Genomic DNA, 205879 nt, shown 5'->3' with positions numbered 1-205879 from the left:
ACCTCCTCATCGGACCAGCCCCAGGCCAGGTCCGGGTCGAGGCGGACGAGGACGTGCAGATGGTTATCCATGACGGAGAATGCGGCGACCGAGATCGAGAAGATTTGGGCGAGTCCCTTGAGGCGTTGGTCGATCCAATCCTTGCGGTCTTGCTCGGGATCCCCCAGGAAGAAGGCGCGACGGACGCAGCGTGTGATGCAGTGGTACCAGCGAGTGACGGTCGGATCCACTAGATGAGCACGCGCCATCGTCATCGGAAAGGCCTCCTGGGGTGTTCTTCAGAACACTAACCGCGGAGAATCCGACCGTCAAGACGCCGACCACCGAGATTGCGATGCCTGTCCTTTGTTCTTACTAACCGCGGAGAATCCGACCGTCAAGACGCCGACCACCGAGATTGCGATGCCTGTCCTTTGTTCTCGTTCCGAGTCCTGGTCATCGTGGGCGACGGTGCCTTCCACATGACCGGCATGGAGCTGTCGACAATCGCCCGGCACAAGTTCAACCCGATCGTCGTCGTGCTCAACAATCACGGGTACACCACCGAGCGTTTCCTGCTCGAGGGCTCGTTCAACGACATTCAGGAATGGGCATTCCACAAGATCCCCGAGGTCTTCGGCATCGGGCTCGGGCTCGAGGTCCGGACCGAAGCCGAGCTCGACGACGCGCTCAAGGCCGCGGTCGCCAACACGAGCAGCTTCAGCCTCCTGAACGTCCACCTCGACCCCTACGACCGAAGCCCTGCGCTCGAACGCCTCGCGGAGAAGATCTCCAAGATGGTGTGGGCCACCCGGAAACCCGACGCTTGCCTCGCAATCTGACTAGGCCTGCGGGGCGATGGAATCACGGGGTCTCACGGCCTCGAGAGCCTCACCCGCGGTGAAGACCGCCACGCCCAAAAGGACGAGGTCCTTGAGCAAGAACTGACCTGGCATGGCCGACAAGGCCGGGAAACCACCGAGGCTCGGTTCCCAGCCGGGCGTCGTGAAGAGGAACGTGAGCGTCGTCAGGAACGTCCCGATCGCAAGCCCGCTCCCGATGGCCGAGCCCAAAGGCCAGACGGGGCGGAGGGCGATGAGCAGGCCGATGAGCAGCTCGACGACGCCGAGCATGGCGGAGAAGGCGCCCACGCTCATGACCTTGTACATCCATCCCATCAGAGGACTGTTCGCCACCAGCGGCCGGATTCCCTCGGCCTCATAGGCCGTGAACTTCATCCCGCCGATCCAGAGCATGACGATCACCAGTCCGTAGCGAGCGATGTGCACCCCGGACTTGGTCAGCCGATCCGCCAGTACCCGTTGATCCACCATTTGATTTCGCCCCCATTTTGCACGGAAAACTTTTCGACATCCGCGAGTTGTGCCACGTCCTGAAGCGGATCACGCTCGGGTCGCATCCACGAGAGTGCAACCCGAGCCCCCCCCTTACAACCGAAAAGCAAACACAAGTGAACCTATCCGCAAGAAATCAAGATCGAATCACTCGCTTGCGCTTCGGGCTTGTCTCGAAGAGATGCCACTCGAGTGACACGCCCAGAGGGTGACGCATCTCCTTCGGCCCGAGTGGTGATCTTACCCTCGCCGCGGACATCGTGATGTCATCTTGGTGACAGACAAAGTCGATTTCCGGTACTGCAACTCGGTCGGCGAACCTCCGGAACGCCGGGTTGGGGGTTACCCGTCGGCGATGCGATTGAGGCCATCGAGGTCATCCACGCAGAGGTAGCAGCGGGTGTACTCGACCAACCCCTCGTTTCGCATCCTGGCCAATTCGGCGCTGACCACGGGTCGTGCCGCGCCGACGAGCTCCGCCAGGTCCTGGTGGCTCAGACGGACGTCGATCGTATGCCCGTGTCGGCAGCGTTCCCCCTCGTAACAGATCAGATCTCTGAGGGCGGCCGCCAGGCGTGCCCGGATCGGCGAGGTGCACTGCCAGAGCAGCCGCCGCTCGAAGAATTCCGCGCGGACGGTCGCCGATTCGAGTATGAGCTTGAGGAGGTCGGCACGAGCAAGGGCCGCGGCCTCGAGTTCAGCACGTTCGACTTGCACGACCTCGGCCGGTCCGTGGGCGACCGCCTGCTCGAACTGGGCGGATGCGAATCCGCGGAAGGCCGCCGTCCCGAAAGGCCGATCGCCGAAGAGGCCGCCCCGGCCCTGGATCAGTCGAGTGAAGCGCTCGCCGTCGAGGCGAGGATCGATCAACTTGACGTATCCGGTGGCGACGACCCAGCACTTTGCGGCGGGGTCACTCGAATAGATGACGGCTCCCGAGGCCAGCGACAGCCGCCGTGACGATGGGACCTGGGCACAAGCCCGAATGAACCGCTCGGCCCAAGACTTGTCGATCCGCATCAGGATTCTCGCGATTCGAATCAACCCGCGCGATCCGTAATCCGTCCCGTCGCGAGACGAAGGGCCCGAGAATAAACAAGCCGGCCGTCCTCCGCGAGTGCGAAGGACGGCCGGCGTTGGTTGATCAACCTCGGTCTTGGGGCATTCTCGCCCCGACGGGTCAGACGAACTCGGTCTGACGGGTGGTCGGGATCATCGGGACCTTGTGGGTCACGGTCCGACCGGTCGTCAGGCCGTTGGTCCGGGTGTGGACGTTTTGGCCGAGGGTGAACTTCACCTTGACCCCGACGATGTTCTCGGGGGTCCGCCAACGGTGCGTCGCGGTCTTGGGGTTGTAGTAGTTGCGGATCCGTTCCTTCCACGCGGACGACGGGAGGAACTGCTTGTAGGCCACGGAACGGGGGATGGCCTTGTAAGTGTAGGCGGATAGTGCGTACGTCGGGGGGACGTACGTATCCGGGCCGTACTGCGGGACAAAGGTCGTCGGCTGGACGAACCCAAGGTTGTTGGTCGTGCCGAACACGGAGCTGACCACGACGTTGCCGCCACCGCCACCGCCACTGGTGCTGACGTTGATCGTCGTCGTCCCAAGGAAGGTCTGATTGGGGTTCGGGCTGGTGGACAGGGTCTGGCCGCGGATCGTGAAGGTCGTCGTGGCCGAGGTCAGGCCGAGCAGCGAGCGGGGCGTGATCGTGACGATCGCGTCCTCGATGCCGTCGTTGTTCTCGTCCGTCGGATCCTTCGTGATCGTCGCGTTCGGGAAGGCGATCCCGTTCACAACGATGGTGGCCGGATTGATGTCGACGACCGGGTCGAAGACCGGACTCACGTTGGCGTTGCTGAAGACGAAGATCTGGAGCTGGGCCGGGGTGGTCGGGTTGACCGTGAAGGGCCCGAAGGGCTGTCCGACGCCGATCTGGGTGCTGATCGTCGTGTTGATCGGGGTCTGGACCGGGAGCAGTGCCCCTTCCAGGATGAAGGCACCGCCGGCGAGAGTCCGGGTGCTGGTGACCCCGAGGCCCGGGGCACCGACGATGAGGTCGGCCAGGGAGTCGGTGTCGGCCGTGTTCTTGCCCGAGGTATTCGGGCGGCCCGAGACCGAGGCCCCGAGGAAGGTCGGCGTGCCGCCGGCCGTCGCCGTGAGCAGGAGCTGGAGGCCGGCGATCGGCTGCTGCTCGACCGAAGCGAGGGAGAACGTCCCGAATAGGTTGACGTTGTACGGGATCAGGTACGCCGTCCCCGCCGAGTTATTGAAACCCGGGGCACCGATCGCGATGAAGCCGGGCGCTCCCACCGAAGAGGTGGTCACGATCTGGCCGACCTGCGTCAACGAATAGCCCGAGAGGTTGCCCGCGGACGCCCCGATGAAGGCCGTCGACGAGATCCCCGACGGGATGCTGCCGATCGAGAAGCTGCCGGTCAGCACGCCACCGGGCCCTTGGCCGTAGATGATCGTGGTCTGGCCGGCGCCGCTGCTGAAGCCGGGCGAGCCGACGAGGATGTCGGAGAAGCCGTCCTGGTTGAAGTCGCCCGCGCTCGAGACCGCGTAGCCGGTCAGGTCGCCGACGGCCGTGCCGTTGATCACGGCCCCGGTGACGCCGTTGCCGACCAGGCTGAGCTGGATCAGGTTGACGTTGTTGACGGTCGTCGCCAGGTTCGTCAGCGTGGTCGAACCCTTGACGAGATAGGCTGCACCGGTGTTCCCGTTGGTCCCGGGGGCACCGATCAACAGGTCGTCGATCCCGACATTATTGCTATTGACGGCCCCCGTCGTGTTGCCGGCACCGGCGACCGAGAAGCCGGCGCTGCTGAGCGAGCTCGCCCCGCTGAAGATCACGCCGGGGACGTTATTGGTCGTCTGGCCGACGTTCGCCAGGTTGATCGTCGAGGTCTGGGCGCTATTCAGGGACGAGCCGTTGACCAGGTAGACCGCACCGGTGTTGGCGGTCGTGGTCAGGCCCGCGTTGGGGGCACCGATCGCGATGTCGAGGTTGCCGTCGCCGAGGACGTTGCCCACCTCGGCCACCGATCGGCCGGTCATGGAGCCGGTCGCCGAGTTGACGAACGTGACGACGTTGACGCCGGATCCGTTCAGGTTATCGAGGTCGAGGGCGTTGCCGGGGACCGTCAAGAGGCCCGGCCCGCCGTAGACGAGATAGGCACGGCCCGTGCCCGCGTTGGCACCGTTGACGTCGAATGCCCCGGGGGCACCGATCAGGAAGGAGTTGAACGAGCTCCCGCCGAGCTTGCCGACGGAGGCGACGGAGGCACCGAGCTGGCTGCCAAGCGAACTCGTGTTCTGGACGCTGGCGGTGATGGTGATCCCGGCGAAGGGGAAGCCCGTGGCGCCCGAGATCGGGTTCGCCTGGGTCGCCGAGCCCAGTTGGAGGAGGTCGCCGACTCGCTGGTCTGCGGTGTTATCCAACCAGTTCTGGATCGACGAGGAGTTGACCGCCTGGGATCCGAAAACCAGGTAGACGGTCGAGGTGCCGCTCCCCAGCCCGAGCGACCCGCTGCTCGTCGTGATGCTCGGGGCGCTGATGATGAAATCGTCATATCCGTTGTTGAGCAGGTCGCCGACGTCGGAGACGCTGTACCCGGCCCCGCCGTTGGTCTGGCCCCCGGCGAGCTCGATGCCGTAGGGGGCGGTGGCAACGTTCGGGTTGGTGGGTGGGGCGACCCCACCCAAGTCGATCGACAGCAGCGTCCGTTCTTCCAGGTCCTGGAACTTCGGACGGAACGCTTCGCGCCGTCGGGCGACCAACGACCGTGTTTCGCGATTGCCTAACCGCATCGGAGTGTCCCTCCTCCTAATGTCGTCCCGCATCCGCCACCAGAGATCCTGGCCCGATGCGTCGATCGTCCCCCGGAAACCCCGGCGTCCTGGGCATTCCATCCCAAGGCCCACCCCGGCGCCATCGCACCGCCGACGAGGGGAGTCGACTACGGTCAGGAATTTCGGCGTCAAGAGCGGCTCGACTCCACAGAAACCCGCCGGAGGAACGATCATCTCTGTTGACACGCACGGCATTTTGGGCTCAACCCGCACGACCGACACTTCCGATAGAATTCACGGACCCGAAAGGATCCCCCCTTCTCCCGAAGGTCCACGACTGCCACAGGAACAGGCGAGAAAGCGATCGAGGGATGATCCGCGATCCCGTAAGACCCGAGGCGACTCTCATGACTGCCAGTGTCATTCGCTATATCCATCCGAGGATTCGCCGGTGTCGGCTCCTGTTCCTGGCCGTGTTGGCGGTCGGGACACAGTTGGGGTGTACTCGCGAATTCTTCCGCGAGTGGGCCAATCAGGATGTGTCCGAAGCGGTCTTCGAGAAGAGCCGCGACCCCCGTTGGCGGATCGACCTGTTCTCGATCGACCCGCCCGCGATGGCACGCTATGCCGACCCGTACGACCCGGACGTCCCCCCCGCCCCCCCGGACGACTACGCCACTCAGGCGATGTCGCCGGTGCCGCAGTGGCCGGACAACCGACTCATGGTTCCCGCCGAGGGGACCGGTTACCTCGACATGATTGACGCGTGGCAACGTGACGCACCGGCCGAGGACGAGCCGGCGAAGAAGCCCGGGACCACCCCCGCGGACGACGCGGATCTGCAATACGACGAGAAGGCCGACTCCCCCGCAGGGCCGTCTCCGCCCCTGCCCCCGCCGAGCGGCTCCGCGCCCTTCGCGCCGGGCGAGAATCCGGGGACGAAACCTCGGGAGTTATCGCCTATCCCTGTTCAGGGTCCACAAACTTCCAAATCCCCCCGACGCAAGAGAACAGCCACGCCACTCCTCGCCAGCACGAAGGACCACGGAGTCCAGCTTGCTGCCTTCCAGGAGACCGGGATTCCGGCCCCGGTCCCGCCGACGACGCCCAATGCGCCGATCGTGCCCCCGTCGCCGCCGCGAGACATGCCGACCCCGCCGATCGGCGGCGACCCCGACCCGTCCAACCCGGACCTGTCGGCCCCGGTGAACCCTCGGCCTGACCTCACCCCCGAGGACTATCGTGCCTCCGAGGCGATGGGCAGTGAAATGGCGGGAATCCTCGTCCCCGGCAGCATCGACCTGGATGAGGAAGTGGTCGCGGGATTGCCGCGAGGGACCAAGGCCCACAAGCTCACGCTCGAACAATCGTTCACGCTCGGCATGACCAACGCCCGCATCTACCAGTGGAACCTCGAGCAGATCTACATCGCGAGCCTGGCGGTGACCCTGCAGCGGTTCGCGTTCCAGCCCCAGTTCTACGCGGGCTGGTCGCCGACGACCGGCGTGGCCCAGAAGGGCACCGCGGGCGGCGGCCTCGGTGGCGGCATTCTCCCCGCTCCCCTGCCGCCCAACAGCTTCAACTATGCGACCCGCGCCACGGGGACGCCGAACTCGACCCTGAGCTTCGGGACGGTCGCCGGCGTCGGCAAGGTCTTCTCGTCCGGGGCGCAGCTCGTGATGGGCTTCGCCAACTCGGTCGTCTTCAACTTCATCGGGAAGAACTCGATCCAGCCGAGGGTCCAGTCGTCGCTCCCGATCAGCTTCGTCCAACCGTTCCTGCGGGGCGGCGGCCGGGCAGTCACCCTCGAACCGTTGACCCAGGCCGAGCGTAATCTCGTCTACCAGGTCCGCTCGTTCGCCAAGTTCCGCCAGGAGTTCGTCGTGTCGACCCTCGTCGGTGGGTCGTTCACCACCTTCGGCTCGAACGTCACGCCCCAAGGGTTCTCCGGCGGCGGCAACATCGACCCGGTCGTCGGCTTCCTGAACGTCGTGCAGGACATCCAGACCGTCGAGAACGACCTCAAGAACCTCCGGGCCTTCGAACAGTTGAAGAAGGTCTACGAGGAACTGGTCAAGGGCGAGTCGTCGGGCTTGTCGCAGCTCCAGGTCGACCAGATCGACTCCCAGGTCCAGAACGCTCGCCGAACTCTCGTCACCGACCGGACCTCGTATCGAGGGGCCCTCGACGCCTTCAAGATTCAGCTCGGGTTGCCCCCGGACGTGCCGATCATGCTCGACCGGAGCCTCACGAAGCCGTTCAAGGACGTCTTCGACGAAATCGACGAATGGCAGCGCAACCCGAAGCGGGACCTGGCCGACCTCCCCAAGTACGCCGACAAGCTCCCGAAATTGCAGGACATCAACATCGATGGCAGGTCGGTCCTGGGTGTGTATAATGACTTTATCCAGGGCACCGACAACGAAGATCGTCTCGAGGAGGTCTTGCTCGCCGCGGAGCGGGTCGCCTTCGAGCATCGCCTCGACCTGATGAACAACCGGGCCGCACTGTACGACTCCTGGCGGCAGATCCGCGTGACGGCCAACGCGCTGAAGGGAGTGTTGAACGTCAACCTGACGAACCAGATCCTCACCCCCCCCGACACGACCAACCCCTTAGGCTTCCTCAGCCAGGCCAAGCAGTTCTCCTTGGTGATCAACGCGGAGCTCCCCCTGGTCCGAATGGCCGAGCGTAACGCCTTCCGGACCGCCCTGATCAACTACCAGCGTCAACGCCGGACCCTGCAGAACCAAGAGGACTTCATCAAACTCCAGCTCAGGAACGACATCCGCGGACTGCAGCAGTCTTACCTGAGCTACGAGCTGTCGCGACGAAACTTCGTGTTGACGATCCGGCAGAAGGACCAGGCCTTCGAGCAGATCATCGCACCGCCGCAAGGCGGGGCGAGCGGAGGGGTCGCCCAGACGGCCCAGGCCGCGACCCAGACCTCGAACCTCGTCAACTTCCAGAACCAATTGCTCGGCCTCGAAAACACGCTGGTGAGTACCTGGCTCAACTACGAAACGGGGCGACTGACGGTTTACCGTGACCTCGGCACCTTGCCTTACGATGAATGGGAGGCTTTCCATGAACTTTTCCCTCCAGACTACGGCAAAAGCGACAACGGAGTCGCCCCAGCCAACGGGCCCGGCGCCAACGCGGGAGCTGCCCGACCTGCAACCTTCATCGAGCCGACGCCGATCCGGCGGTAAGGCGATCCTACTCACAGTCCTGGCCGCGCTCGGGGTCGTCGGTGGTGCCGTCGCCTATAATGTCCCGAGCGTCGCCAAGCCGCTCGCGAAGTTCTGGGCGCCCCAATCGGCGGAGATCCTCTCCTACGAGGTCAAGCCCACCAACCTCCCCGTGACGGTCGTCGAGCGCGGCAACCTCGAGAGCTCGAAGAGCGACGACGTCTACTGCGAGGTCGAAGGCTCGACGACGATCATCCGGATCACGCCCGAAGGCAAGCGGGTCACCAAGGGGGAACTGGTCTGCGAGCTCGATTCCTCGGCGCTCAAGGACCAGTTCACCAACCAGATCATCGCCACCGAAGGGGCCAAGGCCGCTTTCAAGAACGCGGAACTGACCCGGATGGTCGCCGAGATCGCCGTCACCGAATACGAAGAGGGGCTCTTCAAGCAAGAGCTCCAGTCGGTGCTCGGCGAGATCACCCTCGCCGAGGCCGAGCGGAACCGAGCGCAGGACCGCCTCGAGTGGTCGAACCGGATGACCCAGAAGAAGTACATCTCGATCGCCCAGAACATCGCCGACAAAGTCTCGCTCCAACAGAAGAACTTCGCGCTCGAGCAGGCCCAGACCAAGAAGCTCGTGCTCGAGAAGTTCACCAAGGATAAGACGATTAAGGAGCTGCGTAGCGACGTCGAGAAGGCCAAGTCCGACGAACTCGCCAAGCAGCAGACCTGGGACCTCGAGCAGAAGAAGCAGGCGAAGCTCGAGAAGCAGATCAAGAACTGTAACCTCTACGCCCCCAACGACGGACTCGTCGTCTACGCGAACGACCCGAACCGCTTCGGCGGCAGTTCGACCCCGCAGATCGAAGAAGGGGCGAGCGTCCGCGAACGGCAGAAGATCTTCAGCCTCCCCGATATCGGCTCGATGCAGGTCAATGTGAAGGTCCATGAGTCGATGGTCGATCGGCTCCGGCCCAGCCTCCGGGCACGGATCCGGGTCGACGCCTTCGCCGACCAGGTCCTCACGGGTACCGTCAAGGACGTCGCCCCCCTCCCCGACCCGAGCAGCTTCTTCAGCTCGGACGTCAAGGTCTACACGACCCACGTGACGATCGAGAAAGGCATGTCTGGCCTCCGCCCGGGCATGACCGCCCAGGTCGAGATCCTCGTGGCCGACCTCGACAACGTCCTGAGCGTGCCGGTCATGGCCGTCCTCGAGTTCAAGGGGAAGGACCATGTCGCCGTCAAGGAAGGCGAGACCTACAAGTTCCGCGACATCGTCACCGGGACCACCAACGACCGCCACGTCGAGATCCGCGAAGGGATCAAGTCGGGCGAACTCGTGGCGCTCAACCCGACGTCCCTCATGACCGAGAGCGAGAAGCGAGAAGCCTTCGGGTCGAGCAAGGAAGCCTCCAAGAAAGATTGGGGGAAGGCCGCCAACGGCCAGGCGGGTGGAGCCCCGGGTGGAGGCGGTCCCAACGCCAAGGGGGGTCCCGACGCCAAGGGCGGCCCCGACGGCAGCGGCAAAGCCAAGGGCAAAGGCAAGGGCCAGCGCGGCGGCGGTGCCGGCGGCTTCATGAGCAAGATGGACACCGCGGCCCGCGAGAAATTCTTCTCGGCTAGCCCCGAGGAGAAGCGCAAGACCCTCGAAGATCTGGGCGTCCCCGCCGATCGGATCGACGGCATGCTCGAGCGGTTGAAGAATGGTGGCGGCGGTGGCCCCGGCGGGCCCGGCGGTGGTGGTGGCCCCGGTGGTGGTGGCCCCGGCGGCGGGGGACGAGGAGGTCCCGAACAGTGATCGGTCACGGTAGCACGAAACCTATCGTCAGCCTCGTCGACGTCCGCAAGACGTACGTCATGGGGCATCACTCCGGCGGCGGCCTCTTCGGCCGCCGCAAGGGCCCGGATCAGAGCGTCACCGTCCACGCCCTCAAGGGCGTCTCGGTCGACTTCTATCCGGGCGAGTACGTCGCCATCATGGGCGCGTCGGGGTCGGGCAAGAGCACGATGCTCAACCTGCTCGGATGCCTCGACCGCCCCACGAGCGGCCAGTACATCCTCGGCGACAAGGACGTGGCCAACCTCGACGACGACGAACTCTCCGAAGTCCGCAGCCGTTATATCGGATTCATCTTCCAGTCTTATAACCTGATCCAGCAATACACCGTCACCGAGAACATCCAGCTCCCGCTCACGTACCAGGGCGACGGAGAGATTACCGACTCCGTTCAGGCCCGGACCGAAGAATTGGCCCGGATGGTCGGCCTCCACGACCGCCTCGACCACCGCCCGACGCAGCTCTCCGGCGGTCAGCAGCAGCGCGTGGCGATCGCACGCTCTCTCATCAACGACCCGTACATCATCCTCGCCGACGAGGCGACGGGTAACCTCGATACCAAGACCAGCCACGAGATCATGGACATGCTCGGCCGTCTGAACGACGCCGGCAAGACGATCATCATGGTCACGCACGAAGACGACATCGCCGAGCACGCCAAGCGGATCATCCGGATGCGGGACGGCCAGATCATCGACGACAGCCCGAGCCCGAGGATGATCGCCGCGGAGATCAGCGCGGCGGCCAACGGCCACGGTCACGGGACCGTCGCGACAACCTGATTTCGTAAGGCCGGTGGGTGTGGATCGCCCCGCGAGGGGAAGCCCGATCGCCGGCCTGAAGCCCGAGACGAGACGCTTATTCATTCACGAACGAGACGACCATGCAACGCATCTGGCGCGGCCTGAAACTTGGCCTCAAGAGCCTTTTGCTCCATAAACTCCGCTCGGGTCTCACGGTCTTGGGTATCGTCTTCGGCGTCGCCGCCGTGATCTCGATGCTCGCCGTCGGCGAGGGATCGAGCCGCGACGCCCAGAAGCGCTTCGAACAACTTGGCGCGACGAACATCATCGTCCGCTCGGTGAAGCCCACCGACGAGGCGCAGTCGACGGGCGGCGGTCGCCGGAGCGTCCTCTCGTACGGGCTGAAGTATTCCGACTACGACCGGATCATGGGCACCGTCCCGACGATCAAGAAGGCCCTCCCGATCCGCGAGATCCGCAAGCAGATCCGCCACCTGAACCGCTTCATCGACGGGCGAGTCGTCGGCACGACGCAGGACTATCTCCCGTTCAACCACCTCGAGATGGAGAAGGGGCGCTTCCTCACCGAGAGCGACAACGAGCGTTACCAGAACTTCGCCGTGCTCGCCGCCGAGACGGCCAGCACCCTCTTCCCCTACGAGGATCCGCTCGGGCAGACCGTCAAGCTCGGCACCGACTATTACACGGTCGTCGGCATCACGCGCAACCGGGCCAGCACGGCCGGCATCGGCGGCAGCCTCGCGGCCCAGGAATTCAATAAAGACATCTACATCCCACTGAACACCTGCAAGCTCCGGTTCGGCGAGCGGATCATGAACAGCCGCGTCGGGTCGATGGAATTCGAGGAGACCCAGCTCTCGCAGGTGACCCTCCAGGTCGGCTCGCTCACGGAAGTGAGCCCCACCCACCCGATCGTCGAGGCCGCGGTCAAGCCGTTCCACCTCAAGAAAGACATCGACATCATCGTCCCGCTCGACCTGCTCAACGAGGCCAAGCGGACCGCCCGACAGTTCAGCATCATCCTCGGGACGATCGCGTCGATCTCGCTCCTCGTCGGCGGCATCGGCATCATGAACATCATGCTGGCGACCGTCACCGAACGGACCCGAGAGATCGGGATCCGCCGCGCCTTAGGCGCGAAGCGGCGGGACATCACCCAGCAGTTCCTGATCGAGACCGTCGTGCTCTCCGGTGTCGGGGGACTCCTGGGCGTCACCCTCGGGATCTCGATCCCGCAGTTGATCGTCTACTTCATCCCCGACCAGAAGGCGGTCGTGACCTGGTTCTCGGTCCTCCTGGCGTTCAGCATCTCGGTCGGCATCGGGATCCTATTCGGCCTCTACCCCGCGCGTCGCGCGGCGATGATGGACCCGATCGACGCCCTCCGCCACGAGTGAGCCTCCGCCGGGACGGGCCCGGATCGCACCGCGGCCGACGGCCTCGCCCTCCGGAAGGGCGAGGCCGTCGGCCGCAACGCATCGACAACCTACCATTTCATGAGGCCCGTTGACTCTTTATCAAGTGACGGCCTCGTCCACCCATGCCGGGTCTTGGGCTTGCGTCGCGGTTATGTGAAGACTAGGCTAAAACACGGCGTTGACCGCGGTACGGGACTCACCCCCGGCACCGCGGTGTTTGCTTCTGGGCTCCGGGGATCGACCCCATGACCCGTCGGGGTGGAAGCCGCCCAACGTAGGATCCCTCTTCTCTCGACGCCTCAGCTCGGCAGGCAGTACGACTTTGGGAGCAGACAGGCATGTCCAATGACCGGATCCCCATGTCGAAGGAAGGCTACGACAAGCTCAAGGCCCAGCTCGACCAGATGAAAAACGAGGACATGCCCCGGATCGCCGAGCAGATTGCCCAGGCCCGGGGCTACGGCGACCTCTCCGAAAACGCCGAGTTCGACGCGGCCGTCGAGGCCCAGGGGATGCTCCAGGCTCGGATCAACGAGCTCCAGGACAAGCTCGCCCGGGCGATGATCATCGACAAATCGACCTTGCCGACCGACCGCGTCGTCTTCGGCTCGAAAGTCCGCGTCCTCGACCTCGACCTCGACGACGAAGAAGACTTCATCCTCGTCGGCCCCGGCGAAGAGGACTACGACCAGAACAAGATCCTCCTCTCCAGCCCCATCGGGCAGGGCCTGGTCGGCAAGAAGCTCGGCGAGGAAGTCGAGGTCCCCATCCCCCGAGGGACCCTTCGGCTGCGGATCATCGAGATCGGCATCGCCTGAGGCTCGGCCCAGGACCGCGCCTCCCCGCGTCTGGCCGCCACCATTTAGATCCCCGACGACGGAGCTTCCGGGAAACGAACTCCATTCCGAGCCCAATCCGCCGGGAGTGGCGCAATTACATCGATGGATTGGCGCAAGATCGGATGATTGAGGGAAAGACGCCTCGCATGGAGGGCAATCCCGCCAGGGAAAGGGTGGGACGATCCGTAGGCGTGATCACCGAGGATCGGGCGGCCCCGACGCGACGACTGCGCGCGGAGTTGATGGGTCCGGCCCGTCTCGGGCCAGAGTCGGAGCCAGGATGTCCGGGCGGGCAAGAGACCGCCCCGCCCCTCCTGCACCTTGGTGAGGGCGCGGCGAGTTCCTTCGACGTTGCTCTCGACCGCATGGACGCGGTTCGAGGCGTCGGGATTCGTCAGCCAGTCTTCCCAGGCCTCGACGCGATCGGCCTGGCTCGGCTCTCCTTCGACGACGGCCCAGTACTCTTTGCTCGCGTCACGCGAGGCGAACTGGGCGGAGAGTCGACGGGCGGCTTTGACCGTCTTGCCCCAGATCACGACCCCTGAAACCGGGCGGTCGAGCCGATGCACGGTCCCGAGGAATCCCGCGCCGGGCGGGCCCAGCCCGAGATACGAACGCACCCACGACTCCAGCGTGGGTTCGCCCCCGATCGTCCCCTGCGTGAGGAGACCCGGGGGCTTGGCCACGATCAGGACGTGAGCGTCCTCGAGCAAGACCTGCAACGGCTCGGCCATCACGCGGATCCGCCGACCTCGAGGTCAGGGAGAGTAGTTGCCGATGGGGGATTGGGCCGCATCCGGTCGAGCCGCGGTAGGGACCGAACCCGTGGTCGGGTCTGCCGTCGCCGGCAAGCCGGCCGGGGGGTCGGCGAGCGACGGGGAGATCGGCGCCGCGGCCGCATCACGACCCGAGGTGCCCGGTGCGCCGTACGCATTGTCTGTCGGGGCCCCGTATCGGTTCCCCTCGCCCGGCGGCGGGGTCCCGAACTGGCCGGCCGCGTTGGGGGTGATCACGCCCGGGGTCAGGCCCGCGGCGTTATTGGGCAAGGGGCGAGGATCCGAGCTGAACCCGACGGCCCCCGGCTGGAGTTGCCTACCATCATTCGAGTAAGGCGCGCCCGGAGGAACCTCCGGCCTCGTGCTCTTGCAACCAGGAGCGGCCAGCACCGCCACGAGACCAAAACCGAGCATCTGTCGTTTGAGCCGATCCATCGGCAAGCCTCCTCGTTCGTTTGAAAGCGAACAGGTCCGGAGGACGGCGACCGCATCGCGGGACCGTGACCTCGACGTCGGGACGTTCCACCGAAACGAGGTGTCTCGCAAAGAAAAGGAACCGGACGCCATCGAGAGGTTTCTCTCGATCGCGCCCGGATCATACCGCTTTCGGATTTTGGGTCAAGCGAACCGTCCGGCCGGCCGAATCTCGGCACGCCCGACCGCCGACTTCACTTCTTCGCGGCGGCGAAGCGCTTCGCGACGTCTTCCCAGTTGATCGTGTTCCACCAGGCGCCGATGTAGTCCGGCCGCTTGTTCTGGTAGTCGAGGTAGTAGGCGTGCTCCCAGACGTCGAGGCCGAGGAGCGGGGTGATCCCCTCCATGAGGGGGCTGTCCTGATTCGGGGTCGAGGTCACGGCGAGCTTGCCGTCCTTGCCCACGACGAGCCACGCCCAGCCCGAGCCGAACCGGGTGGTCGCCGCCTTGGCGAAGGCCTCCTTGAACGCCGCGAACCCGCCGAGCTCGCCGGTGATCGCGTCGGCCAGCGCACCGGTCGGCTCGCCCCCGCCGCCCGGCTTCATGATTTCCCAGAAGAGGGTATGGTTCGCATGCCCGCCGCCGTTGTTCCGCACGGCCGTCCGGATCCCCTCGGGCAGGGCGTCGAGGTTCGCGATCAGCTCCTCGATCGGCTTGCCCTGGTGGCTGGGATGATCCTTCAGGGCGGCGTTGAGGTTCGTCACATACGCCTGATGATGCTTGTCGTGGTGGAACTGCATCGTCTTGGCGCTGACGTGCGGCTCGAGAGCCGCGTAGTCATAGGGCAAAGGGGGGACGGTATATTCGGCCATGGGTGTCACTCCTTGGGGTTGAGACGACCCCGGTCCTTCGCCGACGTCAACCGTCAGCGAGGGACCGGGGATTCTTTCCGCTCAAGCTACCACAGCCTCAAGTGCCGCTTCAATGGAAGCGATGCCCCACCGCCGCACGTTGCATGATGGCCCTGGCGTGCATCGGCGAGGCGCTGAGCTGTCGCTGCCCGACTCGGCGGGCCATCGAGGTGATCGTCAAGTCGTAGTCATCGACCGGGTTGGAGTTCGTGGAGTTGACCACGATGGTGAACAGCCCCCTCGCCCGAGGGGCCCTGAACAGCGAGAGGCCCGAGCCGCCCCCGACCGTGCGGCCGAAGGAGTCGAGGATCTGGATCGTGGTCCCCGGCGAGACGATCTGGTAGATCCCCGCCCGCATCGCCACGAAGACGTAGCGATCCGGCCCCGACTTCGGGTCGACCGACTGTCCCACGACCGTCGCGCTCGAGGCGACCACCCCGAGGTTCGACGTCGTCGGGGCGGGCACAGAGGCCGGAGTCGTCGAGGTCGACGTTGATGACGAGGGGGTGGGCCCGAACAGCCCGTAGACCGGAGCCAGCGGGACGGAGGGCTTCGTCGGCGTGGTCGGGGTCGTGGGGGTCGTCGGTGTGGTCGGAGTCGTCGGCTGGGTGCTCCCCCCTCCCGACGTGATCCCGGCGAACGAAACCTGGAGTTGATAGCCGCCGACCGAGAACACGTCGTTGGTGGCCCCCGTCACCGCGACGTAGAACCGTTCTCCCGGGGTGACGCCCACATCGTTCGCGGAGACATTATTGCTCCACAGCGAGGCGTTGCTCCCCGAGCTGATCACGTTCCCCGAGGCGTCGAGGAGGGTGATCTTGGGGCTGAGCATGCTCACGCCGCCGGCGATCGCCGAGACCGAGAGGGCTCCGTGGGCACCTTGCGGGGCCACGAAGGTGAAGTACTCCGTGTCGCCGATCGTCGCAAGCGAGACGTTCGACAGCGTGGCCTGGCCCGAGGCGTTGAGGCTGTTGGTGACGTCGATGGAGCTCGTCATGCCAAGCCCCTGCCCCTTCGACTGATAGGCGTCCTGGGTCCTCGCCCCGTAGATGGACTGGATCCCCGCGATGTCGCCGGCATCCAGCCCGGCGCGGACGCCGCCGTAGATCGTCGCCATCACCACCGACGGATTCGGCGGCTCGCCCAACCCGAGAGTCAGGCCGGTCTCGTGCAACATGACGCTATAGAAGTCATAGTCTTTCCCGATACTCCACGGCATCGAGGTGTTGACTTCCACGTCGCCGGATCCCGTCCCGTAGTCGGGAGGGGGGAAGAACGACTGGGCCAACGTCGTGTTGTTGTTGGGGAAGGCGTATCCCCCGAACCGGATGTCGCCGAATCGGGAGTCGCCCTGCGAAAGGCCGGGGGCGTCGAGGTCGAGGGGAGAGTCGCCGACTTGAGAGATGTTGATGTTCGCCACGGACTCCCAGGTCGCCAACGCCCGGGCGATCTCTCGTTGCCAGGTGTTGCCGAACTTGGCGTTCATCGTCGCGTTGAGGTTGTTCGTGCCGTGATCCCAGAAGACTCCGTCAGGGGCGATGCTGTAGGTGATGTGACTAGGATTTGACCACTGATAACCGTTGAGGATATAATCGTAACCAAGTGTTGCCTGAAGTGTCCGCAACTCGAGGCCTTCCCAGGCCAACTTCGCCTTCGGCCGATTCGCCTTCCGTCCCAAGGTCCGACCCGACTTCGACGACGACAGGAACTTCAACAGGGTGCTGAACACGTGGAGCATAACCTGGCAAACTCCAAGGAGTAACGTCCGATCGGCGCGCACCCCGATCGGGGTCCCCGCACGGGACTTCTTGATGCCTGGACGACCCTCCTTGGCGAGTTCCCGCGACGAGTCCGCGGGGGATCCGACCAATCAGTTCCGAACCGAGAATCCGATTTCTTGGTCAGATCGAGCGATCTGGACGAGCCAAACGCCGTCGACAACCGTGGGAAACGACCCGAGTGGAAGGCGTCATCCGCCCCGTCCCACCCGCACTTTGTTGTCGATATCTAACCCTAAGCCGCGTTTCCAGCATTTTCCCAAAAATCCCGAATATTCCGCACAGATCGCCCTATCCCATTGTCCGGCAACACCTAGGGATTTCCGAATTTACCCAGATTCCCGAAGTACCCGACAGCCGATAGGGGTGGGATGTAGCGAAGCTGACGGAGGGGACCTTGACGGGGCCCGTTGACCGCCTCCCGATCGAGGATTTAAAATCAGAGTTGCTTTGCGCGACCACGCTGCCCGGGCGGTGTTGCCGTCGGCCGGGCCTTTGGGGAGAAGACCATGTCATTGGATCAGGAGTCGCTGACACCGCTCGTCATCCCCGAGGTCCATGGGCGTTCGCGAGTCCCTTGGGTCCTCGGCCTCGCGGTCGCGGTCGGCGGGGCGGCGACCTGGGCCTGGGCCAGCGGGTACCGGGTGGACCGACTCTGGGCGACCGCTCGGCCGGCCTTGGCGACCGTCGCGGTCGACCGAGGCGATTTGGAGTTGGTCGTCACCGAGAACGGGACGATCGAGAGTGCCGATAACGCCACGGTCCGTTGCCAGGTCGAAGCCCTGATGGGGCTGACCGGCGGGACGGCCGGCGCCGCCGGAGCCCGAGGCGGCACGGCGGGCGCCCAAGGGGCCCAGGGGAACCGAGGCGGGAACGGCGCGGCGAACGGTCAGGCCCAAGGTGGTGGCCAGCAGGCGGCACCCGCCCCCCAGCCTGCCGCGAAGTCCAAAGGGTCGGCCAAGTCTGCCGCCAAGGGCGCGTCGAAGGCCAAGGCTACGGGGGCCGGGGTGGCCTCGGCCTCGGCGACGGAATCCGGGTCCGGCGGCGCAGCCACCAAGGGTGCCGGGGGCTCGGCCGGCGCCTCGGCGTCGGGTGACGGCTCGGATGTCACGAGCATCCCCCGGCCCGACATCCGAAGCTTCAGCTACATCATCGAACCCCACATCCCCCTCCGACCCACCACCAAGTCGAGCTCTTCGAACTCGGCCCAGGGCAAGGCGGCCACCCAGTCCTCCGGCGGTAGCGGCGGCCGAGGGGGCGGAGGCGGCGGTGGCCGTGGCGGCGATGGCAATTCCGAGATGCCCGGTTCCACCAGGATCATCAGCATCATCCCGGAAGGGACGCCGGTGAAGGCCGGCGACGTCGTCTGCGTGCTCGACTCCGCCGCCTTCCGCGACGAACTCCAGGCCCAGGAGATCCGCTACACCCAGGCCAAGGCCTGGGTCGAGCAGGCCAAGGCGATCCTCGAGGTCGAAGAGATCTCCCTCCGCGAATACGAGGAGGGGATCTATCCCCAAGACCTCCAGCTCATCCGCCAATATATCCAAATGTGCGAGACTAATTATGGGCGAGCCAAGAAGACCTACGAGTGGTCGCTCGACACCGTGAAGAAGAACTTCCGGACCACCTCGCAGCTCAACTCCGACGCCCTGTCGCTCAAGCAGACGGAGATCTCCCTCAGCGAAGCCAGGGGGATGCTCCTCCGGCTCGAGAAGTTCACCGGCAGGCGGATCGAGGCGGCCCGCAAGGCGAAGATCGAAGCGGTGCGGGCCGACAAGCTCTCGCTCGACTCGGCCTTCCAGCTCGAGAAGGAACGCAAGGAACGCCTCGAGAAGATGATCGGGTACTGCACGCTCCGGGCGCCCCGAGACGGCATCGTCGTCTACGCCAGCCAGGCGAACCGCTGGGGGCAGGTGCAGAACCCGATCCAGGAAGGGGTGACGGTCCGGCAGTCGCAGCCCATCTTCAACCTGCCGAACTCGAACTACATGCAGGTCAAGGCGAAGATCAACGAGTCCAAGGTCTCCCTCGTCCAGTCGGGCCAGCCGGCCCTGATCCACGTCGACGCCTTCCCCAATCAGCCGCTAAAGGGGACGGTCACCGAGATCACGCCGATCTCCGCCCCGGCGAACGGGCCGATCTCCGACGTCCGCATCTATTACGCGACCGTTCGCATCGACGGCAAGACGTTCGACTCTCTCCGCCCTGGCCTGAGCGCCGAGGTCGACTTCCGGATCGAGTCGAGGCGCAACGTGATCCGCGTGCCTCTCGAGGCGATCCGCTGGGTCGGCAACCAGGCGTTCGCCGCCCTCGCGACGAACACGCCCGATGGCCTCACCTGGCGCTGGAAGCCGGTGACGCTCGGCCTCAGTGACGCCACCTACGGCGAAGTCCTCTCGGGCCTCGAAACCGGCGACCGCGTCATCGACCACCCCGACACGTTGCCTCCTCCCAAGCCCGTCCTCGCCAGGTCCAACGAAAAGGATCACTTGGTCGACGCCAGCGCCTCCCGTTAATCGATCAGCTCCATCGAACCGTTCGGAGGCGAGCGTCTGGCTGGGCTTGCGCCCGGCCGAGCTCGCCTCCGTCGATTTCGGCGACGTTGATTCTGGGAGGTCTCCTCAAAACTCCGCCCTAGGTGAATTCACGCCGCGGAACCTTCCGTCACGAGCCCCATGGCCCGCTCGACCAGGTTCAACGCCGGCCCCCTTTCAAGCCCGAAGACTCGATCCGATCGAGGACCGCGTCGGCGGTCAGGTGTGCCAGCGGAAGGTGGTCGGCCCGCATCGCGGCCGCCAGCTCGGGTCCCTGGCCGACACGCCCATATCCCTCTTCGGTGTCGAAAATCACGGCCGAAGCCCCGAGCGTGACGAGCTGTCCTCCGGCCGCCAAAGCCTGGCTCCAGGGAGTCCCCTCGCCCCCAGGGACGGGGACGTTGGCCCTTCCATCGGTCAGCACAACAACCATGGCCGACTCGTCAGGGCATTCCCTGGCGATCAACTCGGCGGCCAAGGTCAGTGCGTGCGCCAAGGGAGTGCGGCCGCCGGTCGGGAGTTGACGCAGGACCAACTCGGCCCGGTCGACGCTTCGGGTCGGCGGCAGGACGACCTCGGCACGAGGGCCTCGGAACGCAACGATGGCGACCCGGTCTCGGCGACGGTAGGCGTCGCCAAGTAGGCTGAGGATCGCTCCCTTCGCCGCCTCCATTCGACGCCTCGCCCCCATCGATCCGGAGGTGTCGACGAGGAAGACGATCAGGGCACTCCTCTGGGCCGCACGCACCTTCCCGTGCAGGTCGCTCTTCTCGATCGCAGGCACGCCCCCCGTGCCGGGTCGGCGACGGACCGCGGCCCGAAGGGTAGCATCCAAGGCGAGCTCACCCGGCGACTCGTCCGCGACGGCCCGCAGGAAAGGTCCTCGGCCCACCGTTCCTCCCCCCGTCCGCGTCCCCGGAATCGACGGCCGATCCCGAGCCGGAGGCCGGGGATCGAGTTCGAGGCGAGGCATCGCCGGCAGAGCGCCTGGGGCAATCACCTGTTCCTCGCCGTCGTTGTCGGCATCACTCGGAGAGTGGGATTCGTCCGGATCCGAAGACGGGCGAGGCCGATCACGGTCGGGCGAGCCGTCCTCATCTCCGGACTCGTCCTCCGACCGAGGAGGCGAAGCCACACGGTCCCCGTTCTGCGGCTGGGTGTCCGACTCCGGTTCGTCCGGTCCCAGCGCCCGCTCGATCGCGTCGCGGTCGAGGCCGGGTTGCTGGAACGGTTGGCGACGACGCCGATGAGGCAGGACGAACTCGGCCGCGGCACGGAGGTCGTCCCTCCGCACGCGACCCCTGCCATCGAGCGAAGCGAGAGCCCGGGACGCCTTGTAGAGGGCGATATCCGCGCGGAGTCCGTCAACCTGGGCTTCGCAACAAACCCGGGCGATGGCCGTGAGCAGGCCGGGGGCGACGACCACCTCCCGGAGCCGGAGTCTGGCTTCCGCGATCGTTGCACCGAGCGCCCGATCCTCGGCCTCCCAGCGTGAGGCGAATCCGGTGGGATCCGACTCGAATTCGAGCCGGCGCCTGACGACCTCGGCACGGAGGTTGAAGTCGGTCGGTGCGGCGACCTCGACCATCAGGCCGAACCGGTCGAGCAACTGTGGCCGCAGTTCTCCCTCTTCGGGGTTCATGCTACCGATCAGGATGAAGCGGGCCGGGTGTCGGGCGGAGATCCCGTCGCGCTCGACCGTGTTGAGGCCCGAGGCCGCCGCGTCGAGGAGCACGTCGACCAGATGGTCGGGGAGGAGATTGACCTCGTCGACATAGAGGATCCCACGATGGGCACGCGCAAGTAGGCCGGGCTTGAAGGCCGATCGCCCCTCCTTGAGCATGCGGTCCAGGTCGAACGCCCCGAGAATCCGGTCCTCGGTGGCGCCGATGGGCAACTCGACGTGGGGCGGTGACGCCTCGACCGCCCGTCGGTCTGCCGAGGCTTCCGAGCACGAAGGGCACTCGGGCCAGGGCGAATCGACGTCGCAACGAAACGGACAACCCTCCACGGCCCGGAGCGTCGGCAGCAGCCGGGCCAGACCTCGTGCCGCCGTGCTCTTGGCGGTCCCCTTTTCACCTCGGATCAAGACGCCGCCGAGACTCGGGTCGACCGCAGCGATGAGCAGAGCCGTCTTGAGCGCCTCCTGCCCGACGAGTGCGCCAAAAGGATAGCCGATGTCGTGTCCGTTCATTTTCGTCCGCTCGGGCGCGACGCGGGCGGCTCGGCTCGCATCTCAAGGGCCGTTTCCGTTTCCAGGATCATCTTTTTGAGAGAATCGAGGGTCTCGGCGTCGGGCTCGGCCCAGAGGCCACGCTCGGCGGCCTCGACGAGCCGCTCGCCGATCGCTTGCAAAGCCCAGGGGTTGCTCCGTTCCAGGAAGGCACGCATCGTCGGATCCAAGGCATAGGCTCCGGCGACCTGGTCGTACATCCAGTCCTCGACGACCCCCGTCGTGGCGTCGTACCCGAATAAGTAGTCGACCGTCGCGTTCAGCTCGAGTCCCCCCTTGTAGCCATGCCGACGGATCGCGTCGAGCCACTTCGGGTTCACGACTCGGGTGCGGAAGACGCGGAGTGTCTCCTCCTTGAGGTCGCGAACCTTGGGCCGACGCGGATCCTGCGTATCGCCGAATTCCTGGCGCGGCACGCGACCCGAGAGGGCGCGGATCGTGGCGATCATCCCCCCGTGGAACTGGAAGTAGTCGTCGCTGTCGAAGATGTCGTGCTCGCGGTTGTCCTGGTTGTGCAAGGCAACCTGGACGCCCGAGAGCAGATGGCGGAAGGTTTCGCGGGCGTCGGCTCCTTGGCCTTCGGAGGTATAGGCGTAGCCGCCCCAATTGACGTAGGCCTCGGCGAAGTCGCCCGGCTCGGTCCAGTTCTTCTCGTCGATCAACGGCAGGATCCCAGCCCCATAGCTGCCCGGCTTGGCCCCGAAAACGCGATAGCGAGCCTTCCGCTCGGCATCGGACTCGCAGCCACCCTCATCGAGGCCGGCGGCCAGGTCGGTCAGGTAGTGCTTGCGGACGAAGTTCCGCTCGGGTTCCTCGTCGAGCGTGGCCACGCATTCGACGGCCTCGTCCAACAGGCTAATCAGGTGTGGGAACGCGTCACGAAAGAATCCGCTGATCCGAATGACAACGTCGACCCGGGGCCTTCCCAGTTCTTCGAGGGGGATCACCTCGAACCCAAGGACTCGACGATTCTCCCGGTGCCAGGTCGGCCGCACACCCAGGAGCGCGAGGACCTGGGAAACGTCGTCCCCCTGCGTCCGGATTGCACTCGTGCCCCAGACGCTGATGCCGACCCGCTCGGGCATCTCGCCGGTTGCCACTCGATGACGCTCGACGACCTCGCGGGCCAGGGCCTGTCCGACCTCCCAGGACGACGGCGAGGGGAGGCTTCGCGGGTCGACTGTATAGAAATTCCGGCCCGTCGGCAGCACGTGGGCCATGCCTCGGGTCGGAGCTCCGCTGGGACCGGGGGGCACGTAGCGACCTCCGAGCGCCGCGAGCAGATTCGTCGTCTCCTCCTCCGTCTTCGCGAGCTTCGGAACCAGGTCCCGGCAGATGAAAGCCCCGATCCGGGCCAGCACTTCGTCGGTTCGAAATTCGTCGCCGAACGCCGACCCGATCGCCTCGCCGACCCGTTCCCCGTCGAACCCGTCGCGGTGCAAGGCCTTTAAGAACTGGCCGACCAGCGAGTCGACCGCCTCGAGCGCATCCCCCCGAGTCACGATCGGCTTGCCGGTGCGATCCGCGAGCCTGAGGACCGCCTCGTCCCGTTCGCCGTCGAGTCGCTTTCCGAGCCCGTCCTGGAGTTCATCCGGATCGAGCCCGAACAGGGCACAGGCCGAGGCACGAAGGCTCGGAGCCTCCAGGTTCGGCAGCCGGGTCAGGGCGCGAAGCAACTCGACGAGCGTCTCGTCCCTTGGGGCCTGGCCGAAGATGTGGAGGCCATCTCGGATCTGCGCCCCGGCAAGCTCGCAGAGGTAGGCGTCCAGGTCCTCCAAGAGGTGGGCAACCTCGCGTCCCTGCATGCTCGCGAGCGAGACGGGAGTGCCGTCGGCGGTCAGGCCCTCGTCCCAATCGTGCGTGTGATCGCCGTGGTCCTGGGTCATCAGCCGCGCGAGGTCGCGGTCGAGTCGCGCCCGCTTGATGAGGTCCCAGATCTGGCGTTGCAGGACCGGCAGCTTCGACGGGTCGAGCAGTTCGACCTGGTAGTACTCATCGACGAGCTGTGCGAGCTGTTCCAGTTCCCCGTAGACGCCGGCGTTCGTCAGCGGGGGGACCAGATGGTCGACGACCACCGCATGCCCGCGCCGCTTCGCCTGGGCGCCCTCGCCGGGATCGTTCAAGATGAACGGGTAGAACAGCGGCAGATCGGCCAGGAAGGCGTCGGGGGCACAACCGCTCGAGAGGCCGACGCCCTTGCCGGGCAGCCACTCCAGGGTCCCATGCTTGCCGAAGTGGACGATCGCGTCGGCGCCCCAGTCGTCTCGGAGCCAGCGGTAGAGGGCATAGTAATTGTGGGGAGGCGGCAGGTCGGGCTGGTGGTAGATGGCCGCGGGATCCATGCCGTAACCTCGAGGCGGCTGGAGGGCCAGGAACACATTTCCCAGCTCCAGTCCCGCCAGCGAGATCGCCCCGTCCTGCACGTAGGCCGCGCCTGGCGGCGGCCCCCACTGCTCGATCATCCCGCGTCTCAAACTCTCGGGCAGTTCCTCAAACCACGCGGCATACTGTTCCACAGGAACGCGCCCCGCGGCATTGGCGAGCTGCTCGGTCGTCAGGAACGTCTCATCATAGGAGCACCGGTCGATCAACTCATGGATCAGTGCATCGCCGTCGGGCGGTACACCCTCGATCCGGTAGCCCGCCTCGCGCATCGCCGCGAACAGCCGAATCAGCGAGGCGGGTGCATCGAGCCCCACGGCATTCCCGATCCGAGCGGCCTTGCCCGGAGCATTCGTCAGGATGACCGCGACTCGCTTCTGTTCGTTCGGGAGCCTGCCCAGCGTCGCGAATCTCGCGGCGAGGCCGGCGACCCGTGCGGCCCGGTCGGGCTCGGGCACGTATCGAGGCGCCTCCAGAGCACCCGGCCCTGAAGACTCCTTGAAGGAGACGGGCACGGTGATGATCCGCCCGTCGAGTTCCGGCACCGCGACGTTCATCGCCGTGTCGAGCGGCCCGAGCCCTCTCGGGCTCGCCTCCCACTGCGGCTTCGCCGAACCGCTGGCAATCGCCTGGAGGATCGGGACGTCGAGAGACTCCAGCGCATCCACCGATCCGCCGTGGGTCCAGTTCCGGGTCTCCGCCATCGCGAATGACATGGTTGTCACGAGCACGTCGATCAGCCGATTGTCCCCGTCGTAGAACAGGTCGAACGCCGAGGGCCAGGCCGCCGAAGGACGTTCCGACGCCCTCGACGGCTCCTTCAAGGAGTCGGTGAAGACCGGCAGGGCGTTGGCCCCCGCCGCTTCGATCGCACGCACCAGGGCATCGATGAACTCGAGGTTCGTGCTCAGCCAGTGGGCGCGATAGAAGAGCAGACCGACCGTGGACCGCGACGGATCACGCAAGGCTCCCCATTCGGCCAACGTCGTCTCGAGCGGGAGATCCGGGTGATAAACCCCGTGACGCGGCGGACTCCCGGGCGGCGAGAAGCCAAGCTCCGCCCGCAAGAGTTCGTCGGCCAGGAACCGCACGAGGTTCTCCATGTTGGCCGTCCCGCCCGCCAGGAGATAGGCGGCCGCTCGCTCGATCACGGCGGTCGGGACGGTCGAGCCCGCGAGGAATTCCGGGTCGGTCGGTCCGACGGCGCTGATGAGCAGCAGCCTCAGGTCGGTTTGACGAGCATACTGCGCCAGCCGACGCCACCCCGGCAGGTCGTCCGGGCCGCCGTGGACGCGTGCGACGACCACGCGAGCGACCCGGCCGCCGTCGTCCACGAGCGATGCCAGGTGCTCGTCGCTCTTCACCCGGTTCAGACTGGCCGTCCGGACCATGGGCAGTCCCACAGGCTGGTCGGCCATCGCCCTCCGCAGCGCCAGGAGGTCGGTGTCGGCGTGGGAAAGCAGCAAGATCTCGTCGACGAGCTTCGAGCCCGGATCGATGAATTCGCCTCGATCGTGAGACGATTCGCCGGAGAGCACGGCCTCCTCGGGCCAGGCGTAGAAGTCGAACGCCAGTTCGGCAAGCTCGGCCGTCGGCGGGAGGTAGCGATCGGCCGCCAGCATCCGGTCGATGTAGTCGTAGATCGCCAGGATCCGCGACTCGTGGTTGATCGACTGGAACCAGACTCGGCGGCCGTCGAAGAGCACCAGCGCCACGTTCAACAGCGGGCAAGGCCCCAGGCAACCGCTCATGGTGAGCTGGACGTTGTCCCGGATCCCTCGACGCTTGTACTCTTGCTTGTAGAAATCGAGGGGAACGATCGGATTGCCACGGTCTTCGCGCCCGCAGCAGCATCCCCGCTGGCAGACCAACAAATGCCCGCGCCGGGGCAAGACGTGGATCGTCTTCCCATCGTTCCTCAAGACACGACGGCGATTCGCTCGCAATGACACGGGGATTAGGCTCCGGCTCGCGTTTCGCTCGGTCATCGGGCTCGAGTTGGCATGGGCCAACACCGTCGCCTGGACGCCAAGCATGGCTCGATCGACTTATGAGGCCACGGCGCGAGAGGGTCGCGCACTTCGGGGCGGGGGATCCGGCGTCTCGCGGCTAGGAGCGAGCTTCGGGCGGTTCCGCCCAATTCCGGAGCCGGGTCGTGGGATCGAGCGACGGGGGAGTGCGTGAGCCTGAGACTTCGGACATGGATTTCCCTCACCTTCCTCGAGGTATATGGGGATAAGCTCAAGCGGTCGACCTGGCTTCCCGGTCGACGAGGCTGTGGCAGCCTCGCGCCCAGGTTACAGTTGCGGGACAGCGCCGGAATCACACCGGCTTCGCCGCTTTCATTGAGGGGGGGATGCCCCCAGCTTTGCACGGATGCAAGCCTCAGCCTACATTCGTACCGCGAGCGATCTTAGCCGAGACTCGAGCCCTCCGACAACCCATACCTGCCCGGCACAGCCTATCCATCGGCAGGAAGGACGACTCCGCCGAAGGCAAGACATCCAAGAAGTACCAAACCAAATTATTATAAATTGAATCCGACTTTAATCCGTTTTTCCAGCCGAGCACAACGAAGTAAGCGAGAGGGTTGAACCACGACCGCGAAAATCCGACCCACGCCACGGCCAAGCGTCCCCGGACAGAGTCGACGACGAGATCATCCCCAAGGTGGGATGCAAAGCGAAAACCCCGACCAACCGGCCGGGGTTTCTCACTCGTGCTCGACCAATTCATCCCGCAAGGCACCGCGCCCTCGACCTCCCGTCTCCTCACTCCTCCGTCGCGGCCAGCTCACTTCGGGTCAGCCAGGGCCTTCTCGATCCCCTTGACAACCTTCTCCGAGTCGGGACCTTCCTCAGGGTCGAACCTGGCGACAACCTCCCCCTTGCGGTTGACCAGGAACTTGGCGAAGTTCCAGCTGATGGGTCCGGAGAACTTGGGGTTGGTCTCCGGACTCGTCAGGAAGCCATAAAGGGGGTGGATCGCCTCCCCTTTGACGACGATCTTCGCGAAGAGCGGGAACGTCACGCTGTACTTCGAGCTGCAGAACGACTTGATCTCGGCGTCGGTGCCGGGCTCCTGGTTCCCGAACTCGTTGGCGGGGAAGGCCAGCACCTCGAAGCCATCGGCCTTGTATTTCCCATAGACCGTCTCGAGCGCGGCATACTGATGCGTATTCCCACACTGGCTCGCGGTGTTGACGATCAGGAGGACCTCGCCCTTGAACTTCGCGAGGTCCACAGTCTTCCCGTCGATGTCCTTGGCCTGGAACGCGTGCACGGACGTGGGCTTCTTGGCGGGTTCATCCGCGGGGGTGACCCGCGCGACCAATAGCAGGGAGAGGGTCGCCAGGAGAAGGGGGAGGATACGGTCGAGCACTGTGGATTCCTGTGCAAGGAGGAGGGAGGGACGAACGCAACGGCCCGGAGGAAGGGCCGCCCTGGCTTGTGCGACTAACCCGACATTGTAGGAGGAGCGACTACCGCATTATCATGGCAAGGCCTATTTCGGAAATCAAGGCGGGGGCTCTCGCGTCCAGAGATTTCGATATCTTGAACAGTGGCCCTCCAGGCGGCGTCCCCCACGCGAGGTTCTCGCCTCGACTCCCCGGCGAAGCCGGGCCAGCGAAGGGGGCCGAACGGGCCTCTCGAGGACGTCGTGAGGTCCAAGCGGCCGCCGAGGGGTCGTGAAGGTCATCACCCCGCGTACCTCCGTCGGACCCGAGTGATCAAGCCATGCAAGACTCTCTGACAGAGGGCGCCTCGAGGGCCCTGGGACGAGCCCAAGTCCGTGCCTTCCTGCGCGGCGCCTCGGCCGCGGAGCCGATCGACCTGCTCGCGGCCCTGATCGACGAGGCCGAGAGCCGCGCCGCCGAGTTGCTCACCCAGTCGGGGCTGGAGTCGGAACGGCTCTACCAGGCCCTCGGACTAGGCGGGCCGGACGAGGATGGACTCGAGACGCCGGAAGGTGCTTCAGCCCTTCCCTTTTCCCCCTCGTTCCGGGCCGTGATCAACGACGCGACCCTCCGGGCGAAGTCGCTCGAACGGGGCCGACAGGTGGGCACCGAGCACCTGCTCGCGGGGATGGTCGCCACCCCGGGACCGGCCGCCGACCTCCTGGCCGGCGTCGGGATCGAGCTCGAGTCGCTCCTCGAAAGCCTGACGCCTGGCGCCGCGTCCGAAGCCGGGCCGATCCCGATGGCCGACGAGATCCCCCCGCTCGAGCTCGTCGAACCGACCCAGGCCGTCGACCTCGGCCGGATCCTCGACGCCTCGGCGAATCGAGCCCGGGAAGGGCTTCGCGTCGTCGAGGACTACGTCCGCTTCGTCCTCGGCGACCCCGCGCTGACGAAGCGGCTCAAGGAGGTCCGCCACCGGCTCGCCGAGGCCGTCCGAGGCTTCGACGCCGAGTTGCTCATCGCCTCGCGCGACACCCGAGGCGACGTCGGCACGCACATCATGACGACCTCCGAGCAGGCCCGCGAGAACCCTCGCGCCGTCCTGACCGCGAATTTCAAGCGGACCGCCGAGGCCCTCAGGACCCTGGAGGAGTACGGCAAGCTCGTCGACGTCTGGCTCGCCGGACGGTTCGAAGTCCTCCGCTACGACGTCTACACGCTCGAGAAGCTCACCCTCACCGCCGTGGCCTCCGCGCGGGTCCTGGGCCCGGCGAGACTCCAACTCCTCGTCGGCGGCCTCCCCACCCTCGGCGACCTGACCTGGATCGTCGGCGAGGCGTTGGCCGGAGGCGTCGAGGTCATCCAGCTCCGCGAGAAAGCGATCCCCGATCGCGAGTGGCTCCGCAGGGCCCGGGAAGTCCGGATCCTCACCGCCCAGGCCCACGCCCGGTTCATCGTCAACGACCGACCCGACCTCGCCCGCCTCGCCGGCGCCGACGGGGTCCATCTCGGTCAAGACGACCTGACCCTCCGCGATACCCGACGAATCGTCGGGTCCGTCCCCCTGATCGGGATCTCCACGCACGACCGCGAGCAGCTCGACCGCGCGATCCTCGACGGAGCGAGCTACCTCGGCGTCGGCCCCGTCTTCGCCAGCACCACCAAAGACTTCTCCGACCTCGCCGGCCTCGCCTTCGTCCAGCTCGCCGCCGAGACCACCACCCTCCCCTGGTTCGCCATCGGCGGCATCAGCGAAGACAACCTCGAACGCGTCCTCGAAGCCGGCGCCACCCGAGTCGCCGTCAGCTCCGCCATCGTCCGCGCCGAACGCCCCAAGGCCGCCGCCGCCAAGCTCCGCGCCCAGCTCGACGCCCTCGATCTCGACGGCTGAATCGGATCGAGCCGAAATGACCGGACGTCGGGATTGGGCGTCTGGAGAACAAAACGACAGGGCGACTCACGGGAAGGTGAGGTCGCCCTGTTTGCATTTCCCGAGGTCGTGCAGACTCGACCGGCAGGCGGGTGGCCGTGGAACTTGAACGGCCCTCAAGCCAGGTTAGCGAAGACGAGGTCAAGGTCGGCCGCCCACCGCATCACGGCCGGACAATGACTTTCGCGCCGGGGCTCACCACGATCGGCCTCTCGACCTCCACCGCCGCAGCGGGGGTCTGAGCCTCGATTACGGCGGGGTCGGCCTGGATGACCCGGACCGACTTGACCACGGCAAGCTGATCGACGACCGATGTGACGCCCGTGGTGTTCTCCACCAGGTCAACCGCCCTCAGTTTGGACGCCTCACTGGTGACCGACCCCTGGAGGACGACGACGCCACCCGGCCGCGCTTCCAGCCGCAGGGTCGAGCCGGCCATCTTCTTGTCCCAATCGATCCGTTTGGTGACGCGGTTGAGCAGATCCCGCTCCTGGGCGGTGATCTCCCCACGCGCAACCCCGTCTTCGACCGACGCCCGGATATTCTTCCCGGCTTTGTCGAGACTGCGGCCGATCCGGTTGAGCGGGCCGTCCTGGGCATGGACCGCGGAAACCAAGGCGAGCGAGAGGAAAGCGGCAGTGCCTGCGCGGAACATGATCAGACTCCATGGAAAGAGGTCGTGATTCACGGAGGTCGATCGAGGTGTGTTGGTGAAGGGAGTCCGCAAGTAGCGTGCCGGCACGCCCGTGCGTCCCTCGTTCGTATTACCGAACGGAGATGCCTGTCTCAGGCCGTGCCGGGGGATGGCCCCCGGCACGGCCATATCACTTCAGGAATACGAGCCGGCCGGGCGAGGCCTCACCTCACGACCCGCAGTCCGGTCGCCACGCCCGTCGGGACGGGCTCGGCCCGATCCGTCTCGATAGTCCGCGGCCTCGGCGCCAACGCAAGCTCGTCGACGACTCGATCGACCCCCCGCGTGTCCTGCGCCAGGGCAACCGCCTTCTCCTTGTTCTCACGGCTTGGTACCAGGCCCCTGAGCACCACCGTCCCGTCTTCCTCGACCTCGACGACGATCGAGTTGGCGACCAGGTTCTTGTCCTGCCATATCCGGGTCTCGACCTGCCGCGACAGGCCGACCTTCCGCACCGAGGTCCGATCCCAGGCCACTAGGTCATTGAGGATCGCCCCCGTATACTGCCAGCCCCGAAGCATCGTCCGCCCGGCCCCGTTGACGCCGCCGACTAATCCGTCCGCCTCGCCGTAGCGGTCGGGCACCCCGCCGACCCAGATTCCCAGCACGATGCCGGCAATCAGCCCGCCCAGGGCCCATCTCAGCTTGAGCCCCGAGCGTGCCGAGAGGAGAGTGATCCCTTCGGTGCCCGCGAGCAGGCCGGTATCGATCCGTTCGTTCATGGCACTCACTTCCGTCACAACCCGGAGCGATCGCAGCACTCGCAACGCCCGGCGTCACCAAGGCCCCTGCCCGTCGGATTCCCGACGACGGGACGACCGCCGAAGCCCGGCGGACACCCTAATGATCGTTCTCCCGGGCCGCCCGATCGAGCCCGATCGACGAATCCACTCGCGTCAATTCTGGTCGTGACGATCGGGCACGCGGGCCAAGGCCGCCCGGGACGGTCCTATCGACGGTGTATGGCATGTCGAATAATTTAGGCTTCGACGCGTCTCCCATTAACCCGGAACCGATGGGGAAAATCAGGCTTCATACCGTCGCGTACGACGATTGTCCAAGCCACCCCCCTCGCCGAACATCTTTCGTTCGACCGGCTCCGTCGTCCCGAGGATCGTACGGTCGAAGCCAAGGCCCGCCTGGACAGGATCCCAGCGGCCAATCCTGACCTGACGACGGCCCAAGACCTGGCGGACGAGTTCACCGCCCTGATCCGCAAACGATCGACCGGGACGCTGGCGGATTGGATATCGCGTGCCGAGGTGAGTTCTTGCCCCGAGGTTCGCAACTCCGCCGAGGCATCCGCCGCGATGAGTCGGCGTTGTACGCAGCGATAACGATGCGATGGGGCAACGGCCCGGTGGAAGGTCATGTGAACCGACTTAAGACAACCAAGAGGCAACTGCACGGACGGCGGTATTCTCGCTCTTGGGAAGCGAAGCCAGTAAGGTCAGGCAATACACTCTTGACGATTGGCCCAAAGGTGGAATTGTGGAGGAGATTGATCTGGTCGGAAATGCGTCGTCGGATAGGCTGAAACATCGACGGCCTCCTGACTGGGAAAAGAGTGGGATCGTGTAACCACCCAAACCTATATCTAGAAGTCTTTTATTTGTATATCCAATTACCATCCATACCCTTACACCCGAGCCGAGTGCCATTCGGTCTACCATCTATTTTGAAACAATCGATCCATCGAGACTCTCGATCGTCATCCGATTCCTGTAAGTTCCCGCGCGGTGGCCGACGCTATCCCAGCCTCGGCCGACCGATGTGCCGGCAAGGCTGGTGTAAATCGCGGCGGTTGAGCCTGGGCGATCGCTCGCGAGGCTGAATTCGATCGCGTTGACGGGAAAGCCCCACCCTGCCGTCGCGGAGAGGGCCGTTCCCGCTTGTGCGGACCAGTCTTCCAGTGTGATTTTCGCCATTGCGATGCCCTTGTCATAGAGCGTGATCCCGAGCGGTTCGCCGCGTCCGAGCCTGCCTTGCGCCAGGACCTTGAACGGCCCTTTTTCGCCGTTGGAAGCCTCCACAACTCGGAATTCACCCAAGCGGTCGAGATATGCCGCGCGAAGCGGACGGCCGAATGGGTAGTCGGCCGGGCGAACCTCGATGAGCGACCCCGGGCATGGCGAGAATTCCAGGGAAAGTCGCTGATGCCCGCTAATATCCAGATCGCAAAAGGAATTGAGATGTGAGTCGATTCGCCGAGCAAGCCGAGCTTGCGACTCAAGTCGAACCGGACCAGATGCCTCGTCTTGCCAGGCCCGAAGGACCGCTTCATAATCCGCGCGATATTGGAGGAAAACCGTTCTTCCATCGCGTCTCGATGACTTCAAGCGAAGCTCTGGTCCCTCCCGAACCGACGCCGGCACGAAGGCCGTCCAGCAGCCGTCGGGCGATCGTTCCAGGAATCGCAAAAGTGGCTGCACCGACAGCGTGAGCCGTCCCGCCTTGATCGTCAGCGAGCCGTCACCCGAATGCACCGATGCCTTCGCGCTCAGCCGCCCATCGAATGACCGATCCATGATGCCGAGATTTGAAAACTCGACAAATTCCGAAGGGTTCAACGGTCGAGTGTCGGCCTTCGGCGCCTTCTGAGAAAGCGGAAGCGAAACTCCGAGCAAGGCACTCAAAACCAGGACGCTCAGAATCTGCCTACGTGGAACGCCCTCGACCCGCCAACCGATCCGAACAAGCGCCGCCATCACCACCGACCCCGCCAGCGGAACCCAAAACAGCCAGGCCAGCGACACCGGAAACGCGATGCGACCAGCCAACGCCCCCGCGAACCAACACGCCGGAAATGCCGCGAAGGTCGCGCCCAGCAATCCCGTTTTTCCCCGCCTCGCCGCTACAAACGCAGTCGCGACCGTGGCCAAAAGGATCACAGGGACAATCCGGTTCGACCAAAAATGCGGATGCAAGACGGGAAATCCACCAGGAGCGAACCAAAGCCATCCGCCAGCCACCGTCGCGTGAAACGCAAGCACCAAGAGCCAAAATATACGCTGCGAAGGAGGCATGTTCGAAGCCTCGTCGAGAACGGCCCAAGGACGACAACCTGATTATTACAAACGTAGTAGGATCAATCCAGGTGTCTCTCAGGTGGCCCATACGATTTTGAGAACGACACGCGAGACCGTCTCAAGGAGGCCTCCGGGTCGGACCTAGTTTCTAGTTTTTCCGATTAAGTCGGGACGGTCGAAGGCCCGACCAGTTCGTCCTCCATCCCTTGATACCTTCGCCGGACTCCGGCGTCGCACGTCAACCACGATGCCTAGCGCCTGGTCAGGTTCGGCACACTCTCGAATCGCGACATCCCCTGGACTCGCATCGATTCCGATTTCGTTGCCAAGGCCGTCGTAGACTTTCCTCTTCCGATGAATGCGTGGCCGATGCACTCCCCGTTCCCGCAACTCAGGGTGACGGTGACATATTCGTCAGGGGCGTCCGCATCCTGTCTCACCACTCTTGGACGGCAGCCATGACGTGGTTGAGGTCGTGGAAACTCAGCCGTTGTCTATCGTCGGCAATACTCGACGCGACTCGGAATTTGCCACCAATCGCTTTCTCCCAACCCATCACCTCGCGGCAGAAGGCCAAGTGTCTGGCGTCAATTATTTTTCCCGGCTGGCGCCGGGGTTTTCGCTGGTAAGCCTTTTGCTTTACATGTCCTTTGGGCCCCCCTGCTCGCCCCTTCCCACACCGTATCGCAGACTTCCGAGCGGCATGACGAAGGCGTAAACTGAACAAGGCTCAAGGCTGTGACACCGGACTATGTTTACTGGACGGGGGACAGATGGAACCAGCAATTTGCTTCCAAAGGCTGCTGATCACGGTCGTGATCGGATCCTGCTTTGGAGTGACACCGTCGCTCGCTCAGACCCCGAAATCCAAACAGGCGGCGGAAACGTCCGAGAAGCCTCCCGAGGACGGTAAGCAACTTCCGAAGGTCTCGGTGCTTCGGCTCGAGTTGAGTCGGCCGGAACCAGGTCCGCAGGACAACCAGGCTGCCATGATGCGTCGGATGCGCCGCTTCAATGGTTTCAACTCCACGCCTCAGGAAGGCACGACCCTCACGCTGCTGATCGAGGAACCGGAGGCGTGGCTCCTTGGGCTGGATGCCAAGAAAAGTAAGATCACCAAATTCACCGACAGCAGGGACACGGACCTGACGCTGGAGAAGCCGGCTGGAGAAGTGCGGCAAATCCCGGGGTTCCCCCAGCAGGGGCCTGAAAACTGTACGCTCACGAGCGAGATCGACCCTTCCGGCCACTTTGGGACGCTCACCATTCACTCCCCCCATCTCCCGGCGACCGGTTCGGCTCGGCTCCTACTCGAGGCCGACCTGGTCCTGAAACTCGGCCACGGGCAACGGACCATTGAGCAAAAGAACGTCAAAACGAAGGGTGACGTGATCACGGTCGGACCGTCGCCGCTCGTCATCATGGGTATGAATCCCGAGGAGGGGAACGGGCAGCCGGAAGGGACGCGGATCATGATTTTTCACGACGGTCCGATCGCCCGCGAGGTGCAGAAATTTGCCTTCTTCGGTAGCGGCGGCAACGAAATCAAGTCGAGCGGTTCGGGTAGCGGCTCGAGCAATACCATTGAACACCTGCAGTTTGTCCTCCCCCAGAAAGTCGAGACCTGCACCGTCCAGCTCACCGTGCCCAAGGTCGTCGAGACGGTGACCCTTTCCATCTCGATTGATACGGTGACCGGGTTTTCGCATGGTGCACGTCGCCGCATCATGAAATCCTCCGAGCCGGAATGAGATCACTCTGGAGCGAATACGGCGATTCGTCGGTCTTCCTGGATCGGGATTCCCGTGAGTTGATCTCACCCTCCTGCCCTATCCTGTAGAAGAATTCCCGCTCGCCAAGGATCAAGCTTGCCTTTTCGGGTAGGTCGCTCAGTTTCTTCCGACAAGCCATGAAGTCCTGGCTGAATAACGAGCGGAGTCGGGCGAACGTCTTCCATGAGAACCGAAAAACCTGCCTTGGCCCGACGACCCGACCTGGATGCCCTGCGGGCCGGCGCCATGTTGCTGGGGATTGTCCTCCACGCTTCCCTCTCATTTTTCCCATCGTACTGGATGGTCACGGATACTCGGCAGAATGATATTTTTGGTATCGTCTTCTCGGCCATCCACGGTTTTCGGATGCCGCTGTTCTTCGTGATGAGCGGCTACTTCAGCGCGATGCTGCTCCGCCGGCGAGGCCGCGGCGCGCTGATCAAGCACCGATTCCACCGGGTGTTCCTCCCGCTGATGGTGGGGCTGTTCACGATCGTCCCGCTCACGTTGGGGATCTCCACCCTCGCGATCACCTCCGCCCCGCGGAAGGCCGGCGGCACGGCCCCGGCGGCGAGTGCGTCGACGATCTGGGCGGCCGCGCGAGACGGTGATCTGGACGCCATGGAGCGGCACTTGAAGCGCGGTGTCGCTGTGGACGCCATCGACCCCGATCATGGCGGCACACCCATGATGTGGGCCGCGATCGCCGGTCGCGCGGAGGCCGTCCAGCGACTGATCGATCGAGGCGCGGACGTGAACGCCGCAGGCGGTGACGGCGGGACGGCCTTGCACGCTGCAGCCTTCCTGGGTCACCAGAAGACGGTCGATGTGCTCATCCGCAACGACGCGAATCTCAACGTGGCGAACAAGGACGGCAGCACGCCCCTCGATACGGCGGTCCTCGACGAGGGGACGACACGCTACTTCGCCTCCGTGCTCCAGCTCGACCTCGACGAGAACGGCCTTGGCCGCCGCAAGGCTGCGATCGCCGAAACCCTGCGCCAACACGGAGCGACCGCAGGGAGGAATTCCGGACTCGCGAACATCCTCATGCAGATCCCCCTCTTCAACCACCTCTGGTTCCTGTGGTTCCTCTGGTGGCTGGTCGTGGGATACGCGACCGTCTCGGCGATCGGCTCACGACTCCCCTCTGTGCGCCTGCCCTCATGGCTGGTCCTCTCGCCGGCCCGCTACCTCTGGCTGACCCCGCTGACGATGATCCCCCAGTGGTTCATGGGCGACGGCGGCTCTACACCGATCTTCGGGCCCGACACCTCGACCGGTCCCCTGCCCATCCCGCACGTGTTCGCGTACTACGCGATCTTCTTCGGCTTCGGCACGCTCGACTTCAAGTTTGACGACGGTTCCGTTCGGATCGGCCGGCGCTGGTGGCTGCCTCTCGCGATCGGGCTCCTCGTGATCCTGCCTCTCGGCCTTGCCCTCCTCGGCGGTTGGTCCGGCCCCGCGAGCTTTACGATGTCGCCTCTCTCACGCCGAGTGCTCTCCGTCCTCGTGCAGGCCGCCTACCCCTGGTTCATCACCTTCGGCCTGATGAGCCTCTTTCGCCGATACTGTCCCGCCGATAATGCCTCAATGCGGTACCTCTCCGACTCCGCCTACTGGCTCTACCTCGCCCATCTGCCGCTGATCATCGCAGCCCAACTCGCCGTGAAGGACTGGCCGATCCCGGCTCTTGCCAAGTTCTTGCTCATCGTCACGGTCGTGACCTCTTTCCTGTTGTGGACATACCAGACCCTGGTGCGCTACACGTGGCTGGGTCGATTCCTGAACGGGCCGCGCGCCCGGCCTGTGCGAGCTGGTACGCCCGCAATCGTCGCGTGAAACTGTCCCACGCCGGTGCCGCGAAGGCGAGCGACAGGTCTGCCGTGAAGCTCATCGCCCTGTTCGCCGATTGCCTGGCGTGCCGAGGCCAAGAGCTTGTCCCCGGCGCTGATTTCCCTGACCGTTGCCTGGCGTGCCGAGGGCAGGGGTTCGTGCTCACGCCCGAGGGTCGGACGATCCTGACGCTTTGGAAACTGGCGGAGGGAGCGCCTAACTCATTAAGGATTAAGTGCCGAAGTCCTGTCAATGAATAGATAGTGCTGATCGTCCGCTAAATATGGTCGTGCGTCAGGGCAATTGGGGTTGTCTAAGTGATCGCGCCGCCCTAAATTTCGTGCCACGGAACCTGTTCTTCTCACCTCATCTGTTGAGCGGCAAGTACGGAAAGGATTCCTATGCGTAGAATCGCCCGACAATTTAGCATCGACCGGATCGCGATTGCGTTGATGTTCCTGACGGTGGTGTCGGCGGCCCACGCCGAGCCCATCACGTACAACTTTTCCGGGACCACCGAGCGGTTCGACGATATCATGGGTGGTTTCGCCGACATCCCAGGGGGCACGCCGTTCTCGGGGTCGTTCACCTATGATCCGCAGATCCCCCTGATCGACAAGACACCCCTGATTGCAATCTTTGGCGACACGGGCGACGACCCGACCACGAAGGACTACGGCTCTCCCCTGTTGGGCCCGCCACTCCCGGGCCACGTTCTGAACGCAACGATGAACGTCGGTGGCCTGCCATCGTTCGCGATCGGGAGCCCGGTCGGGGGGGTGATCAGCATCAGGAACGACCAAATGTTCGGATGGCCCACGCCGCTTCCCTCCGACACCTTCATCCTCAGCGTCGGCGATCCGAACGGGAACTGGGTTGAGGTCAAGCTCGCAGATCCAACGGGCCAGGCGCTGGCCAGCACCGCATTGCCTTCGACCCTCGACCTCGCGAAGTTCAGCCAGGCCTCCGTCGAATACAAATCGGCCGCTGGGCTTGTCGCCGGGGATATCACCAGCCTGGTGCCCGTGAACGCCCCTGAGCCGTCCGTCTTCGCCATCCTCGCGTTGGGCGCCCTGGGTATGGTCTTTAGGCGTCATAAGATCCGAGGCAGAAATCCGAGCCAATGACGAAGCGAGGCGAAGGCGTCGGGATGAACGTCTGCGGCGTTCATCTATTTCGAGTCGCTGCCCTCCGCTTCGTTGGGTGTCCTGTCTCAACGCTCTCAGCGATGCCCACGAATCCGGATCCAAGCATGCGTCACCGACCATAGCCGCGAACGGCTACCAATTCCTGACCAATCACTCCCAGCGACGACGCCGATGACCAATCGCGAAAGGGAACAGCGTAAACCAGACCAGGAGTCCGGTGATCTGGCCGGTAATTGGATCGTATCTTGTAAATCGCGAATTTTGAAAGATGTCGGCCGGGCTGTCCCGGCTTCGTAGTAGGATGGAGGGCGACTCGTCGGGCAAATCCCCACCGCCCGCGGAACAACCACCGGAATCCGTCGGCGCCGCATCTTTATCCGGTCGCGAGGGGGAACGGTGGCGAAATTCCGAGAACTCCTGAAGGCGTTGCTGGTCGAGAAGTTCGACAAGACCGCGGATGAGGTCGATGCTCTGATCGAGCGGCATGGGAAAATCGTGGACAGGGGCGTGTCCGGAGGACGGGCCGCGCTGAACAATACGGCGATGGCAATCATCGCCAGTGAGGACGGTGAGGAAGAAGGGTGAGGATCAAGGAGCATAAACCCGGCATGAATATCCCCTTGCCCGCCCCAACTGGTTGCGCTACCATCCGCCCATATCCACCATAGGTAGCGGATGGCCGAGGTCTACGAAACCCCAGGGCCGGCGCACATAAACGTGAGGCCTGTAAGGTTTATGAGGCCTAGCGCGATGCGCCTCGGCTCGATATCCTGGATTCGGTCAATGAGCTTGGGTCGCCGCGACTCCCATCTTGGCTAGGGCGTCCCAATCCCACCGAACTCAGGACGTTTCCTGTGCCAACGCTCGTCGATGTCGGCTCCATCGGCTCCTACTTCGAATCGCTCTCCGACCCTCGCCACACGCGCAATCGCAAACACCGGCTCGCCGATATCGCCGTCATCGCGATCTGGGGGATCATCTGCGGGTGCGATGGCCCCACCGGCATCCACCGACATCCCTCAACTCCTGAAGGCGATCGAGGTGGAAGACACGATCATCACGATCGACGCGATGGGCTGCCAGTAGGACATCGTCGAACAGATCGTCACGGGTAATGGCGATTGCGTGATCGCGGTGAAGAACAATCAGCCGAAGTTGATGGAAGCGATCCAGACCTTCTTCTGCGATCATTTGGAACGCGACCTTGCGGGCCTGCGGTATCGGTGCCACGAGACCCGCGACGCGGGGTATGGCCGCATCGACGAATGTTCCTATTATCTCACGAAAGTCCCGCGTGATTTTGCGGTCGGGAAGGGAGACTGTAGCAAGGAAGGTGTGTACTCTTGCCGTCTCTCAGGGAACCTGGTCTGCTGGGTAAATCACGTCTTCACTCGTGGGAGGATCGCCGATGCCCCCCGGAGAGTACACTGCCGACCCCACCGCGGGTCCGCACCCAGCAGTCGCTCAAAGGTCGACTGGCCTTGGACCTCCAGCGGGATCAGCAAGTCGGCAGTCGTCAAGCAATCTCGGAGGTCTTGCACGAGGCCCGCAACCGGCGAGGATAACACACCTTCCTTGATACCGTCTCTTTCTTTTTCTACCTATAGTCCATTTATGACTTGGTCGTTATCGGGACGCCTCTCCTTATGATCTCCACTGCCGGCGGCTTACTTTTGAGGTGGTTCGTCGACCTCCGGAGCAGAGTGACCTCCCCTCGGCCTGCCCAGGATTTCGACTCGTGGTCCCGTTTTCTCGACTCAGGTGGGTCTCGACCACGCCCGGCCTTTTGAGCATCGTGTCACCAATCCGTTTCGAGCCCGAGGAAGCATCGCGGCCGTTCTGCCGTGACCCTCTCGGGCTTTTCCTCCGCCCTTGGCGATAGACGGCGCGAGTGACCTCGGCGTCGGGCCCCTCTTCGCCAGCATCACCTAGTCCTTTCCCGATCTCGCCTGGACGACACTCGCCCCTGGTTCGCTTTCGGCGGCATCCACGAGGACAAACTCGAACGCGTCCTCAAAGCTGTCGCCACCCGGGTCGCGGTCTACTCCGCCATCGTCCGCGCGGAACGCCCCGGGGCCGTCGCCAAACTCCGCGGCCCGCTCGAGGCCCAAGCGAGACTCAAGGCCCGGCGTTATCGCCAATTCTTCAGGACTTACCCGGGCGTCCGCAGATTTGAGGCGTGCAAACACGGTCGACTAGGCAAAATAGGAAGACCCGGCATTGAATTCGGCGCCCGACGTGTTAACCTTGTCAACAACGGGGCCCGGACACCATCCCTATCGCCTTCGCGTCGAGAGATTCCCGATATCCGATCGAAGACTCGACCGGCGTCGATGTCTCGACCTGGCAGGGCATCTCGAGTCGCGATCCTGATTTCGTGCCGATGGTCGAATGTTCCCTGGAAGCGGAGCGACTCTGGATCGCGACTATGAATGTCGCGGGAAGCCTCGAGACTGGGGCGTGAGCCGCGTAGGCGATCTCGCACGGTTTCATGCTGTGACCGTCCACTGAGTTTCCTCGGCTGACGAGCCATCACCATGAGCGGCGAAACGGGTCACGAAGACGATACGCTGATCGAGATGTTTCGGGCCGAGGTGGAGACGCATGCCGAGACGCTGAGCTCGGCGCTCCTCGCGCTCGAGCGTAACCCCGGCGACACCTCGCGGATCGACGAGATGATGCGGGCGGCCCACTCGATCAAGGGTGCCTCGCGCGTGGTCGGCGTCGACCCCTCCGTCAGCGTGGCCCACGTCATGGAAGACTGCTTCGTCGCCGCCCAGCAGGGCAAGCTCTCGCTCACTGCAAGGGATGTGGACGTCCTCCTCCGCGGCGTGGACCTGCTCGGGAGGATTTCGTCGGCGACGAAGGATCCCAACCTCGACCTGAACCAGGAGTTCGGCGGACTCGTCGATGCGCAGGTCGCCGAACTCCATGGCGTGCTTAGCGGTCGTCCCAGTCCGGTCGAGACGGCCCCAGCCCACGTCGCAAGGCCTGACGCATCTTCCTCGATCGGCGAGTCCCCACATCAGCCTGTGTCGACTACGGTCGAAGCCGGCCTTCCCGCTCCCGAGGTCCCCGACATCACGATCACGTTTCCGGCGTACCTGGACTCGGCCGCCTCGGAAGAACTCCGCCAGCAGCTCCTCGCCGCGATCGACTCCCCGTCTCGAACGATTTGCTTAGACCTCCACTCAACCCGGGATCTCGACGCCGACGGGCTGGCGTTCCTCGCGGCCGTCCCACCGTACCTCGCCAGGTCCGGTCACCCCGCCCCCGAATTGTCGAGGGTCTCCCCCGAGCTTGCGACGGTCCTTCGCGTCACCGGTCTGGCCGGATCGTTCGGGGGCCGACGGGAGTCGGCATGGGGGGCCGAATGACAATGGACTCCCGCGCCGACGAGTTCGTGACCCAGGCCCGAGATCATCTGACGCTGCTTGAACAGATCTTGCTCTCGCTCGAGAAGCCGGCCGATCCGGCGGGGGGTCGCGAACAGATCGACCTCTGCTTGCGCCTCGTGCATTCGCTCAAGGGCGACGCCGGCTTCCTCGGGTTCTCGGCGATCCGGATCCTGGCCAACGCGATGGAGAACGTCTTCGAGGCTCTCCGGCACTCGAAGACCACGCCGCCGCCCATGGCCATCGAGCGCCTCTTCGAGGCATGCGATCGTCTCTCGGCGCTCGTCGACGACCTCGACGGCAGCCAGGCCGTCGACCTCCGCGATATCCTCGAACCGCTCGAGCAATGGGAGCGTGCGATCCTCCAGGCCCCCCTTGCCCTCGAGTTCGACCTGCGCGAAGTCAGCCGGCAACGCTCCGGGCGGCTCGCCGGATTCTTCGCCGCCCTCAAGGGCCTGGGTGCCGTCGTCGACCCGTCGATCACCCTCTCGACGACCGACCTCTCACTCGGCATCCCGCAGGGACCGATCCGCTTCCAGGCCCCGCTCGTCTCGTTGTTGACTCCGGAAGTGGTCCGCCAGACACTCGGCTCGCTTTCAGGCGAATCGGTGGGCGAACCTCCTCCCAATGCCTGGCCCTTCTCTGTCGATCTCGGGGTTTGGGCCCGGTCGAGTCGACGACCCCTCGGCAGCCTTCTCGCCGACCTCGCTCGGCTCGGAGATCTCGAAGGGCCTCGCCTCGAGTGGCCGGAACACGACCTGTCGGCCGGCCTCCCCGAAGGCCCCGTGGTCCTGTCCGGACTTCTGCGGACGAACCTCGGCTTGAAAGAGCTCGAAGATCAGCTCCAACTCCCGATCCCAAGCCTACCTCCGCTGCCCTCGCAGGAGCCGATCGAGCCTCGGCCGGTCGAGGCCCCTCGTCCGTCGTCCGCTCCGGTCCCCTTGGTCCACTCGGCGGGAAGTCCAGCCCGCCCGGTTTTGCCGGAGGCCGACAAGGCGGCCTCCTTGCGGATCAGCGTTGACCTGCTCGACCGCCTGATGACGCTGATCGGCGAGCTAACTCTGATCCGCAACCAATCCGTCCTGGCCCTCGAGCAGGAAGACGGTCCGCTCCGGCCGATCATGCAGCGTCTCGACGCGGTCACCTCGGCGCTCCAGGAGACCGTCCTGCGGACGAGGATGCAGCCGATCGGCAACCTCTTCGGCCGGTTCCCTCGAGTGGTCCGGGACCTCGGTCGACAGCTCGGGAAACAGGTGGAGATCACGATCGTCGGTCGGGACGTGGAGCTCGACAAGACCATCCTCGAGCAGCTCTCCGACCCGCTCACCCACCTGGTCCGCAACAGCGTCGACCACGGGATCGAGCGGCCCGACGACCGCCTTGCAAAGGGGAAGCCCGAGACCGGGCAGATCACCCTGACGGCCACCCACGAAGAGGGGCAGGTTCGGATCGAGATCCGCGACGACGGCCGGGGGATCGACCCCCTGGCCGTGCGCGCGAAGGCCCTGGCGATGCGGCTCAGGACCGAATCCGAGCTCGACCGGATGTCCCCTCGAGAGTTGCTCGGCTTGATCCTCCTGCCCGGTTTCTCGACCGCCTCGCAGGTGACGGAGGTCTCCGGCCGAGGCGTCGGGATGGACGTGGTGAAGACGAACATCGAGCAGCTCGAGGGCTCGCTCGTGATCGACTCCGCCCTCGGGTTCGGCACGGCCATGATCCTGCGGATGCCCCTGACGCTCGCGATCATCCCCTGCCTGATCGTCACCGTGAACGGCGACCGATTCGCGATTCCCCAGCGCGAGCTCGAGGAGGCCGTCTGTCTCCATCCGGGATTGCCCGGCCGGATCGAGCGGGCCTACGACACCGAGGTCTTCCGTCTCCGAGATCGCCTCTTGCCGATCGTGCGCCTCCGAGACGTCCTGGCCGGTCACGACCCTCGCTCCGATCGTACGAAAGTTGGACCACTCGCCGAGGGACCGAGTGACGCCGGCCCCGCTCGGATCGAGTACATCCTGGTCCTGCGCGTGCTGGGTGGTCGCTTCGGGCTCGTCGTCGACGACGTGAAGGAAACCGAAGAAATCGTCGTCAAGCCGCTGCACGCCTCGATCAAGCGGGTGGGCCTCTTCGCCGGTGCGACGATCATGGGAGACGGCCGAGTCGCCCTGATCGCCGACGTCGCGGGGATCGTCGAACACGCTCGCCCGAGCTTCGACGCGATCGCCGTGTCCGCGAACAAACTCGGAGACTCGCGGCAGGCCGCCCAGGAACACCGAGTCCTCCTGTTCGAATCCGGCCCCCTCGAGCAGTTCGCGCTCCCGCTGCTCCAGATCCGCCGCATCGAGATGGTCGACCGAGGCCGCATCGAGCGGGTCGGGGCTTATGAGTACATCAACATCGACGGCATCTCGATGCGGATCCTCCGGCTCGAGACGGTCCTGGACGTCTCCGCCCCGGAGGGGGATGCGGCCGGGCCGGGTTCGCAGGTCTCGCTCATCCTGCCGAAGTTCGGCCGCCCGGCGATGGCGATCCTCGTCTCTCGGATCGTCGACACCGAGTCGTTGGCCGTCGACCTGCAAAGCCACCCGGAGCAAGCCCAAGGGATCCTCGGGTCGGCGATCGTGCGGGGCCGCCTGACCCTCTTCCTCGACATCCACCGACTCTCGCAACAACTGTTCGGCATCGCCTCGGCGGCCACCGAGACGCCGAAACCCTCGGCAACGAAGCGGCCGAAGCGGTTGCTCCTGATCGACGACACGCCGTTCTTCCGCGAGGTCGTCAAACGTTACCTGGCCGCGGAGGGTCACGAGATCGACACGGCCATCCATGGCGAGGACGCCCTTGCAAAGCTCTCGACCGACGCGGCGTTCGACCTGATCGTCTCGGACGTCGAGATGCCGGTGATGGACGGCTGGGACTTCGCCCGCGAGGCGAGGCGGCGGGGGATCAAGACCCCGATGCTCGCCCTGACCTCGCTCAGCGGCTTTCCTTATGAAATCAAGGCCAAGGAATGCGGCTTCGACAGCTACGAGGTCAAGTTGGACCACGACCGTTTGGTGCGTAAGGTGAGCAACCTGCTCGTCTCGCAGGACATGCTCAAGTGACGAGGCCTCTCATGGAAACGCCACGCCTGTTCTGCACGTTCCGCGTGGACGACCGCCTCTTCGGCGTCGACATCCTCGACGTCAAGGAGGTCACGGCCGAGACGAACTACACGCGCGTGGCGCACGCGCCCGACGAAGTCCTGGGGCTCGTGAACATCCGGGGGCACATCTACCTCGCCCTCGACCTGCGACGTCTGATCGGCTTGCCCGCCTCGACCGTCACGGACGAGAGCCGGATGGTGCTGTTCAAGCCCTGCGTCGGAAATGCCTTCGGCGTGCTCGTCGATCGGATTTCCGAGATCGAGTCGGTCAGCCCGGACCGAATCGACGCCTTCACCAAAGCGAACGACGAGGCCGCGGCCGGGCAGGCGCGTCGCACCGACCTCGTCAATGCCGTGTGCAAGCTGGATGGAGAGTTGCTCGTCATCCTGGACGCCCGGCGATTCCTCGCCGTCGTCGAGCAGAAGTTGGCCGCGACCGTCTAACCCATCCTGATTCGATCGACCTTCTTTCGCGGATAACTCTCGTGAAGAACCTCAAGCTCGCCCACAAGATGCTCGTGCTGACGGTCATCCTGATGACCTCGATACTGGTCGTCGCCATCGTCGCCGTTAATCGTCTGGAGCGGGTGAACTCCCAGAACCGCAACCTCGTGGATCGGACGATCCTCAAGAGCAAGCTAACGTCCCAACTCCAGGTCCACATCCTCGACACGATCCGCGCCCAGAAGAACTCGATCCTCTCGCCGGACGACGAGCGGTCGAAGGAGTTCGCGGCCCTGTCGCGGGCGAGCCTGTCACAGGCCCACACCGTCTTCGACCGGCTCAGCGGGCTAATCCTCCAGGACCACGTCGAGGCGCAGGCCGTCGCCGTCGGGGCGCTCAATGACGCTCTCGTCGCGTACGAGAAGGTCAACGAGGAAGTCCTGAACCTCTCGGTGCAGAACACGAACGTCAAGGCGAGGAAGCAACTCGCCGGCGACGTCCGGCGCCAGGCGAATATCCTCGCCGCCTACTTCCAGAAATGGTTCGCGGCGGTCGCGTCCAAGAATCCCCCCAACGCGGCGGAGCTCGCCCGCCTCGATGCGGTCTACAAGCTCCACACCGCACTCCTGGAGCTGATCCCGAGCGCGGCCAAGCACATCGAGGCGTCCGACGAAGATGAGATGAGCGCCCTCGAGAAGAAGATGGCGGAGATCCAGGAGCAGCTCCAGAATGGACTCGCGGCCGCATCCGGCGGCGACCCGACCACCCAGGTCGAGCCCCTCGCCGCGCTTGGAGACCTGAGAACGGCACTGGCCGGGTTGATCAAACTCTCGAGAACCAACTCGAATAATCGATCGGTTGCGATCACGCTCACCGGCTCCAAGGTCACGGCCGACGATTGCGGCAAGCGGATCGACGAGATCGACGAATTACTCACGAACGAAGCGAAAGCGGGCCGCGACCTCAGCGAGGCCACGTATCAGAGCGGGATCTGGGGCATCCTGTCGGTGACGATCGCCGGTGTCATCCTCGGTGGCCTCTTGGCCGCCCTCATGACGCGGTCGATCACCCGGCCGGTCTCCGAACTCCGCAACCTCGCCCAGGCGATGGCCCTGGGCGACCTGCGACAACGGGTCCCGCTCCACCAACGGGACGAGGTCGGCCAGCTCTCCGACGCGACCAATGCCCTGGCCAACTCCCTCTCTCAGGTCGTCAACGAGATCCAGAAGGTCTCCGACGAGCTCGCCGGTTCCGCCGACGGCCTCTCCGGCGTATCGAACCAGCTCCTCTCGCAGAGCGAACAAGCCTCGCTCAAGGCGACCAGCGTCGCCAGCGCCGCGGAGGAGCTCTCGACGAACATCAGCACGATGGCCGCCGCCGCCGAGGAGATGAGCGTCAACGTCGCGTCGATCAGCTCCGCCAGCGAGCAGATGAGCATCAACGTCGGCACGATCTCCTCGGCCGCCGAGCAGACCTCGACCAACGTCGGCGTCGTCTCCGTCGCCGTCGGCGAGATCTCGAACTCGTTCGCGGACGTCCTCAAGGACGTCCGCGAAGGCTCCACCATCGCCGGCGACGCGAGCCGAATGGCGGACTCGGCCACCCAGACGATCCAGCTCCTCAACCGCTCGGGCGTCGAGATCAGCAAGGTTACGGAGACGATCAAGATGATCGCGCTTCAGACCAACCTCCTGGCCCTGAACGCCACGATCGAGGCCACCTCGGCCGGCGAGGCGGGCAAGGGGTTCGCCGTCGTCGCCCACGAGATCAAGGAGCTCGCCAACCAGAGCGCCAAGGCTGCCGAGGACATCGCGAAGAAGATCGAGGGCGTCCAGAACAACACTCGGCAAGCGGTCGAGGTAATCCAGAACGTCTCGCAAATTATTAAGGACATCAACGCGTCTGCCGGTAGAATCACGATGTCGGTGGAGAAACAGACGCGGGCCGCGACGATGATCTCCCAGAATGTGGGCGAGGCGAACAAGGGGGTCGGAGACATCGCCAGGTCGATCGCCGAGGTGGCCAAGGCCGCGGGAGACATGTCCCGGAACGTGGCCGAGACCGCCCGGGGGGCGACCGACGTCTCCCGCAACGTCGCCGAGGCGGCCAAGGCCGCCGGGGGCATCTCCTCCGACATCCACGGCGTCAGCGACGCCTCCCGGTCGACCAACAAGTCGGCCACGATGGTGAACAATTCCGCCGACCTCCTCGACCAGATCGGTAAGGAACTCCGCACACTGGTCGGCCGATTCAAGCTGAGCACGGAAGACGCGACTGCCCCATGAGCCTCGAACCGCTGCGTGTCCTGATCGTCGACGACTCCCGGATCTTCCGGGGCGCCCTGCAAGACGCGCTTGAGGGGCGACAGGACATCCGAGTCGTCGGCTCGGTCTGGAGCGGCGAGAAGGCCCTCGAGTTCATCTGCCAATCCCCGATTGACCTGGTCACCCTCGACGTGAACATGCCCGGGCAGGGGGGCTTGCAGACGCTCACCGACATCCAGGCGATCAACGCGTCGCGGACCAACCAGCCACCCATCGGCGTCCTCCTCGTCAGCGCCCTGACCGACCGCGGCGCGGCGATCACGGTCGAAGGCCTCCAGCGCGGGGCCTTCGACTTCATCCGCAAGCCCGACGGGCCGGACGAACGGTCCAATGCCGTCCTCCTCCAGCAGCAGCTTTTCGAGAAGATCGACCTCTTCGCCCAGCGGAGGAACCGACCTCCCCAGACGCCGCAAGCGGTCCAGGCAACACCCTCACCAACGGCTTCGATCCCGATCGTTGCCCCGGGCCGATTCCGGGCGGTCGCGATCGGGTCATCGACGGGCGGCCCCCCTGCCCTCGCCGGACTCCTCCCGATCCTGACCCAGCGGACGTCTCTCCCCATCTTCATCGTCCAGCACCTCCCTTCGGGGATGTCGAGGTTTTTCGCTGAGAGCCTGGCAAGGAAGTGCGAGTCTCGGGTGGTCGAGGCCACCCACGGCGAGGATGTTCGGCCTTCGACGGTCTACATCGCGCCGGCGGGCCAGCACATGGTCATCCGTCTCCAGGACTCTCGGCATATTGTGGCCCTCAACAATCAGCCTCCCGAGAACGGCTGCCGCCCTTCGGTCGACGTCCTGTTCCGTTCGCTGGCGATGGCCTACCCTCCATCGATCCTCGCGATCATCCTCACGGGGATGGGGACCGATGGCGCGAAAGGCCTGGGTCCCCTCAAGCGCAAGGGGGCCTACGTGATCGCCCAGGACGAGGCCACCAGCGTTGTCTGGGGGATGCCCGGCGCCGCGGCCGCGACGAACTTCGTCAATGCGATCCTCCCGCTGGAACGGATCGGCCCGGCCGTCGCCTCGCTCCTCGGGCCGGGTACGCCGCCATGAACCTGAGCCCCACCGCATTCCAGGAGATCCGCAAGGTCGTCCACGACCTCTGCGGCATCGTCATCACTGCCGACAAAGAATATCTGATCAAATCTCGATTCGAGCCCATCCTGATCGCCAACGGCCTCCCTTCCTATGAGCTCTTCCTCCAGCGGTTGAAACAGCCCGGCAGCCTCATCCTCCAGGAACAGGCCGTCGAGGCGATCACGACCAAGGAGACGTCGTTCAACCGCGATGGCCACCCGTTCGACGAGCTCCGTCGTACAATCTTCCCCGCCCTCGCGCAAAGACACGTCGAACGCCGCTCCCGAGATCGTCCATCCCCGAGCAAACTACGTCTCTGGTGCTCCGCCGCCGCCACCGGCCAGGAGGTCTACAGCGTCGCGATGGCGTTGACCGACGTCGTCAACTCGCGGAGGATCCCCGGCCTCTCTCTCGACGACGTCTCGATCCTCGCCACGGATATCTCCAGCAACGCCCTCGCCGTGGCCAGGGCGGGTCGGTACTCCACCACCGAGCTCGGCCGAGGACTGACCCGAGAGCAGCGCGACCGTTTTTTCCACCAGGAGGACGAGACCTGGGTCGCCGGAGCCTCTCTCCGCCACCTCGTGGACTTCCGTCGCCTGAACCTCGTCCGCCCTCTACCCGAGCTCGGCACGTTCGACCTGATCCTCTGTCGCAACCTGCTGATCTACTTCGACGAGACGACCCGCCGCCGGCTCTGCAACGCCCTCTACTCGGCCCTCAATCCCCAGGGCCTCCTGATCGTTGGCGCGGCGGAGAGCCTCTATGGGGTGAGCGACGCATTCGTCCTCGAACGATCGGGCAATACCGTCTACTACCGAAAGCCGTGACTCATCGCCTTCGTTCGCAGCCTCCTCGCCTCGGTCCACGGGAGTGCTCTGATGAAACACCTGGCCGACGACCTCGAGCAGCTCGACGGATTCCCCTCCAACGCGATCAACGTCTACCTCGTCGGCGACATCCTCATCGACGCCGGCACCCGGTTCGATCGCGGTCGAATCCTCCGCCAGCTCCGAGGACGGCCACTTCGGGCCCATGCCTTGACCCATGCCCATCCCGACCACCAGGGTGCGAGCCACGCCGTCTGCGAGACGTTCGACATCCCCCTCTGGTGCGGCGAACGCGACGCCGACGCCGCCGAATCCCCCGACCTGATCATCGCCCGCCTCCCCGACCACTGGCTCAACCGGACCATCGGCGCCCTCGCCTCCGGCCCTGGCCACCCTGTCTCCCGCCGCCTCCGCTCGGGCGATGACGTCGGCGGCTTCCAGGTCCTCGAGACCCCCGGCCACACCTCGGGCCACATCGCCTTCTGGCGCCCCACCGACCGCGTCCTCATCCTCGGCGACGTCCTGGCCAACACCATCCCCTGCACCAACATCCCTTCCCTGAGAGAGCCTCCCCGAATCTTTACCCCCGACCCCCTCCTCAACCGCCAATCCGCCCGCTCCCTCGCTCGCCTCGAGCCCACGCTCATCTGCTTCGGCCACGGCCCTCCCCTGCGCGACACCGACGAATTCTTGAAGTTCGTGAACTCACTCCCAAATCCTTGAGGAACCGCCTCATTCCCCGATCTGGTCTAACGTCTTCTCCTGAAACTGCTTCCACCCCGATTGCCCGTCCTGGAATCTCGAAACAGCTCCCACCCAACTTCTTTTCGAGACCTCGTCCAATGGTCTTGCAGGGATCCGGATGAGATCGTAGGATGTCGCAAGGTGAGCACGGCAGTGGTCGCTCATCTCACTCCTTTGGGGATTGGTGTAACGGTAGCACGGCTGACTCTGGATCAGTTAGTCTAGGTTCGAATCCTAGATCCCCAGCTCCTCACCCCACAACGACTTACGACAAACCGGCTCGACCCGCTCCTCCCCTCAGTGCACCCTTCGTGCACCGCATCGGAGGCCCCTTATGCGAGTCCCCAAGCCCTGGTTCCGCGAGCAGACCCAGAGCTGGTACGTCAAGATCGACGGCGTCCAGCATCCCCTGGGCAAGGACAAGAAGGAAGCCGACAAGAAGTTCCACCGCCTGATGGCGTCCGAGGGGCTGTCGCGCCCCATGAAGGGCCTCTCCCTCGCCGGGCTCGTCGAGCAATTCCTCGCCGATTCCGCCAACGACGTGACCCCGAAGACGGCGGCCTGGTATCGATATTTCCTCGACGACTTCTCCGGTCGCTACCCCAAGCTCGCCCCGCCCGACATCGCGCCCCGGCACGTCCGGGCCTGGCTGAACGCCGAGCGGAAGAAGTCCTGGGGGCCGAGCTCCCAGCGCTCCGCCGTCACGGTGCTGAAGCGGCTCCTCAATTGGGCGACCGAGAACCGGCTCATCGCCGCCAACCCGATCGAGGATTACGAGAAGCCCGCGGCCACCGTCCGGGAGCGGGTGCTCAGCGAGGCCGAGCGCGACCGGATCCTCGCCTGGTATCCCGAGGGCGACCCGTTCCGCGACCTGCTCACGGCGATGACCGAGTCGGGGATCCGGCCCGGCGAGGCGATCAAGGTGACCGCCGCCGACGTCGACTTCGAGCTCGGCGTCTGGGTCATCAAGGGCAAGACGACCCGCCGGACGGGGAAGGACCGGGTGGTGTACATGAACACCACCCTGATCGAGGTGACGCGCCGCTTGGCGGCGAAGAACCCGTCCGGGCCGATCTTCCGCTACGAAGACGGCAACCCGTGGACCCTCCAGGCGATCAACTGCCGGTTTCGCCGGAAGAAGGTCCGCAAGTCGGACCGGCTGGACGGCAACGTCACGGCGTATGTCTATCGCCATTCCTTCGCGACGGACGCACTGGAGAAGGGCGTGCCGGACGCCACGGTTGCCGAGCTCATGGGGCACTCCGGGACGGCGATCCTGCACAAGCACTACTCCAAGCTCAGGGAGAAGCGCGAGCACCTGAGAAAGGCCGCCGAGCAGGCGACGAAACGCCTCCCGTAGTAGGCCGAAATCAAACGGGCGGCCGCATCCCTGCGCCGCCCTATTCACCCCGCCTCAGCGCAACGGGTCGATTCGATGAACCTGGCGAAGTCCTCCTCGGCGATGCGGATCGCGCCCCGTTTCCCCGCCCGGCCGATCCGGCGATGGGGGACCCGGCCTTCCGCGACGAGAACATAGGCGAGGCTCAGGCTGATCTCCGCCCGCTCGGCGAATTCCTTAACAGTCACACTCCACCCTCCTCCCTCCCCGCCGCTCCCTCGGCGTATCCTCGCGTCGTGCTGTCCGGTCGATCTCCACTCGATCACGCCGACTTCGATCTCGCGAACGTCCCGAACCCGAGAGAGTCCGCCCATCGGCGGAACAGACCGGGACTTTCGGGCTCCTCCCGGCCGGCGACCGGATTCCAGCGATTGCTGGCCGAGGTCGCCCTCGACCACGTCGGGCTGATCCTCGGCCTGGAGATGAGCCGCCTGGCCCGCTCCAACCGGGACTGGCACCAGCTCCTGGAGCTCTGTGCCCGCTTCCGCGTGCTGCTGGCCGACGCCGAGGCGGTCTACGACCCGGCCGATCACAACGACAGGCTCCTACTCGGCCTGCACGGCATGATGAGCGAGGCGGAGCTTCATGTCCTCAAGGAACGCATGTATCAGGGCAAGCTCAACAAGGCCCGCCGCGGGGCGTTGATGGGCCTGCCCCCGCTCGGCTACGTCCGGCTCGCCACGGGCGAGTGGGCCATCGACCCCGACGAGAGGGTGCAGGCCACCGTCCGGCTGATCTTCGATCGATTCGATCGGGAGACGACCTTGCACGGCCTGCTCTGCTACCTGGTCCGTCACGGGATCCGCATCCCGGTCCGGTCCAATTCCGGCCCGAACCGAGGCGAGCTCGAATGGCGGCGACCGAACCGGACGACGCTCTCGAACCTGATGCATCACCCGAGCTACGCCGGGGCCTACCGATTCGGCCACCGGCCGGTCGACCCGCGGCATAAGCAGCCGGGCCGGCCGGCCACCGGCAAGAAGGTTCGCCGGCCTGAGGACTGCCTGGTGCTGATCCGCGACCGGCTGCCGGCGTACATCACCTGGGATCGGTTCCGGGCCAATCAGGAGCGGCTCGAGGCCAATCGGGCACGCCAGGACCGACCGGGCTCGCCGCGACGAGGGCACTCGCTGCTCGCCGGGTTGCGGGCGATGCGGGCGATGCGGGCGGCGGATGATCGTGCTCTACTCAGGCCCGAAGAATCTTCACGCTTACACTTGTTCTCGTGGACCCACGGGCTATGGCGAGCCGCTCTGCCAGAGCCTCTCCGGCCCAGTGCTCGACGAACTGGTCGCGGGCCGGGTCCTGGCGGCCGTCGAGCCGGCGGCGTTGGAGGCGAGCCTCAGTAGTTCGGATACTTGTGGCTTGAGGGGGTCAGGGGGTGACGTAAGTATTCGGTAAACCCGTCATCCTTGGTCGGCGCGCACCTCCGCATCACGCGGATCGCCGAATCCCGCGTCCTGACCGCCGCATGGTATGCCTCGGGCTACGCCACGGGCGTGTCCTGGCTCGCCGGATACGTGCTGGCCAACGACTGGTCCGACGTCCACTTCATCGCGGGGATCGTCGTCGTCTCGTGTCTCGTCTGCTGGGTCTATGAACTGGGCTCCGGCCCGCCTGAGCGTTGAGGCTCCAGACCGAGCGGGAGGCCCTCGAGGCCGCCCGCCACGGTCTCTCTTTTTAGCTATCGGGCGACAAACGACGACCTCGATACCCCCAGGGGGATGAAACCTGACTTCTCGACGGACGCTGGGCGCGCGTCCTCGAAGTGATCTTGCCGGGGATGTTGCCTCGGCCAACGGGGCCTGCGAAGAGGGCCTGGCGAGTCACGCGGTCGTCGGTCCGGCCTCCTCGTGCTCTCTCGCCGAATTCTTGGAGATGAGGTCCCCGGTCCGCTCGTAAGAGCAGCCAAATTTTTTGGGAAGTCGTGTCGAATCAGGGCATCTAGTGGCTAATAAGTAGTCGAAGTCTTCGGAGAAATAGGGGCGTATGGTTTTGCCAACGCTTTCATTCTTGCGGGAGGGGCAGAGCGGCGAAGCAAGGCGGGGTTTTAGAGCTGACTTCGGCCAAATCCCCGCTGGCTGGAATTCGAGCCGAGGCCTTTGGGCTTGAATTTGGAAGAGGTACCCCCGACGAACGTCTTGCGCAAGCGTACCCGGGTGAGCAAGTTGCCTGGACAGGGGCTGCTCGCGTGGTATCTCCTTTGATCTCACCCAATCAGGGTAGTCATGCCGTAATCTCGAAATCGCCGGGGCAGACCACGAGACCGCCGACGGCCATGAAGCCCTTCCTCAAAGTTTCTGGACATGCTGGAACCGCTTGAAATCGAGTCCGTCATCGATGAAGTGCTGCGGGGCAATAAGGATGCGTTCCGGAAGATCATCCGCGACCGCTCCTTGTTCCTGCGGAGCTATATCGCCGCCTACATCCACCACCTGGATGTGGTCGACGACTTGGCCCAGGATGTCTTCTTCGCCGCCTTCCGCGGCCTCGGCGAGTTCCGCAAGGGGGATAATTTCGGTGCATGGCTGAGGGGAATTGCACGAAACAAGATTTGTGAATATTTCAGGAACAACTCTCGTCAGCGCAAGGCTATGGAGCGATTCCACGAGGATGTCGCCCGAGAGATAGGGGCGAGGCTCGAGCATGCTGTGTCGGCGGACCGTTCGGATTCGATCGAGGCGTTGTTGGAGTGCATCAGCAGGCTCCCGGGGCGCATGCGACGAGTCGTCCGCTCCGGTCTCGACGGAGGTAAGCCTGTGGACTTGGCCGGCGAGTTGAATACGTCGGTCGGCGCAGTCTATCGCCTCCATTACCGGGCGAACCAACTGCTCAGGGAATGCATGCTCAAGGTGTTGGAATGATGGACGACGACCTGATCGACCTGCTCGCGGCCTGGCGAGGGAAAGAGATCAATCGACCTCACGCCGAGCGGTTGCTGGCAAGACTCCGCGAGGACGGCGAGTTTCAGCAGTCGTTCGTTGACGAGATCCGCCTCCTCGGCATGCTCAAGGCCGTCCAAACCGCGGAGCCGCGATGGCTCCTGCTGCAGGAGATGTTGGGGTGGGGGGCTGAGGATTCGGCCGAGGACGAGGATCACGAAGACGACATCATGAGGAGGGTCCACGGCGCTGGATCCTCGACACGGCCTGTGTCGCAACCGAGGCTCTGGGGCCCCCTCGCGGCGGCAGCGGTCTTCGCGATCGTTTTCACCGCGCTCCTCTGGCCGAGAACGAAGCGAGAGGTCCCATTCTCGGCGAACCGGCCGTTCGCGGGCGATGGGGCGAAGTCTTTGGCGATCGTGACGGACCTCGCGTCGGCGCAGGGAGAGCCGTCCGGGCACCCGGCGCTTTCGGTCGGGGCGATCCAATCGCCGGGCCGGTTCCGCATCCTCTCGGGCCGTGCCACGCTCCTCTTCCTCAATGGCGTGATTCTGACTTTGGAGGGCCCGACGGACATCGACCTCGTCTCCATTGACACCATCTTCTGTCGTCAAGGCCGGCTGCGGGCCAGGATCCCAAAAGGGGGCGAAGGGTTCGTCGTCATCAGCCCAAGATCAGTCGTGGTCGATCACGGGGCCGAATTCGGGCTGAACGTCGAGTCCGAAAGGACCTTACGGGTTATGGTCTTCGAAGGCACGGCCGAGGCGACCCTGCTCGACCGGTCGGGCGTTGCCCAAGTCACCCAGTTCGTCGACCAGGGACAAGAGTTCGAGTTCGACATGGACTCCGGCCGAGTCGCCGAGGGCGATGCCCAGCCGTCGCGTTACATCCAAATCACTGAGCCGGAGCTCCCGGAACTCCGCCTGGCCCCGGCCTATCCCGACGCTGTGCGGAGGTCCCGGCCCAAGGGCTTCTGGAGGTTCGAGTCCCTGGTCGATGGGCGGGTACCGAACGAAGTCTCAGACGGGCCGAGGCTTTGGGCAAACGGGCCGGTGGCCTTCTCCGGCAAGGCCGAAGGGAACGGTTTCGCCCTCTTCACGGCCGGCTCGCCCGGTCAATTCCTGACCTCTGGCAACCTGTGGAAGCTCTCGTCTCGGCCGGGCTACGCCGTCGAATTCTGGTTCTTGGCCGAGAACTTCGGCCGGGCCTCCTTGGTCGGCCTCTTCCCCGCCCCCGAGATCTTCCCGGCAGGTCATCGCTCGCGGTATGTCCACGCGTTCCTCACGGAGACGACGGCTTACGAAGGCCGTTCGTTGAGCAGGCCGGGCTCGGTCGAATTCCTCCGCCGTTGGCCGCTCGAAGTCGATGTCGGATCCAGCATCTTTTCCAACGACATCTGTCTCCCGAGGCGTTGGCATCACGTCGTGGCACAGAAGGATGGAGTAAGGATGGACCTCTTCGTCGATGGTGCCTGGGTCCACACGACCACGCAGGAGCCGGACCACCCGGACCTGTATTGTCGGATGGTCGTCGGCCGTCGGACAATCGACCCGCTCAATCCGATGGACAGCCGCTCTTTCGTCGGCCGGTTCGACGAACTCGCCATCTACGACCATCCGCTCCCCGCCGAGCAAATCCGTGAGCATTTTCAGTTGGCTGCCCCGCCGGCGCGCGAGGAGTGATTGTCAATGGTGGGCTCGCCCGCATGACCTGGCACGTCGGGCAGTCGCGGGCCCACCATTTAGACTTCGACGCGCACGGCGGCCCGACCCTTTCACGATGCGACGCGGTCGATGAGGCTCGAACCAGCACCCTTGGGGAAACATGTGTGGGCCTTCTCCGGAAACCGGGACGGCAGGGCGATGAGTCGATTAAGGGCGGTGGCGATGTGCCTGGCCCCGCTGGTCTCTTTCTCAGCCGTCGGCTGCGATGGCAGGATCACCGAGGGGCGGGCCAATACCTCGGCGTTGGCGAAGAAGGCCAATGCGAACGGCAGGGATGCGGTTCGTCGGTATATGCAGGCCAAGGACAGGGCGAGCAATGCGAGCAGCCAAGGTAAGTATCGATAACGAACCCGAGCGGCGATAGCCTCGACGAGAAAGGTTGCCCTCCCAGAAGTGAAGCTTGGCACAAGAGTCCGCCTTGTTCCCACGCGAAGAACATGGGAGTGGTCGGCCAGCAGGCCAGCGACCGGGGCGGCGGATGACTCGAAGGTTATTCGGACAAATACACGAATCTTCTAGATTGGCCCGTCCCTATCGCGCGGCATTCTTCCTCTTCTTTCATCGAGTCGGGAGAATCCATGTCAAGGAGTCGTCGCGGTCTCGCCCTCATCGAGATGCTCGTGGTGATGGCGACGCTCTCGATCCTGATCATGATGTTGCTGCCGGCGATGCAGGAGGCGCGAGAGGCGGCCCGACGCGCCCGTTGCGTCAACAACCTGAGGCAATTCGGCCTGGCGCTCCACAACTACTGCCAGGCGATCGGCACCTTTCCGTTGGCCAACACCCGGGCGCACACCGACATGCCCGCGGACGGCTCGACGCTCACGGAGTGGGGGACCTTCGGGGCGCATGCGATGTTGCTGCCCTACCTCGAACAGCACGCGATCTACAATTCGTGCAACTTCTCCTGGACGACCTACGAAGGGCACGGGGGTGGCTCGTATAACAACATCACGGTCTGGGACACCGCGGTCGCGGTTTTCCTCTGCCCCTCGGACGGCAACGCGGGCAAGGACCATTTCAATAGCTATTTCGGCTCGATCGGGACCGGGACCGACCCGTATTCGGATCACACTAATGGGCTCTTCGCCCCCTGGGCCGGCTTCACCATCGCCAGCGTGACCGACGGGACTTCCAACACGATCGCCGCCGTCGAGGAACTCGTCGGCGACTATGAGAACCTGGGCGTGAAGTATCGCTCGGTGGTCTCGGGCGTCTTCGACGGCGTTCCCGACCGCCTGAAGTTCGACGATGCACGCACGGACCTGCCCGCGGTCATGGCCGCGGGCGATCATTGCATGCGGACGATGATGTTGAACGGCCCCGGCAGCAACCCGAATAAGGGGATGCGTTGGCAGATGGGCTCGCCCGGGATCACGATGACCAACATCATCATCACGCCCAACTCGCGACGGTTCACCTTCTCGGCCTGTCGGTGGAATTGCAACCCCGGCTGCGGGGCCGACTTCGCCCACCTCGAGGTGCCCAGCAGCAACCATCCGGGGGGGCTGAACGTGCTCTTCGCCGACGCCTCGGTCCATTTTTTCAAAGAATCAATCAACCAGCATACGTGGATGTCTCTCGGGACGCGAAATGGTGGAGAGGTCGTCTCCAACGATGGCGACTGATCGAGCCCTGCGACCGCGGGCCGGCGTCGGGGCCGGGCCCGCTCCCGCTTCGATTATATGAGAAGGAAGACCGGCACGACGTCGGGCAACGGATGTGGCGCCCTGCGCAGTCCGAGATCTCCGACGAACGTTCGGGGGCGACGTTCGCCCTACCCCTCGTCCCACAGCCCTGGAGACCCTATCTCGATGCGTCCTCATCATCCCCTGGCGATCGGCCTTGCCCTGGCGGTTTCGGCCGGGTCGTTCCAAGGCTGCGGTTTCGGCATGGCCCCGACCCCGCTGTCGCAGGCCCAAGTCCTGAAGGCCGACGCGAAGACGCAGAAGTCGATGCGCGATTATTACCAAAGTCTCAAGGGTAAGGGAAAAGGCAGGCCCCGGGCGCGGTAGTGGGCTACCGTCGTCAGAGGAGGGAGACGTTAACGGCCCCGTACGCAAGCGCATACATCGAAGGAGCATAGACAGCAGCCGGAACGGTGGCATCGGTCGACCGCCGGTGGCCTCGGATCTCCGAGCCCAGATACCAAGCCGGGTGCAGTGTCGCGATCCCCTTGGCGGGGGGCCCTCGCCCCAAATCCTTCTTCTCGTCGGTGTCCGGAGCCTCAAGCCTGTTCGGCGGCCCGTCGCTTCGTTGTCACGAATCCCGTTTTCCTCGCCCTCGCCGGGCGAGGTCGTTGCCTCGTTCGTATCGTCCTAGTTTTCGATTCCGGAGGATGCTCATGTCAGGGAAACGTCGCGGTTTCACGTTGATCGAGCTGTTGGTCGTCATCGCGATCATCGCCGTCCTCATCGCCCTCCTGCTGCCCGCGGTGCAGTCGGCCCGCGAGGCGGCCAGGCGGGCCCAGTGCATCAACAACCTCAAGCAGTTCGGGCTGGCGATCCACAACTACCACCAGGGTGTGGGTTGCTTCCCGATGATGAGCGCCGCCGCCCAGACCGCGCCCGGGGCCGGCTCCACGACCTGGGGCACGTTCGGGGCCCATGCCTTCCTGCTCCCCTATCTGGAGCAGAACGCGGTCTACAACTCGTGTAATTTCAGCTTCGCATGCTACCCCCGGACGCCGCTAAACTCCGACGGGACCTGGACCAACCTCACCGTCTGGGAGACCAAAATCTCCGCGTTCATGTGCCCTTCGGATGGCCAGGTCGGCATTGAGAACAATAACAACTACGTGGGCAATTTCGGCACCGGCACGGATACCACGTCCTCCGACTCGAACGGCCTCTTCGCCAACCTTGTCGCGTATAGTGTGGCGAATGTCACCGACGGGACCTCTAACACGATCGCCGCGACCGAGGTCCTCGTCGGATCGGGCGGGACCTGGAGCGAGACTGAGGACACATCCAGTTTCTCGGGCCCGGTCCAGAAATACCGCTGGTATAAGTCGGGACTCAGCGGCAATACGGCACTCAGAGATGCGAGGATGAACATGCCATCGGTCTTGGCCATGGCCAACCAGTGCCAGGCCGCGATCACCAGCCCGAGCTTCCGCACCAACACGGGCTACCGCTGGGCGCAAGGGACGGTCGGGTTCACCTTCACCAATATCATCTTTCCCCCCAACCCGTCGAACTACACGTTCTCCGCTTGCCGTTTCGGCTGCGGCGACGACTGCGGAGTGGACACCGCTTCCATCATGACGGTGAGCAGCAACCACGCCGGCGGGGTCAATGTGGCCTTCGCGGACGCCTCGGTCCGCTTCGTCAAGTCGACCATCAACCAGAGCACCTGGATGGCAATCGGCTCCCGCGACGGAGGCGAGGTCGTCTCCGCCGATAGCTACTGACCGTGCCGAGCCCCCCACCCGCTCGGGCCTTCAGGCCCGGGCGGTTACGCCTCGGCGGTCCGCAACCGGCGGGTGGGGACGTCGGCGAGTCGCCCGGGCGTGGACGAGCGCGGATGGCCCCACCCGCGCGACCCGTCGTGATCGACCTCGACGTTGAAGCCGGCGTCCGAACGATCGTCCGCCGCCCACGTTTTCCCCATGGATCTCGAGATGCGACATCGAAACGGTCGATTGCCGATGCGAACCGCGGCTTGGTTTGTCGCGAGTGTCCTGGTTGCCGGGGTCGGGACCCTCGGCGCCCCGCCGGTCGTCTCTCCTGAGCAGGCCACATTTTTCGAAACGAAGGTCCGGCCAGTCCTGGTGGAGTCGTGCCTCGGCTGTCACGGCGCGGAGAAGCAATCGTCGGGGTTGCGGCTCGACGGCCGGTCCGCACTCCTCGAAGGGGGGGAGAGCGGCCCGGCGATCGTCCCCGGCGAACCGGAGCAGTCGCTCTTGATTCGGGCCGTGCGGCGGACTCACGAAGCGCTCAAGATGCCACCGAAGCGGGCGCTCACCGCGCCCGAGATCGACTCGCTCGTCGACTGGGTTGCCCTGGGCGCCCCCTGGCCCGAGGACGTCGTGTTGAGAAGGGCACGAGGGTCGGACGTATCGCCACACTGGTCTTACTTGCCCGTCCGCCCCGGGCCCCTCCCCGGGGTGGCGGACGAAGCATGGATTCGCACCCCGATCGACAACTTCATCCTCGAACGACTCGAGGCGATGAAACTGGCCCCCTCGACGACCGCCGACCGCCGGACCCTGATCCGACGCGCCACGTTCGACCTGACCGGATTGCCGCCGACCCCCGAGGACGTCGAGGCGTTCGTGAACGACCCCGGGCCGGGCGCCTACGAGCGGGTCGTCGAGCGGCTCCTGGCGTCGCCTGCCTACGGCGAGCGCTGGGGGAGGCACTGGCTCGACGTCGCCCGATACTCCGACACCAAAGGGTATCTGTTCAGGGAAGAACGGCGATATCCATATGCTTACACTTATCGCGATTACGTGATCCGCGCGTTCAACGAGGACAAGCCGTACGACGACTTCATCCTGGAACAGCTCGCCGCCGACCGACTCGGGCCCGGGTACGACCCGAGAACCCTGGCGGCCCTGGGTTTCCTCACGGTCGGCCGGCGGTTCCGAAACAACGAGCACGACATCATCGACGACCGGATCGACGTCGTCGGCCGAGGCCTGCTCGGCCTGAGCGTTGCCTGCGCCCGCTGCCACGACCACAAGTTCGACGCGATCCCCACCGAGGATTATTACTCGCTCTACGGGGTCTTCGCCAGCTCCTTCGAGCCGGAGATCTTGCCGGAGCTCCCAGCGTCGGCGACGGAGTCGCTCGCACGCGACTACCGTGAGAAACGCGCGGTGCTGGAGAAGGCGAAAGGCGACCACCTCTCGGCGAAGCTCGCCGAGATCCGGGCCGATTACCGCAGCCGAGCCGGGCTCTACCTCCGCACGGCGGCCGGCCTGGGCTTCGCGTCGGATCACCCGGCGCTCGAGGAGCGGGCCAGGGCCGTCGGGCTCGGCGTCGATCGGCTCTCGAATTTGATCAAGCGCTGGCGAGCCAGGCTCGCCGCAAGCCGAGCGACCGCCGACCCCGTGTACGCCCCATGGCTCGCGCTCGAGTCGATCCCGGCGGCCGAATTCGCGATCAAGGCCCCCGGCGTCGTCAGGTCGTTGGCCGGGGCCGACGGGCCGAAGGTCGTCAATCCCGTCGTCGCTCGGGCGTTGGCCGAGGCGCCGCTCGCGACGTTGGCGGAGGCTGCCGAGTGCTACGGTCGACTGTTCGATGAGGCCGAGAAGCGTTGGCATGAGGCCGAGGCGGGTGGAGCCAAGGCCCTGCTCGACCCCTCCTGGGAGCAGCTTCGGCAGGAGCTCTACGCCGAGGGCCGCCTCGCGACCGTGCCGGCTTCGGAGCTCGGAGGGCTCCTCGATAGGGCCGAAGAGGAGCAGATCAAGGAGTTGAACAACAAAGTCGTCGCCCTCGAGGCGACGCACCCCGGTACACCCCCCAGGGCCATGGTATTGAACGACCGGTCCAGGCCGGTTGAGCCGCACGTCTTCCTCCGAGGCAACCCGGGAAGGGAGGGTAAGACGGTGCCGAGGCGGTTCCTCGCGGTGCTCGGCGGTCCGACGCGAGAGCCGTTCCGGCTCGGGAGTGGCCGGGTCGAGTTGGCGAAGGCGATCGCGCACCGCGACAATCCGCTGACGGCCCGGGTGATGGTCAACCGGGTCTGGATCCACCACTTCGGGACGGGATTGGTGGCGACCCCCAGCGACTTCGGGACGCGGGGCGAGCCGCCGACGCACCCCGCCCTCCTCGACTGGTTGGCGGACGACTTCATGCGTCAAGGGTGGTCGGTCAAGTCGCTCCATCGCCGGATCATGCTCTCGAGCACCTATCGTCAGCAAAGCCGATCCCGCCTCGAGGCGGCCGCGAAGGACCCCGAGAACCGACTCTATTGGCGCTACAATCGTCGACGGCTCGAGTTCGAGGAGCTCCGCGACGCGATCGTCGCCGTCTCCGGGTCGCTCGACACGACCTTCGGCGGTCTTCCTTTGGCGATCACCGAGCCGCCGTTCCCGGCGCGTCGGACGGTCTACGGGTTCATCGACCGGCAGAATCTCGACGGGGCCTATCGCACGTTCGACTTCGCCACCCCCGACTCCAGCAGCCCGAGGCGGTTCGTGACGACCGTGCCGCAGCAGGCACTCTTCCTGATGAATAGCCCCCTGGTCCTCGGAGAAGTCAGGCGACTAGCCGCGTCGGGCCGGTGGCAGGACGGACCGCCCGACGCTCGCATCAGTGCCCTCTACTTTCGGGTGTTCGGCAGGGCCCCAAGTCCCCATGAGAAGGCACACGCGATCGCCTTCCTCGGACCACGAGCGAGGGGGGAGGTGCCGTCCCCCGACTCGGCCTGGTCCCTCGGCCGCGGTCGGGTCGACGAGGCCGCGGGCCGCGTGATCGGATTCCGCACGTTGCCCCGAGGGACGGGCGCCGGCGAGGCGTGGCCGGACCGCCCCGAGTCCCCGGCCCCCGACGCCTCGTGCCTCCGCTGGACGGCCCCGAGGGACACACAGCTCGAGCTCTTCGGCACCCTCGCGCACAACGGGTCGCGAAGGGATACCGTCCTGGCCCGCGTCGTCTCGTCCCGCGCGGGAGTGCTCAAGACCTGGCGACTCTGCGACGAGAGGGTCGCCACGTCGTTGGCGAACCTCGCCGTCAGGAAGGGTGACACGGTCGACTTCGTCGTCGAGTTCCCGGGCGGGTCGGGCCCCGGCCCGATCGTCTGGAAGCCTTCTCTCCGTGAGACGGTATCCCCTCGCGAGTCCTGGGATGCCCCGGCCAATTCCTTCGCCCCGGCACCCGCTGGGCTCTCGCCCTGGGAGCAGTACGCCCAGGTGTTACTGATGACGAACAATTTCATGTTCGTCGACTAAATTTTATCACAACCGGATTTCGCAGGGTAGTCTGGGCGGCGGCCCCGGCGGGGCCGCGGACCTCGGCGGCCGCCGCCCGTCCGACGAACCGATGGTCGGTGTCCGTGCCGAGGCGGCCCTACGAGCGGAGTTTCTTGATGACACGCCATCCGTCGCGAATCGTAAACCCACCGATGACCCGCCGCGAGGCCCTTCGCCGGGGCGGCATGGGGATCGGAGCACTGGCGCTGTCGGGCCTGATGGCCGAGGCCGGTCCCGTCGACGTCAATCCGCTGGCCCCGCGCGCCCCGCAATTCCCGGCCAGGGCCAAGCGGGTCGTCCACCTTTTCATGAACGGCGGACCCTCGCACATCGACACATTCGACCCCAAGCCGCTCCTCGCGAAGTATCACGGCAAGCCCATCCCCTCGCCCCGGCGCACCGAGCGGAAGACCGGCGCGGCGTTTCAGTCGCCGTTCGCGTTCAAGCGCCATGGGCAGAGCGGGCTCGAGGTCAGCGAGCTCTTCCCGAAGACGGCCGAACACGCGGACGACCTGTGCGTGATCCGTTCGATGCAGACCGACGTGCCCAACCACGAGCCGTCGCTGATGCTCATGAACTGCGGGGAGGCCCGGCTGCCACGACCCAGCCTCGGGTCGTGGGTGCTCTACGGCCTCGGGACCGAGAACCAGAACCTGCCCGGATTCCTCGTAATGTGCCCCAACGGGTACCCCGTGCAGGAGTCGCAGAACTGGCAGTCCGCGTTCCTCCCCGGGACCTACCAGGGGACGTACGTCGACACTCAGCATACGGACATCGAGAAGCTCGTCGCGCACATCAAGAACCAGTCCGTCGACCGCAAGACGCAACGCGCCCAGCTCGACCTCCTCGTGGAGCTCAACCGTGAACACCTGGAGCACCGAGACCGGGAGGCCGACCTCGAAGCTCGCATCCAGTCGTTCGAGTTGGCCTTCCGGATGCAGACCGAGGCCGGCGACGCGTTCGACGTCAGCCGGGAGCCGGAAACCATCCGAGCGTTGTACGGCCCAGGTACTCATGCCCGGCAGCTCTTGATCGCGCGCCGGATGCTCGAGCGGGGCGTCCGGTTCGTCCAGGTCTGGCACGGCGACTTCCAGCCCTGGGACAGCCACGACGATATCGAAACCCAGCACCGCAAGCTCGCGGGCGAGTGTGATCAGGGCATCGGCGCGTTCCTTTGGGACCTCAAGCGACTCGGTCTCCTTGACGAGACCCTCGTCCTCTGGGGAGGCGAGTTCGGCCGGACTCCGACCGTCGAGCTCCCATCTCCGGGCGCCAACGAGGGGCGGATGAACGGCCGTGACCACAATCACTACGGATTCACCATGTGGATGGCCGGGGGGGGTGTGAAGCCGGGCCATGTCCACGGTGCCACCGACGAGTTTGGCTTCGCGGCGGTCGAGAAACCGGTCCATGTCCACGACCTCCACGCGACCATCCTCCACCTCCTCGGGTTCGATCATGAGCTCCTAACCTATCGTTACGCCGGGCGCGACTTCCGCTTGACCGACGTCCACGGCAAGGTCATCCACGATCTACTCGAGTAGGCAGGGCTACCGCACATTCAAGTCTTGATCTCGCCGTATTTTAAGTCGCGAAAGCAAAAAAGCGGTCGCTTTTCAGTCGAGGATTGACTCTTCGAACGGCTTCTTTGGCCGCGCGACGAGTTCGCGCGATCGCGGATCCGGTCCCAGTGCTCCTCGCGTCAAAGCCCACGAATGAGGGCTCTCTCACGTCGTTGGTCCGGAACGCCGGACCAGACTCCTGGGACGGCGATCGGAGGCGGAGCCACCGGGAGGACTATGGGCGGGCTCACGGCCATCCCGCCGTCGTAAGCTCACGCGCCTCCATAAGCTTCCTCGGCCGTGAGGATGATGCGGGCGATTTCGATGAGTTTCTTGTTCTTGTCACTGGCAAGCCTCTGGAGCCGCCGAAAGGCTTCGGGCTCGTCGAGGCTGGCCTTCTTCATGAGGATGCCTTTCGCCTTTTCGATCGTCTTTCGATCCTCGAGGGCTTGCTTCAGATCGGTGGCCTCCTTGTGGAGGGCCTGGAACTGCTCGAAGCGGTGCATGGCGATCGCGATCGCCGGCTCGAGATCGGCCTGCTTGATCGGTTTGACAAGGTAAGCCATGACGTAATCGGTCTCGGCCCTCCGCACGGTGGCCGTGTCGTGATGAGCGGAGACGAGGATGATCGGCAACGGCGCCTCCTTGTAGATTCGGGACGCCGCGTCGATGCCGTCCATGTCGGGCATCTTGATATCAGTGATCACCATGTCGGGGTGCGTGGCCCGGCACTCCTCGACCAACTCGCGCCCCGTCTGGGCGGCCGCGACGACCTTGTGGCCGAGTTGGGGCAGGATGCTGCGGAAGTAATCGCGCATGTCCAGTTCGTCGTCGGCGACAGCGATCCTCAAAGATGTTTTCATGTTTAAAATCTCGGCAAGGTGATGATGATTTTGGCGCCGGGGCCCTGGCCTTCGCCCACGGAGATCCGGCCCCCGTGCGCCTCGACGATGCGACGGGCGATGGCCATCCCCAGGCCAGTCCCCTTGGTCTTCGTGGTATAGAACGGCTCGAAGATCCGCCCGCGGTCCTGCGGGCCGAACCCGGGCCCGTTATCGGTTAGGGTCACGCATACGGCGGACTGCCCATCGATCTCGCTCGGGATACAAGCCACCTCGATCACGACCGGGTCGGAGCAGGCGACCAGAGCGTTCTCGAGGATGTTGCGGAAAACCTGCCCGAGTCGGAAGGGGTCGACGTCGCATGGGATTTCGGGCGAGGCCAGTCGTTCTCTGAGGGTTACCGACCGGCCCACACGCAGGTGTTCTAGCTGGGCCCAGGCCTCGCGCCAGATCGAGGCCAGGTCGCAGTGGTGCCGACCGAGCAGGATCGGGGCGGCGTAGCCGCGGACGTCCTCATAGAGGTGGTGGAGGTCATCCTGGGCCTTCTGGAGGCGGTCGATTAACCCGAGCGCATCCGGCCTGTCGCGGACGTGCAGGGCGAGCATCTCCAAGCAGGCCTGACTACGTTGGAGGGCATTGCGGCTCTCGTGGGCCAGTCCGGCGACCATCTGGCCGATGGCGGCGAGGCGTTCGGCCCGGATCGCCCGCTCCTCGGCCCGCCTGCGCTCGGTGATGTCCCGGTAATTGGCGACGATCGCCCCGACGCTCGGGTCGTCGAGGAGGTTCTGGCCGACGGCCTCGAAATGCCGCCACGTCCCGTCCGCGTGCTGGAGCCGAAACTCGGTCGTCACGGGCATGCCGGGACGGTGTATCGCCTCGTCCAGGAATTCTCGCTTCTTCGCCAGGTCGTCGGGATGGACGATGGGATCCCGGAAGATATTCCGGCCGACGCGGTCGAAGGGCCGGTAGCCGAGCAACCTCTCGATGGAAGCGCTCTGGTAGAGCACGGCGCCGTCGACGGATAGAACCGTAATAATATCCGAAGAGTTCTGAACTAATAGCCCGAATCGTTCCGCCGCGCGCCGGAGCTCCTCTTCCGCCCGCTTACGCTCGGTGATGTCGCGATAGATGACGACGGCACCCTTGATGTCTGTACAGTCGTAGATCGGGCTGGCGTTGACGCTCATCCATCGGCTTTTAGCGGCCCCGGGCTGCGTCACGAACACCTGCTCGTCGACGACCTGTTCACCGCGGAGCGCCCGGTAAAGTGGGATCTCCCGGGGCGAGTCGGTCGATCCGGTGTCGGCTTGGCGGACACAGCCCACGTGGGCCCACTCCTGGGCGGGCGCCGCCACCCTAATCGGACCGATCAGACGCTTGGCAGCGGGGTTGTAAAGCTGGACTCTGCCCTCTGGATCGGCGACGACGATGGCGTCGGATGCACTCGCCATCAGCGAATGGATGATCTCCGACTGGCGTTTCAGCTCGAGCCCGGCTTGTTGGCCCGCGGCGATTCGCCCTAGCCTACTCCGCAGGTCGTCGGGCGAGATCGGTTTCAGGATGTAGTCCGTCGCCCCCTGGCGGAGGGCGGAGACCGCCCCCTGGAGGTCGGAATACCCCGTGACGACGATGACATCGGCCGCGGGTGCCTCGTGCCTGATCCGCGGCAGCAACTCATCGGCGGTCGCATCCGGTAGCTTGCGATCGAGGATAATGGCAGAAAACCGCGACCAGTCATCCCGCGCGAGGGCTTCCGCGGCCGTGCCGACCGATTCGACCTTGTGGTCGTCCAGTTCCAGGATATCTCGCAGGTTGGCGCGGGTGTCCGCATCGTCCTCGATGACCAGGATGTGGAGGGGGATGACCGAATTCATCTGTATTCATCCTGGCATCTTGGCCAATCGGTCCAGGGTCTCGAGCAGCCGGGGGACGTCGAGGGGCTTGTAACAGGTCACATCGGCCCCCTCGGCCAGCACCCTCTCGACGAGCGAGTCCATCTCGGGACGGCAGCCGGTGACCAGGACGGTTCGGGCCCGCGGCTCGGACTCCCGGACCAGTCGGAAGACCTCGCCTCCGTCGCTCCCCGGCAATTTCATATCGATGAGGACGACCTGGAATGCGGTGTCCCGGACCTGTTCGGCGACACCGACGACGTCGTGAGCGAGCGCGACGCGGTAGTCTCGCTCGCGGAGGATCTGCCACAGGTTCTCACACAGGTCGCGGTCGTCATCCACGACGAGGACCAGCGGTTGGCGTTGCGCCTGCTCGACCAGATTGAGGAGCCTCGGTATCTGAACCGGCTTGGCGAGCACCTGCCAAGCACCCGCGACGATTGCCTCTTCTGACGTGTTGCCGCCGGCATAGGCGGTGATCAGGATCGCCATCGTCGCGGCACGGATCTTCTTGATCTCGCGATAGAGCGATAGCCCGTCCATGCCCGGCATCCTCAGATCGAGCAGGGCGACGTCGAAGTGGGCTTGTCGCACCAATTCCAACGCGGAGGGGCCGTCGTACGCGCAGACGACCCGGTAGCCGAGGTCGGTAAGGATGTCGGAGAGGTTGTCGCAGATGTCCGGTTCATCGTCCACGACGAGCACGCGAGGTTCGTATGGATTCGCCATGAGGATTACCCCATCCTTTCTCGCTCAGGAGAGGCTGTCATCCTCACGGTGAAGACGCTGCCCTGGCCAGGCGTACTCTCGACACGCAGGCTACCCCCACACTTGTCGAGGACGGCCCGCACGATCGCGAGCCCAAGACCAAGCCCTCGAGCTTTGGTCGAATAGAGGGGCTCAAGGATGCGGGAGAGGTTCTCGCTAGGAATGCCAATCCCAGTATCGGCGACCGCGACCTCCAAGGCATCCCCATCGACGCGGGCCGAGATCTTGAGCTCCCCGCGTCCTACCATGGCGTCGCGGGCGTTGCGGATCAGATTCCCAAAGACGATGCAGAGCTGGCCGGCGTCGGTAAGGGCCGGCGGAAGTGATGCCGGGAAGTCGAGAGTCACCGTAATGTCCTCGCCCGGCGGGTAAGACTCGAGCGACTCTCGAATGCAAGGCTCGAGCGGCGTGGGAGACAGAGTGGGTATCGGCATCCTGGCGAAGTTCGAGAGCGTCGTGATGACCCCGTCTGCGAGCTCGACTTGACGTTCGATCCGGAGTAGATGTTCCCCTTTCTTCTCGGGGGTCGGATTACGTGCGTTGAGCAGATAGTAAACCGAGGTCTTTACCACATTCAACGGATTGCGGAGTTCGTGGGCTACGCCCCCGGCGATCTGGCCGAGCGTCGCCAACCGCTCGCTTCGCTGGAGCCGGGCGGAGTACTCGGCCTGATAGGCATCCTCGATTTTTGCCAGATCGAGGTCAAGGAGCTTGTTGAGAGAACGAATCGCTCCCACCAGCCCGGTCCGGTCTCCAGGCCAGCATTCGCCCAAGAGCCGCACCAAACCGTCCCGGACTCGGGATAGGGCCAAGTTGGTGTAAACTTGGTCCAAGCCAATCTCGACGTGTCGTGCGCCGACCCTCCAGCGCCGAGCAGCGAATTCGCGGTCGTAGCGGCCCTCGAACAGGTCGCGGAGCCAACTGAGCAGTAACCCCTTCAGTCGATCGATCTGGGCCTGGCCGCCGGTGAAGACTTTATGAGCGCCGGGATGGCGCGCGATTTCGGCGTAGAAATCCTCGACCAGGGAGAGGAGGTGCGGTTCCAAGATTGGGGCGAGGCCACGCACCCTTTCCAGATCGTCGTCCGCCCAAGCAACGTAGGACTGGAACTCCTGATATCTTTCGAACAGAACATCGACGTCCATCTCCGCTCCTTTGGGCCGAATTACCGACCAAAAAAAGCCCATGCGCCCGTGGTGATGCGGACGCATGGGCTCTCTAAACCCTGGTCGGGCGGCCCCTCGCGAGCGACCCGTACACTGAGGAACCAGTCTACAAAGAGTATGGCGAAATGTAAGTCCTCGTCGCGGAATCGGGTGGGGCGACTCGCATCAAACGCTATTGAGAATCTTTCAAAGCACGGCATTGACGCATGAGGAACGCTCCGTTACCTTGTAGCCATCGTCGCTCATGAAAGGCGACGGTCGAGGCCAAGGCGGCCCCGTCGTGCGGATCTTCGCGCGGCCGGGGCTTTTCGTTTGCGCCTCGCCCTCCTCCGAAGGCCGGAGACCCGGGTCCCCCCACGCCCGGGCCTGACGTCCGCGGCAATGACCGCCGCCCCAAGCTTCGCGGATGGCTCGACCATCCCGTTGCCTTTCGGAGCCGGCATTATGATAGACATTTGCAAATCACCTCTTGAAATCGCAGCTCAGACTGCCAGGCCGGTGACAGAGCCGGAGAATAGGGAACTTGAGGCCCTCCGGCGACTCCGCAAAGGCGGTTATTCCGCTTTGCAGAGCCTCTCCTGCAACGTCGAAGGGCCAGACCTTTCTATTCATGGCCGACTGCCCACCTACTACCTGAAGCAAGTTGCCCAGGCGATCGTCGCGCAGGTTGAGGGCGTGCGCCGGGTGATCAACCACATCGAAGTCGAATCTCCCTCGGGACGTCGAATCTCGAGGGTATGAGCGGGGGCGCCGATACAGCGAGTCGGCGACCTTCGGCCTTCAATCGCAGTTACTCGGGAAGAGTGGAACCGCTCCGAGCACCCTGGAAGGAGTCGAGAACGATGCTGGTCCTGACTCGAAAGCTGAACACCACAATCGTCATCGACGGCTGCATCCGAGTCACCGTAGTGGGGATCCGAGGAAATCAGGTCCGCCTGGGGATCGAGGCCCCCGGCCATGTCAGCATCTTCCGGGAAGAGTTGTGCACCGGGAATTGCGAGAAAGATCCCTGGGACCACCCCCAAGGCACGGTGTCGATCCCACATTGAACGGCCCCCGCGTCGATGCCTCGGCGCACCTGATAGACCGGATGCCCTTCCGCATGGGAATTATGGGAATCGGCGTATCGCGCACGATGGCGGCAAACGACCAATTCCATAAATAATATTCCCATACATACAATTTTTCAAAACTACAGCAATACAGGACTGTTACAACGGAGCAAGGCGGACCATGGCAACAACGGGGCTCAGTGGGAAAGAGGCGATTGAGCCAACGAATCGTCCCTCCCAAGATGAGGAGATCCGGCTCTACAGCCGCTCCAACATCTTCTACTGGTGGCCGGTGTGGGCCCTTGGCTACATCCTGGCACTGATGACCTACTTCGATGGCGGCCGTCTGGCGGTCGTTCCCCAGGGCACGGAAGCGAGGCGAGACTGGCGAGTGGAGGTGACCCCAGGGAAGCTGGAGGCGCGCGAGGGCCTGATCCTCCCGCGTGGCGCCTCCCTCCATCAACCGCACCCATCCCCGACCAATGCGGCGAATTCGGTCGGAGCTCGGTCGAGCCCGGAGCAGCCCCACGTCCACATGGCAACGAGCCCGTACATGGGGACTTGGTTCCTCCTGACCATCCTGGTGGTCTTCGTCAGCACCCATGCCCCGCTCCGCGGATTATGGGAATGGGTGTCCGTGCTGGTCATCGCGCTCGTCGTGGCCCTGATCGCCCTCTACGGCCTTTGGGGGACGATCCGAGACTGGTTCCTGCTACTCCACGTCCAGATTAGCATGGCCGGCTATGTCTTCCTCTCGACGTGGCTGGTCGCGATCTGGCTGGTCACATTCCTGTACTTCGACCGACTCACTTACATCATCTTTTCGACGGGTCAAGTCCGGGTCCGGCAGGCGATCGGCGAGGGCGAGAAGACGTATGACGTGACGAATATGAGCCTCGAGCTCCAGCCCAACGTCTTCTTCCGCCACCGCGTGCTCGGCTTCTACGACGCTGGCGATCTCATCGTCCGGACCGGGGGGCCACGCCCGGAAGTCTTCCACTGGCCGAACGTCCTTCGCGTGCGCTCCCAGGTGCGGAAAATCGAACGGCTGCTTCAGACCAGGGAAGTCGAGTGAGGTTCGCACCCGTGTCCCGGCCCGATCTCGCGAATGGCAGGGCCCACACCCCGCACGTCCCACTTCCGGACGGTCGAGTGACTCGGTCGAGGGGCGACTCCTCGATCCGCCAATCGGGTTCGATGCCGAGGGTCGAAGCGCCGGCCCCCCACGTCCCAATCCGCCGGTCCGCTCGGTCGCGAGCCGGTCGAGAGATCGCCGGTATGACCCTTGACGCGCGATGGACCGGCCTTTAAGCTAAGCACTTGTCGCTCGCGAAGGGCGACGGTCGAGGCTATGGGGGCCCCGTTGTGTAGACCATCGCACAACCGGGGCCTTTCGTTTGCGCCTCAACTCCCCTCCGATGGTTGGAGATCCGGGTCGCTTGCGGCCTGGACCGATTCCCCGCGGTAATGGCTGCCGCCCATACTTCGGGAGGTAGCCCATGTCCCTAGCCCCAACCCTCTGCCCACCGGCTCGAACCACTCGGCCTCGAACTCGGCCAGCACGGCGGCCGGCTCGCGACTCAGTCACTCCGAAGCAGGAGATGCCCCCAAGAAGCGACCAGGCGAGCTCGGAACAGACCGTCGACCTCGTCCCATCGAACGACGAAGCTTTGCTCAGTCGCTATAGGGATGCCCACCGTGCGGGGGATCTCGACGAGCTCTTCCGCCGCTACTCCGGCGAGCTCTCCCACTACTTCGCCCGCTATCTCGGGGACTCGGCTATGGCCGAGGATGTGCTCCAGGACACATTCCTCCAGGTCCACACCAAGTGCCACTTGTACCGAGACGGCTGGCCGGCCCGCCCCTGGCTCTATTCCATCGCCATGCATCGGGCGGTCGACGCGCTGCGCCGCGCCCGGCGGATGCCCAGGATCCGCTTCGATCAACCAGTCGCGGCGGATGATCCCACGACCCTCGGAGAGCTGGTGGCCAGCGATGACCTCGGCCCGCTCGAGGAGCTCCAACGACAAGAACGGCAGGAGTGGGTCCGCGGAGCGTTGTCACGGTTGGCCGAGCCGCATCGGCAGGTCCTGGTTTTGAGCTACTACCAGGGACTTTCTTACGCCGAGGTCGCCGAGCTCATGGACATTCACCTCGGGACGGTCAAATCGCGGCTGCATACGGCAATCTCACGCATGCGCACGATGGCCGAACAGTCGAGGAGATTTTGAGCCCATGGAACCCTCCGAGCTGCTGGATTACGCCCTCGGCCAACTCGACGGCCGGGGACGCGAACGACTGGAGCGCGAGCTCGTACGAGACCCGAGGCTGGCCGGGATCATGGCGCGCCTCGTTCAGAATCTCGCACGTCTCCTCGACGACGGACGGGAGCGCGGTGCGGCAACGGTGCCGTCCTCCCCTCCGATTCCGGCAAATTCCCTCGAGACGGTCAAACCACCTCGGGCCGAAGTCCCAAACGGTGGACGGCCCAAGGAACTGCATTGAGTCTTCGGCCGATCGAGCTCGTGGTCCGGACAGGTCGATTCTGTAGTCCGGGTCCCATTGTTCCGGAGCGAGGTACGTCAATGATGGTCGTGTTGGTCGGAGACTGGTGGGCCTTGGCCTTGCGAGGGCTCGCCGCAATCTTATTTGGCGTCGCGGCCTTCACCTGGCCGGGCCTGACGCTGGTTGCCTTAACGCTCCTCTTCGGGGTTTACGCCCTCGTCGACGGCGTCTTCACGCTCGTCGCGGCGATCCGCGGCCGTACGGGTGTGCTACCCTGGTGGGCTCTCCTCTTCGAAGGTTTGATCGGGATTGGGGCAGGAATGCTTACGCTCGCGTGGCCGGGACTGACCGTGCTGGCGTGACTCTATCTGGTCGCGGCCTGGGCCGTGGCCACGGGAGTCTTCGAGGTCGTTGTGGCGGCCCACCTCCGAGGGGCGATCGCGGCGGGCTGGCTCCTTGCGCTGGTCGGCATCTTGTCGATAGGGCTGGGAGTACTCCTCATACTCCGGCCCGAGTCCGGTGCGTTGGCTGTGGCCTGGTTCATCGGGGGCTATGCTCTTGGCGCGGGGATCCTGCTGCTCGCCCTTGCCCTCCGGATCCGCTCCTGGTCCCGCCAAGTCAAAATTTCCTATACATAAAATCAACTAAAAACATTTATGTTTAGCCCGACGACTCGACCACGCCGGTGGAAAAATGCGATTCCGGCGGGAAGCTCGTGAACTTTCCGCCGGCCGGCTGCGATCAGGAGGGATGAGGTCGTCGGCCGCTCGCGATGGGCGGTTCGGCCCAAGGCTATGGTGGCCCCGCCATGCGGACCCTCGCATGGGCGGGGCCTTTGTATTTGGCCTCCGCCGCCCGCCAATCGACGCCTCAGGGGCTTCTCGCGGACCATCCCACTGCGCGGTGACACGTTTCAAATGTGCCCGAGAGGAGGATGCCCAAGGTCTTGGCCACCGAGGACGAGCGAGGCCACAGGGATGCGACCCGCGGTCGATGGCGAGCTGGATCGCGAATCGGATCGCGAGCAGACCAAGCCGGTCGACGGCCAATCAGGCCCCCCCGATCACTAACGCCTCAGGGCGTGACGATCTCCAGGTACTCCGGCGCGACCATGAGTGCTGGGGACAGAGGGCAGTCAAACGTCCGGAGCAGCCATTCGACAACAGTGCCCGAGAGGACTCGACCGGATCGTCTCCGGCCGGAGACCCGGCCCGCCGGGACGACCTCGGTGGGCACGAACGCCGAAGCCGCCTCACGGCGGAATCCGGCGAGGAATCGAGACCTGCATCAAAGGAGAGAGACATGGCGGAAGTGAAAGAGGCCCCCAGGGCCAAGGCCGAAGTCCCCCAAGGTCAGGCGAAGGCGACGACGAACCTCCCGGAGCGGGGGACGCCAGCCGCCGAGCAGCTCGCCCGCCGTACACCGCCTCTGACGTCGCGTGCGGGGAGCCCGTTCGCCTTCGCCCGGCGCTTCGCCGAGGAGATGGACCGCTTGATCGAGGAATTCGGAATCGCAAGCGGCTGGCACACGCCATCATTCTTCACGCGTGGTCATGAGCTCCTTCGACGCGAGGCCGGACTCGTCGACGCCGAGTGGTCGCCTCGGCTCGAGGTCAAGGAGCAAGACGGCCGGCTGCTCGTCCGCGCCGACCTGCCGGGGTTGGGCAAGGATGACATCAAGGTCGAGCTCTCTGAAGCCACGCTCACGGTCCAGGGGGAGCGGAAGGAAGAGAAGAAGGACGAACGCGAGGGCTACTCCTACAGCGAGTGTTCCTACGGTCGATTCTACCGCGCCATCCCGTTGCCCGAGGGGGCCGATACGACGAAAGTGACCGCCGAGTTCCATAACGGCGTCCTCGAGGTCGGCATCCCAGTGACTCGGCCCTCCGAGCCACATCCCCGTCGCATCGAGGTGCAGGAGAAGAAGTAGTCCGATCGCCACCGCCGTTGGTGCGGCTCTCCTCGGGACCGGAGCCAGGCCGTCAATCCGCGTTTTATAGGATGTTGGGTACGAAATACCCGCTCCGTCCCGGGCATTTAGCCAAAATGGGCGGTTTGGCGGACCCTACGTTTCTAAATTCCAAATAGTTCCAACCTCTTGAAGGCAGGAGGGACGAGATGAAAGACGACAAGACGCTGCAGAGCGATGTCCTCGACGAGCTCCAGTGGGAACCGAGCGTCGACGCCGCGGAGATCGGAGTCACCGCCCGCGAGGGCGTCGCGACCCTCACCGGCTTCGTGCTGACCTACAATGAGAAGGTGACGGCCGAGCGCGTGGCCAAGCGAGTCCATGGCGTCAAGGCGGTCGCCAACGACCTCGAGGTCCGGCCCCTCGGCGCGGGCGAACGCACCGACACGGACATCGCCCAGACGGTCCTCGATGCCCTGCAGTGGAAGTCCTACGTCCCGGGCGACCGGCTGAAGGTCGCGGTGACGAAGGGCTGGGTCACACTCGAGGGCGAGGTGGACTGGCATTACCAAAAGGAGGCCGCCGAGACCGCCGTACGGCCCCTGCTCGGCGTGCGGGGCGTCCTCAACGAGATCACCATCAAGCCGAGGGCGTCGGCTTCGGACGTCAAGTCTCGGATCGAGGCGGCCTTCCTGCGAAGCGCCGAGCTCGACGCGAAGAAGGTCCGCGTGGAGGCGCACGACGGCAAGGTGACCCTGAAGGGCGACGTCCGGTCATGGGCCGAGCGGCAGGAGGCGGCGAGGACGGCCTGGTCGGCGCCGGGGGTGACCCAGGTCGAGGACCTGATCACGGTCACGCCCTGATCAGACATCAGGGGATTTCGGGGACCGACCCGCCCAGCGTTGCGGGTCCGTCCCGGTTCTCCCCACGAATCCGGGGAGGTCGTATCGTCCCGAATGCACCGGCCCGCAAGTGGACTCAAGGGCTTCTCCGGGCGCCCGAGGCCGCCTTCGAAAGAGGACGACGGCCAGGGCCGGGTCAGGCCCCCGAGGGAGTATTCGTATGCTCAGCGTGATTCGCTGTGCCCTTTGGTTGTTAGCCCGTCTGGTCGTCCCACTCCGGTACCGGGTCCACGTCCATGGCTGGGAGCGGGTCCGCGGCCTGAAAGGGCCGGTGCTGCTCCTGCCGAACCATCCGGGCTATGTCGACCCGGTTCTTATTCTTACGTATTTTTATGGGGCCTTTCGACCGAGGCCGGTGCTCTACGAGGAGAACTTCCGCAACCCGGTCCTCCACCCCCTGGTGAAGCTGACGCGCGGCGTACCCGTCCCCGACCTCGACCGGCCCAGCCAGGAGGCGCTTCGGCGTGCCGAACGAGCGACGGCGGAAGTGATCGAGGGGCTTCGCCGCGGGGAGAACTTCGTGCTTTGGCCGTCTGGACGACTGGAGCGAGAGGGGTTGGAGCGGTTGGGTGCCGCGCGATTGCTGACGGACATACTACGCGCCGTCCCCGACGCGACCGTCGTCCTGGTTCGAACCCGCGGTGTCTGGGGTAGCATGTTCAGCTACGCCCGAACCGGACATTCACCTCGCCTCGGGCAATGCTTCCGGATCGGACTTCTCTGGCTGGCGGCGAACCTGCTTGTCCTGATGCCACGCCGCCGCGTCGATATCGGTGTCGAGCCCATCGATCGCGGCGAATTGCCGGAGTTGGAGCGTGACGCAGTCAACCGCTGGTTTGAGGCCCGGTACAACCCCGAGGGCCCGGAGCGGCCGAGCTTTGCTCCATACCATTTCCTCTTCGGACCACGGAGGCATGCGTTCCCGACGGAGCCCGCGCCGGCCGAACGCGAGGTCGCCCTCGATCAAGTTCATCCGGACACCCGCGAGGCCGTCGCGGAGATGATCGCCGACAAGCTGGGCCGGGCGCCGACCGAGGACGAACTTCACGCCGGGACTCATCTCGATGACCTCGGCCTGGACAGCCTGCAGAGGATGGATCTGGCGTTGGCGGTCGAACAGCGCTTCGGCTTCTCCGCCGACCCGGCACCCACCACGATCGGGGGACTCCTGTCCTTGGCCCAGGGGATGGCGGGAAAGGCGCCACCAAAGCCGGCGCCGGCGGAATGGTTCCAGCCCCCATCCGACGACGTGCCGGCCCGGATCCTGGGAGAGACGATCCCCGAGGCCTTCGTCGCGCGCGCCCTTGCCAACCCTCGCGGTGTCGCCGCGGCTGACGACTTGTCCGGTGTGGTTTCTTACGAACGGCTGCTCGTGGGCGCGATCGTGATGGCCCGTCGCTTCGAGCGGCTGCCGACGGCGAACGTCGGCCTGTTGCTGCCCGCGTCGGTGGCCTGCGACACGATGTTGCTCGGTTTGTACCTGGCCGGAAAGCTGCCGATCCCGCTCAACTGGACCACGGGGCCAGCATACATCCAGCATGCCGTCCGGCTGACCGGTGTTACTCATGTGATTACCTCGTGGCGCATGCGAGACCGAATGGGGCTTACGATCGAGGGGGTCCAGTTCCTTGACGTCGAGGATTTGCAGAAGGAGGTAGGCCTGTTCGAAAAGGCCAGCACACTGCTGGCAGTGCGCTTGATGCCCGGTCGCGTCCGCAAGCAGATCCCGCGGCCTCAACCCGACGCCGCCGCGGCGATCCTCTTCACGTCCGGGTCGGAGAAGGCGCCGAAGGCTGTCCCGCTGACGCACCGCAACATCATCGCCGACCACCGAGGTGCCCTGGCCGCGCTCCGGCCCACGCGGAATGATTCCCTGCTCGGGTTCCTGCCGGTGTTCCACAGTTTCGGCTTCACGGTGACGGGGCTACTTCCCCTGCTCGGGGGCATCCGGGTCGTCCACCATCCAGACCCGACGGATTCCACGGCCCTGGCCCACAAGGCATCCTCCTACCGACCGACCTTCGTCATCGGGACCGCTTCATTCATCGAACACCTCTTCGACCGAGCCGGCCCCGGAGAGTTGGATTCCTTGAGGATCGTCCTCGTCGGTGCGGAGATATGCCCGCCCTCACTGTTCGAGAAGGGCCGACGGGTTGTGCCGATGGCCCACCTGCTGGAAGGGTATGGCATCACGGAGTGCTCGCCGGTAGTCGCGGTAAATCGACCCGATGCCAACCGCCCAGGTACGGTGGGCCAACCCATGGCGGGCGTCGAAGTCTGCGTGGTCGACCTGGAGACGGGCGAGCGGGTGCCGACAGGAAATATGGGCATGTTGCTGGTCGGCGGCCCGACCGTGTTCCCCGGCTATCTCGGAGAGGAGGTCTCGCCTTTCGTGGAACGGCAAGGGAAGCGCTGGTATGTCACCGGCGACCTGGCGGAGATCGACCCGGACGGATTCATCCACTTCCGCGGGCGGCTGAAGCGGTTCCTGAAGGCGGGCGGCGAGATGATCTCACTACCGGCCCTGGAGGAGCCGTTCACACTCCGATATCCGGCGGACGAGAAGGGCCCGCGCGTGGCGGTCGAGGGGGTGGAGACCGAAGGCGGACGGAACATTGTCTTGTTCACCACCGAGCCCATGACCCTCAAAGAGGCCAACACCCGGCTGATCGAAGCGGGCTTCCGCGGCGTGATGCGGCTGGACGGAGTACGTCCCCTAGGCGAGATCCCTGTGCTCGGGACCGGCAAGATCGACTACCGTCGGCTGCGTGCCATGATCCCTTCACAAAATCGAGCTATAGTGTCGAGCCCTCCGGAATAAATCAACCAAAACCATGGATGATAAATAAAGAAAATTGGGAAAATTTATTTGTAAAACAATTTGAAAACATCACCGTTCTAGAGCCGTTACCCCGGACCACGATTCGGCTCAAAATGTACATCGTGTTTTCACTCTTTCGAAGAACTCGGCCGGCCCACTGATTCGAGGGGGGGTGAGAGGAAGTCCGAAGGCATCAGGGACTTATTTATAATACAGATGTTCACTGATGCTTAAGATCGGCCTACACTCCCGAGCCTACCTCCGAATGACAATTTGGCGAGACGGGACCGACAACAGTTGGGGTTCGGGCTCGCGGAAACCTGCGAAGGATTGGCGAAACGATGGCTGCGGGCACATCGGCCGCCGGCACGAAACAAACTCGGCACCGGACGGAGTGGATCGGAGGAAATCCACACAGGATGCTGCCGAACGATTCGGGCTCATCAGTGAAGAGGAGTGTTCGCCTCGAGACCTCCCGGATGTCGGGACGGTCAGATCTCATTGCACGACGAAGGCAGGAGAATGTAAATGAAAAACGGTACATCGGTCCTCTTGGTCGCAGCGTTGGCGCTCCCGATCGTCTTCACTCGCGGACTCGGTGCGAGGGCGCAAGGCCGCGACGCACGCGAGGACCAAGTGGCGGACGTCCCGCAGGACAAGTCCAGTATCTGGATGAAGCACAAGCTGGACGCCTCCCAGAAAATCCTTGAGGGGATGACCAGGGCTGATTACAAGCAGATCGAGAAGAACGCCCGCAGTATGAAGGTGATGGCCTATCTGGAGGGCTATTTCCGTGCCGACATGCCCGGATACAAAGCCCAGCTTCACGCATTCGAAAACGCCAATGAGGCGATCGTTAGAGCCGCCCAGGAGAAGAATCTCGATGGTGCGACGATCGCCTACACTCAACTGACGATCAGCTGTGTAAGTTGTCACAAGCTCGTGCGAGACAAGCCGACGCCTACACTCGATTGACGATCGACGGTGTGAGCTGTCACACGCTCGTGCGAGGCAAGCCGAATGAATGAGCCGGGTACAGGTTTTGGGACGTCGTGGAGGGCGATGGTTTTCGACCCGTGTTCGGGAGTTTCGTGGCTCCTTGCACTCTTTGTCGGGGTCATGAGCGACTCCAACCGGGTGATCGGGCGGGTCACGCTCAGCAGGTCGCTCCTCCAAGGCAAGTGATACCTTCCGGAGATGAGGATAACCCCCGGATTCTTACGCGAAACCGGGGATGAGATTCCGGCGTCGGCTCCGCACCCAATTGGCGGCCGGATTTAGGCGAGGATTTTGGAAACCTGGAAATTGACCGGGAATCCGGTGAACTTTCCACACGTCGGCTGCGATCTAGATTCATCACGTCATCGGCCGCTCGCGAGGGGCGGTCGGGACCCGGCTAAGGTGGCCCCGCCGTGCGAACCATCGTACGGGCGGGGCCTTTGCGTTTGGTCGCCTTCGAGATACTCGAACGTTTTATGGAGATAGCACGATGCTCCCGGTGCGAGCCATCCTCCACCCGACGGATTTCTCGGACCAGGCCGATTATGCCTACGGCGTCGCCCGCCTGATCGCCCGCGAGTCCGGCGCACACCTCATCGTCCTGCATGTCGTGGAACAGGTGCTCAATCTGCCTCAGGCCGTATATACCGACATGGGCCTCGCCTTGGACTGTTCTCAGGACAGTGAGAGTCACCACGAGGCTTTGAAGAAGCAATTACGCGAACGATTCGAAACCGAGCCCTCCCCCCGAGCGGAGACGCGGCTGATCTATGGGGACGCTGCGGCGGAGATCGTCCGTCTGGCCGGAGAGGTGCCTTGCGACCTCATCGTCATGGGGACGCACGGCCGGAGCGGCCTTGGTCGGTTGCTGCTGGGCAGCGTCGCGGAGGCCGTCCTACGCCACGCCAATTGCCCGGTCCTGACCGTCAAGTCGCCGCCGACGGGACCGTCCGCCGACCGCGGCATGACGACCCACGAGGCCGCGACGGCATGACGTGTCGTGCTGTGGTGCAGAGCCCCGGGTTGTGGTGGTTGCCAGGCACAGAAGTCGCCCCTTTTCTACCAGGAACACACCAATGACGAAGCAGGCAGAGCACGCCCAAGCCCCGTCGGTAGTCAAGGTTGAGGAGATGGTCGGCGTCTCGCCCAGAAGCTGGGAGGACGCCGCCCGACTCCTCGTCGAGCGTGCCTCGCAGTCGATCCGTCACATTACGGGGCTAGATCTGATCCGAAGCACGGCCGTCGTCCAAGACGGCAATATCGTCGAGTACCACGTGACGGCCAAGGTGGCATTCGTCGTGGAGCCGGCGGCCATCGATCGGTAGACGTTGGGATGACCTGGCCGGCGACGTATCGCGGGCCGTGCTGAACTTTCAACCCGGAGGAACCTGCCATGTTGGACGATGACGGTCTTGTGGTCGTGGAGGATGGGCTTTGTCACCAGTGTGCCGTCTCCACCAAGCAGATCCATCACCGAAACTTCCCGGAAATCCGGGCCGAGTGCGGCTCGGCCCTCGACGGGGCCACCCACCTCGCACGCCGATTGTCCCTCTATCGGGAGGGGGCCCAGAACGCATGGCACCGCGAGCTTCTCGACCGCGCCATCGCCGATGTCACCTCGTTCCTCGAGGCATTGGCCGAGGAAGAGGAGGAGTCGGTGGAGGCCTGTCGGTGCGATGTCCGGGTATCCGCCTCCGCTGGGTCGCCGTCATCCGGGCCGATCCGATCCGAGCCTCGCGAGGACCCGGGCACCTCGACGCCCATCCGAGACGTCGAGTCGGCAGGAGGCGTGGCATCACCATGCTGAAGAGCCTATTGATCTGTATGGATGGGTCGGATGACAGCCGCTCGGCATTGGAGCTAGGCCTTCGCTGGGCGAGACGATTCGACGCTTTGGCGGTCGGAGTCGCCGTCGTCGATAAGCCTGGCATCCTCAGTTCGAAAGACGTGCTCTTCGCGGGGGGGCACCATTGGCACGCGACGGACCCCGCGCCTCGATTGATCTCCGATGAACGTCACCGAATCGAGGAGATACTGGAGCACTTCGGCAGACGGTGCCGCGATGCGGGCGTGGTCTGCAACACCCTGGATGACGTCGGCACCCCCTACGTGCGGATACTCGACGAAGCACAGGTCTACGACCTCATCCTTCTCGGTCGGACGACCCACTTCGACTTCGGGCATGACCACGACGCGACGCTCGAGAAGGTCATCCAGGACAGCCCCCGCCCTGTGGTCGCGGTGCCCAGGGAACTCGACGGGGGAGAGGCGGTGGTGGTCGCCTACGACGGCAGCCTCCCGGCGGCGCGCGCCCTCTATGCCTTCGAAGCGTCGGGGCTGGGCCTTTCGCGAAAGGTCCATCTCGTGAGCGTCGCCGAAGGGCAAAGGGACGCGGCGCGACAAGCCCGGCGGGCGGCCGGGTTCCTCAGCCTCCACGACATCGACGCCACCGTGCACCCCGTGGGGACGACCGTTCCTACGGCCGAGGTGATCCTCGAGAAGTCACGCGAGTTCGAGGCCGGGCTGCTGGTCATGGGGGCCTTCGGCCAATCGGCCTTGAGGGAGTTCTTCCTCGGATCGGTGACCCAAGCTGTGCTAAGGAAGAGCCCGGTCCCGGTTTTCTGCTGTCCCTGAGCAGACTGTGGTTGCCGGATAATACCGGCGACTTTTTCGGACGAGTTGCACCATCTAATCGTCGGAGGAAGTGAGCATGTCGGAGGTAAAGGAAACCCACATAACACGGCATGGAGGGAGTGAGGACGGTCAGTCAGGGTCGGAGCGAGAGCGCCAGGCCGCGGTCGGCTTTGGCACGTCGCCGCTTCCCGCTCCAGGGGCGACGCACGCGAGCCCCTTGGCCTCCATCCGGCGATTCGTGGAGGGCATGGACCATCTCATCGAGGACTTCGAACGTGCTCACGGCCTTTCGACTCCCCCGCTCGTGAGCCGTGGCCGCGAGCTATTGAGACGCGAGGCCGGCCTCATCTCGGCCGACTGGTCCCCTCGAGTCGACATCCTGGAGGGCGGACACGCCCTCGTCATCCGCGTCGACCTGCCCGGCCTGTGCAGGGAAGATATCGAGGTCGAGATCGCCGACGATACCCTCACCATCGCGGGGGAGCGGAACGTGGAAACGAAGGAGGCTAGCAAGGGCCGCTGCTATATCGAGTGCCCTCACGGCCGCTTCCGCCGGACCATCCCGCTGCCCGGCGGCATCGACGCAGAGGCCGCCACGGCGGAGTTTCGCCACGGCGTGCTCGAGGTCTCGATCCCGACTCCGCGCCATACTGCACATCATATCCACCGCCTGCAAGTTCGCTAGACAAAAAACGATCGCTCGAAATGTTCATGAATGGCGATCCTCGCCCGTCTGGGCCGCGCGGCCATGGATCCCTTCATCAGGTCAACCGCCACGAGGGGGAGTTTTTGAGATGAAGAGCGACCATGAACTGCAGCACGACGTCTTGGACGAACTCGAATGGGAGCCGAGCGTCAAGGCACCCGAGATCGGCGTTGCGGCTCGGGATGGTGTCGTGACCCTTACGGGCTCCGTGTCCACCTATAACGAGAAGGTGACGGCCGAGCGTGCGGCGAAGCGAATCCAAGGGGTCAAGGCCGTCGCCAACGACATCAAGGTCCGTCTTCGCAGTGGCGGCGAACGGACCGACACGGACATCGCTCAGGGAGTGATCCAGGCCCTGCGCTGGAAGACCACGGTGCCCGCGGAGCGGCTCGAGGTCGCGGTGAGCGACGGCTGGGTCACCCTCGAAGGCGAGGTCGACCGCCACTATCAGAAGGAGGCGGCCGAGGAGGCCGTGTATCCCCTCCTTGGCGTCCACGGCGTGTTCAATCGGATCAGCATCAAGCCGAAGGTGTCGGCGTCCGACGTCAAGTCGCAGATCGAGTTAGCCTTCCGGCGCTGTGCCAAGATGGATTCGCAGAGGCTCCAAGTGGAAGCGATCGATGGCAAGGTCACCCTGAAAGGCAACGTGCGATCCTGGGCGGAGCGGCAGGAGGCCGAGCGCACGGCCTGGGCGGCACCCGGCGTCTCCGCGGTTGATAACCTGCTCATGGTCGTTCCTTACCTCACGTCCTATTAGGACTGTGCCTGACTCCTCGCGCCCTCGGCCCGTGCCTCCATCGGGCGTCCGATTCGGGCAAGAATGACTTGATGAGTCGCCTAGGCCGGACGCCGGAAGTCGAGCCTCTGCTGGCCCAACGACGTCAAGTCACTCCTGCTTACTGGCTTAGTAGTTGCCGTCCTACCGGCGGCCTAACACGACATGAGGTTGTATTCGATGCCCCTCTTCCGAACCATCTTAGTCGCCGCGGACCTCTCGGAGGCCTCACGGGAGGCCTTTCGGGTCGCATGTTCACTCGGCTCCGAAGACACGACCCTGGTCATGGTCCTGTCTGTCATGGAGCCGAAATACGAGGCGGATACTCCGGTCTACCTCAGTGATCAGACCATCCACTACACTCGCGTCGCGAGGAGCCTATCTGAGCACGAGCATCTGAAGGAGCGCCTGCGAGAGCACTATGCCCCCGATCTTGCCCTGGACGTGGCCTACTGCACGAAGGAGGGGGACGCCGTCGAGCAAATCCTCCTCTCCTGCGAGGAGACCGCCTGCGACCTCGTCGTCATGGGCACACACGGCCGGACGGGGCTGCGACGCCTCCTCACCGGCAGCGTCGCCGAGGCAGTCCTGCGGCGTGCCCGTTGCCCGGTACTCGCCCTCCGCAAGCCGGATACACACCTGACGACTCCCCGGGACGAAGTGATCCTGCACCCGACCGACTTCTCGGATCGCTCCCGTACGGCCCTCCAGGCCGCACGAGCGCTCGCACAGGCACGCGGGGCGCGACTCATCCTCCTGCACGTCATCTCGATCGAAGACTTCGTTGAGATCCCGCTCTTCCCGGACCGCGGCCCTTCCCGCGCCGCGCTCGCTTCGCTCGCCGATCAGATCGATGGGCCGGACCTCAAGCATCCCGTCGAGACGAGGCTATCCGAAGGCGAAGTCGCAACCGAGATCGTTCAAGTGGCCGACGAGGCGGATTGCAGCCTGATCGTCATGGGTACGCACGGGGCGAGCGGCCTGAGCCGACTGCTGATGGGCAGCGTGGCCGAATCCGTCCTGAGGAAGGCCGGCCGACCGGTCCTGATCGTGAAATCGACGCAGCCCGAGGCGTCTCCGTTGCCCGAAGCGGCCGGCGTGGGCCGGGTGACCGTCTAGCACAACCACTCGGGGGTCTATGTATTGAAAGCCATGGGGCGCGACAAGGATAAACGGCCAGGCCCCGACCGCAACTCGTTCGCTTTCCATAAAAAAATGCCAGGACGTTCCGACGACGAGCATGATCGCATTCGCACCGCTGGGATGCACCCCGCACACCACGAACGCCTGGCTCGCGGAACAGGATGGATCTCGGACCGGGCGGACAACCGTCACGCCTACCAGAAACCGAGGGCTGAGAGCGAAACGGCGGACCATCCGGCCGCCTGTCGGGCGAGTCCAAGGAGAGATCGGAAAAGCGGAGAGATTACCACCATCGCAAGGTACCCTGACGCGGAGGCGAGTGTGAGTCGGCACCGAAGTGAAGCACGGCAGTTGCCCCAGCTTCTCGCCGAAGGCCGGGCCGAGGGGCCAGGTCATGTGGACAGGGTTCGGGCCGCACCCGACGACGAGCCACGAGTCGTCCCCGATGTCGAGCAGGATGACGTCACCTCACACGGGGAGATCGCCTCGGTCGCCTATGGCCTCTGGCTCGACCGGGGGCGGCCCGAGGGGACCCATCGCGAAGACTGGCTCGAGGCTGAGTGTAGGCTCGGGGAGGAGCGGGGCCGGAAGCCCCCTTCGACGCACGCCCAGGTCGCCGAGCAGGTCCGCGAGGCGGCCGAGTGCCGACGGGCGAGCGAATCGTTGGCCACGAACCGCGAGCGGATGGTCGACATCGGTCGCGGCAACCAGCAGGCCGGTCGGCAGGGTCCCTGAAGCCGCATCTCCCTCGAATGGTGAGGGCTATGACAGAGGGCCGCAGCAAGTCCTCTTCCTTAGGTGGATCAGGGGCCATCGACCGGCGCCGAGGACATCGGGGACCTCGAGGTTCGGGCCGACGATGCCACCAGGGCGTGGATCAGAAAGGAGAATGACCAGCGAACAACATCGGGGTCGCGTGCCGGGCAAGAGTATATGATTGGCCGGGAAGGCCTCTGGGCGAAGGGCCCCTACGATGGATCTTGGCGTGGAGAGCGCTCATGTCCGAGCCCGCAGCCGACCGTATGAACACTCGTGCCCCTGAATCCGCGGCGTTCTGGAGCGTTGAGCTCGAGGATGAGCTCCGGCGGCTCGGATCTGGGCCACGCGGCCTGTCGAGCGGTGAGGCGAGGAGACGCCTGGACCTTCGCGTCCTCGCGCCTTCGTTGCATTTCAACCGTCTGGCCCTCCTCCTCTCCCAGTTCAAGAGCCCGATCGTCCTCATCCTGGTCGCCGCGGCCGGCCTGTCGGCCGTCGCGGGACAACGTACGGACGCATCGATCATCCTGGCGATCGTGCTCGGGAGCGGCTTCGTGGGCTTCTGGCAAGAGCGAGGTGCGGCCGACGCGGTCGAGGCACTGCTGGCCCGCGTCCGGGTCACGGCCGCCGTCCTCCGGGACGGCTCTGTGGCGGAAGTCCCCTCCGAAACGGTGGTGCCGGGCGACATCGTCTTGCTCAATGCCGGGGACCTCATCCCGGCCGACGGCCTCCTCGTCGAGTCGACCGACCTCCACCTCGACGAAGCCACGCTCACCGGGGAGACCTATCCGGTGGAGAAAGCTCCGGGCCGGCTGCCCGAGGAGACGCCCCTCGCGGGGCGGAGCAACTGCGTGTTCCAGGGAACCCACGTGGTAAGCGGCACGGCCACGGCCTTGGCCGTGAGGACCGGGGCCGAGACTGAGCTCGGGCGCATCTCGGGTCGAGTGGGCCGGGTGCGGCCGGAGGCCGAATTCGAGCGGGGTGTCCGCCGGCTCGGCTACCTCCTCATGGAGGTCACACTCGTCCTGGTCCTCCTGATCTTCGCCGTGAACGTCGCCCTGGGGCGTCCGGCCGTGGACGCCCTCCTCTTCTCCACGGCACTCGCCGTCGGGCTGACCCCCCAGCTACTGCCGGCGATCGTCGGCGTCAACCTCGCGCACGGCGCCAGGAACATGGCGGGGCGGAAGGTCATCGTCAAGCGGCTCGCCTCGATCGAGAACTTCGGGAGCATGGACGTCCTCTGCTCCGACAAGACCGGCACGCTGACCGAAGGGACGGTTCGGTTGCAAGAAGCCCTGGACGTTACCGGCCACCCCAGCGAAGATGTCCTCTTCCACGCCTTCCTCAACGCCTCGTTCGAGTCCGGGTTCTCGAACCCGATCGACGAGGCCATCCGCGCCCACCGGCCCTTCGACCTCTCCGCTTATCAGAAGGTCGGCGAAGCACCCTATGACTTCGTCCGAAAGCGCTTGAGCGTCGCGGTCGAACGGGACGGCCGGCGGTCCCTGGTGACCAAGGGGGCGCTCACGAATGTCCTCGATGCCTGCGTGAGAGCCAAAGGGCCCGGGGGCGAGCCCATCGACCTCGCGACGGTACGGGCCGGGATCGAGTCCCAATATGCACGGCTCGGAGCGGAAGGATACCGCGTGTTGGGAGTCGCGCGCCGAGACCTCGACGGCGCATCGCCTCCGACGAAGGCCGATGAATCGGGCATGACCTTCCTCGGATTCCTCGTGCTCCACGACCCTCCGAAACACGGGGTCGACGCGACCATCCGTGAGCTCGGGCGGCTCGGGATCGCCTTGAAGGTCCTCACGGGGGACAACCGGCTCGTCGCCGCGACGGTGGGACGCCTGGTGGGCCTGTCCGGGCCCGTCGTCCTCACCGGGCCGGAGATCGCGAGGATGAGCGACGAGGCGCTCGCGCGGCAGGCCGACGAGGTCGAGATCTTCGCCGAGGTCGAGCCCAACCAGAAGGAACGGATCCTCCTCGCCCTCAAGAAAGCCGGTCACGTGGTGGGGTACTTGGGCGACGGGATCAATGACGCCTCGGCCTTGCACGCCGCCGAGGTCGGCATCTCGGTCGACTCGGCCGTGGACGTCGCCAAGGAGGCCGCCGACATCGTGCTCCTGGAGAAAGACCTCGGGGTCCTGCTCGACGGCGTCCGCGAGGGGAGAGTGGCCTTCGCGAATACGCTCAAGTACGTGTACATGGCCACGAGCGCGAACTTCGGCAACATGCTGAGCATGGCGGGACTCTCGCCCCTCATCTCGTTCCTGCCCTTGCTCCCCAAGCAAATCCTGTTCATGAACTTCTTGACCGATCTGCCCGAGATGGCCATCGCCACCGACGGCGTCGACCCCGAGTTGACCGAGAGGCCGCGTCGCTGGGACGTCCGCGATATCCGCGATTTCATGGTCGTCTTCGGGGTCTTGAGCTCGGTCTTCGACTTCGCGACCTTTGGCGTGCTCCTCCTCGTGCTCCACGCCTCCCCCGCAGAATTCCGGACGGGGTGGTTCGTTGAGTCGGTGATCTCGGCCTCGATCATCGTGCTCGTGATCCGCACGAGGAGGCCGTGCATCGCCAGCCGGCCCGGTCGGGCCCTGCTCGCGAGCACGGCCCTGGTCGGCCCCGTGACCTTGGCGCTCCCCTACACCCCGGCAGGCAGAGCGCTGGGATTCCAGCCGCTCAAGCCCTGGTTCCTGATCACCATGGTTGTGATCGTCGCCCTCTACATCGCCTCGGCGGAACTCGCCAAGATGGCCTTCTACAGGAGGGGGAGACGCTTGAGACGTGCTCAATCGACACAAGGCCCGGCATGACATGACGACCGCAGCTTCGACGAGGTTGGGGATAGTCCTACACCTCGCCATAATGGAGTCCATCGTCCCGGCCGCGCCGATCGTCGCGCCGATTGCGCGTGCCCGGACGTCGCGACGCACCGAGAAACCGTCGTGAACCAGCGAGATCTTCACCTCCTCGAGTCATCGCGCGTTTCTGTGTCACCGCGATCCTCGGGGGAGGAATTTCGACATGGCAATGAAGACACTCACCGTCGAGGGGGGACTGTCCGGGCGCCTGTAGGCGCAACGGTCCTGGAGGTGGCACGGGAGGCCGGGGTTTCGGTGCCCACGCTGTGTCACCTCGACGGGGTCTCGGACGGTGATCCCGACAAGAGTGGATACTAGCGACGCAAAGTGACCCCGGAACTCCCCTGGAGCTCGGCCGCAACGTCCTCCGAGCCACTACATGACCTGCCCGGTCTCGAAGCGACTTCGATTGCTCAAGCGTTTCATGTGAGCGACGAAATCGTCAAGCCTCCGCTCCAAACCCCTCCGCGGGGACGACGCGAGCGGGTTCGCGATCTACCCGAGTCCCGGAGCCCGCCCCAGAAAGATCGAAGACGCCCGCCGATTCGCCGTTGCCGGCCGAATTGCTATCGAAGAGAATTTCTTTATAATGAGGGGACGAAACCACTCGAGACTCGACTCCGTTGGGCAAATGAGAAGGCAGAATTCGTATGGGACGGATCTTCGAGAAGCGCAAAGAGTCGATCTTCAAAACCGCCGCTCAGAAATCGAAGCTCTACTCCAAGTTTGGTAAACAATTGTACATGGCAGCCAAGAATGGGGTGCCCGACCCGGACGCCAATCCGACGCTGCGCATCCTCGTAGAAAGAGCCAAACGCGAGAACGTCGCGAGTCATGTGATCGAAAAGGCGATCCAGAAGGCGGCCGGCACGGGGGGCGAGGACTTCCAGGCCGCCCGATATGAGGGGTTTGGTCCCGGCGGCTCCTTACTCGTTGTCGAATGCTTGACCGACAACCCGACACGTACCATCGCCGATGTCCGCAGTTGCTTCTACAAGGCCGGATCCAAATTGGCTGCCAATGGATCGGTGGTGATGTCCTTTGATCATTTGGCCGTACTTTCTTTCCATGGTAACGACGAAGAGAAAGTGATCGAGGCGATGTTCGCCGCGGACGTTGCCGTCGAAGAAGTCGAATGCGAGGATGGGACCGTCACGATCTTCGCCCCGCCCGTCGAGTTCTACAAAGCGAAAACGGCCCTGCACGAGGCGTTCCCTGGCCTTGAGCTCGAGATCCAGGAAATCCGCTTCCTTCCGCAGTCAAGCAAGAGCCTCAGTGCGGAAGATTTGGGCCCGTTCGAAAAACTACTCGCCATGCTCAACGATTGCGACGACGTGCAGGATATCTTCCACAACGTGGTCCTGCCCAGCTAACCCAGGTCCAGGTCGGCCTCGTTCGAGTCGTCGATCCCCGCCTTTAGGGATGCCGTGCAACGAGGAGGAGTGGTGGCATGGGCCGCGACTCCTCTTCGCCGTTTCGAAAGAATCGCAGAAGTCGACGGCATAGAAGCCGAATACGCTACCATAAATTAGCAAATCTAAAAATAAATTTCATTAATTATACTCAAATCCTCACTTTTAATGAATCCTTCGGCCGAGCGGTCCAACCTCGATTTGTCCGAACTCCGCTCGAAGTACACCCCGAAACGCAACTTCGACGGAGTTCAGGCTTGTGGGAGCGGCACGACGTTCCAAGCCTCGCTTCGGCCGACCCCGGATCGCAGCGAGACGCACGGGACACTCACGATTAAAAAAAATATAACAATGCGTCAATTTATTGATCGGCACATCTCCCGACTCTCTCTTGGGCCCGATACGTCCTGCCTTGAATTCCAGCCGGTTCGGCATTGCGGCAGTTGGCTGGATTATGGTCGTCGAGGCGACCCGGATCGCGGCCATACTTACCGCGGCTTCCGCGGACACGGAATAAAACTTGCACCTCGCCGCCAACATAATTCTCTCCCGTCGGTCGGCGCGGTTGCTTAGCTGGTGGTCCTCAGTCTCGGGGTTTCACATCGTACGAGTGCGGCGATCGCAACGGTGCGTATCGATGCGCATCGAGGAATAGGCGACAGAGACTGGCGGAGCATCTGATCAGTTGATTTTCGACTGGCGGAATACCCGCTGGAGATCGAAACTCACCCAAACGATTTCCGCCCTCGCCCGCACTCAACCCGGACGTGCTGAGAAGGAAATATCCAGTGGCCGGACGGCCCTCCTGCGTGGCGCATCCATGTCTAGGAACAAGGAGTAATCCGACGATTCTGCGATTAAACTCGGCAGCCTGTATCAGACGGCGCCGAAATGCGCAGCCAGATTCGGTGCATCAACTAACTTCATTCGCGATCCAGTATTGCCTTAAGAGAACGACGAGGCTACCCCTCAACCCCTGTGAATTCGCAAATCGTTATCCCTGATCCCACACTGCGTGGTATCCTACCATCTCCCCTGTACGATGATTATGAGTATTGACAAGACGCGTATTCACGGACTGCTGGACAGCGATTGAAGATCTGCCGGTCGAAAGCCAGGGATGAAAGCTCGGAATACGAGGCGGTCGAGTCTCACGCCTCGGGTCATGGGCCGTTCTCCGAAGCGGCAGAGTCTCCTGTCCTCGAACACAAGTCTGCGGTCAAGCCCTCAAAGTCGCCGGAAATCTCGGACCGCGAGACTCCCTGGTCCGCAATCTCCTCGCCGTCTACGAAAACGGGATCATCGCTCGAGGGCACCTCAGTCGTATTTTTCGGAGCACAGAGAGCATGACCTTCGAGGGGATCAAACTTGATCCTTCGCGGGTATTGACCCTGGAGCCTTCGACGACGCTGAGGGTGTCACCGACCTAGCGATCGCTCGTAGAGGGATGGAAAAAAGCCCTTCGCAGCCCCGATCGGGGTGAAGCGATGTCATAGTCTGGTCAGCGAGGGCAATACGGGGCGAGGCGGACGCCCCTGGCGATGCCCGCCACTACACGATGTCCATCGGCATTGAAAAATCGTTGGCGTGGAATGTCTCGGCTCGGCCTCGATCGCCGGATCGGTCAGTCAGGTGATCAATCTCGGACTACAAGTGGAGACTTTACAAGTGCCGCAGAGCGAGGGGCTTCGGCCAAGGGGTTTTCGAAGGACTCGTCGACGAGAGGCCGGATATTCCCCTCCCCTCTGGTCCAACGACCCGGGGGGCGGCCAGCTGTCCCTCTCCTTGTTACCCTCGACCTACCCTTCCTATTCAAAAGAAGTGGTCGACCGAAATCACAGCAGGGTCATCAACGTCGAAGGGCGGTGCTCTGCGATCGCCGCCCCACTGTGCCGGATGATCCGCGCCGTGTCGAGGTTTAAACCTGGCGACCTATATCCCGAGTGCTTATTTGTCGGGATCGGGGCGACGCGAATCCCAAAAAACCAACCCGAAAGCGCGGCAAGTCGCCTTCGCCCGCAAAAGGTTGCCGCGAAATGCCTTTGGCAAACAGAGCTGCCATTAAACCCTGTGAGTCATGTTGAGAATTTACCTCAGTATCAGGAATTCCCGCGCGAGATGGTTTTCCATTTCACAACGCCCTTCGTAGACTCTTCCGTACCCCGGTCGCTCGCGACCGGTTACCCGAATCAGGGTCAAGGAAGCCCACAAGTCCGCGGAACGCGGGCAAGTGGGCTTTTACTTTGGGCCGGTGGCCTGAAAGGGGGAGGAGCGTTGGCGAAGCCTGAACCGATCAGGGCATCCCATGACACCACTCCGCGATCCCCCTTTGTTGATCGGAATCGAGTCGGGCCGACGCACGAATCTCACGGACCTCCCCCCATAGCCCGGCAACCGAGCGAGGGTTGCCGCGAATGGTCCGATGAGGCTCGATCCCGGACTCGCCTTCGATCGGACCGAATTGGGCACAGTCGAGAGGTCGTCTCGGCCCTACCCAACCGCAACGGGGCGATGAGGTTCACCGTCAACGGGGACAGCCGAGAAGGCGAACCCCGCTGATCCGACATCCGATTCAACCACCTTGACGTTTCCAGTCCAGGCCTCCTCGGCACAGGGTCAAACGTTGCCGAATTGAGAAGACCCGATTGCGGGACCTCCACGCCGAGCGATGCCCGCTGCTCGTCGGGGGGCAAGACGGCCGCGATTCCAGGGACTTCTCCAGGCGAGGCTGGAAGACTCGTACCCGAATCAACGGCCCGAGGGCGTCACTTTGAGTGGGAAGGACAAGAGCCAACTCCCGACGATCGCGAGCCGCGATGAGTCGACGGCCTTCCGCGAGCTCGGAACAGTCGGCGAGCGACGATAACGCGAGATGCGCCGAGTGCGACGCAATCCGCTTCACGATCATGGGAGGCGTACCGGACCATGTGAAGGCGTAGCATTCCCCCCAAGATGCGACTGGCACGCCCGTTGGCGACCGAGCTTACGCGGAGGAATTCGGTGCCTACCGACGCCAGGGTTTCCGAGGAGGCTTTGCGCCTCAGAGCCGACGCTCAACGTGGGTGAACCCGCCGAAAGGTTGAAGCCGGGCGGCCCAAGCGGCTGAAATCCGGCAGTGGAAGGTCCCCGTCAAAGGCGGTGCTCCCGCGGCCTTTGAGTAACAACAACCGTTTTAATCATTCCTTGTCTCAATGACTGGAAAACATCATGCCGTTTACAAATACGAGGATTTCTCTAAATAAGAAGTCCATACTTTCCGAGACGCAAGGGTTTCCGGAGGTGTTCCTTTAGTCCCAAACGCTCGCCGAACCGTGGAGAAAAAGGGGCGTTGGAGTCGAATCCGACGGTGCCGACCGGCCCGATTCCCGCGAGAGAAGGGCCGCGTCGACGACGGCTTTGCCCCGGACAGCGAGGGATGACGCTGGGTTTATTAAATCCTGTCCTCGTTGTTTAAAAATATTTTTTGATTTTAAAAAACGAAAATGTTTTTTAAAATATTACGCTTGACTGTTAGGAATTGCGCGGTTTAGTAATCGTCGGGATTGTGTTTCGATCGCGACCGTCGAAATCCTCGCGATCGAATCAGACAGAACCTTCGGAACGCGATGAATCTGCGGGCGTTTTGGGCCCCTCCAAGGCTACGTGGCCTGATTTCGTCGAAAGACTCCGGGCGTGTGGTTTTTGTTTTCGGAAGACCCCGGAGTCTGGCGATCATTCTCGGTCCGCATCCGGGTCGGCGACTCTCTATCGCCTTGGTGCTCTAGGGGATGAGACTACCGCGGGCGTGTGCACGGGCCTCCAGGTCGGCCGCATCACCCTCCGAGTTGCATCGAGCCCGTCGCACCAGCCTGCCGAGAAGAGCGGCAACGGACATGGCGAAAATTTTTATACATATTAAGGTAATCCTATGATAAATGACAAATCTTCAACCGACCGCGTCCCTGACAGGCCGCTACCGGAGCCGGAGCGATCGGACGTCTGGGACACGGTCTGGAGTGACTGCTCCCGTCGAGTGCGACGTTGGAGGGTCCCTCCCCACTGGAGTCGGCAGCAGTGGATCGACGAATTGCGTGCGGAGGGGATCGTCGCGGCCGCCCTGGGCCGGAGGAGCTTCCGTCCTGAGCTGAATGTGCCGCTGCACCTCTACTTGAGGATGCGGGTCCTTGGGCGGGTGCTCGCCAGGCACCGCGCGGAGTGGCGTTACGCGCGTCTCGTGGCCGAGGACGTCTACGTCGAGGACGTCGAAGGGAAGGGCGATGGGAGGTCCGCGTTGGTGCCCCACGTGGATTTGCAGGACGCCATGGCCCTCCTGTCGCGACGCGACCGCGAGCTCCTGGAGCAGATCTACTGGAAAGGCGAGAGCGAGTTGACCATCGCATCCCAATACGGCGTGACCCAGCAAGCGATCAACAAGCGAAAGAGGGCGATTATCGCCGTCTTGCGCCGCCGCCTGAAATGACCCGCCCGTCGGGGGACCTCAACGAATCCGAGGCCGGCAACCTGGGGCCGGGGGAAAAAATTACAACGGTAAGGTTGTGATTTGGCGCTTTGTTGCAATGATTTATGTGAGGGGCGAACGAATCGTCAACTCACCTAGCGAAGACAGCTACACCGCAATGTCGTGCGGATGCTTCGACCCCCCGACCGGCCTCTGACGACCGGTCCCGTCGCGCATCCAACCCGTCCACAACCGCTCGCGACCGTCGAGGAACGACAGGAATCGCTGCGCGTGGAGGTGACGCAGGGGGCGCCGGCCGGCGCAACCCACAGGCCGAAGGCTTGTGCCCTGCCTGACATCATGGGCCCTGCAAACGATCCCGGCGGGCGACCCGCCCGGCGGTTGTGAACCTATGCGCCAAGGCGAGTCGGGCCCGCTCCGCAATCCGGGCGACGACGGCAAAGAGGATCGGAAATAATTGCAACAAAACGGTTGTGACTTGATCTTTTGTTGCAATGAATTATGCGTAGGACGAAGGAATCGTCAACGCAGCAGATGGCAACGTTCTTACCACATGATGATTCGGATGCTTCGACACATGACCGGCGGCTAGAGACTGGTCTCCGTCGCGCATCCAACCCGTCCACGACCGCTCGCGACCGTCGAGGAACGACAGGAATCGCTGCGCGTGGAGGAGACGCAGGGGGCGCCGGCCGGCGCAACCCACAGGCCGAAGGCTTGTGCCCTGCCTGACATCATGGGCCCTGCAAGCGGTCAAGGCCAGGCGCCCCGCCCGGCCTTTCGGACCGAATCAGTAGGTGCCCCTTCGGAACCGGAGGCGACATCACGATGCCAATCCTACCCCCCGAGCCCGACGTCTACCCCAACGAGCTCTGGCGGCTCGTGCCCTCGCCCGGTCATCCCGACCGTCGTTGGTATTGCCTGCACGTCAAGCCCCGCCGCGAGAAGGCCGTGGCGCGGCACCTTTGGTCGCACAAGATCCCGTACTACCTCCCCCAGATGGCCCAGCAAGGACGCACGCCGGGGGGGCGGGTCATCCGATCGGTCCTCCCGCTTTTCCCCGGCTATCTGTTCCTCTGGGGCGACGATCATGAACGGGGCGAGGCCGTACTCGGGAACGACATCGCCAACGTGCTAGTCCCCCCGGACGGGGCTCAGCTCGCCAGGGATCTTGAGCAGATCCACCGGATGTTGGCGTCGGGACTGACGGTCAGCGACTCTCCCGTCCATCCGGTCGGCGCGAAGGTACGCATCGCCTCGGGGCCGCTGGAGGGGCTGCTCGGTGTCGTCGTCCGGCGACAAGGACGGGGGGACCGCTTCGTTGCGCTCGTCCGCTTCCTCGGGCGAGGCGCTTCCGTCGAGTTGGGTGACTGGCAGGTCGAGCGCATCGCCGGCCCGCTCGGGGTACCGCACCGGACACACGACTGCCCCATGTCGTTGTGATCCATGCGTTCGCACTACAGGTGTCCGTCCTTCCATATTTCACCCGGTCATCGGGTGCTTTACCTCTGGGATCGAAACCGATGTCGAACGAATCGCCAAACCCCCGGCGATGGAGTCACATGCGTGCCATGCTCGCCAGCGGCGCACTGGTGGGCGTGCTCCTCCTGGCGAGCCGGCCGCAGCTCCAGGAGATGAGCGAGCGTTGGGCGAGCGACGCCCGCTACTCGCACGGTTTCCTGGTCGTGCCGTTCTCGCTCTACCTGTTGTCGGTCCGCCGCGGAATGCTGAAGAGCGACACCGTTCAGGCTTCCTGGTGGGGCCTGGTCGGCCTCGCCGCGGGTGCCGTGCTGCGGTGGTGCGGCGAGCGATATTACCTCGGTTGGGTCGCGTCCGCGGCCTTGCTTCCTTCACTGGCCGGTGTGGCTCTCTTATTCGGCGGTTGGCGAGCGTTGCGGTGGGCAGGTCCGTCGATCGCGTTCCTCCTGTTCATGATCCCGCTGCCCTACCGAGTGGAAGTGGCCCTCGGGTCGCCGACGCAAGACTTGGCCACCCGGGCCAGCACCTACGCCCTGCAGACCCTCGGCCGTCCCGCCTACTTCGAGGGTCACGTGATTCGGGTCGGCGAAGCCCGCATCGGAGTCGTCGAGGCATGCAACGGCCTGGGGATGCTCGGCACGTTCCTGGCCGTCGCCGTCGCGGTTGCGATCCTGGTGCGACGCCCCAGGGCTGACCGCCTCCTCCTGGTGTTGAGCGCCCCGCCGATCGCCTTGGCCGCGAACGTGGGGCGCATCACACTGACCGGGCTCCTGCACGAGTGGGCCGGCGGCACGGTGGCCGACACGCTGTATCACGACCTCGCCGGCTGGTTGATGATGCCGGCGGCCCTGGTCGTCCTCGCGGTGGAGCTAGCGATTCTCGACCGCCTGCTGATCCCGGTCGAGCCCGCGGATCCTGTGGCTCATCACCTCTCTGTGGCCGGCCTCGGCCGGGCCTATGCGGGGGGATCGAGAGGGCGAGTGGCTGAGACGGTACGGCCCGAGTGGAGGGCATGACCGTGCCGAACTCATTCGATTCCGAGAACGTTCAGGAACTCAAAGCCGTGCCGCTTCCGGCCGTAGTCCTCAGCCCGACGGTTGAGCCGAGCCCCGCGACGCTCGTGACGCGAGCGCCTGCCATGCAGGCCGCACCGGAGGTCGGTGACCTCGTCCGGTCGCTGGCAAGGCGTTGGAAACTCGCCTTGGGCGCCGGAACCCTGGCCGCCGTCTCGGTCGGGGCGGCTGTATGGCAGCTCGTGCCCCCGGCGAAGTATTCGGCGAAGACGATGCTCCATGTTGCGACGCATCGGCCCAAGGTCCTGTTCGACACCGCCGAGCGGCAGACCGAGTCACGGGCCTACCAGCGGACCCAGATGACCCTGGTTCGCAGTCGACTGGTGCTCGAGGCCGCCCTCCGCAAGCCCGAGGTGGACCGACTACCGACCATCCGCGGCGAGGTCGGCGCCCTCGAGTGGCTGGAACACGACCTCGAAGTGGACTTCCCTAACGGCTCGGAGATCCTGGTGATCGGGCTGAAAGGGGACCACCCCGAAGATCTGGCGATTCTGGTCAACGCCGTGGCCGACTCCTACCTCCAGACCGTCCACGAGTTGGAACACAAGACGCGGATCGCGCGGCTCGAGAAGCTCAAGAAGCTCTACGAGACCTATCAACGCGAGCTCGAATCCAAGCGCAAGGGCCTGCGTGACCTTGCCGAATCCGCGGGGGCCAACGATCGCGACACCCTCGCGGTCAAGCAGCAGTTGGGCCTGGAGGAGTTGTCGAACATCCGCGAAGAACGATCGAAACTCCGAGCCGAATTGCGAGAGGCCGAGTCGGAATACGAAGTGCTCGCCACCCGCGACCGGGTCGAGGCGGACCGCCCGGTTTCCGCCGCGACGCTCGATTGGTACATCGAGCAGGACCCGCAGGTGAGGGACCTTCGGGCGAGCATGGGCGAACTCGAGTTTAAACTGACCGAGGCGAAGCGTGTCACGCGCAGTCAATCGGACGCATCAATCCGTGCGCTCGGGTCGCGTCGGGATAGCATGAAAAAGAACCTCGATGCCCGCATCAAAGCCGTCCGTCCGAGCATCGAAGCCGACCTCAAGGATAAGGATCGGGCGGTCCAGACCTCCGATCTGGCGCAGGCGAAGACGAGGATGGAGGTCCTCGAGTTGTACGACGCCAGGCTGGTCCAGGAGATCGAACGCCTGAGCGGCGAGGGGAAGACCCTGAGCCGCAATGTCCTGGACCTCAACCAGAGCTCTGACGAGGTTAAGATCATCGATGACGTGGCTCGGAAGGTCGGGGCTGAGGCCGAGGGGCTCGAGGTGGAGCTTCAGGCCGCACCTCGGATCCTCCCACTCCATCGCGCCGCCGTACCCCGGACCAAGGACGAATTGAAGCGATTGAAGGTCGTCGCCGGGGCTGCGGGCGTCACGTTCCTGGCCACCCTGGCCGGCATCGCGGTCTGGGAATTCCGGGCACGACGGATCTCCTCGCTGGAGGTAGTCGTCAACGGCATGGGGCTCCGCCTCGTCGGGACCCTGCCGCTGGTGCCGAAGGCCCGGAACAAGCAATTGACCGCCAGCCCCGACCGCAGGTTGTCCCTCCTCGTCGAGTCGGTCGACGCGGCACGGACCGTCCTCCTGCACGCAGCCCGCACGGGAGGGCTCCGTGTGGTGATGATCACCAGCGCGGTCAAGGGCGAGGGCAAGACCTCGCTCTCCGTCTACCTGGCAATGAGCCTCGCCCGTGCCGGACGACGCACGGTCCTGGTGGACTGCGACTTCCGAGGTTCGGCGATCCACCGGCTCTTCGACGTGGGCGACGCCCCCGGGGTTTGCGACTTGATCCGAGGCGAGGCTAGCCTGGATGAAGCCATCGTCTCGACCCATGTCCCGACCCTGTGGGTCATCCAGGCCGGGATGAGCGACGCGGCCACCTTCCAGGAGATCGCCTGCGACGGCCTTCGGGGGATCTTCCACGAGTTGAAGAGCCGCTTCGATTTCGTGATCGTCGATTCGGCCCCCATCCTTCCGGTCGTCGACTCGCTCCTCGTCGGTCAGCAGGTCGATGCGGTGCTGTTCTCGATCTTCCGCGACGTAAGCCGCGTGCCCGACGTCATGGCGGCCTACCAGCGAGTTGAGACGCTCGGCATCCGTACCCTCGGAGCCGTCGTCGCCGGGGCGACGGACGACCCCACGGCTTCCTCGCATAAGGCCCCTTATGCCAACTCGTTCGGTGCCTGAATCCGCGACGGGTGAGGCGCCACGCCCCACCTCGCTGTTCCTCAGTGTCGCAGCGGCTCTGGTCATTGTCGCGGCACCAATGATCGTCGGGCATCGCCTCACATCCCAATCCGTAAGTCCTGGCCTGACGCCCGAAGCTCTTCCCATGGAGATCGGACCCTGGCTAGGCCGTGAGGCGCACGCCGACGCAAAGGAACTCGCCCGAGCCGGGCTCACAGGGCACGTCTCGCGGCGTTACGTCAACCGAGCGACAGGCGCAGAGATCCTCATCTTATTGATGTGGGGCCCGACCGGCCCGCTCTCGGTCCACACGCCCGACCTCTGCTTCGGCGGGGCCGGGTACACGCTGGATGGGCCGCCGACCGTCGCCCAAGTCCCGTCCGGCGCGGCCGGGAAGGCGGCGTTCTTCCGAGGCCGGTTCCGGCGCCAGACGGGCCCACTCCCTGAGGCCCTCGAACTCTACTGGGCGTGGAAGGCCGATGGTCCCTGGCGGATATCGGACCAGCCCAGGCTCGCTTTCGCGGGGGCGACGCAGCTCTCGAAGGTCTACGTGGCTCGCTCGCTCAACGGGCAAGGCACGACCGCCGATGCAGGCCTCGATCCCTGCCGAGAGTTCCTCGCCACCTGGCTCGGCGGCGTTGCCGTGCCCTTGCCGAAGGCAGCCTCCCTCACTGCCGCCGCGAGGTAACCCGTTGTTCGTCATCAGGAGTGCGCCATGCAGCCATTCTCCCCCAGCGTCGAACGTCGCGTCGCCCAAACCAAAGACAGGTTCCCCAGGCGGAAGCGGGCGAAGGCTCGGGCGCGAACGCGTAGACGGGACACGCGAGACGGCGGAAAACGCGTCATCGACGCGGCGCTCGCGGCCGGACTCCTTGTGGCCGCCTTCCCCGTGATCCTCCTCCTTGCAGGCCTCACCAAGGCGACCTCCCGAGGGCCGGCGATCTACCGACAGCAGCGGGTCGGCCGCGGGGGGCGCTGCTTCGTGATGTACAAGATCCGCACCATGGCCCACCAGTGTGAGCTCGAGACCGGCGCGACGTGGAGCCGACCGGGCGACCCGCGGGTCACTCCCCTAGGCCGCTTCCTCCGGGCCTCGCACCTCGACGAATTGCCCCAGCTGTGGAACATCGTGCGGGGGGACATGAGCCTGGTGGGCCCTCGCCCCGAGCGCCCGGAATTCGTCGACGACTTCAAGGTCGCCATCCCTGAATATCAAAAACGCCTGACGGTTCGCCCCGGCCTCACGGGGCTCGCCCAGGTCAGCCGGCCCCCCGACCTGGAAGAGGACGACGTGCGAATCAAGCTCGCGATCGACCTCCACTACATCCGGCACCGCGCCCTCGACCTCGACTTCCGCATCCTTCTCTGCACCGGAGCGTTCCTCGTCGGCGTCCCGTTCTGCACGTCGAGACGCATGCTGCGGTTGCCCGAGTTCACCTCCTCCGGCCTGACGTCTTGGGCGTCATGACGTCGAGGGCGGGACGACCCTGGCCGTCCGGATCGAAGGACCGAAGCCCAACAACCGTCATCACCGGGGAGACGACCCGTGTCGCGTGCCCTGTTCTTCCTGCTCAGCGCGGCCATCATCCTCATGCCGGCGGCCTTCTTTCCCGAGCTCGCCGACGTACCGACGTTCGAGGTGACGATTCTCGCCTGCCTCGTGGCGTCGCTCCCACGGATCTTCGCCGCGCTCACCCCCGACCGCCTGGCAGCCGAGCCGATCTCGGTGGGCGTGCTCGCCATGGAATTGGCCGTGGTCGCCTCGTTCCTGTCGAACATGCAAGTGCGCTACGCCTATCAGGCGGGAATGGATTTCTTCAAGGTCCTGATCTTCTACCTCGTCCTCACGGTCAACATCGACTCGCCCCGCGCCCTGATCCGCTACCTGGCATGGCTCGGTTGGCTGATCGCCACACTGACCGCCCTGGCGATCCTCCAGTATCACCAGGTGATCGACTTCGAATCCCTCCGGCCACTGGAGCGCAACGACTCGCTCGACGCCAACGGCGAGACCATGACCGTCATCCAACTCCGGGGCAACGGGTTCTTCCACGACCCGAACGACCTCTGCCTCGCGCTGCTCCTGGGGACGGGGATCTCCCTGTATTTCCTCCGTCAGACGAACTTCGGGTTCTGGCGTTACTGTTGGAACCTGCCGGTGGCCCTGTTCGGGTATGCCTTCACGCTGACGCGGTCGCGAGGCGGGTTCGTCGGACTGATCGCCGGGATGCTCGGCCTTTTCATCGCCCGCTTCGGGGTGAGGAAGGCGATCCCCCTGGCGGCGCTCGCTCTGCCGGTCATGACCTTCGTGATGGCGGGCCGGGCGACCGAGCTGTCGACCGAGGGAGGCACCGCCCAGCAGCGGATCCAACTCTGGTCCGAGGGTTTCGGACTCCTCCGCCAGCATCCCGCCTTCGGCATCGGACAGAACATGTTCGTTGAGGCCATGGGGCACGACGCCCACAACTCGTTCGTCCAGGCCTACACCGACCTGGGCCTCTTCGGGGGCACGGTCTATTTCGGGATCTTCGCCTACGCCGGCTGGTCACTGCTCAGCATGGGCTCGAAGCGTTCCGAGGGGCTGGACCCCGATCTGGCAAGGCTCCACCCCTACATGGTCTCCATAGTCTTGGCCTACGCCGCGGGGATGCTCTCGCTGACCCGAGTCTACGTCATCCCGACCTACTTGGTCGCGGGGCTGGCTTCGACGTTCTTGAAGCTCGCCCCTGTAAGCCGGATCCATTCGGCCCCCTCGCTGACCTGGCGGCTGTCGTCCCGGATCTTGCTCGCCAGCCTGTGCTTCCTTGGGGCCCTCAACCTTTACGTCCGGCTGTTCGCGCGATGGGGGGGTGGGGGATGAGCCCCGCACAGCCCCTGCCCGCCCACACGGTATTCTCGGAGGTCGTGCCGCGATGAGCGTGAGCGTCCGTGCCAATGGCCGCGTCCTGCCCGACTCGAGTGCCGACGAGGCTCCGGTTTGGCCACATCAACTCGTCCTTGAGCCGCCTCGCGGCTGGTTCCGGCTGGGGCTCGGCGAGCTCTGGCGAGCACGCGAGCTGATCGGCTTCCTAGTCTGGCGAGACGTCAAGGTTCGTTACAAGCAGACGGTCCTCGGCTCGGCCTGGGCGGTCCTGCAACCGGCCATGATGATGGTCGTCTTCACCATCTTCTTCGCCCGGATGGGCGGCATCGCGTCGGGCGACCTCCCCTACCCGCTGTTCGCCTACGCAGGCTTGCTCCCCTGGACCTTCTTCGCCACGGCCGTGGCCAACGCCGGGAACAGCGTGATCGGCTCGGAGCGCCTCATCACCAAGGTCTACTTCCCGAGGCTTTCGATCCCCCTGGCCGCGGTCGGTGCGGCCTTCGCGGACCTCCTCGCCGCGTGCGGGCTGCTAGCGTTGCTGATGGCCTATTACGGCGTAGGACCCGGCCAAGGGCTGCTCCTCGCGCCTGTCATCATTGCCTTGATGGCCCTGACGGCGCTCGGCGTCGGCACGTTGCTGGCGGCCCTGAACGTCGCTTACCGGGATTTCCGCTACGTGATCCCGTTCCTCGTTCAGCTCTGGATGTTCGCCACCCCGACCGTGTACATGCAGCCCACGGCCGGTCGGAGCTCGGGCGGGCTCCTGCACATCGCCTTGGGGCTCAACCCGATGACCGGCCTGATCGGTGCGTTCCGGTCCGCAGTCCTCGGTGGTTCGATCCCCTGGACCGACCTCGCGACGTCGACGGTCGGGGCCCTGGCCGCGCTGATCGTGGGTGTGGTGGTCTTCAAGTCGGTCGAAGACGGCTTCGCCGACGTTATCTAAACCTGGCCGGAACCGGAGTTCTCATGCCCCCGATCCTGAGTGCAACGGACCTGGGCAAGTGCTACCGAATGGTTCGATCCGCCCCGGGCGGTCGGCACCGCTATCGGACGCTGCGCGACGACCTGACGGGGCTCGCCACCGCCCCTTTGCGAATGCTGAAGCGTGGCGGTCCGGCCTCGTCCCGTGATTTTTGGGCATTGCAGGACGTCTCCTTCGACGTCGAACCGGGCGAAGTCCTCGGCCTCATCGGCCCCAACGGGGCCGGCAAGTCGACCTTGCTGAAGGTGCTCTCCCGGATCACCCAGCCCACCTCCGGGCGTGTCGTCCTGCGTGGGAGGGTCGGGAGCCTGCTCGAGGTCGGCACCGGGTTCCACCCGGAACTGACAGGACGCGAGAACATATTCCTCAACGGCGCCATCCTTGGCATGGGACGCCGGGAGATCGCCCGCAACTTCGACCGGATCGTGGACTTCGCCGAGGTCGAGCGTTTCCTGGACACGCCGGTGAAGCGTTATTCGAGCGGGATGTACGTGCGGCTGGCCTTCGCGGTCGCCGCCCACCTCGAGCCCGAGATCCTCATCGTCGACGAAGTGCTCGCGGTCGGCGACATGGCCTTCCAGCGCAAGTGCATGGGCCGGATGCGCGAGGTGGGGAGAGGGGGTCGCACGGTCCTTTTTGTCAGCCATAGCATGCCGGCCATCGAGGCCCTGTGCGACCGCGCGATTTTGCTCGAAGGGGGGCGGATCGCTTACGACGGCGGGGTCGCCGACGCCGTGGACGCCTACCGACGGCGGGTGATGTCCCCGGCCAACGGCGACGGCCCCTCGCCATTCGACCGCGAAGACCCCCACCGCCGCGAACGGATCTTCCGCGGTGCGACACTCCTCGACGCCCAGGAAAGGCCGACGTCCTTCCTCCCGCTCGGCGGCGCGTTCCACATACGCCTGTCCCTCGACGTCCCCGGCGCGGTCGAGTCGCCGACGATCGGCGTGGGCGTCGACGACCCGCTGGGACAGCGAGCGTTGACGATCCACACGCCCCTGTCGGACGCGGCACCGGACCGATTGAGCGGCCGATGCACCGTCGACTGCCGGGTCGACCCTTTCCCGCTGGCGCCCGGGGACTATGCCTTGAAGCTATCTTTCGCGGCCGGTGGCGGGGAGCTCGACAGCGTCGAGAGGGCCCTGCCCTTCAGCGTCATCAATGGCGAGGCCTTCGGCGAGGGGCGCGGCCACTCGCGTGGGTTTTGCGTGGCCCCGTCGCAATGGTCGGTCGAGCGCGGGGCGTGCCTTATCGGGAGCGCCCATTCATGAGTCCCAGCGTCGTCCTTCGCAAGTCGGCCCATCGCCTCGGCGTCCGGCTCGGCCTCGCCCAACCTCCACGTCACCAAGGAGGGCACGAGGAGGCGGCCTCCTTCTACGACGCCTTGTACCGCTCGCCAGGGGCGTACCAATGCCCCTACAACGCCTCATTCTATTACTTCTTGTGGTCAGTGATCGCCGACCGCCTGAGGCGCGACGGGCTCACACGGGTCCTGGAAGTCGGCTGCGGCCCCGGTCAGTTGGCCGCCCTCCTCCTTGATCAAGGGGTCACGGCCTACGCCGGCCTCGACTTCAGCCCTGTCGCGATCGACATGGCGAAGCGGAACGCTCCCGCGGCCATGTTCGTGGTCGCGGATGCGAGGACGACCGACCTCCACGATCAATTCGATCACGACGCCGTGATCTGCACCGAGACGCTCGAGCACATCGCCGACGACCTCGAGGTCGTCGCCCGGTTCCGACCCGGCAAGCGCTGCCTGTGCTCGGTCCCGAATTTCCCCTACGACGGCCACGTGCGCCATTTCCAAGACGCCGACGAGGTCGTCGGGCGCTATGGACGGTTCTTCGAGTCGCTCGACGTCGTGACCTTGACCAGCCCTCGGTCGCAGACCGACCGGTTTTACCTCTTCGACGGGGTCCGCAACGGCGAGGGAGCCTGACCCTTTCGGCCCGTGCCCCGGCGGCACCAAGCAAGGGAGTATCGCGATGGAGATCGTCGCCGTCGTCGGCGCACGCCCGAACTTCATGAAGATCGCACCGCTGCTGCGCGAGCTGCACGGGCGCCCTGGCGTGCGGACCCACCTGGTCCACACAGGACAGCACTATGACGACCGGATGTCGGCCCTGTTCTTCCAGGACCTGGGCATCCCCCGCCCGGACCTGAACATGGGGGTCGGGGCCGGGTCGCACGCTGTCCAGACGGCCGAGGTCATGAAGCGGTTCGAGCCGGTGATCCTCGAACAGAAGCCCGACGCGGTGGTGGTCGTCGGCGACGTCAATTCGACGATCGCTTGCACCTTGACCGCCGTGAAGCTGGGCGTGCCGGTCGCGCACGTCGAGGCCGGCCTGCGGAGCTTCGACCGCTCGATGCCCGAGGAGATCAACCGCATCCTCACCGACGCCATCAGCCGATGGCTGTTCGTCAGCGAGCGGAGCGGCGTGGAAAACCTCCGGCGCGAGGGGGTGGCCGACGATCGAATCCACTTCGTCGGGAACGTGATGATCGACACCCTGCTGGCCTGCCTCCAGCGGAGCGAGCGATCGACGATCCTGGAAGACCTCGGCGTCCGAGACCAGGGCTACGCCGTCGTCACGCTCCATCGGCCGGCCAACGTGGACGACCCCGAGACGCTCGGCCAACTGATCGACGCACTCGGCCGTCTTGGCCAAGAGTTGCCGATCGTCTTCCCCGTCCACCCTCGGACGAGGGCCGCCCTGACTCGGGCCGGACGCGCGGAGGCGAAGGGGCTGCTCCTCTCGGATCCCCTGGGCTACCTCGACTTCCTCAAGCTGCTCGCCCATTCCCGGATGGTCCTGACCGACTCGGGCGGGATCCAGGAAGAGACGACGGTCCTCGGCGTACCCTGCCTGACCCTTCGCGAGAACACCGAGCGGCCTGCGACCGTCGAGGAGGGGACCAACACCCTGGTGGGAATGGACCCGACGCGGATCCTGAAGGCGGCGTTCGGCGTCCTCCGGACGGGTCCGAAACGCGGCCGGGTTCCCGAGCTCTGGGACGGCTCCGCCGCCAAACGCGTCGTCGACGTACTGATCGCCTGAGTCGACCGATGACCGCCCCGCGCCGACGCGCAGGGGCATGGCGAACTTGGCCCTTCGAACGGAGATCAGCGTTGGACGGACGCAAGCTCTTGGTCGTCTCGTTGCACTTCGCGCCGACGGTGGCCAGTGGCACGTACCGCATGGTCGGCCTGGCCCGTCACCTCCCGCGGTTCGGCTGGCGGACGCTCTTCGTCTCGCCGCCTTCGCTGCCCTGGGAGGCGGTCGACCCGGGCCTGGAGATCCCTCCGCCCCCGGAGACGATCGTCGTACCAGCACCGTTCCCTCGGCATATCCTCACCCGTCCCCTACGCGGAATCGACCCGTACGCGGCCTGGTTGTTCCGCGCCGCCGGTGCCTCGTTGAAGGCGATCCGCGAACACCGCCCCGACGCCGTGTTGACCACCGGCCCGCCGCACGTGACGCACGCCGTCGGGCTCTACGTGAAGCGTCGATTCGGCCTCCCCTGGGTCGCCGACTTCCGCGACCCCTGGATGACCGTCGGCGACGAGAACACGCCGACCTGCGGCAATCTCGGCGGCCCGAACTCGCTCCGAAGGCGCAGCCTGACTCGCCTCGAGCGGGCCGTGATCGCCAACGCCGACACGGTGACGACGACCGCGCCCGGGGCGACCAACATGCTCAGCGAGGCCTTCCCGGATCACGCGGGGAAGATCGTCACGCTCACGAACGGCTTCGACCCCGAAGCGTTCGCTACCCGCTCGGGTCCTCGCCGCCGCGAGGGGTCGATCCGGCTCGTCCACGCGGGCGAGCTCTACGCTGGTCGCGACCCGATCCCGCTGCTCGACGCGGTCGCCTCACTCAAGGGAGGGCCCCTCGAGGCCAGTCTCGGGCTCCTGGGTCGGTCGTCGTGCGGCGACGACGCACTCGCCGACGAGATCGGGAAGCGGGAGCTTGGCAGTCTCGTCGAAAACCTCGGCCAGGTCCCCTATGAACGGGCTCTTGATGAAATGGCCCGGGCCGACATCCTGCTCGTCATCGACAGCCCCGGCCGTCGCGTCGGAATTCCGGCGAAGCTCTACGAATACCTCGGCGCGGGGCGACCGATCCTGGCGCTGGCCGAACCGGACGGGGATCTCGCCTGGGCGTTGGGCCAGGGAGGCGTTCCGCACCGAATCGCGTCCCCCCGTGACCCCTCGGCCATCGCCCGAGCGATCGTCGAACTGGCGGCCACGGTCGGGTCGAGTGCCGAGCCGGGCCGCGACCCGCTTCGGCCTTCGCGATTCACCCGACGGGCGATCGCCGGTCAACTCGTGGAGGTCCTGGACGAGCTCGTCGATCAGGCCGATCCGAGGGTTGAGCTCCACACGCCGGTGGCCCACGGCGTCGGCGCGGCCACCGAATCCGGAGTGTCCGGGGAGCGGACGCTGTGAGGCTCCGTCTCCCGGCCAGGCGGTCGTGGATCGATACGGTCGGCTGGGCCTATCTGGTGGTCCTGCTCGTCGTCTGGGCGACGCTCTGGGTCGGCGGCGACCGCTGGTGGCCAGCCACCATGCTCCTCTTCGGCCCGCGCTGGATGGCGATGCTCCCCCTGGCCGTCTTGCTCCCTCATGCGGCGGTCCGCCACCGCCGAGGGCTACCCGTCCTGATCGGGGCGGCGGCGGTCGCGGTCGGCCCAGTCGCCGGGGTCCGCATCCCCTGGCGTCGCTCGCTGCCGAGCGGCTCTTCCTCGTTTTCGCTACGGGTCCTGACGTGCAACTGCGGAGGAAGTCTCCTCCGTGCCGAGGACCTTCGGAACCTCATCGCCGAGGTCGAGCCCGACGTCGTCGCCCTCCAGGAACACCGCTTCACCAAGGAGTCGGAGGCCCGCTGGAAGGCCGAGGGGTGGGAGACTCGCTCCGGCGAACGGATCTGCTTCCTCAGTCGTCTCCCGATCATCACCTACGAACGCCTCGGCCGATCCGACCTGGACGGAGAGGCGGTCGTCGCCCGACACGAAATCCTGACGCCGATCGGTGGAGTCCAGATCTTCTCACTCCAGTTGACGTCGCCCCGGACTGGCCTGGAAGCGGTGCGTTACGGTTGGTGGCACGGAGGCCAGACCCTCCAGGGCAACATCGAACGACGCGAGGCCGTGGCCGAACTGGCCAGCCATTGGATCTTGCAGTACGAGGGCCCCGTCCTGGTCGCCGGCGACTTCAACATGCCGGTCGAGGGGGCCATCTACCGCCAGAACTTCTCCGGGTACACCAACGCCTTCAACGACGCCGGCCTCGGGATCGGCAACACCCGGTTTATTCCCCACCTGGGGTTCCGAGTCGACCACGTGCTGGCGGGGGCGGGCTGGCGTTGTCGCTCCTGCTGGGTCGGCCCGGACGTCGGCTCGGACCACCGACCGCTCGTAGCGGACTGGGATTGGGTCGACGCGGACGAATAGGGACGAAGCCGGGATGGGCCCGGCTTCACTTCCGGAAGGGCGGAATGCCGCCCAGCCGGTCAACGGATCGGGAGTCGAACGGGATGACCTCGGGCATTACGAACCTGCGTGGGTTCCTGACCTATTCCGAACACCCGATGGTCCGTCGCGGCCGTGGGGCCTATCGACTGCTGCGGTCGTTTACTCTGCCGACTCCTCGGGTCGTGACGCAGCCGATGCTTTGGGGCTACCTGACCGCCCGATCCGTTTACTACTTCGCCTACCGGGTGTTTGTCTGCGAGCCGCTGTTCAAGGCGTACTGCAAACGGTACGGCCGGCGTCTCAGGACGGACGTCTTCGTCCACTTCGTCGAAGGGCGTGGCGACCTGATCGTCGGCGACGACGTGCTCATCGACGGCAAGTGCTGCTTCGCCTTCACCCAGCGCTTCGGCGACCGGCCGACGTTGAGCATCGGCGACCGCTCTTCGCTGGGCCACAACAGCAAGATCACCGTGGCCAAGAGCGTCACGATCGGGCGCGACTGCCGGATCGCCTCCGACGTCTGGATGTTCGACTTCAGCGGTCATCCGTCCGACCCGGAGGCCCGCCGCGCGGGCCTACCGGCGGGCGTCGAGGACGTCCGACCGGTCGTGATCTCCGACAACGTCTGGATCGGGCGACGCTGCATCATCTTCCCAGGCGTAACCATCGGGGTAGGGAGCATCGTCTCGGCCGGCTCGGTGGTCATGACGAACGTCCCCGCCAACACGGTCGTCGCGGGCAACCCCGCCCGCGCGATCGCGTCCCTTTCCTAACCCACCTCCCGCTACGGCGATGATCGCCCTAGTCGGGCATGAGACCGCCCCTGGAGTGACGGCGATGCCAGGCGAACTGCAGCGAATTACCGAAATCATCGGCCGGGTCGGACGAGTCTCGGGGCTCGCCCCCGACGACGACATGTACGACGCGGGATTTTCTTCCATCAACGCACTCTCACTTCTTATGGAACTGGAAGTGGAGTACGACGTCTCCATCCCCGACGACCGATTCGTCGCGGCACGCAGCCCGCGGGCCCTGTTGACCATCCTCGAAGACCTCAAGCAGGAGCACGCCGCATGAACCGGACTACGACCGTCCACCTCGCCGAGCCGGCGCACGACATGGCCCGCGAAGAGATCAGCAAACAAGCCGCCTTCCTGTCGCGAGAGATCGCCAACCCGCGGTTCAACGGCGACGGATCCGTCCTGGTGTTCGACGCGCCCGACGGCATGGCCTCCGAACTCGCCGAACGGGTCGAGGCGCTGGCCCGTCGCGTCCAGCGCAGCCTCCGAGGGCTCCGCCGCAAGGTCGTCTACCGCAGCCCGGACATGGACCGGCCACGGTTCCTCGGCCTGGACGCATCACCGAGCGGTGTGAGCGAGATGGGGACGGGGCAGGTGATCCTCGAAGGATTGTCCCTGGCCCTTTATCGCTACTTCGACCGCAAGTTTGAAGCCTTCGGCGACCCCTGGAAGGCCCGGCCGATCCTCACGCCGACGCTCATCCCGTCCTCGACGCTGTCGAAGTGCGACTACTTCCGCTCGTTCCCTCAGAACGTGACGTTCGCCTGCCACCTGATCGAGGAGTCCGATCGGATCGAGGACTTCCGCTCCCGGCACCACGACCGGAACGACCTCGACGCCGGCACCCTGGACGACATGGCAACGCCCGAGGCCTGCCTGTCGCCCGCGGTCTGCTACCACGTCTACCACCTCAACAAAGGCCGGATCATTCCGGCACGGGGCCTGACGTACGGCGTCTGCGGCCGTTGTTTCCGGTACGAGTCGAGCAACCTCGGCGGGCTGAATCGCCTCTGGGACTTCACGATGCGTGAGGTGGTCTTCCTCGGCAGCCGCGACGACGTCCTCGCCCACCGCGAACAGTCGATCGGGCTCATGGCCGATTTCCTGGAGTCGCACCAACTCGCCGGGGAGATCCGCACCGCGAGCGACCCGTTCTTCATCGCACCCGACGCCCCTGGGAAGACCTACTTCCAGCTCAGCACCGAGACGAAGTACGAAGTCTCATTGCTGCTGCCCAACGACCGACTGGCCGTCGGGTCACACAATTATCACACCGACTTCTTCGGTCGCGCGTTCGATGTCGGCGTGGAAGAGGCCGGCCCCATGCACAGCGTCTGCGTAGCGTTCGGCCTGGAACGCTGGGTCTGCGCGTTCCTTGCTCAGCACGGCGAAGACCCGCGCTACTGGCCCGAGCCGATCAGGACGGCCCCCGAGTTCGCGGGGGAGGGCTGGCGATGATGACGAGGACGCGAGGCCTGAACATCCTCGTGGTGGCGGACGAAGGAGCCGGGGTCGAAGTCCTGAAGGATCTCGCCGGGGGCCCGCACCGCGTCGCGTGCGTGCTCGCGGCCCCGGCCACCTCGGACAGCCCCGGGTCCGCCCCCTGGCAGTTCGCAACTCGGATGGGACTACCGGTCCTCGACTCGCGATCCGTCCGGCAACCGGAGTACGCCGAGAAGGTCGTCGAGAGCCGGGTGGACCTGCTACTCAACGTCCATTCGCTCCACATCATCCGGCCCGAGGTCGTGGCGGCAGCCAGGATCGGCAGCTACAACCTGCACCCGGGCCCCCTGCCCCGATACGCCGGGTTGAACGCGCCGAGCTGGGCCATCTACCGGGGCGAGTCGGAGCACGGTGTGACGGTGCACCGCATGGAACCGGGCATCGACACCGGCCCGATCGCCTATCAGGAACGGTTCCCGATCGGTCCCGATGATACGGGACTCTCCCTCAACGGGCGTTGCACCCAGGTCGGGCTGGAGTTACTCCGCCGGCTCGTCGAAGCGGCCGCGGACGACCCCGAGTCGATCCCGGCCGAGCCGCAGGATCTCTCCGCACGCGAGTACTTCGGCCCCGGCATGCCCCATCGCGGGATCATCCGCTGGTCCGCTCCCTCGCGGTCGGTATACGACCTCATCCGGGCGGCCGACTTCGGGCCGTACCCTTCGCCATGGGGGGCGCCCCGGGCCTCACTCCGGGGCCGGACGGTCGCCGTCGCCCGCGCACGACGGGCCGAGGGCACGGCCGACGTCCCGCCGGGGACGGTCGCCTCCGTCGACCGCGCGGGGGCCCGAGTCGCCTGCGGCGATGGGTTCGTCCTCCTCCAACGCCTCCGCGTCGATGGCCGCGACACTGCGGTCGCCGACCTCCTTCGCCCCGGCGACCAACTCGACGACGGTACCCCCACTCCGAGCCGCCGAACCCCTCAGCGACGCGAAAGGATCGTGGAATGAACATCGACCAGCAGATTCAGTTCGAGAACCAGGGCTTCGTCCATCTGCCGGGCGTCATCAACCCGGACCTGGTCGCGCGGCTCAAGCGGGCCTTCGACGCCGCGGCGGAGCGTCATGCAGGCGCGGCGGAGACGGAGGGCTACTTCGACATCCCCGACATCCTCGACGTCGACGACAGCTTCGTCGACCTGGTTGATCTGCCGATGGTCCTCCCGGTGCTGCTCTCGGCCGTCGGGCCGGACATCCAGCTCAACCACACGCACGCCCGAGTCTTCCCCCCAGGTCGGACATTCACGGCGCCCTGGCACAGCGATCTCGCCGAGGTGATCGGGATCGACCTGGCCCACAGCCCCCACTTCTTCGTCAAGGTCCACTACTACTTCGAGGACCTGTCTCCCGACCAGGGATGCCTGGCGTTCCTGCCCGGCACCCACCGCCTCCCTCAGGGATACCCGCGCCCGCAGATCGACCCGAACGGAGACTCCCCGGCGGTCACGAAGATCGTGCCCAAGGCCGGCGACGCCGTCCTGTTCAACACGCACGTGCTCCACATGGCCCTGGACAACACCAGCCCGAAGACCCGCAAGTCGCTAATATATGCTTACTCGCACTTCTGGTTGAAGAACTACGCCAACGCCGTCCCCTCCGACTTGGAACGGCTCGCCACGACAAGGCTCCGCCGACAGATGTTCGGGATCGAGGAGGAAGGAGTCTCCTACTTCGACCACCGCTTCGACGCCAGCGTCGAGATGCCCGCCTACAGCGCCATCCGAGTGGCAGGCGGCCGCATCATCCGTCGCCTGCGTCGCTCCACCTCGATGACCCGACACTGATCCAAGGAGCGGCCGATGACCTTGACGACCCGTCGAACCGTCCTATCCGCCGCCGTCCTGCTCGGCCTGGCGCTCCGGCTCGGCCTGGCGGCGGACCTGGGCTTCGACACTCCGCCAGCGTCGGGGTCGGACCAGCAGGAATACGATACCTACGCCTGGAACCTGGCCGAGGGCCGTGGCTATCGCGGGATGAGCCCCGACGTCGCGGACCGCGACCACCTGACGGCCTACCGGCCGCCGGGGACGTCGCTCGTCTGGGCCGCGGTTTACAAAGTCGTCGGCCACCGTCCCGCCGCCATCCGCCTACTCCACTGCCTGCTCGGCGCCGCGACGGTCCTGCTGACTTACCAGATCGGGCGACGCTGCGGGGGAGAAGCCGTCGGGCTGCTGGCCGCGACCGTGTTCGCCGTCTACCCCCTGGCCCTTCTTTATGCTTCGGAACTGCTCTCCGAAACGCTCGGCACGTTCTGGCTCCTGTCCTTCGTCCTGGCGTGTCTGCGATTCGCCGAGTGTCCTGGATGGGGCCGGGCGACCCTTGCGGGAGTGCTCTTGGGCATGGCGTTGCTGACCCGCCTCAACGTCGTGCTCCTCTTACCGCTGGTGGGATTCTGGGGGCTGGTGCAGATGCGGGGGAGCCGCCGGACGATGCTGATGGGACTCGCCGTGCCGGCCGTTGCCGTGCTCGCGCTGGTGCCCTGGGCGGTGCGGAACTACCTCGTCTTCCACGCCTTCATCCCGTTCTCGACGATGGGAGGGTCAGTCCTTCTTCAGGCGAACAACCGGATCGTCGTCACCGACCCGAAGTTCTTCGGCGGTTCGCCCTGGGACACGGCGATCCCGGAATATCGCGACGCCCTCCAGTCGGCGGGCTCGGAACTGGAGCGTGACCGAGTCGCTCGGGGTTTCGCCATGCAATGGCTCCGAGACAATCCCGACCGCTTACCCTTCTTGATCCGCGCGAAGCTTTTGAGGGCGTGGACCCCCTTCCTTCAGCCCCACGCGCCTCGCATGTATCGCGTGGTCTTGCTCATCAGTTGGGGACCCGTGCTCCTCCTGGCAGGCCTTGCGTTCGTGCCGACCCTCATCGCGTTCCTTCGTGCCGGCCAGCCGGGGTGGTTACTTCACCTTGTGCTGCTCGGCTACACCCTCACCTCGCTCATCTTTTTCGGGAATCCCCGCTATCGCTACCCGATCGAGCCACTGTGCATGGTCCTCGGGTCGATGGCGGTCGCGTTGGGCTTCGAAGCCCTGGCTCGGCGTCGCGCCCGGCCGGTGGCGGTCGCCCAGGGAGCCTGAGCGGACGGCGGTCCCAGGCGGTTCCGAAGGGAGCAACCACGATGGCCAACACGGCGACACCGACCCTTGTGCCTTCAGCGCTGACGCCCGACGACGCGGACCTGACCGCGGAGGGACCCCAGACGATCCGGGTCTCGATCGTCATCCCCGTTTACAACGAGTTCCGGAGCCTGACTCAGGTGCTGGAACGGGTAGTGGACGCCCCCTTGCCCTCCGGATGCGTCAAGGAGGTGATCGTCGTCGACGACGGCTCCACCGACGGCACGACGGACCTGCTCGACCGTTGCGCCGATCCGTCCGTCGTCCGCGTCCATCATTCGGTCGTGAACTTCGGAAAGGGCGCGGCGCTCCGCGTCGGGATCGCCAAGGCGACGGGAGACATTATCCTCGTCCAGGACGGCGACCTCGAGTACGACCCGCGAGACTACCTGGCCTTGCTCGAACCGATCGTGGCAGGGGCCGCCGACGTGGTCTACGGGTCGCGGTTCCGTTCGAGGCCCCAGGGGATGAAGCTGGCCAACTGGCTGGCCAACAAGGTGCTCACGAGCACGACGAACCTCCTCTACGGCGCGAGGATCACCGACGAGGCCACGGCGTATAAGGCGTTCCGGGCCGACGTGCTCAGGTCCATCCGGCTGCGATGCCTCCGGTTCGAGTTCTGCCCGGAGGTCACGGCCAAGGTACGTCGGCTCGGGCACGCGATCCACGAAGTGCCGATCTCGTACCACGCCCGAGGGATCGACGAAGGGAAGAAGATCCGCTGGTGGGACGGCGTGGAGGCGCTCTGGGCCCTGATCAAATACCGCGTCGTCCCGCTCCGCTCATGTCGAACCGCCGCACGAACCGGCGAGGAGCCCCGGTCATGACGCGCCCGTTCTCGGTCGCACACGTCGTGCTGTCGCTCGACGTCGGAGGCCTGGAGCGCGTCGTCCTGAGCCTGGTCCGCGCCGGCTGCGAACTTGGGCATCGCGTGGCGGTGATCTGCCTGGAACGTCCGGGGCGACTCGCCCCCGAGGCCGAGCGGGCCGGGGCCCAAGTTACTTGCGTGAACAAGCCCCCAGGACTCCGCCCTGACACCATCGGGAGACTCTATTCGATGATTCGTTCCCTGGGCCCCGATGTCGTGCATACCCACCAGGTCGGTGCACTTCTCTATGCGGGGCTCGCGACGCCCCGCCCCGTCGTCCACACCCAGCACGGCCGCGAGATCCTGTGGAGCCCGCGCCGAAGACTCCTCGCACGCCTGGCCTCCGCTCGGGCCGCTCGCTTCATCTGTGTGTCGCAAGGTCTCGCCCGGGAAGTGGCCGACGGCCGGTTGGTCCCGCGTCGTAAGCTCCGGGTCGTCCCGAACGGCATCCCTCGCGACGCCGAAAGAGACCGCGAGGGGGGCGACGGCACGCCCGTCCGACGAGAGCTCGGTATTCCGGACGAGGCCCCGGTCGTGGGCACGGTAGGCCGACTCGACGAGATCAAGCGACAGGACGACCTGATCCGAGCCCTGGCCCGGCTCGAGAATCACGCCACGGCCCCCCACCTGATCTTGGTAGGTGACGGGCCGGCGCTCGGACCATTGCAGACGCTCGCCCAGGACTCCGGGCTCGCGGACCGAGTCCACTTCGTCGGTTATCAGGAGCGGCCCGGCCGCTACCTGGCGGCCATGGACGTCTTCGCCCTCTCGAGCCGGTCCGAGGGGATGCCTCTGGCCGTTCTCGAGGCGTGGGCGGTCGGGCTGCCCGTGGTCGCCACCCGAGTCGGCGGGCTCCCCGAAATGGCCGGCGACGACGCCGCGGTCCTGGTCGAGCCGGGAGACGTCGACGCCCTGGCGACCTCGCTCAACGGAGTGCTCGCCGACCGTGGACTCGCCCAGACACTGGGACTCGCGGGCCGGGCCCGTGTCACGTCCCTCTTCGGCATAGACGCCATGGCCGACGCCTACCAGCGTCAATACCACGAGGTCCTGGGGGCGAGTCATGCGGATCCTGGCGATCACAAACCTCTTTCCTAACCCGTACCAGCCCTCCCGTGCTGCGTTCAACCGGCAGCAGCTCGCGTGGTTGGCACGGAGGCACGACGTCGAGGTGATCGCGCCAATCCTCTGGAGCGACGAGCTTCGGGCACGTCGAGATCAAGGTAACCGGCTGCGACCCGACCGGACCTCGGCCTGCGAAGGGATGGCGGTGCATCACCCCCGGTACATCTACCCGCCCAAGGTCTTTCGAAGCCTTTACGGGCGATGCTTCCGACGGTCAGTTCAGTCGACGTTCGACCGCGTCCTGGCCGCGTTCCGCCCGGACCTGCTGTTCGCACCGTGGGCCTACCCGGACGGGTGGGCGGCGGTGGAACTTGGGGAGCGTGAGGGGATCCCCGTCGTGGTCAAGGTCCACGGGTCCGATGTGAACAGCCTGGGCGCCCATCCCGCACGACGCGGCCCGACGCTCACCGGACTCCAACGGGCCGACCGCATCCTTGCCGTGAGCCAGGACCTGGCCGATCGAATGGTGGGCCTCGGAGTCCCGTCTCGACGCATCCGGGTCATCTACGACGGGATCGACTCCGAGCGATTTCACCCCGGACCAACCGGGGAGGCCCGCCGTCGACTCGGGCTCCCCGAGCGTGAGAAGACCATCCTGTTCGTCGGGAACCTCGTGCCGGTGAAAGGGCTCGACGTCCTCCTCGCCGCCTGCGACGAGCTTGCGAGGGCCGACGTCTCCTTCCGGCTCTACCTCGTCGGACAAGGCTCCCTCCGGTCTCGGCTCGAACGCCAGGCCGCTCAACTCGGGCTTGGCCAACGAGTGGTGTTCGCCGGAGCCATGCCCCACGACAAGCTCGCCGACTGGTATCGCGCGGCCGACTTGTTCGTCCTACCGAGCCGTTCCGAGGGGGTCCCGGTCGTCCTCCTGGAGGCCGCCGCCTGCGGCCTCCCCTTCGTCGCGTCCCACGTCGGCGGTATCCCCGAAATCACCCATCTCGGTGCCGCCCGGTTGGTCCCGCCGGGCGAGCCCGAAGCCCTGGCGGCGGCCATTCGCGACGGGCTGGCCGGCGCCTTCGACCAGATCACCGACGCCCCCGGGCCTCGAGGCCACGACGAGGTGGCCGCCGACCTGTCCGACCTCTTCGAGGACGTGGTGGATTCCAGCCGTCGGCCTTCCTCAACGGTGACCCCTTCTCACATTTAAAGGGACGCCCTCCCATGATCAATACGCCAACACTGGCCCAACGACCCGGGCTGGAAAACGACGACCCCCTCCGCGGCCGAGACGTGGTCTGCTTCAGCCACGATTGGAACGGCGACCCGTTGTCGAAGACCCATCTCATGAGGCTGCTGGCCCGGGAGAACCGCGTTCTCTGGGTCAACTCGATCGGCTACCGGGCCCCGACCGCCTCGCGAGCCGACGTCGGCCGTGCGTTCCACAAACTCGCCCAGGCGGCGAGCCCGATCCGCGAGGTGGAGCCGAACCTCTTCGTCCTCAGCCCGCTGTCCATCCCGTCCTACGGTCGACCGGCGGTCCGCGCCTTGAACCGACGGCTGCTCCGCTCCCAGGTCGTGCGGGCGATGCGCAAGCTGAGGTTCCAAAATGTGATCAACTGGGTCTTCAACCCCGCGGCCTCGGTCATCGCGGGTGCACTCGACGAAGATATCTTGATCTATCACTGCGTCGACGAATACACGGCCTTCTCGGGCGTCGACCCCAAGGCCCTCGGCTCGCTCGAGGACGACCTCCTCGCCCGAGCCGACCTGGTCATGGTCTCGGCCGACTCGCTCGTGGACACCAAGACTCGCGACGGTCGTCGCCCCCTTCTGGTCAGGCACGGGGTGGACCACGACCACTTCCGCAAGGCCCTCGACTCGGAGACACGAGTTCCCGAGTCCATAGCGAACCTGCCCAGGCCGATCCTGGGATTCTTCGGGCTCGTCGCCGACTGGGTCGATGTCGACTTGATGGCGAGGGTGGCCGACCGATATCCGGGCGGCTCGGTGGTCGTCCTGGGCCGGGCGACGACCGACGTGGGGGCGCTCACGGCTCGCCCGAACGTTCACATGCTCGGCCGCGTCCCTTATGCCGACTTGCCCGCCTACGCCAAAGGGTTCGACGTGGCGCTCATGCCATTCCGCCTAAACACGCTGACGCTCCACGCCAACCCGCTGAAGGTCCGCGAATACCTCGCGGCGGGCCTGCCCGTCGTCTCCACGGCGATCCCCGAAGTCGAGGCCGTGGGCCTCTGCCGGATCGCCCACGACGACGACGACTTCATCCGCGAGATCGAAGCGGCCCTGGCGGAAGGGCGGGGGCCTCGGCCTGAGCGGAGCGACGCGATCGCGCACGAGAGCTGGGCGGCACGGCTGGACGAGATCCGTGGCCACCTCGCGGCGCTCGGCTGCGTGGAAGGGGCGAGGGCCCGACGATGCCCGGCCTGATCGCCCTGATCCAATCGGACCTGCGCCGCAAGGCGACGTGGTGCTATGGGGCCGACCGCCCGGCGGACCGGCTGAAAGCCCTCCTCTCCGACGGCTCGGGCGCGATGATCGCGTACCGGCTGATGCAGTGGTCGAGGCGACGACGGCTCGTGCCTCTGGAGTGGATCTTCAACAAACTCAACGTCATCGCCTGCGGGTGCGTGATCGGCCGAGGGGCCGATTTCGGTCCCGGGCTCGTGCTCGTCCACTCGGGCGGCATCGTGATCAACGGCGCCGTCCGGGGCGGGTCCGACGTAACGATCGAGCACCAGGTCACGGTCGGGGCGGAGCGGGGCCTGTCGCCCCGGCTAGGCTCGGACGTGTTCCTGGGGGCGGGTGCCAAGGTCATCGGAGACGTGACCGTCGGCGACGGGGCGAAGGTCGGGGCGAACGCCGTGGTCGTGTGCGACATCCCCCCGGGTGCCACCGCCGTCGGGGTTCCGGCCCGGGTCATCCCCCAGAACGCCGGGGCCGCCCGCCGCGACGGGTCCCACACAAGTCCTCGGTTCCATTGAAGGGAAGGGTCGTGATGCGAGTCGCGAATTGGCCGCGGAAGGTCCTGCTGGCGGAATTCAACGAGATCACCTGGAGGCTGGTGGACCCGCTGATCGCACGCGGGGCTCTCCCGACGTTCGCGGCCTTCGCGGCCGGGGGCGCCCGGGGTACGCCGCTCGCGGCCGAGGTGGCGCCTGACCTCGACCCCTGGATCTCCTGGACCACGATCCATACCGGACGGCCCCAAAGCGAGCACGGCGTGCGCTTCCTCGAACAACCGCCCGAGACCGTGACCGGCCCTCGCGTGGCCGACCTCGCCGTCGACGCCGGACGTTCGGTCGGCGTCTTCGGCACGATCATGAGCTGGCCGCCTCGGCGCGATGCCCGCGGCTTCTGGGTCCCCTCGACCTTCTCGCCAGGTCCCGAGACCCACCCCGAGTCCTTGACCCCGTTGCAGGACTTGAACCTCTCGCAGACCCGCGGCCATTCCCCCACCGCCCGGGCGGTGGGCCGAGGCCGCACGGCCTCCCAACTCCTGAAACTCTTCCCGCTCGGCCTGAAACCGTCGACGGTTGCCCGGATCGCCAGCTTCCTCATCCGATCGCGGATGCAGCCCCATCGGGCGTGGGAGAAGGTTTCGATCCAGCCGCTCGTGAACCTCGACGTCTTCGAATCGCAATACCGACGCCACCGGCCCGACTTCGCGACGTTCCACTCCAACCATGCCGCCCACTACATGCACCGTTACTGGCGGGCGATGGATCCCGCACCGTTCCGGGTCAAACCGTCCTCCGAAGAGGTGCGCAAATACGGACCGGCCGTCGAGCACGGCTATCGCGTCTCCGACGAGTTGCTCCGCCGACTCTGGAGGTTGGCCGGGCCCGAGACGGTCGTCATGGTGGCCTCGGGGCTCGGCCAGCAGCCCTACGACGCCCCGGAATTCGCCGAAGGCCGGAGGGTCCTGCGCCTGCGTGACATCGGAGTCATCCTCGAGCTCTGCGGCCTCGTCGGACACGCCACGGCCCTCTCGATGATGGCCCCGCAGTGGAACTTGCGGATCCCGGATCCGGAGCGGCGGGCCCGCGCCGTGGAAGTCCTCGGGCGTGCCTGGGCCGGCGACCCGGAGACCCGCCTCTTCGCCCTCGAGGTCGTCGGCGACACGATCAACTTCAACGTCGTCCAGAAAATTCAGAAGGCAGTCGGACCCGAGACGCCCTGCGTCTTCCCGATCCCGGACGGTCGGAAGTTCGCCTTCGGGGAACTGTGCGCGTCCCAAGACCCGACGCCCAAAGAGGGGGTCCACGACCGGGCCGGGATGCTCCTGATGCGCGGGCCGGGCATCCGACCCGGAGCGGTGATCGAAGAGTGTTCCAATCTGGATCTCGCACCGACGATGCTTCATCTGCTGGGCCTCCCCGTGCCGCCGACGATGTCGGGCCGGGTCCTGCGCGAGGCATTCACGCCCACGTCGACGACCGTGGCGCCGACGACGCGACCGGCGACGGCCGCCGCCTCGACATGAGGATAGATAGACATCTCACCCGGGGATGAGTGTCCCCGAAGGGCGCCCTCCTCCCATCCTGTTTCGCCCTGCGTTCAGCCTCCTGCTGGGGGTCAAGACACTGGGAGTGAGGTCGCTCGCGCCTCCTGCGACCGGGCCGCCGACCGCATCTGCGGCGGCCATATCAACAAGCATCGCAAAATTACTCGAGAGAATCGCCGTCGATTAAGGAGCCGACATGCCGATCGCGCCGGGATTAATCGAAGGCACGTTTTGGGCCTGCTCGGGGGGTATCGCATACGCCTACCTGGGTTATCCGGTGCTGATCGGCGCGCTGTCCCGGTGCTTCGGCCGGTCGCCGACGGTCCGACGGGTCTCGGACGGTGACTTGCCAAGACTCGCCCTGGTCATCGCGGCTCATAACGAGGAGGACGTCATCCAGGACCGCCTCCGCAACGCCCTGGAGTTGGACTACCCGAAGGACCGCCTCCAGATCGTGGTGGCCTCGGACGCGAGTACCGACCTTACGCCCGAGATCGTCGGCCGCTTCGCCGACCACGGCGTCCGCCTGATCCACGACCCGACCCGCCGCGGCAAGGCGGCCGTCCTGAATCGAACGATGGCGGGGATCGACGCGGACGTGGTCATCCTCTCGGACGCCAACACGCATTTCGCGCCGGACGCCGCTCGGCAGATGGCGCGTTGGTTCGGCGACGAACGGATCGGGGTCGTCTGCGGCAGGCTCCACCTCAGGGACCCGGAGACCGGGCGGAACGTCGACGGACTCTACTGGAAATATGAGAACAGCCTCAAGCGATCCGAGGCGAGACTCGGCGCTCTGCTCGGCGCCAACGGGGCCATCTACGCGATTCGACGCGACGCCTTCGTCCCCATCCCCGACGGGACGATCGTCGACGACTTCGTCATCCCCCTGGTCTCGCACCTCCGCACGGGCCTCGTGTTGATTTACGACGAGGAGGCCCGAGCCTTCGAGGAAACGCCTCCCCGGATCGGCTCGGAGTTCCGTCGTCGATGCCGGATCGGCACGGGCGACTTCCAGAGCCTCGGGCTGCTCTGGCCCTTGCTCGACCCTCGTCGGGGTTGGGTCGCGCTGGCGTTCGCTTCGCACAAGGTTCTCCGCTGGGCCTGCCCGTTCCTGCTGCTCGGCATGCTGGCAACGTCTCTCGCCTTGCGGCATGAATCCCCCTATCGGGAGGCAATCGTCCTGCAGGCGGCCTTCTACGCCCTCGCCCTGGCGATGGCCCTCGCGCCGGCCGGTCCCCGGATCCTCCGGCCGTTCCGGCTCGCATCGATGTTCACCGGGATGAATGCGGCTCTCCTGATCGGGTTCGTCCGTTGGGTGCTTGGTAGGCACTCGGGCACGTGGTCGCGGACCGACCGTCTCGGCGGTGCGGGAGGTGCTTCGCGATGAAGCTCCCTCAAGTCTCCACCCTCCGAGGCATGAGCCGCTGGCTGCCGTCGTACCTCGCCTCGGCCGGACGTCGCGGTCTGCCCCGTGCGGGTGAGCCCGTCCACCTGCTGCTCTGCCTGGCCGACCACTACGAACCGAAGGCGGGGGGAGCCTCCGTGGCCCGTGCCCGCTCCCGGGTGCAGCGCTGGGTCGAGGAGTACCCTCGGCAGTTCGGCTCGATGGCCGACAGTGACGGCCGGGCCCCACAGCACACCTTCTTTCACCCCCTGGAGGAATACGACCCCGAGCACCTCGACGGACTCGCCGAACTCTGCCGAGCTGGCTTCGGAGAAGTCGAGGTCCACCTCCATCACGACTGCGACACATCGAGCGTCCTTCGCCGACGCCTCGTGAACCACGCCGAAACGCTGGCCTCCCGCCACCAACTCCTCTCCGTGGAGCGTTCGTCGGGCGAGTTGCGTTACGGCTTCATCCACGGGAACTGGGCGTTGGACAACTCGCGGCCGGACGGGCGCTGGTGCGGCGTGAACGACGAGTTGGACGTGCTCCGCGAGACAGGTTGCTACGCGGACTTCACCCTCCCCTCGGCGCCAAGCCTCACGCAGACGCGCACGATCAATCAGGTGTACTACGCGCAGGACGACCCCGATCGGCCGAAGTCTCACGATCGTGGCGTCCCCATCGGGCTCGGCCCGGCGCCTGAGCGGTCGCTCCTCTTGATCCAAGGCCCGCTCGTGCTCGACTGGCGTCGACGCAAGCTCGGCCTGCTCCCTCGCCTGGAAAACGGCTGTATCCAGGCGAACCAGCCGGCCCGGATCGACCGCCTCGACGCCTGGCTACGGGCCCGGGTCCAGGTAGCGGCCCGACCGGATTGGTTCTTCGTGAAGCTCTACACCCACGGCGCTCCGGAGTCCAACGCCGCGACGCTGCTCGGCGAGACCCAGGTCGAGTTCCACGAGGCCCTGGCGCGCCGGGCCGCACACGATACGGCGTTTCGCTACCACTACGTAACCGCACGGGAGATGTACAACCTTGCAATCGCCGCCGCGTCCGGATGGTCGGGTTCGGTCGACGACGCGAGGGACTTCCGCCTCCTGCCCTTCGACTCATCCCGATTTCCCCTAACCACTCGCCCCCCAAACCTCTCAATCTCCAAATGAACGATCTCACCCTGCCCGGAGGAGGCACCGTGATCGGACGTAATGGTACCGCGAGCCTGAGGCTCACCGACGAGTTTCCCGACGGGGCGAAGGCCCGGTCGATCCGCCAAGGGGCGTTGGAGAAGATGTCCCTTCGAGAGGCGATAGTCGGCGTAATCGGCCTCGGCTACGTCGGACTCCCGCTGGCCCGGACCTTCTCCCGAGCCGGATTCCGCGTGCTGGGGTTCGACCTCGACGCGGCCAAGGTCCACAAACTCCGCGAGGGGCGCAGCTACATCGCGTCGGTCCCCGACGAGACGATCGGGGAAATGAGCCGGCAAGGGTTCGAAGCGACGGACCACTTCTCCCGACTCGACGAACCTGACGCGATCCTCATCTGCGTCCCCACCCCCCTGACGGAGGCCCGCGAGCCCGACCTGACCTTCGTGATCGACTCGGCCGTGGACATCGCCGAACAACTCCGCCCCGGCCAGATTGTGGTGCTGGAGAGCACCACCTACCCCGGCACGACGCGTGATGTGGTCCGACCGATCCTGGAGGCGTCCGGGCTGCGCTCGGGCAAAGACTTCTTCCTCGCGTTCAGCCCCGAACGAGAGGATCCCGGGAACCCCAATCACACCGGCCCGAGCATCCCCAAGGTCGTGGGAGGGTGCGACGCGCCGAGCCAGGAGATCGCCCTCGCCCTTTACAAAGAGGCGATGGAGAAGGTCGTCCCGGTCTCCTCCTGCGAAGTGGCCGAGGCGTGCAAGATCCTGGAGAACACCTATCGCGCCGTGAACATCGCGATGATCAACGAAATGAAGATCATCTTCGGCCGGATGGGTATCGATGTCTGGGAGGTGATCGACGCCGCCAAGACCAAACCGTTCGGGTTCCAGCCGTTCTACCCGGGCCCAGGTCTGGGTGGCCATTGCATCCCGGTCGACCCCTTCTACCTCACCTGGATAGCCCGGAAATTCGGGGCACACACCCGGTTCATCGAGCTTGCGGGCGAGATCAACACCGCCATGCCGGCCCACGTCCTCGACCGGACGGCGGAGGCCCTCAACGAACGGGGCAAGCCCGTCAAGGGGAGCGCCATCACCCTGCTGGGCATGGCGTACAAGCGAGATATCGACGATCCCCGCGAGTCCCCGGGCTTCGAGTTGTTGCATAGCCTCCGCAGCCTCGGCGCGGTCGTCTCTTACAACGACCCGCACATCCCCATCCTCCCGAACATGCGGCGCCACCCGCACCTCCGCCTCTCCAGTTCGGACCTCACCCCGGAGTTCCTGGCCGCGCAGGACTGCGTGATCATCGTCACCGACCACTCGGCCTACAACTGGCCATGGATCGTCGAACATTCCCAATTGGTGGTCGATACTCGCGGCGCCACGAGGGGAGTGTCCGCCTGCCGCGAGCGGGTTGTAACGGCCTGACCCGCGAGGGTCTCCGACCGGCGCGGCCTCGTTACGAGAGGAGGCGCAAAGGATGTTCGAGAGCCCGTCCCGCTTCGAACGAAGCGGCGAGTCATGGGCAAGTCAACCAAACGATGCCTCGCCCGCCGGGCGAAGGCAACCCCGTGGCGACAGGCCGCCGCGGCGGGGTTCCAGTGAGCCAAGCGGCCCTCGGAGATGCGGACAATGAACAAGCTCCTTCTCAGTTTGGCGATCGGCATCGCCTTGACGGCGGGGCAGATCGCCCATGCCGAACCGATCCTCGACTTCGGCGTGGTCACCCCGACCCCATCCCCGCCCGCCAAGATCTCCTTCGCCGGCGGGGCCACTCCCCTCGTCGGTACGGGAATCCAGGTCGACAACGTGGTCGGACTCGACACGCCACTGCACGACCAGGTGCTAACGCTCCTCACGAGCGGCGTCCTGTCGTTCACCACCGGTAACTTCACGGGAGCCTCCGGAGGAATCTGGAACTTCGGGTCAGGCGGGAATATCACGATCATGGGGGACGACGGCTTCGGCCCTCCTGGCGTGACGGCCCTCATGACCGGTTCGTTCCTGTCCGCCACGGTGATCTCGGTCGGCGGCACGGCCAAGATCGCCGGGTCGGCCTTCCTGAACATCGTGGATCCCGATCTGGCCGCCTACTACGGGCTGGCCGGGGGGGCGACTGTCCCCTTCGCGGGTGCGTTCAACATTCAGTTCCGAGCGAACGCAACGCCTCCGGGCGCGTTCACGAGCACGATCGTCCTCTCCGGCGACATCACCACGAGCCCTGCCCCCGAGCCGGGGACGCTGGCCTTGGCCGGCGTTGCTTTGGTCGGTGGCACCTTGTGGGGTCGACGCCGGACCCGCCAAGTCGTCATCGCCTAACCGGCATGCCGTCGCAAGCTCGATATCCCTTGGTGTTTCTCACCGACGGGTGTGTTCCTCACGGGACACGCCCGGTTTTTGTTCCTTTGATGATCCCCGCAGGCCCCAGTCGACCCGTGTCGCGTCGGGCGCAGGGTTGGGAGGCAGACCGCTCATGAAGCGCCGACTGAACGGGAAAGTGCTGGCGGCCCTCGTTCTCGTGGTTACCGTCAGCGGGGGTGCCATCCACACCTGGCATCGTTACCAGGTCCGGCGAACCGCCGGCCATCTGATCGTCAGGGCCACCGCCGATGAGGCCGCCGGGCGCGACCGGGAGGCGTTATTGGCCCTGAACCACTACCTGGCCCTCAGGCCCGCCGACGTCGACGCACTCGTCCGACTCGTGTCGATCCTCGAGCGTTCCGCCCATTCGCTGGCGGAGCGGGAAAAACTCCTGGCGGGGTTCGAACAAATACTCCGACGCGACCCGAACCGTACCGCGATCCGCCGACGCCTGGTCCGATTGGCGATGGAACCCGACCTTCACCGGTACGCCCAGGCGGAACCCCAACTCCGCATCCTGCTCGAGGAGACGCCAACGGATGGTGAACTCGAGGGGCAGCTCGGCCGATGCGAGGAAGAGGCGGCCCGCTACCCCGAAGCGGCGAAACTCTACGAACTCGCCATAACGCACACCCCGTCGAAGGTCGAGCCCTATCGCCGGCTCGCCTTGTTGCTGCGCGACCGGCTCAACGACCCCGCGAAGGCCGAACAGGTCGTCAACGCCATGGTCGCGGCCAACCCGAAGTCATTCCGCGCCTATCTGACACGCGCCGAGATGGACGAACGATCAAACCCCACGCAGGCCGTCGAGGACGTGGTCCAGGCCGCCAAGCTCGCCCCCGATGAGGCCGACGTGATCCTCGCCTCGGCCGGCACGGCCCCTGCCCCGGAGCAAGCCCGGGCATTGCTCGAACGCGGGATCTCCAGATTTCCCAGCGACTCGCGCATGTACCGCCGCATGGCTGGGCTGGAGTTGAGAACGGGCCGAGGTGATGCCGCTCTCGACACGCTCCGCCGCGGCCTGGAGGCCCTTCCCGACGACCCCGAATTGCGGTTAGCTCGGTCCGACACGCTCGTCCAACTCGGTCGACTCGACGAAGCGAAAAAAGAGATCGCGCGACTACGCCACGAAGAATTCCCGACCCCACCTCTGGACCTCCTCGTCGCACGGATCGCGAGCGCGACCGGCCGTTGGCGTGAGGCCGCCGATACTCTGGAAAAGACCTTACCCACATTGGAAGCGGTCGTCGCGGAAGCTCGGCCGAAGCTCGCCGTCGAGACGAACCTCCGCCTGTCCGAATGTTACGACAAGCTCGGCCAGCCGGAGTTGCGGCTCGCGGCCTGCCGGCGAGTCCTCGCGCTCGAGCCCCGCAACCGGGCGGCCATCTCGGGACACGCCGCCGCCCTCACGCAGATGGGCCGGGTCGACGAAGCCCTCGCCGAACTACGCGCACTCCTCGCCGAGTGGCCGGAAGCCGGGCTCCAGCTCACCCGACTGTGGATCGATCGTAACCGAGCACTCCCACAGCCGAAACGCCAGTGGTCGGAAGCCGAGAAGGCGTTGAGCCGCGTGGAGAAGGCGATGCCCCACTCGCTCGGTTGGGCCTTGATGCGTGCCGAGATTTATGCCGAGCAGGGGAAGATCGACGCCGCGAATGCTTGCCTAAATCGGGTATCCGCCGAGCACCCCGACCGCCTCGAACCCTGGCTCTGCCGCGCCGCCCTGAGCGAAAAGGCGGCCGGCCCGTCCGCCGCCCTTCAGATCCTTGACGAAGCCCGCTCGAGGTTCGGCGATCTCGTCAGCCTTCGCCTGGCCAAGGCGGATTGTCTGGGACGCGTCGGAGGCGCCAATGCAAAGACGGAGCTGAACCGTCTTTCGGAGGGCCTCGAGACCTATTCGGACTCGGACCAGGACCAGGTCCTCGGCCAGCTCGCCGAAGTTCACCAGCGACTCGGAGACCTCGATGGCGCCCGGCAGCTTTGGGCTCGCCTTGCCGGTCGCAAGCCCAGCGATCCCGACGCGGAGGCCCGACTCTTCGACCTCGCGATGAGCGCGGGCGATCGGGCCGCCGCCGCTCGCAGCGTCGAGGCCTTGCGCCGCGCCGAAGGCCCCGAGGGCACCCACTGGCGATTCGCGGAAGCCAGCCTTGATCTGGCCCGAGCTCGCACCGACCGAACCGGCGCGACAGATCTGAGTGCGGCCCGCACGCGGGTCGCCGAGATCGTGGCACGTCGGCCGACCTGGCCGAGGGCCGCCATGCTCGAAGGGGAAATCGCCGAGCAACTGGGTGAACGCGACCGGGCTATCGAGGCGTACCGACGAGCCTTCGACCTCGGCGAGCGCTCCCCAACGCTCGTGGGTAGGCTTGCCGAACGCTTGCTCGAAGCAGGACGTCTCAATGATTCGAGGGACATTCTGAGACTGGCCTCGGATGGTCGGGTCGAAGCAGGGTCCGTCGCGCGAGCCTCGGCGGAATTGGCGCTCCGCGAAGGGAATCTCACGCGTGCCAAGGAGTCGGCCCGCCGAGTGGTCGCCGACCCGGCTGCCGGCCCTGCCGAATTCGTCTGGCTCGGGGAATTCCTCGAACGTTCCGGGGAAGCCAGCCAGGCCGAAACGATGCTCCGAAGGGCCGTCGAGCGGTCGGGAGACAGTGCTGAGGCGCGGCTCGCCCTGGTCCGCTACCTCGCCCGCGCCGGCCGCAAGGTCGACGCGGAACGTGCCCTTCGCGAGGCTGAAGCGGCACTCCAACCCGGGATCGCCTACCCCGTGCTCGCCCTCTGCGACGAAGCCATCGCCGAGTACGACCGCGCCGAAAAGCGCCACCGACAGGCGCTGGCCGCCGGCTCAGGCGCCGACGTCGGCGAACCCGCCATCGCATTCGGGGAATTCCTCGTGCGGAGGAGCCGCTTCCCCGAGGCACAGCCCATCCTCCGCCACGCCGCCACATCGTTGGAGGGCAAGGGCGCATTGCTCACGAGGGCCCGTCGGGCGCTGGCAGCCACATTAATCGCCACCCCGGATTATCGATCCCGCCGTGAGGCCCTCGGCTTGATCGCCCAGAATCTCGAACACGGCGGAACGGTCGAGGACTACCGCCTCCGAGCGATCGGCTTGGCCTCGCAGCCGGACTCGATAAGCGAAGCCATTCGTGCCTTCGACGACCTCGAGAGGTTCCGCGTCCTGTCGCCGGACGAACGCGTCATCGCCGCGAGGCTTCGCGCCTCCGGGGGGGATTGGAACGCGTCCCTCGCCGGGCTCCAGCGGTTGGTCCGCGACCGCCCGAAAGACCCGGTCGCCCTCATCTCACTGATTGAGGCACGCCTCCAACGGGGCGAGCCCGACGCCGCCCGCGCGCCCCTCGCAGTCCTCGAAGAGGTCGAACCGAAGTCCTATCGAACCGGAGAACTGCGGGCACGACTCCTCGCCGCCGACAAGAAGGTCGACGAGGCGACGACCCGATTGCTGGCCCTGTCACGAGGCCCGGGCGCCTCGCTGGCCCGAGTCGCGGAGGTCCTGGAGTCCTGGGGCCGATTTGCGGAGGCCGAAGCCCTCCTGCGCGACCTGGCCGCCCATCCGACCCGTCCGGAAGACAGCCTCCTGCTCGCGAGCTTCCTGGTCAGGCGCGATCGGCCCTCAGAAGCCCTCGACATCTGTGCCCGCCTTTGGGGCGTCTGCAAGCCCGAAGCGGTCGCCGCCGTCTGCCTCCATGTGATGACCGCGAAGTCCTCGGGCGATCGCGAGGGCCGTCTCGCAGTCGACCAGGTCTCCAAGGCCATTGCGAAAACCCCGACTTCCACGCCACTCCTGGTCCGTTCCGCCATGCTCAACGACGCGTGCGGCCATCCCAAGGAGGCCGAGTCCCTCTACCGACGCGCCCTCGAGCTCGACCCCAAGAACGCCGTCACCCTGAACAACCTCGCCTGGCACGTCGCCATCCACGGCGGGAACGTCGAGGAGGCGTTGGCGCTCATCGGCCGAGCCTCCCAGCAGGTCGGCTTCCCCCCCGAACTGCTCGACACCAGGGCCATCGCCCTCCTGGAATCGGGACGAGTGGATCAGGCCATCAGCGACCTCGAGTCGTCACTCGCGATCCGCACGACGCCCTCCCGCTATTTCCACCTGGCCCGGGCCCAGATTCGTGCGAAGCGGATGGACGACGCCCGTCGCTCACTGAGCAAGGCGAACGAACTGGGCCTCGATCCGCATTCGCTCCTGCCCGCCGAGCGCGTCTTGCTGGACCATCTGGCCCGAGAGGTCCAGGAAAGCGAGTCGGCCTCGACGAAATCTTAAGCCTGACACGCGAGTTGAGGCCCTGCGGACACGTCACGCGGGCCTCGAGCGGGATTGGCAAATAACTCACCGGGATTCTTCCTCCGAGGTGAACTCGATGCGTCGCCACGAGATAAACGACGAGGACTGGGAACGGATCAAGGCCATGCTCCCCGGGCAGCACGGCGACCCTGGCGTAACGGCCAAGGACAATCGCCTGTTCATCAATGCCGTGCTCTGGATCGCCAAGACTCGCGCCCCTTGGCGCGACCTGCCCGAGCGGTTCGGACTTTGGGGCTCGGTCTGGAAGCGATTCGATCGCTGGGCCAAGAAGGGCGTGTGGCCGCCAGTCATCGAGGCGCTACGCGACCCGGACCTCAAGCGGACGATCCTCGACAACACACTTGTCCAGGCCCACCCGCATCCCTCCCAAGCCAAGAATGCCCGGAAGGCCGAGGATAACGAGGCGAGCCGGCATGAGTTGACACCGATCAATTCATTAACACACTGACCCAAGGCCCCCTGACAACGTTAACTTTCACATCTCATTGGCACAAGCTGTCCTGGAGGGTCCATACGGCCGACATCCTCAGCTCGTGCGAAAACCCGGCAACCGCCGGGTTTTTTCATGCGCCGACAGTGCTTACGACAACCGCCGGGACTCAAAGCGGAACGGCGCCACACCGGCCACGACGATCGTGACTCCGCCGTTCTACGAAAACATGTGTTATCTGAGACCTTGTCTTGTGATGTAACCCTCGCGGGGTATGCATCCGGTGGACATCGGCAAGGAGTCTCGGAATAGGGTCAGTCTGTTCGAGGACTTTTCGTCGATTCATACCAAGATGTCACGCACAACTTCACCATGCACATCGGTGAGGCGGAAGTCGCGGCCGGCGTAACGATAAGTGAGCTTGGTGTGATCGAAGCCCATCAGGTGGAGGATGGTGGCGTGGAGGTCGTGGACGTGCACGGGCTTCTCGACGGCCTGGTACCCGAACTCGTCGGTGGCGCCATGGACGATCCCCTTCTTTACGCCGGCTCCGGCTAGCCAGAGGGAGAATCCGTGGTGGTTATGGTCGCGGCCCTTGCCCGGCTTGCCGTTGACGAATTCGACGACCGGAGTGCGTCCGAACTCTCCCCCGCAGATCACTAAGGTCTCGTCGAGGAGCCCGCGCTGCTTGAGGTCGCTCAGGAGCGCCGCGATCGGCTGGTCGCATTGTCCGGCCACTTTGCGGTGGTTGTCCGTGACGTCGCTGTGGGCATCCCAGGGCTGGACGTCGCCGTGGAAGAGTTGGACGACCCGGACTCCACGTTCGATCAGACGTCGGGCGATCAAGAGCTGCCTCGCCTGGATACCCGGGCCGTAGGCGTCCTGGACATATTGCGGCTCTCGGCTGACGTCGAAGGCATCGGTCGCGACCGTTTGCATGCGGTAGGCGAGCTCGAAGTTGGCGATGCGAGCCTCCAGCGCATCGTCCTCGGCTCGAGGACGCTGGTGCATCCGGTTGAGGTCCGTCAACAGGTCGAGTTGCCGACGCTGATCCGGCCGAGACACCGTCGAGTTGTGGATGTTCTCGATCAGCTCCTCGACCCGGTCGCGTCGGGTATCGATGTAGGTCCCCTGGTAGACGCCCGGGAGGAACGCGGATCTCCAGTTGGCGACATCGGCGTACGGCAAACCCGGGCACATGACGATATAACCGGGAAGATTTTCATTTTCGCTGCCAAGGCCGTAAGTGAGCCACGCTCCCAAGCTCGGTCGCGAGAGACGCCCGTCGCCGCAGTTCATCATCCGCATCGACTGATCATGATTGGGCGCGTCGGTCCTCATCGATCGGATCACGCACAAGTCGTCCACATGCTGAGCGGTCCGTGCGAAGATCTCGCTGAACTCGATCCCGCTCTGGCCGTACTTCTGGAAGCGGAACGGGGAGGGCAACGCGGCCCCGGTCTTGCGCTCGGTCGACACATTCGTCAGCGGGAGCGTCTTGCCCTCGTACTTCGCCAGGAGCGGCTTGGGATCGAAGGTGTCGACCTGCGAAGGGCCGCCGTTGAGATAGATATGGATGATATGCTTGGCCTTGGCCGGGAAGTGCGAGACGCGGGGGGCCAGCGGATTGCCGATCGGAGGGCGAGCTCCGTCGGCATTCTCGGCCCCCGACGCCCGCCCCATGTGGCCGACATCACCGAGCAATCCGATCAGCCCGAGCATCCCCGTGCCCGTGCCAACCCGGCTGAGCACCTCTCGACGTGTGAGAATTCGGAGCGGATCCAATGTCATGAGCATCCCTTTCGAGTCGGTGCCGACGGGCGAGGAAGTCGAGGACGGCGAGAGTGCCGCCCGGAGGAACTCGCCGACCACGCCATTAATCTACAAACAAAAGTTCATTCGACATCAAGAGGACCTGGGCGAGTTGCTCCCAGCGGGACAACCGGCCGTCGCCCGTCCCGCCGACCGGCGGGGATGCGTCCGTAACGAAGCGAGCGGCGGCCTGGGCTTCTTCCGCGAGCGGGGGACGTGCCAGGGCCGCTCGGAAGAGGGATGCGACCCGCCCTTCGGTCGTCGAGCCGGACGCGACCTCGGGCCGAGCGGCCAAGGCCCTGGCTTGCTCGACGACGAAGGGGGCGTTCATGCTGAAGAGCGCCTGCTGCGGCACCGAGGTCCACGGTCGCCGCTCGGCCGACTGGTCCGGGCTGGCGAAATCGAAGGCGCGGAACATCGCCGGGAGGCTCTGGCGGTCGATCAGGCCATAGACCGTCCTCCTCGGATTCTTCGGGTCGCCCGCGACATCGACCGCCCGCCCTCCCCGCTTCAAATCCAACCGGCCCGAGACGAACAGGAGCGTGTCGCGCATCGACTCGAGGTCGAGCCGTTGCCGACGGAACCGCCAGAGCAGCCGGTTCTCGGGGTCGACGTGGCGACACTCGGGCCGGTCCGTGCTGGACTGCTGATACGTCCGCGAGAGCACGAGCAGCCGGTGCAACGCCTTGAGGGACCATCCCTCCTCCTGGAGCCGGGCCGCGAGGTAGTCGAGAAGGTCGGGGTGGCTCGGCGGTGCGCCTCGCGTACCGAAGTCGCTGGGAGTGGAGACCAGGGGCTCGCCGAAGTGGTGCATCCAGACCCGGTTCACGAGGACCCGACTGGTCAGAGGATTCTCGGGCGCGGTGATCGCCCGGGCGAGATCGAGGCGGCCGCTGCCGTTCGCGAACGGCCGGCGATCGGCCCCGGACACGATGCGGAGGAACTGGCGAGGGACGTGCTCGCCCGGCGTGGAGGCGTTGCCCCGCACGAAGATCCGCGGTTCGTGGAGCTGTCCCGAGTCGAGGAGAACCATGGCACGTGGCCATGCGTCCGCGGCCTTCACGGCCATCCGATCGAGCTCGATCATCTTGTTGTCGAAGACTTCTTTCTCGGTAATCGACAAATAATAGTAAGTTTGATTGTACGGGAAATAAGCGGGACTCTCATCGCCGGCAAGGATCGCGCGAATCTGCCGGGTTGCCTCCCCGATCGGTGCCTCGGCAACCTTCGATTCGGACGCTCGGGCGTCTTCGTCGGCCCGCCGGATCAGCTCGCCGTAGGCGCGGACGACGTCGGCCTTGGTTGCGAAACTCTCCCGTGCCAGGACTTCGGCGACCATCGGATTCAATTGCTCGGGGTTCGTGCCGGGGGGCCGCGATCTCCATCCGGCGAGTACGGCACGGGACTCTGCCGCGAAGTTGGCATCCGGAAGCGCGATCAAATCATGCCAAGGGCCGAAGACGGGATCGTCCGGACGCGACCGCTCCCTGAGGAAGCGGCGCCAACGCGTGAGGATCTGGCGTCGCAGGTCGTCCGGGCCCAGGGACGGGAAGTAGAAGGCCGTCTCCAAAGGGTCTGGGGCCGAGGTCGCCGCCTTGAGCATGTAGTCCGCCGTCCGTCGTCGCGCGGCCTCGGTCAGGAGCTTGTACTGGCCGTCCAGGAATTGGCGAAGCTCATTACGCTTCGCCTCCGCCTGCTGCTCGAAGGCGATCGGCGTGGGGCTGGACCCGGGGGGGTCGATCCTCGGGAGCTCGAGCGGCGGCTCGCTGCTGGCGAAGACCCCGTACAACGAATAATAGTCGGCCGTCGGGATCGCGTCGTACTTGTGGTCATGGCAGCGTGCGCAGGAGACCGTCAGGCCCAGGAATCCCCGGGTCACCGTGTCGATTCGGTCGTCGATCTGGTCGTGGATGTTGTTGTCGAACTGCTTGCCCACGGTCAGGAAACCCATCGCCGCCAGCCGCCAGGGCTGATCCTTGGGCGCGATCGAATCGGCCGCGAGCTGCTCCTGGACGAACCGGTCGAAGCCCATATCCTCGTTGAACGCGCGGACGACGTAGTCCCGATAGGTATACGCGTAGGGGAAGACCCTATCGTCACCATACATGAGCACACCGTCCTTGGTATCGGCGTACCGGGCGACGTCGAGCCAGTGCCGTCCCCACCGCTCGCCGTATTGCGGCGAGGCCAGGAGGCGATCGACGACTCGGGCGAAGGCATCCGGCGACCGGTCCGCCTCGAACGCCGCGATCTCCTCGGCGGTCGGGGGTAGTCCGACCAGGTCATAAGACGCCCGACGCAATAGCACGCGTCGATCGGCCGGCGGGGATGGGGTCAGCCCGGCCGCTTCGAGTCTCGCCAGGACGAACGAGTCGACCGGAGAGATCGGCCAATCGCGACGGAGCACCTCGGGTTCCGTCGGCTTGCGGACGGGCTGAAAGGCCCAGTGTCTGGCTGCGGCATCGAAGTCGATGCCGCCTCGCCTTACCGCTCCGGGACGCGAGGTCGAGGCCTCCGAGTCTTGCGGCATCACCGCGCCCGCTTTCACCCAACCCTCGAGCGCGGCGATCATCGCGTCCGGAAGCTTGCGCGCGGGGGGCATGCGCAGGGATTCATCCTGATAGCGAACCGCCGAGATGAGCAGGCTCGCTTCGACGTCGCCGGGGACGACCGCCGCTCCCATGTCGCCCCCCTTCCGCATCGAGTCCAGGCTGTCGAGCCGAAGGCCCCCCTTGAGGGACTCGGACCCCGCGGAGTGGCACTTGTAACAGTGCTCGACCAGGACGGGTCGCACCTTGTTTTCGAAGTCGTCGATGCTCGCGGTGCCGGGCTTCGGGAGATCGGCCCGGGTCGTCCCCACGGCCAGGAGTATCGGCCCGATGACGCAGGCTCTCGTTACGGCTCCGAGAAACCGACCGGACGACCGGGAGGGTTCGTCCGGCATCCCGTCGCATTGGTCAGGTTGGGGAGGCATGGGTCTGTCCCTCGAGGTCGTGGGGAACAACTCCGGCGAATCGATCGATCATCATGGGCGCACGGGGGCCCGGCCTCGCGTCCCCTCGTGACGAGAGGCATCGACCCCTCGGCGGTGGGAAGGCAAGGCGCAACGCTCCGGAACCGGGCGGCTCATCCGGGCCTAATCGACCGGTGGCGTCCGACGAAACGTCTCAACGAAACAACAAGACGATTTACAAAGAACAAGCTTCCTTGTTCGCTGGCATCGAATCCTGACCGGAGTTGTGATCGATGGCGGAGGTCGACGAGGTGCGGCAGGCTTCGTCAGTGGCCGATGAGCGGGCTGAGGGGGTCAAGGCCGTCCCGGGGACGAGCAGGGCGAATCCCATCATGAAAACAAATTGATTGATTCGAGGCGTGTGTCGGGGAGCGGCGTCCGCGGACCTCATGATCGACCGCAGGCGAAGCGCGGTGACTTCCATCGAGCGCACGCCCGGGAGTGAGGCGAGCGTCCACAAGCGGCCCTTCAGCTCGAGGACGCTCAACAAGGTCCTCGCGTAAATCACGGGCTTGCAATCGACGCCCGAGAGGACTTCCTGGTCGCAGCAACGCTCCCGTTCGCGGCTGGCCTGTTGGCTCGCCCACCAGATCAGCGGGTTGAACCACCAGATCAGTTGCGAGGCGAGTTGCAGCTTGCCCGCGAAGACATCACCCCTTCGGATGTGGATTAGTTCATGGGCGAGGACAAGCTCGACCTGGCGACGGGGCATGACGGAGAGGAGCGGTTCCGGGAGGAGGATTGCGTGTCGGAGCAGGCCGAAAGCGGCGGGGCCGATGGGCCTCGAGGTGACGACCAGGCGGACCGGTCCCTTCACACCCAACCGCCGCGACAGGCTCGCCGCTGCCGAGCGGTATCGTCGGTCCACGGTGAGCCGCGACCGGCGGATCAGGCTTGCGCAAACGACATGCTTCCCGACGACGATTCCGGAGCACAGGACGAATCCGGCGAACCAGACGAACAAGGCCGCGCGTTGGACGTGAATCCGAAGCCTCTCCTGGTCCCGGATGATCTTGCCCACGAAGCCGGCGACCTCGGCCTGTTCCGCACCCATCGCTACGGGACTCGCCCCCGGCGAAGGCGGCTCGATCCCCCCGCCGCGCGACCCAGACCCCACAGCCTCGGCGTTGGCGAGGGCCCAACTGAAAAAGCCCGTCGGGCTGCTCCACACCGGAGGCACGATCGACTTGACGACGATCAGCATCCAGAGGACGTAGGCCAACCGCGGCTGCTCCCGGCACCAGAGTCGCACGACCGCGCCGATGAGGATCGCCACGACCGTCACCTGCCAAACTTGGACCCACGCCAGGCGTGCCAGAGCGTCGAGATCGGGGCTCATCGCGACTCACCCTCCAGTTGATCCAGCAGTTCGCGGAGTTGTCGGACCTCGTCGCCCGACAGCCCTCGGTCATTGACCAGATGCTGGAAAAGCGGGAGGACCTGGCCGTCGAACAGCCGGTTCAGCAGGTCATCCATCACCTCGCCGATCACCTGTCCTGAACGGACGCTCGGCTTGTAGACGTTGCTCCTACCCTCGCGATGCGTCTCGAGATACCCCTTGGCTTCCAGGCGTCTCAGATAGGTTTGCACCGTCTTGAAGTCGAGGCCTCGGTCCGCGGGCAGGGTATCCAGAACCTGGCGGACGGTCGCCCCGCCGAGTTCCCAGACGATCCGCGCAATCTCAAGTTCCGACTTCGCGGGCACGGGACGTTTCGACATCTTCGGAGCCCCGGACGACGTTCATTTGAAAGCCATCTTAGCGTTCAATTGAACGCCGTCAACACTCGGCCGGGATTTTTCTTCGCCGACTAATCATGAATTCGCCTGACGCCACCGAAGCCGCATTTTCATGCACTCAATGCCGATTTGCCGGCGCCGAAATGAAAGTCGAATTCCTTGAAGCTCTTGACCACCTATCATCTAGTAGGTAAGATCCCATCAACGAGGGCGGAGAAATTGCAGAAGACGAGAGACTCAGGATTCGCTACGGATGGTCAGGAACGTCTCCCCTGACGTTCCGATCGGAGGAATCGAGCGATGAGCGAGCGTGACACGCGTAAAGAGTTGCTGGATCTGGCCGAGACCTTGGTACGGACGCGGGGGTATAACGGCTTCAGTTATCGCGACCTGGCCGAGCAAGTGGGGATCAAGACGGCGAGCATCCACTATCATTTCCCCACCAAGGGAGACCTGGGCAAAGCCTTGATCGAGAATGAGAGGAGGGTGTTCGCCAAGAACCTTGCGGATCTCGACGCCGTAGAGAAGGACCCGAGGCGCCGGCTGGAGGGCTTCCTCGAGCTCTTTCAGGCGACCACGATCGGCTGCGGCAACCGGATGTGCCTGGGGGCCATGCTCGCGGTCGAGCAGGAGACCTTGACAGACGCCGTGGGAGGGGAGGTCCGTCAGCTCTTCGCCGAGAACGAGGGCTGGCTCGCAAAGGTGCTCGAGGACGGGCGGAAGCTTCGGCAATTCCGGTTTAAAGGGCCCGCGGACTTAGCCGCTCGGGCCTTGTTCTCGTCGCTCGAAGGGGCCTTGCTGATCGCCAGGGCATTTCACGATATCGACCGCTTCGAGGCCACCTCCCGATGGATCCTCGAGGCCCTGATCGCCTGATTTTTTTTGCTCCGCTTACCTATCTAGTAATAGATAGCTTCAATGAAACCGGCTTCGGACGGAGAGGAGCTTGCGGTGAACGCGTCCCTGAACCCGATCGCCTTTGCGATGCGACACCCGGTCAGCGTCATGGCGGGGGTGGCGGCCCTGGCGGTCGCCAGCATTCTCGCCGCCAGGCGCATGGCCGTCGACGTCTTCCCCGCTCTCGATTTGCCGGTCATCTACATCGCCCAGCCGTACGGGGGCATGGACCCGAGTCAGATGGAGAGCCAACTCACGTCGTATTACGAGGGCCACTCGATCTACATGACCGGCATCCACCACGTCGAGTCGAAGAACATCCAGGGGATGGCGGTCATCAAGTTGTCTTTCTACCCCGGCACCGACATGGGGGGGGCGATGGCCGAGGCGGTCGGGTACACCGTCCGAGCCAAAGGGTTCATGCCCGCCGGCACGTTACCCCCGTTCATCCTGCGCTACGACACGGGGAGCGTGCCCGTCGGCTACCTGGTCTTCGAGAGCGACCGGGCGCGGAGCGTTGGCGAGATGACAGACCTCGCCCTGTTCCGGGTCCGAGCGATCTTCGGCAGCATCCCGGGCGCGTCGTCGCCTCCGCCGGTGGGGGGCAACATCCGCTCGATCGTCATCAACCTTGACCCCGAGCGTTTGAGGGCCTATCGCCTATCGCCCGACGACGTGGTCGCCGCCCTGAGCAGCGGCAACCTGGTCGTCCCTTCGGGGAACGCCCGAATTTCCGACCGGGCCCCGATGGTACCCTCGAACGCCATGGTCGCCGACCCTCAGGCGCTGGGAAGCATCCCCGTGAGGCCTGGGGAGAACCTCTACATCCGCGACCTGAGCACCATCTCCGACGCGACGGACATCGCCAGCGGCTATGCCCTGGTCAACGGGAAGCGTTCGATCTTCCTGATGGTGAGCAAGCGGGCCGACGCCTCGACGCTGGCGGTCGTCAATGCGTTGAAGGCCAACCTGCCCCGGATGCAGGAGGCGCTGCCGACGGATATGCACATCCGATTCGAGCTCGATCAGTCGCCGTTCGTAACCCGGGCGATGTGGGGCGTTGGCAGCGAGGGCCTCCTGGGTGCGGCCCTGACGGGCCTGATGGTACTCCTATTCCTCCGCGACTGGCGGAGCGTGGTGGTGGTCGTGCTCAACATACCGCTGGCCTTGATGGGCGCCCTGGTGGCGCTCTGGGCGTCGGGGCAGACGATCAACCTGATGACCCTGGGAGGGCTGTCGCTGGCCGTGGGCATCCTGGTGGACGAGGCCACGGTCGAGGTGGAGAACATCCACTCGCAGATGGAACACACCGAGTCCGTGGCCGAGGCGGTGCGTCGGGGCAATGCCGAGACGGCAGTCCCCCGGCTCCTGGCCATGCTCTGCATCCTGGCCGTGTTCCTGCCGGTCTTCGCCATGGAGGGGGCCGTCCGCAATATGTTCGTGCCGCTGGCGATGGCGGTCGGATTCGCGATGATCACCTCCTATTTGCTTTCCAGCATGTTCGTGCCGGTGATCTCGGTCTGGATGATCCGGCGGCACGGCGGCACTCCCGACGAATACGGCACGACATCCTCGGGCGTTTTCGGGCGAGTCCAGCAAGCTTATGACCGCGTGCTCCGGGCGGTGATCCACAAGCGCAAGACCGTGGTGGCGGGTTATCTCGTCGCGAGCATGATGACGCTGGTCTTCGTGGGGAGCCGTGTCGGCCGGGAGATCTTCCCGGCGGTCGACACCGGACAGTTCCTCCTCCGCCTCCGCGCCCCCACGGGCACTCGGATCGAGCGGACCGAGGAGATCGCCCGGCAGGCCCTGGATGTGATCACGTCGGAGGCTGGGTCCGACGCGATCGAAGCCACGGTGGGCTTCATCGGGGTGACACCCCCCACCTTCCCCAACCAGAGCGTCTACCTCTGGTCTCGAGGCCCGGAAGAAGCCGTACTGCGGATCGCCCTGAAGCACGGCTGTGGAGTACGGGTCGAGGAGCTCAAGTCTCGGCTGCGCCGCGAACTGCCGAAGCGGCTCGGACCGTGGCTGGAGGCGAAATGGCGGGGCGAGGGGCTGGCCTCCGACGAAGTCTCCAGGCGCCGAGATGCCCTCCGCTTCTCCTTCGAACCGGCCGACATCATCAACGAGGTCATGAGCTTCGGCTCGCCCACGCCCGTGGAGTTGGTGATCCATGGCCCGAACCTGCGCGATGACCTCGCCTACGCCCGTAAGGTGCGGGCCGAGTTGGAGAAAGTCCCGGCCGTCCGCGACCTCCAGTTCGGGCAGGCGCAGGACTTCCCGACCGTCGAGGTCACGATCGACCGAGAACGGGCCGGACTGAGCCAGGTAACGGTGCAAGAGACGTCGAGGGCGTTGCTGTCGGCAACGTCTTCGAGCCGGTACGTCGTCCTGAACTACTGGGCCGACCTGGCCTCGGGCAACGGCTACCAGGTCCAGGTGCAAGTCCCGCCGCCTCGCCTCGATTCGTCGCAAACAATCGGGGCGATCCCGGTCAAACACACCTCGAGCAACCAGGTCTTGCTCCGCGACGTGGCCCGGGTGCGCGAAGGGGTTCGGCCGGGCGAGTACGACCGGCTCGACATGCGCCGGTACATCAGCTTGACCGCGAACATCGAAGGGAGCGACCTGGGACGGGTCGCGATCGACATCGATCAGGCCCTGGGCAGGGCCGGCCCTCCGCCCCGAGGGGTGCGGGTGGATGTTCGCGGACAGATCGAACCGATGGGGCAGATGTTCGGCGGCCTGTCGGTGGGCTTGGTGTTGTCGGTGGTCTCGATCTTCCTGCTCCTGACCGCCTACTTCCAGTCACCGAAGCTGGCCTTAGTGTCCGTCGCGGCAGTCCCGGCGGTCCTGGCGGGTGTCGCGGTGATGCTCTTCCTCACGGGAACCACCCTCAATATCCAGTCGTTCATGGGTGCGATCATGGCGATCGGGGTGGCCGTGGCGAATGCCATCCTGTTGGTGACCTTCGCGGAGCGGGGCCGACGCCGCAGCCCTTCGCCCGAGGCGGTCACCCGTGCCGCGCTCGAAGGAGCACGCCACCGCGTCCGACCGGTCTTGATGACGAGCTGCGCCATGCTGGCCGGCATGGTGCCGATGGCATTGGCGATGGGCGAAGGGGGCGAGCAAACCGCCCCACTCGGCCGAGCGGTCATCGGCGGGCTCGTGGCCGGGACGTGGACCACCTTGTTCGTCTTACCCTCGGTGTTCGCGGTGATTCAGGCCCGAAGCCGGACCGTGTCCGCCTCGATCGACCCGAGGGACCCCGAGAGCGTTTATTTCTACCCGGGGGCTGACCAGGCGTCCGACCGATCAGCGCCCAATTACTAGAAAGTATTCACGTCCTGAATGGAGATTCCTCCGATGAAGCTGATCCCGTCTCTCGACATCTCGGGCCACCGGAAGTGGCTTTTGGCAAGCAGCCTCGTGGCGCTGGTCGTGGCGGCAGGGCTCGGACACGACCGCCGCAGGCGGGTCGACAACTCCCCGAAATCGAAGCCCGTCCTGACCAAAAGGGTCGTGGAGGTTGAGGCGATCCGGCCGAGACTCGCGTCGATGGCTCGCAGCATCGAGCAGCCGGGGCAGATCGACGCATTCGAACGGACTCCCCTGTACTCCAAGATCCCTGGCTTCGTCGACCGCTATCACTTCGACATCGGCGACCGCGTCCGTAAAGGCCAGGTCTTGGCCGAACTCCGGGTGCCCGAAGTGGTTGAAGAGCTTCATCAGAAGGACGCGACCGTCCTCGAGGACGAGGCCTTGATCGTGCAGACTCGAGCGATGCTGCGGGTGTCCGATGCCAAAGTCACGCAATCCGACGCCACCCTTCGTTACTCGGGTGCGAGTCGGCTCAAGGCCGAGGCGACCCGATCCTGGTGGACTCTGGAGCACAAGCGTGTTTCGCGGTTGGTGGGGCGAGGTGCCTCGCCTCAAGCGGAGTTAGAACAGACCGACGAGAAGCTCAAGACGGCGGACGCCGCCGTCTCCGAGTCGGTCGCGGGCGTGGCCCTGGCGGAGGCGGCCCTCGTCGAGGCCAAGGCCCAGCGCGACAAGGCGGCCGCGGACGTCCATGTCGCCGAGGCGAGGTTGCGAGTGGCCCGCGCCGACCGCGATCGGGCGGCGGCGATCCTGGCCTACGCCCGGATCGAAGCCCCGTACGACGGCGTGCTGACACGCCGAGGGGTGGACACCGGCAGCTACGTCCAGCCGCCGACCAGCAATTCGACCGGCTCCGCACCTCTCTTCGAGATCGCGCGGACCGACCAGGTGCGGATCTTCGTGGACGTGCCCGAGGCCGACGCCCCGCACGTCAAAAGCGGCGGGCCGGCCAGGGTCATGGTGCAGGCGCTGGGGGACCGGGAGCTTCCCGGTCGCGTGACCCGCTCGAGTTGGCTCCTGGACGACCGGACGCGCACCTTGCGTACCGAGATCGATTTACCCAACCCCGACGGTGTCCTCCGGCCGGGGATGTACGCCACCGCACGCATCCCCGTCCCACGCCCGGAGACGCTCACGTTGCCGGCCTCATCGGTCTTCCAACAGGACGACCAGATGTGGGTCGTTCGACTCGAGGGCAACCTGGCTGTCAGGACCCCCGTCCAGCTCGGACTTCGCGACCGTCAAAGAGTCGAGGTGTTGCGCAAGCAGAAATCCGCGCTCGAACAGGGCTTGCCCGCCGAATGGGTCGACTTCAGCGAGGCCGATCGGGTCGTCCGGGAGAATCCCTCCGCGCTGGTCGACGGCCAACCGATCACGATCCGAGCCGAGAGGACGTCAGTCGTAGCCTTGTCTCCAGGTCGCTGAGACGGCGGCTTCCCCGTCGGCGGCGAGGCTTCATGGGAGCGTCTCAATTCCAAGGAGAATGTCATGAGGATACTTCGCGATTCGAGAACGTGAAGCGGGCCGGCGACGATGTGCCCGCGACGCCCCGACCAAGGAACGGGCGAGTGGCCATTCCTTCGAGTGGATTGTCCCCCGGTCCCCGACTTGACGGGGCGGGCGCGTGGGCGTTCCAATCCTTGGGCGGTTCCGATGGGGTTCGGGAGACGGTCTGGTCGTGGCCGAGCCCGATTGCCATCGCCGGGACAGGGTCGGGGTTTACCTCGAGCTGCTCATGTTGACGCGTAGTCTCAACGTCCGTCTCGCCGCGCCGAGCTTTCTCATGAGCCTGCTCTTCCTCGGCTCGAGCCTCGGCGCGGCGGCCTATTTGCATCATCGGCTGTCAACCTCGCTGCGGGCTCTCGATGAGAGCCTTGAGGGCTGCCGAATCGCCGCCGAATTGCTGCGAGACTTGGAGGCCTTGCCCAGCAAAGATCCGGCCGATGAGGACACCGCACATCGGGGAATCGTGGGATGGATCGGCAGGGCTCGACGCTTCGCCGAAGGCGCGGAGGAACGTCGGCTGGTGGATGGATTGGAGGAGGGGTTTGACCTTTATCTTCGGAGCCAACTGAAGGCTTCCGCCGAGCCCGGCAAGCGGGATGGCCCTTCTTTCCTGGAAGCGAAGCTGATCCCCGCCGGTCGTCAACTGGAGCGGTTCAAGAGCGCGGAGCGGAAACGCTCCGAGCGTGCCCTGCAACGGATCGTGGCCTCGACCGCGTGGGGGCTCGTGAGCGTCGGGGTGGCGGTCGCGGCGGTGGGAGCACTCTTGGGCTACGTCGTCGCCCGGAGGCTTGGCCGCGCCGTCTTGCGGGCCGAGTCGCTGGCCGAGGTCGGGCAGGTCGCGGCGGGATTGGCCCATGAGCTGCGGAATCCCCTCACGGCGATCAAGATGCTCGTCCAGGCCAACCGAGAGGATGCCGAATCGCAGGGACTCCCGGCGGAGGATCTGCGAGTCATCGAGATGGAGGTCCGCCGGATGGAGGATCGCCTCAATGTCTTCATCGACTTCGCGAGGCCGCCGAGGCCAGAGCGCCGGCTCGTCGACCTGAAGACGGTCGTGGATCAGACGTTGGCCCTGGTCGGCGGGCGGGCGAGGAAGCAGAACGTGACGCTGAAGTATGCCCCTCCCGCGTCTCCGGTCGAAGTCGAGGCGGACGGCGAACAGCTCCGACAGCTCCTGGTCAACCTCGCCTTGAACGCCCTCGACGTCATGCCGAGGGGCGGAGTCCTGGAAGTCGAGATCCGACGCACGGCGGACTTCCAGGTCGAGGTCATCGTGCTCGACACCGGGCCGGGCATCCCTCCTCGGCATTTTGCTCGTTTATATGAGCCGTTTTTCACAACAAAGGCGACCGGGCTGGGGCTCGGCCTGCCCGTCTCGCAGCGGATTGCCCACGACCACGGCGGGATGCTCCACGCCACCAACCATCCCCAAGGGGGCGCCCGGTTCATGCTCCGCATGCCGGCCCGCGCCGGGTCGAGTGCCTGAGCGTCGAGGAGTTGCGGAATGGCGAAGATCTTGGTGATCGACGACGAGACCTCTATCCTGCACGCCTTCCGACGGGCGTTCGGCGACCCGAACGACCTCCTCCTGACGGCCGCCACCGCCGAGGAGGGGCTCGCCCTCGTCTCGAGCGATCAACCGGACGTGGTGGTCTTGGACCTGAATCTACCCGGCGCCCACGGGCTGGACGTGTACCGCCAGATCCGGGGGGTCGACGCCCGGATCCCGGTCATCTTCATCACCGGACACGGGACGACCGAGACGGCGATCGAGGCGACGAAACAAGGGGCTTTCGACTATCTGCTCAAGCCGCTGGAGCTCTCGCAGGTGCGCGACCTGGTCGAGCGTGCGGCCGAGATCAGTCGGCTGGGGCGAGTCCCGGCGGTCGTCCCCGACGAGGCCGTCCCGGCGGGGACGGCGGCCGACGTGCTCGTCGGGCGATCCTCCCCCATGCAGGAGGTCTACAAGGCGATCGGGCGGGTCGCCCCACAGGACCTGGCCGTGCTGATACTGGGCGAGAGCGGCACCGGCAAAGAGTTGGTGGCCCGCGCCATCTACCAGCACTCTCGACGCGCCGCCGGCCCATTCCTGGCCGTCAACTGCGCCGCGATCCCCGAGACGCTGCTGGAGAGCGAACTCTTCGGACACGAGAAAGGCTCGTTCACCGGGGCCGATCGGCGTCGGATCGGGAAATTCGAGCAATGTTCCGGAGGCACACTCTTCCTCGACGAGATCGGCGACATGACGCCGCTGACGCAGGCGAAGTTGCTCCGCGTCCTCCAGGACGGCCGCTTCGAACGAGTGGGAGGGAGCGATACGATCCAGGCCGAGGTGCGGATCATCGCCGCGACCAACCGCGACTTGGCTCTGATGGCGGCCTCGGGGGAGTTCCGCGAGGACCTGTACTACCGACTCGGCGTCGTCACGATCACGCTCCCGGCACTCCGCGAACGGCCCGGAGACATCCCCCTCCTGGTCGACCACTTCCTCAAACGCTTCAGCCCCGAGATGGGCAAGGCCATCGTGCAGGTGGCCCCCGACGCCCTGGAGTTGCTCTGTCGCTACCCGTGGCCGGGCAATCTCCGCGAGCTCCAGAGCGTGCTCCGCCAGGCCTTGCTCCGGGCGCAAGGGCCGTTGCTGCTGGCCGACTTCCTCCCCCCTGCCCTCCGCGGCGAGGCACCTTCGGAATTAGGCCCGTTGGCGGCCGGCTTCGACTGGGAAGGGTTCCTCGACGATCGCCTCCGGGCCGGCTCCCAGGACCTTTACGCGGAGTCACTTTCCCTGATGGAGCGCTCGCTCGTGACTCGAGTGTTGCGCCACACTCGGGGGAATCAGCTCCAGGCGGCGAAGATCCTGGGGATCACCCGCGGCAGCCTCCGGACGAAGATCCGCACCCTCGGCATCACGATCGAGCGCTCGATCTCGCCGCCCGAGGACCATTTGGCCGATTGAGACCGGCAGCCTCGAGTCCAACCTCGCCGGTCAGTCGCGACCGAAGAATCGCAGCAGGGCTCGCCGAGGCGAATTCGGAGGACCTCCCGCCACCCTCGGAGGGCTTGAATCACCCGCCGTCGTGGAGGGTGGTGCATACGGCGCTCCCCCCGCCTCCTGGACGACGACCGGCTGGAAGGCCGGCGCCGATGCGGAGAAGCGGCCCCCACCCCCATTGGCCACGTCGAGCGAGCGGACGTTCGCCTCGGTGACCATCGGGTTGTGGCCTTGCCAATGGCTCTCGGCCACTTCCATCAGGTTGAGCGGGGCGTACTGCGCTTCGCCGCCGACGGCGATCCAGTCGCAGGAGCCGGCGGCGGACTCGTCGACCTCGCCGTTGGCCCCGTAGACCAGCACATATTCATATCGGTTGACTCGCGGCTTCGGGTCCTGGCCGTTCAGGTCCGAGCCGTTGTTCGCAAAGAGCTCGAGCTCGATGCGGACTCGGCGGCCTCCGGCGCCTGGGACGGCGTGGAGCCGGGCCGTGTACTTGCCGACGCCGTGGTTCCAGACCTCATCCGGCCCTCCCCTCGGCGGGAACGCCCTCAGGTTGGCGAGCATCGCCAGCTTCCTCCCGCGGATGTTCCCCTCGAGCACGGCGTGGAACCGCGGCACGTGGGCGTCGCACGGGTCGAAGCCGGGACGGGGCGGCCCGGGCGGGATCGCGTTGGCGTTGTCCCCGATGCGGTGGTTGTAGTGGTTCTCGCCCAGCTCGGCCCAGAGCCCCTTCAGTTCGTCCCGCGACAGGCCAGTCCCAGGCGCCGGGTTCGGCTCATTCAGCATGATCGAGGCAACCGCCCCTCCGAGGCAGTGCCCAGGCCAGCGCTGGATGGTCTGGCTCTGACTGTAGGCAGCCTCCCACCCCCGGGCGGAGAGCCCGAAGAGGCGGTCATACTTCAACAGCGGAGCAGGCGTCTGGTAGAGGACTCCATCGGGTCCGATATAGCGCAGGTCATCATAGAGGTTGGGAAACCAAGTCGAGGTATCGCCGGGGGCCGGCCGAGTCTCGAGCAGACCGTTGGCACCTGGCATGATGATATCTTGTCCCGGTGCGATCGGAGCACCGAAGGGAGCAGCGATCACGTCGTCGCCGGCTGGCGCCGGGGTGTCGACGACCCCGTTCCCGCCGCTCCAAGGCTCGTGGATCGAATCCCCTTTGGTCGGCCAGTAGTAGTAGTTCCAGGGCATCCGGGCCGCCAGGCCGACCTGCTCGAATGCCGTTTTAACGGTGAACGTCGAACCCGGCCGGGTCCCCGAGACTCGGAACGTGTACCACCCGTGCGCGCCGGGCCCACCGGATTCTCGTCCGTTCGTCCGAGGTCGCCCGTCCGGTCCGGTCAGCGCCTCGATGGTGCCCTCGCTCGACCGGATCGTCAGAGTACCGCCATATCGCGTCGGCACGTAGACCCCGAAGGTGCGATCCCCGACCTGTCGGTCCAGGGCGCCGCCGAGGGGGACGGGTCGAACCTGCTCAGCCCCCATCGACCCGCGGCAGGCCCAGAGCGATCCCAGGACGACTCCGACAATCGCAACACCGCGTGTGCAACCAATATGCATGCCGCCTCCCGAGGAGAGGAACGATTCCATTCCGGCCATCCCCCCCACGCCTTTGACTCTAGATGGCCATGAATCTGGGCGACTTAAGGGGGCCGAGGCAGAATAGACACGTTCTGTGCCATTGCGACACCGAGGCAAGAATACTCCGGGAGCCTGGAGCAAGATTCTTACACGGATGAGACTTGCGATGAGTGTTCCAAGATCTCTGAGGGTTGGCGCTGGCGACGAATCGATCTGAGTCGAGGACTTCGCCTGGCCGGATAGCAGTCAGACTGGTCGCTGGGCGGCCAACGGAACCGTCGAGGAGAATGGTTTGTCCGGGCGGTTGGCCTATGAAAGTTGAGCCCCTCTCGCACACCGATCGACGGCACGGAGTGATGCTGAGTCCATGTTCGGCCATCGGTGAAAGTGACCGGGGATCGACCAGCCTGGTCGTCGCTCGATCAGACGTTGTGGCGAAGGAATGGGGTGAGCGGACTGGAACTGTCGGCGACTCACTCCGCCTCTTTTGGCATAACGCGTGTTCCGGTTGAGAAATACAAAGGCCTCCACATTCCTCATCGCCCTCCCTCTTCCCTCTGGCACGGTTGTTGCCAAATGGTAGGCCGGCAACCTCCTGCGACGTTGAGCAACCCGGCTGCCCCGCAAGCGGTCGGTCCTCACCGTCGTCGGTGGTTGCTACAAAGGCAAAGGCAGGGTGGCTCCACGTTCTCGCTTGACGAGCGCGAAGGCCGGTCACGAGGCAGGGACCTTTGCGAGGTCGCTCTCCTCCTGCCCGAGGCGATAAGGCCCATCGCCTGGCCGGCAGGGCAACGTCAACTTTCCGGTGGTGGATCCGCCCGAGAGCCGGCCCTTCACCAGCGGTTGCTGGGACGGCAATGCCAGCCGGCAAGTCCGCGAAAGGCGACCGCCCCCCCAGGTCTCTCAATCCGGACGACGCCTCCCTCTGAGTCCCTTTCCCCCCCACTCAGAGGGAGGTCCTTCTCATGGTGCGAGACAGGCGGCATTTCTTTTAATGAGCACTCGTCCAGCTCGTGGCGCCGGACGAGGGACGCTCCGTCGAGGGCAGCGGCCAAGCTTTAGAGGGCCGCTTCGAGGATCCCGAGCAATTCCTCGTCGGAGAGCGTCACGGGATTGCCCTTCATACTGCTCGCGACTCGGGCGAGTGGGACGAGGCGTCGGCAATCGTCGAGAGACAGGCCCGAGTCCCGCAAGGGCGGGATTTGAAGGTCCGCGCGGAGCTCGTGCACGCGGGCCACGCCGTCGCGGGCATTGGCGGAGGGATCGCCGGAGAGGAGTCTCGCGACTTCGGCGTATCGCCCAAGGGTCGATGCGTCACCACGTTCGTCGGCCACGCGGAGGTTGGCCTCCATGACGAAGGGGAGCAGCTGGGCGCACAGAGCACCATGGGCCTGGCCTGTGGCCCCGCCGAGGACTCCCGCGAACCCGTGCACCGCGCCAAGCTTGGCGTTCGCCAGGGCCACACCGCTGAACAGAGCGGCGAGGGCCATGTCCTCACGGGCCGCGAGGTTCGACCCGTCGCGATGGGTGATCGCCAGCGAGCGAGCCGCTCGCGCGAGCCCCTCGCGGCAGAGTCCGTCGGTGAACGGGTTGGCCGCGTTGCTGACGAACACCTCGATGAGTTGCGTCAGCGCATCCAAGCCGGTGTACGCAGTGACCTTGGGCGGGAGTGACAGGGTCAACTCGGGATCGACGACCGCGACACGCGGCAGTAGGTAGGGGCTGCGCAGGCTCGCCTTCACCCCGTGCTCGGGCACGTCGAGCACCGCGTTCCGTGTCGCCTCGGCCCCCGTGCCCGCGGTCGAGGGGACGGCGAGGATCGGCACGCCGGGCTCCCGGAGCGGCCACCCCTTCCCGACGAGCTCGAGGTAATCGAGGGCGTCTCCCGGATTCGTGATCAGGGCCGCCACGGCCTTCCCGGCGTCGATCACACTCCCCCCGCCCCAGGCGATCACCAGGTCGCACCGTTCCTCGCGAGCAACCCGCACCGCCTGGTCCACGAGAGTCGTGCTCGGCTCCCGGCCGACGTGGAAAACCACCGAGCCGACGCCGACTGCATCCAGTTCCCCCGAGAGAACGTCACGCCCGCGGCCGGAGCTTCCGAGGACCACGAACGCGCGACGTCCCAGATCTTTCGCCAGGCCAGGGACCTGCCGAGAAGTCCCGACCCCGTAGACGATGCGACTCGCGGTCGCGAACTCGAACGTCATGGGGCGCCATCCCCGGGGTACACCTTGTCGAACTTCGCACTCGATCGGGGCACCGCCATCATCTCGGCCACGGTCTCGGCCCACCGCTTGTAGTGCGCCGTCTGCTTGTGGGCCGCGGGGGCCTCGGGCGTGAGGTAGATTTCGACCAGCACGAACCGCGTGGGATCATCCTGCTGTTGGAGCACGTCGAACCGGGCGATGCCCGGCTCTTGCAGGCTGTTCCTCGAGTTCTCGATGCTAGCCGCCTTGAACGCGTCGATCGCGTCGGGCTTCACCTGGATCTGGACGTGGACGATCAGCATGACGCGCGATCCCTTCCTTTCGAGTTGGAGACGCTGAGATTCCTCGCTGAAGTCCACCGAGTCACATGCGATTGACCCGGCAAGAAACACACCACAAAGGGACCAAAACGAGAAGGGCCCCCGAAGAATGCATCGGAGGACTCTGGTGTCTCGGGATCCTGACCGTTGTGCCTTGGTGCCCTTGTGGTGAGGGAGTCGTCTGAGAGACGGTTCGATGGAGCTCCGTCAAGCTTCTCGAATAGACACGATGGACGAGGGAATCTCAACGGCGTTGTGGCCGGGTCGAAGCGCAGCGCGACACCCTGGACCTCGAGATGTCGAGGAACCCAGGGCGTCGCTACGTTCCAACACGGCCACGCACATTTCCCGATCCGGCTATCGCCCGAAACCAGGTTGGGCACGGACTCTCACTGACCTGAACCGGGGCCCACACCGTCTCGCGGTGAAATGTTCATTTCATCGGATCGGAAGGATTGGTATTGGTGGGGATCGGCAGGGGGAGATTGTCCGGAGGAGGCGGCGGTGTCGTCATCGGCGGAGGGGGGACCGCACCGAGCGCCGCGGGGGAGCTAGGCGGAGGCGGGAGGAGAGGAGGGACCGGCGGCCGGGACGGGACCGGGACGGGCTGGGGGATCGGGACGGGCTGCAGATTCGCCACCGGCAGCGGGTACATCGGCTGGTGGGGATGATGCGGACTCGCGGGGATCCCGCGCGGCCCGCAGATGGCGGGGGGGTCGTAGATGTAGCCGGTCGGCGGGACCATCCCCTGCTGCAAGTAGAACCCCAACTGCGGATACATGTCGGCATGTTTTCCGAACAAGAACCGCCCCATGTCTCCGCCGTAATTGGTGTGGGCGAAGCGTGCGCCGAGGCCGAGGTGACCGCCGTGTTCTCGTCCGCAACGAGGGCACGCCGCGATCGACGGGGCGGCTGACGCGACGACCGCCAACAGAGTCATGGGCATCACGATCCTGGAAACCCGCATCTTTCCCTCCTTCGGAAAGGATCGCAGGAGCTCGAATACGTCGCAGGGGGGCCTGGTCAAGTTGTCATCCGGCGAGAAAGTCGCAAGTTCAGACGACAGACGCGAGCAACCTGGTCGACACACAACCATAATACAAACATAAAACTATTATATAAAACAAATAATTTTCATCATACATTACAGGCTCCTCCGAGCATGCCCCGCAAATCCCGACAGCCTGAACGCCTCCTTCTCACGGTCTCAACCAACCACGACTCATAAGCCACAAGGCATCAATCACTCGTCCCCACGGTCCCCGTGGGGATGCCGCACTCGGACGCTCTGCGTCCTCTTTTTTCGACTTCGGAAGGCCGCCCAGAATCAGTCAGAGCGAGCGAACGTGCCCCTTGCAGGACTCCCGTTCCGATTCTTCATCGGCGACCGTGGCTTGATCCGGATCGTGTCGCTTCCGTACGTCCCAGGAGTCGACCGCGGCCCGAAATACCGAGGCGGAGCGTCGAGGACGGCATTCCCACGGGGACCGTGGGAACGAGGCCTGAATCTCCGGCCAGGGATGACCCCGGGTCTGGAAGTTGTTTGGCAGCCGCGAGTCTTACCCCCCGTTTTCTGGGTAAGGGATAGCGATCCCTTAAGATTGGGACTCCGGACGCTCCGCGTTTTCTTTCCGAGCCTCGGAACGAACCGATGGATTCATGGGAATACGCAGGATTCGATCCCTCCCCCGTGAGCGCGACTTGAGCGGATCGACTCCCCAACGTCTCCCGATATTCACCAACAAGCCGCGACGGGATCGAGTCGGCACAAACCATCAATCCGCTACAACCGCTCCAACTAACGGTTTCGGCAATCCTGGGCATCGAGTTGAGCGAAAGTCGCGAACGGCCCGAGTGGACCGCAACGAGGCCAGGCGACGGCAGCGACGGTGAGTTCGGCAACGATCGACTTCCTCCGCCGACGAGTGAACCTGGAGCGACCACCGCGGCTCGGCGCAACACCAGGACTCGAACCGGATCTGGAGTTCTTGTGACTGGTTCGAGTGCGGTGGAATCTCCTGTCAGCGAATCCCGATCCTGCGGAGGTGTTGGCGATGACGGAGGCCGAAATCGAGGACATGATCGCCGGCTTCGAAGACGGCTCGCTGCCGAGGTCGGAGTGGACCCACGGAAACCATCTGGTGATGGCTCTCTGGTACCTCCGATCTCTCGACCCGGCCGAGGCCGGTGCGAAGATTCGGGACGGGATCCGGCGATACAACGGACGACAGGGGAATCCCGGCGGATACCACGAGACCATCACGCGAGCCTGGATCGTCGTGATCGAACGGTTCCTCGGCACGAAGGATCGGGCCGTCTCCGTTGCCGCACTCGCCGAGGAGTTGCTTCAAGAGTGCGGAGACACGGAGTATCTCCTCCGCTTCTACTCCCGGGAACGCCTCTTCTCTCCCGAGGCGAGGCTGGTCTGGGTACCTCCGGACCTGCGTGGCATCGGAGAATCACCGCACTTCGCCGCTCGGAGCGACGGAAGGCTCGAAGGAGAAGCCTCGGGTCTCCAGTGAGTCGGTGCGGAGGATGCCGCAGTTTGCTTGGAGCCCATCCTGTGGATTCGTCTCTCGACCTGCCTGTATCTGGGAGAGGTCAGTCCGACGGCGTCACTTCAATCGTCGTCGCCAGGCGAGCTCGGCGCGCTGGGGGCAGCCGCAGCGCCAGAGGCCGGCTTTGGGTTTGCGGATCCGGTGGTGCACGGTCTGGCAGCCGGGGCAGCGGGCCTCCCAGTTGGCGGACTCTTCGAGGGTCGCGGGGACGTCGGGACGTCGGCTCGGGTCGCCCTTGTATTCGAAAACGAGGGGCGAACGGCCGGGGCATCGGCAGCGATAGCCCCCGAGGCTCATGGGGCGTTTGTAACGGTGGAAGGTCCGTCGGCAGATCGGGCAGGTGGCTTGCCAATCGCCCGGCGTTACGACCGTGTCGCTCGAGGTGTCGCAGGCCCGCGGCAACGCACCCAATCGGATGGCGATGGCTTTCCACGCGGGGCCGTGCTTGGCGGCGGGGCCCGCGATGGCGTGGGCGATCTCGTGTCGGAGGGTGTCCAGGACGACGGCGGGAGGGTTATTCTTCGCGTAGTACTGGGAGATCTCGATCCGCCTCGACCGGTACTTGCACACGCCCAGCCGGCGTTTCGTGCCGGCGAAGGCGAACGTCCACCCGCGCAGCCCGTGCGCTGTCATCTCTCGGACGGCGATTCCCGCCAGTTCCGCCAGGTCCATGACGAACGCTCCGAGGCCTCGGGTCGGTTCGGCGAATCATGCCCATTATGGGCGATTCGTCCGATGAAGTTCGACGGCAATTCTCCTAAGGCCATCGGCCGAGGCTGGTCGGGTGGGTGTCGAGTCCCGGACTCACGTCCGGGACCCAAGGTCAACGCAAAGGCGCGTGATGGGCCGTCAAACGCGGGTCAAATAGGCGGGTGGGACCGTGTCAGTGAGCCAAACGCCGTTGGTCGAGACGAAGAAGGTGTGGCCGTCGCGTCGCATCGTCGCGGCATCGACCTCGAGGATGAGCGGTTTGCCCCGACGGGCCCCGACCTTGCGGGCCGTCTCGACGTCCTTCGAGAGGTGGACGTGATGGCGACGGCCTCGGATCAGGCCTTGCTCGAGGATCGAAGAGAGCACGCGGTCGACTGTCCCGTGATAGAGGATCTCGGGGGGTTCCGTCGGCTCCAGTTCGAGGTCCACCTCGACGCTGTGGCCCTGGTTCGCCCGGATCAGGTCGCCGGTTTCGTCGAACGAGAACCGTCGCTTGTCGTTGGTCTCCACGACCTCGACGAGATCGTCGTAGGGGATCGGGAAGCCTCGACGCTCGGCGGCAATGAGCAAGTCGTCGACCGAGACCCAACCACCCTGGCGGAGGGACAACCCCAGTTCTTCCGGCGCGTGGCGCAGGTATTTCGCCAGGAATTTGCTGATGGTGACGAGCCGCTTGTCCATGCGAAGGGCCTCACGCAGGCGGTGAAGTCTCGCCCCTCCCGGCCGCGGACGCCTTCGACGGGGCAGTCGACACATTGACACGGTGCGGGATTACGGGGTTCGCCGCGATTGGAGTATGATAAGTCAAACGACGTGCCATCAAGAGGTCGACGAGGGGGACGTGTCGATGGCGAGGAAGAAAGGCAAGCCGCCCAAGAAGACTCCGAAGCGAACGATTCGCGAAAAGCCGAAGTCGGAGCCTTCCGTCGGCTCGCCCATGCACGACCGAAGGGCCCTTGAAGGAATCATGCGCGGGCTCCTGGGGGATGCCCTCGGCAAGCCCGACGAATCTCCCCTGGGCAAGGCGCAACGGCTCATCGACGAGGCCTTCTACGCTTCGGATCCGAGGGAACGACTCAAGATCGCCCGGCAGGCCCTGGAAGTCTGCCCCGACTGCGCCGACGCGTACGTCATGCTCGCCGAGGGGGCCAAGAGCCGGAAAGAGAGCCTGGAATTCTACGAGCAGGCCGTCGTCGCGGGTGAGCGGGCGCTGGGGCAGAAGGTGTTCCTGGAGGACGTCGGCCACTTCTGGGGACTGCTTGAAACTCGTCCCTACATGCGGGCACGCGAAGGCCTGGCGACTCTGCTCTGGACCATGGGTCGCCGCGACGACGCGATCGCCAACCTCCAGGACATGCTCCGCCTGAACCCGAACGACAATCAGGGGGTGCGCTACACACTCACCGGATGGCTCGTGGCCGAGGGGAAGGATAAGGAGCTCGTGACACTCCTGAAGGCGTACGACGAGGACGACTCGGCGTGGTGGCTCTACTCCAAGGCCCTCATCGCCTTCCGGCAAGGAGGGGACTCCGCCGAAGCCCGCAAGGAGCTCAAGCACGCCATCCAGCAGAACAAGCACGTACCGATCTACCTGCTCGGCGAGAAGATGCTCCCGTCGGATCCCCCCGACTCCTATTCGTTTGGAGCCGAGAGCGAAGCCATTCTCTACGTCGGGAACGCCCTGGGAGGCTGGAAGTCGACGCCGGGGGCGCTCGCCTGGCTCAAGGAGTCGACCCCGAGGCCGAAGCCGAAGGCACCGGCAAAACCCAAATCCAAGGGGCCGACCCCCGCCGTCCTGAAACGCCTCGAGAAGCTCTCCCAGGAGTTCGACGTCTGGCAGGCCGACTTCCGCCAGATCAGCCACCGGATCGACGTGGAGGGGGACGTCATCCAACCCTGGATGACCCTCGTCTCGAGCCGGTCGAACGAATTTGTCCTCGCCCAGAAGATGGTCCTGGACGTGCCCGACCCGAGCCTCATCTGGGACCTGCTCGCGGAGGCGATGCGCAAGCCCGCGATGGGCGAACCGCACCGCCCGACCGAGATTCAGGTTCTCGCCGGAGACCATTGGGACACGCTCGCGCTCCCGCTCGAGTCGCTCAACATCACAATCTCGAAGGTAGACACCCTCGATCAGCTCGATGCCCTCTACGAGGATCTTGCCAGGTACCTCGCTCGAGATCAGCCCCCGGCGCTCCTCGAGATGCCCAGGATCGACGTGCCCAAGCTGGCCGGCTTCTACGAGGCCGCCGCCGAGTTTTACCGCAAGGCCCCCTGGCGCAAGCTCGGGTACGAGGCGGCGATCCAGGTAGACTGCCGCCAGTTCGAAAGCGGCCCGTGGTACGCCATCGTCATGGGGCAGTCGGGCATGACTCTCGGCGTCGCCCTGTACGACGACCTCGATATCCTCAAGAAGCTCTGGACCGGCAGCATGAGCGACGAGGAGAACGCCCGGGAGAGCGTCGCCCTCACCGTGACCTTCGACACCGAAGACGAGATACCCAACGGCGACCTCGACGCCATCGCCCACCACAAGTTCGAAATCGCCGCCCCCGACGCCTTCCCGTTAATCTTCCGCAAGGAACGCGGCCTCAGCATGCGTCCCCCGCTCGCCTGGGAGCTCGAGCTCATGGAAGGCTGCCTCCGCGTCCTCCCCGAGTTCGTGAAGACCCACCGCCAGGACGACCTCTCCCAGCAGTCCACCACCGTCGACGTGGCGACTCGCAAGCTGGACTTCGTCCTCTCCTGGGTCGGTGATTGAGCCGAGAGACGCCCTTCAGGACGACGTCACGAGCCTCGCCGCCGGCCGTCACGGCGAGGCTTCCGACGATTGTTTGCGTAATGTTTGACATCGCGTTCGTCGGCGATCCATAATCGGCGCGACGACGACCGAATTGGGAGCTCGCGAGGGGCCCGGAATGAGACTCGAGACCGTCATCCTCGCCACCCTCTTGGCTGGTTCTCAGCCCGTCTCGGCCGCGTCGCCGGAGGTGGATTACGCGCGGGACGTCAAACCGATCCTGACCGGCCGCTGCGCGAGCTGCCACGGGGCAATCCGGCAGAAGGGGGGGTTGCGTCTCGACGCGGCGGAGCTCGCCCGCAAGGGGGGCGAGGGGGGCCCGTCGATCGAGCCGGGGAAGTCGGACGAGAGCCTCTTGATCGATCGCGTCACCTCGACCGATCTCGAGGAGCGGATGCCCCCCGAGAGCGAGGGGGTCAAGCTCGACGACGCGGAAGTCGCCGTCCTCCGCTCGTGGATCGACCAGGGGGCGAAGGCCCCTCCCGAAGCCATCCCCGACGACCCGAGGCGTCACTGGGCCTACCAGGAGCCCGCACGCCCCCCCGTGCCGGCGACCGAAGGACAGGGTCCGTTTCCGAATCCGATCGACGCATTCCTCGCGAGGGCCCACAAGGCGCGAGGGGTCCAGCCAGCCCCGCCCGTGGACGACGACCTCTGGCTCCGACGCGCCACCCTCGACCTGACCGGCCTGCCCCCGTCTCGGGACGAACTGCTCACCTTCCGGGTCGACACGTCGCCCATCGCACGCGAAAAGGTGGTCGACCGCTTGTTGGCCAGCCCCAGACACGGCGAGCGCTGGGCGAGACACTGGATGGACGTCTGGCGCTATAGCGACTGGTATGGCCTGGGGGAAGAAGTCCGGTTCAGCCACCTTCATATCTGGCACTGGCGGGATTGGATCGTCGAGTCACTGAATGCGGACAAGGGGTACGACCGGATGGTCGTCGAGATGCTCGCCGGCGATGAGGTCGCGCCGGAGGATCCCGAGACCCTGCGAGCCACCGGATTCCTGGCACGCAACTGGGACATCTTCAACCGAAATACCTGGCTCGCCAACACCGTCGAGCATACGGCGCGGGCGTTCCTCGGGGTCACGATCCAGTGTGCCCGATGCCACGACCACAAGTTCGACCCCGTCTCTCAGGTTGAATACTACCGGCTGCGGTCCTTCTTCGAGCCCTACCACGTCCGGATCGACCGCCTTCCCGGCCAACCCGACCTCGCCAAAGGGGGGCTCCCCCGCGCGTTCGACGACTTCGTCGACACCCCGACCTACCGCTTCATCCGAGGCGACGAGGAACGTCCGGACAAGGCCAAGCCGATGACCCCGGCGACGCCGGCCGTGCTCGGCGGGGGTGAGATCCGGATCGAGTCGATCCCCCTGCCCGTCTCGGCCTCGTGCCCCGACAAGCGTGGGTTCGTCATCGAAGAGACCCGACAGGCCCAGGACCAGGCCGTCGCGAAGGCGAAGACGGCCGCCGAGGACGCTCGCCGGGCCGAAGACGGGGCCGCGAAGGCCCTCGCGAAAAGCCAGGAGGCCGATCGTCTCGCCCTCGCCGCCTTCCTGAGCGCGAATGGCCAAGGCGATGCCCTGAAGCCCACCAGAGACTCGGCCGCGAAGGCCCTCGAGGCCCTGGCAAAGGACCGGCAGGCGGCCCGGCTCACCTCGGAGGCCCGGATCCTCGCCGAATCGGCCTTGGCGTTGGCGGAAGCCCGGCGCGAGGCGACGCGGGCCATCCTCGACGTCGAGCGACTCGAGGACACCGGGGCCAAGAAGGACGCCCCCGAGGCCTGGTCCGAGGGCGCCCGGCGTGCCTCCTCGGCGCAGGCCAGACTTGCTGTCCTCGAGGCCGCGCACGAGCGAATCGCCACCAGATCCGCCGAGGAACGCGCCCAGCGAACCCTGGACGGCCTGGCCGCGAACCCTACCAAGGACGCGAACGCGGCGGTCGCCCTCGCCAAGGCCGCGACCGAGTTGGCGGACGCCCGGCGATCTCTCGGGCAGGTGGACGCCCGCCTTGCGAAGGCCGAGGCCGCATCCAAGGCCCCGGCGTCGACCGCCTACACGCCCCGACCACTCAACTTCCCCCGGGCCAAGACCACCTATCGGGGAGAGGATGTCAACACGCCTTATCGCACCGCGAGCACCGGCCGACGGCTCGCCCTCGCCCGCTGGATCACCGACCGGAAGAACCCGCTGGCCGCGAGGGTGGCGGTCAACCACATCTGGGCCCGCCACTTCGGCGTGCCGCTCGCCGCCTCGACCTACGACTTCGGCCTCCGGACCGCGCGCCCACCCCTCTCCGAGCTACTCGACTGGCTGGCGGTCGAGCTCATGGAGTCGGGCTGGAGCATGAAGCGGATCCACCGGCTAATTGTGACGTCGGAGGCGTACCGGATGCGTTCGTCGGGGGTTTCCACGGCCTCGACGAACGCGTCGATCGACCCGGACAACCACCTGCTCTGGCGGATGAACGTCAAGCGGATGGAGGCCGAAGTCATCCGCGACAGCCTCCTCGAGCTTGCCGGCAAGCTCGACGGCCGGATCGGCGGGGCCGACGATCCGGTCGCCTCCGCCGAGGCGGGGACCCGCCGGTCGATGTACTACCGATATGCGAGGAACGAACGCATCCCCCTGCTCTCGACGTTCGACGCGCCGAGCATCGAGGAATGCTACCTGAGGCAGGAGTCGATCGTCCCGCAGCAGGCCCTCGCGCTCACCAACAGCGGGATGGTCCTGTCGAGGGCCGGCGAGTTGGCCGAGCGGATCGCGAAGGAGGTCGGAACGCCCGACCAGCCCGGGGCTCGGGAAGAGTTCATCGTCTCCAGCTTCGAGTACGTCCTCGGCCGATCTCCCTCGGACCTCGAGCGGGTCGAGAGCGTCCGGGCTCTGGAGCAACTCACCGGCGTCCTGGCCGGGGAGAACCGGCCGGGGACCGACCCGAAGGCCAGGGCCCGCTCGGCGTTCGTCCACGTCCTGCTCAACCACAACGACTTCGTCACGATCCGCTGACCGGGCGACCGAGGCCCTTCGCCGACGAACGAAGAAGGGGCGAATCCCAATGTACCGCGGCCTTCCGATCGACCTGGGAACCACCCGTCGCGAGTTCGTCTCCGAACTCGGGATGGGCTTCGTCAGCCTGGCCCTCGGCGCGATGCTAGGGCGCGACGAGGTCGTCCGCGCCGACGAGCCGAAGGGGTGGGACTCGTCCAAGGTCGCGCCTCGCCCCGCTCGGGCCAAGCAGGTGATCTGGCTGCAGATGCGCGGGGGCGTCAGCCACCTCGAGAGCTTCGACCCCAAGCCCGCCCTGAACGCCCATGCGGGGAAGACGATCGCCGAGTCGCCCCACAAGTCGGTCCTCGACTCGCCGAACCTCAAGAACGTCCGCGAGCAGGTCGCCAACAACATCATCGACAAGCAAAAGGCCCGGATCTATCCGCTCCAGATCGGCTTCGGCAAAGGCGGGCAGAGCGGGATCGAGGTCAGCGACTGGTGGCCCCACCTCCGGACCCGCGTCGACGACCTCGCCGTCGTCCGCTCGATGTGGACCACCGACAACAACCATGGCGCCCAGATGGAGCTCCTCACCGGGAGGCACCTTCTCGACGGCTGCTTCCCGACGGTCGGGGCCTGGGTCAACTACGGCCTCGGCTCCCTGAGCGACGACTTCCCCCAATTCATCTCGATGGGTCCGCAGCTCGACTCGCAGTGCTCGGGCGGGACCGACTCGGCGTATCTCGGCCCCGAACACGCCGGGGTCCTCCTCAAGGTCGACCCGGCGAACCCCCTCCCCTTCGCCAGCCCCGAAGCCCCCGTCGGCTCGGGCGAGGCTGCGGCCAAGGCGGACATCCTCGGCCGGCTGAACCGGCTCACCCTGGCCGACTACCCCGACGACGCGAAGCTCCGGGCCCGCATCAAGTCGTACGAGCTCGCCTTCCGGATGCAGACCGCGGTCCCCGAAGTCCTCAAGTTCGACGCCGAGAACGAGGCGACCCGGCGGCTCTACGGGCTCGACCAGGACGTCACCCGGCCGTTCGGCCAGCAGCTCCTCGCCGCGCGTCGGCTGGTGGAGCGCGGGGTCCGATTCATCCAGATTTTCCACGGCGAAGGGGCCGCGGGGGCCTGGGACGCCCACTCGAACCTCCGAGGCAACCACACCACGCTCTGTGCCCAGGTCGACAAGCCGATCGCCGGCCTGCTCACCGACCTGAAGCAACGCGGACTCCTCGACGAGACCATCGTCGTCTGGGGCACCGAGTTCGGCCGGACCCCGTGCGCCCAAGGCGGCGACGGCCGCGACCACCACAACTACGGCTTCTCCATCTGGATGGCCGGCGGCGGGATCCAAGGTGGCGTCGTCCACGGAGCCACCGACGAGCTCGGCTTCCACGCCGTCGAGCACCGCCACTACGTCACCGACATCCACGCCACCGTGATGCACCTCCTCGGCCTCGACTCCCGCAAGCTCGAAATCCCTGGCCGGAAGCGCCTCGAGATCGAACACGGCAAGCCCATCCAGGAAATTCTCGCGTAGTGGAATAAAGGCGGGGAGGATTCACCGCAAAGGCACAAAGGACACAAAGGGAAGACCAAGAAAGACTCATAATATCTTTCTTGGTATTCTTTGTGTCCTTTGTGGTGAATCCTCCCCGCCTCGGGGCCTGGAAACCGTCGAGGATTCGTGAGATCCTGGCCTCTTCGTTTTGGAGGCCGGGAGGATCGTCCATGTCAGACGGGTCGAGACGTCGACCGATACATCACCACCTGTACTTCCAGGTGCTCGTCGCCATCGCGATCGGAGTCATCCTGGGGGCCACGGCCCCCTCGACGGCGACGGCGATGAAACCGCTGGGCGACGCCTTCATCCGGCTCATCAAGATGATGATCGCGCCGATCATCTTCTCGACGGTCGTGGTGGGGATCGCGAAGATCGGCGACCTCAAGGAGGTCGGCCGTGTCGGCCTCAAGGCCCTTGCCTACTTCGAGGCGGTCTCGACGCTTGCACTGCTGATCGGCCTCGTCATCGTCAACGTCGTGCGGCCCGGCGACGGGATCAACGCCGACGTGAGTACGATCGACACCAAGTCGATTTCGGGATATGCCGCGAGCGCCAAGACCCTGTCGATGGTCGATCACCTCCTGAACATCATCCCCGAGTCCGTCGTCGGCGCCTTCGTCGGGGGCGAGATCCTCCAGGTCCTGCTCTTCTCCATACTCTTCGGCCTCGCGTTGGCGCATTACGGTGAAAAAGGGCGTGCCCTGGTCGAGTTGATCGACGAATTCTCCCACGTCCTCTTCGGCGTGATCGCGATCATCATGCGTGCCGCGCCCGTCGGAGCGTTCGGGGCGATGGCATTCACGATCGGCAAGTACGGGGTCGGGGCGCTCCTCTCCCTGGGCAAGCTGATGGCCTGCGTCTACCTGACGTGCATACTCTTCATCTTCGTCGTGCTCGGGCTGATCGCCCATCTCGCCGGGTTCAGCCTCTGGCGCTTCCTCGTGTACATCAAGGAAGAGATCCTGATCGTCCTCGGCACGTCGTCGTCGGAGGCCGCCCTGCCCCGGATGATGACCAAGCTGGAAGGCGCCGGGTGTGCCAAGCCGGTCGTCGGGCTCGTGATCCCGACCGGCTACTCGTTCAACCTCGACGGCACGTCGATCTACCTCACGATGGCCGCCATCTTCATCGCTCAGGCCACGAACGTCCCCCTGACGCTCGGCGAGCAACTCTCGATCCTCGCCGTCCTGTTGCTCACCTCCAAGGGGGCCGCCGCCGTCACCGGCGGGGGCTTCATCACCCTGGCCGCGACCCTCTCCGTCACCGGCAAGGTCCCCGTCGCCGGCCTCGCGCTCCTGCTCGGGATCGACCGGTTCATGTCCGAAGCCCGCGCCATCACCAACCTGATCGGCAACGGAGTCGCCACCGTCGTCGTCGCCCGCTGGGAGGGGGCGGTCGACATGGATCAGCTCCATTCGGTGTTGGGAGGGTCGGGGAAGACGACCTTATCAACAGATGACGTCAATTAAGTCAGATAGAATTTTCAAAGAATATTAATAATTTAAATTGTTGAATTTCAATACTTTCATTTGTGTTCCATCCTTGGCTAAATGTCCATTGGCCAGAGGCACGATCCGCGGCTAGACTCACGGAGTCCTGACGCGTCAATTCCACAGGGAGCGAACGACATGACTCTACGCACTAGCAAAGCGGCGGCGATGTTGGGCTTGGGCCTGATCCTAAGCGGTCCGGTCGGAGACGTTTGGTCCGACGAGGCCAAGCCGACGGCGAAGGTCAAGCGAGAGTCGATCTACGACGCGAAGGCCGACGCCGAGGCCCTGATGGCGAACGCGGCGGCGAAGGCGAAGCGGGAGAACACGCGGATCCTCCTCATGTTCGGCGGGGACTGGTGCGGTTGGTGTCACAAGCTCCACGGCCTGTTCAAGTCGGATCCGGAGATCGCCACGCTCTTGCGCAACGAGTACGTCCTGGTCCCGGTCGACACCCAGGCGCCGAATGCCGGAAAGCTCCTCGACGAATGCAAGGCGCAGCTCGTCGCCCAGGGGGATAAGAACGTCGTCGGATACCCCTTCCTCGCCGTGCTCGACGCCGATCGCAAGGTCGTGACCGCCCAGCGGACCGACCCGCTCGAAGAAGGCGACCACCACGACCCGAAGAAGGTCAACGAGTTCCTCGCCCGCTGGAAGGCCGACCCGCTCGACGCGGACAAAGTCCTCGAAACGGCCATGACCCAGGCCAGTGAGCAAGACAAGCGGATCATCCTCCACTTCGGCGCCCCCTGGTGCGGCTGGTGCCACAAGCTCGACGACTTCCTCGCGCGGGAGGAGATCGCCAGGATCCTCGGGCCCGATTACATCGACCTCAAGATCGACCTCGACCGGATGACCGGCGCCAAGGCGATCCAGAAGCGATTCCGCCCGGACGAGTCGGGAGGGATCCCCTGGATCGCCATCCTCGACGCCAAAGGCGAGGTCCTCGCCACCTCCGACGGCCCCAAGGGCAACATCGGACACCCCGCCAAACCCGAAGAAATCGCCCACTTCCTCGACATGCTCAAGAAGACGGCCAGGAAGCTCGAGCCAGGGCAGATCGATCGGATCGGAGAAGCCCTCGGTAAGGGAGCCGGGAGCAACTCGCCACGGAACTGATTCCGAGGATTGAACACGGATCGGGAAAAATCAATCGATCCGCGGATGACTCAGATGAACCCGGATCTTTTTAAAATTTTCTTTTAAATCTGCGTTCATCTGAGTCATCTGCGGATCGATTCTCTCCCCGCATGATCCGCGCTCAATCCGTGGCGAATTCAAACGGGAACTCAAGGCGAGGGTCGCGTCTCTGACGGTACGCTCTTGGTCGATTGGAACGGTATCAGGTTGAGCGTCCCCAGATCCATCGGTTTTTCCGAGATATCGGGGACATCGAAAGTGTGGGTGAGCGTCTCGAACCGATCCCCACCGTTCCCGTTCTTGGGAGTGGCCGGGGGAGGCTCGTTCATGGAGATCGTGATCTCGTAGCGGCCAGGAGTTACATCATCGATACGGAACGCCCCGTCGGCGCTGAGCTTGAAGACCTCGGAGAAGCGGCCTCGGCGATATTCTTTGCCCTCCGCGCTTTCCTCCCAACGGGCCCGCCCGGCGTCATCGAGTCCCGGTGGCGGCGAGGCCTTGGTCGTATTCCGGGTGAGAAGGTTGAAGCTCGATGAGAAGTTGATAACCGCAGGCCGGTCGGCGGGGGAGCTTACCCGGCCGACGACGGATCGGCCCAACCCTCCGATCGTCACTCGAGAGGTTTGCCCGGGTCGGACGGAGACGGGGACCGAGTGCGTCTCATAGAGGTATTGGTTGTTTTGTCGGACACTCCGGCAGACCTCGACCTCGCCGACCGGGACCTTCTCGAGGGCGAAGCGCCCGGCAACATCGGTCGTCGTGGTGGACCGGAACTCGACCCCGGGTGCCTCACCCTCTCGCCCATCCGTCCGCGACACCGCCATGATCGGATCGTCGCCCCCCGGGCGTTTCCCGAGGCGAAATACCCCCGCGATCCGTCCCCAAGGCTTGAGGCGAAGGACGGGAGCGGCGGCGAGCTTTTTCATTTCGGTGAAGGCCCACCCCATGTCATGGACCACGACGATGGACGTCGCCTCGTCCTCGGGATTGAACGAGAATCGGCCGTCCGACCCGGTCGTGACGAGGGGATGGCTCCTTCGCTCCAGCAGGTGTCCTTCTTCGACCAGCAGCGTGTCGCGGCTCCCGAGCAGCACGACCTCGGCCCCTTCGAGCGGACCTCCGTCGAGCGAGTGGACGACACCCCCGATAGCTGTACCTCGACGCATTCTGACGTCAAAGACCGACGCCCCTTCGTCATCTCGGAACGGCCGAGACACGACGGTGCGATACCCTTCGGCCTCGAAGCGAAGGTAGTGGCGAGGCCTGGGCTCGTTGAACCGGAACGCATAACGACCGGCCCTTGTGGGCACCCCGCGATCTTGGAGGAAAAACGGCCCGGTGTCCCGCCCCAAGCCGAAGCCGCCATGTAAGGTGAACGCCTCGATCGGCCTCCCGGTCTCAGCGTCGGTGACGGTGCCCCGCACGATCAGTGGGCGGGCGAGCGTGATCGTCGACTCCTGATCGCTCGTCGTCAGGCGACAATCTCGGATCGCCACATACTCGTCCATTGGTGCGATATGAAAAATGACCTCGTCCTTCGGGGCATCCTCCCAGCGGAAGCGTCCGTCCTTGTCGGTCTTGGCCCGGAAATCGATCGAACGATGCGAACGCCAGGTGTCGGCGACCACGGTCACCCCGCCGATCCCTTGCCCGGCCGGGTCGAGAACCCGCCCTCGGATCGTGCGACCGGGGCCGAGGCGGAACTCGACGGATTCTCCTTCCTTCTCCAAAACCATCGATTTCACGTCCGGGGCGCGGCCTTTAGCCTGGACCGTGAGTGTCACCTCGCCGGGTTTGATTCCCCCAAACCGGAACCGCCCCTGCGCGTTGGTGATGGTGTCGGGATACTCCGTCCCCCAGCGATCCGAGCCCTGGGCGACGCTCGCTCCCCCGATCGGCCGCCCTTCGAGGTCGAGGACCTGGCCTTCCAGAACCAGCCCTTTCTTCATGACCATGACCCCGGTCTGGTCGCGGAGTTGGGCCATGGACGGCTTCGGCGTGGCGCCGTAGGTCGTGTCGACTGCAAAGTCGGGATGACTCAGCCGGATCCAGACATCGTCGAGCTTGGACGGCATGACGTCGCACCGCCAACGGCCCTCGGCGTCGGTTTTGACAGGGTAATCGCCGATGTCGGTCTTCTGCCGTCTCGAGACCTGATCGCCGGGAACGAGCAGCAGCACGGTCGCATCCCGCACAGGACGCCCGCCCGCATCGCGAATGAGCCCCCCGATCGTGGTACCGGCCTCCATCGTCAACGTCACCGTGTTCGGGATGTCGTCGCCCCCCTCGCGCCTGGACCACGAGTACGAGAGGGGGACGAACCCATCCTTCTTGACCCAGACGTCGAAGGCGTGGGCACCGCTTTCGGGAACGGCCAGGCGGAATCGCCCCTCATTGTCGACGGAAACCCCGGGTTGTAAGTTGCCGTCGACCTGGCCCTTGATCGTGACTCCCTCGAGCGGCTGACGACTCGACTTGTGGATAACCCGGAATTCAATCGCTCGCGGACTCGTGGCCCGTTCCGGAGTGCGGGTCGACTGGTCCTTGCGTCCATCCGCCGGCGGGACGCCCGAGTCGAGGCCGAGTGCCATCGGCAGGGTCCCCAGCAGGGCGCCACCGATGACGAGGGCCGCCGCTTTGATTTTCAGAGAGTCATCGAACATGGTCCCGAGCACTCCTTCCGCAAGTGAGATGATCGAGGCGGAGACCATGCTCCCACCCCCGACGGCCCGGCCCAACGCGACGCGCCGCGCGACGACCACAGTCGCGTCCACGAGCCCGGCGGGGAGGATCGACCCGGCCTCGGCGGAAAGGACAGAGCTGAGCATCGCCGAGGACGGGGCCAGCCCTCGCAGGGCCAATCGCCGTCGCAGGCGTTCTCGCGCCGCGGCCAATCGGCCTCGGACCATGCCGGTCGTCCACCGGAGAGTCCGGGCCGCCTCTTCCTGGGTCTTCCCTTCGAGGTAGCAGAGGATGACGGGCCCTCGGAACTTCTCCGGCAGCCGCTCGAGCTCGACGTCGATGACGCCCCGGAGCTCCGACCCCTCCCCAACCCCCTCGGCCCCATCCGACTCCGACCGGGCCGCCCCCTGCTCCTTCGCCCGGCGCCGAGCGGCATCGGTCCTGGCACGCGAGGCCACCCGGAAGGCGACGCCGTAGAGCCAGCACCCCAAGCCTCCCACGTCCCGGATCGACCCGGCCCGTCGGATCAAAACCAGGAACGTCGCCTGGAACGCATCCTCCACGTCGTTGGGGTCGTGGAGCAGCCGACGGCAGACGCCCCAGACCATGGGCCCGTGCCGGACCACCAGCGCCTCGAACGCCGCCTCGTCCCCCTCGCGGACGAACCGTCCGAGCAACTCCCCCTCCGACATCCCCGCGAGCGTCCCGACGCTGAAGATCCGTTCGATCCCGCGAAGGATGCCCCTTCGATCCCCACTCTCCATGGCCGAGGCCCTCCGACGTTGCCGTTGTCCTCGGTCATACTGCAACGAGCGGGCAGTAACGGCACAACTTTTTCCAACTTCTCAAGCCTGAGCCCCAAAACCGGTACTTTCTTGAAAACCGGGTTTCCGAAGGGAGTCGACGCGGACGTCCCGCAATGGGTCTGCAACGATAGCTGCGTCAGAAACCCGCTCGGCTCAAGAGGCGAGGTCGGTGCCGCCACTCACGTCGGGTTTGTGTCACGGCTTTTACGTCATTTGGGTAGCACCGGTTGGCACAACCGGTGTCGCGCAGCGACAAGAGGCCGTAGGCAAGCCAACGCGGCCGTAGGTGATTGCCGGACATAGACATGCGCCTCGTCCTTCCCGCCGGATCAATCCCTGGATCGCATGGCCGGGGAGGCCGACCTTATGAGCGGTATGCCTCCTGTCGCTGCGCGACACCGGTTGCGCCAACCGTTGCTACCCTCGATCCGCTATATCCAGCACCGATTTCGCTCCTTGAGGTAACCCCGTTATTATGAAGAAACCGGGTTCCAAGACGGGATCACAGAGACTCGGACGTCATGACCGATAGGTGGCGGACAATTCCCTTCACCTATCAGACACCTGTCTCGGAAGCTTGCCTTCCAACATGGCCGACTTACTGATAACCTGTCCCCTAGCGCCACCAAACCACCGACCCAGGGTGGCCGCTTTCGGCCCCCGGATCATCAGTGGGCTCAGAATGAATTCCTTGGCCTCCGCACCAAGAGCCTGTCCCGTGAATCGTCTCCCGAAACCCGGTTTTTTCTTGAAAACCGGGTTTCTGTGCCATGTGACGAGGATTTCCCGCAAGGGGACGATGACGTCGAGCGGGTCAGGAACCCGGTTTTCAAGAAAAAACCGGGTTTCGAAACAGACACCAATTTTCACAAATACATAAAATTCTCTCAATATCGTGTTTAATTGTTCTCGATCACCCAGCCGAAGGCAATCGACCCCGACCCGGGAGGACACCAGATGGGCGACATCCTCAAAGCGATCTCGTCGAGCTATGGGGCGCAGAACGATCCCGGAGGGGTGGACGCCGTAAAATACCTCCAATCCGGGGACGCGGCCGTGCTCGCCCGCATCAAGCCCAGCGGATCGCGATACGCGTACTGGCTCCATGCGATGGCCGGGGCAATGTCACCTCCCGAGGCGATTACCGAGCTCGATCGGCGGGCGCTCCGCATTCTGGCGGTTTACGACGTGTATTCGTATCTCGGCGACTGGGTCGTGAAAGGCCTGGGGCGCGAGGCGCCGGATGAGGATTCTTATCGCGTCGTCCGTGAGGAACTGGCCGCCTCCGGGGTGCCGGAGACGATGATCGCCGGGGCCACGATCTCCTACGTTTTCCTCGAGAAATCCGGCCGACCCACCTCCGCCGGCCGATACCTCCTTTCCCTCTCAGTCAAGGAACTCGAGACGGCACTCATCGACGCGGTCGCGATGTTGATGGTCTCTTCGAGTCCCCACCTGGATGCGTTCGTCAACCTCCTGATCAACCACGCTCCGGACCGACTCCCTCCGTTGATCAAGATGATCCTGACCGGCTCGTCGAACAAGGCTCGAGTCTGCGGGATCCTCCTGGAGAAGGACCCCATCCGCTACGAGGAGATCGTGGCGACGTACTGCCGCTCGCTGCCGACGGAAACGAGAACGTTCACGATCGCCAGCCAGCTTCATAGAGTCGCCCCGGAACGTTTTGCGGAGGAGACGCTGGCCATGGCCAGGGCTTGTCTCAAATCCGCCAATTGCCTCGGCCTGGAAGAAGGCAAGTGGATGATCCGGAATTACGGGGCCGAGGCCATGGATGATCTTGAAACGTTCATGGCAAACGGGGAGTCGTACCAGGCCACCTGGGTTCGGAGCGGCCTGATCACGGAGGCGGTCAATGTCCTCGAGTCTCGATCGATCCCCCTGTTAGTCGCGGCGATCCGCACGGGGAACTTCGAGCTCAGGTCCTCCGCCCTCGGCCACCTCATCACCTTCGCCTCCGAGTCGCACGCCGAACTGATTCGGTCGGAAATCACCCAAGGGCTCGAAGACCCCGCACCGGACCACCTCGTTCGCTTCCTCAGGCTTGCCGAGCGTACGGGGCTCGCCGACCACGAGGAACGGGTCTGGTCGCTGCTGGGGCACAAGTCGAAGCCTGTCCGCTCGGCGGCCGCAAGGGCCCTGGGCAGGCTCGGCGACCGCGCCGTCGCCAGGGGAGCCGGCCTCCTGAAGGAGAAGAAGGCCGACCTCCGCGCAGCCGCCGTGACCCTGCTCTCGGCGATCGGGACGCCCCGAGCCCTGGAAGCCCTCGAAGCCCGCGTCGACCTCGAATCAAGCGACGACGTCCGCGACGCAATCCTCCTCACGCTCGACGCCGCCCGCGCCTCGGAAGGCCGCGAGGTCACCCGCGAAGAGATCGATGCGAGGGTCGCACGGGCCGCCCCGAAGCTCGAAGCCCCCGTCTCCGACTGGATCGACGTCGAGAGCCTGCCCCCGCTCTCCACGAAGGACGGGAGCCCGCTGGATCTCCAGGTCGCCCGCTACCTCGTCCATCGCCAGTCTCGAGCCAAGGCCATCGAGGCCGACGTCGAGGCCAGGCCGCTGTATGCCCTGATCGATCGCAGGAGCTCGGGCGACTTCGCCCTGGAGGTCCTCAAGCGATACGCGGCGACCCAGGCCGCCCCCGAGGGGCGCTGGGCGCTCGCCGTCGCCGGACTCCTCGGGGACGACCGCGCGCTGCCCGTCCTCCGTCGGCTCGTCGACGACTGGGCCGGTTCCTCACGCGGCAAGATGGCCGAGTACGCCGTGCAAGCCCTCGCCCTCCTCGGCACCGACGCCGCGCTCATGACGCTCGACTCGATCGCGACCCGTTTCCGGACCAAGAACAAGAACATCGGCCAGGCCGCCGTCGACGCCTTCGAGGCCGCCGCCGAACGCGCGGGGGTAACTCCCGACGAGCTTGGCGACCGCGTCGTCCCCTGGTTCGGATTCGAACCGGGGCAACCTCGCATCATCGATTGCGGCGGACGTCGCATCGAGGCCGCCATCGGCCCCGACTTCAAACTCAAGTTCACCGACCTCGACAAGAAGAAGGCCGTCGCCTCCCTCCCCAAGACCGCCCCCAAGGAGACCTTCGACGAGCTCAAGGCGCTCCCCGCCCTTCTCCGCGAGGCCGTCAAGGCGCAGACGCTCCGGCTCGAGAACCTCATGGTCCGGCAGTACCGCTGGCCGCTCGAGCGCTGGTCCGAGCTCTTCCTCGCCCACCCTCTGCTCCTCCCGTTCGCCTCGAGGCTCGTCTGGGGCGCCTACGACGAGGCCTCGGCCCGACTCCTGGGGACCTTCCGCACCCTCGACGACCGCACCCTCACCGACTCGGCCGACGATGAATTCGTCCTGCCCAGGTCCTGCACGTTGGGGATGGTCCACCCCCTGGAACTGTCCGACGACCAACGCCAGGCCTGGCTGACCCACCTGGCCGACTACGAGGTCACTCCCCCGTTCCCTCAACTCGAGCGCCCCGTCGTGCGAGTGGCGGACGACCAACGCATGACCAAGTTCTCGCTCGACCTCGACGGGACCGACCTCAACGCGATGACCTTCAAAGGTCGCGCCGAGAAGCTCGGCTGGACCCGAGGTTCGGTGACCGACGGCGGCGGGATCGAGGCCTACCGCAAGACCTTCCCCGCCGCGGGCGCCGAGGTCTTCCTCCAGCTTGAAGGCATGTACATGGGGATCGGCATGGACGCCTCCATCACCCTGGGCAAGGTCTGCTTCGTCAAGCCGGGCAGCGTCCAGGTCGGCAGCTACGTCTACGACACGCCGAACGACGAAAACGACGCCCGCCTGATCCCCTTTGGCGACGTCCCCCCCATTGTTTTCTCCGAAGTCATGGGCGACCTCCAGAAGATCTCCGGCAAGGCGGATCGGGGCGAGGCGGAGTGATTGGCTGTCCGAAGCCCCGTACCCCGATACTCGGTGGTTCCTTCGAGGCCGCCAATTCGCGGGAACAGGCGGCGAGATCCCGAGCAGGGGTTCGGCTTTGATGGAGGCCGTAGTCCGGCATTGAAGAAGAAGCCGGGGCCGGATGGTGGTGCGGTCTGTGTTCTTGATGCTGGATCAAGTCTGCCGCGGAGGGGCACGGACCCAACCGTCGGCGGAGTCCTGGAGCGGGTTAAGGATCCGGAATCTCGATAGAAAAGACGCCACGCCGCAGTTAGCGGGTTCACTCCAAACGGGTGCTTTCTCATTTCTTCGGCGTGGAACCGGAGGCTTTCACGGCCGCTTCGTCAATGGTCGTATTGTGAAAATGGACCACCTTCCAGCCATCCGTGTCCTTCGCCAGAACGAGCGTACTTCGGTGCCGGCATGCGGGAACTTCGACACCGTTTGGCGCCTTGAACGAGCCGACCTTCCATATCGAGACGGCGATCGCGTGTTCGTCACCGATCGAGTGAACCTTCACTTCCTCTACGGTTTCTTCGAGGTCCTTGAAGATGGTCTTGTGATAGTCCGACAGATGTTTCAGAATTTCCGCCTTTCCACGCCAGTACATCCCAACAACGTTGATGCCTTCCACGTCGTCCCGGAACGACTTTGTGAACGCATCCATATCGTGAGTATTCCACGCCTTCTCTTGCGCCTTCACGATGTCCTGAATCGTCTGACTGTCTGCGGCCGATAGCGGATGGGCTCTGGCAGGTTGCTCCAGCTTGGGTTGCTGAGCAGCCCCTCCCATGGCCCAAATCAGCGAACTGGCCGCGAGTGACAGGCAAAAGCCAGCGTTCACCTTCGACATTTTCGTTGTCTCCTCGGTTTGGAGGTAAAGACGAGTCCACCTCCGAAGCAACACCCGTGCTTCGCTCACGCAAAAACTCTTGAGAATCGCGGGCCGAAAAAGGCAGCGTAACGAATACAGCCGACCCTCGAGCGTGTAATGCTTGCGCCAACCTAACATGTTCGTGTTTATAATCAATAAAAGTATCGCAAATTCGATCGATACACAAGATTGGTCGTCCCCCCCTTTTCTGGTTCCCGTCGAAAGGCAATGCGGTTCGCGGCGGCCCCCTTTTCAGGGGAGATGCTGCCAAGCACTGCACAGCCGATCTGTCGGAACACTCGGAAACGATGCGGGCCGTTACGGACAAGTCGAAGCCGACCGCTCGGTGGGATTTGGAGCGGCTCGTCCCAGCAGAGATGAAGCCACGGCCAGGGCCTCCTGCGTGAGAGTCGTCCGCGTGACGTAGTAAGCGCGGAGGAGGTCTCGGGCCCCCTCGGCCTCGTCTATGGCCTCGCCTTGGCGTTGGCGCTCCAGGAATTCTATGACCCGCGATGAAGAGCGGGCGCAGGCTGACAGGCCGAGTGCCTCGGCGCCGGCGACGGTGGCCCGGAGTTCGCGGATCCGTCGGAAGGCGGCGAATCCGCCCTCGCCGATCGTTTCTAATTCGGACGCGAGTCGATCGATCAGGCCGCCGACCCGGCTCAGGGGACGGCGAACCACGCTCTCAACCTCGTTCTCATCCTCAGCCTCAACCTCTTTCTCAGCGTCCAGGTTCGACTCCACCGAGGAGACAACCGAACTCGGACGCCCCATACGCCCAGCCTCGACGTCCAGAGTCAAACTTTTCACTCCAGACGCATCATGGATGGCTATAGGCTCGACCACGAGGCGCCCCTCGTCGAATTGGAGGAGCCCCAACACGGAGCGAATCTCCTGGGCGTCGAGTGACTCCAGCGTCCGGATGGCTTCGAGGTTTTCCGGGGTTTGGCGGAGGACGAGCGGGAGCGGATGGCCGTCGATGTCGAGGATCAGACGTACGAGCTCCTGGCGGACCGCGTCGAACTGCGCGGGGCCCCAGGTCTTCGGGGAAAGGAGGACGATGGCATCGCGTTCGTCGCGATCCTGGAAGCCGCCGCCGAAGAGGTGGGACGCACGCTCGACGAGGTTGGACCAGCGATCGATGGCGGGGACCCGCGAGGGGTCGGCCGGGCCGGTGATGAAGGCCCGGGTCGAGGATCGGCCCGAGAGGCGTCCTTGTCGGTTGCGATAGGCGCCGAGGAGTCGCAGGGCCGAGCGGCTCGCCGAGGAGGGGGAGTTGAGGCCCGACCAGGGGCCGTCGAACCCAAAACGCGCGACCGGGTCGAACCCGCCGGTTGAGGTCGGCCGGGCTTCGGTCCAGGTCGACCACGCTTTCGTCGAGCGGTCCCAGAAGTAGACCGTCAGGCCCGCGTAGCCGCTCCGGGACCGCCATGCCCTGGCGCCCAGGCCATCGAGCTCGACGTCGGTGATCGCCTGGTAGCCCGATCGATGCTCACCGACGAGCGCCGCGGTCGGACGCACAAACAGGGCATGGCGCAGGGCTTCGAGACGAGCCGCCGCGAAGAGGAGCCGGGACGAGTCGGCCTGGGCCTGGCGCGAAAGGTTGGCCTCGACCTCGTCGGCCAAGGCCCGGATCACGCGCTCCAGCCTGGGGAGGTCGACGCCGTGCGCCGAGACGGCCAGGGTCCGCAGCCTCCCGGTTGTCGCGCAGGAGAGTCGGTTCGTGCCGGGGAGGACCAGCTCGCGGAGCACCGAGCCGAGCGCGTCGAGGACTTCCGCCCGACTCCTCGGCGCCTCGGTCGAGGCCTCCGGCGCCGTCGCGAGTGAGGAAAGATCTCGGATTCCCCGCGCGGCCTGGACCGCGAGGATCGCCGCGACCCGGTGCTCACAGGCCTCGGGTGCGTGGCATGAGCAAATCATGCCGTCGAGGCCTCCCCCCGGCAGCCATAGGCAGGTGACGTTCCGCTCCGGGAAGCGGACGACGACCGCCCCGTCCTCCCCGATCTGAGGCGCAGGCCCGAACGCGAGGCCCTTCGAGGCCCGGGTCACCAACGACTTGCCCGCCCACTTCGCGAGCGTGGCGTCGTCGATCGCCAGGATCTCGTCGATGCCCGATGGGGCCGACTCCGAGGGCGGCTCCGCATTGGCGTCCCCAGCCTCGGGCTCCGACTCGCGGACGAAGATCAGGGCCGAGAGAATGTGTCGGCAGACGCCGGTGGCCGGGCAGGAGCATCGGGAGAGCGTCGGCGGCGAGGCGAGCCAGACCGAGGCGTCGGCGAGGTCGAGCTTGAGCCGGTCGTCCTCGACGCCCGAGACCGTCGGGCTTGCGCCTTCCAGGTCCTTGCGGGCGCGGCGCACGAGACCCTTGTTGGCCAGGGAGGCCAGGGCCTCGTCGTCGAACGGGGCGAACGCCGCGCGGAGCGAGGCTAGGAGAGGACCCGGGCCATCCATTCGGCCAGCCTCCTCGGTGTGAGCGCGGCGACCTCGGCCCCGACGTCGACGCAGCGCTCGGCGATCTGCCGGTCGTAGACCGGGCTGGCCGTCTCGTCGAGCGCCGCGAGGCCGAGCACGCGGACGCCCCCCTCGCGGAGCCGCTTGACCGCGGCGATCATGGGGCCGGGTGAGCCTCCTTCGCAGAAGTCGGTCACGAGGACCAGGATCGTCCGGGTCGGCGAGCGGACCAGCGTCTCGCAGTACCCGAGCGCCCCCGCGATGTCGGTCCCGCCCCCGAGCTGCACGCTCATGAGCACCTCGACCGGATCCTCGACCTCATCGGTGAGGTCCACGATCGCCGTGTCGAACGCGACGAGGCTGACCCGGACGGCGGGCAGCCCTTTGAAGATCCCCGCCATCACGGCGCTGTGGATGACCGAGTCCATCATCGAGCCACTACAGTCGACGGCCATGACGATGTGCCAGGGCATGTGGTGCTCGACCCTGGAGAAGAAGTGGAGCGACTGGAGGACGAGCTGCTCGCGCTGGACGTCGTAATTCTTCAGGTTCTCCCGGATCGTGCGTTTGACGTCGAAATTGCTGGCGACCTTCAGCCGGCTCCGATGCCGACGGTTGAGCCGCCCCCAGAGCACCGATCGCACGTCGCGCCCGAGCCTTTTTTTCAGGTCCTCGACGACCTGGCGGACGATGCTCCGCGCCACCTCCAGGACCCTGGGATTCATCAGGTGTCGGAACGAGAGGACGGCCTTGAGGAGCTCGTAGCTCGGCTCGAGCTTGCGGAGGACCTCCTCGTCGGTGACCAGCTCGGTCATTCCGTAGCGTACGAGGGCGTGTCGCTCGAGGACCTCGACGGTCTCCCGGGGGAACAGCTCGCGGACCTCGTGGAGCCAGTCTGGGATCGCCAGGACGCTCTCGCCCGAGCCTCCTTGCCGGCTGCCGCCCGGCCCCCGGATGCCTCTCCCCGAGTATTCTCGCCCGTACAAATGATCGAGGATCCGCTCCATCCGGTCGTAGGACCCCGGCCCTCGTCCCCCCTGCCCTTTTCCGCCCGGCCGATTCGCGCCGCCAGGGCCCGCCCCGCCGCCCTGGAACTGACCGGAAGGGCCCGGGAAGCCGCCGAGGGCCTTGTCGGAGAACCGGCCCAGAACGAGCCTCCAGCGTGCCAGGGCGAGCTCGTCGCGTTCGTCAGGCACCGAAGCCCTCCAGTCCGTCGAGGCGAAGGATGTCGAGGACCCGGCGATCGACCTCGACGCCGAGTAATAGGTCTTGCTCGGAGAACCCCCCGAGGTCGACATAGGGCCGTCGGCCCATTTCGACCCCGGCACGATCCGCGACGGTCTCGGCGACGAGGTCGCACTCGCGCGGGGTCAGGTCGGCGAAGGCGAGCCGGAGCTCGGGGAGGACGTGGATGAACTGCGATTCATCCCAGCCTTTGAGGACATCGTGGAGGCCGTCGAGCAACTCGGGGACGTGCCAGAACACTCCCCTGGCCGTCCGCAAGAGGCCCCGGACGAAGGCGGCCCCCGCCTTGCCGGAATCCCCCGCCCCGAAGAGGTGGCCGCGGAGCTGCACGACCAGTTCGTCGGGGCCGACGTGCCCGTCGCCGTGGAGCAGGCCGAGCGCCGCCCCTCGGAGTGCGGGCGACCCGCCTTCGGCCAAGGCCAGGTCTCGGAGCCGCGCCCAACGCAGCTCGCGGCGCCCGGGAGTGTCTCCCAAGGTCCTCGAGGCCTGCCCGAGCGCCTTGAGCGAATCGATAATCGTCGACTCGTCCGACTCGGCCGTGCTCGCGAGTCCGGGCACGAGGTAGCAGGCCCGGTCGTACGCGGCCGAGGCCAGGTCGACCGGTCCGACCAGGTCGTGTGCCTCGAGTGGCTCTCGCGAGACGTGGAGGACGAGGAGCATCTCCGCGGCGCCGACGAGAGACGCGAACGAGCCATCCTCGGCGATGATCCGGCCATTGCGGTCGAGCAAGCTCTGCGACTGGCGGTGGAGTCCCATCCGGCAGGCTTCGAGCACGAGCTTGGCCGCCTCGTCGGCGCGACGCCCCTGGCCACGCCGGTCGGCCTCGTCGAACCGTTCGAGCACGCGTGCCGAGGCGGCCTCCTCGAGCGTCGAGCCGTAGAGCGAGCGCTCGATCAGGGCCGACTCCGCGGCGGGCGTCCATCGGTACTTCCAGACCTCCTGGACCCGCTCGAGCGATTCGCCGGAGACGTAGTCGGGGCCGGCCACCCAGTCGGCGAACGGGACGTCGAGGAACCGGAGCCGGTGGAAGAACCGGCTCGCCTCTCGCGCCCGGACCCGCCGATAAAGGTCGAGCGCCAACTCGCGAGCCTCGACGCGGTCCACGGTCACCTTCAGGCGTGTGGCCGTTCGGCGGAAATCCTCGACGATCGGCGGCGCCCCCGCCTCGGGGGGGACGTTACCGACGCGGTCGCCGGCCAGGAGCTTCCGGGCGATCGCCAGGACGGCGACCCCTTCGACGTCCTCGGTCCCCTTGATGAAGACCGATCGCACGCCGTCCATCAGGTCTTCCCGAGACGGGCGAGCGTGCCCCCGGAGCCCGGCCAGACGCTTCGTCTGCTCGAGCGCCCCGATCGCCTCCGCCGACGAGACGCCAAGCCGGCGTTTGCGGCACTCCCTGGCCAACCGGACGACCAGGCCGGCAACATCCGCCCCTTCCCAACGCCTCTGGTAGAACTCCGGGGCGGGCATCCCGCTCGCATACCCGTTGAGGCGGTCGAGCTGCTCGAACCCGTAGCGCATCAAGGTGACCAGCGCATCGGCCTCGGCGAGCTTGACGGCGGGAGGCATCGCGGGGGCGGTCGACGGGAGGGCAACCGTGTGGAAGCCACCGGTGACGACGACGACCCGCCCCGACTCCTCGGCCACCGCAGCGGCCATGGCAGCCTCGCGGACGTCGCAACCGTCGGCCGAGAGCATCTCCGGAGTGTAGTCACGTCGGGCGAGGGCACAGTACGCGAGGATGTCTCGCATGAACTCCGACGTCTCCCGGCGCTCGTAGTCGACCTCGTAGAGGTGGTCCCAGAGGTCGTCGAAGTCCCGGGCCCCGCTCCTCCGGCAGGCCTCGCGCAGGAGTTGGCTGTGGCCGAGGTGGTGGTCCTCGAGCAGGCTCTGCGGCCGGTCGTCGCCCGAGTCCCTCCCGGCCAGGACCATCTCGGGGAACGTCAGGTCGATGAACCGGGCCCGCGCGCCGACCTCGGCCGAGGCGCGGATCGCCGCGAGCTCCGGCGAGTAGTCGCAGAGGGGGTAATACGCCGCGAGCCGGATCGGACCCAATCCCGCCCCTTCGACTCGCCGGACGAACGTGGTGAAGACGGCGACCGGCATCCGCGTCTTGGGATGGGTCAGGAGGGGGATCAGCGAGGTCGCATCCCGAGGCCCTTCGATCAAAACCGCGTCGGGACGGATCGTCCGGATCAGTCGATCGACGTGCCAGGCGCAGGCCGGGCTGTGGTGGCGGACGGGGAAGTATACCACCCGCGAGGCCAGGTCGACATCGGGGATCAGGGGAGGCTCTTGCGGGCCTCGTGCAGCTCGGTCCACAGGCCCCCCTCCTTCTCGCCGCGCTGGCGGACGACGACGTCGAAGTAGTGCGTGAGCTTCTTCAGGTCGTCGGGGTTATCCTTGAGCACCGCGCCGGCGAGATGTCGGGCAACGTGCCGGGGGGTCATCCGCTTATCGCCGTAATAGTATGAGTCGAGCCCCGCGGCCATGGCCACCGAGACGGCCTCGGCCGTGGACATCACCGTGCTCGGCTTCTCGAGCTGGATCCCCTCCGAGGTCACCCCTTCGCGGAGGTCGTGGAAGATCGTCACGAGGAGGGCGACGACCGAGCGGTCGACCTCGGCCGGAGCCTCGGACTCGCGGAGAAGCCGGTCGCACTCGCGCGAGACGAGCGTCACCTCCTGCTCGAGGTCGCGGATCGGGTGGACGGTCTCGAAGTTGAAGCGACGCTTCAGGGCGCTCGACATCTCGTGGACACCGCGGTCGCGGATGTTCGCCGTCGCGATCACGTTGAAGCCGGGGCGGGCGTGCCGCACGCGGTCGGCCCCCTCGAGCTCGGGGACGATCATCATCTTCTCCGACAGGACGCCCACGAGCGTGTCCTGGATCTCCGGAGGGCAACGCGTGATCTCCTCGAAGCGGACGAGGCATCCTTCTTTCATCGCCACATATAATGGAGAGGGGACAAGAGCCCCCATGGTCGGGCCTTCGGAAAGGAGGAGGGCGTAATTCCAGGAATATTTGATCTGATCTTCGGTCGTCCCCGCACTGCCCTGGATGACATTATTGGATACGCCCGAGATCGCCGCGGCCAGTAGTTCCGAGAGCATCGACTTGGCCGTGCCCGGCTCCCCGACCAGCATCAGCCCGCGGTTGCTGCTCAGGCCGATGATCGCACGCTCGACCAGGATGTCGTCGCCGAAGAACTTTCGGCGCACGGCCGGGTCTTTGCTGCCGCAGACGAAGGACCGCACCGCCCGGGGCGAGAGCTTCCAACCCGGCGGCCTCGGGTCCTTATCGGATTCCGCGAGGGCCCGCAGCTCGTCGGCATAGAGCACCTCCGCCTCGGGCCTCAAGGTCACCCCTGCCTGCCCGACCGGCTCCGCCGCCACCGGCTCCGCACGCTGCCGCTTCGCCATGCGACACCACCTCCCGAAGTTCCGAACGCCGAGTCGACGATTATGGACCCGCACCCTCGGCTTGGCAATCGGGAGGCCTCCGTTCGGAAGGTTCCGATACCACTGTCGCGTCGCTGCTTCAAAATTCGATCTGATTAGTAGTGACGGGATGAAAGACTTCTGTGATAATGCCCCACAGCAAACCTGACCGCCTGAAAGACCCTTCCCCCCATCGAAAGCGGCTCGGACGTACAATTAACGTCTCCTTCCAAGTAACCACGCATCCATAGACGAACGACAAACGTCTGGGAATTACTTCGCTCGAAAGGTGGAGAGTTCCTTCGCACTCCGAGACGAGATCGCCAAAACGCCGCGGGCGAACCTGGACTGTCACCAACATCACCTTCCGCCAAGTGCACAAAGTATCACAGGTACGAAATGTCGGAGGGATGCTGTTCCCGAAGTTGGACTGTCGTCTCGGTTGTGAGTCCGGGGGATTGTGGCGTCAAATCGGCGTGCTCAACACACAACACCAAAATTCTCGACATTAATCCTCCAGGGCCGTCACAAAGATGCTACCATCACGTACGGCTTGTTGACACCCGAATGCCTCGCGAGTTTCCGCCACATCGAATTCGACCCGGTCCGTCCGCGACCCCTTTCGTCGAAATCCGTTGCGAGTTGCTCACAACAGGCCTTCTTGCCTCGTTCTGATTCCCGCGAAGAGCGGCCCAGCGATTCCGGGCCAGCCTCGTCGTGAAGATTTGCCTTGTGCGGCGGGATCTCCGGCCGACACTTCGGCAACCCGGCATCCCATTTGCAATGTGTCGTATCATTCAATGTCCGCGATTCCCACACCACGGTTTGAGGAGATTCTGATGGCCGTCAAGAGTGCCAAGCGTGAGAAAGACGTGGCCAAGACCGCCCCTTCGCTCGTCCCCGAGGTTTCGGACCAGGCGTTGCGCGACCTCGTCCAGGTCTTCCGCCTCCTGAGCGACGAGACTCGGCTCCGCATCCTCTTCTACCTGGCCCAGAACGGCGAGTTGCACGTCACCGACATCTGCGAACGGCTCGGCCAGAGCCAGCCTGCCGTCAGCCATCACCTGGCCCTGCTCCGCGTCTCCGGCCTGATCGAAGCCCGCCGCGAAGGCAAGCACAACTTCTACAGCGTCCGCACCGAGGCGTTCGGCGAGCTGCTCGTCAGCATCTTCTCGGCGTCCGGCGAGGTCCCCAAGAAGATCAAGTTCCACGACTTCGCTTTGGCCTACATGGGCCGCTAAGTCGCCCAACACCGAGCCCACCGAGGGTGGTCGTCCCATCCGTCGCCACCCCTCGGGCTGCTCGGGCGGACTCGCCTCGGCGAGATCGGCCACAATCCGTCAAGCCCGCGACGTCCCCCCCATCTTGTCCGTACCATCGGTTCGAGAGACCACACCTCGCATCGGCCGCAACGACCTCACCCCTCGGATCGGCGTGGTCGTGCATGCGAGGTCGAATGCTTGCCGAGGGACAACCTCGGGACCTGCAAGCTTGTGCCGATGCTGAAGCGACGGCGTATAGAGATGCTCACATCGCCGTTCCAAGGTCCGATCCCGGACGTGACCGCCCTGCTCCCGGCAAGGTAGCTCCATGGACGGGTTTGACTCCCAGGCCGAGGCCCCCGGGACGGTCGACCCGGTTCGCCTCCTGAATCGCCGCTATCGCGCGGCGTTCATTTCGGTCGCCGTCCTCGTCCTGCTCAATTCGCTCGTCATCCAACCTTCGCTCCTGCGCCTGACGTCCGACGCCCCGGTGATCAATATCGCCGGTCGGCAGCGCATGCTCAGTCAGCGCCTGGCCAAGGCCGCCCTCGAGCGGGCCAGAGACCCGGCGGATCAAGCCCGCCTGCTCAACGAGCTCGAACAGGTCCTTGACCTGTGGTCCTCCACGCACGCTGCCTTGCGACGAGACGCCGCCCCATCTTCCCTACCGATCTACAACAAGAACCACAGCAACGACAGACACAACAACACAGACAACACTGACGACAACAACACGATCCGATCAGCCTTCGATGGGCTCGAGCCTTACTTCCAACCGATGAACAAGGCTGGCATGCGGCTCCTCCGCGGCACCGACGGCGCGGCGGGGGACGACATCTCGACGATCCTCGACAATGAACCCGAATACCTGTCGAGGATGGACCACATCGTCGGCCTCTTCGAGCGGCAGGCGAGGGCGAAGATCGATCGCCTCGTCTGGACCGGCTGGGGAGTGACTGGCCTGGTCCTCGTCGTGATGGCCGGCATCGGCGGGTTCATCCTCGAGCCGGCCGCCCGCCTCATCCGGCGCCAGTTCGCCGAGCTCGGCCACGCCCGGGACGTCCTCGAAGCACGCGTCCTCGAGCGGACCCATGAGCTCGAGCGCGAGTCCCGCGAACGGGCCCTGGCCGAAGAGCGCCATCGCGTGGTCCTGGAGCAGTTCGGCCACGTCGCCAGGACCTCGACGATCGGCGAGATGGCCACGGGGCTCGCCCACGAGTTGAATCAACCCCTGGGGGCGATCGCGAACTATACCGAAGGCTGTCTCGTCGCCCTCGAATCAACCGGGCCGGAAACCCTCCCGGTCCGCGAGGCACTCCGCAAAGTCCTGGCCACCACCCTCCGCGCCGGCCAGATCGTCTCCCGAATCCGACGGTTCGTCACCCGCCACGAGCCCATCAGGGAATCGGTCGACCCCAACCGCCTCGTCGCGGACGTCGAGGAGTTCGTCCGCGACGAAGTCCAACGCCACGGCATTAGTCTCGAAACGCGACTGGCATCCGACTTGCCTTGGGTTTGGGCAGACCCCGTTCAGATCCAGCAGGTGCTGGTGAATCTGGTCCGCAACGCCGTGGATGCCTCGCTTGCCGCGAAAGTCCAGGCACCCAGCGTGGTTATGTGGACACGGATTGCCCCCTCCGGGCGCCCCGAACTTGGTGTGACGGATCATGGAGAGGGCATTCCCGACGATCGATTCGCCCAAATTTTTGATGCATACTTCAGCACCCGCGCCCAAGGAATGGGCATGGGCCTCGCTATCAGCCGGACCATCGTCGAGGGCCACGGCAGTCGAATCGACGTCGAATCCGAGCCCGGCGTCCGGACGACTTTCCGGTTCACCCTCAGACCCGCCGGTGTCGACGATGCAGGAACCGACGGTTTACGTCGTCGACGATGACCCCGACATGCGCGACTCCCTGCGCTGGCTGATGACGACGGTCGGGCTCCGCTCTCAGGTGTACGGCTCGGCCGCCGAGTTCCTCGAAGGTTTCTCCCCGAGCGGGCCAGGCTGTCTCGTCTTCGACGTCCGGATGCCGGGAACGAGCGGGCTGGACCTCTACGAGCGCCTCGTCGCCAGGGGAGAGGGGATGCCCGTCATCTTCATCACGGCCTTCGCCGACGTCCCTATGGCCATCCGCGCCCTCAAGTCGGGTGCCCTCGAGTTTGTCGAGAAGCCCTTCAACCGCCAGGACCTCCTCGACCGCGTCCAACGCGCGATCGAGGAGGACGTTACCCGCCGTCGCGAACGCGCCGGCCGCGACGCCCTCCTCGCGCGTTTCCGCGCCCTGACCGAGAAGGAACGCGAGGTCCTCGCCCTCATCAAGGACGGCAAGCCGAATAAGGCGATCTCCACCGAGCTCGACATCACCCCCAGGGCCGTCGAGATGCGGCGATCGAGCCTGATGAAGAAGCTCAACGTCCGCTCGCTGGCCGAACTGCTCCGGCTGTCGATGGCCCTCGAGCTCGCCAACGACAGCGCCAAGGGCGAGCCATGATCCCGACGAGGATCATGGCCGGTTCCGAACCCCGGTTTCGAAGAAAAAACCGGGGTTCGGGAGAGACGATTATTAACCGACTAAAGCCGTCATCGAGCTCGCGGTTCGAGGGTCAGCTTGCCGAGGTCGCGATCCTCGCCGGACTTCAGGTCGCCGATCATCCGTTTCAATTGCGACTGGCCGGCCCCGACCGAAATCTGGAAGCGGGCGCCGGGGATCAAGGTGTCGATATACAACTCTCCCATCTTGTTCAGGGCCGGTCGGGACATGTATTCAAGCATGAATCTCTGCCCCATCAAATTGGCGTAGTGCTCCGTATGTTCTCGCCCGCTTTGAGGCGTTGAGAGGTCGATCAACGTATAGGCCGACCCGGTCGAGACGGGCGAGCCGTCCGAATCGACGACGGTCCCGTGAACACTTGCCGTCTTCTGGAGCCTGACCTCGATCGGCTCGGAATCTCGACGAGGCCTAAGTTCGGCGATCGTGCCGAGCTTGAGCTGGGGCTGGAGGAAATAGAATCGGTAGGTCCGGTCGGGGTCGGCGCCATTCATTTGGAACTCGCCATCGGCGAACTCCTTGCTACCACCACCTGCATAATTCTGGACGGCCGACAGCTCGGGGCCGTTGGCGACGACCGTCTCGAGAGGCCGGCCATCCGGGTCGAACACCTTGGCGCGGAGGACGACACCTCCCCGCCGCACGGGCACCTCGACGGGAGCTTGTTCGCCATCCTCGGGTACGTCGACCAGGAGGAATCCGTGGGGGTACGCGACCCCGTGCGGGCTATCCTCCAGGGGGACCCGGATCGCGTCGACGAGCGGGGCTTCGACCACGAGGGCGCCGGGGCCAGGCAGTCCCGTGATCGTGAACCGGCCTTGGTCGTCGCAGAGGACAGGGGAGCGGAGATCATACTCGTTCTTGTTGTTGGGGTTGCTCCGCCGGGGCTGATACACCACGCTGGCGCCGGCGATCGGTGCCTTGCTCGCGGAGTCGACGACCGTCCCGTGGAGGAGCCTGCCCTTCTCGATCGCGAAGTCCTGCGGGAGGAATTTGGCACCCGAGGGCCATCCCTGTTGCCATTTTTGGACTCGCAGATAACCCAGGCTCGGGTCGGGCGAGGCCGTGGTGATGTAGGTCCGCCCATCATGGCCCGCGACCCGGTAGTGCCCTTCCGCGTCGGTCTTCGCGAAGAAGGAGCTGCCGCCGTGCTGGCGCATCGGGATCATCTCGATCGTGACATTCGCCAGCGGCCTGCCCGTTGACTTGTCGGTCACCCGCCCCTGGACCGGCCTGGGAGGCCCCAGGATGTGCGTGAACGACCTGCCGACGGGCACGATGTCGAAGGCCTTCATCGCCGGGCTCGCCGGGATCCCGAGTGCGACGGTGACCTCGTCGGCGGCATAATCCGGATGCTCGAGCGTCAGCGTCCCCCAACGTCCCTCGCCCAGGCCCTTCATGGTGAACCGGCCGTCCCGATCCGTGACCTGCGGCTTCGGCCAGAATTCGGGCATTTCCTGATCCGCCTGCCCCTGCGTCGGGTGGACCCCTTCGACGTCAGAACTCATCACGTCCTTCAGAGTGACCCGCACTCCGGCGACGGGCAGGCCTTCCAACCCGAGGATCCGGCCCTCGACCGGAGTCTCGGCCGCCAGAGACAACGTCACGTCGCCTTGATCAGCCCGGAACGTCTGCGAGAAGATCGACGCCCCCGGCGCGACCACCACGAGTTGGGTGACCCCGAGGAATTCCCCGCCGAGGTCCGCTTCGAGACGGAACCGACCCTGCGCGTCGGTCCTCCCTTCGGCCAGGAGCATGTCGCGCCAACTCGGGTCTTTGCGGGCCTCCATCGGCATCGCGACGAGCGCGAGCGCCGGCTTCCTCTCGCCCAACCAGAACACACTCGCCCCGTCCGCAGGTTTCCCGTCCGGGCCGAGTACGACCCCCTTGGCGGTCGATTTCATGTTCATGGCCGCCTTCTGTGATGGGGCGTTTGCCCCGGGCGCGGCCTCCGGGCCGGCCTGCCCCGCTTGTGCCAACGCGATCGCCGAAGCCGCCAGGACCGCCGTCGACGTGGCAAGGGCCGTCCATGCCGTCCCCGTGATCGGGCTGCTCGGCCGCTCCTCGAGGATGTGCCGGATGCGTGAGACCAGGCCGCCCCGACTGGTGACCGCCGCCGGCGCGAACGCCTGGCGACGCCTGGGGACGAGCCCGATCAACGATTCCGCATAATTCGTGGCCGACTGTCCGACCGCCAGGACCCAGTCGTCGCACGCCTTCTCGCCCGTCTGATGGAGGGCCCCCTTCGCCCACCAGGCGAGCGGGTTCCAGGGCAAGGCGCAGGCCAGCAGCTCGCCCGCAAGCGAGGCGAGATGGTCCCGACGCTTCCAGTGGGCCAGCTCGTGGCACATCACCCCGCGCCAGTCGCACGGGCCAACCCCCAAGGCGTCTCGTGACGGGATCAGCAGCCGAGGTCGACTTCCCCAACACCAGATCATCGGGCAACCGACCCCATCCGACTCGAGGACCTCGGCCGAAGTCACCAGCCCGAGCCTCTCCGCCGCCCAACGCGCCGAGGCCTCGAGCCCCTCGTCCTCGGTCGCTCGGGCGCGACGGACAAGTTGAACACCCGCCCGCCACGAGACCGCCAAACGGAGCAGAGCCAGACCGCTGAGCATCCCCCACAAGCCGAGCGCCAGGCCCGACTTCGAGACCTGCCAGGGGACGGCCCTCCCGCCGCTCAACGAAGGGGCCGAGGCCGACATTGCTCCAGGTCGCAAGACCGTCCCATCTCGGGAATCGCTTACGACGATGTCTCCTCCTTGCGGTTCGGCGAGCCGGTCGGCCGTCGCCGAGTGCGAAAGCATCACCGAGTCGTTCCGTTCGAAGGAGGATCGCGAAAGCGAAGCGGACGGCTCGAGCTCCGCCCGCAAGATCCCCCACCCGAACGCCCCGACCACAAGGGCCAGCAGCGGGGTCGCGAGACTGGCGCCGATCGCCAGGAGGAGTACCCGATGGGCCCGAGCCGGCCGCCGCCTCCACACGAGGCTCGCCCCGAGGCCGAAGGCCAGGAACAAGGACGATTGCCAGGCGATCCCCCAGAGGACCGCACCGACGCCGCGGGACATCTCAAGCATCACGCCGCTCCTTTCGCCGCTGGTCGATCATCGTCTTGAGGGCCGATAGGTCCTGGTCGCTCAGGTCTCGGTCGTCGATCAGGTGCTGGAACAACAGCAACGGGTCGCCGCGGAACACTTTCTGGATGAAGGCCCGGAGCGAGGTCGAGCCTTCCTCCTCCCGACTCTGGATCGACCGGTAGACATAGCTGCGTCCCTCCGCGCGATGGGTCAGCCACCCGGCCTTTTCCAACTTCTGCATCACCGACAGCACCGTCGTATACGCAGGAGGCGGGTCGCGATCGAGCAGGTCGCGGACCTGCTGCACCGTCACCTCCCCCTTGTCCCAGACGGCTTCCATCACCGCCTTCTGCAAGTCGCCGAGGTCGTCGATCGACTTCTTCGCCATGGATCCCTGCCTCCTTCGCGCCACGCCTTTCTACTACGAACAATAGTACTTCACCCCATAGTATTCGCTCTTCGACGTTTGTCAAGCACTAAAACAATCCGCGACAGTTCGAGAGCAAACCCGGTGGGAGATGCCCACCAAGCCGCCCGACTCCGCCTCCATTTCATGCAAGATCGCCCGTTTCGCGATCACGCCCGAGGACCGCAACCCGGCGAAAAGGACGGCCGACCCTTCGGTTTTCCGAAGGGTCGGCGAGGGGATCCGAACGATGGCTTCGTCACACCGCAGGATTCGAAGGGGTTCCGTCCTGGTCATTGAAATCGCGGCACGATCGGTGCGATGGATGAGGAGCATCGACGGGGCGAGACGTCCACAAAAACATGAATCTTACTTGAAAACATAAATTACTCACTCCGACGAACTGAGCCCCAAAGGGAGTCCGAATGGAGACGTTGCTGCCGCCAACTCGCGGGACAACCCAGGATCGAGGGGAGACGTCCCTCGCGTCGGCGGCGATCGACGGCGTGGCGATGATCGAGGACCTGCTCGGGGCGCAGGGCAATCTGTCGGCGGTCGAGCGGTTCGCCCAGTTCCACAGGGAAAGCGCCGGGCCGCTCCAGAGTCGTTTCTACTCGTCGCTCTTGCCCGCCTCGCCGCCGGGGCCGGGGCAGCAGCTCGCCTTCGAGGTCGACCTCGACCGCTGCTCGGGCTGCAAAGCATGTGTGGTGGCCTGCCACACGCTCAACGGGCTCGACGATGGGGAGGCCTGGCGCGACGTAGGCTTGCTCGTCGGCGGTCGGTCGGGATTGCCGGTCCTCCAGCACGTGACGTCGTCGTGCCACCACTGCCTCGACCCCGCCTGCCTCGCGGCCTGCCCGACCGACGCGTACGAGAAAGATCCGGTCACGGGGATCGTCAAGCACCTCGACGACCAGTGCTTCGGCTGCCAGTACTGCACGCTCGCCTGCCCCTACGACGCCCCCAAATACCACGCGGGCAAGGGCATCGTCCGCAAATGCGACATGTGCTCGGGCCGGCTCGCGGTGGGCGAGGCCCCCGCGTGCGTCCAGGCCTGCCCGCACGAGGCGATCCGGATCCGGGTCGTCGACCGCGACGACGTCGCCGAGCGTGCCGAGGCGGGCGAATTCCTCACCGCCGCACCCGGCCCCGACCACACCCGGCCGACGACCCGCTACCTCTCCGCACGCCCCCTGACCGACTCGCTCCGCCCCGGCGACCACTTCCGGAACCAACCCGAGCACGCCCACTGGCCGCTCGTCCTCATGCTCGTCCTGACCCAGCTCTCGGTCGGCGCCTTCCTCGTCGACCTGCTGGTTTGGGCAGGCTCGGGCGAAGGTTCCCCGCTCCGCATCGGAGCCTGCCTCGGATTCGGTCTCCTCGGACTGTTCGCGAGCACGTGCCACCTCGGCCGTCCCCACCTCGCCTTCCGCGCGATCATCGGGATCCGCCATTCGTGGCTGAGCCGCGAGGTCGCCGCGTTCGGACTCTTCGCCGGCCTGGCGAAGGCCCACGCGGGCCTCACGATCGCACTCCCCTGGCTCTATGACGCCTACCCGGCCCTCCGGCTCGCCGTCGGCGCGGGGGTCGTCGCCTCGGGGACGTTGGGGGTGGCCTGCTCGGTCATGGTCTACCACGTCGTCCGCCGACCGTTCTGGAGGGCGACGCTGGGCGTGCCCAAGTTCGCCGGGACGGGCCTCGTGCTCGGCCTCGCGTTGACGCTCGCCGTCTCGGCGGTCGACGGCACCTCGGCCATGGTCGCCCGGACGGTCGGGCTCGGATTGATGGTCGCCGTGGTCGCCAAGCTGCGGTTCGAGGGCTCGTTGCGACGCCACCTCGAGGACCCGAGCCTCACGCCCCTGAAGCGCTCCGCGCTCCTCATCACGGGCCCCCTGTCCCGGGCCTCCGCGATCCGGGTCACCCTGGGGATCCTCGGGGGGCTCGTCCTCCCCTTCCCGCTGGTCCTGGGCTGGACGTCGCTCCCCGGGCCCGCCGTCGCGGCGGGGGCGATCCTAGCGTTCCTGATGCTGCTCGGGGGCGAGGTTGCCGAGAGATACCTTTTCTTCGCTGCGGTCGTGAAGCCGAAGATGCCGGGAGGGCTGCTCCCATGACTTTCGGATCCCTCCTCGAAACCCTCCGGCGACGCCTCTCGCCCTTGATCCGGGCACACGATGGCCGGCTGACCCGGGAGCTGCTCCGCACTCCCGGTCGGTTCGGGCTCGGCCAGGTCCCCGCGGGCAAGGCGCCCGACGCGACCACGGGGATGGTCTGCGGCTACTGTTCCACAGGTTGTAGTCTGAACATCCACCTGCGCGACGGCCAGGCGGTGAACCTGACCCCGTCGAGCGACTACCCGGTGAACCTGGGCATGGCCTGCCCCAAAGGCTGGGAGGCGTTGACCGTGCTCGACGCGGCCGACCGGGCGACGGTCCCGCTCCTCCGCGACGCCGAAGGGCGGCGGAACCCAGTCGACTGGCAGACCGCGTTGGAGACGATGGTCGAGCGGATCAAGGCCATCCAGGCCCGGCACGGGGACGACTCCGTGGCCTTCCTGGGCACGGGCCAGCTCCCGACCGAGGAATTGGCGTTGCTCGGGGCCCTCGGGAAGTTCGGGATGGGGATGGTCCACGGGGACGGGAATACTCGCCAGTGCATGGCGACCGCCGTCGTCGCGTACAAGCAGGCGTTCGGCTTCGACGCCCCTCCTTACACCTACCAGGACCTCGAGGAGTCGGATTGCCTCGTCCTGATCGGCTCGAACATGTGCATCGCCCACCCGATCATGTGGGAACGAGTGATGCGCAACCCGCACCGGCCCGAGATCATCGTCGTCGACCCGCGTCGGACCGAGACGGCGATGAACGCGACGCTCCACCTGCCGATCAAGCCCAAGTCGGACCTGGTCTTACTCTACGGCCTTGCAAACCTCTTGATCCAGTCGGGCGCAATCGACCGCACGTTCATCGACGCCCACACGACCGGCTTCGACGAGTTCGCCGCGTTCGTCCGTCGATTCCCTCCGGGTGGTGTCGGATATGAGACCGGCATGGGGATCGACATCCTCCAGGACGTGGCCGAGCGGATCCGCAAGGGGAAGCGGGTCTCATTCTGGTGGACGATGGGGGTGAACCAGAGCCACGAGGGGGTGCGGACCGCGCAGGCGCTCATCAACCTCGCGCTCATGACCGGCAACATCGGCCGCCCCGGCACCGGCGCGAACTCGATCACGGGCCAGTGCAACGCGATGGGCTCCCGCCTCTTCTCGAACACCGCGAGCCTCTTCGGCGGCCGGGACTTCGCCGACCCCGACCACCGGGCCGAGGTCTCGGGGATCCTCGAGATCCCCGAAGGCCGGATCCCCTCGCGAAATAGCTGGGCCTACGACCAGATCGTCCAGGGCATCGAGGACGGGACGATCCGAGGGCTCTGGGTCGTCGCGACGAACCCGGCCCACTCCTGGATCCACCAGGGGCGGCTCCGCGAGTTGCTCGGCCGGCTCGACTTCCTGGTCGTGCAGGACATGTACCACTCGACCGAGACCGCGCAGGCCGCGGACCTCCTCCTCCCGGCCGCCGCCTGGGGCGAGAAGGAAGGGACGTTCATCAACTCCGAGCGGAGGATCGGCCTGATCAAGAAGGTCCGCCGGGCCCCCGGCCAGGCGCTCGGCGACTTCCAGATCTTCCAGCTCGTCGCCCACTACTTCGGCTGCGGGGCGATGTTCGCGGGGTGGGACTCGCCCGAGTCGGTCTTCCAGATCCTCAAGCGCCTCTCGGCCGGACGCCCTTGCGACATCACCGGCATCGCCGACTACGCCCAGCTCGACGAGGCGAGGGGGATCCAGTGGCCGCACCCGGCCGGCTCCCCCGCCCCGGCCCCCCAGCGCCGGCTTTTCGCCGACGGGCGATTCTTCCACCCCGACGGCCGGGCCCGGTTCGTGTTCGAGAAACCCGCCGCCCCCCCCGAGGCGATCGACGAGAAGTTCCCGTTCATACTCCTGACCGGGCGCGGGAGCGCCTCGCAGTGGCACACGCAAACGAGGACGTCGAAGTCGGACGTCCTCCGGAAGCTTTATCCGACGCAGCCGCATCTCGAGATCGGACCCGCCGACGCGGCTCGCCTGGGGATTGTACCGGAGGAATGGGTCGTCATCGAGTCGCGCCGGGGACGCGTCTACGCCAAGGCCTTCGTTGCACCGACGATCCCGCCGGGCTGCGTCTTCCTGCCGATGCACGACGAGGCGACCAACCGACTCACGTTCGCTTCATTCGACCCTTATTCCCGACAGCCGTCTTACAAGGCCTGTGCGGTCAAGGTGGTGCCCGCGAGGGCCGCCCGATCCGAGGTCCTTGCCGAGAGAAGCCCCGCCTCCCAGACCGCTCTCGACACCAGCCCCACCGGAGCCTCGAGCCGATGACGCAGCCGAACGGCAAGGCCACGCGAATCACCCTCTTCGACCTCAAGACGCCGGCGATGCGAGCGTTCCATATGTCGTGGTTCGCCTTCTTCCTTTGTTTCTTCGCCTGGTTCGGGATCGCGCCTTTGATGTCGGTGGTCCGGGACGAGATGGGACTGACGAAGGATCAGGTCGGCTGGTGCATCATCGGCTCGGTGTCGATCACCGTGGTCGCTCGAATGGCCGTGGGACGGCTCTGCGACCTGATCGGACCTCGCCTCGCCTACACCGGACTCTTGATCCTCGGGGCGGTCCCGGTCATGGGGATCGGCCTGGCGCACGACTTCTGGAGCTTCCTGTTCTTCCGCGTCGCCATCGGCGCGATCGGGGCCGCGTTCGTGATCACGCAGTATCACACGTCGATGATGTTCGCCCCGAACTGCATCGGCACGGCCAACGCGACGACGGCGGGCTGGGGCAACATGGGAGGGGGCGTCACGCAGATGGCCATGCCGATGGTCTTCGCGTTCTTCGCCGGCACGGCGGGGCTCGGGAATGACCGGGGATGGCGGGCCGCGATGCTCGCCTCGGGAGTCGTCTGCCTCCTCACCGGCGTCGCCTATTATCGACTGACCCAGGACACCCCGCTCGGTAATTTCCGCGACCTCCGCGCCTCGGGGCAGTTGCCGCCCGCCCGGGCCTCCCGCGGCAGCTTCGGCAGGGCGGCCCGCGACCGTCGGGTTTGGGTCCTGTTCGTCCTCTACGGGGCCTGCTTCGGCATCGAGCTGACGATCGACAACATCGCCGCGCTCTACTTCGGCGACTACTTCGGCCTGGGCCTCGGGGCCGCGGGGATGGCCGCCGGTTCGCTCGGCCTCCTCCACCTGTTCGCCCGGACGCTCGGCGGGTTCGTCAGCGATCGCTGCGGGGGACGTTGGGGGCTCCGCGGGCGGGTCTCCTGGCTCTTCCTCGCGATCCTGGTCGAGGGCCTCGCACTCATGGTCTTCTCGAGGATGTCGACCCTGGCGTTCGCCCTCCCGACGATGTTGGTTTTCGGTGTGTTCATGAAAATGTCCGAGGGGGCGACTTACGCCATCGTCCCCTTCGTCAACCGCGAGTGCCTCGGCTCCGTCGCCGGGATCGTGGGCGCCGGCGGCAACGCGGCGGCCGTCGCCGCCGGGTTCTTGTTCCGAGGCAGCCTCCCCTGGCCGACGGCCCTGTTGATCCTCGGGGTCCTCGTCACGGCATCGTCCTTCCTCGCCCTGACCGTCCGCTTCTCCACCGCCGACGAGTCCGAGGCCGCGCTCGCCTTCGAGCAGGCCGCCGAACAACGCCGGCACCGCCCGGAGCTCGTCGCCATGCCCGCCTAATGGCAATCGGATCATACAAAATCATATAAACCGAAAAAATCATTCCGAGGCCCGTACCCATGCCCGACCCGAACGGCCTGACCGAGGCGCAAAAAAACTACCTCCAGGGATTCGCGATGGGCGCCGACGTCGCCCGGGCCGTCCGAGGCTTGCCGATCGTGTCCGGGAGCGGCTCGGTCCCCGGGGTGAGCGTCCAGGTCGGCCCCCGACGCCCCGGGCCGGACGCGCTCCAACTCGACGCGCAGGATCGACAGCTCGCCGAGGGGAAGACCCTGACGAACGAGGAGACGGCGAAACGGGACAAAGATCCCTTCGCCCTCTGGGACGAGATGCACGCGAACGCCCACGCAGGCCGCTTCCCGAAGGGGACCGACGTCTTCCTCTACAAGTACTCCGGCCTCTTCTTCGTCGCCCCGGCGCAGGACTCGTTCATGTGTCGGCTCCGGATCGCCGGCGGACACCTCAGCTCCTGGCAGTTCCGGGGCGTGGCCGACATCGCCAGGCGCCTCGGCGGCGGCCACGTCGACATCACGACTCGGGCGAACCTCCAGATTCGCGAGATCGCCGCGGGCGACGCCCCCGAGGTCCTCACGGCCCTCGCCGACCTCGGGATCTTGAGCAAAGGGGCGGGCGCCGACAACATCCGGAACGTCACCGCCAGCCCGACGAGCGGGTTCGACCCCAAGGAGTTGATCGAGACCCTGCCCCTGGCCAGGGCGATGCACCACCACATCCTGAATCATCGCGAACTCTACGGCCTCCCCCGGAAATTCAACATAGCCTTCGACGGCGGCGGCCTCGTCTCGAGCCTGGACGACACGAACGACATCGGCTTCAAGGCCGTGCGCGTTTCCCTCGAGGACGCCGGCGACGACCTCCCGGCCGGTGTCTACTTCCGCCTGAGCCTCGGAGGCATCACCGGGCACAAGGACTTCGCACGCGACACGGGGGTGCTGCTCCGCCCCGACGAATGCGTCGCGGTCGCCTCGGCGATCGTCCGGGTCTTCATCCGGAGCGGCGATCGGACCGACCGGAAGAAGGCGAGGCTCAAGTACGTCCTCGATTCCTGGGGCTTCCCGAAATTCCTCGACGAGGTCGAGCGCGAGCACGGCGCCCCGCTCCGCCGCGTCGCCCTCGAGCGTTGCGACCCGCCGACCCCCGACGATCGCTGGGCGCACGTCGGCTTCCATCCCCAGGCCCAGGCCGGGCGCTGCTACGTCGGTCTCGTCCTCCCCGTGGGCCGTCTGACGGTCGAGCAGGCCCGAGGCCTCGCGGACGTCGCCGACCGCTTCGGCTCCGGCACGATCCGCCTGACGGTCTGGCAGAACCTCCTCATCCCCGACATCCGCGAGTCGGACATGGAGGCCGCCCGGATCGCCATCGAGGCGCTCGGGCTCGACTGGGACGCGTCGAGCGTCCGCAGCGGTCTGGTCGCCTGCACGGGGAGCGCCGGGTGCAAATATGCCGGGGCCGACACCAAAGGGCAGGCCCTGCTCCTGGCCGACTACCTCGAAGACCGCCTGACCCTCGACCGTCCGATCAACATCCACCTGACCGGTTGTCATCACTCCTGCGCCCAGCACTACATCGGCGACATCGGGCTCGAGGGGACCAAGGTGGAAGTCGGCGAAGCGATGGTGGACGGCTACCACCTGTGCGTCGGTGGCGGTTGGGGCGTCGAGCAAGGGATCGGGCGACGCCTCCTCGATTCGCTCCCATTCGAAGACGTCCCCCCGACCGTCGAGCGTCTCCTGCGCGGATACCTCGCCCTCCGCGGAGGCCCAGGCGAATCGTTCGCGAGTTTCGCTCGACGGCACGACCTCGACACGCTCCGAAGACTGGCCACCTCGAACCCCCAGCTCGACGACCGTCCGGCCTTCGACGAGCCAGCCCCCTTCCTCCAACCCGCGTGAGGGTCCCCCGATGGACGTCATCCCCTTGATCCCCGAGTCGGCCCCCTTCAACGCGGAACAGCGTGCCTGGCTCAACGGCTTCCTCGCGGGCTGGATCGGCCTCCAGGGCTCGGCCGCGTCGCCGGCACCCGACGCACCAGCCCCCTCCCCCATCGTCGCCGAGCCAGAGCCCTGGCACGACCCGTCCCTGCCGCTCGACGAGCGGCTCAGGCTGGCCGAGGGGAAGACATCGACGAGCCGGCTGATGGCCGCGATGGCGCAGCTCGATTGCGGGTCCTGCGGCTACGTCTGCCGGACCTATGCCGAAGCCATCGCCCAGGGGAAGGAGTCGAGCCTGGGCCTCTGCACCCCCGGCGGCACCGAGACCGCACGGGCCCTGAAGCGGATCGTCAAGGAAGATCGGCCGGCCCCGAACGTGACAGCCTCGAAAGGGGCGGCCGTCACCTCGGTCGTCGCTGGCGAAACATACTCACGCCAGAACCCGTTCACGGCAAGCCTCCTTCGGACGGAGGTCCTGAACCGTCCGGGCTCGGAAAAAGAGACCCGGCATGTCGAGATCGACCTCAAAGGCGGCCCGACCTACCGCGTCGGCGACTCCCTCGGCGTCTACCCCGAGAACTGCCCGGAGCTCGTCGCGGAGTTGATCGCCGAGTTGGGGGCTTCGGGCGACGAGCCGGTTACCGCCGCGGACGGCCAGGTCCTTCCGCTCCGAGAGGCCCTGATCCGTCGGCACTGTCTCAATGAGATGACCGAAGACCTCCTCGCCCGCCTCGCCGAGTCGGCCGCGGATGTCGCGGACGTCGAGGCAGTCAGGGCCTTGCTGGACGACGACGCGTCGACCCTCGGGCTCGACGTGCTCGACATCCTCCGCCGTTTCCCCTCGGCCAGGCCGAGTCCGGCCGACTTCGTCGCGACTCTGAACCCGCTCCAGCCCCGCCTCTACTCGATCTCGAGTTCCCCCAGGCAGCACGCCGGCCAGGTCCATTTGACCGTCCGTCGCGTCTCATACAAGCATCAAAGCCGCACGAGAAAGGGGGTCGCGTCGACGATGCTCGCCGACCGGGTCGCGCCCGGGGCGCCGCTCCGGGTCTTCGTCCAGAAGTCCCACGGCTTCACCCTACCCGAAGACCCGAACACACCGATCATCATGGTCGGACCGGGGACCGGCATCGCCCCCTTCCGGGCCTTCCTCCACGAGCGCGACGCCCTCGGCGCGACCGGCCAAGCCTGGCTCTTCTACGGCGACCAGCGCGGGGCGTTCGACTTCCTCTATGAAGACGAACTGGCCGACTTCCTCCGCCGAGGCGTGCTCACCCGCCTCGACACCGCCTTCAGCCGAGACCAAGACGAGAAAATCTACGTCCAACACCGCCTCCTCGAGCACGGCGCCGAGCTCTTCCACTGGCTCGAGGCCGGGGCCCACCTCTACGTCTGCGGCGACGCCAAGCATATGGCCGCCGACGTCGACCGCGCCCTCCGTACCCTCATCCGCGACCATGGTTCCAGGGGCGACGAGGCCGCGGCGACTTACGTCGCGGGGCTCAAGGCCGCGAGGCGTTACTCTCGGGACGTTTATTGATCCGGTCGCAGTAACGGCATGGAGGTGCCCCTACCAGGTCGAGCGATCAGGGCGGCAGGCGACGGGGGGCGGCGTTGTAGAGGGAGAGGGCCGGCAGGTCCCAGGCGACGGCCAGGGACAGGCCATCGGGGGAGAAGACCAGGAAACGCACCAGACCCGGTGGGCCTTCGACCGTCAGCAGTTCCTCGCGAGTGGCGACGTCCCAGAGCTTGAGCAGGCCGCCTCGGTCGCCCGAGGCGAGGGTTTTCCCGTCGGGCGAGAGCGCCAAGGCCAGGACGTCGTGCTGATGCCCGGTCAGAGGGGCGCTCTCGACCAGGGTGGACGGGTTCCTCAGGGAGATCTCTCGGCTCCCCGCGTACGACAAGGCCAGGACGGTGGCGTCGTCCGTGCTCGCCAACAGCTCGGGGATCCGAGTCAGGCGAGGGCTCGTGGCACGCAAATGGTCGAACTCTCGGCCATAGAGTCTCAGGACCAAATCCGGGTCCTGCGTCAGCACGGCCCCTCGACCGGTGAAGGCGAAGAAGGCCTCGGCCCCCGGCTCGCGAGTCTCCCGACCGGTCGCGACGTCTCGGATCGGAGCGACCTGGCCGTGGAACGCGAAGGAACGGCCGTCGGGCGAGAGGGAGATCCTGCCGACCAAGGAATCGCGCCGGCTCGGAGGAGCGATCGGATGCCCCTCCCGATCCCAGAAGGTCACGCCCCCTTTCGCGTCGCAGACGGCGAGGGTCGCACCATCGAGGGAGAACGCCGCCGACTCGACCGTCTCCGACGTCTCGAGCCTCGTCGACGTCCTGGACGCGCCGTCGGAAACGTCCCAGGTGGAAAGCGTGCCGTCGCCCTCAAGGGTCGCCAGCGTCCGGCCGTCGGACGAGTAGGACACGGCAGCGAGGCCGGTACGGACGGGGACATCCCGACGGTCGCGCGGGACGTCGACATCCCAGAACATGACCATGCGATCTCGGCCGCCGGTGACCAGGGTCTTGCCGTCCGGCGAGAAGTCCGACGACCAGATCCCCGACTCGTGACCGACCGCGACGCCGCGATCCGCGCCGGTGGCGACGTCCCAGAACCGGATCGTGCAATCGTCGCCGACCGCGACCAGGAGCCGCCCGTCGGGCGAGAAGGCCGACGAGTTGACCCGGACCGAGTGCCCCACGAACTGGCGGAGGACTCGACCGTCGCCGACGTCGTGGAGCCGGACGATCCGGTCGCTTGACGTGGTCGCCACGGTCTTCCCGTCGGGCGAGAAATCCACGTCCATCACGGCAGATTTTCCCGCGGCCTGAAGGGTCACGACATGCGCCCCGCTCGCCAGATCCCAGAGGCCCGCCTCGGTCGCATGCTGGCCGACGACGGCCACGAGCCGTCCGTCGGGGGACAGGTCCATGCTCTCCGCCAGGGAATTCCGCAGCGTTTCGAAGGAGACGATCGGCCGCTCATCCGAAGGATCCCAGACCTTGACGTTCCCCGATCGCCCGCAAGAAACAAGTCGTCGGCCATCCGGCGTGAATCGGACGATCACCGCGTCCCCCTGGTGGGCGGCCATCGAGCGTTTCTCGAGCCGAGTTTGCACATCCCAGAGTCGTACAACCCCCGAGTCGTCGGTCGTGGCCAGGGTCTGACCGTCGGGCGAATAGGTGACCCAGTTGACCTCCGTGGCCCCCCCTCGAGGTCGCAGTTCGGCGACACAACCGCCGGTTTGGACGTCCCAGAGCCGCACCGAGCCGTCCTCACCACAACTCGCCACGCTACGGCCATCGGGCGAAAACTCGGCGCGATAGACCTCGCCACGATGACCTTCCCACTTTTGCCGTTCGCCGTGGCAGAGCTTCGTCAGGTAGTCCCAGACGAACGATCGCAAGTCCTCCTCGCCGGGGCCTGGCCTCTGGCGACCGAGGACCTCGAGGCACGAGGCGGCCTGGTAGCTGCGAGCGAGGAGCGCCGCGTGTCGGATATCGGCGACGTAGCGTAGACTGCGGGCCTCCCGGTCGCGTTGGCGACGCTCCTCGACGGCGAGCCGGTTCGACTCGCCCTGGATGTGATCGAGCCTCGCCGCGTTCCAGCGGATGGCACCGCCGAGGAGGGCGAGCAGCACCAAGACCGCCGACACCAACGCGACCGACGTCGGGTGCCGTCGTCCCCAACGCCGAGCCCGTCCCCAACGGCCCGGGGGACGTGCCAGGGTCGGCAGGCCCTCGGCAAAACGGCCCAGGTCTTCGGCGAGGTCTCGGGCGGTCGGGTAGCGTGCTTCCGAGGCCTTCTCCAAACACCTCAGACAGATGCTCTCGAGGTCGGGAGGAATCTCGCGGCGTCGACGGCGGGGCAAAACCGGGTCGTTGCCGAGGACCAGCCGCAACGTCTCCATCGTCGACTCGCCGACGAACGGAGGCCGCCCGCAGAGCAGCTCGTAGAGGATGCAGCCCAGGGCGTACACGTCGGTCGACGGGCCGATCGCCCGGTTCCGCCCCTCGGCCTGCTCGGGCGCCATGTAGGGCGGCGAACCGATCGGGATTCCGCTCCGCGACGGCTCTCCCCCCAGGTCGAGGACCTTCGCCAGACTGAAGTCGGCGACCCTCGGCACCAGATCGGGCAGCATTCTCGACGCTCCCCCGGCCGTCGCCGAGGGGGCCGCCTGCAGGAGGATGTTGCTCGGCTTGAGGTCGCGGTGCAGCACGCCTCGTTCGTGCGCATGCTCCACGGCCCAGGCCACCTCGCACAGGAACCGAGCCGCCTCGAGGGCGTCGATCGGCCCCTCGCGGGCCGCCAGCCATTCGGCCAATGTCGGCCCTTCACAATAGGCCGAGGCGATGTAGCTGATCGCCCCCACCTCGCCGACTTCGAAGACGGGGACGATGTTCGGGTGGTCGAGCCCCGCGGCCGCCTGGGCCTCTCGCACGAACTGCTTGCGGACCTCGGGGGAGAGCAACGCCTCCGGTTGGGGGAGCTTCAGCGCAATCATCCGCCGCATGGCGGGGTCCCACGCCTTGAAGACGATCCCGAACCCTCCTCGACCTACCGTCCGGACGATGAGGAACCGGCCGAACCGCGTCCTCCCCGACTCGGGCGAAGACGGCCCCGCGGACAGGCCATCCTCGGCCGGCCCCAGGTCGGTTCTCGCCGGTCCCGCATTCGAAGCCGAGGCGACGGCATCGCGGTCGGACGGCGGCCAGACCTGGTGCAGCAGCCAGAGGAATCCCTCCGCCTTGCGCAGCTCGGACTGGAATGCCGGATCATCCGACCCCGGAACGCCTCCGACGAGGTCGGCATCGTCCTCCCCGGCCGCCAGGGCCTCGTCGTAGGCCGCCATCGCCTCCGACAAACGGTCCTCGTCCGGACTCTCCTCTCCGCTCGGAGCGGTCATGAGAGGGCGCCGAGCTCATCCCTGAGACGCAGGACCGCACGGCTCCAGAGCTTGCGGGCCGCGTCCGCGGAGCATCCCAGCCTCTCGCCGATCTCCGTGAACGAAATCCGATCCTGATGCCGCCATTGGACCGTCAGGCGATAACGCTCGGGCAGTCGGCCCAGGGCTTGATCGATCGCCCCGGCCAGTTCGTTCGCCATGGCGCGATCCATCGGCGTCGAATCGACGCTCACCCCGACCGTCTCGAGCGCAAACCCCACTTCGCGGTCGGTGGAGCGCTTCTCCGTCTTGTGATACCGCCTGCGGAGGTTCGCCAACCGACACTCGAGGATCCGGCGCAGCCACGCGAGGAGCTCGCCCTCGGTCTGGCCTCGGAAGTCGACGATATGCCGCTGCGCCTCGAGGAATGTCTCCTGCACCGCATCCGACGCCCCCGCCTTGGACAGGAGGTCCGGACCGAGCGCGTGATTGGCCACCGCGAGCAGGTACTGCCGACTCCCCTGGAGCAACGCGCCCAGGTCTTCCGGCGAGCCCGCGACGGCCGCCCGGATCCGCAGCCCTACGGCCTCGTCCCCCCGCGACGATTCCCCGCGCAAGCCCACCATTCAGCACCTCGAAACGTGGCCTCGGCCCACACATCAAACAATACCGAGTATACAAGCCTTCACGCGTCAAAACAAGAGACCCATGCCAGGGTCCGGATTTTTCGAGCCTCTGACACGTTCCGAGGGATGGGTCACGCAAACCACGCACCGAGACTCGTCCGGACCATCCTCCCACAAAAGGAGCCCGCCCTCGCGGGCCACAGGATCCTTACCGGACCGCCCACCGCCAAGTCCCAAGTCTCGCTATGAACATGAAGCGTCGTCGGATGAATTATGTCCCTCAATTCCGAACGGTGATCCACCCGCTGGCGCATTGAGAGACCCTCGGCATTCTCCGGAAAACCGGGCTCCTGCGAGGATCAACGTCGACGACTCGTCGTCGGACCTCAGCGCCTGCGGAATCGTCGACGACATCGAGACGAAGACGACACGCACACAAGTTCTCTCCCGAGAGATCCGGGAATTCAAGTTGGTGCTGCGTCCACGCGACAAGTCGAGGTCGTGTGTAAAACGTCATTCGCATAAAAATTTTCCCCCCGGTAGGCAGGGCACTCTTGCCCCGCGGATTTCGCAGCGACTACCGCAGAAAGAGCGGGGCATGATTGCCCCGCCTAGACCGGGGGGATCCCTCGGGCCGCGTTGATACCGGGAAACGAAAGCTGGCACGGCCCACCCCCAAAAACAAGGCTTGGCGAAGTAACAGGGAGTCGGCGATGATTCGAGTCAGGAGCTTGCGCTTCGGGACCGGCTGTGGGCGCGGGCCTGCAAGCGGACCTGAGGATCGGGGCCGATCCGGCTTGCGTCTCGGGTCCCGTCGGCGCATTCTGGGGATTGGTTGAGGGATGCGCCGACCACGAGAGTCGTGGCGGCCCGAGATCACCAGCCCTCGAACCGGGCCGGCATGGCGGCGGGCCCGGTGGGAACGTCGTACGGAGTAAGGTCGGCCGGAAGGCCCCGAGCGTGGCGAGGATGACGGCCAGTTCGGGGACGAGGACGACCGGAGAGACTCGAGCCCGGCGGACGCGGGGAAACCCGGCCCGCACTGGGGCGCCCGCGGGGCGCCGAAGGCCCGGGTGGGATGGGGAATTCGACGATGCGTCCACATTTTAAGGCGGGAGTCGCCGGAGCCGCCCTGGTCATGAGCCTTGCCAATCCCCCCGGCGCTTCGGCCGGGGACCTGAACCGAAGCCGATATCCCGAGGCCCCCCGGTCCGAGACCCTCGACGACTACCACGGTACCAAGGTCGCCGACGTCTACCGACCGCTCGAGGACCCCGACTCCGAGCCGACCCGTGCCTGGGTCGAGGCCGAGAACAAGGTCACCGCGGCATTCCTCGACGCGATCCCGGCCCGCGAGCCGATCCGAGCCCGACTGACCGAGCTCTGGAATTACGAGAAGTTCGGCGTGCCGTATCGCGAAGGAGGCCGCTACTTCTTCACTCGAAACAGCGGGCTCCAGAACCAGGCCGTGCTCTACACGGTGCCGAGCCTCGACGCCGAGCCGAACGTCCTGCTCGATCCCAACACCCTCTCCCCCGACGGGACCGTCGCCCTGGCCGGGACCTCGATCAGCGACGACGGCTCCCTGCTCGCCTACGGCCTCGCCAAGGCCGGCTCCGACTGGCAGGAGTGGCGCGTCCGCGACGTCGGGTCCGGAAAGGACCGGGACGACCATCTGAAGTGGATCAAGTTCTCGGGTGCCTCGTGGGCCAAGGACCGGAGCGGTTTCTACTATAGCCGGTTCCCCGAGCCCAAGCCCGGCGAAGACCTCAAGGGGGTCAACTACTACCAGAAGCTCTACTTCCACCGCCTCGGCACCCCCCAGGCCGACGACACGCTCGTCTACGAACGCCCCGACCAGAAAGAGTGGGAGTTCCACGGCAGCGTCACCGACGACGGCAAATACCTCATCATCACCGTCGCCAAGGGGACCGACGACAAATACCGCATCCTCTACAAGGCCCTCGGCACGCCCGACGCCCCGATCGTCGAACTGATCGATAACTTCGATCATGAATATTCGTTCATTGAAAACGACGGCCCGGTCTTCTGGTTCAAGACCGACCGGGACGCGCCCCGGGGGCGAGTGATCGCCATCGACACGCGCCAACCCAAGGCCGAGAACTGGAAGGAGATCATCCCCCAGTCGGGCGAGACCCTCGGCGGGGTCGCGGTGGTCGGCGACCGGTTCCTCGCGTCGTACCTGAAAGACGCACACACCCAGGTCAAGGTCTTCGGGCTCGACGGGAAGCCCGAGCGCGAGGTTGAACTGCCCGGGCTCGGGACGGCCAGCGGCTTCGGCGGCAAGCGTTCCGACCTCGAAACTTTCTACGGGTTTGCCTCGTTCAACCGTCCCGCGACGATCTATCGCTACAACATCGCCGAAGGAAAGAGCGAGATCTTCCGCTCGCCCAAGCTCGCGTTCGACCCCAACGCTTATGAGACCACGCAGGTCTTCTACGCGAGCAAGGACGGGACCCGCGTCCCGATGTTCATCAGCCACAAGAAGGGGCTCGCCCTCGACGGCAAGAACCCGACCCTGCTCTACGGCTACGGCGGGTTCAACATCGCGCTGACCCCCGCCTTCAGCGCGAGCACCCTCGTCTGGATGGAGATGGGGGGCGTCTTCGCCCAGCCCAACCTGCGCGGGGGCGGCGAATATGGCGAGGAGTGGCACAAGGCCGGGACGAAGGCGAAGAAGCAGAACGTCTTCGACGACTTCATCGCCGCCGCCGAGTGGCTGATCGAGCACAAGTACACGAGTACGCCGAAGCTCGCGATCTCGGGAGGCTCCAACGGCGGCCTCCTCGTCGGCGCCTGCCTCACGCAGCGTCCCAGCCTCTTCGGCGCGGCCCTGCCGGCGGTCGGCGTGATGGACATGCTCCGGTTCCACAAATTCACGATCGGCTGGGCCTGGGTCGACGACTACGGCTCGTCCGACGATCCCGAGTTGTTCAAGTCCCTCCTGGCCTATTCCCCCTTGCATAACCTCAAGGCCGGGACCTGCTACCCCCCGACGCTCGTCACGACCGCCGACCACGACGACCGCGTCGTCCCGGCCCACAGCTTCAAGTTCGCCGCGGCCTTGCAGTCGGCCCAGTCGTGCGACAACCCGGTCCTGATCCGGATCGAAACCAAAGCCGGCCACGGCGCCGGAAAGCCGACCGCCAAGATCATCGAGGAAGCCGCCGACCGCTGGGCCTTCCTCGTCAAGGTTCTCGACGTCCCCGTCCGCTCGCCCGTCGGCCGTTGACCGTCGGCCCTTCATATCCCAGAGGGTTCTCCCCCTCGGGCAACTCCCTCTCTGCCGAAACCCGGTTTTTTCTTAATAACCGGGTTTCTGGCCCAAGAGACGACGACATCCCCCAAAGAGTTGCCCAGCCCAGCGTTCGTAGGGTGGGCATCGCCTTCCGACACCCGGGAAAGGCCAATGAGCCAGTGCCTCTTCGTGGCCGACAGCTCCCCTGTCCCTAATCCTCGTTTTTCCTTAAAATCGGGTTTCTGAGCGAAAAGATGACGACATCCCGGGAAGGGTGGTCGAAGTCCATTGCGTCAGAAACCCGGTTTTCAAGAAAAGGCCGAATCCCGAGGCAAAGCTTCAGCGAATCGTCCCCTTCGACGTTGACAGGGGATGGACACCAAGCCCGGGCGAAACCCGCTCATCCTTACCACTCCCCATGTCATACGGTCGTTACGGCCTAGATACCCTTAAGATAGAGGATCTGGGAAATCTAGACAATAAATCGCCTCGCGTGTGTCTTTTTTTTTCACCAGTAGAGGCCTTCCACCTGAACTATCCTTGCAGAGGCGGCGAATAACCAGATAGAGTACCCCCCGTAACGCTGAGTCGTGCTCAAGACGAGTGGATTTGAATTTTGCCAGCACCCGGAATTAATTCAACATATATTGATCCCAAAAGAGTAGTTGAAGGCTGCATACCAAAACCGGCCGATCGGGGGATGACCTCCCGGGGAGCTGGCGGCCTAACAGCCCCTCTTTGATCGTTTGCGGCGGATCCCGAGAGTCGATCCGACAGTCGCCCTCGAAGGCTGAGGGCTGAGAATGTCATCACCATTCTCGGCCGAGCTATCCGAGAGTCGGGAGGCGGTGCCCGGGGTGTCATCACCACCTCGAGCTCCGTGATCGGGAGAGCCCAAGGAAAGGGCCGAGGATGTCATCACCATCCCCGGCCCCGTGTTCGCCTGCCCCCCGTACCATTTTTGAGGAGTCAGACTAGGTGGCCATTTTAAACGAAGGCTTCGCGGTCGTCACCGGTGTTACGAAAAACATCGCCCGGACTTCGAGCCGAGCTTTCCGTGCTCTCGTCATCGCCGGCGTCGGGGCCGCGGCCCTGATCGGTGCGGGCCAGACGGCCCAGGCCGCCACGGGGCTCGGGCCCGCCCAGGACTACAACCTCTTCATCCTCGGCGACGCCAACAACACGAACACGGATTCCCAGGGCCGGGTCGCTGTCGGTGGGAACGCCACCTTCAGCAGCTATAGCGTGGCCTCCAGCCTGAGCTCGCCCGCGGCCAACGCCCTCGTCGTCGGCGGGAGCGTCTCGTATACGAATGGCACGGTCAGTGGCGACCTCCACTACGGGACGACCAAGAGCCTGTCCGGCGTGAACGTCACCGGGACCACCACCAACGACACCCCGATCAACTTCAACACCGCCGCGACCCAGCTCACCGCGCTGTCGAACTCGCTCTCCCAACTCGGCTCGAACGGCACGGTCACCCAGGGTAACCTCGGCCTCACCCTGACCGGGACGAGCTCCACCCAGAACGTCTTCAACCTGACCGCCGCCCAGTTCGCCAGCGCGAACAGCAACGGCCTCAACATCGTCTCCCCGAACGGCTCGACCGTGATCATCAACGTCGCCGGCACCTCCGCCTCGCTGGCGAACTTCCAGATGTACGTCAACGGGTCGAGCTCCGAGGCGAACTCCCAGATCAACAACATCCTCTTCAACTTCAAAGAAGCGACGAGCATCACCAACAGCAACGTCGCGATCTACGGCAGCGTCCTGGCCCCGAACGCCGACCTGAACTTCGGCTACAGCCACATCGACGGCACCTTGATCGGCAAGTCGCTGACCGACAGCCACGTCGAGACCCACAACTACCCGTTCGGCGGCAACGTCGTCGTCCCCGAGCCCTCCTCGATCGCCCTCGCGTCGATCCTGGGCCTCGGCGGCCTCGTCCACGGCCTCCGTCGCCGTCGTCGCGCCGCCTGAGCGTCGCCCTCGACCCCGACTCGCCAACATCTGACGCCCGGGCCGGACCTTCCGACCCGGGCGTTTCTCGTTCGAAGCGATCAATGGTCGGGCAGGGCGCAAGCGAAAGGTCGGGTTCAAATGCGGGGGGAGGGTTCACCACGAAGGCACAAAGATCACAAAGGAATTCAAAGACCGATCAATTCTTGATTCCTCTTTGTGTCCTTGGTGCCTTCGTGGTGAATCCTCCCCCTCTTCCTCGCGAGCTCGCCGAGAACCGAACACCTGCCTCTACCGCCCGGACCGGACTCGGGCCACGCGGAAGCCCAGGCGGTCACTCCGGTCGCCCGGTGTGATCCTGCCGCGGTTCGCCGACTGGCAGAGCCGCGCGGTACTGCCCCAGCCTCCGCCCCGGTCGACCCGGAACGCGGCGCGTGGGGGACCGAGCGGGTCCGCGTTGCCCGACTGGCCGTAGTAATCCTCGTCGTACCAATCCTGGCACCATTCCCAGACGTTTCCGAACATGTCGTTCAGTCCGAAGGCGTTCGGCCGCTTCTCACCGACCGGGTGGGTCTTCCCTTTGGAATTCGCCTCGAACCAGGCAAACTCGCCCAGCCCTGCCTCGTCATCCCCGAAGGAGTATCGCTTCGTGCTCCCCGCCCGGCAGGCATACTCCCACTCCGCCTCGGTCGGCAGCCGATAGTAATCGCCCCCCAACTGCGCCTTCTCGCGCTCGTTCAGCATCTTGCAAAACGCGACCGCGTCTTCCCAGGAGACGTTTTCCACCGGCAAGTCGTCCGACCCTTTGAATTGACTTGGGTTCTGCCCCGTCACGGCCCGGTACTGGCCCTGAGTGACCTCGGTCACGCCCAGGTGAAACGGTCGCGTGATCCGCACCCGATGCTGGGGCTTCTCGAAGAATTCCGCATCCTGTTCCGAAGCGGACGAGCCCATCAGGAACTCTCCCGCGGGGATCGATACGAACGTCATGCCGACCGAGTTGCTGAGCCCCTTCGAAGCACCCGGCACCGCGGCCGGTTCCTTGGCGCCGGCGAACCCGCCCGCCAGCAATCCCACCGCAACGACTCCCAACATTCTCATTCGTCGCATTCATCGCCTCCTGGCTCGCCTGGACTATGCAGGGCTCGAACGTAATTCAACCCTCAGCGTACATAGCCCATGGCAGCTCAGACCAGTCTCTATCGGGCGAGCCTCGCACCGATCGTTCCTTGGTCGATGTGAGGAAATCCACCCCAGGCCTCACGACGAGATCCGCCACGACCTAGAAAGGAAAGGACATGCAAAGAAAGGAAAGGACATGGGGAAAGGAAAGGACATGCAAAACAAACGTCCTACCAACGAAAACCCCGGAGCCAGCCGGGGCGATTTACGAACCTACTGACTGGAAAGAGGAAAGGACATGCAATGCAAACGTCCTACCAACGGAAAGGAAAAGGAAAGGACATGCAATGCAAACGTCCTACCAACGAAAACCCCGGAGCCAGCCGGGGCGATTTACGAACCTACTGAGTGGAGTGTACCTCGGGTCATATGCTCCGCCGTTCGGGGGTCCGACGCCCGTGACGACGCGACGCCTTCGCCGAGGATCCAGCGATCCCATGACATGGCCGCACCGACGATGAGACGGGTCGCCCTCGGCCTCAGTCCGGCCCTCAGATGGCAGGGCAGCCGTTGAGATTCGCCACCCGACCCAGGCCCAGACGAGCCGCGACTTCCTCGAGACGAGACCGGCTCGACGCCAGGAATCGCCCGAGAAGCCGACCCTTCCTCAACCCCTCCAGCCGTTCTTGCCAGGTCTCCGCGCTCGAACCCAACCGATCGAGGATCTCGGATACCTCGCGGGCCACCGTCGCCTTACCCTCCCGGAAGAGCCGGGAGGTGTAATCGACCAGGAGCAAGTAGCTCCCCAGCGGGAACCCTTCCAGCATTCCTTCCCGGGTCGAATCCAACGGGCGACGATCCTCGACCGGGCACAGCCAGAGGAACTCCTCAAGCCCTGACGACGCGTCCGAACCGGCCACGCTGCCTTGGCGTGATGCCTCGAGGTCTTCGCACCGCTCCTGGTCCTTGACGTGGTCGACCCGCACCTTGATCGACGTGTGCGGGCTCGCCTCGGGGACGTCGACGACTCCCGCCGCGACCGGGTTGAGGTCGATGTAAGCACAGGTCGCCAGGAGCGACTCCTCATCGAGGATTCCGACGCATTTGAAGCGCGATTCGAAGAACGCTCCCCGGCAATCGTCCTGGCGATTGGCGAGCCGAGAGAGGGGTTCCTTCAGGCACTTCATGAACCAACTGAGGCTCTGAAGCCGCCTTCGGGCGATCGCCACC

148 protein-coding genes, 1 tRNA gene, 2 pseudogenes and 1 riboswitch are annotated in these 205879 nt (G+C 65.5%); of the genes and pseudogenes, 107 read left to right on the top strand and 44 right to left on the bottom strand.

The genetic code is table 11. The features are described from left to right. Positions 1-254 (bottom strand): transposase (locus tag ACYOEI_RS27250; RefSeq protein ID WP_462852797.1); only part of this gene is annotated, 254 nt, incomplete at its 3' end. Between the two features lie 159 nt (positions 255-413). Here ACYOEI_RS27250 and ACYOEI_RS27245 point away from each other — a divergent pair. Continuing rightward, complete coding sequence (locus tag ACYOEI_RS27245) at positions 414-821, top strand: thiamine pyrophosphate-dependent enzyme (protein WP_462852796.1); 408 nt, start codon at positions 414-416, stop codon at positions 819-821. Here ACYOEI_RS27245 and ACYOEI_RS27240 read toward each other — a convergent pair whose 3' ends face one another. The 3 genes from ACYOEI_RS27240 to ACYOEI_RS27230 all read right to left on the bottom strand — a co-directional run bounded on the left by ACYOEI_RS27240 (position 822) and on the right by ACYOEI_RS27230 (position 5148). Next, on the bottom strand, positions 822-1313 hold the full coding sequence (locus tag ACYOEI_RS27240; protein ID WP_462852795.1) for a YkgB family protein: 492 nt from the start codon (positions 1311-1313) through the stop codon (positions 822-824). A 363-nt stretch (positions 1314-1676) separates the two neighbouring features. Continuing rightward, entirely contained in the window at positions 1677-2378 is a 702-nt protein-coding gene (locus ACYOEI_RS27235) for a Crp/Fnr family transcriptional regulator (RefSeq protein WP_462852794.1), read from the bottom strand. Positions 2379-2514: 136 nt separating this feature from the next. After that, the gene (locus ACYOEI_RS27230) at positions 2515-5148 is read right to left on the bottom strand and encodes a beta strand repeat-containing protein (RefSeq protein ID WP_462852793.1); all 2634 of its coding nucleotides are present in this window, start codon (positions 5146-5148) and stop codon (positions 2515-2517) included. A 389-nt stretch (positions 5149-5537) separates the two neighbouring features. On the opposite strand from ACYOEI_RS27230, the gene ACYOEI_RS27225 reads away from it, so the two are divergent. The 5 genes from ACYOEI_RS27225 to greA all read left to right on the top strand — a co-directional run bounded on the left by ACYOEI_RS27225 (position 5538) and on the right by greA (position 13161). Then, positions 5538-8342: a TolC family protein gene (locus tag ACYOEI_RS27225; RefSeq protein WP_462852792.1), complete on the top strand. Its 2805-nt coding sequence runs from the start codon at positions 5538-5540 to the stop codon at positions 8340-8342. After that, positions 8296-10122, top strand: coding sequence for an efflux RND transporter periplasmic adaptor subunit (locus ACYOEI_RS27220; protein ID WP_462852802.1), 1827 nt, complete (start codon positions 8296-8298; stop codon positions 10120-10122). The genes ACYOEI_RS27225 and ACYOEI_RS27220 overlap by 47 nt, the downstream gene beginning before the upstream one ends. A gap of 59 nt (positions 10123-10181) precedes the next feature. After that, complete coding sequence (locus ACYOEI_RS27215) at positions 10182-10943, top strand: ABC transporter ATP-binding protein (RefSeq protein ID WP_462852801.1); 762 nt, start codon at positions 10182-10184, stop codon at positions 10941-10943. Between the two features lie 101 nt (positions 10944-11044). Then, entirely contained in the window at positions 11045-12322 is a 1278-nt protein-coding gene (locus ACYOEI_RS27210; RefSeq protein WP_462852791.1) for an ABC transporter permease, read from the top strand. A 359-nt stretch (positions 12323-12681) separates the two neighbouring features. Beyond that, positions 12682-13161 carry a transcription elongation factor GreA gene (greA, locus tag ACYOEI_RS27205; RefSeq protein ID WP_462852790.1) on the top strand — a complete coding sequence of 160 codons (480 nt, stop codon included), beginning with the start codon at positions 12682-12684 and terminating at the stop codon, positions 13159-13161. Positions 13162-13205: 44 nt separating this feature from the next. Here greA and ACYOEI_RS27200 read toward each other — a convergent pair whose 3' ends face one another. The 4 genes from ACYOEI_RS27200 to ACYOEI_RS27185 all read right to left on the bottom strand — a co-directional run bounded on the left by ACYOEI_RS27200 (position 13206) and on the right by ACYOEI_RS27185 (position 17021). Beyond that, complete coding sequence (locus tag ACYOEI_RS27200) at positions 13206-13916, bottom strand: RluA family pseudouridine synthase (protein ID WP_462852789.1); 711 nt, start codon at positions 13914-13916, stop codon at positions 13206-13208. 24 nt (positions 13917-13940) lie between these two features. After that, on the bottom strand, positions 13941-14393 hold the full coding sequence (locus tag ACYOEI_RS27195; protein WP_462852788.1) for a hypothetical protein: 453 nt from the start codon (positions 14391-14393) through the stop codon (positions 13941-13943). A 233-nt stretch (positions 14394-14626) separates the two neighbouring features. Further along, positions 14627-15244, bottom strand: coding sequence for a superoxide dismutase (locus ACYOEI_RS27190; protein ID WP_462852787.1), 618 nt, complete (start codon positions 15242-15244; stop codon positions 14627-14629). 109 nt (positions 15245-15353) lie between these two features. Continuing rightward, positions 15354-17021: a matrixin family metalloprotease gene (locus tag ACYOEI_RS27185; RefSeq protein ID WP_462852786.1), complete on the bottom strand. Its 1668-nt coding sequence runs from the start codon at positions 17019-17021 to the stop codon at positions 15354-15356. A 549-nt stretch (positions 17022-17570) separates the two neighbouring features. Here ACYOEI_RS27185 and ACYOEI_RS27180 point away from each other — a divergent pair. Continuing rightward, complete coding sequence (locus ACYOEI_RS27180; protein WP_462852785.1) at positions 17571-19577, top strand: efflux RND transporter periplasmic adaptor subunit; 2007 nt, start codon at positions 17571-17573, stop codon at positions 19575-19577. A gap of 178 nt (positions 19578-19755) precedes the next feature. Here the strand turns inward: ACYOEI_RS27180 and ACYOEI_RS27175 are convergent, their stop codons facing one another. From ACYOEI_RS27175 to ACYOEI_RS27165, 3 genes are all read right to left on the bottom strand, one after another. Continuing rightward, positions 19756-21789, bottom strand: a complete 2034-nt coding sequence (locus ACYOEI_RS27175) for a magnesium chelatase subunit D family protein (RefSeq protein WP_462852784.1) — start codon at positions 21787-21789, stop codon at positions 19756-19758. Then, positions 21786-26246, bottom strand: coding sequence for a cobaltochelatase subunit CobN (gene cobN / locus ACYOEI_RS27170; protein WP_462852783.1), 4461 nt, complete (start codon positions 26244-26246; stop codon positions 21786-21788). The genes ACYOEI_RS27175 and cobN overlap by 4 nt, the downstream gene beginning before the upstream one ends. A 191-nt stretch (positions 26247-26437) precedes the next feature. Then, a riboswitch (cobalamin riboswitch) is annotated at positions 26438-26597 on the bottom strand. A gap of 406 nt (positions 26598-27003) precedes the next feature. Then, positions 27004-27591 carry a glutathione peroxidase gene (locus ACYOEI_RS27165; RefSeq protein WP_462852782.1) on the bottom strand — a complete coding sequence of 196 codons (588 nt, stop codon included), beginning with the start codon at positions 27589-27591 and terminating at the stop codon, positions 27004-27006. A gap of 356 nt (positions 27592-27947) precedes the next feature. On the opposite strand from ACYOEI_RS27165, the gene ACYOEI_RS27160 reads away from it, so the two are divergent. Beyond that, positions 27948-29501, top strand: coding sequence for a thiamine phosphate synthase (locus ACYOEI_RS27160; protein WP_462852781.1), 1554 nt, complete (start codon positions 27948-27950; stop codon positions 29499-29501). 202 nt (positions 29502-29703) lie between these two features. Here ACYOEI_RS27160 and ACYOEI_RS27155 read toward each other — a convergent pair whose 3' ends face one another. The 3 genes from ACYOEI_RS27155 to ACYOEI_RS27145 all read right to left on the bottom strand — a co-directional run bounded on the left by ACYOEI_RS27155 (position 29704) and on the right by ACYOEI_RS27145 (position 33065). After that, the gene (locus ACYOEI_RS27155; protein WP_462852780.1) at positions 29704-30195 is read right to left on the bottom strand and encodes a BON domain-containing protein; all 492 of its coding nucleotides are present in this window, start codon (positions 30193-30195) and stop codon (positions 29704-29706) included. A gap of 203 nt (positions 30196-30398) precedes the next feature. After that, a complete protein-coding gene (locus tag ACYOEI_RS27150; protein WP_462852779.1) occupies positions 30399-30956 on the bottom strand; it encodes a BON domain-containing protein in 558 nt (185 codons plus the stop codon). Between the two features lie 951 nt (positions 30957-31907). After that, positions 31908-33065, bottom strand: a complete 1158-nt coding sequence (locus ACYOEI_RS27145; protein ID WP_462852778.1) for a hypothetical protein — start codon at positions 33063-33065, stop codon at positions 31908-31910. A 1187-nt stretch (positions 33066-34252) separates the two neighbouring features. Between ACYOEI_RS27145 and ACYOEI_RS27140 the strand changes: the two genes are divergently transcribed. The 14 genes and pseudogenes from ACYOEI_RS27140 (at position 34253) to ACYOEI_RS27075 (ending at position 51334) form a co-directional block, all read left to right on the top strand. Then, a complete protein-coding gene (locus tag ACYOEI_RS27140) occupies positions 34253-35014 on the top strand; it encodes a hypothetical protein (RefSeq protein ID WP_462852777.1) in 762 nt (253 codons plus the stop codon). Positions 35015-35218: 204 nt separating this feature from the next. Then, positions 35219-36877 (top strand): ankyrin repeat domain-containing protein, encoded by a 1659-nt coding sequence (locus ACYOEI_RS27135; protein ID WP_462852776.1) that lies wholly within the window; start codon positions 35219-35221, stop codon positions 36875-36877. 395 nt (positions 36878-37272) lie between these two features. Next, a complete protein-coding gene (locus ACYOEI_RS27130; RefSeq protein WP_462852775.1) occupies positions 37273-37998 on the top strand; it encodes a PEP-CTERM sorting domain-containing protein in 726 nt (241 codons plus the stop codon). A gap of 417 nt (positions 37999-38415) precedes the next feature. Beyond that, positions 38416-38604 (top strand): hypothetical protein, encoded by a 189-nt coding sequence (locus ACYOEI_RS27125; RefSeq protein WP_462852774.1) that lies wholly within the window; start codon positions 38416-38418, stop codon positions 38602-38604. Positions 38605-38873: 269 nt separating this feature from the next. Further along, positions 38874-38975 (top strand): annotated as a pseudogene (locus ACYOEI_RS27120) (hypothetical protein); the annotation flags it as partial. A 1581-nt stretch (positions 38976-40556) separates the two neighbouring features. Further along, positions 40557-41396: an STAS domain-containing protein gene (locus tag ACYOEI_RS27115; RefSeq protein ID WP_462852773.1), complete on the top strand. Its 840-nt coding sequence runs from the start codon at positions 40557-40559 to the stop codon at positions 41394-41396. Next, positions 41393-44515, top strand: a complete 3123-nt coding sequence (locus ACYOEI_RS27110) for a hybrid sensor histidine kinase/response regulator (RefSeq protein ID WP_462852772.1) — start codon at positions 41393-41395, stop codon at positions 44513-44515. Before ACYOEI_RS27115 ends, ACYOEI_RS27110 begins: the two co-directional genes overlap by 4 nt. 11 nt (positions 44516-44526) lie before the next feature. Then, positions 44527-45000 carry a chemotaxis protein CheW gene (locus ACYOEI_RS27105; protein ID WP_462852771.1) on the top strand — a complete coding sequence of 158 codons (474 nt, stop codon included), beginning with the start codon at positions 44527-44529 and terminating at the stop codon, positions 44998-45000. A gap of 41 nt (positions 45001-45041) precedes the next feature. Further along, positions 45042-47285 carry a HAMP domain-containing methyl-accepting chemotaxis protein gene (locus ACYOEI_RS27100; RefSeq protein WP_462852770.1) on the top strand — a complete coding sequence of 748 codons (2244 nt, stop codon included), beginning with the start codon at positions 45042-45044 and terminating at the stop codon, positions 47283-47285. After that, entirely contained in the window at positions 47282-48376 is a 1095-nt protein-coding gene (gene cheB / locus ACYOEI_RS27095) for a chemotaxis-specific protein-glutamate methyltransferase CheB (protein ID WP_462852769.1), read from the top strand. The genes ACYOEI_RS27100 and cheB overlap by 4 nt, the downstream gene beginning before the upstream one ends. Then, on the top strand, positions 48373-49230 hold the full coding sequence (locus ACYOEI_RS27090; RefSeq protein ID WP_462852768.1) for a CheR family methyltransferase: 858 nt from the start codon (positions 48373-48375) through the stop codon (positions 49228-49230). The genes cheB and ACYOEI_RS27090 overlap by 4 nt, the downstream gene beginning before the upstream one ends. A 51-nt stretch (positions 49231-49281) precedes the next feature. Then, the gene (locus ACYOEI_RS27085; RefSeq protein ID WP_462852767.1) at positions 49282-49953 is read left to right on the top strand and encodes an MBL fold metallo-hydrolase; all 672 of its coding nucleotides are present in this window, start codon (positions 49282-49284) and stop codon (positions 49951-49953) included. A gap of 196 nt (positions 49954-50149) precedes the next feature. Next, positions 50150-50220: transfer RNA gene (locus ACYOEI_RS27080), tRNA-Gln, on the top strand. Between the two features lie 88 nt (positions 50221-50308). Continuing rightward, on the top strand, positions 50309-51334 hold the full coding sequence (locus ACYOEI_RS27075; protein WP_462852766.1) for a tyrosine-type recombinase/integrase: 1026 nt from the start codon (positions 50309-50311) through the stop codon (positions 51332-51334). Between the two features lie 44 nt (positions 51335-51378). On the opposite strand, the gene ACYOEI_RS27070 is transcribed toward ACYOEI_RS27075, so the two are convergent. Then, positions 51379-51561 carry a helix-turn-helix domain-containing protein gene (locus ACYOEI_RS27070; RefSeq protein ID WP_462852765.1) on the bottom strand — a complete coding sequence of 61 codons (183 nt, stop codon included), beginning with the start codon at positions 51559-51561 and terminating at the stop codon, positions 51379-51381. On the opposite strand from ACYOEI_RS27070, the pseudogene ACYOEI_RS27065 reads away from it, so the two are divergent. The 9 genes and pseudogenes from ACYOEI_RS27065 to ACYOEI_RS27025 form a co-directional block, all read left to right on the top strand. Next, positions 51478-52395 (top strand): annotated as a pseudogene (locus ACYOEI_RS27065) (recombinase family protein); the annotation flags it as partial. The gene ACYOEI_RS27070 and the pseudogene ACYOEI_RS27065 sit on opposite strands and share 84 nt — an antisense overlap. A gap of 151 nt (positions 52396-52546) precedes the next feature. Next, positions 52547-52774, top strand: coding sequence for a hypothetical protein (locus tag ACYOEI_RS27060; protein ID WP_462852764.1), 228 nt, complete (start codon positions 52547-52549; stop codon positions 52772-52774). 11 nt (positions 52775-52785) lie between these two features. Further along, positions 52786-53001 (top strand): hypothetical protein, encoded by a 216-nt coding sequence (locus ACYOEI_RS27055; RefSeq protein ID WP_462852763.1) that lies wholly within the window; start codon positions 52786-52788, stop codon positions 52999-53001. A 678-nt stretch (positions 53002-53679) separates the two neighbouring features. Then, entirely contained in the window at positions 53680-54237 is a 558-nt protein-coding gene (locus ACYOEI_RS27050; protein ID WP_462852762.1) for a sigma-70 family RNA polymerase sigma factor, read from the top strand. Further along, complete coding sequence (locus ACYOEI_RS27045) at positions 54234-55937, top strand: LamG-like jellyroll fold domain-containing protein (RefSeq protein WP_462852761.1); 1704 nt, start codon at positions 54234-54236, stop codon at positions 55935-55937. Before ACYOEI_RS27050 ends, ACYOEI_RS27045 begins: the two co-directional genes overlap by 4 nt. Before the next feature lie 180 nt (positions 55938-56117). Further along, positions 56118-56324, top strand: coding sequence for a hypothetical protein (locus ACYOEI_RS27040; RefSeq protein WP_462852760.1), 207 nt, complete (start codon positions 56118-56120; stop codon positions 56322-56324). Between the two features lie 233 nt (positions 56325-56557). Then, complete coding sequence (locus ACYOEI_RS27035) at positions 56558-57607, top strand: DUF1559 family PulG-like putative transporter (protein WP_462852759.1); 1050 nt, start codon at positions 56558-56560, stop codon at positions 57605-57607. Positions 57608-57793: 186 nt separating this feature from the next. Continuing rightward, positions 57794-57994, top strand: a complete 201-nt coding sequence (locus ACYOEI_RS27030) for a hypothetical protein (RefSeq protein WP_462852758.1) — start codon at positions 57794-57796, stop codon at positions 57992-57994. A 329-nt stretch (positions 57995-58323) separates the two neighbouring features. Next, positions 58324-59391, top strand: coding sequence for a DUF1559 family PulG-like putative transporter (locus ACYOEI_RS27025; RefSeq protein WP_462852757.1), 1068 nt, complete (start codon positions 58324-58326; stop codon positions 59389-59391). Positions 59392-59435: 44 nt separating this feature from the next. Here the strand turns inward: ACYOEI_RS27025 and ACYOEI_RS27020 are convergent, their stop codons facing one another. Next, positions 59436-59591, bottom strand: coding sequence for a hypothetical protein (locus ACYOEI_RS27020; protein WP_462852756.1), 156 nt, complete (start codon positions 59589-59591; stop codon positions 59436-59438). 37 nt (positions 59592-59628) lie between these two features. On the opposite strand from ACYOEI_RS27020, the gene ACYOEI_RS27015 reads away from it, so the two are divergent. After that, the gene (locus ACYOEI_RS27015; protein ID WP_462852755.1) at positions 59629-62877 is read left to right on the top strand and encodes a PSD1 and planctomycete cytochrome C domain-containing protein; all 3249 of its coding nucleotides are present in this window, start codon (positions 59629-59631) and stop codon (positions 62875-62877) included. Positions 62878-63014: 137 nt separating this feature from the next. Next, complete coding sequence (locus ACYOEI_RS27010; protein WP_462852754.1) at positions 63015-64442, top strand: DUF1501 domain-containing protein; 1428 nt, start codon at positions 63015-63017, stop codon at positions 64440-64442. Between the two features lie 290 nt (positions 64443-64732). Here ACYOEI_RS27010 and ACYOEI_RS27005 read toward each other — a convergent pair whose 3' ends face one another. From ACYOEI_RS27005 to ACYOEI_RS26990, 4 genes are read right to left on the bottom strand one after another with little or no spacing between them, the layout of a single operon-like run. After that, positions 64733-65323, bottom strand: a complete 591-nt coding sequence (locus ACYOEI_RS27005; protein ID WP_462852753.1) for an ANTAR domain-containing response regulator — start codon at positions 65321-65323, stop codon at positions 64733-64735. Positions 65324-65325: 2 nt separating this feature from the next. After that, positions 65326-67176, bottom strand: coding sequence for a PAS domain S-box protein (locus ACYOEI_RS27000; protein WP_462852752.1), 1851 nt, complete (start codon positions 67174-67176; stop codon positions 65326-65328). Positions 67177-67182: 6 nt separating this feature from the next. After that, positions 67183-67923 carry a response regulator gene (locus ACYOEI_RS26995; protein WP_462852750.1) on the bottom strand — a complete coding sequence of 247 codons (741 nt, stop codon included), beginning with the start codon at positions 67921-67923 and terminating at the stop codon, positions 67183-67185. A gap of 5 nt (positions 67924-67928) precedes the next feature. Next, entirely contained in the window at positions 67929-69107 is a 1179-nt protein-coding gene (locus ACYOEI_RS26990) for a sensor histidine kinase (RefSeq protein WP_462852749.1), read from the bottom strand. Between the two features lie 402 nt (positions 69108-69509). Here ACYOEI_RS26990 and ACYOEI_RS26985 point away from each other — a divergent pair, with 402 nt between their 5' ends. The 15 genes from ACYOEI_RS26985 (at position 69510) to ACYOEI_RS26915 (ending at position 81949) form a co-directional block, all read left to right on the top strand. Beyond that, on the top strand, positions 69510-69869 hold the full coding sequence (locus ACYOEI_RS26985; protein ID WP_462852748.1) for a BON domain-containing protein: 360 nt from the start codon (positions 69510-69512) through the stop codon (positions 69867-69869). Between the two features lie 101 nt (positions 69870-69970). After that, positions 69971-70177, top strand: a complete 207-nt coding sequence (locus tag ACYOEI_RS26980) for a carbon storage regulator (protein WP_462852747.1) — start codon at positions 69971-69973, stop codon at positions 70175-70177. 184 nt (positions 70178-70361) lie between these two features. Next, complete coding sequence (locus tag ACYOEI_RS26975) at positions 70362-71255, top strand: hypothetical protein (RefSeq protein WP_462852746.1); 894 nt, start codon at positions 70362-70364, stop codon at positions 71253-71255. A gap of 526 nt (positions 71256-71781) precedes the next feature. After that, a complete protein-coding gene (locus ACYOEI_RS26970) occupies positions 71782-72411 on the top strand; it encodes an RNA polymerase sigma factor (protein WP_462852745.1) in 630 nt (209 codons plus the stop codon). 4 nt (positions 72412-72415) lie between these two features. Continuing rightward, entirely contained in the window at positions 72416-72685 is a 270-nt protein-coding gene (locus ACYOEI_RS26965; protein ID WP_462852744.1) for a hypothetical protein, read from the top strand. 80 nt (positions 72686-72765) lie between these two features. Further along, entirely contained in the window at positions 72766-73047 is a 282-nt protein-coding gene (locus tag ACYOEI_RS26960) for an HdeD family acid-resistance protein (RefSeq protein WP_462852743.1), read from the top strand. Positions 73048-73053: 6 nt separating this feature from the next. Continuing rightward, positions 73054-73323, top strand: coding sequence for a DUF308 domain-containing protein (locus ACYOEI_RS26955; RefSeq protein WP_462852800.1), 270 nt, complete (start codon positions 73054-73056; stop codon positions 73321-73323). A 664-nt stretch (positions 73324-73987) separates the two neighbouring features. Further along, positions 73988-74614 carry an Hsp20/alpha crystallin family protein gene (locus ACYOEI_RS26950; protein WP_462852742.1) on the top strand — a complete coding sequence of 209 codons (627 nt, stop codon included), beginning with the start codon at positions 73988-73990 and terminating at the stop codon, positions 74612-74614. Positions 74615-74802: 188 nt separating this feature from the next. Beyond that, positions 74803-75456: a BON domain-containing protein gene (locus ACYOEI_RS26945; RefSeq protein ID WP_462852741.1), complete on the top strand. Its 654-nt coding sequence runs from the start codon at positions 74803-74805 to the stop codon at positions 75454-75456. Between the two features lie 199 nt (positions 75457-75655). Next, positions 75656-78316, top strand: coding sequence for an AMP-binding protein (locus ACYOEI_RS26940; protein ID WP_462852740.1), 2661 nt, complete (start codon positions 75656-75658; stop codon positions 78314-78316). Between the two features lie 528 nt (positions 78317-78844). Then, positions 78845-79291 (top strand): hypothetical protein, encoded by a 447-nt coding sequence (locus ACYOEI_RS26935; RefSeq protein ID WP_462852739.1) that lies wholly within the window; start codon positions 78845-78847, stop codon positions 79289-79291. A 514-nt stretch (positions 79292-79805) separates the two neighbouring features. Next, positions 79806-80309: a universal stress protein gene (locus ACYOEI_RS26930; protein WP_462852738.1), complete on the top strand. Its 504-nt coding sequence runs from the start codon at positions 79806-79808 to the stop codon at positions 80307-80309. A gap of 82 nt (positions 80310-80391) precedes the next feature. Further along, positions 80392-80640: a dodecin family protein gene (locus tag ACYOEI_RS26925; RefSeq protein WP_462852737.1), complete on the top strand. Its 249-nt coding sequence runs from the start codon at positions 80392-80394 to the stop codon at positions 80638-80640. A 68-nt stretch (positions 80641-80708) separates the two neighbouring features. Further along, complete coding sequence (locus tag ACYOEI_RS26920) at positions 80709-81122, top strand: hypothetical protein (RefSeq protein ID WP_462852736.1); 414 nt, start codon at positions 80709-80711, stop codon at positions 81120-81122. After that, entirely contained in the window at positions 81116-81949 is an 834-nt protein-coding gene (locus tag ACYOEI_RS26915; RefSeq protein WP_462852735.1) for a universal stress protein, read from the top strand. Before ACYOEI_RS26920 ends, ACYOEI_RS26915 begins: the two co-directional genes overlap by 7 nt. Positions 81950-82082: 133 nt before the next feature. Here the strand turns inward: ACYOEI_RS26915 and ACYOEI_RS26910 are convergent, their stop codons facing one another. Continuing rightward, entirely contained in the window at positions 82083-82232 is a 150-nt protein-coding gene (locus tag ACYOEI_RS26910) for a hypothetical protein (protein WP_462852734.1), read from the bottom strand. Positions 82233-82253: 21 nt separating this feature from the next. Here ACYOEI_RS26910 and ACYOEI_RS26905 point away from each other — a divergent pair, with 21 nt between their 5' ends. The 37 genes from ACYOEI_RS26905 to ACYOEI_RS26725 all read left to right on the top strand — a co-directional run bounded on the left by ACYOEI_RS26905 (position 82254) and on the right by ACYOEI_RS26725 (position 129686). Beyond that, the gene (locus ACYOEI_RS26905; RefSeq protein WP_462852733.1) at positions 82254-82634 is read left to right on the top strand and encodes an Hsp20/alpha crystallin family protein; all 381 of its coding nucleotides are present in this window, start codon (positions 82254-82256) and stop codon (positions 82632-82634) included. Positions 82635-82743: 109 nt separating this feature from the next. Beyond that, entirely contained in the window at positions 82744-83412 is a 669-nt protein-coding gene (locus ACYOEI_RS26900; RefSeq protein WP_462852732.1) for a BON domain-containing protein, read from the top strand. A gap of 183 nt (positions 83413-83595) precedes the next feature. Then, positions 83596-84549: a universal stress protein gene (locus tag ACYOEI_RS26895; RefSeq protein ID WP_462852731.1), complete on the top strand. Its 954-nt coding sequence runs from the start codon at positions 83596-83598 to the stop codon at positions 84547-84549. A 345-nt stretch (positions 84550-84894) separates the two neighbouring features. Next, on the top strand, positions 84895-85308 hold the full coding sequence (locus ACYOEI_RS26890; RefSeq protein WP_462852730.1) for a DUF2934 domain-containing protein: 414 nt from the start codon (positions 84895-84897) through the stop codon (positions 85306-85308). 263 nt (positions 85309-85571) lie between these two features. Next, complete coding sequence (gene mgtA, locus ACYOEI_RS26885; RefSeq protein WP_462852729.1) at positions 85572-88151, top strand: magnesium-translocating P-type ATPase; 2580 nt, start codon at positions 85572-85574, stop codon at positions 88149-88151. A gap of 698 nt (positions 88152-88849) precedes the next feature. Continuing rightward, on the top strand, positions 88850-89572 hold the full coding sequence (locus tag ACYOEI_RS26880) for a YebC/PmpR family DNA-binding transcriptional regulator (RefSeq protein ID WP_462852728.1): 723 nt from the start codon (positions 88850-88852) through the stop codon (positions 89570-89572). A 4051-nt stretch (positions 89573-93623) separates the two neighbouring features. Beyond that, positions 93624-94070: a sigma-70 RNA polymerase sigma factor region 4 domain-containing protein gene (locus ACYOEI_RS26875; RefSeq protein ID WP_462852727.1), complete on the top strand. Its 447-nt coding sequence runs from the start codon at positions 93624-93626 to the stop codon at positions 94068-94070. Between the two features lie 828 nt (positions 94071-94898). Then, positions 94899-95513 (top strand): transcription termination/antitermination protein NusG, encoded by a 615-nt coding sequence (nusG, locus tag ACYOEI_RS26870; protein WP_462852726.1) that lies wholly within the window; start codon positions 94899-94901, stop codon positions 95511-95513. Positions 95514-95632: 119 nt separating this feature from the next. After that, positions 95633-96565 carry an exosortase/archaeosortase family protein gene (locus ACYOEI_RS26865; protein ID WP_462852725.1) on the top strand — a complete coding sequence of 311 codons (933 nt, stop codon included), beginning with the start codon at positions 95633-95635 and terminating at the stop codon, positions 96563-96565. A 2-nt stretch (positions 96566-96567) separates the two neighbouring features. Then, positions 96568-98802 (top strand): GumC family protein, encoded by a 2235-nt coding sequence (locus tag ACYOEI_RS26860; protein WP_462852724.1) that lies wholly within the window; start codon positions 96568-96570, stop codon positions 98800-98802. Next, complete coding sequence (locus ACYOEI_RS26855; protein ID WP_462852723.1) at positions 98780-99490, top strand: exosortase-associated EpsI family protein; 711 nt, start codon at positions 98780-98782, stop codon at positions 99488-99490. The genes ACYOEI_RS26860 and ACYOEI_RS26855 overlap by 23 nt, the downstream gene beginning before the upstream one ends. A gap of 27 nt (positions 99491-99517) precedes the next feature. Then, complete coding sequence (locus tag ACYOEI_RS26850; RefSeq protein WP_462852722.1) at positions 99518-100270, top strand: sugar transferase; 753 nt, start codon at positions 99518-99520, stop codon at positions 100268-100270. A 78-nt stretch (positions 100271-100348) separates the two neighbouring features. After that, positions 100349-101662, top strand: coding sequence for an O-antigen ligase family protein (locus ACYOEI_RS26845; protein WP_462852721.1), 1314 nt, complete (start codon positions 100349-100351; stop codon positions 101660-101662). A gap of 52 nt (positions 101663-101714) precedes the next feature. Then, entirely contained in the window at positions 101715-102611 is an 897-nt protein-coding gene (locus ACYOEI_RS26840) for an ABC transporter permease (RefSeq protein ID WP_462852720.1), read from the top strand. 23 nt (positions 102612-102634) lie between these two features. After that, positions 102635-103924, top strand: a complete 1290-nt coding sequence (locus ACYOEI_RS26835; RefSeq protein WP_462852719.1) for an ABC transporter ATP-binding protein — start codon at positions 102635-102637, stop codon at positions 103922-103924. Beyond that, positions 103921-104592, top strand: coding sequence for a class I SAM-dependent methyltransferase (locus ACYOEI_RS26830; RefSeq protein WP_462852718.1), 672 nt, complete (start codon positions 103921-103923; stop codon positions 104590-104592). The genes ACYOEI_RS26835 and ACYOEI_RS26830 overlap by 4 nt, the downstream gene beginning before the upstream one ends. A gap of 46 nt (positions 104593-104638) precedes the next feature. Continuing rightward, a complete protein-coding gene (gene wecB / locus ACYOEI_RS26825; RefSeq protein ID WP_462852717.1) occupies positions 104639-105712 on the top strand; it encodes a non-hydrolyzing UDP-N-acetylglucosamine 2-epimerase in 1074 nt (357 codons plus the stop codon). A 71-nt stretch (positions 105713-105783) separates the two neighbouring features. Further along, positions 105784-107103: a glycosyltransferase family 4 protein gene (locus ACYOEI_RS26820; RefSeq protein WP_462852716.1), complete on the top strand. Its 1320-nt coding sequence runs from the start codon at positions 105784-105786 to the stop codon at positions 107101-107103. Then, on the top strand, positions 107100-108107 hold the full coding sequence (locus ACYOEI_RS26815; protein WP_462852715.1) for an endonuclease/exonuclease/phosphatase family protein: 1008 nt from the start codon (positions 107100-107102) through the stop codon (positions 108105-108107). Before ACYOEI_RS26820 ends, ACYOEI_RS26815 begins: the two co-directional genes overlap by 4 nt. A gap of 83 nt (positions 108108-108190) precedes the next feature. Continuing rightward, the gene (locus tag ACYOEI_RS26810) at positions 108191-108901 is read left to right on the top strand and encodes an acyltransferase (RefSeq protein WP_462852714.1); all 711 of its coding nucleotides are present in this window, start codon (positions 108191-108193) and stop codon (positions 108899-108901) included. Between the two features lie 64 nt (positions 108902-108965). After that, positions 108966-109205: a phosphopantetheine-binding protein gene (locus ACYOEI_RS26805; RefSeq protein ID WP_462852713.1), complete on the top strand. Its 240-nt coding sequence runs from the start codon at positions 108966-108968 to the stop codon at positions 109203-109205. Continuing rightward, on the top strand, positions 109202-110386 hold the full coding sequence (locus ACYOEI_RS26800; RefSeq protein ID WP_462852712.1) for an aminoacyl--tRNA ligase-related protein: 1185 nt from the start codon (positions 109202-109204) through the stop codon (positions 110384-110386). Before ACYOEI_RS26805 ends, ACYOEI_RS26800 begins: the two co-directional genes overlap by 4 nt. Continuing rightward, complete coding sequence (locus ACYOEI_RS26795; RefSeq protein WP_462852711.1) at positions 110383-111381, top strand: methionyl-tRNA formyltransferase; 999 nt, start codon at positions 110383-110385, stop codon at positions 111379-111381. The genes ACYOEI_RS26800 and ACYOEI_RS26795 overlap by 4 nt, the downstream gene beginning before the upstream one ends. Continuing rightward, the gene (locus ACYOEI_RS26790; protein ID WP_462852710.1) at positions 111378-112214 is read left to right on the top strand and encodes a phytanoyl-CoA dioxygenase family protein; all 837 of its coding nucleotides are present in this window, start codon (positions 111378-111380) and stop codon (positions 112212-112214) included. The genes ACYOEI_RS26795 and ACYOEI_RS26790 overlap by 4 nt, the downstream gene beginning before the upstream one ends. 15 nt (positions 112215-112229) lie before the next feature. Further along, positions 112230-113510: an ArnT family glycosyltransferase gene (locus tag ACYOEI_RS26785; protein WP_462852709.1), complete on the top strand. Its 1281-nt coding sequence runs from the start codon at positions 112230-112232 to the stop codon at positions 113508-113510. A 41-nt stretch (positions 113511-113551) separates the two neighbouring features. After that, on the top strand, positions 113552-114376 hold the full coding sequence (locus ACYOEI_RS26780; RefSeq protein ID WP_462852708.1) for a glycosyltransferase family 2 protein: 825 nt from the start codon (positions 113552-113554) through the stop codon (positions 114374-114376). Continuing rightward, entirely contained in the window at positions 114373-115515 is a 1143-nt protein-coding gene (locus ACYOEI_RS26775; protein WP_462852707.1) for a glycosyltransferase, read from the top strand. The genes ACYOEI_RS26780 and ACYOEI_RS26775 overlap by 4 nt, the downstream gene beginning before the upstream one ends. Further along, a complete protein-coding gene (locus ACYOEI_RS26770) occupies positions 115481-116686 on the top strand; it encodes a glycosyltransferase family 4 protein (RefSeq protein ID WP_462852706.1) in 1206 nt (401 codons plus the stop codon). The genes ACYOEI_RS26775 and ACYOEI_RS26770 overlap by 35 nt, the downstream gene beginning before the upstream one ends. Before the next feature lie 14 nt (positions 116687-116700). After that, on the top strand, positions 116701-117927 hold the full coding sequence (locus ACYOEI_RS26765) for a glycosyltransferase (protein WP_462852705.1): 1227 nt from the start codon (positions 116701-116703) through the stop codon (positions 117925-117927). Beyond that, a complete protein-coding gene (locus tag ACYOEI_RS26760; protein WP_462852704.1) occupies positions 117915-118481 on the top strand; it encodes a serine O-acetyltransferase in 567 nt (188 codons plus the stop codon). The genes ACYOEI_RS26765 and ACYOEI_RS26760 overlap by 13 nt, the downstream gene beginning before the upstream one ends. A gap of 14 nt (positions 118482-118495) precedes the next feature. Next, positions 118496-119983, top strand: a complete 1488-nt coding sequence (locus tag ACYOEI_RS26755) for a hypothetical protein (protein WP_462852703.1) — start codon at positions 118496-118498, stop codon at positions 119981-119983. 217 nt (positions 119984-120200) lie between these two features. Beyond that, positions 120201-121394, top strand: a complete 1194-nt coding sequence (locus ACYOEI_RS26750; RefSeq protein WP_462852702.1) for a glycosyltransferase family 2 protein — start codon at positions 120201-120203, stop codon at positions 121392-121394. Next, entirely contained in the window at positions 121391-122554 is a 1164-nt protein-coding gene (locus ACYOEI_RS26745) for a hypothetical protein (RefSeq protein ID WP_462852701.1), read from the top strand. The genes ACYOEI_RS26750 and ACYOEI_RS26745 overlap by 4 nt, the downstream gene beginning before the upstream one ends. Positions 122555-122679: 125 nt before the next feature. Further along, positions 122680-123972: a nucleotide sugar dehydrogenase gene (locus tag ACYOEI_RS26740; protein ID WP_462852799.1), complete on the top strand. Its 1293-nt coding sequence runs from the start codon at positions 122680-122682 to the stop codon at positions 123970-123972. A 204-nt stretch (positions 123973-124176) separates the two neighbouring features. Then, on the top strand, positions 124177-124863 hold the full coding sequence (locus ACYOEI_RS26735; RefSeq protein WP_462852700.1) for a PEP-CTERM sorting domain-containing protein: 687 nt from the start codon (positions 124177-124179) through the stop codon (positions 124861-124863). A gap of 154 nt (positions 124864-125017) precedes the next feature. Further along, positions 125018-129196, top strand: a complete 4179-nt coding sequence (locus tag ACYOEI_RS26730) for a tetratricopeptide repeat protein (protein ID WP_462852699.1) — start codon at positions 125018-125020, stop codon at positions 129194-129196. A gap of 97 nt (positions 129197-129293) precedes the next feature. Then, on the top strand, positions 129294-129686 hold the full coding sequence (locus ACYOEI_RS26725; protein ID WP_462852698.1) for an IS5 family transposase: 393 nt from the start codon (positions 129294-129296) through the stop codon (positions 129684-129686). 324 nt (positions 129687-130010) lie between these two features. Here the strand turns inward: ACYOEI_RS26725 and ACYOEI_RS26720 are convergent, their stop codons facing one another. The 4 genes from ACYOEI_RS26720 to ACYOEI_RS26705 form a co-directional block, all read right to left on the bottom strand. Further along, a complete protein-coding gene (locus tag ACYOEI_RS26720; RefSeq protein WP_462852697.1) occupies positions 130011-131465 on the bottom strand; it encodes a DUF1501 domain-containing protein in 1455 nt (484 codons plus the stop codon). A 79-nt stretch (positions 131466-131544) separates the two neighbouring features. Beyond that, positions 131545-134454: a PSD1 and planctomycete cytochrome C domain-containing protein gene (locus ACYOEI_RS26715; protein WP_462852696.1), complete on the bottom strand. Its 2910-nt coding sequence runs from the start codon at positions 134452-134454 to the stop codon at positions 131545-131547. A gap of 214 nt (positions 134455-134668) precedes the next feature. Beyond that, positions 134669-135832 (bottom strand): M56 family metallopeptidase, encoded by a 1164-nt coding sequence (locus ACYOEI_RS26710; RefSeq protein WP_462852695.1) that lies wholly within the window; start codon positions 135830-135832, stop codon positions 134669-134671. Further along, entirely contained in the window at positions 135829-136212 is a 384-nt protein-coding gene (locus tag ACYOEI_RS26705; RefSeq protein WP_462852694.1) for a BlaI/MecI/CopY family transcriptional regulator, read from the bottom strand. Before ACYOEI_RS26705 ends, ACYOEI_RS26710 begins: the two co-directional genes overlap by 4 nt. Positions 136213-136530: 318 nt before the next feature. Here ACYOEI_RS26705 and ACYOEI_RS26700 point away from each other — a divergent pair, with 318 nt between their 5' ends. The 5 genes from ACYOEI_RS26700 (at position 136531) to ACYOEI_RS26680 (ending at position 144970) form a co-directional block, all read left to right on the top strand. Continuing rightward, positions 136531-137106, top strand: coding sequence for a TetR/AcrR family transcriptional regulator (locus ACYOEI_RS26700; RefSeq protein WP_462852693.1), 576 nt, complete (start codon positions 136531-136533; stop codon positions 137104-137106). A 75-nt stretch (positions 137107-137181) separates the two neighbouring features. Next, a complete protein-coding gene (locus ACYOEI_RS26695) occupies positions 137182-140463 on the top strand; it encodes an efflux RND transporter permease subunit (protein ID WP_462852692.1) in 3282 nt (1093 codons plus the stop codon). A 33-nt stretch (positions 140464-140496) separates the two neighbouring features. After that, positions 140497-141936: an efflux RND transporter periplasmic adaptor subunit gene (locus tag ACYOEI_RS26690; protein WP_462852691.1), complete on the top strand. Its 1440-nt coding sequence runs from the start codon at positions 140497-140499 to the stop codon at positions 141934-141936. A gap of 310 nt (positions 141937-142246) precedes the next feature. Next, complete coding sequence (locus ACYOEI_RS26685; RefSeq protein ID WP_462852690.1) at positions 142247-143503, top strand: sensor histidine kinase; 1257 nt, start codon at positions 142247-142249, stop codon at positions 143501-143503. An 18-nt stretch (positions 143504-143521) separates the two neighbouring features. Further along, positions 143522-144970, top strand: coding sequence for a sigma-54-dependent transcriptional regulator (locus ACYOEI_RS26680; RefSeq protein WP_462852689.1), 1449 nt, complete (start codon positions 143522-143524; stop codon positions 144968-144970). 30 nt (positions 144971-145000) lie between these two features. On the opposite strand, the gene ACYOEI_RS26675 is transcribed toward ACYOEI_RS26680, so the two are convergent. The 4 genes from ACYOEI_RS26675 to ACYOEI_RS26660 all read right to left on the bottom strand — a co-directional run bounded on the left by ACYOEI_RS26675 (position 145001) and on the right by ACYOEI_RS26660 (position 150084). Then, positions 145001-146596, bottom strand: coding sequence for a hypothetical protein (locus ACYOEI_RS26675; RefSeq protein WP_462852688.1), 1596 nt, complete (start codon positions 146594-146596; stop codon positions 145001-145003). 1049 nt (positions 146597-147645) lie between these two features. Further along, positions 147646-148797, bottom strand: a complete 1152-nt coding sequence (locus tag ACYOEI_RS26670; protein WP_462852687.1) for an iron-containing alcohol dehydrogenase — start codon at positions 148795-148797, stop codon at positions 147646-147648. Next, a complete protein-coding gene (locus ACYOEI_RS26665; protein WP_462852686.1) occupies positions 148794-149099 on the bottom strand; it encodes an antibiotic biosynthesis monooxygenase in 306 nt (101 codons plus the stop codon). The genes ACYOEI_RS26670 and ACYOEI_RS26665 overlap by 4 nt, the downstream gene beginning before the upstream one ends. A gap of 451 nt (positions 149100-149550) precedes the next feature. Next, complete coding sequence (locus ACYOEI_RS26660; protein ID WP_462852685.1) at positions 149551-150084, bottom strand: hypothetical protein; 534 nt, start codon at positions 150082-150084, stop codon at positions 149551-149553. Positions 150085-151171: 1087 nt separating this feature from the next. Here ACYOEI_RS26660 and ACYOEI_RS26655 point away from each other — a divergent pair. Further along, positions 151172-151639 (top strand): hypothetical protein, encoded by a 468-nt coding sequence (locus ACYOEI_RS26655; RefSeq protein ID WP_462852684.1) that lies wholly within the window; start codon positions 151172-151174, stop codon positions 151637-151639. A 93-nt stretch (positions 151640-151732) separates the two neighbouring features. Here the strand turns inward: ACYOEI_RS26655 and ACYOEI_RS26650 are convergent, their stop codons facing one another. Further along, positions 151733-152347: a SprT-like domain-containing protein gene (locus tag ACYOEI_RS26650; RefSeq protein ID WP_462852683.1), complete on the bottom strand. Its 615-nt coding sequence runs from the start codon at positions 152345-152347 to the stop codon at positions 151733-151735. Between the two features lie 177 nt (positions 152348-152524). Continuing rightward, on the bottom strand, positions 152525-153067 hold the full coding sequence (locus ACYOEI_RS26645; protein ID WP_462852682.1) for an RNA 2'-phosphotransferase: 543 nt from the start codon (positions 153065-153067) through the stop codon (positions 152525-152527). A gap of 166 nt (positions 153068-153233) precedes the next feature. Here ACYOEI_RS26645 and ACYOEI_RS26640 point away from each other — a divergent pair, with 166 nt between their 5' ends. From ACYOEI_RS26640 to ACYOEI_RS26620, 5 genes are all read left to right on the top strand, one after another. After that, positions 153234-155147, top strand: coding sequence for a DUF6930 domain-containing protein (locus tag ACYOEI_RS26640; RefSeq protein ID WP_462852681.1), 1914 nt, complete (start codon positions 153234-153236; stop codon positions 155145-155147). A 157-nt stretch (positions 155148-155304) separates the two neighbouring features. Then, complete coding sequence (locus tag ACYOEI_RS26635; RefSeq protein WP_462852680.1) at positions 155305-158199, top strand: PSD1 and planctomycete cytochrome C domain-containing protein; 2895 nt, start codon at positions 155305-155307, stop codon at positions 158197-158199. 49 nt (positions 158200-158248) lie between these two features. Next, positions 158249-159721 (top strand): DUF1501 domain-containing protein, encoded by a 1473-nt coding sequence (locus ACYOEI_RS26630; RefSeq protein ID WP_462852678.1) that lies wholly within the window; start codon positions 158249-158251, stop codon positions 159719-159721. 191 nt (positions 159722-159912) lie between these two features. Continuing rightward, on the top strand, positions 159913-161214 hold the full coding sequence (locus ACYOEI_RS26625) for a dicarboxylate/amino acid:cation symporter (protein ID WP_462852677.1): 1302 nt from the start codon (positions 159913-159915) through the stop codon (positions 161212-161214). Between the two features lie 159 nt (positions 161215-161373). Then, a complete protein-coding gene (locus ACYOEI_RS26620; protein WP_462852675.1) occupies positions 161374-162354 on the top strand; it encodes a thioredoxin family protein in 981 nt (326 codons plus the stop codon). A gap of 170 nt (positions 162355-162524) precedes the next feature. Here ACYOEI_RS26620 and ACYOEI_RS26615 read toward each other — a convergent pair whose 3' ends face one another. Both ACYOEI_RS26615 and ACYOEI_RS26610 read right to left on the bottom strand, forming a co-directional pair. Beyond that, positions 162525-165821 carry a sigma-70 family RNA polymerase sigma factor gene (locus tag ACYOEI_RS26615; RefSeq protein ID WP_462852674.1) on the bottom strand — a complete coding sequence of 1099 codons (3297 nt, stop codon included), beginning with the start codon at positions 165819-165821 and terminating at the stop codon, positions 162525-162527. Between the two features lie 591 nt (positions 165822-166412). Continuing rightward, a complete protein-coding gene (locus tag ACYOEI_RS26610) occupies positions 166413-166817 on the bottom strand; it encodes a hypothetical protein (RefSeq protein WP_462852673.1) in 405 nt (134 codons plus the stop codon). Between the two features lie 3 nt (positions 166818-166820). On the opposite strand from ACYOEI_RS26610, the gene ACYOEI_RS26605 reads away from it, so the two are divergent. Beyond that, positions 166821-169781, top strand: a complete 2961-nt coding sequence (locus ACYOEI_RS26605) for a DUF4132 domain-containing protein (protein WP_462852672.1) — start codon at positions 166821-166823, stop codon at positions 169779-169781. A gap of 301 nt (positions 169782-170082) precedes the next feature. Here ACYOEI_RS26605 and ACYOEI_RS26600 read toward each other — a convergent pair whose 3' ends face one another. The 5 genes from ACYOEI_RS26600 to ACYOEI_RS26580 form a co-directional block, all read right to left on the bottom strand. Next, positions 170083-170634, bottom strand: coding sequence for a YybH family protein (locus ACYOEI_RS26600; protein ID WP_462852671.1), 552 nt, complete (start codon positions 170632-170634; stop codon positions 170083-170085). Positions 170635-170973: 339 nt separating this feature from the next. After that, positions 170974-173106 (bottom strand): hypothetical protein, encoded by a 2133-nt coding sequence (locus ACYOEI_RS26595; RefSeq protein ID WP_462852670.1) that lies wholly within the window; start codon positions 173104-173106, stop codon positions 170974-170976. After that, the gene (locus tag ACYOEI_RS26590; RefSeq protein WP_462852668.1) at positions 173082-174302 is read right to left on the bottom strand and encodes a VWA domain-containing protein; all 1221 of its coding nucleotides are present in this window, start codon (positions 174300-174302) and stop codon (positions 173082-173084) included. The genes ACYOEI_RS26595 and ACYOEI_RS26590 overlap by 25 nt, the downstream gene beginning before the upstream one ends. Beyond that, positions 174295-176673 (bottom strand): DUF5682 family protein, encoded by a 2379-nt coding sequence (locus tag ACYOEI_RS26585; RefSeq protein WP_462852667.1) that lies wholly within the window; start codon positions 176671-176673, stop codon positions 174295-174297. The genes ACYOEI_RS26590 and ACYOEI_RS26585 overlap by 8 nt, the downstream gene beginning before the upstream one ends. After that, positions 176634-177773 (bottom strand): ATP-binding protein, encoded by a 1140-nt coding sequence (locus ACYOEI_RS26580; protein ID WP_462852666.1) that lies wholly within the window; start codon positions 177771-177773, stop codon positions 176634-176636. Before ACYOEI_RS26580 ends, ACYOEI_RS26585 begins: the two co-directional genes overlap by 40 nt. Positions 177774-178630: 857 nt before the next feature. On the opposite strand from ACYOEI_RS26580, the gene ACYOEI_RS26575 reads away from it, so the two are divergent. From ACYOEI_RS26575 to ACYOEI_RS26565, 3 genes are all read left to right on the top strand, one after another. Further along, a complete protein-coding gene (locus tag ACYOEI_RS26575; RefSeq protein ID WP_462852665.1) occupies positions 178631-179032 on the top strand; it encodes an ArsR/SmtB family transcription factor in 402 nt (133 codons plus the stop codon). Between the two features lie 349 nt (positions 179033-179381). Further along, entirely contained in the window at positions 179382-180950 is a 1569-nt protein-coding gene (locus ACYOEI_RS26570; protein WP_462852664.1) for an ATP-binding protein, read from the top strand. Continuing rightward, positions 180916-181548: a response regulator transcription factor gene (locus tag ACYOEI_RS26565; protein WP_462852663.1), complete on the top strand. Its 633-nt coding sequence runs from the start codon at positions 180916-180918 to the stop codon at positions 181546-181548. The genes ACYOEI_RS26570 and ACYOEI_RS26565 overlap by 35 nt, the downstream gene beginning before the upstream one ends. Positions 181549-181637: 89 nt before the next feature. On the opposite strand, the gene ACYOEI_RS26560 is transcribed toward ACYOEI_RS26565, so the two are convergent. Beyond that, complete coding sequence (locus tag ACYOEI_RS26560; RefSeq protein ID WP_462852662.1) at positions 181638-184682, bottom strand: M56 family metallopeptidase; 3045 nt, start codon at positions 184680-184682, stop codon at positions 181638-181640. Beyond that, positions 184675-185070 carry a BlaI/MecI/CopY family transcriptional regulator gene (locus ACYOEI_RS26555; protein WP_462852661.1) on the bottom strand — a complete coding sequence of 132 codons (396 nt, stop codon included), beginning with the start codon at positions 185068-185070 and terminating at the stop codon, positions 184675-184677. Before ACYOEI_RS26555 ends, ACYOEI_RS26560 begins: the two co-directional genes overlap by 8 nt. A gap of 443 nt (positions 185071-185513) precedes the next feature. Here ACYOEI_RS26555 and ACYOEI_RS26550 point away from each other — a divergent pair, with 443 nt between their 5' ends. The 5 genes from ACYOEI_RS26550 to ACYOEI_RS26530 are packed head-to-tail and all read left to right on the top strand — an operon-like array spanning position 185514 to position 194343. Next, positions 185514-187199: a DmsC/YnfH family molybdoenzyme membrane anchor subunit gene (locus ACYOEI_RS26550; RefSeq protein ID WP_462852660.1), complete on the top strand. Its 1686-nt coding sequence runs from the start codon at positions 185514-185516 to the stop codon at positions 187197-187199. Then, entirely contained in the window at positions 187196-189502 is a 2307-nt protein-coding gene (locus ACYOEI_RS26545) for a molybdopterin oxidoreductase family protein (protein WP_462852659.1), read from the top strand. The genes ACYOEI_RS26550 and ACYOEI_RS26545 overlap by 4 nt, the downstream gene beginning before the upstream one ends. Continuing rightward, on the top strand, positions 189499-190851 hold the full coding sequence (locus ACYOEI_RS26540) for an MFS transporter (RefSeq protein ID WP_462852658.1): 1353 nt from the start codon (positions 189499-189501) through the stop codon (positions 190849-190851). Before ACYOEI_RS26545 ends, ACYOEI_RS26540 begins: the two co-directional genes overlap by 4 nt. A 59-nt stretch (positions 190852-190910) precedes the next feature. Further along, positions 190911-192764 (top strand): NirA family protein, encoded by a 1854-nt coding sequence (locus tag ACYOEI_RS26535; RefSeq protein ID WP_462852656.1) that lies wholly within the window; start codon positions 190911-190913, stop codon positions 192762-192764. 10 nt (positions 192765-192774) lie between these two features. Further along, positions 192775-194343 (top strand): sulfite reductase subunit alpha, encoded by a 1569-nt coding sequence (locus ACYOEI_RS26530; protein ID WP_462852655.1) that lies wholly within the window; start codon positions 192775-192777, stop codon positions 194341-194343. A 46-nt stretch (positions 194344-194389) separates the two neighbouring features. Here the strand turns inward: ACYOEI_RS26530 and ACYOEI_RS26525 are convergent, their stop codons facing one another. Together ACYOEI_RS26525 and ACYOEI_RS26520 are read right to left on the bottom strand one after the other, a co-directional pair. Further along, positions 194390-197662 (bottom strand): WD40 repeat domain-containing serine/threonine protein kinase, encoded by a 3273-nt coding sequence (locus tag ACYOEI_RS26525; RefSeq protein ID WP_462852654.1) that lies wholly within the window; start codon positions 197660-197662, stop codon positions 194390-194392. A 38-nt stretch (positions 197663-197700) separates the two neighbouring features. Continuing rightward, positions 197701-198309, bottom strand: coding sequence for a sigma-70 family RNA polymerase sigma factor (locus tag ACYOEI_RS26520; protein ID WP_462852653.1), 609 nt, complete (start codon positions 198307-198309; stop codon positions 197701-197703). 1138 nt (positions 198310-199447) lie between these two features. Between ACYOEI_RS26520 and ACYOEI_RS26515 the strand changes: the two genes are divergently transcribed. Then, positions 199448-201562: a prolyl oligopeptidase family serine peptidase gene (locus tag ACYOEI_RS26515; protein ID WP_462852798.1), complete on the top strand. Its 2115-nt coding sequence runs from the start codon at positions 199448-199450 to the stop codon at positions 201560-201562. Between the two features lie 984 nt (positions 201563-202546). Next, positions 202547-203548 carry a choice-of-anchor A family protein gene (locus tag ACYOEI_RS26510; protein WP_462852652.1) on the top strand — a complete coding sequence of 334 codons (1002 nt, stop codon included), beginning with the start codon at positions 202547-202549 and terminating at the stop codon, positions 203546-203548. 270 nt (positions 203549-203818) lie between these two features. On the opposite strand, the gene ACYOEI_RS26505 is transcribed toward ACYOEI_RS26510, so the two are convergent. After that, positions 203819-204637, bottom strand: coding sequence for a formylglycine-generating enzyme family protein (locus ACYOEI_RS26505; RefSeq protein ID WP_462852651.1), 819 nt, complete (start codon positions 204635-204637; stop codon positions 203819-203821). A gap of 563 nt (positions 204638-205200) precedes the next feature. After that, positions 205201-205879, bottom strand: a 679-nt coding sequence (locus ACYOEI_RS26500; protein WP_462852650.1) for a transposase, incomplete at its 5' end; no start/stop codon positions are given.

This window comes from Singulisphaera rosea (genome assembly GCF_054877945.1).
Note: the sequence above shows the minus strand (reverse complement) of the source record. Positions and strands in the feature narration are given on the sequence as shown.

Coding starts and splice junctions, on each gene's coding strand:
- ACYOEI_RS27240 (WP_462852795.1), bottom strand. CDS start 1,313: ATGGTGGATCAACGGGTACTGGCGGATCGGCTGACCAAGTCCGGGGTG.
- ACYOEI_RS27230 (WP_462852793.1), bottom strand. CDS start 5,148: ATGCGGTTAGGCAATCGCGAAACACGGTCGTTGGTCGCCCGACGGCGC.
- ACYOEI_RS27225 (WP_462852792.1), top strand. CDS start 5,538: ATGACTGCCAGTGTCATTCGCTATATCCATCCGAGGATTCGCCGGTGT.
- ACYOEI_RS27215 (WP_462852801.1), top strand. CDS start 10,182: ATGGGGCATCACTCCGGCGGCGGCCTCTTCGGCCGCCGCAAGGGCCCG.
- ACYOEI_RS27210 (WP_462852791.1), top strand. CDS start 11,045: ATGCAACGCATCTGGCGCGGCCTGAAACTTGGCCTCAAGAGCCTTTTG.
- greA (WP_462852790.1), top strand. CDS start 12,682: ATGTCCAATGACCGGATCCCCATGTCGAAGGAAGGCTACGACAAGCTC.
- ACYOEI_RS27200 (WP_462852789.1), bottom strand. CDS start 13,916: ATGGCCGAGCCGTTGCAGGTCTTGCTCGAGGACGCTCACGTCCTGATC.
- ACYOEI_RS27195 (WP_462852788.1), bottom strand. CDS start 14,393: ATGGATCGGCTCAAACGACAGATGCTCGGTTTTGGTCTCGTGGCGGTG.
- ACYOEI_RS27190 (WP_462852787.1), bottom strand. CDS start 15,244: ATGGCCGAATATACCGTCCCCCCTTTGCCCTATGACTACGCGGCTCTC.
- ACYOEI_RS27185 (WP_462852786.1), bottom strand. CDS start 17,021: ATGCTCCACGTGTTCAGCACCCTGTTGAAGTTCCTGTCGTCGTCGAAG.
- ACYOEI_RS27180 (WP_462852785.1), top strand. CDS start 17,571: ATGTCATTGGATCAGGAGTCGCTGACACCGCTCGTCATCCCCGAGGTC.
- ACYOEI_RS27175 (WP_462852784.1), bottom strand. CDS start 21,789: ATGAACGGACACGACATCGGCTATCCTTTTGGCGCACTCGTCGGGCAG.
- cobN (WP_462852783.1), bottom strand. CDS start 26,246: ATGCTTGGCGTCCAGGCGACGGTGTTGGCCCATGCCAACTCGAGCCCG.
- ACYOEI_RS27160 (WP_462852781.1), top strand. CDS start 27,948: ATGCAAGACTCTCTGACAGAGGGCGCCTCGAGGGCCCTGGGACGAGCC.
- ACYOEI_RS27155 (WP_462852780.1), bottom strand. CDS start 30,195: ATGTTCCGCGCAGGCACTGCCGCTTTCCTCTCGCTCGCCTTGGTTTCC.
- ACYOEI_RS27150 (WP_462852779.1), bottom strand. CDS start 30,956: ATGAACGAACGGATCGATACCGGCCTGCTCGCGGGCACCGAAGGGATC.
- ACYOEI_RS27140 (WP_462852777.1), top strand. CDS start 34,253: ATGATGCGTCGGATGCGCCGCTTCAATGGTTTCAACTCCACGCCTCAG.
- ACYOEI_RS27135 (WP_462852776.1), top strand. CDS start 35,219: ATGAGAACCGAAAAACCTGCCTTGGCCCGACGACCCGACCTGGATGCC.
- ACYOEI_RS27130 (WP_462852775.1), top strand. CDS start 37,273: ATGCGTAGAATCGCCCGACAATTTAGCATCGACCGGATCGCGATTGCG.
- ACYOEI_RS27115 (WP_462852773.1), top strand. CDS start 40,557: ATGAGCGGCGAAACGGGTCACGAAGACGATACGCTGATCGAGATGTTT.
- ACYOEI_RS27110 (WP_462852772.1), top strand. CDS start 41,393: ATGACAATGGACTCCCGCGCCGACGAGTTCGTGACCCAGGCCCGAGAT.
- ACYOEI_RS27105 (WP_462852771.1), top strand. CDS start 44,527: ATGGAAACGCCACGCCTGTTCTGCACGTTCCGCGTGGACGACCGCCTC.
- cheB (WP_462852769.1), top strand. CDS start 47,282: ATGAGCCTCGAACCGCTGCGTGTCCTGATCGTCGACGACTCCCGGATC.
- ACYOEI_RS27090 (WP_462852768.1), top strand. CDS start 48,373: ATGAACCTGAGCCCCACCGCATTCCAGGAGATCCGCAAGGTCGTCCAC.
- ACYOEI_RS27085 (WP_462852767.1), top strand. CDS start 49,282: ATGAAACACCTGGCCGACGACCTCGAGCAGCTCGACGGATTCCCCTCC.
- ACYOEI_RS27075 (WP_462852766.1), top strand. CDS start 50,309: ATGCGAGTCCCCAAGCCCTGGTTCCGCGAGCAGACCCAGAGCTGGTAC.
- ACYOEI_RS27060 (WP_462852764.1), top strand. CDS start 52,547: ATGATCGTGCTCTACTCAGGCCCGAAGAATCTTCACGCTTACACTTGT.
- ACYOEI_RS27050 (WP_462852762.1), top strand. CDS start 53,680: ATGCTGGAACCGCTTGAAATCGAGTCCGTCATCGATGAAGTGCTGCGG.
- ACYOEI_RS27045 (WP_462852761.1), top strand. CDS start 54,234: ATGATGGACGACGACCTGATCGACCTGCTCGCGGCCTGGCGAGGGAAA.
- ACYOEI_RS27040 (WP_462852760.1), top strand. CDS start 56,118: ATGAGTCGATTAAGGGCGGTGGCGATGTGCCTGGCCCCGCTGGTCTCT.
- ACYOEI_RS27035 (WP_462852759.1), top strand. CDS start 56,558: ATGTCAAGGAGTCGTCGCGGTCTCGCCCTCATCGAGATGCTCGTGGTG.
- ACYOEI_RS27030 (WP_462852758.1), top strand. CDS start 57,794: ATGCGTCCTCATCATCCCCTGGCGATCGGCCTTGCCCTGGCGGTTTCG.
- ACYOEI_RS27025 (WP_462852757.1), top strand. CDS start 58,324: ATGTCAGGGAAACGTCGCGGTTTCACGTTGATCGAGCTGTTGGTCGTC.
- ACYOEI_RS27020 (WP_462852756.1), bottom strand. CDS start 59,591: ATGGGGAAAACGTGGGCGGCGGACGATCGTTCGGACGCCGGCTTCAAC.
- ACYOEI_RS27015 (WP_462852755.1), top strand. CDS start 59,629: ATGCGAACCGCGGCTTGGTTTGTCGCGAGTGTCCTGGTTGCCGGGGTC.
- ACYOEI_RS27010 (WP_462852754.1), top strand. CDS start 63,015: ATGACACGCCATCCGTCGCGAATCGTAAACCCACCGATGACCCGCCGC.
- ACYOEI_RS27005 (WP_462852753.1), bottom strand. CDS start 65,323: ATGAAAACATCTTTGAGGATCGCTGTCGCCGACGACGAACTGGACATG.
- ACYOEI_RS27000 (WP_462852752.1), bottom strand. CDS start 67,176: ATGAATTCGGTCATCCCCCTCCACATCCTGGTCATCGAGGACGATGCG.
- ACYOEI_RS26995 (WP_462852750.1), bottom strand. CDS start 67,923: ATGGCGAATCCATACGAACCTCGCGTGCTCGTCGTGGACGATGAACCG.
- ACYOEI_RS26990 (WP_462852749.1), bottom strand. CDS start 69,107: ATGGACGTCGATGTTCTGTTCGAAAGATATCAGGAGTTCCAGTCCTAC.
- ACYOEI_RS26985 (WP_462852748.1), top strand. CDS start 69,510: ATGACCGCCGCCCCAAGCTTCGCGGATGGCTCGACCATCCCGTTGCCT.
- ACYOEI_RS26980 (WP_462852747.1), top strand. CDS start 69,971: ATGCTGGTCCTGACTCGAAAGCTGAACACCACAATCGTCATCGACGGC.
- ACYOEI_RS26975 (WP_462852746.1), top strand. CDS start 70,362: ATGGCAACAACGGGGCTCAGTGGGAAAGAGGCGATTGAGCCAACGAAT.
- ACYOEI_RS26970 (WP_462852745.1), top strand. CDS start 71,782: ATGCCCCCAAGAAGCGACCAGGCGAGCTCGGAACAGACCGTCGACCTC.
- ACYOEI_RS26965 (WP_462852744.1), top strand. CDS start 72,416: ATGGAACCCTCCGAGCTGCTGGATTACGCCCTCGGCCAACTCGACGGC.
- ACYOEI_RS26960 (WP_462852743.1), top strand. CDS start 72,766: ATGATGGTCGTGTTGGTCGGAGACTGGTGGGCCTTGGCCTTGCGAGGG.
- ACYOEI_RS26950 (WP_462852742.1), top strand. CDS start 73,988: ATGGCGGAAGTGAAAGAGGCCCCCAGGGCCAAGGCCGAAGTCCCCCAA.
- ACYOEI_RS26945 (WP_462852741.1), top strand. CDS start 74,803: ATGAAAGACGACAAGACGCTGCAGAGCGATGTCCTCGACGAGCTCCAG.
- ACYOEI_RS26940 (WP_462852740.1), top strand. CDS start 75,656: ATGCTCAGCGTGATTCGCTGTGCCCTTTGGTTGTTAGCCCGTCTGGTC.
- ACYOEI_RS26935 (WP_462852739.1), top strand. CDS start 78,845: ATGAAAAACGGTACATCGGTCCTCTTGGTCGCAGCGTTGGCGCTCCCG.
- ACYOEI_RS26930 (WP_462852738.1), top strand. CDS start 79,806: ATGCTCCCGGTGCGAGCCATCCTCCACCCGACGGATTTCTCGGACCAG.
- ACYOEI_RS26925 (WP_462852737.1), top strand. CDS start 80,392: ATGACGAAGCAGGCAGAGCACGCCCAAGCCCCGTCGGTAGTCAAGGTT.
- ACYOEI_RS26920 (WP_462852736.1), top strand. CDS start 80,709: ATGTTGGACGATGACGGTCTTGTGGTCGTGGAGGATGGGCTTTGTCAC.
- ACYOEI_RS26915 (WP_462852735.1), top strand. CDS start 81,116: ATGCTGAAGAGCCTATTGATCTGTATGGATGGGTCGGATGACAGCCGC.
- ACYOEI_RS26900 (WP_462852732.1), top strand. CDS start 82,744: ATGAAGAGCGACCATGAACTGCAGCACGACGTCTTGGACGAACTCGAA.
- ACYOEI_RS26895 (WP_462852731.1), top strand. CDS start 83,596: ATGAGGTTGTATTCGATGCCCCTCTTCCGAACCATCTTAGTCGCCGCG.
- mgtA (WP_462852729.1), top strand. CDS start 85,572: ATGTCCGAGCCCGCAGCCGACCGTATGAACACTCGTGCCCCTGAATCC.
- ACYOEI_RS26880 (WP_462852728.1), top strand. CDS start 88,850: ATGGGACGGATCTTCGAGAAGCGCAAAGAGTCGATCTTCAAAACCGCC.
- nusG (WP_462852726.1), top strand. CDS start 94,899: ATGCCAATCCTACCCCCCGAGCCCGACGTCTACCCCAACGAGCTCTGG.
- ACYOEI_RS26865 (WP_462852725.1), top strand. CDS start 95,633: ATGCGTGCCATGCTCGCCAGCGGCGCACTGGTGGGCGTGCTCCTCCTG.
- ACYOEI_RS26855 (WP_462852723.1), top strand. CDS start 98,780: ATGCCAACTCGTTCGGTGCCTGAATCCGCGACGGGTGAGGCGCCACGC.
- ACYOEI_RS26850 (WP_462852722.1), top strand. CDS start 99,518: ATGCAGCCATTCTCCCCCAGCGTCGAACGTCGCGTCGCCCAAACCAAA.
- ACYOEI_RS26840 (WP_462852720.1), top strand. CDS start 101,715: ATGAGCGTGAGCGTCCGTGCCAATGGCCGCGTCCTGCCCGACTCGAGT.
- ACYOEI_RS26835 (WP_462852719.1), top strand. CDS start 102,635: ATGCCCCCGATCCTGAGTGCAACGGACCTGGGCAAGTGCTACCGAATG.
- ACYOEI_RS26830 (WP_462852718.1), top strand. CDS start 103,921: ATGAGTCCCAGCGTCGTCCTTCGCAAGTCGGCCCATCGCCTCGGCGTC.
- wecB (WP_462852717.1), top strand. CDS start 104,639: ATGGAGATCGTCGCCGTCGTCGGCGCACGCCCGAACTTCATGAAGATC.
- ACYOEI_RS26810 (WP_462852714.1), top strand. CDS start 108,191: ATGACCTCGGGCATTACGAACCTGCGTGGGTTCCTGACCTATTCCGAA.
- ACYOEI_RS26805 (WP_462852713.1), top strand. CDS start 108,966: ATGCCAGGCGAACTGCAGCGAATTACCGAAATCATCGGCCGGGTCGGA.
- ACYOEI_RS26800 (WP_462852712.1), top strand. CDS start 109,202: ATGAACCGGACTACGACCGTCCACCTCGCCGAGCCGGCGCACGACATG.
- ACYOEI_RS26795 (WP_462852711.1), top strand. CDS start 110,383: ATGATGACGAGGACGCGAGGCCTGAACATCCTCGTGGTGGCGGACGAA.
- ACYOEI_RS26790 (WP_462852710.1), top strand. CDS start 111,378: ATGAACATCGACCAGCAGATTCAGTTCGAGAACCAGGGCTTCGTCCAT.
- ACYOEI_RS26785 (WP_462852709.1), top strand. CDS start 112,230: ATGACCTTGACGACCCGTCGAACCGTCCTATCCGCCGCCGTCCTGCTC.
- ACYOEI_RS26780 (WP_462852708.1), top strand. CDS start 113,552: ATGGCCAACACGGCGACACCGACCCTTGTGCCTTCAGCGCTGACGCCC.
- ACYOEI_RS26775 (WP_462852707.1), top strand. CDS start 114,373: ATGACGCGCCCGTTCTCGGTCGCACACGTCGTGCTGTCGCTCGACGTC.
- ACYOEI_RS26770 (WP_462852706.1), top strand. CDS start 115,481: ATGCGGATCCTGGCGATCACAAACCTCTTTCCTAACCCGTACCAGCCC.
- ACYOEI_RS26765 (WP_462852705.1), top strand. CDS start 116,701: ATGATCAATACGCCAACACTGGCCCAACGACCCGGGCTGGAAAACGAC.
- ACYOEI_RS26760 (WP_462852704.1), top strand. CDS start 117,915: ATGCCCGGCCTGATCGCCCTGATCCAATCGGACCTGCGCCGCAAGGCG.
- ACYOEI_RS26755 (WP_462852703.1), top strand. CDS start 118,496: ATGCGAGTCGCGAATTGGCCGCGGAAGGTCCTGCTGGCGGAATTCAAC.
- ACYOEI_RS26750 (WP_462852702.1), top strand. CDS start 120,201: ATGCCGATCGCGCCGGGATTAATCGAAGGCACGTTTTGGGCCTGCTCG.
- ACYOEI_RS26745 (WP_462852701.1), top strand. CDS start 121,391: ATGAAGCTCCCTCAAGTCTCCACCCTCCGAGGCATGAGCCGCTGGCTG.
- ACYOEI_RS26740 (WP_462852799.1), top strand. CDS start 122,680: ATGTCCCTTCGAGAGGCGATAGTCGGCGTAATCGGCCTCGGCTACGTC.
- ACYOEI_RS26735 (WP_462852700.1), top strand. CDS start 124,177: ATGAACAAGCTCCTTCTCAGTTTGGCGATCGGCATCGCCTTGACGGCG.
- ACYOEI_RS26730 (WP_462852699.1), top strand. CDS start 125,018: ATGAAGCGCCGACTGAACGGGAAAGTGCTGGCGGCCCTCGTTCTCGTG.
- ACYOEI_RS26725 (WP_462852698.1), top strand. CDS start 129,294: ATGCGTCGCCACGAGATAAACGACGAGGACTGGGAACGGATCAAGGCC.
- ACYOEI_RS26720 (WP_462852697.1), bottom strand. CDS start 131,465: ATGCTCATGACATTGGATCCGCTCCGAATTCTCACACGTCGAGAGGTG.
- ACYOEI_RS26715 (WP_462852696.1), bottom strand. CDS start 134,454: ATGCCTCCCCAACCTGACCAATGCGACGGGATGCCGGACGAACCCTCC.
- ACYOEI_RS26710 (WP_462852695.1), bottom strand. CDS start 135,832: ATGAGCCCCGATCTCGACGCTCTGGCACGCCTGGCGTGGGTCCAAGTT.
- ACYOEI_RS26705 (WP_462852694.1), bottom strand. CDS start 136,212: ATGTCGAAACGTCCCGTGCCCGCGAAGTCGGAACTTGAGATTGCGCGG.
- ACYOEI_RS26700 (WP_462852693.1), top strand. CDS start 136,531: ATGAGCGAGCGTGACACGCGTAAAGAGTTGCTGGATCTGGCCGAGACC.
- ACYOEI_RS26690 (WP_462852691.1), top strand. CDS start 140,497: ATGAAGCTGATCCCGTCTCTCGACATCTCGGGCCACCGGAAGTGGCTT.
- ACYOEI_RS26685 (WP_462852690.1), top strand. CDS start 142,247: ATGTTGACGCGTAGTCTCAACGTCCGTCTCGCCGCGCCGAGCTTTCTC.
- ACYOEI_RS26680 (WP_462852689.1), top strand. CDS start 143,522: ATGGCGAAGATCTTGGTGATCGACGACGAGACCTCTATCCTGCACGCC.
- ACYOEI_RS26675 (WP_462852688.1), bottom strand. CDS start 146,596: ATGGAATCGTTCCTCTCCTCGGGAGGCGGCATGCATATTGGTTGCACA.
- ACYOEI_RS26670 (WP_462852687.1), bottom strand. CDS start 148,797: ATGACGTTCGAGTTCGCGACCGCGAGTCGCATCGTCTACGGGGTCGGG.
- ACYOEI_RS26665 (WP_462852686.1), bottom strand. CDS start 149,099: ATGCTGATCGTCCACGTCCAGATCCAGGTGAAGCCCGACGCGATCGAC.
- ACYOEI_RS26660 (WP_462852685.1), bottom strand. CDS start 150,084: ATGCGGGTTTCCAGGATCGTGATGCCCATGACTCTGTTGGCGGTCGTC.
- ACYOEI_RS26655 (WP_462852684.1), top strand. CDS start 151,172: ATGACGGAGGCCGAAATCGAGGACATGATCGCCGGCTTCGAAGACGGC.
- ACYOEI_RS26650 (WP_462852683.1), bottom strand. CDS start 152,347: ATGGACCTGGCGGAACTGGCGGGAATCGCCGTCCGAGAGATGACAGCG.
- ACYOEI_RS26645 (WP_462852682.1), bottom strand. CDS start 153,067: ATGGACAAGCGGCTCGTCACCATCAGCAAATTCCTGGCGAAATACCTG.
- ACYOEI_RS26640 (WP_462852681.1), top strand. CDS start 153,234: ATGGCGAGGAAGAAAGGCAAGCCGCCCAAGAAGACTCCGAAGCGAACG.
- ACYOEI_RS26635 (WP_462852680.1), top strand. CDS start 155,305: ATGAGACTCGAGACCGTCATCCTCGCCACCCTCTTGGCTGGTTCTCAG.
- ACYOEI_RS26630 (WP_462852678.1), top strand. CDS start 158,249: ATGTACCGCGGCCTTCCGATCGACCTGGGAACCACCCGTCGCGAGTTC.
- ACYOEI_RS26625 (WP_462852677.1), top strand. CDS start 159,913: ATGTCAGACGGGTCGAGACGTCGACCGATACATCACCACCTGTACTTC.
- ACYOEI_RS26620 (WP_462852675.1), top strand. CDS start 161,374: ATGACTCTACGCACTAGCAAAGCGGCGGCGATGTTGGGCTTGGGCCTG.
- ACYOEI_RS26615 (WP_462852674.1), bottom strand. CDS start 165,821: ATGGAGAGTGGGGATCGAAGGGGCATCCTTCGCGGGATCGAACGGATC.
- ACYOEI_RS26605 (WP_462852672.1), top strand. CDS start 166,821: ATGGGCGACATCCTCAAAGCGATCTCGTCGAGCTATGGGGCGCAGAAC.
- ACYOEI_RS26600 (WP_462852671.1), bottom strand. CDS start 170,634: ATGTCGAAGGTGAACGCTGGCTTTTGCCTGTCACTCGCGGCCAGTTCG.
- ACYOEI_RS26595 (WP_462852670.1), bottom strand. CDS start 173,106: ATGGATGGCCCGGGTCCTCTCCTAGCCTCGCTCCGCGCGGCGTTCGCC.
- ACYOEI_RS26580 (WP_462852666.1), bottom strand. CDS start 177,773: ATGGCGAAGCGGCAGCGTGCGGAGCCGGTGGCGGCGGAGCCGGTCGGG.
- ACYOEI_RS26575 (WP_462852665.1), top strand. CDS start 178,631: ATGGCCGTCAAGAGTGCCAAGCGTGAGAAAGACGTGGCCAAGACCGCC.
- ACYOEI_RS26570 (WP_462852664.1), top strand. CDS start 179,382: ATGGACGGGTTTGACTCCCAGGCCGAGGCCCCCGGGACGGTCGACCCG.
- ACYOEI_RS26565 (WP_462852663.1), top strand. CDS start 180,916: ATGCAGGAACCGACGGTTTACGTCGTCGACGATGACCCCGACATGCGC.
- ACYOEI_RS26560 (WP_462852662.1), bottom strand. CDS start 184,682: ATGCTTGAGATGTCCCGCGGCGTCGGTGCGGTCCTCTGGGGGATCGCC.
- ACYOEI_RS26555 (WP_462852661.1), bottom strand. CDS start 185,070: ATGGCGAAGAAGTCGATCGACGACCTCGGCGACTTGCAGAAGGCGGTG.
- ACYOEI_RS26550 (WP_462852660.1), top strand. CDS start 185,514: ATGGAGACGTTGCTGCCGCCAACTCGCGGGACAACCCAGGATCGAGGG.
- ACYOEI_RS26545 (WP_462852659.1), top strand. CDS start 187,196: ATGACTTTCGGATCCCTCCTCGAAACCCTCCGGCGACGCCTCTCGCCC.
- ACYOEI_RS26540 (WP_462852658.1), top strand. CDS start 189,499: ATGACGCAGCCGAACGGCAAGGCCACGCGAATCACCCTCTTCGACCTC.
- ACYOEI_RS26535 (WP_462852656.1), top strand. CDS start 190,911: ATGCCCGACCCGAACGGCCTGACCGAGGCGCAAAAAAACTACCTCCAG.
- ACYOEI_RS26530 (WP_462852655.1), top strand. CDS start 192,775: ATGGACGTCATCCCCTTGATCCCCGAGTCGGCCCCCTTCAACGCGGAA.
- ACYOEI_RS26520 (WP_462852653.1), bottom strand. CDS start 198,309: ATGGTGGGCTTGCGCGGGGAATCGTCGCGGGGGGACGAGGCCGTAGGG.
- ACYOEI_RS26515 (WP_462852798.1), top strand. CDS start 199,448: ATGAGCCTTGCCAATCCCCCCGGCGCTTCGGCCGGGGACCTGAACCGA.
- ACYOEI_RS26505 (WP_462852651.1), bottom strand. CDS start 204,637: ATGCGACGAATGAGAATGTTGGGAGTCGTTGCGGTGGGATTGCTGGCG.